At 44.4% G+C, this 230,686-nt stretch carries 185 protein-coding genes, 2 pseudogenes and 1 riboswitch (2 of these 188 only partly in view); of the genes and pseudogenes, 155 read left to right on the plus strand and 32 right to left on the minus strand.

What is annotated here, in order from left to right:
* Positions 1-1,420, minus strand: the 5' portion of a protein-coding gene (locus QFZ77_RS16540) for a HEAT repeat domain-containing protein (RefSeq protein WP_307441110.1). It extends 158 nt beyond the left edge of the window; only the first 1,420 of its 1,578 coding nucleotides appear in the window; the start codon lies at positions 1,418-1,420; its stop codon lies beyond the left edge, outside the window.
* Positions 1,421-1,563: 143 nt separating this feature from the next.
* On the opposite strand from QFZ77_RS16540, the gene QFZ77_RS16545 reads away from it, so the two are divergent.
* The gene (locus QFZ77_RS16545; RefSeq protein ID WP_307441111.1) at positions 1,564-2,436 is read left to right on the plus strand and encodes an AraC family transcriptional regulator; all 873 of its coding nucleotides are present in this window, start codon (positions 1,564-1,566) and stop codon (positions 2,434-2,436) included.
* Positions 2,437-2,558: 122 nt separating this feature from the next.
* Here the strand turns inward: QFZ77_RS16545 and QFZ77_RS16550 are convergent, their stop codons facing one another.
* Together QFZ77_RS16550 and QFZ77_RS16555 are read right to left on the minus strand one after the other, a co-directional pair.
* The gene (locus tag QFZ77_RS16550; RefSeq protein WP_307441113.1) at positions 2,559-4,364 is read right to left on the minus strand and encodes a sensor histidine kinase; all 1,806 of its coding nucleotides are present in this window, start codon (positions 4,362-4,364) and stop codon (positions 2,559-2,561) included.
* Positions 4,348-5,949 carry a response regulator gene (locus QFZ77_RS16555; RefSeq protein WP_307441115.1) on the minus strand — a complete coding sequence of 534 codons (1,602 nt, stop codon included), beginning with the start codon at positions 5,947-5,949 and terminating at the stop codon, positions 4,348-4,350. Before QFZ77_RS16555 ends, QFZ77_RS16550 begins: the two co-directional genes overlap by 17 nt.
* Positions 5,950-6,177: 228 nt before the next feature.
* Here QFZ77_RS16555 and QFZ77_RS16560 point away from each other — a divergent pair, with 228 nt between their 5' ends.
* From QFZ77_RS16560 to solA, 15 genes and pseudogenes are all read left to right on the plus strand, one after another.
* Complete coding sequence (locus QFZ77_RS16560; RefSeq protein WP_307441117.1) at positions 6,178-7,149, plus strand: ABC transporter permease; 972 nt, start codon at positions 6,178-6,180, stop codon at positions 7,147-7,149.
* A gap of 36 nt (positions 7,150-7,185) precedes the next feature.
* Positions 7,186-8,082, plus strand: coding sequence for a carbohydrate ABC transporter permease (locus tag QFZ77_RS16565; RefSeq protein WP_307441121.1), 897 nt, complete (start codon positions 7,186-7,188; stop codon positions 8,080-8,082).
* A 90-nt stretch (positions 8,083-8,172) separates the two neighbouring features.
* Positions 8,173-9,774: an ABC transporter substrate-binding protein gene (locus tag QFZ77_RS16570; RefSeq protein WP_307441123.1), complete on the plus strand. Its 1,602-nt coding sequence runs from the start codon at positions 8,173-8,175 to the stop codon at positions 9,772-9,774.
* Positions 9,775-9,975: 201 nt separating this feature from the next.
* Positions 9,976-14,673, plus strand: coding sequence for an OmpL47-type beta-barrel domain-containing protein (locus QFZ77_RS16575; RefSeq protein ID WP_307441125.1), 4,698 nt, complete (start codon positions 9,976-9,978; stop codon positions 14,671-14,673).
* 255 nt (positions 14,674-14,928) lie between these two features.
* On the plus strand, positions 14,929-18,093 hold the full coding sequence (locus tag QFZ77_RS16580) for a right-handed parallel beta-helix repeat-containing protein (protein WP_307441127.1): 3,165 nt from the start codon (positions 14,929-14,931) through the stop codon (positions 18,091-18,093).
* Positions 18,094-18,709: 616 nt separating this feature from the next.
* Positions 18,710-20,041 carry an MFS transporter gene (locus tag QFZ77_RS16585; protein ID WP_307441128.1) on the plus strand — a complete coding sequence of 444 codons (1,332 nt, stop codon included), beginning with the start codon at positions 18,710-18,712 and terminating at the stop codon, positions 20,039-20,041.
* Positions 20,042-20,139: 98 nt separating this feature from the next.
* A complete protein-coding gene (hutH, locus tag QFZ77_RS16590) occupies positions 20,140-21,699 on the plus strand; it encodes a histidine ammonia-lyase (protein WP_307441129.1) in 1,560 nt (519 codons plus the stop codon).
* A gap of 78 nt (positions 21,700-21,777) precedes the next feature.
* Positions 21,778-22,971, plus strand: a complete 1,194-nt coding sequence (locus tag QFZ77_RS16595) for a helix-turn-helix domain-containing protein (protein WP_307441130.1) — start codon at positions 21,778-21,780, stop codon at positions 22,969-22,971.
* A gap of 205 nt (positions 22,972-23,176) precedes the next feature.
* A complete protein-coding gene (locus tag QFZ77_RS16600; RefSeq protein WP_307441131.1) occupies positions 23,177-24,145 on the plus strand; it encodes an agmatinase family protein in 969 nt (322 codons plus the stop codon).
* A gap of 30 nt (positions 24,146-24,175) precedes the next feature.
* Positions 24,176-25,840, plus strand: a complete 1,665-nt coding sequence (hutU, locus tag QFZ77_RS16605; RefSeq protein WP_307441132.1) for a urocanate hydratase — start codon at positions 24,176-24,178, stop codon at positions 25,838-25,840.
* Positions 25,841-25,921: 81 nt separating this feature from the next.
* Positions 25,922-27,205, plus strand: a complete 1,284-nt coding sequence (gene hutI / locus QFZ77_RS16610; RefSeq protein WP_307441134.1) for an imidazolonepropionase — start codon at positions 25,922-25,924, stop codon at positions 27,203-27,205.
* Positions 27,206-27,243: 38 nt separating this feature from the next.
* On the plus strand, positions 27,244-28,524 hold the full coding sequence (locus QFZ77_RS16615; RefSeq protein ID WP_307441135.1) for a Glu/Leu/Phe/Val family dehydrogenase: 1,281 nt from the start codon (positions 27,244-27,246) through the stop codon (positions 28,522-28,524).
* 39 nt (positions 28,525-28,563) lie between these two features.
* A pseudogene (locus tag QFZ77_RS16620) lies at positions 28,564-29,847 on the plus strand (NAD(P)-dependent malic enzyme).
* Positions 29,848-29,934: 87 nt separating this feature from the next.
* Positions 29,935-30,558 (plus strand): HutD/Ves family protein, encoded by a 624-nt coding sequence (locus QFZ77_RS16625; protein WP_307441138.1) that lies wholly within the window; start codon positions 29,935-29,937, stop codon positions 30,556-30,558.
* A gap of 23 nt (positions 30,559-30,581) precedes the next feature.
* A complete protein-coding gene (solA, locus tag QFZ77_RS16630) occupies positions 30,582-31,715 on the plus strand; it encodes an N-methyl-L-tryptophan oxidase (RefSeq protein WP_307441139.1) in 1,134 nt (377 codons plus the stop codon).
* 50 nt (positions 31,716-31,765) lie between these two features.
* Here the strand turns inward: solA and QFZ77_RS16635 are convergent, their stop codons facing one another.
* From QFZ77_RS16635 to QFZ77_RS16650, 4 genes are read right to left on the minus strand one after another with little or no spacing between them, the layout of a single operon-like run.
* Positions 31,766-32,881, minus strand: coding sequence for a GerAB/ArcD/ProY family transporter (locus tag QFZ77_RS16635; RefSeq protein WP_307441140.1), 1,116 nt, complete (start codon positions 32,879-32,881; stop codon positions 31,766-31,768).
* A complete protein-coding gene (locus tag QFZ77_RS16640; protein ID WP_307441141.1) occupies positions 32,881-33,126 on the minus strand; it encodes a hypothetical protein in 246 nt (81 codons plus the stop codon). Before QFZ77_RS16640 ends, QFZ77_RS16635 begins: the two co-directional genes overlap by 1 nt.
* Positions 33,127-34,284, minus strand: a complete 1,158-nt coding sequence (locus QFZ77_RS16645; RefSeq protein WP_307441142.1) for a Ger(x)C family spore germination protein — start codon at positions 34,282-34,284, stop codon at positions 33,127-33,129.
* Positions 34,271-35,785: a spore germination protein gene (locus QFZ77_RS16650; protein ID WP_307441143.1), complete on the minus strand. Its 1,515-nt coding sequence runs from the start codon at positions 35,783-35,785 to the stop codon at positions 34,271-34,273. The genes QFZ77_RS16645 and QFZ77_RS16650 overlap by 14 nt, the downstream gene beginning before the upstream one ends.
* A 217-nt stretch (positions 35,786-36,002) precedes the next feature.
* Between QFZ77_RS16650 and QFZ77_RS16655 the strand changes: the two genes are divergently transcribed.
* From QFZ77_RS16655 to QFZ77_RS16775, 25 genes are all read left to right on the plus strand, one after another.
* Entirely contained in the window at positions 36,003-37,808 is a 1,806-nt protein-coding gene (locus tag QFZ77_RS16655; protein ID WP_307441144.1) for a sensor histidine kinase, read from the plus strand.
* On the plus strand, positions 37,801-39,411 hold the full coding sequence (locus QFZ77_RS16660; RefSeq protein ID WP_307441145.1) for a response regulator: 1,611 nt from the start codon (positions 37,801-37,803) through the stop codon (positions 39,409-39,411). Before QFZ77_RS16655 ends, QFZ77_RS16660 begins: the two co-directional genes overlap by 8 nt.
* 88 nt (positions 39,412-39,499) lie before the next feature.
* A complete protein-coding gene (locus tag QFZ77_RS16665) occupies positions 39,500-40,417 on the plus strand; it encodes a carbohydrate ABC transporter permease (protein WP_307441147.1) in 918 nt (305 codons plus the stop codon).
* Positions 40,404-41,261, plus strand: coding sequence for a carbohydrate ABC transporter permease (locus QFZ77_RS16670; protein ID WP_307441149.1), 858 nt, complete (start codon positions 40,404-40,406; stop codon positions 41,259-41,261). Before QFZ77_RS16665 ends, QFZ77_RS16670 begins: the two co-directional genes overlap by 14 nt.
* A 112-nt stretch (positions 41,262-41,373) precedes the next feature.
* Positions 41,374-42,711, plus strand: a complete 1,338-nt coding sequence (locus QFZ77_RS16675) for an ABC transporter substrate-binding protein (RefSeq protein WP_307441150.1) — start codon at positions 41,374-41,376, stop codon at positions 42,709-42,711.
* Positions 42,712-42,812: 101 nt separating this feature from the next.
* Positions 42,813-44,468 (plus strand): MGH1-like glycoside hydrolase domain-containing protein, encoded by a 1,656-nt coding sequence (locus QFZ77_RS16680; protein ID WP_307441151.1) that lies wholly within the window; start codon positions 42,813-42,815, stop codon positions 44,466-44,468.
* 6 nt (positions 44,469-44,474) lie between these two features.
* Complete coding sequence (locus QFZ77_RS16685; protein WP_307441153.1) at positions 44,475-44,837, plus strand: family 43 glycosylhydrolase; 363 nt, start codon at positions 44,475-44,477, stop codon at positions 44,835-44,837.
* On the plus strand, positions 44,794-45,180 hold the full coding sequence (locus QFZ77_RS16690; protein ID WP_307441154.1) for a family 43 glycosylhydrolase: 387 nt from the start codon (positions 44,794-44,796) through the stop codon (positions 45,178-45,180). The genes QFZ77_RS16685 and QFZ77_RS16690 overlap by 44 nt, the downstream gene beginning before the upstream one ends.
* A 77-nt stretch (positions 45,181-45,257) precedes the next feature.
* Positions 45,258-45,404: a hypothetical protein gene (locus tag QFZ77_RS16695; protein WP_307441156.1), complete on the plus strand. Its 147-nt coding sequence runs from the start codon at positions 45,258-45,260 to the stop codon at positions 45,402-45,404.
* Between the two features lie 290 nt (positions 45,405-45,694).
* Entirely contained in the window at positions 45,695-46,552 is an 858-nt protein-coding gene (locus QFZ77_RS16700; RefSeq protein WP_307441158.1) for a MurR/RpiR family transcriptional regulator, read from the plus strand.
* The gene (locus QFZ77_RS16705) at positions 46,545-47,567 is read left to right on the plus strand and encodes a serine hydrolase domain-containing protein (protein WP_307441159.1); all 1,023 of its coding nucleotides are present in this window, start codon (positions 46,545-46,547) and stop codon (positions 47,565-47,567) included. Before QFZ77_RS16700 ends, QFZ77_RS16705 begins: the two co-directional genes overlap by 8 nt.
* A 40-nt stretch (positions 47,568-47,607) precedes the next feature.
* Positions 47,608-48,597, plus strand: coding sequence for an ABC transporter substrate-binding protein (locus QFZ77_RS16710; protein ID WP_307441161.1), 990 nt, complete (start codon positions 47,608-47,610; stop codon positions 48,595-48,597).
* Between the two features lie 19 nt (positions 48,598-48,616).
* Complete coding sequence (locus QFZ77_RS16715; RefSeq protein ID WP_307441162.1) at positions 48,617-48,910, plus strand: hypothetical protein; 294 nt, start codon at positions 48,617-48,619, stop codon at positions 48,908-48,910.
* Positions 48,911-48,938: 28 nt separating this feature from the next.
* Positions 48,939-49,865 (plus strand): carbohydrate ABC transporter permease, encoded by a 927-nt coding sequence (locus QFZ77_RS16720; RefSeq protein ID WP_307441163.1) that lies wholly within the window; start codon positions 48,939-48,941, stop codon positions 49,863-49,865.
* Between the two features lie 123 nt (positions 49,866-49,988).
* Entirely contained in the window at positions 49,989-50,813 is an 825-nt protein-coding gene (locus QFZ77_RS16725) for a carbohydrate ABC transporter permease (RefSeq protein WP_307441164.1), read from the plus strand.
* Between the two features lies 1 nt (position 50,814).
* Entirely contained in the window at positions 50,815-51,834 is a 1,020-nt protein-coding gene (locus tag QFZ77_RS16730) for an N-acetylglucosamine kinase (protein WP_307441166.1), read from the plus strand.
* 39 nt (positions 51,835-51,873) lie between these two features.
* The gene (gene murQ, locus QFZ77_RS16735) at positions 51,874-52,785 is read left to right on the plus strand and encodes an N-acetylmuramic acid 6-phosphate etherase (RefSeq protein ID WP_307441168.1); all 912 of its coding nucleotides are present in this window, start codon (positions 51,874-51,876) and stop codon (positions 52,783-52,785) included.
* A 685-nt stretch (positions 52,786-53,470) separates the two neighbouring features.
* On the plus strand, positions 53,471-55,294 hold the full coding sequence (locus tag QFZ77_RS16740; RefSeq protein ID WP_307441169.1) for a sensor histidine kinase: 1,824 nt from the start codon (positions 53,471-53,473) through the stop codon (positions 55,292-55,294).
* Positions 55,284-56,807 (plus strand): response regulator transcription factor, encoded by a 1,524-nt coding sequence (locus tag QFZ77_RS16745; protein ID WP_307441170.1) that lies wholly within the window; start codon positions 55,284-55,286, stop codon positions 56,805-56,807. The genes QFZ77_RS16740 and QFZ77_RS16745 overlap by 11 nt, the downstream gene beginning before the upstream one ends.
* Before the next feature lie 174 nt (positions 56,808-56,981).
* Positions 56,982-58,451 carry an ABC transporter substrate-binding protein gene (locus tag QFZ77_RS16750; protein WP_307441171.1) on the plus strand — a complete coding sequence of 490 codons (1,470 nt, stop codon included), beginning with the start codon at positions 56,982-56,984 and terminating at the stop codon, positions 58,449-58,451.
* 75 nt (positions 58,452-58,526) lie between these two features.
* Positions 58,527-59,465 (plus strand): ABC transporter permease, encoded by a 939-nt coding sequence (locus QFZ77_RS16755; RefSeq protein ID WP_029199042.1) that lies wholly within the window; start codon positions 58,527-58,529, stop codon positions 59,463-59,465.
* Positions 59,466-59,494: 29 nt separating this feature from the next.
* Positions 59,495-60,412, plus strand: a complete 918-nt coding sequence (locus QFZ77_RS16760; RefSeq protein WP_307441172.1) for a carbohydrate ABC transporter permease — start codon at positions 59,495-59,497, stop codon at positions 60,410-60,412.
* Between the two features lie 46 nt (positions 60,413-60,458).
* Positions 60,459-61,778, plus strand: coding sequence for a glycoside hydrolase family 125 protein (locus tag QFZ77_RS16765; protein WP_307441174.1), 1,320 nt, complete (start codon positions 60,459-60,461; stop codon positions 61,776-61,778).
* Complete coding sequence (locus QFZ77_RS16770; RefSeq protein WP_307441175.1) at positions 61,775-64,906, plus strand: beta-galactosidase; 3,132 nt, start codon at positions 61,775-61,777, stop codon at positions 64,904-64,906. The genes QFZ77_RS16765 and QFZ77_RS16770 overlap by 4 nt, the downstream gene beginning before the upstream one ends.
* A gap of 3 nt (positions 64,907-64,909) precedes the next feature.
* Positions 64,910-67,639: an alpha-mannosidase gene (locus tag QFZ77_RS16775; protein ID WP_307441176.1), complete on the plus strand. Its 2,730-nt coding sequence runs from the start codon at positions 64,910-64,912 to the stop codon at positions 67,637-67,639.
* A 378-nt stretch (positions 67,640-68,017) separates the two neighbouring features.
* Here the strand turns inward: QFZ77_RS16775 and QFZ77_RS16780 are convergent, their stop codons facing one another.
* Positions 68,018-68,626, minus strand: a complete 609-nt coding sequence (locus QFZ77_RS16780) for a DUF2238 domain-containing protein (RefSeq protein ID WP_307441178.1) — start codon at positions 68,624-68,626, stop codon at positions 68,018-68,020.
* A gap of 288 nt (positions 68,627-68,914) precedes the next feature.
* On the opposite strand from QFZ77_RS16780, the gene QFZ77_RS16785 reads away from it, so the two are divergent.
* The 6 genes and pseudogenes from QFZ77_RS16785 (at position 68,915) to QFZ77_RS16810 (ending at position 74,762) form a co-directional block, all read left to right on the plus strand.
* Positions 68,915-69,160, plus strand: a complete 246-nt coding sequence (locus tag QFZ77_RS16785; RefSeq protein ID WP_307441180.1) for a hypothetical protein — start codon at positions 68,915-68,917, stop codon at positions 69,158-69,160.
* 206 nt (positions 69,161-69,366) lie between these two features.
* A complete protein-coding gene (gene gap, locus QFZ77_RS16790; RefSeq protein ID WP_307441182.1) occupies positions 69,367-70,422 on the plus strand; it encodes a type I glyceraldehyde-3-phosphate dehydrogenase in 1,056 nt (351 codons plus the stop codon).
* Positions 70,401-70,577 carry a GapA-binding peptide SR1P gene (locus QFZ77_RS16795; protein WP_171689955.1) on the plus strand — a complete coding sequence of 59 codons (177 nt, stop codon included), beginning with the start codon at positions 70,401-70,403 and terminating at the stop codon, positions 70,575-70,577. The genes gap and QFZ77_RS16795 overlap by 22 nt, the downstream gene beginning before the upstream one ends.
* A complete protein-coding gene (gene ppdK, locus QFZ77_RS16800; protein ID WP_307441184.1) occupies positions 70,577-73,258 on the plus strand; it encodes a pyruvate, phosphate dikinase in 2,682 nt (893 codons plus the stop codon). The genes QFZ77_RS16795 and ppdK overlap by 1 nt, the downstream gene beginning before the upstream one ends.
* 80 nt (positions 73,259-73,338) lie before the next feature.
* Positions 73,339-73,948, plus strand: a pseudogene (locus tag QFZ77_RS16805) (helix-turn-helix transcriptional regulator).
* 13 nt (positions 73,949-73,961) lie between these two features.
* A complete protein-coding gene (locus QFZ77_RS16810) occupies positions 73,962-74,762 on the plus strand; it encodes a pyruvate, water dikinase regulatory protein (RefSeq protein WP_307441186.1) in 801 nt (266 codons plus the stop codon).
* A gap of 56 nt (positions 74,763-74,818) precedes the next feature.
* Here the strand turns inward: QFZ77_RS16810 and QFZ77_RS16815 are convergent, their stop codons facing one another.
* Positions 74,819-75,010, minus strand: a complete 192-nt coding sequence (locus QFZ77_RS16815; protein ID WP_307441188.1) for a hypothetical protein — start codon at positions 75,008-75,010, stop codon at positions 74,819-74,821.
* Positions 75,011-75,242: 232 nt separating this feature from the next.
* Between QFZ77_RS16815 and QFZ77_RS16820 the strand changes: the two genes are divergently transcribed.
* From QFZ77_RS16820 to QFZ77_RS16840, 5 genes are all read left to right on the plus strand, one after another.
* Entirely contained in the window at positions 75,243-77,066 is a 1,824-nt protein-coding gene (locus QFZ77_RS16820; protein WP_307441189.1) for an assimilatory sulfite reductase (NADPH) flavoprotein subunit, read from the plus strand.
* Positions 77,067-77,104: 38 nt separating this feature from the next.
* A complete protein-coding gene (cysI, locus tag QFZ77_RS16825) occupies positions 77,105-78,826 on the plus strand; it encodes an assimilatory sulfite reductase (NADPH) hemoprotein subunit (protein ID WP_307441191.1) in 1,722 nt (573 codons plus the stop codon).
* A 252-nt stretch (positions 78,827-79,078) separates the two neighbouring features.
* A complete protein-coding gene (locus QFZ77_RS16830) occupies positions 79,079-79,408 on the plus strand; it encodes an ArsR/SmtB family transcription factor (RefSeq protein WP_307441193.1) in 330 nt (109 codons plus the stop codon).
* Positions 79,409-79,426: 18 nt separating this feature from the next.
* Positions 79,427-79,936 (plus strand): SRPBCC domain-containing protein, encoded by a 510-nt coding sequence (locus QFZ77_RS16835; protein ID WP_307441194.1) that lies wholly within the window; start codon positions 79,427-79,429, stop codon positions 79,934-79,936.
* 359 nt (positions 79,937-80,295) lie between these two features.
* On the plus strand, positions 80,296-80,445 hold the full coding sequence (locus QFZ77_RS16840) for an aspartyl-phosphate phosphatase Spo0E family protein (RefSeq protein ID WP_307441196.1): 150 nt from the start codon (positions 80,296-80,298) through the stop codon (positions 80,443-80,445).
* Positions 80,446-80,512: 67 nt separating this feature from the next.
* Here the strand turns inward: QFZ77_RS16840 and cydS are convergent, their stop codons facing one another.
* The 7 genes from cydS to QFZ77_RS16870 all read right to left on the minus strand — a co-directional run bounded on the left by cydS (position 80,513) and on the right by QFZ77_RS16870 (position 88,463).
* Positions 80,513-80,611: a cytochrome bd oxidase small subunit CydS family protein gene (cydS, locus tag QFZ77_RS37840; protein ID WP_373463701.1), complete on the minus strand. Its 99-nt coding sequence runs from the start codon at positions 80,609-80,611 to the stop codon at positions 80,513-80,515.
* Positions 80,612-80,616: 5 nt separating this feature from the next.
* A complete protein-coding gene (locus QFZ77_RS16845; RefSeq protein WP_307441197.1) occupies positions 80,617-81,648 on the minus strand; it encodes a cytochrome d ubiquinol oxidase subunit II in 1,032 nt (343 codons plus the stop codon).
* On the minus strand, positions 81,645-82,988 hold the full coding sequence (locus QFZ77_RS16850) for a cytochrome ubiquinol oxidase subunit I (protein ID WP_307441199.1): 1,344 nt from the start codon (positions 82,986-82,988) through the stop codon (positions 81,645-81,647). The genes QFZ77_RS16845 and QFZ77_RS16850 overlap by 4 nt, the downstream gene beginning before the upstream one ends.
* A 384-nt stretch (positions 82,989-83,372) precedes the next feature.
* Positions 83,373-84,749: an MFS transporter gene (locus QFZ77_RS16855; protein WP_307441201.1), complete on the minus strand. Its 1,377-nt coding sequence runs from the start codon at positions 84,747-84,749 to the stop codon at positions 83,373-83,375.
* A gap of 59 nt (positions 84,750-84,808) precedes the next feature.
* Positions 84,809-85,378 (minus strand): TetR/AcrR family transcriptional regulator, encoded by a 570-nt coding sequence (locus QFZ77_RS16860; protein WP_307441203.1) that lies wholly within the window; start codon positions 85,376-85,378, stop codon positions 84,809-84,811.
* Positions 85,379-85,561: 183 nt separating this feature from the next.
* Positions 85,562-87,004, minus strand: coding sequence for a MocR-like pyridoxine biosynthesis transcription factor PdxR (pdxR, locus tag QFZ77_RS16865; protein WP_307441204.1), 1,443 nt, complete (start codon positions 87,002-87,004; stop codon positions 85,562-85,564).
* A 226-nt stretch (positions 87,005-87,230) separates the two neighbouring features.
* Positions 87,231-88,463 carry a cysteine desulfurase gene (locus QFZ77_RS16870; RefSeq protein ID WP_307441205.1) on the minus strand — a complete coding sequence of 411 codons (1,233 nt, stop codon included), beginning with the start codon at positions 88,461-88,463 and terminating at the stop codon, positions 87,231-87,233.
* A 115-nt stretch (positions 88,464-88,578) separates the two neighbouring features.
* Between QFZ77_RS16870 and QFZ77_RS16875 the strand changes: the two genes are divergently transcribed.
* The 9 genes from QFZ77_RS16875 to QFZ77_RS16915 all read left to right on the plus strand — a co-directional run bounded on the left by QFZ77_RS16875 (position 88,579) and on the right by QFZ77_RS16915 (position 97,094).
* Positions 88,579-89,406 (plus strand): LysR family transcriptional regulator, encoded by an 828-nt coding sequence (locus tag QFZ77_RS16875; protein WP_307441207.1) that lies wholly within the window; start codon positions 88,579-88,581, stop codon positions 89,404-89,406.
* Positions 89,407-89,545: 139 nt separating this feature from the next.
* Positions 89,546-90,121: a benzoate/H(+) symporter BenE family transporter gene (locus QFZ77_RS16880; RefSeq protein WP_307441208.1), complete on the plus strand. Its 576-nt coding sequence runs from the start codon at positions 89,546-89,548 to the stop codon at positions 90,119-90,121.
* A 57-nt stretch (positions 90,122-90,178) separates the two neighbouring features.
* Positions 90,179-91,036, plus strand: a complete 858-nt coding sequence (locus QFZ77_RS16885; protein WP_307441209.1) for an amino acid ABC transporter substrate-binding protein — start codon at positions 90,179-90,181, stop codon at positions 91,034-91,036.
* 11 nt (positions 91,037-91,047) lie between these two features.
* Positions 91,048-91,716: an amino acid ABC transporter permease gene (locus QFZ77_RS16890; protein ID WP_307441210.1), complete on the plus strand. Its 669-nt coding sequence runs from the start codon at positions 91,048-91,050 to the stop codon at positions 91,714-91,716.
* A gap of 10 nt (positions 91,717-91,726) precedes the next feature.
* Positions 91,727-92,479 (plus strand): amino acid ABC transporter ATP-binding protein, encoded by a 753-nt coding sequence (locus QFZ77_RS16895; protein WP_307441211.1) that lies wholly within the window; start codon positions 91,727-91,729, stop codon positions 92,477-92,479.
* 195 nt (positions 92,480-92,674) lie between these two features.
* On the plus strand, positions 92,675-93,748 hold the full coding sequence (locus QFZ77_RS16900; RefSeq protein WP_307441212.1) for a Gfo/Idh/MocA family protein: 1,074 nt from the start codon (positions 92,675-92,677) through the stop codon (positions 93,746-93,748).
* 147 nt (positions 93,749-93,895) lie between these two features.
* Positions 93,896-94,093 carry a hypothetical protein gene (locus QFZ77_RS16905; RefSeq protein ID WP_307441213.1) on the plus strand — a complete coding sequence of 66 codons (198 nt, stop codon included), beginning with the start codon at positions 93,896-93,898 and terminating at the stop codon, positions 94,091-94,093.
* A 91-nt stretch (positions 94,094-94,184) separates the two neighbouring features.
* Positions 94,185-95,891: a PAS domain S-box protein gene (locus tag QFZ77_RS16910; protein ID WP_307441214.1), complete on the plus strand. Its 1,707-nt coding sequence runs from the start codon at positions 94,185-94,187 to the stop codon at positions 95,889-95,891.
* Entirely contained in the window at positions 95,892-97,094 is a 1,203-nt protein-coding gene (locus tag QFZ77_RS16915) for a metallophosphoesterase family protein (protein ID WP_307441217.1), read from the plus strand.
* Positions 97,095-97,335: 241 nt separating this feature from the next.
* Here QFZ77_RS16915 and QFZ77_RS16920 read toward each other — a convergent pair whose 3' ends face one another.
* Positions 97,336-97,800 carry an Lrp/AsnC family transcriptional regulator gene (locus QFZ77_RS16920; protein ID WP_307441218.1) on the minus strand — a complete coding sequence of 155 codons (465 nt, stop codon included), beginning with the start codon at positions 97,798-97,800 and terminating at the stop codon, positions 97,336-97,338.
* A 171-nt stretch (positions 97,801-97,971) separates the two neighbouring features.
* On the opposite strand from QFZ77_RS16920, the gene QFZ77_RS16925 reads away from it, so the two are divergent.
* From QFZ77_RS16925 to QFZ77_RS16940, 4 genes are all read left to right on the plus strand, one after another.
* The gene (locus QFZ77_RS16925) at positions 97,972-99,150 is read left to right on the plus strand and encodes a serine hydrolase domain-containing protein (RefSeq protein WP_307441219.1); all 1,179 of its coding nucleotides are present in this window, start codon (positions 97,972-97,974) and stop codon (positions 99,148-99,150) included.
* Positions 99,147-100,340, plus strand: a complete 1,194-nt coding sequence (locus QFZ77_RS16930) for an MFS transporter (RefSeq protein WP_307441220.1) — start codon at positions 99,147-99,149, stop codon at positions 100,338-100,340. The genes QFZ77_RS16925 and QFZ77_RS16930 overlap by 4 nt, the downstream gene beginning before the upstream one ends.
* A 226-nt stretch (positions 100,341-100,566) precedes the next feature.
* Entirely contained in the window at positions 100,567-101,472 is a 906-nt protein-coding gene (locus QFZ77_RS16935; protein ID WP_307441221.1) for an AraC family transcriptional regulator, read from the plus strand.
* Between the two features lie 87 nt (positions 101,473-101,559).
* On the plus strand, positions 101,560-103,209 hold the full coding sequence (locus QFZ77_RS16940; RefSeq protein ID WP_307441222.1) for an alpha-amylase family glycosyl hydrolase: 1,650 nt from the start codon (positions 101,560-101,562) through the stop codon (positions 103,207-103,209).
* A 60-nt stretch (positions 103,210-103,269) separates the two neighbouring features.
* Here QFZ77_RS16940 and QFZ77_RS16945 read toward each other — a convergent pair whose 3' ends face one another.
* Both QFZ77_RS16945 and QFZ77_RS16950 read right to left on the minus strand, forming a co-directional pair.
* A complete protein-coding gene (locus QFZ77_RS16945; RefSeq protein ID WP_307441223.1) occupies positions 103,270-104,274 on the minus strand; it encodes a DUF3231 family protein in 1,005 nt (334 codons plus the stop codon).
* A gap of 97 nt (positions 104,275-104,371) precedes the next feature.
* Positions 104,372-105,703: an MFS transporter gene (locus QFZ77_RS16950; RefSeq protein WP_307441224.1), complete on the minus strand. Its 1,332-nt coding sequence runs from the start codon at positions 105,701-105,703 to the stop codon at positions 104,372-104,374.
* Between the two features lie 195 nt (positions 105,704-105,898).
* Here QFZ77_RS16950 and QFZ77_RS16955 point away from each other — a divergent pair, with 195 nt between their 5' ends.
* The 4 genes from QFZ77_RS16955 (at position 105,899) to QFZ77_RS16970 (ending at position 109,054) form a co-directional block, all read left to right on the plus strand.
* Positions 105,899-106,474 (plus strand): CBO0543 family protein, encoded by a 576-nt coding sequence (locus tag QFZ77_RS16955; protein ID WP_307441226.1) that lies wholly within the window; start codon positions 105,899-105,901, stop codon positions 106,472-106,474.
* Between the two features lie 79 nt (positions 106,475-106,553).
* A complete protein-coding gene (locus QFZ77_RS16960) occupies positions 106,554-106,922 on the plus strand; it encodes a hypothetical protein (protein WP_307441228.1) in 369 nt (122 codons plus the stop codon).
* A gap of 189 nt (positions 106,923-107,111) precedes the next feature.
* A complete protein-coding gene (locus QFZ77_RS16965) occupies positions 107,112-107,663 on the plus strand; it encodes a hypothetical protein (RefSeq protein ID WP_307441230.1) in 552 nt (183 codons plus the stop codon).
* Positions 107,664-107,780: 117 nt separating this feature from the next.
* Positions 107,781-107,927, plus strand: a riboswitch (FMN riboswitch).
* A 197-nt stretch (positions 107,928-108,124) separates the two neighbouring features.
* Positions 108,125-109,054: a DMT family transporter gene (locus tag QFZ77_RS16970; RefSeq protein WP_307449583.1), complete on the plus strand. Its 930-nt coding sequence runs from the start codon at positions 108,125-108,127 to the stop codon at positions 109,052-109,054.
* 78 nt (positions 109,055-109,132) lie between these two features.
* Here the strand turns inward: QFZ77_RS16970 and QFZ77_RS16975 are convergent, their stop codons facing one another.
* Positions 109,133-109,768 (minus strand): FMN-dependent NADH-azoreductase, encoded by a 636-nt coding sequence (locus tag QFZ77_RS16975; RefSeq protein ID WP_307441232.1) that lies wholly within the window; start codon positions 109,766-109,768, stop codon positions 109,133-109,135.
* A 228-nt stretch (positions 109,769-109,996) separates the two neighbouring features.
* On the opposite strand from QFZ77_RS16975, the gene QFZ77_RS16980 reads away from it, so the two are divergent.
* From QFZ77_RS16980 to QFZ77_RS17030, 11 genes are all read left to right on the plus strand, one after another.
* Positions 109,997-110,659: a DUF4183 domain-containing protein gene (locus tag QFZ77_RS16980; RefSeq protein ID WP_307441233.1), complete on the plus strand. Its 663-nt coding sequence runs from the start codon at positions 109,997-109,999 to the stop codon at positions 110,657-110,659.
* An 83-nt stretch (positions 110,660-110,742) separates the two neighbouring features.
* Positions 110,743-111,027 carry a DUF4183 domain-containing protein gene (locus QFZ77_RS16985; RefSeq protein WP_307441235.1) on the plus strand — a complete coding sequence of 95 codons (285 nt, stop codon included), beginning with the start codon at positions 110,743-110,745 and terminating at the stop codon, positions 111,025-111,027.
* A 348-nt stretch (positions 111,028-111,375) separates the two neighbouring features.
* The gene (locus tag QFZ77_RS16990) at positions 111,376-112,383 is read left to right on the plus strand and encodes a LacI family DNA-binding transcriptional regulator (protein ID WP_307441237.1); all 1,008 of its coding nucleotides are present in this window, start codon (positions 111,376-111,378) and stop codon (positions 112,381-112,383) included.
* Between the two features lie 29 nt (positions 112,384-112,412).
* Positions 112,413-113,237: an ABC transporter permease gene (locus tag QFZ77_RS16995; RefSeq protein ID WP_029199106.1), complete on the plus strand. Its 825-nt coding sequence runs from the start codon at positions 112,413-112,415 to the stop codon at positions 113,235-113,237.
* A 97-nt stretch (positions 113,238-113,334) separates the two neighbouring features.
* Positions 113,335-114,366, plus strand: coding sequence for an ABC transporter ATP-binding protein (locus QFZ77_RS17000; RefSeq protein ID WP_307441240.1), 1,032 nt, complete (start codon positions 113,335-113,337; stop codon positions 114,364-114,366).
* A gap of 25 nt (positions 114,367-114,391) precedes the next feature.
* A complete protein-coding gene (locus QFZ77_RS17005) occupies positions 114,392-115,570 on the plus strand; it encodes an extracellular solute-binding protein (protein ID WP_307441242.1) in 1,179 nt (392 codons plus the stop codon).
* Positions 115,567-116,412, plus strand: a complete 846-nt coding sequence (locus QFZ77_RS17010) for an ABC transporter permease (RefSeq protein WP_307441243.1) — start codon at positions 115,567-115,569, stop codon at positions 116,410-116,412. The genes QFZ77_RS17005 and QFZ77_RS17010 overlap by 4 nt, the downstream gene beginning before the upstream one ends.
* Entirely contained in the window at positions 116,409-116,873 is a 465-nt protein-coding gene (locus tag QFZ77_RS17015) for a hypothetical protein (protein WP_307441244.1), read from the plus strand. Before QFZ77_RS17010 ends, QFZ77_RS17015 begins: the two co-directional genes overlap by 4 nt.
* Before the next feature lie 4 nt (positions 116,874-116,877).
* Positions 116,878-117,870, plus strand: a complete 993-nt coding sequence (locus QFZ77_RS17020; protein WP_307441246.1) for a CehA/McbA family metallohydrolase — start codon at positions 116,878-116,880, stop codon at positions 117,868-117,870.
* 17 nt (positions 117,871-117,887) lie between these two features.
* A complete protein-coding gene (locus tag QFZ77_RS17025; protein ID WP_307441248.1) occupies positions 117,888-118,652 on the plus strand; it encodes a glycerophosphodiester phosphodiesterase in 765 nt (254 codons plus the stop codon).
* A 109-nt stretch (positions 118,653-118,761) separates the two neighbouring features.
* Complete coding sequence (locus QFZ77_RS17030) at positions 118,762-119,862, plus strand: NAD(P)H-dependent flavin oxidoreductase (protein WP_307441250.1); 1,101 nt, start codon at positions 118,762-118,764, stop codon at positions 119,860-119,862.
* A 64-nt stretch (positions 119,863-119,926) separates the two neighbouring features.
* Here QFZ77_RS17030 and QFZ77_RS17035 read toward each other — a convergent pair whose 3' ends face one another.
* Complete coding sequence (locus QFZ77_RS17035; protein WP_373462614.1) at positions 119,927-122,287, minus strand: immune inhibitor A domain-containing protein; 2,361 nt, start codon at positions 122,285-122,287, stop codon at positions 119,927-119,929.
* A 332-nt stretch (positions 122,288-122,619) separates the two neighbouring features.
* Here QFZ77_RS17035 and QFZ77_RS17040 point away from each other — a divergent pair, with 332 nt between their 5' ends.
* A complete protein-coding gene (locus QFZ77_RS17040) occupies positions 122,620-124,341 on the plus strand; it encodes a hypothetical protein (RefSeq protein ID WP_307441253.1) in 1,722 nt (573 codons plus the stop codon).
* Here QFZ77_RS17040 and QFZ77_RS17045 read toward each other — a convergent pair.
* Positions 124,319-124,483, minus strand: a complete 165-nt coding sequence (locus QFZ77_RS17045; RefSeq protein WP_307441255.1) for a hypothetical protein — start codon at positions 124,481-124,483, stop codon at positions 124,319-124,321. The genes QFZ77_RS17040 and QFZ77_RS17045 overlap by 23 nt on opposite strands.
* Positions 124,484-125,169: 686 nt before the next feature.
* Between QFZ77_RS17045 and QFZ77_RS17050 the strand changes: the two genes are divergently transcribed.
* The 9 genes from QFZ77_RS17050 (at position 125,170) to QFZ77_RS17090 (ending at position 139,467) form a co-directional block, all read left to right on the plus strand.
* Positions 125,170-126,522, plus strand: coding sequence for an ABC transporter substrate-binding protein (locus QFZ77_RS17050; RefSeq protein WP_307441256.1), 1,353 nt, complete (start codon positions 125,170-125,172; stop codon positions 126,520-126,522).
* Positions 126,523-126,630: 108 nt separating this feature from the next.
* Positions 126,631-127,584, plus strand: coding sequence for a carbohydrate ABC transporter permease (locus tag QFZ77_RS17055; RefSeq protein ID WP_307441257.1), 954 nt, complete (start codon positions 126,631-126,633; stop codon positions 127,582-127,584).
* Positions 127,581-128,462 (plus strand): carbohydrate ABC transporter permease, encoded by an 882-nt coding sequence (locus QFZ77_RS17060; RefSeq protein ID WP_307441258.1) that lies wholly within the window; start codon positions 127,581-127,583, stop codon positions 128,460-128,462. The genes QFZ77_RS17055 and QFZ77_RS17060 overlap by 4 nt, the downstream gene beginning before the upstream one ends.
* A gap of 13 nt (positions 128,463-128,475) precedes the next feature.
* Entirely contained in the window at positions 128,476-131,196 is a 2,721-nt protein-coding gene (locus QFZ77_RS17065; RefSeq protein ID WP_307441260.1) for an alpha-mannosidase, read from the plus strand.
* A gap of 21 nt (positions 131,197-131,217) precedes the next feature.
* Positions 131,218-132,135, plus strand: a complete 918-nt coding sequence (locus QFZ77_RS17070; RefSeq protein ID WP_307441261.1) for a class II fructose-bisphosphate aldolase — start codon at positions 131,218-131,220, stop codon at positions 132,133-132,135.
* A 540-nt stretch (positions 132,136-132,675) separates the two neighbouring features.
* Positions 132,676-133,401 (plus strand): MBL fold metallo-hydrolase, encoded by a 726-nt coding sequence (locus QFZ77_RS17075; RefSeq protein WP_307441263.1) that lies wholly within the window; start codon positions 132,676-132,678, stop codon positions 133,399-133,401.
* 35 nt (positions 133,402-133,436) lie between these two features.
* A complete protein-coding gene (locus tag QFZ77_RS17080) occupies positions 133,437-135,872 on the plus strand; it encodes an alpha-mannosidase (RefSeq protein WP_307441265.1) in 2,436 nt (811 codons plus the stop codon).
* Between the two features lie 13 nt (positions 135,873-135,885).
* Positions 135,886-138,480, plus strand: a complete 2,595-nt coding sequence (locus QFZ77_RS17085) for a glycoside hydrolase family 2 protein (protein WP_307441267.1) — start codon at positions 135,886-135,888, stop codon at positions 138,478-138,480.
* A 180-nt stretch (positions 138,481-138,660) separates the two neighbouring features.
* Positions 138,661-139,467, plus strand: coding sequence for a DeoR/GlpR family DNA-binding transcription regulator (locus tag QFZ77_RS17090; protein ID WP_307441269.1), 807 nt, complete (start codon positions 138,661-138,663; stop codon positions 139,465-139,467).
* A gap of 204 nt (positions 139,468-139,671) precedes the next feature.
* Here the strand turns inward: QFZ77_RS17090 and QFZ77_RS17095 are convergent, their stop codons facing one another.
* The gene (locus QFZ77_RS17095) at positions 139,672-140,103 is read right to left on the minus strand and encodes an Lrp/AsnC family transcriptional regulator (RefSeq protein WP_307441270.1); all 432 of its coding nucleotides are present in this window, start codon (positions 140,101-140,103) and stop codon (positions 139,672-139,674) included.
* Positions 140,104-140,228: 125 nt separating this feature from the next.
* On the opposite strand from QFZ77_RS17095, the gene QFZ77_RS17100 reads away from it, so the two are divergent.
* Complete coding sequence (locus QFZ77_RS17100) at positions 140,229-140,975, plus strand: MBL fold metallo-hydrolase (RefSeq protein WP_307441272.1); 747 nt, start codon at positions 140,229-140,231, stop codon at positions 140,973-140,975.
* A 618-nt stretch (positions 140,976-141,593) separates the two neighbouring features.
* Here QFZ77_RS17100 and QFZ77_RS17105 read toward each other — a convergent pair.
* Positions 141,594-142,289, minus strand: a complete 696-nt coding sequence (locus tag QFZ77_RS17105; protein ID WP_307441273.1) for a metal-dependent hydrolase — start codon at positions 142,287-142,289, stop codon at positions 141,594-141,596.
* Positions 142,290-142,416: 127 nt separating this feature from the next.
* Between QFZ77_RS17105 and QFZ77_RS17110 the strand changes: the two genes are divergently transcribed.
* The 17 genes from QFZ77_RS17110 to QFZ77_RS17190 all read left to right on the plus strand — a co-directional run bounded on the left by QFZ77_RS17110 (position 142,417) and on the right by QFZ77_RS17190 (position 163,805).
* A complete protein-coding gene (locus tag QFZ77_RS17110; RefSeq protein ID WP_307441274.1) occupies positions 142,417-143,208 on the plus strand; it encodes a PaaX family transcriptional regulator C-terminal domain-containing protein in 792 nt (263 codons plus the stop codon).
* A gap of 529 nt (positions 143,209-143,737) precedes the next feature.
* On the plus strand, positions 143,738-144,736 hold the full coding sequence (locus tag QFZ77_RS17115) for a LacI family DNA-binding transcriptional regulator (protein ID WP_307441275.1): 999 nt from the start codon (positions 143,738-143,740) through the stop codon (positions 144,734-144,736).
* Between the two features lie 16 nt (positions 144,737-144,752).
* Positions 144,753-145,625, plus strand: coding sequence for a carbohydrate ABC transporter permease (locus QFZ77_RS17120; protein WP_307441276.1), 873 nt, complete (start codon positions 144,753-144,755; stop codon positions 145,623-145,625).
* Between the two features lie 13 nt (positions 145,626-145,638).
* Entirely contained in the window at positions 145,639-146,481 is an 843-nt protein-coding gene (locus QFZ77_RS17125) for a carbohydrate ABC transporter permease (protein ID WP_307441278.1), read from the plus strand.
* A 103-nt stretch (positions 146,482-146,584) separates the two neighbouring features.
* Entirely contained in the window at positions 146,585-147,889 is a 1,305-nt protein-coding gene (locus tag QFZ77_RS17130; protein WP_307441280.1) for an ABC transporter substrate-binding protein, read from the plus strand.
* A gap of 67 nt (positions 147,890-147,956) precedes the next feature.
* Positions 147,957-149,222, plus strand: coding sequence for an amidohydrolase family protein (locus tag QFZ77_RS17135; RefSeq protein WP_307441281.1), 1,266 nt, complete (start codon positions 147,957-147,959; stop codon positions 149,220-149,222).
* Positions 149,223-149,224: 2 nt separating this feature from the next.
* Positions 149,225-151,264 (plus strand): AGE family epimerase/isomerase, encoded by a 2,040-nt coding sequence (locus tag QFZ77_RS17140; RefSeq protein WP_307441282.1) that lies wholly within the window; start codon positions 149,225-149,227, stop codon positions 151,262-151,264.
* 106 nt (positions 151,265-151,370) lie between these two features.
* Positions 151,371-152,033, plus strand: a complete 663-nt coding sequence (locus QFZ77_RS17145; protein WP_307441284.1) for an aspartate/glutamate racemase family protein — start codon at positions 151,371-151,373, stop codon at positions 152,031-152,033.
* 45 nt (positions 152,034-152,078) lie between these two features.
* Positions 152,079-152,999: a class II fructose-bisphosphate aldolase gene (locus tag QFZ77_RS17150; RefSeq protein ID WP_307441285.1), complete on the plus strand. Its 921-nt coding sequence runs from the start codon at positions 152,079-152,081 to the stop codon at positions 152,997-152,999.
* A 17-nt stretch (positions 153,000-153,016) separates the two neighbouring features.
* Positions 153,017-155,449: an alpha-mannosidase gene (locus QFZ77_RS17155; protein WP_307441287.1), complete on the plus strand. Its 2,433-nt coding sequence runs from the start codon at positions 153,017-153,019 to the stop codon at positions 155,447-155,449.
* Positions 155,450-156,112 (plus strand): class II aldolase/adducin family protein, encoded by a 663-nt coding sequence (locus QFZ77_RS17160; protein ID WP_307441290.1) that lies wholly within the window; start codon positions 155,450-155,452, stop codon positions 156,110-156,112.
* Positions 156,109-157,401 carry a four-carbon acid sugar kinase family protein gene (locus tag QFZ77_RS17165; protein ID WP_307441292.1) on the plus strand — a complete coding sequence of 431 codons (1,293 nt, stop codon included), beginning with the start codon at positions 156,109-156,111 and terminating at the stop codon, positions 157,399-157,401. Before QFZ77_RS17160 ends, QFZ77_RS17165 begins: the two co-directional genes overlap by 4 nt.
* A 24-nt stretch (positions 157,402-157,425) precedes the next feature.
* Entirely contained in the window at positions 157,426-158,058 is a 633-nt protein-coding gene (locus QFZ77_RS17170) for a D-sedoheptulose-7-phosphate isomerase (protein ID WP_307441294.1), read from the plus strand.
* Positions 158,055-159,035 carry an ROK family protein gene (locus tag QFZ77_RS17175; protein ID WP_307441296.1) on the plus strand — a complete coding sequence of 327 codons (981 nt, stop codon included), beginning with the start codon at positions 158,055-158,057 and terminating at the stop codon, positions 159,033-159,035. The genes QFZ77_RS17170 and QFZ77_RS17175 overlap by 4 nt, the downstream gene beginning before the upstream one ends.
* Before the next feature lie 11 nt (positions 159,036-159,046).
* The gene (locus QFZ77_RS17180) at positions 159,047-161,194 is read left to right on the plus strand and encodes a Sip1-related alpha-galactosidase (protein ID WP_307441298.1); all 2,148 of its coding nucleotides are present in this window, start codon (positions 159,047-159,049) and stop codon (positions 161,192-161,194) included.
* A gap of 123 nt (positions 161,195-161,317) precedes the next feature.
* Positions 161,318-162,127: a hypothetical protein gene (locus QFZ77_RS17185; protein ID WP_307441300.1), complete on the plus strand. Its 810-nt coding sequence runs from the start codon at positions 161,318-161,320 to the stop codon at positions 162,125-162,127.
* A gap of 166 nt (positions 162,128-162,293) precedes the next feature.
* Positions 162,294-163,805 carry an FGGY-family carbohydrate kinase gene (locus QFZ77_RS17190; RefSeq protein ID WP_307441302.1) on the plus strand — a complete coding sequence of 504 codons (1,512 nt, stop codon included), beginning with the start codon at positions 162,294-162,296 and terminating at the stop codon, positions 163,803-163,805.
* A gap of 57 nt (positions 163,806-163,862) precedes the next feature.
* On the opposite strand, the gene QFZ77_RS17195 is transcribed toward QFZ77_RS17190, so the two are convergent.
* The 3 genes from QFZ77_RS17195 to QFZ77_RS17205 are packed head-to-tail and all read right to left on the minus strand — an operon-like array spanning position 163,863 to position 167,626.
* Positions 163,863-164,990 carry a GerAB/ArcD/ProY family transporter gene (locus tag QFZ77_RS17195; protein WP_307441304.1) on the minus strand — a complete coding sequence of 376 codons (1,128 nt, stop codon included), beginning with the start codon at positions 164,988-164,990 and terminating at the stop codon, positions 163,863-163,865.
* Between the two features lie 32 nt (positions 164,991-165,022).
* Positions 165,023-166,132, minus strand: coding sequence for a Ger(x)C family spore germination protein (locus QFZ77_RS17200; protein ID WP_307441305.1), 1,110 nt, complete (start codon positions 166,130-166,132; stop codon positions 165,023-165,025).
* Between the two features lie 6 nt (positions 166,133-166,138).
* Complete coding sequence (locus QFZ77_RS17205) at positions 166,139-167,626, minus strand: spore germination protein (RefSeq protein WP_307441306.1); 1,488 nt, start codon at positions 167,624-167,626, stop codon at positions 166,139-166,141.
* 386 nt (positions 167,627-168,012) lie between these two features.
* On the opposite strand from QFZ77_RS17205, the gene QFZ77_RS17210 reads away from it, so the two are divergent.
* The 13 genes from QFZ77_RS17210 (at position 168,013) to QFZ77_RS17270 (ending at position 186,597) form a co-directional block, all read left to right on the plus strand.
* Positions 168,013-169,599: a type 2 periplasmic-binding domain-containing protein gene (locus tag QFZ77_RS17210; RefSeq protein WP_307441308.1), complete on the plus strand. Its 1,587-nt coding sequence runs from the start codon at positions 168,013-168,015 to the stop codon at positions 169,597-169,599.
* Positions 169,600-169,685: 86 nt separating this feature from the next.
* Positions 169,686-170,645, plus strand: coding sequence for an ABC transporter permease (locus tag QFZ77_RS17215; RefSeq protein ID WP_307441309.1), 960 nt, complete (start codon positions 169,686-169,688; stop codon positions 170,643-170,645).
* A gap of 30 nt (positions 170,646-170,675) precedes the next feature.
* Positions 170,676-171,563, plus strand: coding sequence for a carbohydrate ABC transporter permease (locus QFZ77_RS17220; protein WP_307441311.1), 888 nt, complete (start codon positions 170,676-170,678; stop codon positions 171,561-171,563).
* A gap of 135 nt (positions 171,564-171,698) precedes the next feature.
* The gene (locus QFZ77_RS17225; RefSeq protein WP_307441314.1) at positions 171,699-173,426 is read left to right on the plus strand and encodes a cache domain-containing sensor histidine kinase; all 1,728 of its coding nucleotides are present in this window, start codon (positions 171,699-171,701) and stop codon (positions 173,424-173,426) included.
* A 23-nt stretch (positions 173,427-173,449) separates the two neighbouring features.
* Positions 173,450-175,063: a response regulator transcription factor gene (locus QFZ77_RS17230; RefSeq protein ID WP_307441316.1), complete on the plus strand. Its 1,614-nt coding sequence runs from the start codon at positions 173,450-173,452 to the stop codon at positions 175,061-175,063.
* Positions 175,064-176,208: 1,145 nt separating this feature from the next.
* Entirely contained in the window at positions 176,209-179,064 is a 2,856-nt protein-coding gene (locus tag QFZ77_RS17235) for a glycoside hydrolase family 2 TIM barrel-domain containing protein (RefSeq protein WP_307441319.1), read from the plus strand.
* 401 nt (positions 179,065-179,465) lie between these two features.
* On the plus strand, positions 179,466-180,698 hold the full coding sequence (locus QFZ77_RS17240) for a GTP cyclohydrolase IIa (RefSeq protein ID WP_307441321.1): 1,233 nt from the start codon (positions 179,466-179,468) through the stop codon (positions 180,696-180,698).
* A 122-nt stretch (positions 180,699-180,820) separates the two neighbouring features.
* Positions 180,821-181,837 (plus strand): NAD-dependent epimerase/dehydratase family protein, encoded by a 1,017-nt coding sequence (locus tag QFZ77_RS17245; protein WP_307441323.1) that lies wholly within the window; start codon positions 180,821-180,823, stop codon positions 181,835-181,837.
* Positions 181,838-181,839: 2 nt separating this feature from the next.
* Positions 181,840-182,910, plus strand: a complete 1,071-nt coding sequence (locus tag QFZ77_RS17250; RefSeq protein WP_307441326.1) for a dihydrodipicolinate synthase family protein — start codon at positions 181,840-181,842, stop codon at positions 182,908-182,910.
* 22 nt (positions 182,911-182,932) lie between these two features.
* Complete coding sequence (locus QFZ77_RS17255) at positions 182,933-183,844, plus strand: Gfo/Idh/MocA family protein (protein ID WP_307441328.1); 912 nt, start codon at positions 182,933-182,935, stop codon at positions 183,842-183,844.
* 23 nt (positions 183,845-183,867) lie between these two features.
* The gene (locus tag QFZ77_RS17260) at positions 183,868-184,869 is read left to right on the plus strand and encodes a Gfo/Idh/MocA family protein (protein ID WP_307441330.1); all 1,002 of its coding nucleotides are present in this window, start codon (positions 183,868-183,870) and stop codon (positions 184,867-184,869) included.
* A 460-nt stretch (positions 184,870-185,329) separates the two neighbouring features.
* Entirely contained in the window at positions 185,330-185,974 is a 645-nt protein-coding gene (locus QFZ77_RS17265; protein ID WP_307449587.1) for a carbohydrate binding domain-containing protein, read from the plus strand.
* 176 nt (positions 185,975-186,150) lie between these two features.
* Complete coding sequence (locus QFZ77_RS17270; protein WP_307441333.1) at positions 186,151-186,597, plus strand: GNAT family N-acetyltransferase; 447 nt, start codon at positions 186,151-186,153, stop codon at positions 186,595-186,597.
* A 57-nt stretch (positions 186,598-186,654) separates the two neighbouring features.
* On the opposite strand, the gene QFZ77_RS17275 is transcribed toward QFZ77_RS17270, so the two are convergent.
* Entirely contained in the window at positions 186,655-187,434 is a 780-nt protein-coding gene (locus QFZ77_RS17275) for a helix-turn-helix domain-containing protein (protein ID WP_307441334.1), read from the minus strand.
* Positions 187,435-187,585: 151 nt separating this feature from the next.
* Between QFZ77_RS17275 and QFZ77_RS17280 the strand changes: the two genes are divergently transcribed.
* The 29 genes from QFZ77_RS17280 to QFZ77_RS17420 all read left to right on the plus strand — a co-directional run bounded on the left by QFZ77_RS17280 (position 187,586) and on the right by QFZ77_RS17420 (position 222,218).
* On the plus strand, positions 187,586-188,359 hold the full coding sequence (locus QFZ77_RS17280) for a phytanoyl-CoA dioxygenase family protein (RefSeq protein ID WP_307441335.1): 774 nt from the start codon (positions 187,586-187,588) through the stop codon (positions 188,357-188,359).
* A 1,256-nt stretch (positions 188,360-189,615) separates the two neighbouring features.
* Positions 189,616-190,152, plus strand: a complete 537-nt coding sequence (locus tag QFZ77_RS17285) for a PDDEXK family nuclease (protein ID WP_307441336.1) — start codon at positions 189,616-189,618, stop codon at positions 190,150-190,152.
* Between the two features lie 175 nt (positions 190,153-190,327).
* Positions 190,328-191,110, plus strand: a complete 783-nt coding sequence (locus QFZ77_RS17290; RefSeq protein WP_307441337.1) for an amino acid ABC transporter substrate-binding protein — start codon at positions 190,328-190,330, stop codon at positions 191,108-191,110.
* A gap of 12 nt (positions 191,111-191,122) precedes the next feature.
* Positions 191,123-191,803, plus strand: a complete 681-nt coding sequence (locus tag QFZ77_RS17295) for an amino acid ABC transporter permease (RefSeq protein WP_307441339.1) — start codon at positions 191,123-191,125, stop codon at positions 191,801-191,803.
* Positions 191,804-191,814: 11 nt separating this feature from the next.
* The gene (locus QFZ77_RS17300; protein ID WP_307441341.1) at positions 191,815-192,567 is read left to right on the plus strand and encodes an amino acid ABC transporter ATP-binding protein; all 753 of its coding nucleotides are present in this window, start codon (positions 191,815-191,817) and stop codon (positions 192,565-192,567) included.
* Positions 192,568-192,724: 157 nt separating this feature from the next.
* Positions 192,725-194,365 (plus strand): putative bifunctional diguanylate cyclase/phosphodiesterase, encoded by a 1,641-nt coding sequence (locus QFZ77_RS17305; protein ID WP_307441343.1) that lies wholly within the window; start codon positions 192,725-192,727, stop codon positions 194,363-194,365.
* 552 nt (positions 194,366-194,917) lie between these two features.
* On the plus strand, positions 194,918-195,982 hold the full coding sequence (locus QFZ77_RS17310) for a Gfo/Idh/MocA family protein (protein ID WP_373462615.1): 1,065 nt from the start codon (positions 194,918-194,920) through the stop codon (positions 195,980-195,982).
* A 29-nt stretch (positions 195,983-196,011) separates the two neighbouring features.
* Positions 196,012-196,872: a sugar phosphate isomerase/epimerase family protein gene (locus QFZ77_RS17315; protein ID WP_307441345.1), complete on the plus strand. Its 861-nt coding sequence runs from the start codon at positions 196,012-196,014 to the stop codon at positions 196,870-196,872.
* Between the two features lie 40 nt (positions 196,873-196,912).
* Positions 196,913-197,782, plus strand: coding sequence for a sugar phosphate isomerase/epimerase family protein (locus tag QFZ77_RS17320; protein ID WP_307441347.1), 870 nt, complete (start codon positions 196,913-196,915; stop codon positions 197,780-197,782).
* A 590-nt stretch (positions 197,783-198,372) separates the two neighbouring features.
* Positions 198,373-200,034 (plus strand): sensor histidine kinase, encoded by a 1,662-nt coding sequence (locus tag QFZ77_RS17325; RefSeq protein ID WP_307441350.1) that lies wholly within the window; start codon positions 198,373-198,375, stop codon positions 200,032-200,034.
* A gap of 8 nt (positions 200,035-200,042) precedes the next feature.
* A complete protein-coding gene (locus QFZ77_RS17330; RefSeq protein ID WP_307441352.1) occupies positions 200,043-200,702 on the plus strand; it encodes a response regulator in 660 nt (219 codons plus the stop codon).
* Between the two features lie 392 nt (positions 200,703-201,094).
* Positions 201,095-201,838: a YveK family protein gene (locus tag QFZ77_RS17335; RefSeq protein WP_307441353.1), complete on the plus strand. Its 744-nt coding sequence runs from the start codon at positions 201,095-201,097 to the stop codon at positions 201,836-201,838.
* Entirely contained in the window at positions 201,822-202,457 is a 636-nt protein-coding gene (locus QFZ77_RS17340) for a CpsD/CapB family tyrosine-protein kinase (RefSeq protein WP_307441354.1), read from the plus strand. The genes QFZ77_RS17335 and QFZ77_RS17340 overlap by 17 nt, the downstream gene beginning before the upstream one ends.
* 50 nt (positions 202,458-202,507) lie before the next feature.
* Positions 202,508-203,446, plus strand: coding sequence for a UTP--glucose-1-phosphate uridylyltransferase GalU (gene galU / locus QFZ77_RS17345; RefSeq protein WP_307441355.1), 939 nt, complete (start codon positions 202,508-202,510; stop codon positions 203,444-203,446).
* Positions 203,415-204,131, plus strand: a complete 717-nt coding sequence (locus QFZ77_RS17350; protein WP_307441356.1) for a sugar transferase — start codon at positions 203,415-203,417, stop codon at positions 204,129-204,131. Before galU ends, QFZ77_RS17350 begins: the two co-directional genes overlap by 32 nt.
* A gap of 29 nt (positions 204,132-204,160) precedes the next feature.
* Positions 204,161-205,093 carry a glycosyltransferase gene (locus tag QFZ77_RS17355; protein ID WP_307441357.1) on the plus strand — a complete coding sequence of 311 codons (933 nt, stop codon included), beginning with the start codon at positions 204,161-204,163 and terminating at the stop codon, positions 205,091-205,093.
* An 8-nt stretch (positions 205,094-205,101) separates the two neighbouring features.
* The gene (locus tag QFZ77_RS17360) at positions 205,102-206,442 is read left to right on the plus strand and encodes an O-antigen ligase family protein (protein WP_307441359.1); all 1,341 of its coding nucleotides are present in this window, start codon (positions 205,102-205,104) and stop codon (positions 206,440-206,442) included.
* Positions 206,442-207,227 carry a WecB/TagA/CpsF family glycosyltransferase gene (locus tag QFZ77_RS17365; protein WP_307441360.1) on the plus strand — a complete coding sequence of 262 codons (786 nt, stop codon included), beginning with the start codon at positions 206,442-206,444 and terminating at the stop codon, positions 207,225-207,227. Before QFZ77_RS17360 ends, QFZ77_RS17365 begins: the two co-directional genes overlap by 1 nt.
* Positions 207,220-208,731, plus strand: coding sequence for an O-antigen ligase family protein (locus tag QFZ77_RS17370; protein ID WP_307441362.1), 1,512 nt, complete (start codon positions 207,220-207,222; stop codon positions 208,729-208,731). The genes QFZ77_RS17365 and QFZ77_RS17370 overlap by 8 nt, the downstream gene beginning before the upstream one ends.
* Complete coding sequence (locus QFZ77_RS17375) at positions 208,673-210,040, plus strand: lipopolysaccharide biosynthesis protein (protein ID WP_307441364.1); 1,368 nt, start codon at positions 208,673-208,675, stop codon at positions 210,038-210,040. Before QFZ77_RS17370 ends, QFZ77_RS17375 begins: the two co-directional genes overlap by 59 nt.
* A gap of 31 nt (positions 210,041-210,071) precedes the next feature.
* On the plus strand, positions 210,072-210,908 hold the full coding sequence (locus tag QFZ77_RS17380) for a glycosyltransferase family 2 protein (protein WP_307441365.1): 837 nt from the start codon (positions 210,072-210,074) through the stop codon (positions 210,906-210,908).
* A complete protein-coding gene (locus tag QFZ77_RS17385; RefSeq protein ID WP_307441367.1) occupies positions 210,892-212,154 on the plus strand; it encodes a glycosyltransferase family 4 protein in 1,263 nt (420 codons plus the stop codon). The genes QFZ77_RS17380 and QFZ77_RS17385 overlap by 17 nt, the downstream gene beginning before the upstream one ends.
* Positions 212,123-213,265 (plus strand): glycosyltransferase family 4 protein, encoded by a 1,143-nt coding sequence (locus QFZ77_RS17390; RefSeq protein ID WP_307441370.1) that lies wholly within the window; start codon positions 212,123-212,125, stop codon positions 213,263-213,265. Before QFZ77_RS17385 ends, QFZ77_RS17390 begins: the two co-directional genes overlap by 32 nt.
* A 30-nt stretch (positions 213,266-213,295) precedes the next feature.
* The gene (locus QFZ77_RS17395) at positions 213,296-214,396 is read left to right on the plus strand and encodes a glycosyltransferase (RefSeq protein WP_307441371.1); all 1,101 of its coding nucleotides are present in this window, start codon (positions 213,296-213,298) and stop codon (positions 214,394-214,396) included.
* A gap of 4 nt (positions 214,397-214,400) precedes the next feature.
* Positions 214,401-215,732: a UDP-glucose dehydrogenase family protein gene (locus QFZ77_RS17400; protein WP_307441372.1), complete on the plus strand. Its 1,332-nt coding sequence runs from the start codon at positions 214,401-214,403 to the stop codon at positions 215,730-215,732.
* A 32-nt stretch (positions 215,733-215,764) separates the two neighbouring features.
* A complete protein-coding gene (locus QFZ77_RS17405) occupies positions 215,765-217,135 on the plus strand; it encodes a sugar phosphate nucleotidyltransferase (RefSeq protein WP_307441373.1) in 1,371 nt (456 codons plus the stop codon).
* Between the two features lie 222 nt (positions 217,136-217,357).
* The gene (locus QFZ77_RS17410) at positions 217,358-218,866 is read left to right on the plus strand and encodes a glycosyl hydrolase (protein WP_307441374.1); all 1,509 of its coding nucleotides are present in this window, start codon (positions 217,358-217,360) and stop codon (positions 218,864-218,866) included.
* 19 nt (positions 218,867-218,885) lie between these two features.
* Positions 218,886-221,507 (plus strand): discoidin domain-containing protein, encoded by a 2,622-nt coding sequence (locus QFZ77_RS17415; RefSeq protein ID WP_307441375.1) that lies wholly within the window; start codon positions 218,886-218,888, stop codon positions 221,505-221,507.
* 210 nt (positions 221,508-221,717) lie between these two features.
* On the plus strand, positions 221,718-222,218 hold the full coding sequence (locus tag QFZ77_RS17420) for a hypothetical protein (protein ID WP_307441376.1): 501 nt from the start codon (positions 221,718-221,720) through the stop codon (positions 222,216-222,218).
* 187 nt (positions 222,219-222,405) lie between these two features.
* On the opposite strand, the gene QFZ77_RS17425 is transcribed toward QFZ77_RS17420, so the two are convergent.
* Positions 222,406-222,807, minus strand: a complete 402-nt coding sequence (locus QFZ77_RS17425; protein WP_307441379.1) for an NUDIX hydrolase — start codon at positions 222,805-222,807, stop codon at positions 222,406-222,408.
* Between the two features lie 268 nt (positions 222,808-223,075).
* A complete protein-coding gene (locus tag QFZ77_RS17430) occupies positions 223,076-223,948 on the minus strand; it encodes a pentapeptide repeat-containing protein (protein WP_307441381.1) in 873 nt (290 codons plus the stop codon).
* 368 nt (positions 223,949-224,316) lie between these two features.
* Between QFZ77_RS17430 and QFZ77_RS17435 the strand changes: the two genes are divergently transcribed.
* Positions 224,317-224,874, plus strand: coding sequence for a class I SAM-dependent methyltransferase (locus QFZ77_RS17435; protein WP_307441383.1), 558 nt, complete (start codon positions 224,317-224,319; stop codon positions 224,872-224,874).
* Between the two features lie 100 nt (positions 224,875-224,974).
* Entirely contained in the window at positions 224,975-226,384 is a 1,410-nt protein-coding gene (locus tag QFZ77_RS17440) for a PAS domain-containing sensor histidine kinase (protein ID WP_307441385.1), read from the plus strand.
* A gap of 88 nt (positions 226,385-226,472) precedes the next feature.
* On the opposite strand, the gene QFZ77_RS17445 is transcribed toward QFZ77_RS17440, so the two are convergent.
* The gene (locus QFZ77_RS17445) at positions 226,473-227,072 is read right to left on the minus strand and encodes a 50S ribosomal protein L25 (protein WP_307441387.1); all 600 of its coding nucleotides are present in this window, start codon (positions 227,070-227,072) and stop codon (positions 226,473-226,475) included.
* Positions 227,073-227,235: 163 nt separating this feature from the next.
* Between QFZ77_RS17445 and QFZ77_RS17450 the strand changes: the two genes are divergently transcribed.
* From QFZ77_RS17450 to QFZ77_RS17460, 3 genes are all read left to right on the plus strand, one after another.
* Positions 227,236-227,529, plus strand: a complete 294-nt coding sequence (locus QFZ77_RS17450) for a hypothetical protein (protein WP_307441388.1) — start codon at positions 227,236-227,238, stop codon at positions 227,527-227,529.
* A gap of 229 nt (positions 227,530-227,758) precedes the next feature.
* Positions 227,759-229,108: a nitrate- and nitrite sensing domain-containing protein gene (locus QFZ77_RS17455; RefSeq protein WP_307441390.1), complete on the plus strand. Its 1,350-nt coding sequence runs from the start codon at positions 227,759-227,761 to the stop codon at positions 229,106-229,108.
* A gap of 32 nt (positions 229,109-229,140) precedes the next feature.
* Positions 229,141-230,199 (plus strand): sensor histidine kinase, encoded by a 1,059-nt coding sequence (locus QFZ77_RS17460; RefSeq protein WP_307441392.1) that lies wholly within the window; start codon positions 229,141-229,143, stop codon positions 230,197-230,199.
* Positions 230,200-230,516: 317 nt separating this feature from the next.
* Here QFZ77_RS17460 and QFZ77_RS17465 read toward each other — a convergent pair whose 3' ends face one another.
* A protein-coding gene (locus QFZ77_RS17465) for a PAS domain-containing hybrid sensor histidine kinase/response regulator (protein WP_307441394.1) crosses the window boundary here: on the minus strand, positions 230,517-230,686 show its final stretch. The gene runs 1,768 nt beyond the window's last position; 170 of the gene's 1,938 nt are visible here — the last part of the coding sequence; the start codon falls outside the window, past its right edge; its stop codon occupies positions 230,517-230,519.

Below are 230,686 nucleotides of genomic sequence, written 5' to 3' on the forward strand. Positions count from 1 at the left end.
AGTGGACAGCATCTTTCACGTCACCAGTCTTACCTGTGCGCAGCAGTGAAAGTGCCGCAGTATATCCGACCTTATTGGTAATGTATGGCTGATTGCTTACATACGACTTTTTCGAATCCGTATAATTAGATTCTGTAGCATCTTCAGTTTCACAAAGTAGAGAATCCTTTAATACTTTTGCTAATGCCGAAACAACCTGTTCACCAGCATTCTTGAGCATACCTAATGATTCAACCGCATTTCGGCGAACCCATTCGCTCTGATCCTGCAAGCTTGTGATAAGTGAGGGCACAACTTCACCTTCGGAAGATCCTATCATCCCGAGTACGAAAACCGCCAACGCTCTGCGCTTCTCATCCTCATGCTTCATAACACGGAGAAGCTCGGGAATCGCCTCAATGCCAGCACCTTGCAATCCGTATGCGGCCCGTTCCGCTGTCAGGTTCGACCCCTCCGTTATTTGCTTGATCAGCATTTCGATCCCTTGAGTTCCAAGTTGTCCAAGCGCATAGGCTGCATTCAAAGCGGTCGTTTCCACCGGATCGTTTAATAGAAGCGCTAGCGAGGGAGCGCAAGAAGCCGCTTCTGCTCCGATGCATCCCAATTCGTCAGCCGCCCGCCCGCGATCGACCGCACTCTCAGGCTCAAGCTCTTGCCGTAATGCCAACAATCGCTCCTTGGTCGTTGTCGTGCCAACCTGCTTTGCCTTAGGTTCTCCGCGGAGCCAATCCCATACGTCTTGCCATAAATTCATATGGATAGCGGGCGTTCCTGCCGGTACAATCATCTCCCTACTTTGATGATTCCAGCTCGGAAACTCCGGTGCGCTCAATCTGAGAAATTGAAACTTAAGCATATAACGATCTAGTTCTGATACATTTAGCGAAGCTCTATGCCACAAGTCGAAATGCACGAGTACCATAGTACCCGCCCTGCCTGTGGGCAGCAGCGTCTCACATTGGTCGCCGAGAAATTTTTCGTAGTATTGAGTGCCTGGCATGATCGCAGTAGGTCCTAAATCTTCAGTTATATCATGGGTGTAATAGAAAATCATCGCCCACCACGGTCGATGACTGCGCATGGAAGACCAATAGCCGTCTTTGTGCCATTTTCCGCCACCCGGCGTCTGATTTCCCGGTTGGTTGTAATGACAGTGGCGATGTGGATGCATGTAATAGTCTGAACCAAGTACACTGCTTAAGGCTCCCTTGACGATCGACGTATCGAACAGCTGCTGAATGTCCGGAACACGGGGCAGAATGTTGTTGCCGGGGTTGCCTTCATTATGCATAACATGATTGATCTGATTCATGATGCTCAAATGAAGTTGATGAGGCATGTCGTTCTGAAGTACAAGATATCCTTTGGTAATAAATTGCATCATTTGCTCATCTGTCAACAAATACTTGGTATCTAACATGTTAAATCCTCCTTAGAAATCTTCGTCCTTACTTAGAAATACTACAGTATTCGGTTTATTTTGTATTTGCAAAATCGTCAATTATTTGTACAATCGTCATATCAATTACATATTATTTTTTACGAATAAGGTGGTGATCGTGGATGGATTTCGCCGACTTACATCCTTATGTGTACTATGCAACCCGGTACCCATTCTCCAAAGGACAGGCTAGCAACAATCGGATCTGTTATGCCTCCTCCCTTTATTTGATCAGCGAGGGAAGAGGTGTCATTCACACCAATGGCCGCACGTATGAAACGGTAGCCGGCTCTCTTGTGTACATAACAGCGGGGCAGCCCCATCATTGGGTTGCCGACAGCCAAGACCCGATGGTCCACATCTGCTGTTATTTCGATTGGTCGTACATAGATCGTCGGGCCGAGTTCACCCACCCGAGCATGATCTGCTATGATGCAGCCACTCTGGTTCCTACCCTGATCGGACCTGCATTTCCTTATTCATTACCCGAGCATGTGAAAGTGGAGAAGCTGCGGCTATGGATGGATTTCTTCGAGAAGTTTTATACCGAAAATCACTATACTAACCAGCGGACGTACGTTCGCAGCCTAAAGGTCCAGAGCAGCTTCCAGCAGTTTATCGAGTTTTTTCTAACTTTTGCCCTGAAAGAAGAGCATATCCCCAATCTCCGCATGTCTAAGCTGCTCGAACGATTGGATCAGGATCTGGTACAAGGCAACTTGCAGCCTTTGGAAATTTATTACAAAGAGTTACGCATAAGTCGGGGTTACTTCTTTGATTTGTTCAAAGATGCAACCGGATTGCCACCAACTCAGTATGTCATCCAATTCAGGATCAATCGGGCGAAGGACGACCTCCTCTTTACGAATCTGAACATCACCGAGATCGCGGACAAGCACGGATTTTCGTCTTTGCATTATTTTTCGAAGCTATTCCGCAAGATAAACGGTCTATCACCTCGGGAGTTCCGAGAAGAGAACAGAGACGGTCTATGAAGAAAGAAGACGAAAAAAAGCACGAGAAGAGCAGCAGCTGTGGCGTAAAATGGAGTGAATAATGTGACAACAGCCGATAATGAGTCATGCGACTCTTTATCGGCTGTTGCCATTTCTGCGACTTACACAATTTCGTGTAGGTCTTTTTTTTCAGGAATAACAATGAACACCGCCGTGCCCCTGTGCAGATTTCTTGTAATGAATACCCCGAATTCATCGCCAAATATTAATTTGATACGTTGGTTTAAGTTTTTTAACCCAATATGCTTTTCCTCTAAATTAACCCCGCTAGCCATGCTTTGTTGAAGCTTCTTAAGCTGAGCGTCAGGCATCCCTATGCCATTATCGGAAACGGTGATCACAATGCCATCCGATGTGCGCAGCCCCGTAATGATAATCTGTCCTGGGTTTCTAGTGGGAATAATTCCGTGCTGGAAAGCATTTTCCAATAAGGGCTGAATGGAAATCTTTAAGATGTGGCAAGTAAGAAGACTTTCTTGGATTTGCCATACAACATCGAATTTGTTCGGATACCTGGCCTGCATGATCTCCACATATTGTTTGGCATGCTGCACTTCATCCCGAATATCGGTTAAAGGATTGTCTGTATCTAGACTGCGGCGTAATAGATCAGAGAGCGCTGTAACCATATGAGACACGGGATTGTGTCCTTTCGTTAACTCGATCGCCAGATATTTAATGGTTTCCAAGGTGTTGTATAAGAAATGTGGTGTAGTCTGATTCTGTAAGGCGATTGTTTGCGCTTTTCGTAAGGAGTGCATACGCAGCTGCAGCTCTTGTTCTAAACCTTTCTTCGCATCAAGGGTTCGGAAGATCGAATTGGTGATCGTTCTTACCTCATTCCATTTGCTCTTCTCGCTGGAGATCATCAAAGGCTCTAGTTTTTCCTGGTCTTCAATCATGGACATAATCTGATTAACCGGTGAGAACGTCTTAATGGAGATCAATAGGGATACAATTAAGACAATGATCGTACCAATGCCAAAAAACACATACAAAAATGCACGGAGATCTTTCATTTTTTGCTCGTAATTGATTAACGGTAATAGCGAAATATAAGTTAGCCCTTTATCCCCTGAGGGGAGCACAGAATGAATGTATTTTTGTCCATGAATGGTTTTAATAGAAGAATGAGGCTCCTTGTTATCTGCAAGAACATCTGCACCATTCAGAAGGTCAATGTCTTGTATATTGGACATGAACTCATTGCGATTAAGGCTGTACAAAACTACGTCGCCGTTGACGATGTACGTATTTTCGAATTGTTCACTTGTTTGATTTAAAAATTTACTAAGCTCTTCGAGATCAATATTTGCTGTAACTGCACCAATTTTATCCTCGTAGAGATAGGCTGGGCGCGTAATGGAGATATAGAACGGATAAGTATCGTTCCGTTTACGAAGATCAAGGTAGGATAAATTACTATCCATTTTTTGATAAACAGAGCTGTACCAGCTCTTGTCATCGAACTCTTCTAAAGAAGAGTTTGATCGATTAGAAAGCATGTAATTATTTTTATCGGAAAAGACATATAGGGAATCTATATACTTAAAGGAACGTGTATACATCGAGATTTTATCGCGAATAGTTTGCATTTTAGCAGGGTTGGAATTGATGAAATCAGATAACATGAATGATCCGACATCATCTTGATAAATCATCTCTAGCGAAACACGGTCCATTTGTTTGAAAATATTATCGATACTATCCTTCACGCGGTAAAGGGAGTTCATATTAATGCTGCTAACCTCAGTTTCAATGGCTTTGTTCATCTGAAGATACATAACGACACTTAACCCTGTGAAAGGAACGATAACCAGCAGGAAAATCAGGATTAAGCTCTTGATAAAGAGACTCTGAAACTTGTACAACCGGACGGCTTGAATTAAATTACGGTTTGTTTTCATGTTCAGCACCTTTGGGAAGCAGGCTTTGTTGACGAATATAATCCTTAGGACTGACGCCTGTCGTTTGTTTAAACAATCGGGTAAAGTACTTGCTATTGAGATAACCTACTTTTTCTGTAATCTCATGAATTTTATATTGGCGAGATTCCAATAATTCAATCGCTTTCTGAATGCGCAATTGGGTTAAATAATCAATATAATTGATTCCCAAGGCTTGTTTGAAAATTCGACTAAAGTAAATGTGATTTAAGAAAACATGATTAGCAACCTCTTCCAGCGATAAATCCCGATGATAGTTAGATAGGATATACTTCTGCGCAGCTTCGACGATCAGCTTTGCATTGGTCTCTTTGGAAGTCATATTGAGAACCATAAGATCGCTAATGTACTGCTTGGCCCACTTACGTATATCCTCCAACTCATTAATCTCAATGACAGCATGGTAATTGTGTGCGGTTTCATGAGGTGCTTTTCCAACCAAGCCCCGATCAGAGTAATTGCGAAATACCATGGCAAATAGGTCCATAATCAACCGATGAACAAAAGAAACAGGCAAATCACGAAACTCGTCAAGGAATCGATCAAGTAAACTCATCGTTTCTTCCGTTTGACCGTCTGTTACATTCGCTATAAATATCTTGTACTTCTCGAGAAGCTTCTCATATTCCATTGGCTCCAGTCGATCTTTACCACGGGTCTCTTCATAAACCAGCTTCAGGGGTACGCTAAACCGGGCTAATACAATAAGGCTATCGAATGTCGCTGTCAAGTGATACCGAATCGCGATATCAAAGTTATTTCGAATTTGGGAAATAATTTCATTTAACTCCACATTTAACTGCTCGCGAAGCGCGTCTTGGTTTAATGAATGGTTGGGAAAGGCAATTAGTTTCAGACCATGATAATCATTAAACACAGCTTTATATAGGAAATTGGCGTTCTCAGCATGGAAAATACTTTTTAAAGAATAGATTAGTTTTTCTCGTTTAATGGAAAGCTTCACTGGCTCATACAGCTCCAATTCAAACAAAGCGCAGGGGCAATAGGTTGGATCTAAAGAAAGGGATAACAAGTTTATTCGTTTATGAAGCTCTTCCGAATTCCTCAATGCCCCCATAACCAGGTCTGTATAAAATTGCTCTTTCAATAAAGGAAGAATTTCATGAAAGCGAACAGATTGCTGGTGTTGAATCATATGATTACTTTTCTGTTTGTCCAGCTTTTGTTTCAAGCCTTGGAAGACTTCCGTTATTTCATCATATTTGGTCGGCTTTAACAAGTAATTCTCCACATTATAAGTAATGGCTTGTTGGGCATATTCGAAATCTTTATATCCACTAATGATAATGACACGAATGTGGGGGAATTGCTCGTAAATGTGCTTGGCCAACATGAGACCATTGATTTCGGCCATTCGAATATCGGTTAGCACGATGTCAACCTCATGGGTTTGTAAGTAGGCAATGGCTTCTTTCCCATCCTCGAAATCAGCGACGATTTGAAATCCAAGTGATTCCCAATCAAGGAAGTACTTCAGTCCCCTTCGCACAATCTCTTCGTCGTCAACCAGAACTAGCTTGTACATGGAACTCCATCCTCTCGATGTTCTCACCCAATTATAGCTCAAAGCTATAGGATTATTGGAGCCTTTCTTAAGTGGGATAGCATTATTGGTTGAAAAAAGTTACTTTAATTGCTTTTAGTGTCCTCAATTTGTCGAATTACACAACTTTGTATCCGTATCTTTAATTTGGCTACCTATTCAATTATTCCCTTGTTTCGTAAAATTAAATTAAGCAAAGGGGGAAGCAGTATGAGAGAAGTAGTTATTAAAAATCCAGAAAAAACAAAATTGTTCTCTAAGTCTTTTGGAAAAAATTCAATTAAAAGAGCATTTAAAGAGAATATAGCATTATTAGCCCTAACCTTACCGGCTATCCTATATTTCATCATCTTTCACTATACGCCGATGTTTGGTGTCATTCTTGCATTTAAAGACTATAAGTATAGCGAAGGCATACTGGGAAGCCAATGGATCGGGTTTAAAAATTTCGAATACTTCTTTACATCTTTGGATGCTTGGAGAATTACAAGAAATACAGTAAGTTATGGTGCTGTCTTTATCGTATTGGGTAATATAGCAGCCGTCACAATTGCACTCTTACTGTTTGAAGTTCGTGGGAAATTGGCATTGAAATTCTATCAAACCTCGATGATAATGCCGCGCTTTCTATCATGGGTTCTTGTTGGGTATATGACTTATGCGATATTTAGTCCCACATTAGGTTATTTTAATCAATTGCTCGGATTCTTCGGCTTTGAGTCTATAAACGTGTACTCCAATTCTAAGTACTGGCCTTACATTATCGTCTGTGTCGAAATTTGGAAGCATATTGGATTAAGCTCCATCATCTATTACGCAGCCCTAATGAGCGTTGATCCGGAATTGTTTGAAGCTGCTAAAATTGATGGTGCAGGAAAATTGAGACAAATATTCGCTATTTCACTTCCATCGCTTACACCTGTACTTACTATCATTATTATTCTGGCTATTGGTAATATTTTCAGAGGAGATTTTGGCTTATTTTATCAAATACCAAGAGATATCGGCGTGTTGTATCCAACAACGGATGTTATCGACACTTACGTATATCGTGGATTACGTGCAGGAGACTTTGGCATTTCAGCTGCTGTTGGATTATTTCAATCAGTGGTCGGACTTATACTGATCCTCATCAGTAATTGGATAGTAACCAAAGTTAGACCGGAAAATGCTTTATTCTAATTTTGCAAAAAAGAGTAAGAAGGAGGCGGTTGAAGAATGCGTAAGTTCTTCACTACTAATATAGGCAATAAGTTAATTCATTTGTTTTTGATACTATTCAGTTTAGCGTTTATCATTCCCTTTCTTCTAGTCATAGCAGTGTCATTTTCCAATGAGGAAGCGGTGTTGCAGTACGGCTTTAAGTTAATTCCTATAAAGTGGGATCTTACGGCTTATGGTCTAATATTCGGAAAACCTGAGCAAATCCTGTATGCCTACCTAATCACATCTGTTCAGGCAGTAGGAGGCATGGTTTGTGGATTGATTGTCATGTCCACTTGCGCTTATGCGCTGTCACGTAGGAATTTTAAGCTTCGCAGGCCGATTGTCATGTTTATTTTCTTCACTTTGTTATTCGGTGGCGGACTTATTCCAAGCTATATTCTCATAACACAGTATCTTCATATAAATAATACGATTTTAGTGTATATTCTCCCGACTCTTGCCAATGCTTTCTATATCATTATTTTACGTACATTTTTACAAGGCTTACCAGATGCGCTAATTGAATCGGCCAAAATGGATGGTGCCAGTGAATTCCGAGTCTATTGGAAAATTATTCTTCCGCTGTCTAAACCAGCACTTGCAACCATCGGTTTGTTCGTTCTGCTCGACAGATGGAATGATTGGTTTACTTCCTTAATTTATATTCGCGATGCTAGGCTGTACACGCTGCAGTTTCTGTTGCAAAGAATCTTACTGGAAATAGATTTTCTTAAAAATGCTTATACGTACAACTTGCCTGCTGATATGGATGTAAATCTATATAAGCTGCCTTCTGAAACTCTTCGGTTTGCTATGGCGATCGTCGCGGCAGGACCTCTTCTTATTGTTTTTCCGTTCTTCCAAAAATATTTTTCAAAAGGACTTACGGTTGGTGCAGTAAAAGGATAATTACCTGTTTATACCAGTTTCGGAACTATTGCCTAGTTCCGAAACTGTATAATATAATATTCAAGCAGATTGAAAGGGGAAAAAAGAAAAATGAAAACGCTTAAAAGTGTGTTCAGCAAAACGATTATTCTAAGTATGGCTACAGCGTTAATCTTATCCGCTTGTGGTAAAACAGAATCACCCAAACCAAGCACAAGCACTGATGTAAAAGCTACAGCAACAACGGAAACAGCAAAGCCAGTTACACTGAAGTTTGTAACGATGGGTCCAGGAAAGCAAGCAGATTCTCAAGAAGTTTGGGATGAGTTTAATAAGAAATTGGCAACGTTATTACCTAATACAAAGGTAGAATTCGAAGCAGTACTGAGTACTGAATTTGCTAACAAGTGGAAATTAATGGCAGCAACTTCAGAGCCGATTGACATTGCATGGACAGGCTACTTATTGGATTATCCAGGTGAAGTCAACAAAGGATCTTATGTAGAGTTGGATGCATTAGTTGATAAATACGCGCCTGAAATCAAGAAAGAAGTTCCAGCTTGGGTATTGGATCGCGCTCGCGTTAACGGAAAATTGTATGCGATTCCAGGCTATCAACAAGCTGTAGATAGCCGTCCAACCATGCGTGTACCAAAAGAGTTTATTGATAAAGGATACATTGATCCGAAAGTAGCGCAAGATACCTTCTACAAGTATGGCCCAGTATCCAAGGAGTCATTTGCTGTTATCGAAGGCTACCTGGAGAAATTGAAGGCGAACAACCAATTACGCAAAGGGTTTAGTCCGAATGTACTTTGGTCTATGTATAACCACAATTTTATTACTACATTGCCTAACTATATTTTAACTGGTGATTATAAAGACCCGAAAAGCTTAAAGGTTGTCAATCAGTTCGAAACTGACAAAGAGCAATTGTTTATCAAAACAATGACGGATTGGTATGCCAAAGGTTACATCCGCAAAGATATTTTGAGCTTGCAAAATCAACGTCAAGATGAAGGCAAGCCGGACGGAAACATTGCTTGGTTCCACTCCATGATTGGTAGCATTGAAGATCAATCGAAGGCGGAAAGCACAAGATGGGGATTCCCAGTTCAGGTAATTCCAATGGAAGAGAAGTATGTCATTTCCGCGTTATCTGATGCTACTAACCTTGCCATTAGCAGAACATCCAAAAATCCAGAACGCGCTATGCAGCTTCTTAATTTATTAAATACTGCGAAGGGCAAAGATTTGTATAACCTGCTTGTTTGGGGGATCGAAGGCAAGCATTATAAGAAAATTTCCGACAATAAAATTGAAACAATCGGTTACCAAGGTTCAGGTACTGCGGACGCTAAATATGGCGCATTTAAATATGCTCTAGGGAATACGGCAAATAGTTTCGAAACTCAGGCCGATCCAACCAATTTCACGCAAATTTGGAAGGATACAAATGCTGGCGCAGTCGTTTCTCCATTACTTGGTTTTAAACCTAATCTTGATCCAATTAAAACAGATCTTGCACAGGTTCAGGCAGTTGTTAAAGAGTACGCAGGTGCTCCTTCAGCGCTTATCCTAGAATCAGGAGCAGTTCCTGACTCAGATGCCAAGTATAAGGAATTTATGGACAAAATGAAAAAAGCAGGTTCAGACAAAGTAACAGCTGAACTTCAAAAACAAGTTGATGAATTCTTGAAAACTAAAAAATAATTCGAAGTAAAGTCTTTTAAAGAAAGAAGCCATTGCTTGCTATCAAAACAAGCAATGACTTCTTTTTATATATGTCTATTAAATAAATTATTCCCCCAAATATACTGATTAAATGATGGATATAGGGAATTAAGCACGGCAGGATCGTGATTTTTTTAAGAATATGATAACGCTTACAAAGTGCTAACAGGAGGTAAAACTATGCTTAAGGCAAGTGAAACTAAGACTTACAAGTGGATTGCACTGGTATTAGCGTTGCTAATGATTTGCACACCAGTTTTATCGATACCGTCAAAAACTTTTGCATCGACGGCTACAAACATCTATGTTGATGGTACACACGGAAACGACTCTAACGATGGGAAGTCCGCATTGACAGCTTTTAAGACGATCCAAAAAGCTGCCGATATTGCGGTTTCTGGCGACATAGTCAAAATTATGGCCGGTGTTTACCATGAAACAGTCATACCTAAAAGTGATGGGGTGACGTTTCAGAACTACAATGGTAACAAAGTTACCTTGTCCGGAGGTGATTTGGTCACTGGATGGACGCCCACAGCAACAAATGCTGCCATCTATTCGGCACCTATGGGTTGGGATTACAATAACGGTTATGGCAATATTGTCTATTATACGGATGCCAGTGGGAATACCACATCGTTGAGTCCGGCAAGATGGCCTAACATCCCGGACAGTAAGATGTTTGACAAGACAAAGTACGCAAAATATACATCAAATCCTAGCAGTCCTGTTGCAACAAACGGAGGAGCTAATTTACAATTTAACAGCGTTGCGGTTAGTAGCTCGTACACCGTGCCAACTACAATAGCAAATGATTTGCAAGGGGCTTTGCTTGTTTCCTCGGTAAATAATGGATTCGCGGTATACACCGGAAAGATTACGGGTAACACCGGAAATACCTTGCAGGTTGAGTGGCCTTACACTGCTTCCGGTTACTATCCACAAAGCGGCAATCCAGGTTTTGGTTTTTATATCACTAACTCTTATAATGCATTGATTCATGATGTGGCAAATCCGGTAAGTGACGTACCTACAGCAGTATGGTACAAGGATGTTGAAAACCAAACTTTGTATGTATCTGTACCAGGTGGAGCGGATCCAAATACTGGGACTATTGAGGCGAAGAGCAGAGAGTATGTTTTTAACTTATCCGGTCGTACAGGTATTACCATCAGTGGAATTAATGTACGTGCTGCCGGTATCAACTTTGCGAATTCCAGCTCCAACACATTCAAGGGCGCTACCATTGAAATGGTCGATTCCACTAATCAACCTTTTGCTGCTAATACAACTTTGGGTGGTTTTGTTTCTGGCTTTACATTGGATGGCGACCACAACACTGTTCGCGATTGTGAAATTAAAAATATGTATGGATTTGGGATCATTGTCAAAGGCCATGATAACAATGTGATTAATAATGACATTCACGATTTTAATCGTTATGGACTTTATGCCGACGGTATAAACGTTAATGGCTACAATCATCTGATTAGTCATAACAGTGTGTACAACGGAGGACGTGCTGCCATTGGCGGTTTTTTCAGAAGTTCAATATTCGAGTACAATGACATACATGATTGTATGAAGATTTCCTATGACGGCGGTGTGTTTTACGTCTCAAACAGCGATTTTGGCAGCTCGGAGATCCACCACAATACCGTGCATGATACTGCAGGTGAAGGCATTTATTTCGATAATGTGTCCTTCAATGCCGCGGTTTATAACAACATCGTTTATAACGTTAGCGTGGGTTTCCTAATCAACACCCCCAATGAACGTATGATATTGTTAAATAATACGGTATACAATTGCCCTACTAGTCTTAGCAGCTGGGGTGCTGCCTACGATGGAACAGGCTCTTTCGGAACCACGGTCGTCGGCAATATTTTTGCGGCAAATACTTACAACTCTCAGACCTCAGGTGGCTCCTTTGAACAATTTAATACCATAGGTACTAGTGCAGCTCTTGCTCCTATATTTGTAAATGCTGCTGGCAACAATTTTGCTTTGCAGAACCCGAACAACTACCGTAGTGTTGCGTTACCCGGTGTTACTGACGGATTCACTTCCACTTACCCTGTCATGGGCGCTATTCAGCCCGGAGTGACATGGAAAGCTGGAAGCGACTTAGCCAATGCTGCCAATATCAATCCAACTTTCCAGCTTCATAATATTCCTTACAAGCAATTGCTTGTAAATGGCGGTTTCCCTACTGGTGATATGAGTGGTTGGACTACCACCGGCTCTCCTCAAATCGTAACACAAAACGGATGGGATTTTAGAACCAGCGGTTTAATAAGAGATGGTTCTTATGGTGTTGTCCTGAACGATGGCGATAAGATTTCCCAGACGGTTACAGGGCTGAAACCAAACACCACTTATAACGTTAGTGTTTGGGGTAAGGTAATGGGACAACAGGTTGTGGCAAGCACCATGGATACCGCCGCAAGCACACCTGTTACGAATACGAAATACCGTTCAATGAATAGTTACATCATTCCGGGAACGACGACTACCCTAAAATTCAATCAAATTAATTTTGGGTCTCCTGCGCTGTACAACTCAGTGTACTTTGGTACAGTCGCTAATTCCAGTACCGGTACAATTAAAATGTATATTGATAGCCCTACTACGGGTACTCTAGTTGCCACGGACGCAATGAACTTAGACACAGCGCAAAATGGTCAATGGTTCTATAGAAAAAGTATACCGCTTTCTTCGGTAGCAGGGACGCATGACGTTTATTTGGTATTTTCTAACACCAATCCAGCGACGGCTATCACTTGTTATTTCGGTGACTTTACATTATTTAATTCTAACCCTAATCCTGCTACGGACAGCCTTGTATTGGGAGCTAGCGGATTTGATGACAGTGGTACTCCAAAGACATTAAGTAAAAGTACCATAAATGCTGGCAATAACGTTGTCGGTGCAGGAAGTCGTCCTGACAATTTTTCCTTTACAACAGGGCAAAACAGTACCAGTGCTACCATATATGCAACTAAAACAGGTGGCGGCGGATTGAGAGGTTATGTGGATGAGTTTGGTTTGGCAGAGAATACGACCCCTGCTCCTGTTTATCAATCCTTAAACGCATTTGAGGGCTTTGAAAACGGATTGGATAACTGGGTAGCATCAGCAGGTTCTAAATCGACCTCTACAGCAGTTAAGCATTCTGACAGCAACAGCTATATCGTCAATGAAGATGTTGATAACATGACTCAAATTTTCAATACTAGCTATAATAAAGTGGTTACGATGTGGTTTTATGACAATCTCAACAAGACGAACATGCAAACGGCAGCGTTTGTAGATGATGGTGTAACGAATCGGGCGATCATGGTCAATACCCCAACTTCGACAACGAAATATTCATTGCGACTTGGTGGTGCAATTACGGCCACAACCGTAAATAGAAGTCTAGGCTGGCATGAGTTCAAGTGGGACTATACCTCAGGTACGAAACTTGATATGTATATCGATGGCATATTAATAACACCGCAGGCAGGCGTAACTGGTCTGACTAGTTTCAACAAGATAAGGATTGGAGATTTTTGGTCTGGAAATCCGAACACCGTGTATTTTGATGATATCAGTATCAAAGATGCCAATATTAAGCCTGTAGGCGTAAACTCGGAATTGACGACTCCGCAAAATAGTGCTATTAGCGGCACTTTATCTGCAAGCGATGCAAATGGAGATCCGTTGACTTACAGCATCGTAAGCAATGGCACACTAGGAACGGCAGTGATTACGAATCCGTCAACTGGAGCGTTTACGTATACGCCAAACGCTGGTGTGATCGGCACTGATACATTTAGTTTTATCGCAAACGATGGTTTTGTTAATTCAGATGTCGCCACAGTGACAGTTCGCATTTTGGATATTATTCCTCCTGTGACGACGGATGACGGGCAGAGCGGTTGGCATCATGATGCACAAACGATCCTGTTATCGGCAGCGGATGAAGGTAGTGGGGTTGCGAAAACCTTGTACAGCCTAAACGGTAGTCCGTTTGCAGAAGGAAATACAGTTCAAATTGATGAAGAAGGCGTGAATGAGCTCAAATACTATAGCATCGATGCTGCAGGCAATCCGGAACCTGAGAAAACAACAATAATTAAAATCGATAGGAGTGGACCTGTCATTACAGCAGCAGTGACAGCGGCACAACCTGACGGTGAAAACGGGTGGTATGTACACGAGGTGACAGTAAGCATCGCAGCGGAAGATCATTTGTCAGGCGTAGCCAAAACGGAATACAGCGTTGACGGAGGGGCTAACTGGCAAACTTACCAGTCACCGGTAACCATAAATCAAGACGGCAGCTTTAACTTTATGTATCGATCAGTTGACAGCGTGGGGAACATGGAAACAGCACTGAACATCGCGATCAACTTAGATACACATTCGCCGAATATTACCATTTCTTCACCTGCTAATGGCAACAGCTACAGCGATTCTGGTGATCTAACGCTGCAATATAACGTTACCGATGAATTGTCTGGCGTGGATAACAGTAAGACAATCTTTACGCTGGATGGCCAGACTGTGCAAGCGACAACGATTCCACTCTATTCGTTAGCGCTTGGCACACATACGATTACACTAACGTCGGATGACCTGGCTGGGAATACGCAAAGTGTGATGTTGACATTCGAGAACGTCACCAATGTAGATTCCTTAAAAGCATTGGTAACTCGCTTCAGCGGTAACAACTGGATCGATAATGGAGGAATTACCAATAGCTTACTGAAAAAATTGGAAAAAGGTAACTTGAACAGCTTCATAAATGAAGTAGAGGCGCAAAAAGGCATTCATATTTCAAATGAAGCGGCAGCCTATTTGCTTAGAGATGCAAATTTTCTGCTAAAATAGTAACTCAATAGCTTTCAGTAGCAGGAGCCTATGGCTTTTGCTTTTTCTAGTTTTTGTTGGTGTCATATTTATTGTCGAGAAAATCAATTTAATGTCCATATCTTTATTTTGTCTCCCTATTCATATAGACCACTGTTTCATAAAATTAAAGATATATATGAAGGATAGGAGGGAACTTAAGCACGGCTGTATTTGAAACTAAGCAAAAAAGGAATTGCTATTATTTAGTTTGTTAGTAACTAAGGAGGATTGACAATGACATCCACGTTAGTACAAAACTTTCGGCTCAAAAAGAAAGCGGTTACAAGAATGGTGGGATTGGTTAGTTTAATTTGTTTGATCATCTGTTCCTTATTCGTCGGTTTAGCTCCGATTCAAACAGCACACGCTGCTGTGCAAGATACGTTCTATGTTTCAACAATAGGCAACGACATAACAGGTGACGGATCATCTGGGAACCCTTGGGCAACTATTGAGAAAGCCCGAGATTATATCCGCACAAACAGTCTGAATACGAACATGACGGGCGATATTGTCGTGAACGTAGCTGCAGGGGACTATTATGTCTCCAGTACGATTCAATTCACAGATGCAGATTCCGGTTCAAACGGGTTCAACATCATCTACAAAAATAAAGATGCGGTAGGCAGCGCCCAGTTCATCGGAGGTCAACCTATAACAGGCTGGTCGCAGCATTCAGGCAACATCTATAAAGCCTATGTGGGAACAGGCTGGAGGTTCGACACCCTATACGAGAATGGCACAAGAGCAATAAAAGCACGTTACCCCAATTACACCCCCGATGCTAACTATATCACTGCGAAAGCACCATATCTTTATAGTGAAAATAGCAATTCCTTTACGGTTCTACAGTATAAAGCAGGAGACCTTGATCCAACAGGCTGGGATTTGACAGATGCACAGTTGTTCGTCTGGTCACTTGGTCCTGCTGCATGGTTCACAGACGCGGTTCCAATCAGTTCCATCAACACCTCGACTAGACAAATTTCATTATCTCAATCCACTCGCTATTTGAATAGAGCCAACTCGAGATATGTGATCCAGGGAGCTCTGGCTCTTCTTGATCAGCCCGGTGAGTTCCATCTGGATACGACGTCCGGTTATTTATACTATTGGTCAAAAGACGGATCCATCACGCAGCAAACCATCATCGCACCTAAAGTAAAGAGCATCATTTCCCTTCAAGGCGCTTCGGAAAGCAGTCGTGTTCATCACGTTCAATTGGATGGCCTAAGCTTCCAGGACACCGATTTTACGGACTGGTACAGACATGCTTGGCCACATGACGGCGATTCTGGAGAAGGCCACACGTTTCCGCAGTATGACAGGCAGATGACGATGCCGCAACACCGTACAGGGATGCTGCTATTGCAAAATACCGACCATATCGCGATTACCAACTCGCACTTCTCTAATTCCGGTTATTCGGCTGTATACATGCTGTTTTACAACCAGAATAACACCGTCAGTGGAAACTTAATCGAGCATGCCGGTCATTCGGGCGTTATTCTTGAAGGTAAGTACCCGGGTGAAGGCGATGTAAGCAAAAATAACCTTATAACGAACAATGTCATTCATGATGTAGGTGAATTGGTCGGTAATGGTAGTGGCGTATATTTGATGAACAGCGGAAGTAACGAGGTTTCTTACAGTGAAATCTACAATTCTCCCCGTTATGCAGTTGCCTTTGACACTTATTTGGGCATCGCCACAACAAATATTTATTTAAAAAACAATGTGATGAAATATTTAAAGATTTCTAACACAAATCAAGACAGTGGAGATACGGCTTCCATCTATTCCTGGGGTCGTAGTGCAGCTGCTAACACAGTGAATCAAGTGACCATTGATCATGTGTATGCTCATCCATCCATGCAAGATATTGCCCCGAACGGCATCTTTATGGACAATGAAACTTCAGGTCAAGTATTCAGTAATATTAAAATAAGCAATACCCAGGGAGCGCCTTACCGTTTGAACTCCTCAAGCGGTCATACGCTTACCAATGTAAGCTGGCAAGCAGGATTTAATGATTCTCTAATGGATTATGCGAATATTGGCATTAAAGCAGACTTCCCTTATCCAGTCACACCTGTCGGTTTGACGACTTCATTCTCAGGATCCCAAGTTAACTTGTCCTGGCAAAATGTGATTAATGCCGCGAATTACGATGTATGGCGTTCAACTGTGCAAGGCGGTCCATACACAACGGCTGTGTGTAGCGCAGTAACATCGACCACCTGCAGTGACACAACAGGTACTCCGGGAACCACTTATTATTACGTGGTGAAGTCCAGAACTTCGGCTAGTTTGATCAGTGGGAATTCGAATGAAGCTGCTCAGTTGTACAACGACTTAATCTTTGACGGATTTGAAAGTGGATTAACGAATTGGAATACGAATAAAGGAACAGCGTCTATTAGTACCGCACAAGCTCATGCCGGCAGCTACAGCTATGTTATCAATGAAGACACAGATGTGATTTCGCATTCGTTCAGCACTACCAATAACAAAATCGTATCGCTGTGGGCTTATGATGATGCCAGTGACACGTCCATGCAAACGATGGCCAAGGTGGATAACACTATTTGGAGCGACGGTACGGGGTGGAGAGGTTTAGGCGTGAATACACCAACTTCCACAACCAAATATGTAACACGAGTGGGCGGTACGTATACCGCAACGTCTGTTACTAGATCTACTGGGTGGCATGAACTCAAGTGGGATTACACGTCGGGAACGAAAGTGGATATGTATGTCGATGGCGTACTTGTTTCATCACCTACTGGAGTGACTAACTTCAATCAAATCTCCATGGGTGACTGGTGGTCTAGCAACACAGGTACGGTTTATTTTGACGATATTAGCATCACCAATCCATTTGTTGAAGGGTTTGAAAGTGGTTTTGGAAACTGGTCGAGTGCCAAAGGAACGGGCTCGGCAAGCACAACCCAGGCTCATTCCGGAAGTAATAGCTATGTAATTAATCAAGACGAGGATGTCATATCGCATACCTTTAGTACAAGTGATAATAAAGTCATATCCCTTTGGTTCAATGATGCTGCTGCTGATATGTCCATGCAAACAATGGCCAAAGTGGATAATACGATTTGGAGTGATGGCACGCAGTGGAGGGGTCTAGGAGTCAATACCCCAACATCGACCACCAAATACGTGACGCGTGTTGGCAGCACTTATACGGCGACTTCCGTAACTCGAACAACAAGATGGCATGAATTGAAATGGGACTACACTTCGGGAACGAAAGTAGATATGTTCGTCGATGGCGTACTTGTTTCATCACCTACTGGAGTGACTAATTTCAATCAAATCTCCATGGGTGATTGGTGGACAGGTAATACAGGAACAGTTTATTTTGATGATGTGAACGTGCAGTAATTCATGCTTTCATCCCGATGAATAAGAGAATGATCTGAATTTGACAATAAAAATAACCATTCAGCTACTGCTGAATGGTTATTTTTATTGTGAAATTGGGTATGCTGAATGAATTATGGCTGCACTTCTTTCCAGCAATATTGTGCTAGTGATCCGAATTATTATCTAGAGCGTAATCCATAATGAGCGATTATAATTTGTTTACAGCAGCGTATCTCAAAGGAATATTTGAAATTTGAAAACGCTTTAAAGTGCTTTGAAACTAAGAAAAGGAATGGAATGTATCACTTTATTAGTAACATTCAAAAATGATCGGATCAATCTGATTCTAAATTGGAAAGCAAAATCGTGCTAGTGTTTGGCAATATTGTTTAGTTTCATCAATCTGTTTTGAAGGTATTCTTATGTTAATAAACTTAACATAGATATTCAATTTGATGATTCGATTCATTTATTGTTAAGTTAATTGACATTGTGGAGGGGGCGCATGGACTCTTAACCTGATAAAATAGCAGGAAAAGATGCAGCATTTATTCATGTTTATAAGAGGTTACTTACCTCCTTGGGACTTAGTCAAGAAATTTAAAATCGATTTTCATAAACGGGGGTTACTGCTATGTCCGTACAACTATCCATGAAACCTTATAAGATTGATGACGCTCCACTCAATAAGTTTCATCTAAAAATTACAGCACTTACGTTTGGATCTAATTTTTCTGATGGGTATGCACTTGGTATTATAGGTATGGCTCTGACTTTGATTGGTCCTCAAATGAACCTTAGCCCGATTTGGAGTGGATTAATAGGGAGTTCAGCGTTGATCGGACTCTTTTTCGGCAGTCTACTTCTCGGGGGATTATCCGACCGTATAGGTAGACAGAAAATCTTCCTTGCCAACTTCGTAGTCATTGCAATAGCATCGTTCTTGCAATTTTTTGTACAAGATCCCACAATTCTTTTCATCTTGCGTATATTGATTGGGTTTGCTCTAGGTGGGGATTATGCAATTGGATCGACTTTTCTTGCTGAGTTCGCACCTAGAAAACATCGAGGTTTTTTACTTTCTTTCTTAAATGTCATGTGGACCGTCGGATATGTCGTATCCAACCTTGTCGGTTATTATCTGCTAAAGACCGGCCCAGATTCCTGGCGGTGGATGCTTGCAAGTGCAGCCATTCCAGCGGTTATCGTCCTCCTGCTTCGGATTGGAACACCTGAATCACCTAGATGGCTCATCAGCAAGGGGCGTGTAGAGGAAGCTAGGGAAATCGTTAAGAAGCACATCGGTCCCCAAGCGGAAATTGAAGAACCAATTTTGGATCCTACAAAAAAAATATACAGCTTTCAAGATCTTTTCAAAAAACAGCTTTGGAAGCGTACGGCATTTGGCGGTCTCTTTTATGTATGTCAAGTGATTCCCTACTTCGCAATTTATACGTTCCTACCGGATATTTTAGCTAAAATGGGATTTGAAGAGACGTTCTTTATGGACACCATCCTGAATCTATTCCTGCTTGTCGGTTCGATCGCCGGTCTGTGGTTGACAGAGAAATATTCACGTAGAAGCTATACGATTAGCACGTTTATAGTTCTTACAGTCTCCTTGCTTGCGCTTACTCTTTTACCAGCAGGTTCACATATCGTGGCAATTTCGATATTTTGCTTATTTACCTTTGTCATGTCAGCCGCTTCAAATCTTACCTTAGTATATCCAGCCGAGCTCTTTCCCACCGAAATCCGGGGTTCTGGTGTTGGTGTTGTTACCGCAATAAGCCGAATCGGTTCGGCAATCGGAACTTTTCTTTTACCGGTAAGTGTTAGTTCTATGGGATTGACCCCATCTATGATTGGTATGAGCGCAGTTCTGCTAATCGGAACAATCGTTTCTATCGCTTGGGCGCCGGAGACGAAATCACTTGCTTTAGATGATTCCAACCATTATCATTAATCAAACTTTACAAGAGATGTCTTTCAGACATCTCTTGTATGCATATTTAACCGACAACTATTGCATAGTAGGTATTGGTTTTAAAGGAGATGTTTTTCATGAAAATTTCTGATGCTCCCATTCATCCCAAAGACATAAATAAAGTGATTCTTGGCGAACATCCGATCTCTATTTCCGAATTTGTAGCAGTGGCCCGTTATGGGGCAAAAGTGTCATTTTCTCAAAGCTATTGCGATCGCGTCAAACAATCCAGACATCTTATCGAGAAGTTTTTAAACGAAAACCGTATCATTTATGGCGTAACGACTGGCTTCGGAAGCAATGTGACAGAGATCATATCAACCGAAGATGCCGAAACCCTGCAGCGCAACATTGTTAGATCGCACGCCGTTTCCGTAGGGGAACCTCTGGAGAAAGAAGTTGTAAGAGCCATTCAACTGATGATTCTCATTCATTTGGGTCATGGTTATTCCGGGGTTCGCTTGGAGCTGCTAGAGCTTGTAGCATCGCTTTTGAATCAAGGAATCACCCCCTTTGCTCCAGGCGATGGATCCGTTGGTTATCTTTCTCCGGAAGCTCATATGGCTTTGGTGCTTATTGGGGAGGGCAAAGCATGGTACAACGAAGAACTCATCTCTGGCAGTGAGGCGCTTGAAAGAGCAGGATTAAAACCGACCACTTTTAGCTGTAAAGAAGGATTGGCCCTGACCAGCGGGACGTCCTCTGTTACTGCAATGGCCATTCTAACCCTATATAATGCTATTCAAGCGGCAAAAACAGCGGATATTGCTGGCGCAATGTCACTTGAAGCTTTGAAAGGAACGATTCACGCCTTCGATCCAAGACTCCATTCCTTAAAAAAACATGAGGAACAGGCTAAGACGGCCCAAAATATAATCCGAATCCTAAAAGGCAGTGAAATTGCCGAAACCTATAAAAACTATCGTTTGCAGGATGCGTTAAGCTTACGATGCATTCCTCAAGTACATGGAGCTTCCAAGAAAAATCTGAAAGATGCTGCCTTTACAATCAATAATGAGCTTAATTCTGTAAGCGATAATCCGGTTATTTATCCCGATGACAATGACGGAATTGCCCTAATGGGTGGCAATTTTGACGGTACCTATGTCGGTATCCAGGCAGATATCATGTGTATAGCTATGGCTAATCTGGCAAAAATAGCTGAGAGAAGAATTGACCGATTAGTGAATTATCACCTAAGTGAACTGCCTAGTTTTTTAGTGAAGAATCCAGGATTAAACAGTGGATATATGATCCCGCAATATACGGCTGTAGGACTGCTAGGAGAGATAAGGATTCTTTCTCATCCAGCCTCCGTAGATAATGTTCCCACTTGTGCCAATCAAGAGGATGTTGTCAGTTTCGCATATGTGGCCTCAAGGAAAGCCTATCAAATTTCGAAGAAACTAACGTATATTTTGGCGATTGAATTGATGACGGCCGTACAAGCTCTTGATTTTCATCGTCCGTTGAATCCTTCTCCGGTTATTGCGGAAGTATATAATCTGATCCGATCGAAAGTGCCGACGGTGGAGGAAGACCGATTTCTCTATCCGGACATCGTAACGATCTATCTTCAAATTCATGAAGGCGACATCGTAAAGGTTGTTGAAGACATGATAGGTGAGATAGAATAAAATAACATGGAAGCAGTTTTCTCTGAAGTTTAGGAGCGAAACGGCTTCCTTTTTTAAAATAGGGGGAGGTGATTAGCAATGAAATTGGATACGGCCCAAGCTGCCTTTTCGCAACTTCTCATTTCCGGGACGTTAATCCATGAAGCGGATTTTGAAGAAATGCGTGAGCGGCTTGGCATCAAACCGCGGCCCCAAGTCGTTATCGTTTTGTCCATAGACCGTTATACCGATTTGGCTTTGGACAAGTCATTGCAATGGAGTATTGAGATCGGGCAGGTGCTGGTGGAAGCCATTTTTGAGAGTATCACCTTGCCATTCCTATGGGTATGGGTAGGAGAAGGCGTACTAGCCGTATTATTGGAACTCCAATCTGTTCAACCCATCGAGCCGTCCTATAAGCAAGTTACGTATGGGATGGTCCGGAAAATTCAAAACTTCGTAGATGCGAAGGACTTTTCCGTTTCAGCCGGGATAGGCACCTATTACGAAGATCCTTACAAGCTTCATCTTTCCTACAGCGAAGCCAAAGAATCATTGATCGACCGTTTCTTTCAAGGAAACCGGATGATTTTTCAATATGAAGGACAAAGAAGCATTCAGGAAGAACGGGCAAAGCCGGTGACCCACGAAGAGAAAATCGAATTGCTGTCACGTGTCCGGATCGGGGATGAAGAAGGCTCGATTGTTTATTTAGTCGAGTTATTAGAAAGTCTTTCCCGATCGTATAAGCATAATATTGATCTATTTAAGTCAGAAGCCTATGATCTAGTACTCTCTTTGTCAAGAATGGTTGTCGATTTGGGCGGTAATGCTTCTGAAATTTTATCTGAAAATGCGAGAATGCTTCAAGACTTGTACAGTACCATTCGATATGACAAATTTGTTAAAAAGCTGTGCGCATACTGGAGGAAGCTAGCCAAGCAAGTATCGGACGATCATGCCTTAGAGGTATCTCCCATTGTTCGATCCGCCATTGTATATATAAGAGAGCATCATCAAGACAAAATGTTATTAAAAGAAATTGCCCAGCATTGTTACTTGAGTACCCATTATTTTGCCCATGTATTTAAAAAAGAAGCGGGTGTAAGCTTTGTCGACTTTCTAAATAAAGTTCGTATTGAGAAGGCTGTTTATTTGTTAGAGAAAACGGAATTAACCATGCAGGAGATTGCCGCGCGAGTCGGTTTTCAGGATGCGAACTATTTTGCAAGGAAATTTAAAATGATTATGGGGTGTAGCCCGACGGACTATCGGTCATCAGCCCAGTGCTAGTGTTATAGCAATAAATTCTTTAAGCCAATCCGCTCAGGGGTTGGCTTTTAAGCGTTTTCATCGGAGTGTTCAGTTCCTGGTTAAACCGTAATATCGTGCTACCTTTCCGCAAATTCGGCTAGATTCAGATGCCGTTTTTTTCAGTATGATGTAGTCATAGAAACAAACAAACTTTGTTTCATCAACCTACAGGAGGGAAGCAGATTTGAGACAAATTGAACTGCTGAATCCGCCAGAATTCGTACGAAACTCCAATTGGCGGGATCGATTCGAGACCAAGGTATCTCAGTGGTTGACCCCTTGGGAAGGCGAGGAAGAAGTCCAAGTCGGTTTCATCGGCGTTCCGCTTTCTAAGACGTCAATCAGTATTTCAGGCGCTTCGATGACACCGAATGCCTTGCGGGAATTATTTGCAAATGTCACGACGTACAGTATCGACCACGGTGTCGATTTGCAGGATTTGCAGGCGCATGATCTTGGTGATATTCAGATGCATGTGACGGATCTGCTGCGCTGTCATGCCAATATCGAACAAGGGCTGAAGAACATTTATGCAGCCATGCCTCATCTGTTCCCGATTATTGCAGGCGGCGATCATTCCATTACGTGCCCCTCTGTGAAAGCCTTTAAGCATCATGTCGGTGGAAAGGTGGGGATCGTTCAGCTTGACTCCCACATGGATGTCCGGAATCTGGAGGATGGAGGTCCTTCCAACGGAACGCCAATCCGCGGGTTGATCGAATCGGGCACGGTTGAAGGCCGCCATATTGCGCAGATCGGACTTCACAGCTTCGCCAATTCAAGAGCGTATCATGAATACGCCTTGACGCAAGGAATTACCCAGTATACGGCGCGTCAGGTAGCCAAAGAAGGAATCGAAGCTTTGGTGGAAAAGGCGCTGGAGGTTGCCGGTGACGGGACGGATGCTATTTATGTAACCGTTGACATGGATGTACTGGATCAAGCATATGCGCCAGGTGTGCCAGCGCTCGTTCCAGCAGGAATGACCTCGTGGCAGTTGTTGGAAGCGGTATTCTTATTAGGACAGCATCCTAAGGTACGAGGCTTTGATATTGTTTGTGTGGATCCCATGCAAGATCCCCGCAGAGCGACGGTCAGGACCGCCTTGCATGTCATCTTGACTTTCTTGACGGGATATATGAAAAGAAACTAATTCGAACACAACATAGAGGAGTGACTATTCATGGAACAAACAGTCAAACGTACGATTCGAGCAGCACACGGAACGAAGCTAACGGCAAAAGGTTGGCAGCAGGAAGCTGTCCTGCGTATGTTGATGAACAATCTGGACCCTGACGTAGCCGAACGTCCGGAAGATCTCGTCGTCTATGGCGGAATCGGCAAGGCTGCGCGGAACTGGGAGTCTTATGACAAGATCGTAGAATGTCTAACGAACCTGGAAGCGGATGAAACGCTGCTTGTACAATCCGGGAAACCGGTTGGCGTATTCAGAACGCATGCGCATGCGCCGCGGGTTCTCATCTCCAACTCGGTCATTGTTCCGGCCTATGCCAACTGGGAGACGTTCCATGAACTCGATAAACAGGGTCTTATGATGTACGGCCAAATGACGGCTGGCAGCTGGATTTATATCGGTACGCAAGGCATTTTGCAAGGAACCTATGAGACTTTCGCTGAGGCAGCTAGGCAGCATTCGGGAGGTACTTTAAGAGGTACCCTGACATTAACGGCAGGACTTGGCGGTATGGGCGGCGCTCAACCTCTGGCTGTAACAATGAACGATGGCGTGGTCATCGGTGTAGACGTAGATCCGACCCGTATTCAACGCAGAATCGACACTCGTTATTGTGATGTCATGGTTTACAATCTGGATGACGCGCTGAAGCTTGCGAACGATGCGAAAGCTGAGGGGAAAGCGCTCGCTATTGGGCTAGTAGGAAACGCTGCAGAGGTTTTCGCAGAATTTGTGAAACGGGGAATTGTACCTGATTTCGTAACCGATCAAACCTCGGCCCACGATCCGCTTAACGGCTATGTGCCGGTCGGTTATTCATTGGAAGCCGCGGCTGACTTGCGTAAAAACGATCCGAAGCAGTATGTGAAGCTATCCAAGAAATCGATGGCTGCCCATGTTCAGGCGATGCTTGATCTTCAAAAATTGGGGTCAACCGTATTTGATTACGGCAACAACATCCGCCAAGTGGCTCTTGATGAAGGAGTTAAGGATGCCTTTAACTTCCCTGGATTTGTTCCGGCTTACATTCGTCCGCTCTTCTGCGAAGGGAAAGGACCGTTCCGTTGGGCGGCATTGTCCGGTAATCCGGAGGATATCTATAAAACCGATGAACTTGCCTTGAAACTGTTCCCAGAAAATGCGCATCTGCGTAAATGGATCGAATTGGCAAGAGAAAAAGTCGCGTTCCAAGGTTTGCCTGCTCGTATTTGCTGGTTGGGGTACGGGGAACGGGCTAAGATGGGGCTGGCTATTAACGAAATGGTGCGCAATGGAGAATTATCCGCGCCGATCGTTATCGGACGTGATCACCTGGATTGCGGTTCCGTGGCTTCGCCTAACCGTGAGACCGAGTCCATGAAGGACGGCAGCGATGTTGTTGGCGACTGGGCCATCTTGAACGCCCTTGTGAATACGGCATCCGGCGCGAGCTGGGTTTCCGTCCATCATGGCGGCGGCGTAGGCATGGGCTACTCCCTGCACGCAGGTATGGTTGTAGTTGCGGACGGTTCCAAAGAAGCGGACGAAAGATTAGCCCGCGTCTTGAACACGGACCCTGGCATGGGCGTCATCCGTCACGCTGATGCCGGGTATGACATTGCCATTGAAACGGCGAAGGAACGCGGCGTTCGCGTACCGATGATGGGCATCTAATTGTTTCTGAATATATAAAAGAATGACTGATAACTCGCAGCAAGCCCGAACGGGCTTGCTGTATTTCGAGGGGGAGAAACGATGGACAACAATCGAATTGACCTGCTGATCCATAACATTGGTACGCTAATTACGATGCAAGGAACTCTGGAAGCGCGCAGAGGCGGTGAAATGTCTGAGGTCGCGGCAGCTCGAATGGGAGCTGTGGCAATCAGAGACGGTATCATTGTTGCAGCGGGGTCGGAAGAAGAAGTTTTGGCTCAAATCGGTGAAATGCCGGTAACACATAAGCACGATGCGGAGGGTAGGCTTGTTACCCCTGGACTTATTGATCCTCATACCCATTTGGTACATGGCGGCTCTCGCGAGAATGAACTAGCCTTAAAGCTGCAAGGCGCTTCCTATTTAGAAATTTTAGCTCAAGGCGGCGGTATTCTCAGCACAGTTCGTTCAACCCGTCAGGCTTCGGAAGAAGAGTTGTACGTAAAGGCTAAAAAAAGCTTGGATACGATGCTTTCTTATGGGGTTACCACAGCAGAAGCTAAGAGCGGATATGGTCTAACTCTGGAGGATGAGCTTAAGCAGCTCAGGGTTACTCGCAAACTCAATCAGGAACATCCAGTTGATTTGGTGTCTACATTCATGGGTGCTCATATGGTGCCAGAAGAATATAAGGGGCGCTCTCAAGAATTCGTTCAGCTTATCATTGAAGAAATGCTCCCCGAAGTGAAACGTCAGGGACTTGCTGAATTTTGCGATGTGTTTTGCGAGCATGGCGTATTTTCCGTGGAAGAATCGGAGCAAATCCTGCTGGCCGCAAAAGCGATGGGCTTCGGCTTGAAGATCCATGCGGACGAAATTGAGCCGATGGGCGGCGCGCAGCTTGCCGGCAAACTGGGCTGCATCTCTGCCGAACATTTGATTGCAGCATCAGATGAAGGATTGGAAGCGATGCAGCTGGCTGGCGTCATTGCCGTCTGTTTGCCGGCTACTTCTTTTAATTTAAGGCTGAAGCATCACGCCCGTGCGCGTAGGATGATTGAAATAGGACTCCCCGTAGCTTTATCCACGGATTATAATCCGGGAAGTTCGCCAACGGAATCTATGCAGCTCGTTATGACGCTGGCCTGCCTGAATTTAGGGATGACACCGGAGGAAGTTCTTACGGCTGTGACCATCAATGCGGCACACGCGATCGGAAAAGCGGATATAATAGGCAGTTTGGAAGCGGGCAAACAGGCAGATCTGGTTATTTTCAACGCTGATAACTTAGCCTATCTGCCTTATCACTTTGGGATCAACCATGTTCATTCCGTATTCAAGCAAGGAAAAATGGTAGTCTCAGACGGAAAACGGATTCATTAAATGGTTACAGTCTGTACGAAGACTCGAGGGGGATCATCATGGAAGCTCCGACGGAAGTAAAAGAGAAGCCTATGCAAGCGGAAAGCTTGAATGTTTTGAGCAGAACGCAGTTTGTTATCCAAGCTGCTCTCGATAAAATGGGATGCGCGGAATCCTTATACGAATTGCTAAAGGAACCGCTTCGATTGCTAACCGTACGCATTCCTGTGAAAATGGACGACGGGTCCGTGAAGGTATTCACAGGGTACCGTGCGCAGCATAATGATGCGGTCGGACCGACCAAGGGCGGGATTCGCTTCCATCCCGGGGTCACCGAAGATGAAGTAAAGGCTCTTTCCATGTGGATGACCATTAAATGCGGCATTGCCGATCTGCCTTATGGCGGAGGCAAAGGCGGGATCCAGTGCGACCCGCGTACGCTGTCCTTCGGCGAGCTGGAACGGTTAAGCCGTGGTTACGTACGGGCAATCAGCCAGCTTGTCGGGCCGACCAAGGATATTCCAGCGCCGGACGTGTTCACGAATTCACAAATCATGGCGTGGATGATGGATGAATACAGCCGGATCCGGGAATTCGATTCGCCAGGTTTTATTACCGGCAAGCCGCTCGTCTTGGGCGGATCGATTGGAAGAGAATCGTCTACCGCCATGGGCGTGGTGCTTTTGCTTAGAGAAGCAGCTCATGTCGCAGGGATTCCGATTGAGGGCGCGCGAGTCATTATCCAAGGCTTTGGCAATGCAGGCAGCTTTCTTGCTCAGTTCCTTCACGAGGCTGGAGCCAAAGTGGTAGGCATTTCGGATGCTCAAGGGGCTCTTTACGATCCTGAAGGCTTGGACGTGCAGTATTTATTAGATCGACGTGATTCTTTCGGAACGGTGACGAATTTGTTCCCGAATGCCATCTCGAACCAAGAGCTGTTAATCCAAGACTGTGATATCTTAGTACCGGCAGCGATTGAAAACCAGATCACAGAAGAGAATGCGCCCGACATTAAGGCAAAGATTTTGGTGGAAGCGGCCAACGGACCGACGACCTTGAAGGCGACTGAAATTTTGACGGATAAAGGCGTTTTGATCGTTCCAGACGTGCTTGCCAGCTCGGGCGGGGTGATCGTTTCTTACTTTGAATGGGTCCAAAACAATCAAGGATATTATTGGAATGAAGAAGAAGTGAATGAAAAGCTTCAACAAATATTGAAAAAATCGTTTTATAACGTCTATCAGTTATCCTTGCAAAAGCAAGTAGACATGAGATTGGCGGCCTATATCGTTGGTTTAAAGCGAATGGTCGAAGCGATAAAATGGCGTGGGTGGATCTAATCTATGCTCGGATCAAAATGCCTTGGAAGGTGATGAATCATGAACAATTTACGTGAAGATGCTCTTCACATGCATAAAAAGTATACCGGAAAGCTGGAGGTTCTTGCCAAGGTTCCGGTAGGCACTGTCCGTGATTTGAGCCTTGCCTACTCCCCGGGAGTTGCAGAGCCTTGTAAAGAGATTTTTATTGAAAAAGATAAAGTATACGATTATACGATGAAAGGAAACCTGGTTGCCGTCGTTACCAATGGAACGGCTGTGCTCGGTTTAGGAAATATCGGTCCGCATGCGGCTATGCCTGTGATGGAGGGAAAGGCTTTGCTTTTCAAGGTATTTGCCGGTGTCGATGCGATTCCGATCTGTTTAGATACCATGGATAAAGAGAAAGTGATTGAGACGGTCAAGCAGCTTTCACCTTCGTTCGGCGGAATTAATTTTGAAGACATCGCAGCCCCGGATTGTTTTGAAATTGAAGAGAGGTTGAAAAAGGAATGTGCCATTCCTGTTTTCCATGATGATCAGCATGGTACGGCTATTGTCATTGCGGCAGGATTAATCAATGCTCTCCAGTTAGTCGACAAAACGATGGACCAAATTCGTGTGGTTATTAATGGGGCAGGCGCAGCCGGTATAGCGGCCATGAAGCTTTTGGTACATATGGGTGCTAAGGATATCATCGTATGCGATACGAAGGGCATTATTCATGAAGAAAGATAAGAAGGCATGAATCCATTCAAGCAGGAAATCGCACGGATGACGAATAAAGATAAGCTAACAGGTAAGCTCGCCGATGCAGTGAGAGGAGCCGATGTTTTCATTGGTGTTTCTGCAGCAGGGGCTCTTATGAAAGAAATGGTCAGCTCCATGAACCGTGATTCCATCATATTTGCAATGGCTAATCCGGTACCGGAAATTATGCCGGAGGAAGCGAAAGCCGCCGGAGCTGCGATCGTTGGGACGGGTCGCTCTGATTTTCCCAACCAAATCAACAATGTGTTGGCGTTTCCGGGCATTTTTCGCGGCGTACTGGATGTGCGTGCTAGAGAGATTAATGAGGCAATGAAACTAGCCGCTGTATACGCCATTGCCGGTCTGGTTCCAGCGCATAAGTTGAACCGGGATTATGTGATTCCGCATCCGTTTGAACCGATGATTGCTTCCAATGTGGCTGCTGCCGTTGCTCAAGCAGCCATGGATACGGGGTGCGCACGCTTATACATCAATGCGGAAGAGGTTAAGGATAGAACAAAGAAACTGATCCGCAAAAACGATGCGGTAGGTTCGTATTTTTCTTGGTACGCAGACATGACAAAGGAAGAGTAGGCATTGTTTGGACTAGTTATGTGGGACTTGGTATTTCCAGGTCCTTTTTTCCATTCGTTTATGGCATACATTCAAGGAGATGCTTACATGTCTTATTCGATCAAACTCATTAAAAAGCATATGCAAATAACGGCCGCTTGGTCTGGCGGAACGACAACGCAGCTAGCTATATATCCTGAACACGCGGAGTATAATAAGCGGAATTTTTTATGGAGAATCAGCACGGCCAGCATTCAAGATGAGCAGTCTTTGTTTACCTGCCTTCCTGATTTTTGGAGAAAGCTTATGATCATAGAGGGAGAGGTGATTCTAGAATATGAAGGATCACAACAGGTGGGGTTAAAGCCCTACGAGCAGGAGAGCTTCAGCGGAGGATGGGTAACCCGGAGTATGGGGAAGGTAACAGACTTCAATCTCATCACAGCGGCGGGATGCCGGGGAGAATTAGAAGCTTTATTTATCAAAGATGGAACTTCTTTTGAAATCAAATGTCACACGGATGATGTGGAATTTTCACTAGTAACGGAAGCTTTTTATTGTACCGAGGGCCGAGTGAGATTTAATATAAATGAAGATCAGTCTCTTTGGTTAGAGAAAGGCGACTTCTGCGTATTATCATGGAGAGCTTTATTGGATAAGGTGAATGTTAGGATAAGCCATTTTGGCAATGAATCTGCAGCATTTGTCATTCGTGCCCGTATTGTAAGTTGAATTTTTTCGGAGGAAGTGATGGAATGATGAACTATGACGTAATTATTGTTGGCGCAGGTTCGATGGGGATGGCTGCAGGTTACTACTTGACTCTTGCAGGGAAAAACGTTTTGCTGCTGGATTCATTTAACCCTCCGCACGATCGCGGGGCACATCATGGCGATACCCGTATCATCAGGCATGCCTATGGGGAAGGGACGAGCTATGTCCCGTTAGCCCTCAGAGCCCAAAAGCTTTGGTTCGATCTAGAGCGAGAGTCGGGAAGAAAACTGTTCCACCAAACCGGGGTACTAAATGTAGGCACTCGTGATTCAACCTTTATACAACAAGTTGTTTCTAGCTCCGAAGCCTATTCTCTTCCGCTACAAACAGTTGATTCCAGTAACATTCATACCGTATGGCCTGGGATTTCGCTTCCAGAGGGCTACGTGGGCTGCTTCGAATCGGAATCAGGTGTGCTTAAAAGCGAGGAATGTATTCGTGCTTATCGGGAACTGTTGGAACTTCATCACGTTACCATCGTAACGAATACATCTGTACAGGAATTATCTATCGATTCAGCCGGGGTGACGATTCAAACAGCCGATGAAAGTTATAAAGGACACGCCCTAATCGTTACAGCAGGGGCTTGGTCTTCTAAGCTGCTTCCTCTTATGAATATCCATCCACCGCTTGTTACCAAAAGAAAGACGTTTGCTTGGTTTGAAGCGGATGACTTTTTATTCGGTGAGGGACGCTTTCCGGCGTTTACGTTTGAAACCTCCTTGGGACATTATTATGGTTTTCCCAGTATGGGGGGAGCTGGTCTTAAGGTAGGACGTCATGATGGGGGACTTCGGATCAATCCGGATGAAGCCATTTCTGAGTTTGGGGCACTGCAGGAGGATGAAGAAGACTTACGAATGTTTTTAAGCCGGTTTATGCCTCTTGCCAATATGGAATTGCGCAAGGGAAAAACCTGCACGTACACCCTCACTCCCGATGAAAATTTCATTATTGACACGCATCCAGAGTATCCACATATCGCCTTTGCTGCTGGATTTTCTGGACACGGGTTTAAGTTCAGCAGTGTTGTCGGTGAAATTTTATGCCAGTTAATTACGACAGGCAGAAGTGAGCATGACATTTCGTTATTTTCAATGAACCGGTTTAATTAAAAGGATGAGTCTTCGCTAGTTTTGCGCTAGTGAAGGCTCATTTTTAAGCACTATATTCGACTAACCTGATCTTGCATGGTACGCTGCCGCTTTCTTGCCCAAGTTATAATGGCTAACAGGATAGGGATGATTGCGGTTGGGAGGAGTGACGAGAAGGGAAGTATTTTAAAGTTGTATTGGGCTAAATCGCTCATCCTTGTATAACTAATCTGGGCTAAAGCATAGAACAATAATCCAGTTGGTAAAATAAAAGGTTTCGTCTCTTTGATCTTGAAAATTTGTTTGATCACGAGTATAAAAACATAATGAAGCACAATAAGTTCAAATAAAGTGAATATGGTCCAGATCGCGATGATAAGAATTTCTATCCTTTCCATATATTCTCCGAACTTAACTAATTGAATGGTTGTGAAAAAGGGGAACGCAGACAATTTGGTTAAATGTATGCCAAGCGCACCGAACGTCAAATAACTTGCCATTAATAAATAAATGCCTGATAAAACTACTGCTGCTGCTAAATTTACGAATGTTTTTTTTGTGTTTTTCACCCTTGATAGAAGAAAACCGAAAACAACAGCTTTTCCAAATGGAAAACCGAAAGAGAGCACCCCTCCATAAATGATTACGGAAAGTTTGCTTTGTAACATGGGTAGGAAAGGATTAATCTCCACTTCACGCAGAATAAACAAACTAACGATGCAGATACACACAATGAAAAATGGAAGAATTAATTGAACCGTGCGGACTAAAGTACCTAAACCTAAATAAATGGAATAGGAACTAACCAACACGATGAGTATAATTAAGACGTTAGGCGCAGTGTTTGGAAGGATAGCCGTCGTATAGAACCAAGAAATAGCACGATAAGCCAACACACCATTTTCAAGGAAATAGATAAGATAGATGACAAGTGCGAGTTTGGCAAACCATTTCCCCAACAATTTTTCGCACGCCTCCGCCATACTTAATTGAGGATGCTGCGTTTGAACAAAAGTTAAAAGCCATAAGACCCCTATTGAAATTACAATAGCCAGAAGATTTGACATCCACACATCCTGCTTGACCAGCTTCGCTTCGATTAAAAACAAAGTTGAGAATCCGGACAAGAAACTAAAACAGAGAAATCCTAACTGACCATGATTGATTTTTTCCGGATCGGTCATCATTAATCCTCCATTCGAATTTTTAAAATGTTTATCATGTAATCGGAGATTGGACCATAAATAAACTTGCCTAAGGACTCTATGGTTAGTTTGGAAGAACTCATGAAGGGATTTAAATAAACGATAATAACGAGATAAAACAACAGAAGGACAATGGCATCCGTTTTAGCTTGTTGTTTCCATACCCGTATAAATCCCTTGAACCCTAAACAAATAGCAAGTAAGAGGAGCGCGTTATTAAGAAGCATTTACTGGTCACCTATGATTTGGGTCATGCCCAGTTTTTCAATTTTGACATCGACATGAACAGGAATGGACATTGTCGGATATACATGAACCCATTCATTTTTCAACTTTTTCCATTCTTTTGGGTGATGCTGGATGAAATGGTCGGAAATCCCGAGAAGGTCTACTTTCAGATCTTGTTGAAAATGTGTTAAGCAATCATGAATGATTTTCTCCAAATGCTTGGAGGTAACTTGTTCCAGTTGAGCAAATATAACCGGATCGCTGAGTGCAAGATGTTGATTTATTTCACCCAAGGTTGCTTTGAAATTCAACTGAACATCTAATTTAGGCTTGCCCTTGATGAAATCGCTTTGAATTTCTCTTTTTGAGATTCGAAGAAAACAGGTCACTTTCGTGGATTTGTAATCCAAGGTTTCTGTAAATTCATAGTTTTTCCATTTACTTTTCTCAGATAACCAATGGACAACCCGCACTTCATTTCCATCCAGCCAGTCAACGAATTTCCCTTTGTTAATAACAGCTCCGCCATTTAAAAGCAGAGATGATGGAGAAGTATTAGATTTTTGTGACGCAAATATTCTGCCTAAAACAAAGCCCCTGTATGGATTAGTGTAGCGGTCGGCCACTTTATGTATCATCAGACTGTAGCTCTTGCCCCACTCTTTTTCATTTCGGACGATCCCCAGCAGCACATTCGAAGTCAGTTCGCTAATATTGGTTTTTCTTTTCAGTAAATCCTCCGCTTTTCCCTCACTAACAAGTAGGTGACCTGTTATGCGAATTTGACGGTTTCTTGTTAGGAAATCTACGACATCATAAAGGGAATGACGTGCTGCAGCTTCACCTACAATAAAGAATTTATTATGCTGCCATACCAAGGATTTACCTACACGGTTACGCAAATTTCTTGCCGCATCCACTATCGAATCTCCAACTGCACTATCCACCAACTCCGTTGGTTTACCTGTTTTCTCCGTACTTGTCGTTGCGGGTAAAATACAATAGATCGTAAATACATATTTATTACTTTCCTTGTCATAATCAATACCAGTTGCCATAACTAAATCAATATCGCTGATTTCCTTAATATCAGGTGAACAGCCAACTAATAATGAAAGGATTGAACACATAGCCAGGAACCTTTTAACGTTCTTCATACCCCTCGCCTTCAATTCCAAAAATAAATTTCCCCTTCACCTTTGCCGTACGATCTGATTTCTTCTTATACGATGAGTCACTTCGATATCGGGCCGGCAGGAGGATAAATTTCTTAAATGTATTTTTTAAGCTTTCAGAATCGACCGGTTCTAAGAATGGTACTCCACAGAACCGTAAGGAACATAGATGCAAAAGGATTGCGAACAATCCCAGAGAGAGCCCAAAGACACCGGTAGAAGCTGCAAGAAGCATAAGAGGAAACCGTAACATTCGCAAAGCAATGGCTGTACTAAATGATGGAATTGTAAAGGATGCAATTCCAGTCATGGCAACTACGATCACAACTGGACGGGAAACGATTCCCGATTGTACCGCTGCTTCTCCAATGATGAGAGCACCTACGATACTGACAGATTGACCGACAGCGCGAGGCAGCCGCAAGCTGGCTTCACGCAGCACCTCGAACGCCACCTCCATGATGAAAGCCTCGATAAAACTCGGAAAAGGGATCCCCGCTTTGGCAGAAAGGAAGGCCATCATTAGCGGAGTAGGGACCATTTCCAGATGGAACGTAGTCAAGGCGATATATAAGGAAGGCCCAAACAAGGAAGTAAACAGAGTGATCAACCGTATTAAGCGCAAAAAATTAGCAAAATAGAATCTTTCGTAAAGATCTTCACTGGGATGCATCATCTCGAAAAATGAGCTGGGGGCAATTAAAGCGATCGGAGTCCCATCCGTTATGATCACGATTTTCCCTCTGTTCAGGGCGGTAACAATTCGATCGGGGCGTTCCGTATTTAGAATCTGAGGGAAAGGCGAAAACGTACTGTCCTGAATCCATTCCTCTATTTGTGCACTATCTACTAGAATATTCAAGTCTATCGCTTCGAGTTTTCTCTTCAATTTTTCTAATATGGTATGATCAACCTGATTATCGAGATACAAGACGGATACTTTTGTTTGACTTCGTCGTCCAATGATATAGGATTTCGATTTCAAATCCGATGTCTTCAGTCTTCTATAAACCATCCCCAAATTAATTTGCAAATCTTCGGTGAACCCCTCACGTGGCCCACGTACGTTGACTTCAAGCTTTGGTTCGTCTATCGCGCGTGTCTCATATCCGGGCAGCATCATTCCGTATGACTCAGAGCGACCTTCAATAAAAATAACGAAGCCAGCATCCGTAACCATGCTCACGACCGCATCTAAATTCGGCAATAGTCTAACTGCGCCTAGCGAGTATAACGATCCTGTAATCGCCTCATCCACTTGTCCCTTCCAGTAAAGAAGATCTTCCGACATTTTACGGATGATTTGTTGATTCAATATGTTTTCATCAACAAGGATATTTAAGTAAATGATAGACGCTAACGATTGACCGTCATTTTTGGTGATGTTTCTGACAACTAGATATTCATTTTGACTAAAATATTGCAATAATTTCTCAAGATTTTGGGAAACGGAAGTACTGATGGGTTCCTGTTTTAGTTCCATTTTCCAATCCCCTCAAAGTGAAATGATCTTAGGTCAAATCGGAAACATTTCATAATAAAGAAATTATTCACTTTACTTCCTAGAATTATGCAAAAACAATTTGAACAATAACTCCGACACCTCATTGGATGTGTTTTTTTGTTGACAAACCCCAGCTGCTAGGCGTTATATGGATGTAATTAACTAGCGATGGTTGAGCAGACTGAGGGGGTTTACGATGTTCTATTCGCTCAAAAACCGATTGATCGTTTTTTTCGTGGTTTTGTTGTTCGTTTCGTTCGGGACGATGTCCTATCTTTTTTTCACGGAGTCCCGCTCCATTATTCGCTCCTATATCGAGTCGTCAGCCTATGAAAAGATGGACGAATATGGGTCGTTCGTCAATATGGCGCTTGTGCAAATCTACGATGTTTCCTCGATTGTGTTTAATAGCAGCACAACGAATAGTTGGGATACTGCGCTCTCTGATCCGGCTTTGCCCGCAGGCGAGAAGATGCTCGCGAACATTAATTTAAGCAAGTTTTTGACACAGACGACGAACAATTATTCGATTGTATCGTCGGTCACCGTGTATCAGCAAGAGGGGATGTGGATCTCCTCGGATAATCAGATCACCAATGATACATCGTTCAAGAGTGAGCAGTGGTATGATCATTTTAAAACAAGAAGAATCCAATGGGTATCCGCTCATCAAGACCCGGTTGAGGTAAGACGCTCGAAACCATTTGACGTGCTGAGTTTATTGCTTCCTATCGGCACTTTTGAGCCCTCTCAATCCAAAAATATGATGAAAATCAATGTAAAATCCGAATTCTTTCTCGAACCGCTAAGTCGGATTCATCTTGGAGAGAAAGGCACGATATTCCTGTTGGATGGGCAGGGAGATTCTGTTTTAGGCCAACAGGAATATGCTTCCTCCCATCCGGAGGCAGCGAAACAAATGGAGGCAATCCGCGCGAACCATCTCCAGAATGGGGTTGTCTACTTAAAGAATGAGCATGGCACTAAAGACATTCTCGTCTATAAAAAGCTGAAGCTTAATAATTGGCTGCTGGTCGGCATTGTGCCTGAAGCTGATCTATACGGCAAGCTTTACAAGCTTCGAACGAGCATCCTGATCTTCGCATCATTATTGCTTGTTGCAGCCATTGCTACTGCGATATGGCTTTCGCATGGGATTTCCAAACCGCTCTCTCGGCTCGCCTCCGCGATGCGTTATGTGCAGATGGGCGATTTCCACGCCGCAGAGAATCGGATTCCGGCCGAGGCAAGAGTTCGGAATGAAGTCGGCTATGTGACGACAACGTTCAGGAACATGGTGAGTCAGTTAAGACACCATATTACGACGGAATTTGAGCTAAAGCTGCTTAGGCAGCAAGCAGAGTATAAAGCGTTATTGATGCAAATTAATCCTCACTTTCTATTTAACACGTTAGAACTGCTAAGCAGTCTGGCGATGCAGCATCGCACACAAGATACTGTGAGAGTGATTGAATCTCTTGGGAAAATGATGCGCTTCTCTCTAAGAATCAGCGATGATCTGATACCGCTGGAAGAAGAACTGAAATATGTACGTCATTATGTGTCTATCTTGCAAATCCGATTTGCCGAACGACTTCAAATTATTATTGAGGAAGACGAAAATATGCGTCAATGCGTCATACCTAAATTCATTTTGCAGCCTTTAATTGAAAATGCCGTGAAGTACAGCTTTAGGGAACAAGCAGAGGCTAACGTGATTATAAGAGTACGACATGAACATAACCGACTCATCCTTTCCGTTACGGATAACGGTCCCGGGATTCCAGAGGAACTGGCACAGCAACTGAGAACGGAATCGTTAACCTCGCAGTTTGAGCAAATATTGAACAGCCGATCACAGCAGATCGGATTACGCAATGTCTTAGCTAGATGCCAACTTTATTATGGGCCGTTGTTTGCTTTTGAGATCGTTTCCACAAAGGAGCATGGGACCTATATAGCACTTACTTTGCCGCTGCAAGGAGGAACGATAGATGTATAGTGTACTCATCGTTGATGATGAACCCGAAATTCGGCAAGGACTGAGGCTCAAAGTTGACTGGGAAAGCCTCGGGTTGTCTATCGTAGGAGAGGCGGGAAACGGGGCCGAGGCTGTAGCATGGTTGACGAATCATCCAGTTGACATTGTGATTACAGATATGAACATGCCTATGATGGATGGGGTATCCTTTTTGGAAGCATGCCATGAGCACTATCCTTCTTTACGGCTGATCGTCATTACAGGCTATGAAGATTTTCATTATGCCAAGGCAGCTATTCGTCATCAGGCGAGGGATTATTTGCTGAAGCCGGTCACGCAAGATGAACTCAGAGAGGCTATGCTAAAGGTTATCTATGAGCTCGATGCGCAGCGAAACGAGCGCGATCAGCAAGTTATGATGGCGTGGCGGCTTTCGCAATATTATAAAGAAATGAAAGAGCATTTTATCGTTCACCTAGTTAAAGAGGAATTGGCACGGGAAGCAACGATTAAGGAGAAGGCCAAGTTGTTTCAATTGGATACCTGGGAGGAATGCCGTGTTTGTTTCCTTACAGCAGGTTTCATGGAACGCACGGGTGGCGAGGGGCGATTAGAACGTTCGCCGGACAAGCTGCGGCTGCCGTTTGAAATGGTTTGCAGGGAAGTTGCAGAGATCATCCCAGGTCAAATTCAAGTCTTCCGCGATGCGAACTATGCAGGATTAATGCATTTTATAGCTGTGGCGTCCCATACAAACCTAGATCACTTGGTCGATACGCTTCGCATTGCCGTGACCGATCATTTGGGATACCAGCCAGTGATTAGCATTGGCAAGACGGTTATTGGGCTTAATCAGTGGAAGGATGGTTATCTGTCTTCACTATTGGAGTGGAACTTGAAGGGCAATAAAGATTCACAAACCCTGCACAATCTATCAACGCCGGAGGCCGTACTCTCAGAGGAAACGAATAAGGTCATGCAGCGTTATTTGGCTCGTGGCGAGCTTGCTGCTTTCGAACAGGCGATTCACAAAGAATTGAATGAAGCTTTCGCAGCTTCACAAGCCAGATTCGTTAAACTCATTTTTCAGCTGTATCTAATGCTGGACACGCTCGCCTATACGGCCCGCATTGCCTTGGATAACGGCGAACAACTGTGGATTCGTCCCGAGCAAGTATGGGGATTCGATACGGCAGCTAAAGCACAGCAATTTCTATATAACCTGGCACATAAAATTGTCAGCTCGGGCAATGATCCTGTCGGAGATGATTTTTCCATGATACAAGCCGCTGAGCAATTCATTCATGATAACTATATGTACGATATTAATTTGACTATGCTGGCCGAACGTTTTAATTATAATTCTTCGTATTTCTCCGAAATGTTCAAAGCCAAAGCCGGAAAAACGTTCATTCAATACATCACTGATGTGCGTATGGCAAAAGCTGTACAGCTGCTTGAAGAAACGATGCTGAGCTTATGGGATATCGCTGAACTGACAGGCTTTTCGAATGCCAGTTACTTCAGTTCTAAATTTAAACGCATGTATGGGATGCCGCCATCTGATTATCGTCTTCGTCTCACAGTACCTGAAAAAATTGATAATCAAGAGCCGAAGAAATAGCATTCAAAGGAGCACCTATAATCCTTATGATGATCTTACAAGTGATGAGTATTCATCGCTATCGATCACGAAGGAGGAGGGCGCTCTCATGTCATCATTAAGTAAAACCGCCCTTTCGCGGCAAAATCGCACAGCTTATTTATTTTTATTACCTTGGTTAGTTGGTTTTTTCTGCTTAACATTGGGCCCTATGCTGGGGTCGCTGTATCTTTCCTTTACGAAGTTTAATTTATTGAATGCCCCCAGATGGCTAGGACTAGATAATTATGTGCAAATCTTTAACGAAGATGACTCCTTTTATCACTCAATGGGGATAACCTTTCAATATGCCCTATTATCAGTGCCCCTAAGACTTATTTTTGCTTTAATAGTGGCCCTGGCGCTAAATAAAGGGATTCGTGCACTTGGGGTTTATCGGACGGTTTATTACATCCCATCCCTACTTGGGGGTAGCGTTGCGATCGCTATCGTTTGGAGGAAAATATTCGATGGGGATGGATTATTCAATCAATTCCTAAGTTGGTTTGGTATTCAGGGCCCAGCTTGGGTGGCGCACCCTGATTACATCATGTCCACGATCATCACCTTGTCTGTATGGCAGTTTGGATCGGCCATGGTCATCTTTCTGGCAGGACTTAAGCAGGTACCAGCTGATCTTTATGAAGCGTCACAAGTAGATGGAGCAGGGAAAGTACGACAGTTTTTTCAAATTACACTTCCACTGTTATCACCGGTTATTTTTTTCAACCTTGTGATGAGCATTATTAATTCGTTTCAAGTATTTACACCCGGTTATGTCATCGGAGATGGACGTGGAGGACCGGTAAACTCGACTTTATTTTATACCTTGTATTTATATTTGAAAGGGTTTTCCTTTTTCGATATGGGATACGCATCAGCGCTTGCTTGGATTATGCTTGTTGTAATCGGTGTGCTAACGGCGATTGTATTTGTGACATCGAAGTATTGGGTATTCTATGGGGACGGCAAGGATGAAGGGAGATGACCAGATGATTTTGAACACGAATTACACCAAACTGCTGAAGCATCTGTTGATTATCGCCTTTGGCTTGTTGATGCTCTATCCAGTCTTATGGCTGCTTAGCAGTTCCTTTAAGCCGAATCAATTGATTTTCTCAGATACAAGTCTTTGGCCTAAGAAAGTGACGTTTGACAATTATATGAATGGTTGGAAAGGGCTGCAGGGCACAACGTTTGGTCGTTTCTTCCTTAATTCAGCTCACATCTCGGTGCTCTCCGTCCTAGGCAACATTATCACATGCTCCTTTGCCGCCTATGCGTTTGCACGGCTAGAATTTAGATTCAAAAAGTTTTGGTTTAGCCTTATGCTGGTCACCATTATGCTTCCGTACCATGTCACTTTGGTTCCTCAATACATTATTTATAACAAGATTGAATGGATCAACACGTATTTACCGCTAATTGTACCGAAATGGTTAGCACATGATTCGTTCTTCATCTTACTCATGGTTCAGTTCATTCGAGGAATTCCGAAGGAATTGGACGAAAGCGCAACCATTGATGGCTGCGGGCAAGGCCAAATTTATTTTCGCATCATTTTGCCGCTTCTTGTACCAGCTTTAATCACAACCGCTATTTTCACGTTCATCTGGACATGGGACGACTTTTTCTCGCAAATGATTTACCTCAACAATATCAAGCTGTTTACCGTTCAGCTCGGTATTCGCTCGTTATTTGATCCATCGGGAGAATCCGATTGGGGAGCGCTGCTCGCAATGTCCGTTCTTTCGCTAGTTCCGATCATGACGATATTCCTCACTTTCCAGAAGTACTTTCTAGAAGGCATTGCGACTACCGGACTGAAATAACCCGAAAAAATGACGTATCAACACCCGAAGAAATGACATTCTATTGGTTTTCAAAATGGATTACGATCAGGTTGTAAACGGTTCCTAATATTTGTTCAGGGGGAGATTTCATATGAAAAAACGATTTGCGATAATGACACTTGCCATGTTGATGGCCGTTACAACGGCTTGTTCTACAGGGACAGGCACGGGAAACAGCAGCGCTCCAAACGCAACAGCTGCAGGTACAGCTAAAGAAGTAGCAAAGGCAGAACCGGTAGAGCTAAGAATTATGTGGTGGGGTGACCAAAAGCGGGCAGATCGTACCAATGAGGCGCTTCGCAAGTTCGAGGAGAAAAACCCAAATATCAAAATTGTCGGTGAATTTGCCCCGAGTTCAGGTTATTTCGATAAGCTAAACACGCAGTTGGCTTCGGGTACTGCGCCAGATGCGTTTTTCCTCGGAGGGAACGTAGTTGATTATGCGAATAAAAACGTGCTGCTTGAACTGGATCCATTCGTGGGGAAAGAGCTTGATTTAAACGATATGGACAAATCGATGATCCAATATGGTACATTCAAAGGAAAGCTGCTACACGTCTCCGCCGGGGCTAATGCGCGTGGTATTGTCGTTAATACGGAGTTGTTCAAAAAAGCAGGCATTCCTGTTCCGCAAGATGGTTGGTCATGGGATGATTATGGACGAATCAGCAAAGAAATTACGGATAAGCTCGGTAAAGATGTGTTCGGGACATACAATTTTACGGTCGATGGCATGGATATTTATTTGAAACAAAGAGGCAAGCAGCTCTACGATATGGATAACGCTAAGCTAGGCTTTGAACAGAAGGATGCGGAAGAGTGGTTCAATTTATGGAATACGATGACAAAAACAGGCGGCGTTGTAACACCAGCTTTGCAAGTATCCAATCCGCCGTCAGATACGAGTAAATCACTCGTTGTAACCGGAAAAGTAGCGATGAGCTTACTCGCATCCAATCAGTTGGGCGCTCATCAAAACCTGATTCCAGACAAGCTGGCACTTGTTCAACTGCCTCGCGGACCGAAAGGGACCGGTGTTGTTTTCGAATCGAGCCAAGGATTATCCGGTTATGCGAAAACGAAGCATCCAAAGGAAGTTGCGATGCTCATGAACTATTGGATCAATGATCCCGACGCGGCGAAAATTCTTGGTAATGATCGTGGTGTTCCAGTGACTTCCAAAATGCGGGATCTTCTGAAAAAGGATGCCAACCCGGTTGAGCAGATCATCTATGATTACACAAGCCGCGTCTCGGCAGCGACGAATAAAGAGCCGTTTGCGATCAGTTATAACCCTCCAGGCAATACGGAATATACGAAACTGATTGAAACAACTGTGCAAGAAATTGGCTTTGGTAAAAAAGATGTGAAAAAGGGCGTTGAGGATTTCTATAATGGAACCGTAAAAATTTTCAACAATAACAAATAACAAAGCCGCTTGTCGGGAGAAATAGGCTGCCATTGGCAGTCTATTTCTTTTCATTTGGATGACAAAAGACGTATTCCTAACTAGAGAGAAGAGGCGGATATATGAGAGAAGCATTGTTGAGCAAGTTGCGTGGGATTCGTACGGAGGAGCGGATGGGCCCTTTGAAAAAGGAATCAGATGGCCCAGTTCTTGCAGAATGGAACCAATCGGGAGTGAAGTTTGCGGCATCTTCCGATAAATTGGAGGGTGTGTACTACGAAGCTCTGCGTAAACTATTGGACTGTGTCGTACCGACGGGTGGAGAGAAGCCTATATTGCATGAAGGTGGTATTTATCTAGGGTGCTGGCTGGAAAGCACGGGGACGATTAATGCTGAATTGTTATCGCGTTTCATTCCTTCTGTTTCGCAATCCACTTATGAATTGTTTGCTGATTATCAGCGTGAAGATGGTCTAATGCCTTATAAACTCACGGAGTCGGGTCCTTCTTACAGACAAATTCAATTGGTGACGCCGCTTGCTAGAAGTGTATGGAATCATTATCAGTTGAATGGGCAGGATAAGACGTTTTTACGAAAAATGTATACAGCTATGCAGAGGTATGATGATTGGCTGCATACCTATCGCAATACGCGCGGAACGAATGGAGTGGAAGCCTTTTGCACATTTGATACGGGACATGATTTATCCCCCCGCTTTTGGCATGTTCCGGATACGCCCCATGGTAATGACGCAAGAATTTGTAATCCGGACTCCCCAATCTTGCCATTCGTTGCGCCTGATTTAACGGCCAATGTATACTGTCAGCGACTCTACCTAGCGAGAATTGCGGAAGAACTCGAGGAGAGTGGCGAGCCTTGGCGGGAAAAGGCGGAAATGAGCTTAAACAGCTTGTTCCAGTTTTGTTTTGATGAGACAGATCAGTTCTTTTATGATCTGGATAAAAATGATGAGCATGTTCGTGTACAGTCCGATGTCCTTCTGCGTGTGCTCGCATGTGAAGTGGGTGATCGAGCCTTCTTTGATCAAGCTTTGCGCAAATACTTGTTGAATACGCGAAAGTTTTTTGCCAAATACCCATTTACATCGATTGCTATGGACGATCCGAGATTTGACCCTTTTTCCAGTTATAACAGCTGGGCAGGGCCATCCAATTTTCTTAGCTTGATCCGTGCACCGCATGCTTTTGAGTATCATGGAAGGTTTGTAGAACTCACCTATGTGTTATATCCGTTAATGGCTGCATTTCATAAAATGACACGATTCGCTCAAGCGCTAAGTCCATGGACAGGCGAGGAGGGTTTTACGGAGACTTATTCACCGGCGATTTTGTGTATGTTGGACTATGTTGAACGTTTGAGCGGTATCATGCCTAGACCAGAAGATGAACTTTGGTTTACAGGATTGCTTCCTTATGCAATTGATCACGGGGAAGTGATTGCGAATGGGACTGCTTACAGTCGGGTTATAAATGGTGTTACATTTGAGCTGGTTAATACAATGGCTGAATCCGTGGTTTATCGAGACGGTGTGGTCATTCTACAATTTCCAAATGGCTTAAGAGCCGTAACCGACCGTCAAGGAAAATTGAAGTCGTTTATCGGTATGACTGTTCGAACGGTAGAAGGAGTTATCTCGTATGAAGGGCGCGAATGGCATGTTGCTGTGAAAGGAAATGAACGGATCGATTTGGTAAACGGTTTTGAGTTGAAAAAGCGACCAGCTGATTTAGGCGTTATTGCACCAACTTATGGATAGTCAGCAATGAAAGAAAGTGAGGAAATGGCGATGGTTGCAAAAAAAGATTTACAGATTCGCGATCCGTTCGTTCTCCCAGTGGCGGAAGAAGGAAAGTATTATTTATTTGGCAGTACAGATAAGAATATTTGGGGGAAAGGAACTGGCTTTGACGTGTATGTTGGCGACGATTTAGAGCATTGGGAAGGACCCTATCCGGCGTTCAGGCCAGATGCGGATTTCTATGCGGAAAAGAATTTCTGGGCTCCTGAATTTTACGCATACAAAGATCGCTATTATATGTTTGCGACGTTTAGACGCAAACAATCAATTGCTGGGCACCGCGGTGCTGGTAGCGGACCATTTGTTAGGTCCTTTTGTCCCTCATAGCGATGGGCCCGTAACGCCGAAAGATTGGAGCTCACTTGACGGCACGTTGTTTATTGATAAAGAAGACGCGCCGTGGATGGTCTTTTGCCACGAATGGCAGCAAGTCGCCGATGGGGAGATGTGCGCAGTCAGGTTAGCGGAAGATTTGAGTAGCACTGTAGGTGCTCCTGTCTTACTGTTCCGAGCTTCGGAGGCACCGTGGACGACCTCTTTTATCGCGGAAAAGTATCAAAATCAGGAAAACTATGTGACGGATGGTCCCTATTTGTTTCATGCTTCCAACGGGGAGCTGCTGATGCTTTGGGCTAGCTTTATCGATAATAATATGCGCTTGGTATTGTGAAATCACGAAATGGCAGCGTTTTGGGCCCTTGGAGTCACGAATCCCAAGCCCTTTATCGGAATGATGGTGGACATGCCATGGTTTTTCGAGCGTTGGATGAACGATTGATGCTTGCCATTCATACACCCAATCAAACGCCACATGAGAGACCCATTTTTCTGGAGATCACGGAAAAGTTTGCTGTGCTCGAGCTTGCGTTGAATCGGATGAATGAGCTGGGTTAGCTCTCGAGCTTTCACAAAACGATAAGGTCACCTTGGCATGCCCTATAATTCGAAAAAAATCTATTCGTCATGTATTCGGAATGATTAACTGATAAAGATAAGATCAAGCCCTCAATCAAATGAGAGGATTTGATCTTTTTTTATTAAAAATAAGTTTGATTGATCTCTATCTAAACCTGATGTAAAGTTTGAAATAATATTTCAGAAATATATAGACAAAGTGAAATAAAACTCTATAATAAGGGTATGCAAGTTCAAAGTTACACATGAAACCGTAGAGGGTGACTCCCATGTTAAAAGGTGGATTAGTAAGTATAGAAGCGGCTATGGGGAGCTTAAAGCCCATGGAGCGTAGGGCTGCACAATATATTATGGAACACCCGGAACAGGTAGTCAGCCTTTCCGTGCAGAAGCTGGCAGAGTTTGCTGACGTAAGTGAAGCAACGATTGTAAGACTTTCACGCTCCCTTCACTGTAAAGGATTTCAAGAGTTGAAGCTGAGGATCGCTGGTGATTTATCACAATCGTCGCTGCCTACAGAATCGTACCAAGAAATCCGTACCGACGGATCTATCGTAGATCTCATCAAATCAGTATCCAATAACAATATTGTTTCTATCCAAGATACTTTAACGGTACTATCTCCGGAAAGTGTGGAAAAAGCCATAAATTCACTGAGCAGCGCAAGAAAAGTCGGCGTGTTCGGTGTAGGCGCATCGGCGGTTATCGCGAAGGATTTCATGCAAAAGCTAACGCGTATTAATCGCTGGTGTGAAATTGGTACCGGGTTTGATGCTCAGGCAACCATTGCGGCCAATCTAATTCCCGGTGACGTAGTCTTCGGTATTTCCTATTCAGGCCAAACCGAAGACATGATTCGTGCGTTGGCCGTAGCCAAAAATAACGGTGCCTCAGTCATAACGCTGACCCGGTTCGGAGCCAATCCAGTAGCGGAGCTTGCGGATATACAGTTGTTTATAAGCACCTTAGAGAAGAGTATCCGCAGCGGGGCAATGGCCTCAAGGATTTCCCAACTGAACGTTATCGATATTTTGTACGCGGGAATCGCTGGCCGTCATTATGAGGAAAGCATCAAATCTCTGGAAAAGACGCGACAAGCCGTCATGGCGGGGAAACGCAATGGATAAAGTCGATCGCTTGGTAGAAGGATGGGTGCGCGATGGGCACTTGCCCGGCGCTGTGCTCGACATTACTGTATCGAACCGCTTTCGATTTCAAAAATCATATGGATCATACTCCGACGGGACAAGGGAACATCCGATTCATCTGAACACTATGTTCGACATCGCATCCCTTACGAAGGTAACCGTTACGCTTCCAGCTATTCTCGTTCTGGTGGCCAAAGGGAAGCTATCGCTGGATAGCTCCGTGCAGGCTTACTTGCCTGCATTCCGCCATCCGCAAGTAACACTTCGTCATCTATTGATACATGCGTCCGGGCTGCCGCCGGATTTACCTTATCTTCCGCGCAAAGCAGCCAGGCCTAGCCTAATCGACGAAATTCTGGCGCAAGAGCTTTTATTTCAGCCAGGTAAGGATAAGCTGTATAGTGATCTTGGTATGATCCTCCTTGGGATCATTGTAGAACGTGTGTCTGGGGAGCCGCTGGATCGCTTTGTTAAGCAGCATGTATTCGATCCACTTGTGATGCGGCATACGGTTTTTAACCCTGGCTCCGAACTTCGAGATCGTATTGCCGCAACCGAACAGGTAGATGGAGCATATGTCATCGGCGAAGTTCATGATGAGAAGAGCTTCCACCTCGGCGGTGTTACAGGCAGCGCGGGATTATTCGCAACAGCGGACGACCTAGCACGCTATGCGGCATGGTGGTTGCAGCCGGAACATTGGGATATTGTTCCCCCATCGCTAATGCGAGAAACCACGGCGGCTCCTATACGTGGCCGCGGACTTGGCTGGGAGGTCAAGCATGATCCTACAAACGTCCCGAGCTGCGGAGAAAGCTGGCCTACGGGTAGTTTCGGTCATACAGGTTTTACCGGAACGAGCTTATGGATTGAGCCCGAACAGGGCATCAGCGTCGTATTTCTTACCAATGCGGTTCATTTGGGGCGAAATAACAAGATCCGTGAGCTGCGTCCAATTTTACATGAAACGGTTTTGTCCTCGTATCTATCATGAGGTTAAACATATAAGTAAACATTAAAGGGAGGCTTTCTAAATGAAACGTTTATTCAGTGGGGCATTATTAACTATGGTCGCTGCTTCTTCTATGCTTGTCGCTTGCAGCAGCAATACCGCAACTCCTAGCACGACACCTGGTGGAGCAAGTACGGCACCATCGGCAGCACCTCAGGAAAAAGTGAAGTTGACAATGGGCAGCTGGCGTACTGAAGATGTGGAAGCTTACGCTAAAATCATTGCTGAATTCAAGAAAAGCAACCCGAACATTGATATTGATTTCAAGCCGATTAAAAATACGGAATACAACACAGCCCTTAACACAGGTCTGCAAAGTGGAAATGGCCCTGATATTATTCATCTTCGTCCTTATGCTGCAGGTGCTGTGTTGGCAGATGCCGGTTACTTAGAGCCGTTGACAAGCATCAAAGGAATGGACGTATTCTCGAAGGACACCTTGCTGGCCGCTACAGGAACAGATGGTAAAGTATACGGCGTACCAACAGTATTCAGTTCCACGCAAGTTTTTTATAACAAGAAAATCTTCCAAAAATATAATCTTACAGAGCCTAAAACGTGGGATGAGCTGTTGAAAACGGCTGATACTTTGAAGAAAAATAAAGTAACTCCGTTTGCTTTCGGCTCTAAGGAAGGTTGGATTCTTTCCCTGACTCAAGGAACACTTGCACCTTCCGTTTACGGTACAGATTTCATTAAGAAGATACTTGCTGGCGAAGCGAATTTCAAAAACCCGGAATATGTAAGTTCGATTAAAATGCTCAAAGATATGACCCCGTACTTCCCAGATAACTATGTAGGGATCGGTATGGACGATATGAGAAACATGTTTGTTTCCGAGCAAGCAGCCATGATGGTAATGGGCGATTGGGAATATGCCGTCATGAAGAAAACGAATCCAGATCTACAAATGGATGTGTTCCCAGTTCCTCCGATGAAAGCGGATGGCAAAGCAACGGTTACGACTTGGGTAGACGGCTCCTTTTTCAGTGAATGCAAAATCAGCTCATAAGGCGGAAGCTCTGAAATTTATGGAGTTCTTGACAACGAAAGAGTTCGGAGCGCTTGCTGTAAATGAACTTCAAAAACCAAGCACAATCCCAGGTGTGGCGGCAAAAGATCCGCTTGTAGCCAAAATTGCTAAGAATGCAGATACGATATCTACACCTTACGCATCAGTTGTCTATTTCAATGCAGGCAACCCTACGACCAAATCTACTTTAGAAAACGCAATTCAAGGGATGTATTTAAACAAATTGACTCCGGAGCAAGTGACGGAAGAAGTTCAAAAGAGCGCTGATACATGGTTCAAGCCTAAGAAATAAATTAGTTTAAAAAGAGGGGTGGGGGCACATGAATAACTTTGCAAAATCGTCTTGGTGGAAAAAGGGAGCAGTTCATCTGTTCCCGGTTCCTGCCCTCGCTGTTTACATTCTCTTCGTGATCTATCCGATCCTTTCGGCTTTCGGTTACAGTTTTTATGACTGGAAAGGTCACACCCGCGGGGAGTTTGTGGGGCTAGGCAACTTTGTGAGCCTGTTTACGAAAGAACCGTTCAACCATTTATTTTGGAATGCGTTCGGTCATAATCTTTATTATTTTGCTGTTGAAATGGCTGTTCAGAACGTGATTGCGTTCGTACTTGCCTATCTTGTTTACAGCAAACTTAAGGGTTCGAACTTTCTGAAAATGGCTTACTTTTTACCGAGGCTGCTTTCTGTCATCGTTGTAGGCTTTTTGTGGAAACTCATGTTGAACCCGAACAACGGTATTGTCAATGTGCTGCTCAAAAAGATCGGTCTTGTTTCGTGGGCTAAGCCTTGGCTCGGGGATCCGGCTTATGCGTTAACATCAATTACAATAGTCAACAGTTGGTTTGGCGTAGGTTTCTCCATGTTGATATTTCTCGCAGGTTTGCACGCAATTTCGACAGAAGTCATTGAAGCGGCGAGACTGGACGGAGTAAAAGGTTTTCGTCTGATCCGTTCCATTATCCTGCCGATGATGAGTCAGTCATTAATCATTATTACTGTGTTTACCTTTATTCATGCTTTCGAAGCGTTCGAACTCATCTATGCCATGGAAGGTTCACAAGGAGAACCTTACAACTCCACCGATACGCTTGCTGTGTTCTTTTATCGGATTGCGTTTGGCGGCTCATCTGGCGGCGATTCGGTCGCATTAGGCCTAGGCTCGGCACTGGCAGTGGTACTATTTTTCATTATCGCGACCATATCCGCTTTGTTCCTGTACTTTACTAGGAACCAATCGGCGCAGTGATAATGAGAGACTTTGAACTACGTCCAAAGATCCCAGAGCGGAGAGACTTTGAACTACGTCCAAAGATCCCAGAGCGGAGAGACTTTGAACTACGTCCAAAGATCCCTATATTAGGAGGCACACATGAAAACCAACAAATCCGTTCGGGGGCTCCAATACGCTGCGGCGTACTTGGGTGCACTGGTCAGTTTGTATCCGATCTTTCTGATGCTGACCTCCTCTTTCAAGACGAATATCCAAATTTTGAAAAACCCGATGTCGCTTCCGACTTCTATATCGTTTACGGCATATAGTAAGCTAATCCATCAAATTCCGTTCGGAACTTATTTTTGGAACAGTGTCGTGGTTAGTGTCGTTTCCGTAGCTTTGATCTTGCTGTTTGGCGTTTTGGCGTCATTTTATATCGCAAGATATCCGTTCCGTTGGAATGGTGCGCTGTTCTTCTTTTTCCTCTTAGGCATGATGATTCCAATTAAGCTTGGGATCGTACCCTTGTTCCTATTAATGAAGAAGCTATCCCTTTTGAATAGCGTTTGGTCTCTAGTCAGCGTGTATACGGCGATTGGATTGCCGCTTGCTGTCTTGATCTTAACTGGTTTTTTTAGAACGCTGCCGAAGGAGCTAGAGGAAGCAGCGCGCATCGATGGTTCTTCGGATTTCGGTGTCATGTGGCATGTCTTGCTGCCGCTTATTCGCCCTGCACTGGGAACGGTCATGATTATGAATTTTATTATGGCGTGGAACGATTTCTTTTTCCCGCTGATTTTTATCCAAGACGATATGAAAAAGACGATACCGGTTGGCATGCTGTCACTTTTCGGACAGTACTCTACGGATTTAAGTATGCTATTTGCCGGGCTCACGTTGGCTTCCGTGCCAATGATTGTCATGTTTTTCCTAGCGTCGAAACAGTTTATGGAAGGCATGACGGCAGGAGCGGTGAAATAATATGGCTGAAACTAGATATATTGGGATTGACGGCGGAGGGACCAAAACGGTATGTATTCTCGGCGATGCGGAAGGCAACATTTTGGCTGAAAGCCGTGGGGAATCCAGCAGCGTGAAGTCTCGTCCATGGGAGGATGTTCAGCGAGTTCTGCTCACACTTATCCGGGACGTTTTAGACCAATCGGATACGGACATGTCCCGGTTAGGTGGGATCTTCCTCGGCTTAGCAGGGAGTGACCGCCCCGAAGACCGGAAACGGATCGGCGACTGGCTGCAAACCGAATTGCCGGAAGGTGTTCCGATTACTGTGCACAATGATGCAGTGACCGCTTTGGCCGCCGGTACTTGGGGACAGAAGGGCATAGCTCTCATTTCAGGCACAGGTTCGATCGCATATGGATTCGATCCTGAGACGGGCGGATTTGTAAGAGTCGGAGGCTGGGGTTATTTACTCGGCGATGAAGGAAGCGGGTTTGATCTTGGGCGGAAAGCGCTGGTGGCCGTTATGCGAGCGTATGACGGTCGAGGAGAGCCTACAGCTTTAACAGGGTTAGTTCTTGAACGTTGGTCCTTGCAGCACCCTGGGCAATTGATCAATACCATTTATGGCCATGACAATGTACGGACCGCGATTGCGGATGGATCCAAGCTTGTCATGCGGGCTGCAGCAGATGGGGATCCGATTGCTGTTAAGCTCGTGGAAGAAGCGATTCAGGAGCTAGAAGAACTCGTAAAGACTGTTATAACTTCCATGGAGAAACAACAGCCAATAGAGGTAAGTGACAACTATAACTTGGCGAAGAATACAATCCCTCTTGTGATAACAGGCGGCTTATTTTCAGATCAAATGTTCGAGCATCGCTTTTTGCAAACACCGTTGATGCGGTCCGGCAAGTTCGATGTTCGGTTGCTCGAACGCCCACCTGTGATTGGAGCATATCTACTTGCCTTAAAGGAACGGGGCTTCGAATTAACGGAAGCAATGAAACAACGGATAGCATCATTTGTCTTTCGTAAATAGAGGCAATGTAACGCATCCATAAAAAGGAGGCAAGGTAACGTGGTACAACAAGTGAATCAAACGGTTACCGAGCAGAGAAACGCAAAGTCAAGTCACCTTGACCGACTAACTGTTCGGGAGATCGTGACTCTTATGAATGAAGAAGACCAAACGGTAGCTCTCTCCGTAAACGGAGCTTTACCGCAAATCACTGATGCAGCTGAAGCGGTGGTCGAAGCCATGACTCGCGGAGGCCGACTTTTCTATATTGGAGCTGGAACCAGTGGCCGTCTCGGCGTTCTAGATGCATCCGAATGCCCGCCTACGTTCGGTGTTGAGCCGGAGCTTGTGAACGGCATTATTGCTGGAGGAGAAATAGCCATTCGTGCAGCAGTAGAGAACGCTGAAGATGATGAAGAAGCTGGTGTACGTGCGATAGCGGATGTTGTTCGAGCTGGTGATGTAGTCGTCGGCATTACAGCAAGCGGAACCGCTCCCTATGTTATTGGCGCTATACGAGAGGCTAACCGGTTGGGTCTATCGACGATCGGCATAAGCTGTAACCGGGATACACAGCTAAGTGCAGTTGTGAAATATCCGATCGAGGTGCCTGTCGGGCCTGAGATTATTACGGGGTCGACAAGGTTAAAGGCGGGAACGGCGCAAAAAATGGTTCTCAACATGATCTCCACGACCGTGATGATTCAGATGGGTAAAGTTTATGGAAATCTGATGGTAAATGTTCAGGCGACGAATAAAAAGCTTAGGGATCGTACCGTGCGGATTATTCAAGAGGCGACTGGCACAGATGATGAAACGGCCCGCCGCGTCGTAGTGGAAGCTAAGGGAGATGCCAGAGTTGCGATTCTGATGCTGATGTTCAACGTAAGCCGGGAGAAAGCTTTGGATGCGCTTGTTCAAGAAAATGATCATTTCGGTAATGCTGTAAAGCAGCTCGAACAAACTCAATAAGAAATCATTCTATTTAAACCTTATATGCCTAGCTGATAGTATCAGTTTAGGCATTTTTATTTTGTGTGGGAAATTAAGGAAATTATAAAAGTTGCCGATCTGTGGATATGTGTGGGTTTTACGTCCTGAGAAGGCAGAAAGGCCGTCTCGGAGGCTCGAATGCAGCGAAAGAGGTGCGAGACGTCAGATAAGGACCTCTCAGCTGCTGAAAGCAGGCGAGTTAGCGGGTTTTGCGTCCTGAGAAAGCAGAAAAAGCTTTCTCGGAGGCTCGTATGGAGCGAAGTTGGTGCGAGACGTTAGAAAAGAACTTCTCAGCTGCTGAAAGCAGGCGAGTTAGCGGGTTTTGCATCCTGAGAAGGCAGAAAAGGCCGTCTCGGAGGCTCGAGTGCAGCGAAAGAGGCGCGAGACGTCAGAAAAGGACCTCTCAGCTGCTGAAAGCAGGCGAGTTAGCTGGTTTTACGTCCTGAGAAGGCAGAAAAAGCTGTCTCAGAGGCTCGTATGGAGCGAAGTTGGTGCGAGACGTTAGAAAAGAACTTCTCAGCTGCTGAAAGCAGGCGAGTTAGCGGGTTTATGCTACAAGAGGTTATGTTGTTTTGGAGAAGTTAACGCATAAAAGGATGCGAATTCATGTGCGATCTCTGATATGCTATAATGTACCCGATTAACAGCAGGAGTTGATGGCAGGATGGGGTTCCGTAAGATGTACCGAAATTACTTAAAAAATAACTTATTTATGAAGCTGCTTCTCCTGTTCTCATTGATAACCGTCATTACGATTATTTCGTTTTCTTATTTCATGTATCATTCGATGTCGCAAGCGGCGATTAATCGTGAGCTGGATATACAGAAGAAGGCAATGACGAATGTGAACAATTATTTGGGGGGGAAATACGATTCAGCGCAGTCTATCGTGTTCGGCTTATATCGGGATAGTTCGCTTGCCGCGGGCATCTCTTTCATGCTGCAGCACCCTTTCCAAGAATATGTGCAGCATGGCCTGGAGCAATACAATTTAGGCGGCAACAGCACGTGGAATGCCGGCCTGCAATATTTTAAAAATCGGGTGGAAGATGACGAAGATATTCGCAGTCTGATGCTGTACAGCGTGGATCAACAGACCTTATACGTGCTGGATCATAACCGGCAATTGAAGATCGTTCCTACGAATGCAGCCCACTCCTACATTCCTGAAGTCATGGCGCTTGATAATAAAAGCGTTACCTTGCCGAATGTATGGGTACGTGAAGCCGCTAGTCAATGGGATAACCATCTGTACTCGATTAGGACGCCAATCAACGACAAGCAAACTTTGAAAAATATAGGGCAACAGATCGTGTACTTCAGTGCGGATGGCATTTGGAAGATTCTGCCCAATGATAAGGAAGAGTTAAAGGGGACGATTCTCGTTCTATCACCAGATGGAGGCATCCTGTTTGATTCTTCGGATCAGTATTATGGCAAGCCCTATCCTTTCATGAATCAGGTCAGTTCGTTATACGAGAATAGTGGTTCGAATCAAAGTGGTTATGTGACGAAGCTGACGCAGAGTAAAGGGGATTTTATTGTCGTCGGGATCATTCCGAAGAATGAACTTGAAGCATCCTCAAGGCGAATCGGGAGCACGATCTTTATGATTAGCGCGATATGTATCTTTTTCGCCATTCTGATTCCATCTCTGGTTGTGATGAATGTCTCTAAACGCACCAACCAGATCATTCGCTTTACGCGGAAGGTCAAACAAGGCGATCTGAATGCGCGGATTCCGGATGTGCGAGAGGACGAGCTGGGACAAATATCTCGCAGCTTCAATGAGATGATCGAGGAGTTGAATCAATATATCGATAGGGTGTATAAGGCGGATATTAAGCAGAAGCATACAGAATTAACGGCTCTGCAGGCTCGCGTCAATCCACACTTTTTATATAATACTCTCGAAGTCATTCGGATGCGGGCTATCTCTCACGGGGCTCATGACGTTGGCGAAATGATTTACAGCTTATCGGCGTTATTCCGAAGCCTGGTACAGCAGAAAAAGATTTACACACTGAAGGATGAGCTGGAAGCCTGCCGCTTATACCTCGAGCTGTTCCAGATTCGCTATAAGGACAAGTTCACGTACTCGATCGAGTGGGATCGGAAGCTGGCACCTACACGTGTAATGAAAATGTCGCTGCAGCCCGTAATTGAGAATTACATCGTACATGGCTTGCGAAGCGAATGCACCGATAATGAGCTTCATATTCGTGTGAAACAAACGGAAGAGTTCCTTCATGTGCAAGTGGAAGACAACGGAAACGGTATTACGCCAGAGCGTTTGAGCGAGCTGGAGTCATTCTTACAAGCAGAGGAAACCGAAGGCGAATCCTTCGGCTTGCGGAGCATCAATCAACGCCTCAAGCTGCTCTACGGCAGCAAGTTTGGCGTGAAATTATGTAGTGAACCAGGTAAAGGCACGGTAGTAGACATATGGCTGCCTATGGACGACGGAAAAGAGGGTTATGATGTTTAGGGTTTTTCTTGTGGACGACGAGCCTTTCATAATAGAAGGGTTATATGACATTATTGATTGGGCCGAAGCGGGTTTGGAAATTGTCGGACATGCCAGCAATGGTCAGAAGGCTTTGGATGCCCTGCAGGAAACGTCGGTGGATATTTTGTTGACGGATATTTCCATGCCGGTGATGACCGGTTTGGATCTGATTCGCCATGCCCGAACGGTTCATCCCGATTTGAAAGTCATCGTACTCAGTGGCTTCGATGAGTTTACCTATTTAAAAGAAGGCATGCAGCTCGGCATCGAAAATTACCTGCTGAAGCCCATCAATATCCAAGAGCTAAAGGCAACGCTTCACAACACCGTCGAGAAGCTGAATACGTTCGAAGAGACTCGGCAGGTTCAGGCCTACAGCAAACAAATATTAAAAGATAACACGCTTCATCGTTGGTTAACCCATCAGATTGCGCCTTTGGAATTTTACGAACGCGCGGACCTTCTGGGCATGAACCTTGATCGTGCTTATATGATAGCTTCTGTACTCCGAGCGACATCTGATGCTGCCGAGGTTTTCGAGTTTATCTCCGATCGGGTGCAGTCCTATGATTGGATCACCTCATTCTTCGATATGGATGGCGATGTCGTCCTGCTTGCAGCTATGGATGATGCTGACTGCGGCAGAACGGATATGACCGCTTTGCTTCAGCAGCTTCAGGCTGATCTTAAGGATCGTCCTCTCCGCATATCTATCGGCAGTGTAGAGCTTCTGCCTGAACAGGCCGGACAAAGCTATGCAGCCGCGAAGAAAGCGCAGGAGTATTTCTGGGTATATACGGAACTGAATATGATTGATTATACAGAGCTTGCGATGAATCAAGACAATCGAAAGGTCGACTTCTCCATTATTGATTGGCCGGTCTATGCGAAACTAATTATTGCCAAAGATCAAGAAAATTTGCGTGAGCAAATTCAAAACGATTTCAAACGGATTCAAGCACTTCCGGGAATTACGCCGCACGATTTTCAGAATATCGCCTTTGAGATGATCATTCATTTCAAGCTGGAGATCAAAGCGATTCGCCATACCGAGGAACTCGATGCCTATAATCACGCTTTTCACCAAATCAGGAGCGCGGTTACGCTGGAAGAGCTGGAAACGGCCATCCTCGAAATTGCCCATACGACAATCGGTTTCTTAATTTCAGACGTTCGAAGTCCGATTGTGCAGCAGGTTTTAAAATATATCCATCAATCCTATGCGGAAGAGCTATCGCTCAAAATGCTGGGGGCGCACTATCATATTCACCCCGTTTATTTGGGACAATTGTTCCATAAGGAAATCAATGAGACGTTTACGGAGTATATCAATCGGTACCGAATCGAGAAAGCAAAGGAACAGTTAAAGACAACGAATTTGAAGGTTCATGTTATTGCCAAAGATGTGGGCTATTCGGAATTAGGCTACTTTTATAAACAATTTAAAAAGTATGTGGGAATCTCCCCAACGGATTACAGAGGATTGCTCTAGGGAAAACTGAGGAGCAGTCCTTTTTTTTGCCGGAAAGGATAAATAGCCGCTTTTTTCTTAACTTTAGACAGGGTTCATTTAGTTTATCGTCTATTTGTAACTGCTTTCATGCGGTACTGTAAAGGTAGCCCAACGGGGCGTAAATAATAGAGCACTTAACAGGGAGGATACAAAATGAAAAAACGTTTGGTCACCACACTAGGATTGACGCTAGCAGTTTCACTGGCTCTTAGCGCGTGCGGCAGCAAAGAAGCCGGCGGTGCGAAAGGGAATGAAACGACAAATAAACCGGTAGAGTTAATCTGGTACACAATCGGAACACCGCAGAAAGACGTGGACCGCGTCATGGCTGAAGTTAGCAAATATACCGCGGAAAAAATCGGCGTTACCGTGAAAATGAATATGGCGGACTGGGGCGACTACGCACAAAAAATGCAAGTCATGACAGCATCCGGTACACCAATGGACATTATGTTTACGTCTTCATGGGCTTTTGATTACGTGCAAAACGTGCGTAAAGGCGCATTTAAGCCGATTGACGAGCTTCTTCAAAAAAATGGACAAGGTATCGTGAAAGCATTAGATCCTGCATTTCTTAACGGCTCCAAAGTGGACGGGCACAATTACGGCGTACCTGCCAATAAAGAACTGCCAGCTCAAGACGTATGGCGTTTCAACAAAAACCTGGCTGACAAATACAACCTTAGCCTAGATAATGTGAACACGCTTGAAAGCTTGGAGCCACTGCTCAAAACGATCAAAGAAAAAGAACCGAACGTTTACGGATTAGCCGTTGATAAAAATTACATGCCGTATGTGCCTTATGATTACATTATTGAGAAAATGCCGATGGCCGTGAAAGTAGAGAATTCGGATTTCAAAGTGGTTAACATTTTTGACACGCCAGAAATGAAGCAAGCACTTAAAACCATGAACAAATACTACAAAGCGGGATATGTTCCTACGGAAGCATCGACGCTTTCCTCGCTTAACGATGTACAAGTAACTGGGAAATGGTTCGCGGATAAAGCGACGAATCAACCTTTTGCGGACAACCTTTGGTCAGCTAGTTATGGCTATCCGGTTGTTTCCAAGGCAGCAAGTCCTGCTTTGATCTACAACTGGTCCGTTATGGGCTCCATGCAGGCGATCTCAGCTAATTCCAAATATCCGGAAAAAGCTATGGAATTCCTAAACTTGCTGAATACCGATCCTGTGCTGCGTAATATGGTCGATTCCGGTATTGAAGGCGTTCACTACAAAAAAGTCGATAACGACAAAATGGAAAACTTACCAGAATCCAAAAACTACGACATGCCGACTTTCTCCCTCGGAAACGTTCTGCTGACGTATAAAGATGTCAAAGATCCTGCGAACAAATGGGAAGAGTTCAAGAAATTTAACGATACAGGTGTACCTGCACCTCTACTTGGTTTCAACTTCGATCCATCGAAAGTGATCAATGAAATCGCAGCAGTTCAAAACGTAAAAGAAGAATTCTGGGCAACGCTCATGACTGGTACGGTAGATCCAGATAAATACATTCCGCTAGCCAACGAAAAATTCAAAAAGGCTGGTTTGGATAAAATCATGGCTGAAGCGCAAAGTCAGATTGATGCTTGGAAAGCAGCGAACAAAAAATAATTCAGCATAGTTGATTAGGCGAATGTTCAACATTCGCCTGATCTTTTTACTACAATGATCTTGAGGGGTGATTTTATGAAAGGAATAGGAGCATTTTTTAAAGATGTTAAACAAAGTAGAGTTCTGCTGCTGATGGCATTGCCGGCGACGCTTTGGTTCCTGTTCTTCTCTTATTTGCCGATGGCCGGTATGGTAATTGCTTTTAAGCAGTACCGCTATAGCCGCGATGGTTTTTGGGCAAGTATTATGGAAAGCAAATGGGTAGGGCTGCAAAATTTCAAATTTTTATTCAGCACCAATGATGCCTATATCATTACGCGGAACACACTGCTCTACAATATTGTGTTTATTATTGCAGGGCTTGTGCTATCCGTTGGGTTAGCCATTGTGTTATCGGAAATCGTGAATAAAAAACTGGCGAAGTTGTATCAAACAGGGATGTTCCTGCCTTACTTCCTATCGTGGGTAATCGTCGGATACTTCGTGTTCAGTTTTCTTAGTGTAGATAAAGGCATGCTGAATCACATTCTCTCCGGGTTCGGAATTGATCCGATCCGTTGGTATAACGACAAGACGTATTGGCCTCTTATTATCATTTTTGTTTACCTGTGGAAATCGGTCGGTTACAGCAGTGTTGTGTATTTGGCCGCGATCATGGGGATCGATAAATCGCTGTATGAAGCCGCGATGATTGACGGAGCAAGCAAATGGCAGCAAATCAAACACATTACCTTCCCTATGCTGAAGCCGCTCATGACGATTCTGACATTGCTGGCAATCGGACGCATTTTCTATGCAGACTTCGGATTGTTCCTGCAAGTGCCAAGAGATTCAGGAACGCTGTATTCAGTGACGAATGTTATTGATACGTATGTATATCGTGGTCTCAAATCTACGGGAGAAATCGGTATGAGTACCGCAGCCGGTCTATACCAATCGGTTATCGGCTTCATTCTGGTTATGACTTCGAACTATATCGTTAGAAAATTCGATAAGGACAATGCGTTGTTCTAAACTATTTTCATGGAAAGGAGGACATCTAAATGATTGCTAAACCAATTAAAAGCCGTGACTTTCATAAATTGCCGCCTGCTTTGAATATACTTTTTAATCTTGTCGCGGGACTCTTTGCGCTCGCTTGTATCTTCCCTTTTCTGTTTGTAACGATCATTTCATTTACGGATGAGAAGACGTTAAGTGCGAATGGATACCGCATTATTCCGGAAAAATGGAGCCTCGATGCCTATCGTTATCTCTTCAAAGCGGGTGATCAGCTGCTGCTTTCCTATGGAGTTACCATTCTTGTAACTGTGGTAGGGACGCTTGTAAGCTTACTTATAACAGCTACGTTTGCCTATGCGATTTCACGTAAAAGCTTTAAATTCTGCAATTTCTTCGGTTTTTTTGCTTTCTTCACGATGCTGTTTAACGGTGGACTCGTACCGACATATATCGTTGTTACACAATTGATGGGACTTAAAGATTCGGTCTGGGCTTTGATTTTACCGCTGGCCGGAAATGCATTTTATATTATGATTATGCGTACTTTCTTCATCACATCTGTTCCTGACGCCATTATTGAATCTGGGAAAATCGACGGGGCCGGCGAATTTGGGATTTTCGTCAAACTGGTGCTGCCGCTCTCGCTTCCGGGACTGGCCACTATAGGTTTGTTCAGTACTCTGGGATACTGGAACGATTGGTTTAATGCGCTGCTCTATATCAACACACCGAATTTGGTGCCTTTGCAATCGATGCTGATGCGGATCGAGAACAGCATGCAGTTCCTGCTCCAGAATACAAGCAACCCTTCTGTTGGCGTAAGCTTACTGCAATCGCTGCCGCAGGATACATCCCGTATGGCGATGGTTGTTCTGGCAACCGGGCCGATTATTTTTGCATATCCGTTCTTCCAACGGTACTTTATCCAAGGCTTGACGATTGGTGCCGTGAAAGAGTAACGTAAAAGTGCATTCTTCGAAACTAGAAAAATTTGGAGGACTTACCGTGGAACAATTCAGACTGCCGAAAATTCCGATGCCGAAACTGGAGCTGCCAAAGGCTATCCAAGAAGTATTGCTGGAAGCCGAAGAGAAGCTGGCGCATCGTCCGAAGCTGCTGCAGCTATTTAAAAATTGTTTTCCTAATACATTAGAGACGACGACCAAATTGATGGAGGATGGCACGACCTTCGTCATCACCGGAGATATCCCTGCGTCGTGGCTGCGCGATTCTGTGGAACAAGTCATGCACTATGTGCCATTTGCCAAACAGGATTCCGATCTGCAGCGCATCATTAGCGGCTTAATCAAGCGTCATATCCAATATATTCATATCGATCCGTATGCCAATGCGTTTAACGAATCAGCGAACGATTGGCACTGGAACAAGGCGGATCAAACGGAAATGTCGCCATGGGTATGGGAACGTAAATTTGAACTGGATTCGTTATGCTTCTCGATGCGGCTTGCTTATGCGTATTGGAAGGAAACGGAGTTAACGGATATTTTCGATGCGGGATTTAAAGCTGCGATGTTTAAAATCTACGAATTGTTTAAGACGGAGCAATATCACTTTGAAAAGTCGCCTTATCGTTTCATGCGCAATAACGGAATTCCGACGGATTCACTGCGCAATAACGGGATGGGGATGCCGGTGAATTACACGGGCATGGTATGGTCAGGCTTTCGTTCAAGTGACGATGCCTGCGACTTTCATTATAATATTCCAGCGAATATGTTCGCGGTTGTGGCCCTTCGCCATATGCAAGAATTTGCAGAATGGGTGTTCAGGGATATGGACTTCCTCCATGACCTGAAAGCCCTTGAAGCGGATATTGACCATGGAATCCAGCTGTATGGTATCTATCGTCATCCCGCGTTTGGGCCGATTTATGCCTATGAGACAGACGGCTTCGGCAACTACTGCTTAATGGATGATGCGGGCACGCCAGGGCTGATGTCAATTCCGTATCTGGGTTATGTATCGGCGGATGATCCGATCTATCAGAACACAAGACGATTCGCGTTAAGCAAAGAGAATCCGTTTTATTTCGAAGGCAAAGTTGCCAGAGGCATCGGCAGTCCGCATACGCCGGACGATTACATTTGGCATATGGCCTTGTCCATGCAAGGCTTGACGGCTTCCACAGATGAAGAGAAGCTGGCGATGATCGCGATGCTTGAAGCAACGGATGCAGACACCGGGTTTATGCACGAGGGCTTTCATGTCGATGATCCAACGATTTTTACGCGGAAATGGTTCGCCTGGTCGAACAGCTTATTCTCCCAGTTGGTGTATAAAGCGATGAAGGATGGTTTACTATGAGTCGACCGGTCATTATTTTCTATGATGCCACATTTCCGATCAGTAATTCTAGTGAAGTGAATACCGATCTACTCACGGCGCTAGGTGCTGTTGTTGTAGGCGCCGATGCACTTGGAGAAGCTCTCAGGTCGGCGGTTGGTGGATGCTTTGTTAATCTGCATGCCCCGTATTTCCCTAAGTCCGCATGGCCGGAGATCCTTGCATTCTTGCAACGCGGCGGCGGGCTGCTTAGTATTGGCGGCGCAGCCTTCAAGCGTCCGGTGCGCCGGGAAGTGGATGGCTGGCATATAGAGTCGGAGCAGACCGCCTATCATCAGCAGTTGTACATTCATGAAATACTTCGTGTTGAAGCCGTTCCAATGCGCTCCTATACAGCGTTAGAAACCTTGCCGCTGCTTCAAGGGCAGGAATCGATGTTCGCGCTTGCAGATACGTGGAATCTGGTTCCACATACGACACGCAACAGCGATCTGCCCGATCAAATGGGCGCTGCGGGTACCATGAGCACACAGATTTATCCGCTTTTGAAAAGCATCAGTAAAGAAGGCCGTGAAATAGCTGCGCCTGTTGTTCTTTGGGAAAACTCGCGCGGCGCGTTTATCGGTTCGCGTTGGATGTTTGTCAACGTACCGCTTAGTCCTTCGTTTTGGAGCGAAGGCGGTGCCCAAGCCTTGATGGGGTGGGCCGCATTTTGCGCCAATGGTGTTACGGAGCTGTGGATCAAGCCGAATTATGCCAGCTTCGAGCCGGGAGAGCATGCCATGCTGGCGCTCCAAACTCAGCTTATCGGAGGGATCGAAGCTGGAGCTGTCTCTAAGCAATGGACACTTGATCTTCGTGTAGCGCATGAGAGTGGCGAACAGAACGTGTGGACCCATCGTTTGACAGCCGAAGTGAATAAAGAATTCAACGTGGTGCGCATTCCGGTACCACTTGATATACAACGTGGTTTATATCATGTGACATGCATGGCAACGTCTGAGGATGGAGAGCTTCGCGTGCTTCGCCAAGGCTTCTGGGGGCACGACCCTTTGCTGCTCGCGGAGGGACAACCGATTACCTGTGATCGCGATTATTTCATCAAGGACGGACGTCCACTGCCGATCGTCGGCATGACGTATATGACCTCTGATGTCGCTCGCAAATTCTTGTTCCTGCCCAATAGCGATGTCTGGGATCGAGATATGGCCCAAATGGCCAAAGCGGGCATTAATTGGATCCGAACAGGGATTTGGACGGCTTACCGCAATATCATGCAGGTGGATGGACATGCTTCCGAAGAAGTTCTGCGAGCTATTGATGCTTTCTTCTTAACGGCTAAGAAGCACAATCTCCAGGTAACGTTCACCTTCTTCTCCTTTACGCCAGAAACTTGGGAAGGGGTTAACCCTTATCTCGATCCGCAAAGCGTAGAGGCGCAGAAGCGGTTTATCCGCTCCATTGTTTCGCGTCACCGTGCAACGACGCATGTGGATTGGGATTTGATTAACGAGCCTTCTATGTTTGATCCTGCTCTAATTTTTTCCGAGGGACCGCGTTCCACCCGGGATATCTACGAACGGCAGGCTTTTGTAGAGTGGCTTAAGCTGCGTCATGGCCGTATCGAATTGCTTCAGGAACGGTGGAATATGTCGCCTGAACAGCTTCCGACTTTTGAAGCGGCAGCTATTCCCGAGGCTGGAGAAATCAATTTCGATGTGCAGGATATGCATAAGGGCAAGAAAGGAACGCGTTGGCTGGATTACTGCTTGTTCTCAATGGAGATGCATAACCGCTGGGCCAAAGAGCTCTACAATACGATTAAAGAGATTAGTCCGAATCATCTCGTGGTGGTTGGTCAAGATGAAGCGCTTGGCGTGCAGCGGCCTTCTCCTTTGTTTTATGAGGAGGCGGTGGACTATACAACCGTGCACTCTTGGTGGCTGAACGATAACCTCGTTTGGGACGGCATTTTTGCCAAAACAGCGAATAAGCCGAATGTCATTCAAGAAACAGGCATCATGTATGTGGAGACACCGGATGGACGCGCTAAACGTTCCGAGAACGAACTGCGCTGCCTGTTGGAGCGCAAATATGCTTATGCATTTGCCACCGGAGGCGCCGGTGCTATTCATTGGATTTGGAATACTAATTTTTATATGGATAATGCGAACGAGTCGCATATCGGTGCGCTTCGGGCTGACGGCACAGAGAAGCCGGAGGCTGATGTGTCTTACGATTTCGGGCGGTTTATGGATGAAATCAGAGATTTGTTCCAGGATCGGGCGTTGGAGGATATCGTCGCGATTTTCCCTTATTCGAACGATTTTTCCAACCGGAAATTGGCGTTTGATGCGACGACTAGAATGACGCGCGTTCTGTCGTATCAAATGAAGATGCCGTTCCGTTCGGCATCGGAATATCATTTGGCTGCGCTGGAGGAACAACCGGCGAAGCTGATCCTTCTGCCGAGCGCGCATAATGTTGATGACCAAGCTTGGACGAAGCTTGTAGATATCATACAGCGTACGGGTGCGACGCTGCTTGCGACAGGTCCGATCAGCATTGATGCGTATTGGAAACAAACGCCGCGTCTAATCGATGAGCTAGGTGCTGCCGAGCTTCACAATGTACGCCGCGAAGAAATGCTTCAACTGCAAGGTGCAGCGCTCCCGGTATCCTTTGACAAGCGTCGTATAGCTGAAGTCGTAAAAGAAGTGCGGACTGGACATTCAGGCGCGGGAACAGAGTCTGCTAGCGCAAGCGATGCGGTTGTCGATATTCCGCTGGGCAAAGGCAGACTCATTTGGAGTCCGCTGCCCGTTGAATTAAACGAACGACTGGACACGGTCGCCCGCCTGTATCGTTATGCCATCGATGCCGCGGGCTGTGAAAGCGGATTGCATTGGCTGCAAGGCGGCGACATTGCAGGTGTCTACGGGAGGAAGTTAAGCTTTAAGAAAGGCTTCCTGTATGTATTCGTATCTGAATTTGCATGGAACGTGGATGTCGAAGTGAAGGATACGGATAGCGAGGTAACTTATGCATTTACGCTAGAGAAAGAGCGTTCCGTTCTCTTTGCTGCAGATGCGCACGGCAATCTCATCTCTGTATATCGTCCGGAGGAAGTCCATATTGAAAGGAGTTAAACGATGAGCACCAAGAGAACCGCTCATATCATTTCCCATACCCATTGGGATCGGGAATGGTATTTACCATATGAGAAACATCATGTTCGTCTCGTAAAGCTAGTAGATACACTGATGGATAAAATGGATCAGGATCCGAATTATCGCAGCTTCTTTTTGGACGGACAAACGATCATTCTGGAGGACTATCTCCAAGTCCGACCGGATCAAAAGGATCGATTGACCAAATTTATTCAGGACGGCCGTATTTTAATAGGTCCGTGGTATATTTTGCAGGATGCGTTTCTGACCAGCGGCGAAGCCAATGTACGAAATATGCAGATCGGGCATCAAGATGCGAAGAAATATGGCGATGTATCGAAGATCGGTTATTTTCCCGATACGTTCGGACTGGTAGGCCAAACGCCGCAATTGATGCAGCAGTCCGGGATCACGAATGCATTATTTGGCCGCGGCGTGAAGCCGACTGGCTTTAATAATACTGTTTCTGACGGTGATTATGAATCGTCATTCTCGGAACTGCTTTGGGAAGGACCTGATGGTTCCCAAGTGCTCGGTATTCTGTTTGCCAACTGGTATTCGAACGGCAATGAAATCCCTGTAGACCGGGAAGAAGCGAAAGCATTCTGGGAGCGGAAGCTAGCAGACGCGGAGAAATACGCATCGACTGGCGAGCTGCTCTTTATGAATGGCTGTGACCATCAGCCGGTTCAGTTGGATTTGCCTGAAGCGATTCAAGCTGCGCGTGAGCTGTATCCGGATACGACCTTTGTTCACTCGAATTTTATCGATTACTTACAGGCTGTTCAGCGTTCCTTGAAGCATGAGCTTTCTACGGTAAAAGGTGAGCTGCGCAGTCAACGGACAGACGGTTGGTCTACGCTCGTGAACACCGCTTCAGCTCGTGTTTACTTGAAGCAAATGAATCAGCTGGGGCAAGCGATGCTGGAAAAAGTGGCTGAACCGCTGGCCGCTTTCACACATGTCCTCGAAGTTGGGGAGAAATACCCGCATCATCTGTTCACGTATGCTTGGAAAACATTAATGCAGAATCATCCGCACGATAGCATTTGCGGCTGCTCCGTGGACGAAGTACACCGGGAAATGGTGACACGATTCGAGAAAAGCCGGCATGTGGCGGAAGCGATCGTTGATGACAGCAAACGAGCGATTGCTGAAGCGATCGATACGTCGAGCTTTGCGCAAGCGGGCGAAAGCGCCCTGCCGGTCGTTGTTTTTAATACCTCCGGTTGGGAGCGTACCGGCGTCGTGAGTATCGAGGTAGATGCCTTGCGTTTGTATTTCCGTGATGGATACACGCTTGAAGAAGCAAGCAGTTTTGCGAAGGCGGCGGATCTTTCGGGCCGTACGCTCGTGGACGAGCTGGGGAATGTCGCAGCATGCACGTTTGAAGATCTCGGGCTGCAATTCGGTTACGATTTGCCGGACGACAAGTTCCGTCAGCCATATATGTGCCGTAAAGTGAAGCTGACTTTTGAAGCGGAGAAGGTTCCTGCTTTAGGGCTGAAGACGTACGCATGGGTTAAAAGGGAAGATGTAATTTCGGCTTCTTCGCTGTTAGTGGGAGACCGGGTACTGGAGAATGAATCGCTTAAGATCGAAATTGCGGATAACGGTTCATTCACGTTGACAGATAAGAAGAATGGCCGATCTTACCGGGATTTAGGCGTGTATGAGAATACTGGGGATATTGGCAACGAATATATGTACAAACAACCGGATGGCGAGACGCCGCTTACAACATATGGTTTAGCTGCACAAATCCGTGTGTTAAAAGATACGCCCTATCAGGCATCTATTGAAATTGTACACGACTGGGAAATCCCTGCGTCAGCGGACGAATTACTGGAAGAAGAGCAGCGCGATTTGATTTACTATCCGCACAGAAAAGCGCAGCGATCAGCTCGCATGGTACCTATGCAGATCCGTACTATTGTCAGTCTGAGCCGCGGCGGCAAAGGGGTAGAGATCGAGGCATCCTTCAACAATCAGGCCAAAGATCACCGTTTACGGATGTTGTTCCCATCGGATCTGAATACACAGGTTCACCGCGTCGACTCTATGTTTGAAATCCCGCAGCGCGACAACACGCCGACTGCTGAATGGGAAAATCCAAGCAATACGCAGCATCAACAGGCATTCATTGATGTAAGTGAGGCGGAGGCTGGTCTTGTTGTTGCTAACCTCGGATTGAACGAATACGAAGTTCTGCGCGACGGACGCAATACGATTGCCGTGACGCTGCTTCGCGCAGTTGGCGAGCTGGGCGACTGGGGCTTGTTCCCGACGCCGGAAGCGCAGTGTCTGGGCGAGCACACCGTCCGAATGACCATCATTCCGTATAGCGGCGAAGGCGAACAATACGGCGCTTACGAGCAAGCCTACCAGTTCCAAATTCCGTGGACGTTATGTCAAACTGGCATTCACTCTGGGCGCATCGCACCTACGTATGCACCATTCCGTTGGGAAGGCGATAAGATGGCCTTTTCCTCCATGAAAATGAATGAAGGAACTGGCGATCTGCTGCTCCGTTGGTACAACATGAGTTCCCAAAACACTGAGCTCAAGCTAAGTTCCAACATACCTCTATACTCCTTCTATAAGAGTACGATTATGGAAGTACATGGCACAAGTATTGAAGCTGACGCGGGAAGCCAAATGTCTTTGCCGACAGGTCCTTGTGAAATTGTGACCATCGGGATTCAACGATAAGATTAGCTGGAACATTTGAATTCAGCATGAAATTAATACCTCCATTGGAAATTTCCAATGGAATCGGGTGTCAGACTTCAAAAATCGCAATTTTATTGGAATAGTTCCAATGAAATTGGTTTCTAGGCTGTCTAATCCCTACTTCCGTTGGAGTTAATCCAATGGAAGTAGCATTCAGGCTTCGAACTCACAAAGCGGGAGCAGAATTCAAGAACTTTGGCGAGTAGGGACTCCAAAGAAGTAGCACAAGCTGGCTTATTTGCAGGTACGTCTAACGAATTGAGCACGAGCTTTGAGGAATAACGCCAAATAGACCAATCTAAGTCAATCAGACTTTAGATTGGTCTATTTTTGTTAGCACATATACCCCGTTCACGGTCAGGATTGCACGTCAATCAGTGGCATTTTTCTCCGCTTCGCCTTGAAAGCTAGATAAATACTGGTCAATACGGCGCCTATGGTTCCGCAAATGATATCCGTCATCGTGTCGACCAAGCTTCCGTTTTGCGAATGGAGGCCGAATAGACCGTCTGTCGTGAACTCGTATATTTCCCAAACGCCGGCCATGGCGATGGAAAAGAAAAGGCAAAACCACACGGCAACTTGCGCACTCGGCACGGCCTTTTTCTCGCCGTTACTTGCTTTCATATAAATCAATAAACCAACGAAGCAAAGGATCAAGCCCGAAAAGAGATGCTCGATTTTATCCAGGTAAGGGATTACTTTGTAAAATCCAAACTCGTTTGCCATAAACATTGTGACAAAAATGAACAATAAGACGGAAAAGCGCAACGCGGCAAACATTGTGGTTTTTGTGACTTTGACCACGATTCGGATGATCAGCAGCACAGCAACAATCAAAACGGCCTGAAGCATCTTTGCTTGGTTGCCTTTCACCAAAAAATAAACAATGCAGACTGCGGCAGTCACATACATGGCCAGTTCGAACAGGTCGTTCCATTTGTCTTTACGTTTTCCCATTTGCATCGCTTTCACTCGCCTCGAATTCCGAAATTAGTCTTTTAAGTAAATATTAAACAATATATTTTACTCTTAAACAAGACAGCACAATCATTGAGTGCTAAAAATGTATGTTGTCTCTTACAAAAATTGCCCGGGAAATAGCTAAACCAAGTCCCGTCTCTCCATTGTTACCCTTTATCCATATCCCATATTCCGGATGATACTGTTTGATCAAGTCTTTTTGGAGAGAGGCATATCTTGACGTATCTTCAATCATTTTAGATATATTAAGTCTATAATCAAGGTAAGATTATGAAATTATCAAAAACAACCAATTATGCTTTGCATACGGTGCTAATGGTTGTTGCCGCCTCCCATGACCAAGCCGGTAGGCGTTCAGCAATTAGCAGAGGCGGCTCAGGACCGTCCGTTAAGCGTCGAAAAAGTGCTTACAGCCTGTCGCGCTGCGCGAAGCCGGCCGTTAAGCGCCGAAAAGGCGCTTACAATGTAAGACGATTTCAAGAATTGGTTGGAACCCCATCCCAGCTCTCTTCATGAGCCAAAAGTATAAGTTACACAAAAGGACCTGAGGCGGAGCCTTAGGTCCTTTTGTGTATCAAATATGACATTATATATGACGTCATATATAAAATTTATCCCTTTAATAGTGATAAATAATGATATTTTTGTGAACTTAAAAATATATATTGTACATTATATAACCTTATGATACATTTATGACATACTAAATAACGAATTGGAGGATGGAGATGCGAGTTGGAATTAGTGGTACAGGTAGAATCGGAAGGCTTTGTTTAAGAAAAGCATTGGCCGAGAAACAGCAGGAGTTTGAAGTCAACGTGATTAACTCAACAAGCCCCATTCATGTATTGGCCCATTTGTTGAAATATGATTCGGTTCATGGCACATGGGACGCGAAAATTGATGTGTTAAATGACAACTTAATGAGGATTAACGGAAAGCTGATTTCCGTCATTTGTGAAAGAGAACCGGATTTATTGCCGTGGGAGGATTATGGTGTTGAATTGGTTGTGGATGCAACCGGAAAATTCAATCATCGGCATGGTGTTGAACGACATTTATTTGCTGGAGCCAAGAAAGTTTTGATTACTGCACCTGGAACGAACATGGACCTCACAGTTGTCATGGGTGTGAATGAAGAGAAGTATGATCCTAAGCAGCATCGCTTGGTATCTGCAGCTTCCTGTACAACCAACTGTATCGCACCAGTTCTACATATCCTAGACGAAGCTTTTTCTGTTAAACAGGGTTGGATGACAACGGTTCATGCTTTTACGAATGATCAAAATCATATGGATAACCCGCATAAAGATCTTCGACGCGCGAGGGCATGCACCAATTCTATTATTCCGACTTCAACTGGCGTGGGGAAAGCACTAATCGATGTGATTCCTCATCTCGCATCCCAAATTCAAGGCGTGTCCGTTCGCGTGCCAACACAAGATGTTTCTCTGTTAGATCTTCAAGTGGTGGTTGGCCGTAAAGTTAGCGTTGATGATGTGAAGTTCGCCATTAAAAAGGCGATTGCTGGGCAAATAGGAACCTTTGTTGACTATAATGAATTGCCGCTTGTTTCTGCGGATTATATAGGTAATGAGAAATCTGCCATCATCGACGGTCTTAGCATTATGACGCACGAAAACCAAATTAAGCTCCTGGCCTGGTATGACAACGAATGGGGTTACACAAACCGAGTCATTGATTTAGTAGCTCATATGTCACGTGCTGAAAGCACACAACTAAAGGGGGAAACGAAATGTCTAACACAAACCATGTAACATTGGCGGCCATTCATCGGTATGATCTGGGTGTTATCATTTGTAAATCATGTAATGAAGTGATTGCAACGTTACCTACGGACGGATATAAAAAATTCTATGGTTTGTGCAATTCAACCCTATGTATCGATAAAAATAAGGAGGCTAACAAATAATGATTCAGAAACAAGTGGTACCCTTTCAGGAGGGAAATGCTTCAATGAAAGCTTTACTGGGAGGAAAGGGGGCTAATCTCGCTGAGATGACACGTGCCGGCCTTCCCGTACCACCGGGTTTCACCATTACGACCGAGGCCTGCTTAGCTTTTTTTAAGGTTGGTAATCGGATCTCAGAGGAACTGCTTGAACAAATTGCAGCAGCTCTCAAGCAGTTAGAGAAACAGAAGGGACAAACGTTCGGGGATGCGAACAACCCACTTCTTGTTTCCGTACGATCCGGTTCTGTCTCTTCGATGCCGGGTATGATGGATACTATTTTGAATCTCGGTCTCAACGACGTAACGGTTCAAGGGTTGGCTGCTCTTACGAACAATGAAAAGTTCGCTTATGATTGCTACCGTCGCTTGATGCAGATGTTTGGAAACGTGGTGCTTGGCATTGAAGCCTATCATTTCGAGCAGCTGCTGCACCGTTTGAAAGAGAAAGAGGGCGCCCAGCAAGATCAGGATGTTACAGCTGACGGTTGGAAGGGTCTTATCGAAGATTACAAAAAGTGTATTATGGCTAAAACAGGCCTAGCTTTTCCACAGCATGTCTACGAGCAGCTGCGAATGGCCGTCGAGGCTGTATTCAAGTCATGGAACAATCAAAGAGCTCAGATTTACCGCAAAATAAATCGGATTCCAGATGAACAGGGGACAGCCGTTAACATTCAGAGCATGGTATTTGGCAATATGGGCAGCAGCTGCGGCACAGGCGTTGTCTTTACGAGAAACCCATCCACGGGTGAGAATACATTTTTCGGTGAATACCTGATTAATGCACAAGGGGAAGATGTGGTTGCAGGCATCAGAACACCGCTTGCGATTGCCGCGCTGAAAAGCGAAATGCCCCTGATTTATGAGCAGCTGTTTGGGGCATCCAAGCAGTTAGAGAAGCATTACAAAGATATGCAGGATATTGAGTTTACGGTTGAAAATAATAAGCTTTACCTGCTGCAAACACGAAACGGGAAACGAAACGCCCAAGCTGCGCTCAAAATTGCCGTCGATTTAGTCCATGAAGGTTTATTGACTAAGCAGGAAGCCGTTGAACGCATCGAAGTGTCACATCTTGATCAACTGCTGCACAGAGGTATTGATGAAGAGGCTGTAAAGGATGTGTTGGCCAAAGGACTTCCTGCTTCGCCAGGAGCAGCGGTTGGGCAGCTTGTCTTTGACGCAGACACGGCTGCAGAATGGAGCCGTGCCGGCAAGACGGTCATTCTTGCAAGAAACGAAACAACACCCGAAGATATTCATGGCGTGATCGCATCGGAAGGCGTGCTCACGAGCCGCGGAGGGATGACGAGCCATGCCGCTGTTGTGGCAAGGGGAATGGGTAAACCTTGCGTATGCGGCTGCGAAGAAGTCCGAATTGTGCTTGATGAGAAGCGGATGTTTGCGGGAAGCAGGATCGTAGAAGAAGGAGATTGGATTACACTAGATGGTGCAAGCGGGCGCGTCATTATCGGTGCCATGCCTTTACATGAAGCGAGAATGACGGATGAACTTCTTGTTATGCTGAAGTGGGCGGATGATATTCGTTCACTGAAAGTATTCGCCAATGCGGATAATCCGCACGATGCGAGAATCGCGAGACAATTAGGAGCCGAAGGGATCGGTTTATGCCGTACTGAGCATATGTTTTTCTCGCCAACTCGTCTGCCTGTTGTTCAACGAATGATCCTCGCGGATGACAAAGAGGATCGCTTGCAGGCTCTTGTACAGCTGCTCCCTATGCAGCAGTCGGATTTTGATGGTATGTTCGAGGAAATGGATGGCCTTCCGGTAACGATCCGGTTGCTGGATCCGCCTTTGCATGAGTTTTTACCGAACCTCGAAGATCTGCAAAAAAGACATACCCAATTAACTTATGATAAAGGTGCGTCAGACTTAGAAAGAGAAGAGATCGCACACCTTCTCCGCAAAGTGCAATCGCTCCATGAGTCTAACCCTATGCTCGGTCAGCGGGGCTGCAGATTGGGAATTGTATATCCGGAGATTTATGATATGCAGATAGAAGCCATCTTCCGTGCAGCTTCAAGCTGTATCGACAGAGGCATCCGAGTTCTTCCGGAAATCATGATTCCACTCGTGGGCCATGCCAATGAACTGAAAATTTTGAGGGAGCTTGTTGACTTTGTTGCGGAACAGGTGCTGGGCAAAGACAAACTTCGTGATTGTCCTTACAAGGTCGGGACCATGATAGAGGTACCACGAGCGGCTCTTACTGCACGCCAAATTGTGGCTTATGCCGATTTCTTCTCTTTTGGCACCAATGACTTGACTCAAATGACGTATGGTTATAGCCGTGACGATGCGGAGGGTAAATTTCTAACCCACTATGTCGATCAGAAGCTTCTTCCGCATAATCCGTTTCAAGTGCTTGACACAGAAGGAGTCGGACAATTGATTGACTTAGCTGTGAATGCGGGTAGGCTCGTTAAGCCGTCGCTCAAAACTGGCATATGCGGGGAGCATGGCGGAGATAAAGAGTCGATTTTCTTTTGCCACTTGACCGGATTGGATTATGTCAGCTGTTCCCCTTACCGAATTCCTTTGGCTCGAATAGCTGCAGCACAAGCGTTCATCTTGCATGGTATTATCGGTGAACAAAAGGTAGCTCAAGCCATTTGATATAGCGAGAAAATCGGTTAAAATGGGGATGAACATGAAAGTTCGGGGAGGGAAATACGATAGAACTTACATCCCGTCAAATGGAAATCATTGAACGCGTAAAAAAACATGCTCCGATTACCGGAGAAAACCTAGCGGAAATGCTCGGAATCGCTCGTCCTACCATTCGTTCCGACCTTGCCCTGCTTGTTATGCTAGGTTATTTGGATGCGAAGCCAAAGGTTGGTTATTTTCTCGGAAAAACGCTGGAACGTGAAGAATCATCGTACAAAAAGCTGGATGGCATTTATGTTAAAGATGTTATGGGTTTTACCTGTCGTTCTTCAAGAAACAGCTACGGTGAATGATGCCGTCGTCTCTCTGTTTCTTGAGAATGTGGGTACTCTGATGATTGTGAGCAGTAATCGTGCATTAGTTGGTATTGTCTCTAGAAAAGATTTGTTAAAGGTAACGTTAGGCAATGCGGGTGCTCCTACCATGCCGATTAGTCTTGTGATGACGAGACACCCGAACATCGTTACGGTAAGTCCGGAGGACCATGTCATTGATGCTGCGCGAAAAATGATTCATCATCAAGTTGACAGTCTGCCAGTCGTGAGTTTGGACTCAGAACAAGACAAAGATGGCGTTATCGGACGAATAACGAAAACAACCATGACCAAATTAATGTTGGAACTAGCTGCGAATTAGGAGGTATTCACGGGTGGAGGAGAAAGTCCATACGATATTCGTTTGTTCGGACTCGGTTGGGGAAACGGCAAACACGGTTGTTCAAGCTACAATTCGTCAATTTAACGCCAGTCAAGTTCATGTAAGGCGTTTTGGAACTATGCGTACGGAGGAAGAAATCCGAAGTATGATGGAGGAAGCTTCCCGACTTGGCAGTTTTGTTGTTTATACGCTCGTTCTTCCGGAATTAAGAGAGATGATGCGTCAAGAAGCGATTCGCTTAAACGTGACTAGCATTGACGTCCTAGGTCCTGTCATGCAAGCTTTTATTGATACTTTTAATGATTCTCCCAAAAGGAAAGCAGGGTTACTGCACCAAATGGATGAAGATTATTATAAGCGGGTCGAAGCGATCGAATTTGCTGTTAAAAGCGATGACGGAAAAGACACAAGCGCTCTAAAACAAGCCCATATTGTTCTATTGGGCGTTTCAAGGACGTCGAAAACACCGCTAAGTATTTATTTGGCGCATAAAGGTTATAAAGTAGCTAACTATCCATTAGTGCCGGAAGTAAAGCCGCCACAAGGGTTGTTTACGCTTAACAAAAGCAAATTGATCGGATTGACGATGAGTGCTGAACAGCTTGTGAAGATCCGTACGGAACGGCTGAAAGCAGTTGGGCTGCCATTTGGCGCTAAATATTCAGCATTAGAAAGAGTGGCGGAAGAGCTGGAGTATGCATTCGGATTGTATAAGCAGCTTGGATGTACCGTGATCGATGTCACCGAAAAAGCAATTGAGGAAACGGCTGGCATCATACTGGAAGCCATGTAGTACGTCAAAATTTTCAACGAGCGCTCTGCAGCCGCGGGTCGCTTTTTTTTGCTATTTTATTTCTGGCCGTTTGGCCGTCGCTTCAAGCCGCTTAAACTAATCGGTTTTTCAATTTCCGCATAGTTATCATCGATATCACTACGAATCGAGTTCAGCAGATGAAGAGCGTGGCTTCTTTCATCATATTCAGGAATCAGTTGGATCAATTCTTCCAATCGTTTTAATCTCGTTTCTGTAACAAATCTCATTGGTGAAGCTCCTCTGCTTAAATCCTGTATCCTATAGTATTCGTATAAGAGTGGTAATATCGGTCTATACTTTTCCAGGGTTTTATCCCTTTATCAATATTACTGATAGATCACATAAGATCATTCTAATTGACCTATTTCGACATACATGATAGTTTCAAGAGAGTGAAAATAATGAGAAAAATGTATAATAGGAAATAATATCATTGCAGGCTATGAGAGGTGGATATTCTTGGTACTTCAAGTAACAAACAGTCCTTTTAATCAGGAACAAGTAGAATTGCTTAATCGATTACTTCCTACACTAACGGAATCACAACGAATCTGGCTAAACGGTTATCTTGCGGCACTTCAGGGATCGGCTGTCGTGACGGCTTCTGGTGCAGCTCCTGTAGCTCCCCTAGCGACGAATGCACCTGTAATCTCCAAAGAAGTAACTGTACTTTTCGGATCACAGACGGGTAAGTCTCAAGGGTTAGCGAAGAAAATGTCCAAAAAGCTAGAAGAGCTAGGCTTTCAGGTAACGCTCTCCTCGATGGCAGACTTTAAGTCGAATAACTTGAAAAAGATTCAAAACTTGCTTGTTCTAGTGAGTACCCACGGAGAAGGAGATCCACCGGATAACGCTATTTCTTTCCATGAGTTCCTTCATAGCAAGAGAGCTCCTAAATTGGAGGATCTGCGTTTTTCCGTGCTTTCACTTGGAGATACATCTTACGAGCTTTTCTGCCAAACAGGTAAGGATTTCGACAAACGTCTGGAAGAGCTTGGCGGCAAACGCCTTGCGCCGCGTGTCGACTGCGACGTGGATTTCGATGAGCCAGCTGCAGAGTGGATGAGTTCCGTTTTAAGCTCTTTAAGTGAAGCATCATCGGGCTCGACTGCTGTAAGTGGTGCCCAAGCGGCTGTTGAAAGTGGAACTGAATCTGAATATTCGAGAACAAATCCATTTCAAGCCGAGGTTCTTGAGAATTTGAATCTGAATGGTCGTGGATCGGACCGCGAAACCCGCCACATTGAGATATCCCTTGAGGGATCTAATCTTCAGTATGAACCGGGTGATTGCTTAGGCATCTATCCGGAGAACCACCCTCGCCTTGTGGACGAATTGATCGAAGCCATGGGTTGGAAAGCCGAGGAACTCGTTACTATTAATAAAAATGGCGACAAGCGTTCATTACGCGAGGCGTTACTTCATAATTATGAAATTACTGTATTGACGAAGCCGTTGCTGGAACAAGTTGCAAAGCTTACCTCAAGCAATGGGCTGCAGGAGCTGTTGGCTGCAGGACGCGAGCAAGATCTTAAAACGTATATCAATGGGCGGGATTTATTAGATTTGGTGCAGGATTACTCTCTTAAGGGAGTATCCGCGGGCGAGTTCGTAGCGATCCTTCGTAAGATGCCTGCTCGACTTTACTCGATCGCAAGCAGTTCCAAAGCTTTCCCAGATGAGGTACACGTTACCGTCCGTACGGTGCGTTACGAGACTCAAGGCAGAGAACGTTACGGCGTGTGCTCCGTGCAGCTCGCTGAACGAATCAAGTCTGGCGAAACGCTGCCGGTTTACATTCAAAACAATCCGAATTTCAAGCTTCCCGAGAACTCGGAAACACCTATCATTATGATCGGACCAGGCACGGGCGTCGCTCCATTCAGAGCCTTTCTAGGAGAAAGAGAAGAGACTGGGGCCGAAGGCAAATCATGGCTCTTCTACGGAGATCAGCACTTCTCCACCGATTTCCTTTATCAGATTGAATGGCAGAAGTGGCTTAAGGATGGCGTGTTGACGCGCATGGATGTTGCATTCTCCCGCGATACCGACCAGAAAGTATATGTGCAGCATCGGATGCTTGAGAAGAGCGCCGAGCTCTATAAATGGCTTCAAGAAGGGGCAATCGTGTACGTATGTGGTGACGAGAAGAAAATGGCACACGACGTCCATGCGACCCTGGCAACAATTATTGAACAAGAGGGCGGCTTCAGCTCGGAGGAAGCAGCGGAGTATTTGACCCGTATGCAACAGCAAAAACGTTATCAGAGGGATGTTTATTAAGTTCAGATCCCAAAGATCGCGAGAGGAGAAAGGCCAATATGTCAGAAAACAATTTACTTTCAAAGAACAGTGCGCCGCACAGTGAAGTAGAACACATAAAAATGAGAACCAATTACTTGCGGGGGAGTCTCGAAGAGACGCTGAAAGGCACAATTACGGGGTCCATCCCAGAGGATGATAACCGTTTGATGAAGTTTCATGGAAGCTATATGCAGGATGACAGGGATCTGCGCAACGAACGGCAGAAGCAGAAGCTGGAGCCGGCCTATCAGTTCATGCTGCGTGTGCGTGCTGCTGGCGGTGTCGTTACGCCAGAGCAATGGTTGATGATGGACGGGGTTGCACAGAAGTATGCTAACGGTACGATCCGTCTGACGACTCGTCAATCTTTCCAGCTTCACGGCGTGCTGAAGTGGAATTTGAAGAAGACAATCCGTGAAGTGAATGATTCGTTGTTAAGTACGCTAGCCGCGTGCGGTGACGTTAACCGGAACGTCATGTGTAATCCGAATCCTTACCAGTCGGATGTTCATGCTGAAGTATACGAATGGGCCTGCCGCGTGAGCAACCATCTTGATCCACAAACCAAAGCCTATCACGAGATCTGGCTTGATGGCGAAAAGGTAGTGGACAGCCAAGATGGCATAGTGCAAGAGCCGATCTATGGACAAGTGTATTTGCCGCGTAAGTTTAAAATCGGTATTGCAGTGCCGCCTTCCAATGATGTGGATGTATTCTCGCAGGATCTGGGTTTCATTGCTATCGTTGAAGATGGGCGTCTAAAAGGCTTTAACGTATCCGTAGGCGGCGGTATGGGGATGAGCCATGGTGATACGTTGACTTACCCGCAAGTAGCCCAAGTAATCGGATTCATCACGCCTGATCAACTAATTGATTTGGCGGAGAAGACGGTTACGATTCAACGGGATTATGGCGATCGCTCTGTGCGGAAGCATGCACGTTTTAAATATACCATTGATGACCGCGGCATTGATTGGTTCGTTGGTGAACTAACCGCTCGTTTAGGTTGGAAGCTCGAAGCGGCGCGTCCATACCATTTTGATCATAACGGGGATCGCTATGGCTGGGTTAAGGGAAGTAACGGGAAATGGCATTTCAACCTGTTTATTCAAAACGGCCGTGTAAAAGACGAGGATAATTACCTGCTGATGACCGGACTTCGTGAAATTGCCAAAGTGCACAACGGGGACTTCAGACTTACGGCGAACCAGAATCTGGTGATCGGTAATGTGAGCACTCAGAAGAAGAAAAAGATCGAAGAGCTGATCAAAGAATACGGTCTTACGGATGGACTTCAGTACTCCGCATTGCGCAGAAGCTCTATGGCTTGCGTGTCTCTGCCGACTTGTGGTATGGCGATGGCTGAAGCTGAGCGCTATCTGCCCGACTTAATCGATAAAATCGAGCCGATGTTGGAAGAAGCAGGTTTGGGTGACAAAGAGATCGTCATTCGCATGACCGGTTGTCCGAATGGATGCGCTCGCCCAATGCTGGCAGAAATCGCGTTCATTGGCAAGGCACCAGGCAAATACAACATGTATTTGGGCGGTGGGCATTCCGGAAACCGACTAAACAAGCTGTATAAGGAAAACATCGGCGAAGTGGAGATTCTGGAGTCGCTGCGACCGCTTGTTAATCAATATGCGAAGGAACGGCAAGAAAACGAGCATTTCGGCGATTTTGTTATTCGCGCTGGCTATGTCAAAGAAGTTCGTTCCGGACAAGACTTTCATTCGTAAAATATGGTTAACTAATTTCAATAGCTTCCCGGAAATAATCGGAAATAGAAAGAAGTGCGTTCACTTAGACGCACTTCTTTTTTTTTGACTCTGTTTTGATTTTATTGTTGATTTTACGCCAAACACTCACAAATTAATTTTATAATATTCCTTGACAGGAATATTCCGATAGAGGTATATTGTAAATAGAAATAAGGTAACTTGCTAACGAAACGAGGTGGCCTGACTTGACTAGAACTGGAAAACATCATCATGGATAACACAACATTTAACGCACTGGCCGAACCCAACCGTTTACGCATTGTTGAACACCTGTTAGAAGGTCCCTTGACAGTAGGGGATATCGCCGATGGCCTTGGGCTTCGCCAGCCTCAAGCCTCGAAGCATCTGCGTGTCCTGCTTGAGGCCGGACTAGTCGAGGTAGAGGCTGTCGCCAATCGCCGGAACTACAAGCTCCGATTGGAGCCGTTCCAAGAACTGGACGCTTGGCTTGAAACCTACCGCAGTGTCTGGGATGAACGATTTGACGCTCTGGAGAATTACCTGCAGAAGCTGAAAAACAAACAAAACAAACAAAACTAAATTTTAGGAGGATTTTCAATGTCAAACAAAATGATTTCCAAGGTAGAGGGTCAGGAACTAATTTTGGAGCGTGTTTTTAACGCGCCACGCGAGCTTGTCTTCAAAGCATTCTCAGAGGCTGAGCATCTAAAGCATTGGTGGGGACCTCGTGGCTGGACGCTTACAGTTTGCAACGTTGACTTTCGTCCGGGCGGTATCTGGCATTACTGCATGAAGTGTATCGATCAGAACCAAGGGGATTTTTACGGTTACGAATCTTGGGGCAAAGCAGTCTATGATGAAATCGTTGAGGCTGAGAAAGTCGTTTACGTCGATTACTTCTCGGATGCCGAAGGGAATGAAACGGAGGGTATGCCGTCGTCTCACATAACGATGACTTTTGTAGAATATGAAGGCAAGACGAAGCTTGTCAGCCGCTCAAAATACGCTTCACCTGAAGCGCTCGAAACCGTCATGGAAATGGGAATGGAACAAGGAATTACTGAAACTTGGGATCGTCTCGACGAGCATCTGCAATCCATTCAATAATTTCTTAACACAAGGCCGTCCTCTACAAAAATTTAGCCTTATTATAAGGTTATAGAGCTATTTTAGGCTGGAATTGTTGTATTTTTTACAATATTCTCGTGGATAAACACGGATTAGCTTGCATATTGTTGTATAAAATACAACTTTGTCGTTCCATCCAACTAAGTTCGATCATGTTAGTTACCCATCACCAGCAAATGACATGGAGGTGCAAAAAAACAGAAATATTATTTAATATTGAAATAATATTTCACAAATTTGTCATAAAGTTTATCCACCCAATCATTACCTTTTACAGCGTCCTGTTTTATAATAGGTGTACAAACCATTATTGAACAGAATTGGTGTGAATAAGCGATATGGAACTACTATTATTAGAAAAAATTGAAGCATTACGCATTGAAATGATAGAAGAGGCGTATATACGCGGAAGTTTAACGCATGAGAAGGTAGTTGATCTTAGTCAACAGTTAGATGAATATATTGTTAATTTTCAAGAGTTAAAATGATATTACTTTCATAGAGTGGCTCAGGGGATATGCAGCTGTATATCCTCTTTTTGTTAGTTAAGATCGATTAAAACTTATCCTGCCCTCTTGAGAACATCATGAATAAGATCCCGAGTGAAAACGCCACAAGTAAAAAAGGCGCAATCATAAGCAGAAAAAAATCCATATACATCACCCTTTCTTGGAGGGATTCCCTCGTACATATTCAGCGTCGAATAGGAACAGTCGCATCAGTAGAACAAGTGATGGAATAAGCAGACATAATCCAGCAAGGAAAACGACAATTAGAGAGATAGCCATAGCTTCGTTCGTGAAATTTTGGTGAATCGTAATGAACGGGTAAAGGATATACGGCAAGTGGGAAGCTCCATATCCGAAGAAGGCAAAGGCAAATTGCAGCATAACAAGGATAAATGCCGAGCCATAGCTTTTTCGTTTAAAAATCAGATAGACTGCCGCAATGAAGCACAGTAACGAAGCAACGAACATCCAAGACAGATCCAGCATAGCCTGAAAATGCTCCGGATTGTGCCAGCGAATAGCGAAGAAAACAAATATACTGCACACGATTGTTGGTGGACTCCAGCCTAGTGCGTAACTCCGGACGATCTCAAGTGCTTCATAATCCTGCGCTTTGTTGGCATAGTAGGAAAGAAACATCGCAGAAATGTACAGAACGCTAACAAGTGCAAGCAGCACGACCGCCCAGGAATAGGAGCTTGTAAAGAGTTTGCCAAAGTGTAAAATAACCTTGCCATTCTCCTCTGTCATGTAACCTCCCTCTGATATCGTCAGGACGGTTGATAAGGAAGCGGGAATGAGGAGTCCGGTTGCTCCATACAAAAATGTATACAAGTGGCTTTGTTTTTGCATTTGTCCATAAATACTAAAAGCATAGTAAGAACCGCGTATCGCAAGTAGAACAATCGCAATGCTGCCAGGCACCAAAAGGGCTGTTCCAAAGTAATACGAGCTATCCGGAAAGAAGCCGACTATGCCGACAAAGAAGAAAACTAGGAAAACATTCGTTACTTCCCATACGGGTGATAGGTAACGTTTGATGATGTTTTCAACGAGATGTTTTTTCCCAGTAGCGTAGGAGTAATAACTAAAGAAGCCTGCCCCGAAATCAATGGAAGCAACAATCAGATAGCCGTACAGAAATATCCATAGGACCGTAATGCCGATTAACTCGTACCTCATTTTGTAGGTTCCCCCTCAATACCTCTGCTCTTGAGTTCTTCTTGTACATCGCTGTTCGTGAACATTTTCCTAAGCACTTTGACCAAAGTTAAACCAATCGCTACATATAAGATGCAGAACAAAAGGAGCATCAGATCCACATGTGTGGAGGTTGTCGCTCCATGAGAGGTCTTCATATAACCTCGAAGTATCCAAGGCTGTCGGCCTACCTCAGCGTAAATCCAACCTAATTCAATCCCCAAAATGGCAAGGGGGCCTGAAAGGACGATCAACCTCAACAGCCAACTCGGATATTGGACACTCTTTAATTTGTAAACCATCCAAACAGATACCATAGAAAGTACCGTAAGGAAGATGCCTATCGTGACCATCGAATCAAAGTAATAATGAACAATAAGGGGAGGACGCTCAGCAACCGGTGTTTCATTTAAGCCCTGAACTTCGGAATTCGGGTTATCGTGAGCTAGAATGCTTAGGGCGAATGGGATTTTTAACCCATATTTAATCTGATGATCTTCTGTTAATATCCCCCCTAGAACAAGCGGGACCTGTCTGGCCGTCTCAAAATGCCATTCAGCGGCAGCGAGTTTCTCGGGTTGGTATTTAGCCAAAAATTTCCCGGAAAGATCTCCAATAAGTGCAGTTGTTATTGAAAAAATAAGAGCAGCGATCATCGTTAGCTTGAGTGCTTTACGGTGATAGAGCGAATCGCGCTTCTTAAGCAAAGCAGCGCCGGCAATCGCCGCAAGGACGAAGGCGCTAGTCATATAGGCAGAAGAAAGCACATGTGCGACCTTCGTTGGTGTAGCGGGATTGAACATGGCTATAAGCGGCTTAATGTCTGTAATGGAGCCGTTGTTCAGCTGAAAGCCCTGCGGGGTATTCATAAACGCATTAACGGTTGTGATAAAAAAAGCAGACGCTGAAGATCCTAGCATGACCGGAATACTGAGCAAGAAATGAGTGATGGGTTTGCGGAATCGATCCCAAGTGTATAGATAGATTCCTAAGAATATAGCTTCAAAGAAAAATGCGAAGGTCTCCATAAACAAGGGTAAGGCAATAGCTTGACCGGCAACGCGCATAAAACTCGGCCACAGCAGGCTGAGCTGGAGACCTATCGCTGTTCCAGTGACAACGCCAACAGCAACAGTTATAACGAAACCGCGGGCCCAGCGCCGCGCAAGAAGCAGGTAGTAAGGATCGTTTCGCTTAATGCCAGACCACTCTGCGAAGGCGATCATGACCGGTATACCGACACCTATGGTAGCGAAGATAATATGGAAAGCGAATGTGAGCTCAGTGAGCATTCGGCTGTAAAGCACGGGATCATAAGTCATATGTGATGAACTCCTTTTCAGCTTGAAAAAATGCTTGGGAAAGCATGTATTACGAATTTACGAACATCTGTCGGAGCCAGGAAAAAAGCATGAGAGAAGCGACAATCATACAGAGCCATATTAACCATTTTTCTTGCTTTTTGTACTTATCTATATTTGATCACCTACAGTACGGGTCAGAATGAATGGTTACATCATCCTATTAGAATGCCAATATTATGATATTTTACTCCACGTACTTGATTGCCAATCCGATTTTTTAGAGTATAGTAAATTCTATTGATATTCATACATACAGGAAAACCCTCAGGCATCATGCCTGAGGGTTCTCCATCGAATACCAAACGAAAATATCTGGAGGCTGATATCAAATCACTGATTTGTTCAATGTTCTATTGCAACGCTTGGTTTCTTGGTACGGAATTGCAAGTGGTAGAAGAACAAGATCCCTACATGTAATGCAGCAAGAACGAGATAAAAATTGCTGAATAGGTAACTGTTCGGATCGACATTTAACGGATTCCAATGAACGGAGGAACCCTGTGCAACCACAATACCGTAAACGCCCGCAGCTATTCCTTGGGCTATAAAACTGACCATCGAGAAAAGACCCATGCCCACTCCAACCTGATCTTTGGGTAATGATCTTGAAATGGAATTGGACATTGCAATCTGCAAGAAAGATTGGCCTACGTTACCGAACATCAAAAAGAATGAAATCCATAGCGGCGAGATTCCTGTAAAGACGGACATCAAGACAAAACAAGTAATTAAAGAACCGGAAGCAACAGAGAACAGATAGGAATTGCCTTTCAGATCCGCCAGTTTCCCGCCTTTTCTCCCCAGAAGGGCGGAGGCTGCCGCCGCAGGGACCATAGCGAAACCAATCCAATTGGAACCAAGATGATAAACTTGCGAAAACAGAATCGGAGTTAAGAAATACAAGGAAGTGCCAATGCCACTGATGAGAAACGCCAGCGTTATTGCGATGGTATACTTCCTGTTACGAAACAACCTAGGTTGGATAAAAGGTTCTTCGGCGGTACGAATTCGAACGATGAAGAGGATTAAGGTTGCTAATCCGATTACCAAATACCACCAGGTACGATTCGTGACCCCAAGCAGAAGCAGCGCAATGGATGCGGAGAGTAAGCTTCCGCCAAGCCAATCAAATTTACGCGGAGCTTGTTTCACTTCATGCTCGAGATATTTTCGATACAGCGGCAACAATAATAAAATCAATAGGGAAGGAAGAAACAGCCATCTCCAATTCGCAAAGCTGACGATAGTAGCGGAAATAACAGGCGCAAGAGCACTTCCGAGAGCGATCCCGACGGCTGTCATACTTAATGCGGAGCCTCTTTTTTCAGGCGAAAAATACCGTACAGGGATAATCAATGCAATTGCCGGAATAGCCGCGGCACCCGCAGATTGCAGGCACCTTCCGAGAAGCGCGAACCAGAATGTTTGGGAAACGAGCCCCATTAGAGAACCCGCCGCAAACAACGTCAGACCGAACGTCAATAGGCTCTTCAGTTGGAATCTGTCTGCCAGTTTCCCATAAGTCACGGTTCCGAACGCGTAGATTAGCGTATAGGCGGATGACAGCCAACTCACCTGAGCAAGGGTAAGATGAAACTCCACGCTGATTTGCGGAAGCACAACGTTAAACATAAGGGCGCTCATTGATGACATCATAACGGTAAACATCAATAATCGCATTAAGATAGGGCCTTTTTGCAGCATTGTTTCAGAATTCATGGTTCATCGCTCCTTTGTATGAATGCAAGCACATACTTGCATTATGGTTTATAAAAAAGCTAGGGAGTTAATGCCCTAGCGAATAACCGCACGCCTTCCTCGATAAATTCATCCAAATCAATGGGGGATAAGTTGCTATTGAATGCACCATGATTCATCAACATGAAAGCATATGCCTGTATGTCAGGTTTTGAAGTGATCACTTTACCTTGCTCAGACATGGAAACCAAATAATTCGTTAAAAGCTTCCTAAGTTCCTGAGGATGACGGTGGGCCTCCTGATATACTTCTGGAGGGAGACTGCTGCTTCCTTTTTGAATGATCTGAAACAGTTTTCTATTCCTATTCATGAGATAATGATATTTTTGGCTAATTAAAAGAAGGTCTTCATGCAGCTCGCCCGTCAGAGATTCGTTAAAAAGCTTAGTCATCTCTAAGGCATAGTGATAACGGCTGAAGGCAGCCGCTAGCAGCTTCTCTTTCGTTCCGAAATGACGAAATAACGTGACTTCGTTCACTCCGGCAACAGCAGCGATTTCCTTAGTAGTCGTACCATCATACCCTTTTTCTGCCATGAGATCGATTGTTGCTAACAGAAGTTTATCACTCGTACTTGGATTGTTGCTCATTGATCTACCCTTCTTTAATGCAAGTACTTACTTACATTTATTATTGTATTAGGGTTAAGCTGCAATGTCAAGGGCTGGAAGAACAAGTTTTTAAGCCGTTATTTGCTTTTGTGTTGTACCCCGCAGATCAATAATAAGCTGCCCTTCCTATGTAAATAGCGAAGGGCAGCTTTCACAATCCTATTAACATTTCTGTGTTAGTGCATGAAAAGCCTGAGCTAGTTTGGATATGCCAGGAGCGATCTCATCCATAGAGGGACGAGCAAAGCTTAATCTCAGATGTCCGGGCTCAGAGCCAAATACGGTTCCGGGCATAAACACAACCCCTCGTTTTATCGCTTCCTCCAATAGCTTCTGATCGTCAAGCTTATCCTTGATGGTACACCATATATTTAGACCTCCTCGAGCGGGAGTAAAGCTGATTTGATCGGGTAACTCTTGCTGAAGGGATCGAATCATAAGATGCTGCTTCAGAGAAAGGGAGTCTCTTAGGAAGTTCGTATGTTTATCAAACAATTCCGATCCCAGAAATTTATTAGCAAGCCACTGTGGGACAATGCTTAGGCCAAAGTCCATTTGCTGGCGAGCATCAGCTAATCGTTGTACGACTGCCTGGGGAGCAACCAACCAACCGATCCGTAATCCTGAAGCTGCAACTTTGGATAAGGAACCGACGTAGAGTATGGAACCGTGAGTATCGATGGATTTCAACGTATCAGGAGGACGATGGTCAAAGGAAGTAAGGCTGAAAGGATCATCTTCTACGATGGGTATACCGAGATCAGCAGCGATCTTCAGCAAGGCTTCTCTTTTAGATGCATGAAGGATCGTCCCTGTTGGGTTCTGATAGTTCGGATTCAAAAAAATCATGCGAATGCGATGTTGGCGGTACAACGCCATAATGTCTTCGGGTTCGATGCCATCTTCTTTTACGGGTAAGCGAAAAATGCGGAGTCCGGCAGATTCGAACATGGACAAAGAATAGTAATAAGACGGATCTTCAATAGCAACCGCATCCCCAGGAGCTAACAAACATTGCATAATCAAATACAGAGATTGCTGTGAGCCCGAGGTGATAAGGATGGAAGCTTCTGTCGCTCGAATACGTAATCTTTCCTCCAGAAAACCTACAAGTGTCTCTCTAAGCGGCAAATACCCACTCGGATCGTCATATCCTAAGTAGGCATCGAAAGGAATGTCCCTCATTAATTGCTTTATCGCATCATTGGGGAATAAGTCGGCAGATAACTCGCCACTAGCAAAGTCAATGATCGATTCTCGCTCACGTAGAACCTCACGGACCCGGCGGATATACGGAAGATTGGGAGCAAATGTACCTCCTTCTACATATTGGCGCCAATTGGGTGTTAAATTGGGCCTAATACCCCAAATATGGTTGCTGACCATGGTACCGCTTCCGCTGATACTTTCGACAATTCCCCTTGCACGTAATTCCTCATAGGCTTGTACGACGGTGCTTCGGTTTACTTCCAGTCGTTCGGCAAGCTTACGTTCAGAAGGCAAGAAACTTCCGGGCGGATATTCGCCATGTATGATACTCCTCTCCATCTCATCTGAGATCTGTTGATAGAGAGGTTTTTTACTCGTTCGGTCAGGTTTGCGCATGTATACCACCATCTTTTAGAAATATCAATTTATTCCATAGTATAATACAGTTCACGAATTCGTTGTTTAACTCTCGAGTAGAATATTTGACAAACTCGCTAATCTTTTGATAATGGCTGGGATAAAATGTGAAAGAATGGAGAAAGGGTCTGATTATTATTCGCGTAATAATTGGAAAACATTCCATGGAATTGGCTGTGCAATAACCCTTTATTCCATCACAGTGTCATTGAGATACATATTTGAAATAAGAAATTGCCCGCTTTAAGCCCTTCACGAGAGCATCAATATCTTCTTCCGTATTGTAAATATAAAAGCTTGCACGCGCTGTGGATGACACGTTTAGCCATCTCATCAAAGGCTGACAGCAGTGATGGCCCGCTCGAATGGCAATTCCTTCCGAATCCAGAACGGTTGCGAGATCATGGGGATGAACGTCGGCCACATTAAAGGTGACTAAGCCACTTCTTAGTTCAGGCTGCCTAGGGCCATAGATCGAAATTTCTTCAATCAATGAAAGCTGTTCCAATGCATAGCTGACTAGTTGATTCTCATGCTGACGAATGTTAGTTAACCCGATTTGTTGCAGGAAATCGATTGCGGCACCTAGTCCGATAGCGCCTGCAATATTCGGCGTTCCTCCTTCAAACTTCCAAGGAAGCTCCTTCCAAGTGGATTCGTATAAGTCCACATGATCAATCATTTCTCCGCCATATTCGTAAGGCGTCATTTTTTCCAAGAGGGCTTTCTTGCCATACAGAACACCTATGCCGGTAGGGCCCGCCATCTTATGACCGGAAATGGCCATAAAGTCACAATCCAAATCTTGAACATCCAATTGAAGATGTGGTGCGCTTTGAGCCGCATCAACGCAAATCACGGCCCCATGCCGGTGGGCAATTGCTGCAATTTGTTTTAACGGATGAATAGTTCCCATGACGTTGGAAACATGGGTTATGGATACGAATTTGGTTTTCGAAGTGATAGCTTCCTCCACATCCTCTAAGCGAATAGTGCCATCAGGTTGGATGGGAATATAGCGAAGTGTTGCGCCCGTTTTTTTAGCCACCTGCTGCCAAGGGATGAGATTGCTGTGGTGCTCCATTAAGGTAATCAAGATTTCATCGCCTTCTTTAAGAAACTCTCTCACATAACATTGGGCTACTAGATTTAATGAAGCGGTAGTTCCGCGAGTAAATACGATCTCTGCCGACTCCTTGGCATGGATAAACGATTTGACTTTATCTCTGGCATTCTCAAATGCATCCGTAGCTAATGAACCTAGCGTATGTGCACCGCGATGAACGTTGGAATTGTAATTCGTATAATAATCCCGTAGCGCTTCAATGACAGAATAGGGCTTCTGGGATGTGGCCGAACTATCTAAATAGACCAGAGGATGTCCATTAACTTGCTGTTTTAAAATCGGAAATTGGTCTCTTATTTCTTGGATATTCATGGCGAAAACACTTCCCTTCAAAGAATGACTATAGAATGACATGATTTGATCTATAATACAAATACCATTAAAATTATATAATCATAACATTTTAGTTATATATTTGGGGGCGCTCATGAATACTAAACACTTGTCCTTGTTCATTCAGGTTATTAAAAAGGGGAGTATTACTCAAGTTGCAAAGGAAACCTATGTGAGCCAACCTGCGATTTCCATGCAGCTAAAGCGTTTGGAGCAGGAAGTAGGAGTTCCCCTGTTTACGGTTGTTGGCCGGGATATCGCTGTGACGGATGCAGGACTTACTCTGATGGAGTATGCAGAGTCCATGCTGTCCTTGGAAGGACAGATTTATCGGGCAATGGAGGAATATCGGCGAGGGAATCGAGGCAAGATCATTGTAGCTGCTTCCCATGTAGTCGCGGCATATTTGTTACCGAAAATCATGTATTCGTTTACTCAAACTTATTCCGATATCATCATAGAACTGCAAACAAGAACGGATGAGGAAATTGCGAGATTAGTCAGAATGGGCAGCATTGATATCGGAATGACGCTGCAGCCACCAGACGACCATTTTTCATTTCGAGTCACACCATTCGCTCAGGAGCGATTGATAGGTATTCAACCTTCGTTGTCATTCCATAGCCGAAAGATGATCGTTCCTCGTGATGTTGTATCCTTACCCATAAACGATACATGGGATATGGAGATCATGCATCTTGATTCCACCGAGACTGTTAAACAATTTGTTATGCAGGGAATGGGGTACGGAGTGATCTTGGAGTCAGCAGCTAGTTTAGAGCTATCTTATGGGAAGTTGCTGCCTTGGACAACGTTCACACCAATACCTGTGGTAGCGAGTGTTATTACACGGCCTGCCGAGCGTCTGTCCAAGAGTGTTTGGTATTTCTTGAATCATCTAAGGAATGGAGAGGACGGATGAGATGAGAAAAAATGGCGGGATTGGTTGGGAAAGAAATCTCGAAATTGGGTGGTTACTTACCCATGAGGCTAAGCTACTATTATGTAAATGAGTAGTCACCTTTTCATAGAAAAAAACAATAGGATAGATTGGGGAGTATATGTCAGCTCTGAATACACAAAACCTATCGACCGGCGTTATGTCTGCGTTGACGGTTATCGATCAATTTACTCTGAATGAATTGGCAGGCGGCTTCATTATTCCGGCGTTTATGGAATCACCTCTTATTGGCGGGATGGCCATTTTAGGTTTTTTTATCGCACCCAAAATTTCGAAATCAATTCCTCCGTTACTAGGGGTGATACTCTTTGGCGTCTTGGGACTTTTCATCGGGTATGATTTTCCGGCAGTACCAGAGGCTGCAGAGTTTGCCATACCTCAAATCATTATTCCTTCATTCACCGTTCACAGTTTCTTCTCGATTGCGATTCCGATTGCCGTTCTGATTTTGACAAATGATATTGCAGTGGCTTTAGCTGCTTTGAAGAAAAATGACTATCAGCCCCCAGTTAACCAGACGCTTGTGCTTTCAGGGATTGGCACGCTTATTGCCGGTTTTTTTGGAGGTCATGCCGTGAACATTGGGGGGATGATGAATACCCTATACTCTGAAACTTCAGAGACATTAGTACAGCGAATTAATCCAACTGAAATAGTAGGAATATTTCTTGACTGAATAAAGTTAGTAGTGATAAGATGACAAAAGTTCAAATAACAACATGGAGGTCTTCAAATGAAAAAACAATATCTATCGGCGGGCATGATACTTCTAGCGAGCTCTCTTATATTTACTGCATGCGGAACAAAAGAAACGGCTAATAAACCATCTCCAACTGCGGCAGCAACCAAAGAAGCTGCGGCGAAAGAAACACCCGGACAAGCAACTCAAACCTTGTTGGATACGGTCAAAGCAAATGGGAAAATTCGCGTAGGAACGGAAGGGACTTATGCACCTTTCACGTACCATGACAAGGATGGGAAATTAACAGGGTTCGATGTAGAAATTGCTCAAGAAATCGCTAAGAAAATTGGTGTTCAAGCCGAATTCATCGAAACCAAATGGGATGGCATGTTTGCTGGGCTGGATTCCAAACGATTTGATATTGTCGTGAACGAAGTTACCATTAAAGAAGATCGTAAAGTGAAATACGATTTCTCAGATCCTTATATCGTGTCTAAAGCCGTTTTGATTGTACACAAAGACAATAAAGATATTAAAAAAATAACGGATTTGAAAGGTAAAAAAGCAGGGCAATCATTAACAAGCAACTTAACCGAAATTGCTAAATCCAACGGTGCAGAGATTGTACAAACCGACGGATTTAATCAAGCCATCGATCTGCTGCTGTCCAAACGTATTGATGCCACCATTAATGATGGGCTGTCTTACCTGGATTTGAAAAAACAAAAACCGGATGTAGCTATTCAAGTCGTCGATGAGACCAAGGAAGCATCGCAAAGTGCCGTTTTGTTAAACAAGGGCAATCAAGAGCTCGTTGATGCGATCAATATAGCATTGGCTGATTTGAAGAAAGATGGAACTTATCTCAAAATTTCTGAAAAATACTTTGGCCAAGACGTATCGAAGTAGGGTTATCTAACATGGACGATAGAAAATGGCAAATCTTCATAGACTCATTTCTTCCCCTGCTTAAGGCAGGGGTTGCTTTTACTGTACCTTTGACTTTAATCTCATTTACAATGGGGCTTTGTCTTGCCTTGGTAACCGCATTAATCCGTATTTCCGATATTAAACCTCTTGTTCAGGCAGCACGTTTTTACGTGTGGATTATTCGGGGCACGCCTTTGCTGGTGCAGTTGTTTATTATTTTTTATGGACTGCCAAGTATCGGGATTACACTGGATGCTTTCCCATCAGCTGTTATAGGATTTACCTTAAGTGTTGGCGCCTATGGATCTGAGATTATTCGTGGAGCTCTGCTCTCGACACCAAAAGGACAATGGGAAGCATCCTATTCGCTCGGAATGACTAAGCTTCAAGCGCTGCGGGTCATCATATTGCCCCAAGCAATTCGTATTTCGATTCCATCACTTTTTAACTCGTTCATAAGTTTGGTGAAAGACACCTCACTCGCAGCTACTGTCACGGTGACGGAAATGTTTCAAAAAGCTCAGCAAATTACGGCTACCGTTTATGAACCCTTATTGCTTTATTGTGAAGCTGCACTCATTTATCTGGTGCTTAGTACAATTCTTTCAAATATTCAAGGTCGTTTGGAGAAAAAGTTTGACCTTCATACGGCTAGATAGTGGTGGATGTATGATTACAATCAACAATCTATTCAAAACCTTCGGTTCACAGCAGGTGTTAAAAGGTATCAATATTGCCTTAGAGAGAGGCAAAGTGATGGTTGTCATCGGTCCCTCGGGCTCCGGGAAATCTACCTTGCTTCGTTCTATTAACGCTCTAGAAATTCCTGATAAAGGCACGATTGAGGTAGGGGACTCTCAGCTTACATTTACTGAAATAGATAAGCCAAAACAGAGTGAGATCCTCGCTTTAAGGAAAAAGACAGGGATGGTTTTTCAGTCCTATCATTTATTTCCTCATTTAACGGTATTACAAAATGTCACGGCAGCTCAGGTCGTTGTGAAGAAAAGAAGCAGACAAGAGGCTAAAAGCAAAGCGGTTGAACTGCTCAGGAAAGTCGGTTTAGAGGACAAGGCTAGCTTTTATCCGCATCAGCTATCCGGAGGACAACAGCAGCGGGTAGGTATAGCCCGAGCATTGGCCATAGATCCTGAAGTGCTCTTATTTGATGAGCCAACTTCCGCCTTAGACCCTGAGCTTGTGGGGGAAGTGCTTAAAGTCATGAAGGACTTGGCCGTGGAAGGTATGACTATGATGATTGTTACGCATGAAATGCAATTCGCTAAGGAAGTAGCGGATACTGTTGTCTTTATGAACGATGGCAGTATTATTGAGCAGGGTGCTCCCGATTCTTTGTTTAATCATCCTACACAAGATAGAACAAGATTGTTTTTAGCTAGACTTAGCGGGGCAAACAGCTAATAATAGCTGTTTGCCATAAGGCTAGTATGAACGATACTAGGACTGCCGAATCTTTCGGCAGTCTATTCTTTATTTTTCAAGATACTGCAGAAAGGCGTGTAAATAACAAGGCAGCATAAACAATTACATGCCACTACTTGTATTTATGTCATACAATAGTTGTGGAATGTTTCATTTAAATGGGGAGGAATCAGTGTGGCTATCATATTCGGTATAGTCGGCGGCGGTTGGCGTGCAGAGTTTTTTATGCGCATCGTACGAGCGCTTCCGGATCAGTTTACAGTTAGCGGTGTTGTCGTACGCAATGAAGAGAAAGGGCGTGCGTTTGAGGAACAATGGGGAGTGCCGACGTTCCGCTCAACCGAGGATTTATTGAAGCAAACAACACCTTCGTTTGTTGTCCTTTCGGTTCCTGTCTCACAGACTCCGGAATTGATCAAACAACTCGTACGTGAAGGAGTTCCCGTTCTTTCCGAAACACCTCCTGCGGCTGATCTGGAGCAATTGAATCTGCTTTATCAAGACATTGGACCGGACGCCAAGGTACAGGTGGCGGAGCAATATGCCTTCCAGCCGCTGCATGCAGCACGAATTGCCATCGTACAGTCCGGCTTGCTGGGTACTGTAAGCCAAGCGCAAGTCTCAGCTGCCCATGGCTACCATGGGATCAGCATCATGCGCAGTCTCTTGGGTATTCGATTTGAAAATGCGCAAATTCGAGGCTTCGGGTTCTCATCTCCGATTATTAGCGGACCTAACCGCGAGGGTAATCCAGCCCAGGAGCAGACCGCGATCTCTAATCAAGTGATCGCACACCTCGAGTTCGGGGACAAGTTAGGTGTATTTGATTTTACCGGTGATCAGTACTTCTCATGGATTCGTTCTGAGAGAGTGCTTGTACGAGGAAATAAGGGAGAAATTAATAATACGAGAATTGCTTATTTGCAGGACTTCCGCACGCCTATTCAACTTGAGCTAAGACGGTTGAATGCCGGGGAGAACGGCAACCTCGAAGGGTATTATCACAAGGGTATTTTGGCTGGCGATAAATGGGCTTATCGAAATCCCTTCCAGCCAGGCCGTCTGTCGGACGATGAAATCGCAATTGCTACTTGTTTGCAAAAGATGGGTGAATACGTACAAGGTGGACCCAGTTTTTATAGCCTCGCGGAAGCGGCTCAAGATCACTACCTGGGCATGATGATCACCCAAGCGGTTAAATCGGGTGAAACCGTCCAAACGATCAAGCAATCTTGGGCAACGTTTTAACTAGCAAATCAGACTAGTCTTGGCCGTATAAAAAAGGACTTTCCTTTGTCTTTTCAGACAATTGAGAAGGTCCTTTTTGATAGGACCTGCAATCGGATCCTTATTTATGCAATAATGTAATAACATATATCTTAAAAGGAGAAAAACATGCCAAAACAACGCAAACTGATAGAACCTTCAGACTTTGAAAGAATGCGGGTATTTCGACAGCCGATCTCGATCTTTTTACACGGTGAACAAATAGGTGAAAATGTCATCATTCAATCCCATGATAACGATATTGTTGTAAGTACTACTGGAGAACAATACGTGAAGGCAAATTGTGAATTTCTAAGTAAAAGATAATGACAATCTCAGTTCATTATAAAAGTCATGTTATATTTAAATAGCATTTATAGTAGAAATAGGGGGTACATTGACGACTGGAGGTTTTCAAATGCCTAAGGTAGATTTCGATCGCGACTCTGTTTATCAACAAGTATATACCTTTGCTCCAAATGCTATAGCGTTGGTGTCCCTAGATGGAACTATTAGGAGGGTCAATCCATCCTTCTATCCAACCCTGGGTTATACGGAGCAAGAAGCAATTGGACTTACACTTAAGGAAATAACCCATCCTGATGATTTGAATAAAATTAATGCACTAATCGAAGAGGTATTGAATGGAAATTCACTACTCTATGAGTTAGAAAAGCGTTGTATTCAGAAAAACGGTAACCTTATTCGGGCGTCTGTAAGGCTCTCTTTGGTTCGTGACGAAAAACAAGGAACACCACTATACTTTATTGTTCATATCATCGATATTTCAGATAAAATAGCTACTGAACAAAAGCTTTTAAAGATTGAAGAATTGTATGAACTTATCTTAGAAAATGCTCAAGATATTATTACTTTAGTGAATCCAGATGGTAAGATCGAGTATTTATCACCGTCCGTGCATGATTTATTGGGTTATGAGCCAGAAGAATTGATCGGAAAAGATAGTTCTGAATTAAATCATCCTGAAGACTTAGAAAAAATAAGATCTGAACCTTTTTCAGATAATGAGGTAATTACCTATCGTTCACGCCATAAGAATGGTACGTATATTTGGTTTGAGACTGCGATTAAACTCATCAGAGATGATCAAGGAAATCTACTGAAGGTATTAGGGATAGGGCGGGATATTACAGAGCGAAAGAAATACCAAGATAATCTTGCAGAGGCCCAGCATATTGCGATGCTTGGCAGTTGGGAATTGGATATTCTTCATAATAAGATCACATTCTCAGAAGAATTTTACCAAATTTATAACTTGTTCAAAAATAATTTGCCATCCGATCCGACGGATCTAGCATTCTTAATTCATCCAGATGATCGACAACGATTTCATGAATTCATTGATCAAGCCATACAAGGTACAACGATTAGCTCGGAATTTCGCAATCTGCAGCTCAATGGAACTATTAAGTATATGCAAGTTCGTGTTTCAGTAACATTTGACGAGAATGGAAAGCCAGTCAAAATGAATGGAACTACACAGGACATTACGGAACGCAAAAAAGTAGAGTTGAAGCAATTGGATAGTTTCATGACGCGACAATCCGAAGGAACAGGATTAGGCTTAGCCATTAGCAAAAAAATTGTTGGGTTGATGGGTGGAGATATTTGGTTTGAAGAAATGGACGAACCTGGTGCGACTTTTGTATTTACTGTTTGGATTAAAGAAGAGGTATCGTATCTAGAAGACTCTTCTATCCAAGAGATTGCATTTGTTCAAAAACCTTTGAAAGTTTTAATAGCTGAAGATAATCAAATTAATCAGATCGTATTAAAAAAAATGATTGAAAAGATGGGGCATTTCACTAGCATTGCCGAAAATGGCAATCAGGTTATTCGAGCGCTTGCTTACGAAACATACGATATCATTTTTATGGATGTCCAGATGCCTGTCCTGAATGGTCTGGAAACCACCAAACAGATCAAAGAAACAATACCGCAAGAGAAAGTCCCTTACATAATTGCTGTGACAGCTAACGCTTTAAAAGGCGATCGTGAAAAATGTCTTGAAGCAGGAATGGATGATTACATCAGCAAACCCATCAAAAGTGAGGTCATATTCGATAGGATCGAAAAGCACCAAAAACTCAAAGGCGGGAAATAAATGGCGGAGTATTTAAATGAGGGTCAAGACGAAAAGCCGAGAGTCAAATTCATCGTCATTACAGATACACATGTTGAAGATGATATAGAAGGTGTACATTCGCAAAATTTGATTCAGGCCTTACAGGATATCAGGGCAACTTCGCCCGATAGTCTAGGAATTATGCATATTGGTGATGTGACTAACAATGGCAAGCAAAAAGAGTTTGAGACGATGACTCAAATTTTTAATGATCATATTGAGGGGCTGCCCCCCATCTATTTTACTTATGGCAACCATGATGTCCGTTGGGCGGACTTTGATAGTCAAATGTCTTATTTTACAACAAGTACGGGGATTGATAAAAAGTATTACGATTTTTGGATGAACGACTATCTTTTTATTTTCCTAGGGACAGAGAAAGGGTTAAAAGACTCTTCATATTTATCAGAGACGCAGCTTAAGTGGTTAGATCTAAAGCTATCGGAGCACGATGAGGCTCATAAACCGTCCTTTATTTTCGTTCATCAACCTTTGAAAAATACAGTTTCAGGGTCACAAAACAAGTTCGGTTGGCATGGTATTCGACAGGACAAGGAGCTTAAGACAATACTAGCTAAACATCCGCAAACGATTGTATTTACGGGTCATACCCATTGGGAACTGGGCTCGGCAGATACCATGTACAACTCAAAGTATGCAACGATGTTTAATGCAGCCTCCACAGCCTACTTATGGACGGATGAGGATGTGGAGAAGGCGGGCTCCCAGGGATATTTCGTAGAGGTTTATGATCATAAAGTAGTCGTAAAAGGAAGGGACTTTCTCGCTAAAACGTGGATTGAAGATGCCACTTTCTCAATAACACTTCCTTCGTTAATTCCGAAAGTGGACCCTGAAGTCGATCCTGATCTGACGCTTGGTAACCCGACAATGCAGATAGACAAGACCGTTTATCGGACTCGCGATTTGATTGAAGTTACTTACACGGGGTCATTGAGAGAAGATGCGTTCGGTATTTTCCCGAAAGGTGCTTTACCGAGTGAGACGCAGCCTATTACTCCCATAGCGCATATTAAAAGCAATTTGGCTAGTCAGCCGGATGGGGAAATCATATTCACTGATCTGAATCTTCCAGAGGGATCTTACGATATCATCTATTTGGGGGAAACGATGAATACTGAGCTGAGTCGAATATCTTTTGAGGTTATTTCTGAAGATTAGATGATGATTAAGTTGCATGCTGAACAATTTAAATGCTAGGAGCTGTCCCGAAAGTAAATAATTTCACTTAAGGGCACAGAAAAAAATGAGGTGGCAGGGTTATTCTTGCCTCCTCATTTTTTTTGTTTTCTGTCGACTGCAAGGGAAAGTCACCCGACCTCTAGTAAGCGGAACGTCGATCCGTTATTTCAGGAAATCTGCTTATGAAATTGAATAAGGGGAACGTGAGTACTCTATTTGATCAAAAAGAACGATCCGGAGGCACGAATGCTTCTTCAAGCGATGGGATAAGAAATTTATGCTCGATTGGTGATGACATCACGATTAGAATCGTATACGTCCCATATTTATCACATTGGTTGCCGAACTCTTCGAGAGACCGTGTGGAGTCGGTCATTACTTTCAATAAGTAGTTGTGTTCTCCGCTTATGCGGTTGCATTCGACGACATCGGAGGATGAGCGGCAAAAATCAAGGAATGCATGACAATCCCTAGTACGAAATAGGATGTAGGCGGAAGCTTGTTTCCCGATTTTCTCCGGGGAAATCATGGTGCGATACTCCTTGATGATCCCTTTTTCCTCCATACGTCTTACTCTCTCCGTTACTGCGGGTTGTGATAACCCGACACACTTGCCAAGTTCCGTCATTGATATTCTTGCTTGGTTTTGAAGATAGTAAAGGATTTGTTTATCAACATGGTCCATCGAAATCGGCTCCTTTAAATTTAAGGTTTTCTTTAAAAACTAACTCGTTTTTATTTGTTAAAGGGGAGACATAACTTGAATACCTTATGTAAAGCAAGTCGCTTAATTAATATAATAAACTAACAATAGTGAAGTGATCAAATCTTTACTATTCAGAGAGGATGAATATCAATGAATAAGTTGAATGCAAACAAAATGAATCCTGATCGATTACAAGCACGCATGGATGAAGTAATCGATCGTACCCTTGCCGATAAACGGTTGGTTGGCGCTGTCATTAAAGTGGCGATAGACGGGGTACTAGTTTATAACCGCGCTGCCGGTTTTGCAGACCGTGAAAAGAACCAGACGATACATGAAAATGCCTTATTTAGGCTTGCTTCTGTGTCCAAACCTATCGTTTCAACAGCTGCGATGGTACTAGTTTCACAAGGCAGCTTACGACTTGACGACCCCGTTGATCGTTGGCTTCCAGAGTTTCGCCCACGTTTGGAGAGCGGTGAATTCGCGACATTGACGATTCGGCATTTGATGACGCATACGGCGGGGCTAACTTACCGCTTTTTCCAGGAAGAGAATGGTCCCTATCATCGCGCTTGGGTATCGGATGGCATGGATCAGGCAGGTATCACGTTAGAAGAGAACCTGCGCCGTATTGCCTCTGTTCCGCTCCTCTACACGCCAGGCACCCAGTGGAAATATTCAATCGCGACTGATGTTCTAGGCGCCGTGATTGCGAAGGTTACAGATTCACCTCTTGGCGAAGCCATTCGTATGCTAGTGACAGCGCCGCTTGGCATGGACGACACAGGATTTACAGCAGTCGATCCAGATCGACTTGCGACGGCCTATGCCAATGCTGTGCCTGAGCCACGGCCTATGCGTGATCACGATAGCATTGATTTTATAGAAGGCACGGCTGGCTTCCGGCTTGCCCCTGGTCGGGCACTTGACGATACGGCCTATCACTCCGGAGGAGCCGGCATGGTCGGGAGCGCCGGCGACTTATTCCTGCTGCTGGAAGCTTTACGCAAGGGCGGAGCACCCCTGCTGCCGGAGAATCTGGTTCGTGAGATGACTACCAACCAGATTGGTGATCTGCCAATGGCCTTTTGGCCAGGGCGAGGCTTTGGCCTAGGATTTACGCTGCTCAAGGATCCTATTGCCGCAGACACTCCAGAATCACCGGGCACCTGGCGCATGGGTGGTACCTATGGGCATTCCTGGTTCGTTGATCCTGAGAAGCAGCTAAGTGTCATAGCGTTTACTAATACAGCACTGGAAGGCATGTCAGGCCAGTTTACCGTTGATCTTTGTGAAGCCGTTTATGACGGGATCAGGAAGGAATGAATGAACTGAAGATAAACCCAATATTCTTTATCGCTATGGGCTTATTCGGCGTGTATACCATTGAGTTTGGTGTTGTCGGAATATTACCAGCTATTACGGAGCGTTACAATGTCAGTACGTCTCAGGCCGGCATGCTAGTTGGGGTGTTTGCGCTTGTTATAGCACTATGTGGTCCCTTTATGGTGCTGCTTCTTTCTAAATATAATCATAAAAAAGTAATGATAGTGTCTTTACTCATTTTTGCTGGAAGTAGTTTATTATCAGCTTATGCTCCTAATTTTTATGTTTTGCTGGCGCTTCGGATTATCCCGGCATTGTTCCATCCCGTATATTTTTCCTTGGCCTTTGCAGCTGCAGTTTCGCTCTATCCAAAGGAAAAATCCACTCAGGCTTCTGCGAAAGCATTTGTTGGTACTAGTATGGGTATGGTACTTGGAATTCCGATAACAACCTATCTCGTAGATCAATTCTCATTCGAGGCCGCTTTTATATTTTGTGCCGTTGTAAACACCGCTGCTAGTGTGGGGATCGCCATCATGCTTCCGAAATCGTCCAAATTCGAGAAAGTTTCTTACGGGGAACAGCTCGGTATATTGCGTAAAGTCCCCCTTTGGATCAATATTGGAGCTGCAACGTTCATATTTGCCGCTATGTTTTCGGTCTATAGCTATGCTGCCGAATACTTGGAACAAGTGATGGGGTTGAGTGGGGAAATCATTAGCGTCATGCTTGTCATTTTCGGTGTTGGGGGAGTGGCCGGCAACTTGCTGGCAGGGAGACTGATTGGTAAAAACAAGGTCAGAACGACTGTTTTCCATCCGATCGTATTAGCCATCTCTTTCTTATTGCTTTATATGGGGGAAAAATCCATTGTGCCTATCATTGTCGTTATGGTTTTGTGGGGAGCAGCTCATACCAGTGGACTCATCGTAACCCAGATATGGTTAACTTCGGAAGCTCCGGAAGCTCCTGAATTTGCCACTGGGCTGTATATTTCCTTCATCAATCTGGGTGTGTCCATCGGTTCGTTAGCAGGTGGGTGGTTTATTACCACTACAGGCATGAAAGGGACTATATGGAGCGGCTTATTATTTATTATGTTGGCACTTGTGTGTATTGGATTTAAAATCTTTTACTTTAACCGAAAAGGATTACAGGTAAATCGGGTTTCAAAACGGGGCGCTGTATAAACAGTTTTCATCTCTAGTAGATTCTAGCGGAAATAAGAAATACAAATCCAATAAAAAGACTTAGTTTGTGGCTGCCGCGCGCAGCCTTATTTTGCTATCAGATAGTGGAATAATAATAAATATTTTTTAACACCTACACCCCCGTCTATTAATTTGATACAATTCTATTCTATTAGAAACGAAGCAGAAAGCCTTTTTAACATACATTCTGTTCTGGAGAAACGATATGAACTTATTTAAAGAGCCGATTCATTATAATGACCCTCTCCTTCGTATTCAAGTGCGCAGCTTTAATAGCATGGAAATATGCCAGCATGGATGGCATGTCCATCCTCAAGTAGAGATTATTGCTGTTCGATCCGGTAGAATGGAAATCCATATGCCGGCAGAGGTATGCCATTTGCGAGCGGGAGATGTACTGATTTTGGGTTCTTGTCAGCCCCATCTCGATCTGAGAAGACAGAACGAGGTGGTTGATTATGTCGTGCTACAATTTGAGCCTGAAGCATTCTTTGATTCCAATATGCTGCCATACCTATATTTGTTTCAGGAGGCGATGCTGCCTTCAGTCAAACTAAACACATTGTTTAAGGAGAATTCGGAATTGCGGCAGCAATTCTACAGCACGGTAATTGAATTGCAGCAAGAACATCAGCAGAGGCAGAGGGGCTATGAGCTCGCAATGAACTATTTGGTAAAGAAATGTATTTTTTTATTATTACGTCATGACAACATGGGATTGTTAGGACCAAGCCGATCGATAAACGACTCCAACTTAAAGTCAGTGTTCGATTATGTGGAAGCCCATTTATCCGATAAAATAACCGCCCAGCAAGCATGTCACCTCGTTAATTTCAGCTATACCTATTTCCTTAAATATTTCAAACAGATCATGGGCATTTCCTTCACAGACTATGTGATTCATCGCAGAATCAAATATGCCGAACGTCTCCTTTTGACCGAAGATCTTAGCATTGCTCAGATTGCTGAACAGGTCGGCTTACCGAACATTTCCCACTTCTACAAACTATTTAAACGACTCCATCAATGTTCCCCTAAAAGCTTTAAAGACACCATGATAGCCCGAACTCATGAAACTACTGCCTTGGGCCCAATGATCACAACAGAATAGCATCATAATTGAGTGGAATCGGATATGGGCAGCCTGTTTCGTTACAGCTACTATAGGAGTAGAGAATAATAGGAAGGAGCTCATACAATGTTACCTGACTTTCCGACAAAAGGATCACATGGCGTACGATTTGTTTATTACACAGATATTGAAGTTGATAGTGTCGCCTTGGCAGGGACCTTTAATAACTGGAACGGCGATAGAAACTACATGAACAAAATGGAGAAAGGTAAAGGTTGGGAGATTGAATTAGCGATACCTAAGGGAAGACATCTTTATAAATATGTAGTGAATGGGGAAGTGTGGATACTAGACCCATTGAATCCGAGTGTGTCGGAAGATGGGCAAAATAACTCGGCTATTACGGTTACTGAGCAAGGAGAAGTATTGATCAGAACCCATGAGATTTCAAAAGAACAACCTGGATATATGCATGAAAATTTTATGGCTATCCAAAGTCCCGAATGGATTAAAAAATCGGTGATTTATGAACTTCATATCAGGGCGTTTACCGAAAATGGTTTTAATGGACTCACAGATAAAATCGACTATTTCAAAAAAATGGGAATAAATACGCTGTGGTTGATGCCATTCAACGAAGTTGGATTTGAAGGAAGATTAGGTAAATATGGCGACCCCTATGCGGTAAAAGATTTTTATTCCATTAATCCCAGCTTCGGAACCAAAGAAGATCTACTCTCATTTATTCGTAAAGCTCATGAGAATGGGATCAAAGTCATTATGGATTGGGTGTTGAACCGCGCAAGTGTGGATCACATTATGACAAGAAGCCATCCGGAATATTTTACACGAAATGAACAAGATGAGATCTATTATGATGTGCCTAATCGGGCGTATTTCGCCGGGCTAGAATTTAGTAACCGTGAGATGAGGAAATATGTCATTGAGGCTATGAAATACTGGATAGTCGAGTTTGATTTTGACGGTATTCGTTTGGACGATTCGGACCTTACTCCCTTTGATTTTCTCTCTGAAATCAAGCATGCGCTGCAAGAAGTAAAAGCGGATCTCATCCTGATCTCACAGTCCTACGATGAGTATCATCATATTGAATCTTGTGACTTGACCTACGACGGCAGTCCCCGCATTCTGATACGTGATATGGTTGATGGGACAATCACACAGAGCGATTTTATAACCATTTACAACTCTTATAAATACAGCTTTCCTAGAAATGCGCTAAGAATGAGTTGGCTGGAGGAAAAAGAAACATCGAGAGCATGTGACTATTTTGGCGAAAAGCTTGCAAAAGCGGCAGCTTCTATCTTGCTGACGCTTGAAGGTGTTCCATTCATTATGATGGGGCAGGAATTTAATGAGAGTACGTTAGAAACGTGGACATCTTTATTTAATGAATACAAGCTAAACTGGGATCAATTTGATAGGGATATGTTCGAGCACTATGAATTTCTGATTCATCTTCGGACGAATAATCCAGCTTTTTGGATGGGAGAATTAATGTTCATTCGCAACTCTGAAGAGCAGGTTTTATCTTACATGAGGCAATACGAGGATAGTGAATATTTGATCATAGTTAACTTGTCAAAGGATGCTTTGTTTGTTCAATTTGATAATGACGCGTTAGCAGGCGATGTTATTAAGGACAGTAAAAATGTGATCTATCGAACCGGAAGAGACGACCGTCGCTCTGGGAAAGATTCATCCAGTCTATGGATCGATAGCTATGAAACAATGATATATATAAAATATAAATAAAAAATAAACACCGTAAAGCCCTCTTGGAACACCAACAAAGAGGGCTTTATTAAGTGGATATTATTGGTCTTTAGCAATTTCTTTTCTGTTTGGTGCAATGGGAGGTTGTTCTAACCATTTATGTTTTATCATGAGATCAAACCAATTTTTTGCTACAGTTAGATCTTTAAGAATGATTCGTTCATAATCAAGAATTAGATCAGACCTCATGGAACCCGCTAGTCCTAATCCGTGATAGGATTGAGAAGTCAGAAACAAAAAACCAGTGTGAAACATGATAAGTTTATCTGAAAACGGTGAATCTGTAGATTCGGTTATTTCAGTTTCCCATGACATCGGAACAGGTAAATTATCATCTTTTAGTTTTTTACTTAGCAATTGAATGTGGTCATTTGACGTTTGAACGGCATCTGTTAGAAATTTCCTTATTTCTTTGGATCCGGCAATTTGACTAAATGCAATTCCAAGTGTTTTTGCCATAATACTTTTCTTTAAGTTAAGGGAAATATTACCTATTTCTATGGCTGAAAGAGGACGTTTATCTCCCCAAAAGCCATCGAGATATTTTTTGCTATCAATAAACTCTGGGTTTGCACGGGGGAAGAAATACGGGTCTCTTTGAAAATGTCCCTTTTCAAGTAATAAATCAACGGTACGTTGGTACATATTTTTTCCATCCGTTAAACAGGAATCAAAAAAATCCCTTAAATCTTTTCTAACTGATGTAGTAAGCGAATATATGTGACCGTTTAAACCATGTATGGTCATGAGATACAAATAATCCAAACAGAAAATATCGGAAAATAACCTTCCAATATTGGGATTGAGATCTGCTTCTGTAAACCCTATGGGTAATGGAAATCCATCATTAAGAATAAAAGTCGAAACCTGCTGCATTTGATTCTCAGATATTTTTATTGCATCGTCAAAAACCTCTCTAATGGACGTATCTTCTATAATTGAAAGCATATATTTATTTACTTGATGTACCATAGATTCATTTACATATTGCCCCCACAAAGCTCCGATTTCCGTTGAAGTTAGTTTTAATTGAGTTATGTTCATATCTCTATCACCTCTAAAAATTAGATTGTCCAATTAGAAAAGGATTTATCAAGTCTGATTTTCTTATGGTATAGGTAGATTATGGAATTATAAACTATCATTTATCTCCGTTTGAAACTACAACAGGTGCAGTAAGCTTGTACCACAGCAACATGCCCAGTGAACTCAGACCTACCAAAAATAAAAGGCCATAAACGTGTTTGAAGGAATAAGGAAGTGGCGTATTCTTTTGAATTTCGAGTAATATTCCACAAACCGCTACCGAAATTGAACCGCCAAAAAATTGGATAAGCTGCATAAGTCCCATACCAGAGCCTATTAATGATTTTGGAAGAATACGTGAGGTCTCGTTGTTCAAAGATGCAATCGTTGCTGAAAAAGCAGGCGAAAAACAAAGATATCCCAAAAGTATAACAAGTGGCGAAGCGCCAAGAGTGGCATAAAAGGCAATCATCACTAAAGCTAAAATACAATGCCCTATAAACATAAAGCGTAGATTGCCGTATCGATCTATCCATCTACCGACGAATCGTGTCAAGAAGGCCGACAGAATGGCCCCTGGCGCAATGGTTAAGCCAATCATCATAGCCGATTGATCGAACACCTTGGCTAACACCAACGGCATTAGAAATAAATTACCAAGGTTCAACACTAAGATGCAAAACCCGATCGTAACCAATTTACGATAAGTTGGATTTCTCAATAGTTCAGGGTTAATGAACGTATTGTTCATTCGTTTCAAGTGCCAAGCATGTACAAGCAACGAAAGACAACTGGCGACAAGCCAGGCGGCTGAAACTTGCGTCACAGCTAACAGCAGCGTAGTTGCATTCACGATGGTTAAGAGAGCACCCAATATGTCGAATCGAAAGGATGTCGCATTTTCTTTGGGAAGTAAACGTACAAGTATCGGAAGAATGACCAAAACCAGACAAGTGATTGCGAACAACCCGTTCCAACCAAAGTATTCGCTAATCAAACCGCCAACGATCGGACCGAGCCCGAAAGCCATAGCACTCCCCGCGGAAATCATGGCGATAGCTGACCCGCGTCTTTCAATTGGAATATATCGACTTGCCAGAACCAAACCAAGGCCAGCCATCACCCCTGCACCTGCAGACTGAAGTATACGAGCCATGAGTAAAGCATGAAATTCCCTGGCAAATAATCCGAAAATCGATGAAAGTCCTAACACCAATAGCCCCACGATCAGCAGTTTACGAATCGGTAAGACATCTGAGAGCCTACTGTAAATAACGGTCGATAAGGCATATCCGATGGAGTAACTTGAAATCACCCATGATCCGAGATCTGCCGTGATGCCAAGATCTTGAATAATACTAGGGATTGAAACATTGAACATCGTCGTATTCATAACAACGATGAACAAGCCAATCGTCCATACCGGCATTACAATTTTATCGTTCATCCATTACCATCCTGTCTAACTAGAGGTGTATTTTATCTATCCCCTATTATACAAATGTCACTCAAACATAAAAAGAGCTGCCCGCGGCAGCTCTTTATTTTCTTTGGTTCGCTGACTATTCCTTTCATGAATAATAGGCTGTTATTTTATCCACACTACAGGTAAAGGAAGAAGCAATTAAAGGGGGGAAATTGTATGGAAAAGATATTATTGCGGATTTTATTTGCCTCATCATTAGCAGCAGCCCCATTCGTTTTGAAACGTAATAACCTGCTCATGTATCTGACTGTATTCTTCACGAAGTGCGTTTTATCAAGTTCGATAGATTCTTTCTTTATTAAAAAAGGAAAGATATCGTACCCCGTTCGTCCTTTCGCCAAAGTATTTGATACCAATATTTTGTACGATCTGTTATTTTATCCGCTTTTAACTGTAGTTTGGGTAAGATCGTCTTATCAAAGCAAACCGCTTGAACTCATCACGAGAAGTCTATTTTTTAGTGTACCAATGACTTTGCTTCAATGGTTTTTAGAGAGGAAAACCGATTTGTTTAGATGGAAATCTTGGTCTGTTTTTCATACATTTGCATCAATTAACTTTACTTTGTTTACGATCAGAGGGTTTGTAGGTTTATTAAAAAGGATTACGCCTGAAGTAAGAGGAGGAAATTTTGTAGAGGAACGATCCCATAGCAAGGTGCCTTCACCTGAGTTCATTGCAAGTACGGCAAATCACCGACTGCTAAATAACAACTATGCACAAATCCACTAAAATTGAGAAATTATTATGGAGCATCGCACTCCCTGGGTTTGGTCAGTTTTTAAACGGGAAATATATAAAAGGAATTACGTTGATTATATTGGAATTTATCGTGAATTATATGTCAGATCTCAATCAAATTATTATCGACAGTTTCAAAGGAAACATTCAAGAGGCCATCCAGCAAGCCGATTATCATTGGCTAATGTTTTACCCTTGTCTCTACATGTTTGGTATTTGGGATGCTTATAAAGACGCAGGAGATACTGCAGAGTATGCGTATATTCCTTTTGTATTAGGGGCTTTTCTGGGGACGGTAGGTATCATTTACTCGGATGTCTTTCAACCTTTCGGTATCTTATGGGGTCCAGTTTGGCTGCCTATGCTGTTTTCGTTCGTTGGAATTGTAATAGGCGTTGTTATATTTCTTTTTTTAAAACGACGTCATTCGACACTTTAAAGGGTATCCCTGTCAGATATATAAGACAGCTGGAGACCCTTTTTCTTTTTGTATCTACTACTTGTGTGTTTGTATATATGGTTTGTTTGACTATTAGGTTTATATATCATGCGTGTCGGTATATACCCAATCGTCATTTCTCTCATAAGCATAAGATATAGTATGGGGGAAATGGGGGGGGGGAAAGTAATGCCGAAAAAAGTAGCAGTGAACAAAGAGCCAGTGAAGAAAGAAGTAGTGAAGAAAGAAGTAGTGAAGAAAGAAGCAGTGAAGAAAGAAGCAGTGAAGAAAGCACCAGTGAAGAAAGAACCAACTAAGAAAGAACAAGTGAAGAAAGAAACAGCGAAGAAAGAGCCAGTGAAGAAAGAAATAGTGAAGAAAGAAGCAGTGAAAAAAGAAATAGCAAAGAAAGAAAAAGCGAGTAAAGATACAATGGAAAAAGAAATAGTGAGGAAAGAAGATCCTAGGAATTTATTTGAAATTCAGGAAACAGAAGTAGTGAATAATAGATATATGAGAAGCCCGAGCGCAAGGGAGGGAAGAAATGGTATGACGAGAGTCTCAAGAGAAGAAATTAGTGACAAAATTAACGAAGCGATAGATGTACTGGGAGCCTCTAAGCGTAGTGTCTCGGTAGACAAACTGAGACGAGCAGAGGATGAAATTGATAAGGCCTTACGTATTCTTTTAAGAGCGCAGCGTGAAATAAATTCGAGAAGAACTTGGTATATATCTGAGTGAAAAATATATGATTGGAGCGAAGCAGAGATGAAAATCCTTGCTTTTTTTATTTTTCGGTGTTAACATCACTTTCAACGTTAAGCGTTATTTGGACCAAATAAACAAACAAAATAAGATTTGAACCTTCGGGGCAGGGTGAAATTCCCTACCGGCGGTGAGGATATGTACGTGTATCTAAGCCCGCGACTCCCAGTCTGTATAGACGGGGACTGACTTGGTGAAATTCCAAGGCCGACGGTATAGTCCGGATGAGAGAAGGTGAAGGACAACTTGTTAAAAATTCATTTTTTAATAGGTCTGTTTGTCAATGCCCCTGTTGCTTGTAAACAGGGGCATTGTCTCTTTCAGAAGGTTCAATTCAAAACATCATCTAGGGATCTTTGAGCTAATCTCAAAGTCTCTCCTACTGGGAGGTTTTTGAATTGGAGAATGTATTCAAGCTAGGAAGTAAGCGCGCAAGTTTGTATTCATCAAGTACCAGAGAAATTAATGGGATCTGGTACGTGGCACTCGGAGCTACACTTTGGGGGTTAGACCCTCTCTTTCGAATCTTATTGTTGAAGAGTTTTACCTCTGCACAAATTGTGTTCATTGAGCATCTGCTGCTGGCCTGCTATGCGCTTCCGGTGCTGATAAAGTACCGCAAGTCCTTAGCCGGCAAACTAACACTATCCGTTATTGGCGCACTGCTATTTATTTCTTGGGGTGGATCGGCCATAGCCACCATACTCTTCACCTCAGCCTTCGCTCATGGCAGTGCAAACTCCGTCCTGCTTTTGCAAAAGTTGCAGCCCTTGTTCGCCATCGTATTGGCTCGTTTACTGCTTAAAGAGACACTGCCTTCGAAATTTTCTGCCTATATCGTAATGGCGCTGCTAGGCACGTACTTGCTGACGTTTGGTTTTGATTCCCCGAAGATGGGCTTGAAGGATTTAGGTACGTTAAGCTGTTTATTTTCAATTCTGGCGGCTGTCTTATGGGGTGGATCAACCGTCATGGGTAAGTTCCTGCTTCAAAAAAACTTGGATTTCCCTGTTGTCACATCACTGCGCTTCCTAATGGCGATTCCGCTGCTAACGGTAGTTCTTTTGGTAAGTGGCGATGCTTGGCATGTAGGCGGTTCTAGTGGTGATCTAACACTTATCGCAGTCAACCTGTTGTTCCAGGCCTTTTTCCCAGGGTTGATCAGCATGCTCCTCTATTATAAGGGGCTGTCATCGACAAAGGCATTCTTTGCAACGCTTGCCGAGCTAGCTTTCCCAGCTGTAGGTGTATGCATAAACTGGGTTGTATTTGGACAAAAGCTGACCGTAGGACAACTAGTAGGCTTTGTATTTATTTGGTTAACCCTATGGTTAATGAGCCGCAGTAAAGGGAATGTTTCTATTTGAAAAATGGACTGATTACATCAATTTCAATCATTGAATGCAAAAAGAACCCGCTAGATTTAGCGGGTTCTTACTATTTTCTTAGAAACTAGCTGCAACTTCTTTTGCTTGAGCAATAGCTTTTTCTTTAATGGATTGAGCTTTATCCGGCGTTACAGCCATGCCTTCAACAAAAATGCCTTCGAAGGACGGGATACCGTAGAATTGTGCAATTTTTTTCAGGTAGCTGAAGCCACTTTCAAATGCTGCAGCAGGGCCTTCGGAATAAATGCCGCCACTCGCTTGAATATGCAGGCCTTTTTTGTTTGTTAACAAACCAACTGGACCACTTTCCGTATATTTGAAAGTTTTACCTGCAACGGAAATTGCATCAATGTAAGCTTTCAATACTGGAGGGAATGAGAAGTTCCACATTGGAGAAACAAAAACATACTTGTCTGCAGCCACGAATTGGTCAACGATTGCGCCTAAACGTGCTACTTTTGCTTTTTCTGCATCAGACAGCTGGTCAAAAGCTGTTCCTGATTGAAGTTTTCCCCAACCGCTGAATACATCAGCATCAATTTGAGGAATATCTTGTTTGAACAGATCCACAGAAATAACCTCATCTGATGGATTCGCTTCACGGTAAGCCTCGATGAATTCTTTACCTACCGCTAGGCTGAATGATGTTTGGTGGTCATGCGGGTGTGCAGTGATATAAAGTACTGTTGCCATAATTAAAACTTCCCTTCTATACTTAAAATAATTACAGTTGTATTATAACTTATTTTCAGTAAATATCAAACAATAAATTAGTTACTTATAATAAGAGCTGAAAAGCGAGAAGTCCAACACCTTTTTTATAGAAATAGATTATTGTCTATTCGTTATTAGTTCAATGTCCATACCTCCAATAGAGCAATATCATAATATATACAATTGGTTTAAATGGAGGTGTCTAGTTTGTGGTGTAACAATACCCATAAAAAAAATCGAATGACTCCTGCTACAAGAAAACATATACGTAAAAAGAAATGTATCATCAAAAAAAAGAACATATGTGTAACATCTGAAAAAAAAATGAGGGAATCTAATACCGGTCGAAAAAAAGACTGTAAAAAGAAAAAAATGATAGTTAGCCCTCTTAGAAGGAAAAAACGGAAACGTGCAGCTTGTCCAAAACCAGAAATTAATATAACTGTTCCGCAAGGACCACAAGGCACACAAGGCACACAAGGCATACAAGGACCACAAGGGCCACAAGGGCCACAAGGGCCTAGAGGCATACAGGGAGCTCCAGGTCCCACGGGACCAATCATTATCCCTAATTTCAGCACTTTGCTAACTGCTAACAGATATTTATTTATTGCGAACACAGATGTTACTCTGCCAGCAGTTATTCCTGCAAATCAATTCACAAACGATGACTTTGAATCAATAGCCGAATTTTCAAATCTCGATCAAAATAGTTATGCTAATCTCTACATTAACGGAATCATGCAAGTTGGTGCCTCTTATAGTGTGAGTATAAATGCCTTGGCCATTATAAATGGCAATGACACCATTTTTGCAGGGACCCCAATCATACTTGAGATCGTTCGATTATCGATTCAAATCATTTCTTGAAATGTTCCCTTGTACGCATTTGATCAGCCCTTCCCTTTTACTATCACTAGCATAATCTAGTTGAGAGAAGTGAGGTGATATAAATGCCAATTACAAAACCCTTTATGGCTTCCCGAAGATTTAGTGCTACAATTGCGGACGGAACAGGTGTAGGCGCTGCATATAATATTCTTGCTACAGCTACCACCAATGACGCCGGAGCTGCTGCTACAGCTTTTCCAACCGCACCTGCGTATTATAATCTTTATATTAATGCTCAGATTCAAACAGCTGACACTTCAACAGCTACCACTACGGCGATTACCATTCCAGGCGGAGATGTACTCGATCCTGCGACTCCAATTGTGATCGAATTTATTGTAAACTAATTTTCTTTATTGACGATATGCCGACAATTCTTATTGTTTTTAAGATTGCCGGCATTTTCCAAATACACGTCAATTGGGATATATTGTTTTCGTACATATCTACTAAATATAAATGCATCGGTAATTATCAAAAAAACAAGTTAGTTTCAAATGAGGATCGCCCAGGGAGCATGTTTAGCTCGCTTATGGGCGGTCTTTTTTTATGAAAAGAAGCATAAGAAAGTAATCAAGGTATTTGATTGGTTTGAAGATTTACAATTTATTATCTTGTGGTTGACACAGGAAAAACAAAAATACGTTATTTTTGATATGTGGGAACGGTCTCACACGAAGAAATGGGGTTGCAGGATGGAGCTTACGATTAAGGAAATTGCCCTGCGTGCCGGTGTATCCAAATCTACTGTGTCGCGGGTGATTTCTGGCAAGGGCTATACCAGCTTGGAGGTGCGCGATAAGGTGCTCCAGCTGATTGAAGAATTACAATACAAGCCCAATGCAGTGGCAAGGGCTATGGTTTCACAGAGAACGCACAACATTGGCGTACTCATTTATCGCCAGCATCATCCCATTGCGTCTCATCCTTTTTACGGCAAAATTCTTGATGCTATTTTGATGACAGCCGCAAGCTTGAATTATTCCGTTTTCGTTACGACAGATCATGATATGTCGCTGCGTTCTGCTGATTTTATGATGGAGAAAAGGGTGGACGGATTGATCCTGATCAGCCGTTTGCAACAAAACGTCATTGATTACATCGCTAACTTCGGAGTTCCGTACGTGATGGTCAATGGCTCCACGGATGTCGACGGGGTCATGCATATTGTCAATCAAGACGAGGAAGGCGGACGGAAGGTCGCTGAGTATCTAACGGATTTAGGGCATCGTCAGATTTTCGTGATTGCTGGACCGCAGACGCATCGCAGCCATAATTTGAGGCTGACAGGTTTTAAGAAGTACATGGCAGGAATTGGTGTTCCGATCCCAGCATCATCGATCTTACAGGCATCGACCTCCACCTTCGGGGAAGGGTATGAGTTAATGCGCAGCCATTGGGAGCAGTTTCGTGCAGGCGGGTTTACTTCGCTTTTTGCCACCAACGATATGATAGCGCTGGGTGCCATGAAGTTTATGTTGGAGCAATCGATACGCATTCCTGAACAGGTAGCGGTTGTAGGCTTTGATGATATCGATTTTGCCGCAATGTTCTCACCCTCTTTAACAACCGTCAGGGTCAATACAGAGGAGATGGGGATTCAGGCATTTAGCTTGTTAGACAAGCTCATCCGTCAGGAAGTGAACATTGAGAATCCCAAGCAGCTTGTACCCAAATTAATTGTCCGGCAATCGACCAAATAGTTTTCATAGGAGAGGAGTGGTTAGTCCGCATGCGCTGGTATCTAAAAGCGATAGGTCCACGTAAAATCGTGGAATTTATCATACTTGTTGTGTTCGTCATCTTTTTCTTGGGCCCGCTGCTCAACCTAGCCATACTTGCTTTTACTGGCAAATGGACCTACCCAGATATCTTGCCGCATGAGTGGTCACTGAAATGGTGGACATTTGTGTTACAGCAGGAGGATATCGCGAAGTCGATCGGTTTGTCGTTTATGATCGCATCCATCGTGACCGCTCTATCCATTGTGCTTTGTATCCCGGCAGCCTATGCGTTTGCTCGCATACGTTTTCCGCTTAGCCGATTTTTCTTGTTCTCGTTTCTGCTGACACATGCTTTTCCGAAAATGGGACTTTATGTTTCGATCGCTGTGCTCTTTTACAAACTAGGACTGATGAACACTTTAATAGGCGTTGTCTTGATCCATATGATCAATGTACTCATGTTCATGACTTGGATTCCCACGGCTGCTTTCCGCAATGTGCATACAGCTCAGGAGGAGTCAGCCAGGGATGTGGGGGCGAGCCCGTTCCGCGTATTCCGCAGTATTACGCTGCCGATGGCGATGCCGGGTATTATCGTGGCTTCGATCTTTACGTTCCTTAACTCGCTTGATGAGGCTCAGGGCACTTTCCTGGTGGGCATCCCCAATTATAAAACGATGCCGATCGTCATGTACTCTATCATCAGTGATTATCCTGCTTACGCTGGCGCTGTGTTTTCTATAATTCTGACAGCGCCGACGATCATCCTACTGCTGGCAGCACAGCGCTTTGTGAGTGCAGATATTATGTCCAGCGGTTTTCAACTCAAATGACGATAGACCAATTTGCAAAGCGTATGCTTCCGATGCGAGTTTTGTTTCGAAGTAATCGCTTAGAAGCAATGCTCAACAAAACTTTTAGGGGGCACATATGGACATTCAGCTTTCCGTACAACAATTGACGAAACGCTATAAAACAGGAGAAGGCGTAACAGGAATCTCCCTCGATGTTCGCAAAGGCGAGTTAATCACACTGCTGGGCCCTTCAGGCTGCGGTAAAACAACAGTGCTTCGCAGCATCGGCGGGTTTCTCGACCCAGATTCAGGCGACATTCTCATTGAGGGTAAAAGCGTGCTAAAAGCACCTCCGGAAAAACGTCCGACTTCCATGGTGTTTCAAGGTTATAATCTATGGCCGCATATGACGGTGTTTGACAATCTGGCATTCGGTCTCAAAATACGCAAGATGAAAAAGGCAGACATCGATAAGGCTGTGAACGAAGTGCTTCAGCTGGTCCGCTTACCTGGAGCAGAGCTCAAATATCCGGGTGAACTCTCCGGCGGTCAGCAGCAGCGCATAGCAGTTGCGAGATCCTTGCTCCTTAAGCCTGCTGTTCTTTTGCTGGATGAACCCTTTTCCGCACTTGATGCGAAGCTTCGGCACGAGATGAGAGAAGAGCTGCGAGAAATTCAATCCAAGACAGGCCTAACGATGGTATTTGTCACTCATGATCAAGAAGAAGCGTTATCGATTTCAGATCGCATTGTCGTTATGAACCAAGGCAATATTGAGCAAATCGCTACTCCGCAAGAAATTTACGATGAACCGAATACGCTGTTTGTTTCCCAATTTATCGGCAAAATGAACTTTTTGAAAGGGGTGATCACAGCCAGCGGTTTGGCCGTAGGGCATCTAAGTTTTCCAAACACAAAAAATCTGTCTGGGCAAGTAAATCTGGCCGTTCGACCTGAAGACGTGATGATAGAAGGTGAAGAGGGGCAAGGCCTTCCCGGCGTGATCAAACAGGTTATGGTACTTGGGCATTATGCCGAAGTGTCCATCGATTTGCCAGAGTATGGCACTATCCGGGCGTTTCAACCACGGGATTTCGTCAAGGATCTTCATACAGGGCAACAAGTGAAAGCAAGCTTTGCTAAAGTTTTAGCCTATCCGGAAAATTAGACCCATACCCAAGGAGGAATTATCTATGTTTCGCAAGAAATCCGCTGTTATGTTAGTGACGTTAATGACGGCTACCGCCGCTTTTGTATCCGGGTGCGGCAGCTCTGCAACAAATGCAGGTTCCGCAACTCAAAGCAACAGTCCGGCCAAAGAAACAGCTAGCAGTAAACAGCCTGTCGAGTTTAACTTCTATTTTACCGGTTCACAAAATGTTAAGGAGCTGTGGGATACGCTGATTCCTATGTTCGAGAAACAAAATACGGATGTTAAAGTGAAACCGGTCTACATTCCATCGGGAACAGGTGCACAACCAACCTATGACCGCATTACGGCTGCAAAGCAAGCTAACAAAGGCTCAGGCGATATCGATTTATATGAGGATGGCTTGTCTTACGTAACTCGGGGGCAAAAAGATGGCCTGTGGGACACTCTACCAGGTGACAAAATTAAAAACTTGGCAAATGTCGATGAGAAAACGTTAAAAGATATCTCCAATCTCGCTATTCCTTATCGTTCATCTGCGGTCGTATTGGCATATAACAGTGATAAAGTAAAGACGCCTCCAACTAATTTGGATGAGCTGTATGATTGGATCAAGAAAAATCCAGCCAAATTTGCTTACAATGATCCATCTACAGGGGGTTCCGGTAATTCTTTTGTAGCGACAACTCTGTATAAATTCCTGCCAGAAGAAGCCATCCATAATTCCGATCCAAGTGTTGAAAAAGGGTGGGATCAAGGCTTTGCGCTGCTTAAGGAACTAGGCAAATCCGTTTACGGCAAAGGTATTTATCCAAAGAAAAACCAAGGGACTTTAGATTTACTGACGAGCGGTGAAGTTGATATGATACCTGCATGGTCAGATATGGTTCTTGAGCAATTGGCAAAAGGACAGCTTCCAAAAACAACGAAAATGGCGCAAATCAAGCCAGGATTTAACGGCGGACCAACCTACTTAATGGTACCTAAGCTATCGGAAAAGAAGGATGCGGTCTACAAATTCCTGAACTTCGTTCTTTCTTCTGAGGCACAAGCCGTGGTTGTAGACAAAATGCATGGTTTCCCAGGGATCAAGCTTTCAAATATGTCCAAAGAAATTCAAGACTCATTCAAAGGTGCATCCGAAGGATTCCGCTCCTTCAATATCGGCGAACTGGACAAAGATATGACCAAACGCTGGCAAAGTGAAGTTGCTGCACAATGAGTAAACAAATGAAAATGGGGATACTAGGATTGCTTCTGGTCATCCCCTCTTTTTTATTGCTCTTTGTCACTGTCGTCATTCCGATCATCATTTCCTTTAAAGAAAGCTTGACCAATAAATCTGGCGGTTATGATCTGTCCAATTATACGTATTTATTTACCGATAAGTTGATGCGCTCCAACATCATTTTTACACTGGAAGTGACGATTATTTCGGTCATTCTTGTGCTAATTATCAGCTACGCCCTGGCCGCTTATATGAGGTTCAATAACGGGACGATGGTGAAATGGATTCGCAACATGTACATGATTCCAATCTTCATTCCATCTGTCATCGCTACGTACGGTTTAATTCAATTGCTTGGCAACCACGGATGGGTCTCCCGCATGTTACTTCTGGTCAACGGAGGGGAAATGCCGCGTATTATTTTCGACATGAAGGGGATTATTATCGCTAATTTGTGGTTTAACATTCCGTTCACGACGATGCTGCTTGGGTCAGCCTTATCCGCAGTCCCCAATTCAGTCATTGAAAGCGCGAAGGATGTAGGGGCACGCAGATTGCAAATCTTCGTCCGTTTCATTTTGCCGCTTACCTATAAGACTTTGCTCGTTGCTGTTACTTTTGTATTCATGGGCGTGATCGGTTCGTTTACGGCTCCATTTCTGATTGGACCCAACGCTCCACAAATGCTAGGGGTATCCATGGAACAAGTTTTCGGCGTTTTCCAAGAAAAACAACTAGCTGCGGCTATCGCTTTCTTTACGTTCCTGCTATGTTCAGTAATGGGATACTTTTATATCCGCAGTATGATCACAGAAGAGAGCGCGAGGTCACGATGAATCAACTTATTCTGGATGTACAAGGAATTGTACATCCCAATTCCTCCAAAACGCATATTTCGTATCGGTTTCACTTAGGAAAGCAGGGTGGCAAGTTAAAGATCCATTTTGCTTATGAACCCAAAAATCTAGAAGATCAGGAACAATCGAAAACGATGATTTTCGAGAGTATAAACAAGTACACGGAACCTAATCAGCGTACGCGGATTCAAACGAAATGGGAATCCTTCTTGCCGCTGAAAAACTTGATAACCGTGTCCGTTGACGACCCTGAACGGCACCGCGGTGCGGGGCATCGGCATGATCCTGAGCAGCTGTTAGTTATCAGTGAGCTGGAAGCCTCCCCAGGCTTTGTCAGTGGTAAAATGCTAGAAGGCATGTGGCACGTTACGTTAAGTTTGCATGCGATTGTTACAGAAAGCTGCCGTTACACATTGCAAATTCATCAAGAGGAGGAATAGCGGCATGCCTTGGATTGCTTGCGAATTACACAGTCATACCTTTCACAGCGACGGAAGACAAACGCTAATTGAGCTGGCTAATGGTGCAAAAGCACTTGGTTTCGATTGTGTTGCGTTGACCGACCACAATACCATGACGGGTTTACATGATAAAGATGCCGTGGAGCAATTAACCGGAATTTCGATCATTTCGGGGATGGAATGGACGACCTTTTATGGACATATGGTTACGATAGGGCTGACCGATTTTGTTGACTGGCGTCCGGCGGGCCCAGATGATATCCATAAAGGGATTGCCAATGTTCATAGGAGCGGAGGGATTGTCGGAATGGCACATCCTTATCGCATAGGAAGTCCAATTTGTACGGGCTGCTTCTGGGAATTCAACATCGAGGATTGGAATGATATTGATTATATCGAGGTTTGGTCAGGTACGTTCCCTTCGATTAAAACGGACAATGACCGCGCCTACCGATTGTGGAGCGACAAGCTGAACGAAGGCTGCCGGATTGCGGCCACGTCAGGGCGAGATTGGCACGCTCAAGACCAAACGGATGAACCGGTATCTGTGACGTATCTCGACATCGATGACGGGGAAGAGACGGTGACGAACCGAGCTGTGCGTGCACTCGCTGCTGGTAGAGTATCGGTAACTATAGGACCTTTGTTAATGCTAGAAATACGGACCGATACTGCGTGCTACGGTGTCGGGGACGTCGTTCCTCGGCAGGATCGCAGCCACAGTTATAAGGTCGATGTAAGCATAGATTTTCATGTGCGGAAAGAGATTTGGGATTTTCAGGAACCCCATTATACGCTAAACTTGATAGGGAATACCGGTGTTTTAAGCGAGCAATTCGTTACTATGGATCAGCCGAATTACGAGATCGAAATTCTTGGCGATGAACTTCTATGGATTCGGGCTGAGCTAAAAGGTATCGTTCGTGGAGTTCGTACATTAATCGCCTTTACGAATGCTATATATGTGGATCGATGAAAGGGAGTGTTTGTAGCATGGGTTATCGATTTCCGCTCATAACTGCTCACTGCGGCAGCATGAACACGATTGATCATACGCTCGATTCCGTTCAAACGGGGCTAAGACTCGGTGCAGACGTGGTCGAGGAAGACGTTAGAGTGACGAAGGACGGTATCCCGATTTTGGCTCATGATGATGAGTGGGTTACCGTGGATGGCTTGAAATTGTCCATTTCGCAAATGACCTTTGAAGGATTAAGAGAGCTTCAGTACGAGGTCACTCATAGGGAACAACGTGAAACGATTCAAATCTGCAGATTGGAAGACATGCTGCCGCTTATCCAAGCTTCGGGTAAAGTCGTGAATTTGGATTTGAAAGTGCATGAGAGTATCGAACCTGTCGCTGCTTTAGTGAAGAAATATGGTATGTTGGAGCAAGCTTTTCTTTCAGGATGTGAGATGGATCGTGCGATGCTAGCAGAGCAATTGAATCCAGAAATGCGCAAACTGCTGAATACCGACCACAACCTGTTTAGAACACTTCCGTATAGAGATGCAATGGTAAAAACCTGCGAGGATGCACTTGGAGCCTCCTGTTTTGGCATCAACATCCATTACAGCATCGTGAGCCAAGAGTTAATGGAATATACAACATCCTTAGGGCTGCCGGTCTATGTATGGACTGTGAATGAAGAAGAGTTAATGCGACAGTATGCAGATTTAGGCGTTGCATCTATAACCACACGAAATGTTACAGATTTGGTGCAATTGAAGCAAAAGATGCGGGGTGAGTGTTCGTAATTGAAATGCTATTATATATAGAGAGGGGCTGCTGTTCAATTTCCATCCGAAAATAGAATGGCCGCAACCTTTCAACGCCTCTAAGTTCAGATCTCGATGGGAGAATACGATGAGAATTCAACTTGAAACAGACCTTTGTCAACTTTTTAATATTCGTTATCCGATCTTCCTCGCGGGAATGGCGGGAGGCCCTGGAACTGTTGAGTTGGTGGCAGCTGTCTCTAACGCAGGCGGACTTGGGACGCTGGGGGCTGCCTATATGACGCCTAGTGCAATCCGCAAGGCAATTCGAGAGATCCGTCAGCTAACGGATGCGCCATTTGGGGTAAATTTATTTTCAATTCAAATGACTGACAAGAATGAAAGAACGAAGGAAGTTCAGCGAGAGCTAAACCAGGTAAGAGACGTTCTTGGCATAACGCAATCAACGGAGGAGCTCGTGGTAACTCCTGACCATTTTGAGGAACAGTTTGCAGTAGTGTTAGAAGAAAAAGTGCCTGTCATTAGTACGGCTTTTGGTGTTCTTCCTGAACCCCTAATGCGACAAGCTAAATCGGCTGGCATGCGCATAGTCACTATGGTGACTACGGTTAATGAAGCTATCTTGGCTGAGCAGTCCGGTTGTGATGCCATAGTTGCACAAGGAAGCGAAGCGGGCGGGCATCGGGGAACATTCGACATTTCTAATCATCCTATGGGTGCAAACATTGGCACGTTTGCGCTGGTACCGCAAATTGTTGATTGTGTTCAGATACCAGTCGTTGCCGCTGGTGGCATAATGGATGGTCGTGGGCTTGTCGCCGCCCTCGTTCTTGGAGCGCAAGGTGTACAGATGGGGACGCGCTTTTTGACTGCGATTGAGTCCGGCGCTCACGTCTCCTACCAGGATGCACTATTGAATAGCACCGAAGAGAGTACAGTCATTACCAAGGTGTTCTCAGGTCGACCGGCTAGAGGGGTACTCAATGAGTTCATCAAACAATGGGATGAGAGCGGTGTAGAGCCACTTCCTTTTCCTACGCAAAATACCGCTACACGGGACATTAGGAATGCTGCCGCTAGTCAAAGCAATGCCGACTATATGTCCTTGTGGGCAGGACAAGGTACAAGAATGCTTTCTTCAGGACAAAAAGCGGAGCAAATCGTTGCTGAAACGATCCAACAGGCCGTGTCCCTATTATCGAACGAAAGTGAAGGGAATACCAAATAGTAGGTTGAAATTGTATAGAAAAACGGAGCCACGCATAATTGCGGGCTCCGTTTATTAATTATCCTTATTTATGAATCCAAACTAATCCAGCAGAATTATCTTTCGCTTCACCGACAACTCGGAACTTTAATCCATAATTTGGCACAAGGCGCCCAGCGTCTGGAATTAATGTGTTCATATAGCTCTTGGAATCTGAGAATTCTTCTACACCTTGCAAGGATTTATAATTGTACTCGCCTCTTGTTGGGTTGTTAATGTACCATGAAGGCGTCTTGTCCAAGGAGAAGGCAGCATCCGCAACTTGATAACGTGTTGTTTGCGCGACGGAATCCTGTCCATCTTTTTTGAATACTAAAGCGTCAGAGTGAGAATCAACTACGCCAAGGAATCCTTGACCTGGATGGATACCGACCCAGTTGTCTAGATAACTGTCATCTGCATACCAAACGACAAGTCCAGTATTATATTTGACACCACGGCTGTAGGCAAGAGCTTTATCGGCTCCAGCGTAGTTTCTCCATTCCAGATAGTAATAGTGCTTCTTAAGTTCCATACCATTCGATACAACAAAGCCATCCAAGTTAAATTTAGAAGCGCCTTCGGCATCGTCTGAGAATACGACTTGACCATTTACGGTTAATTTCGCATTATCCATTGCAAAACCATCCAATGCTAGTCCACCATCCGTGACGTAGTCAAAGTGGAGGGTAACTTTTTTGCCGGCGAATTGGCTTAAATCGTAGGACTTGTCTACCCAAGCTCCGTTTGTAGATTCTGCCCGTGCGTCGCCATTCGTATCATTGTCACCAATGATATCAAGGGTAACTTGTTCATTATAAGTTGATGCTGTAACCGTTAAGTAGTCATACTCAAACTCGACATCATATAAGGTTTTAAAATCAAAGGTAGCGGTTTGTGCTTGGGTTAAATCAAACTCAGGAGTTGAAAGTGTGGTATGAAGGTTATCGCCTTTTGTACTGTAATAATAACGTGCACCGAATGCGGGTTGAATACCAGGAACTGCTTTATCCGGCAAATTGACTTTAACAATACCTGGGTTTTTCGATTTCGTTACACTTTGATCAATGATGGCAGCTGTACCTAATTTCGTAATGTCTGTGGCATCAATTTCACTCACATTTGCCCAATTTCCGCCCATTGTTTTCTGGAAAAACTCTTTATTTTGAGGTGAAAAAGAGCTAGGTGATGTACCCGCAATTTTACCGTTCCAACTACCGCCGCTCATGATCGACCAAGAAGCAACAGGTTCACCTTGTCCTGTATACTGGGTATCGTACTCATCTGGAAGTCCTAAGTCATGACCGAATTCGTGAGCAAAAACACCTACTGCACCATCTTCAGGCTGAATGGTATAGTCATAAGCAGCCATGCGGCCACCCCAATAGTCGACTGGAGAAGTTGTGCCAGCAATAGGATACACACCATTTAGAGTCCAACGGTGAGACCAAATAGCATTATCGCCTAATTGTCCACCGCCAGCTTCTTGGCCCGTTCCTGCATGAATAATCATCAAGTGGTCAACTAAACCATCGGGTTCGTTTTGGTTGCCATCCCCATCCAAATCGTATAAGTCAAACTTGTCATAATCCGCTAAATTAAGACCGGTTGCTACTGCCGCATTTAGAGCATCTTTCACTAGATCACGAGGCCCTTTAGGGCTTAAGTTATCATGACCGCCAGCAGGGTTATCATCTCCGTACTGGGCAGCTTGACCAGGAACGGTTAACCAATTGGATACATATCCATTTACGGTATAACTGCCGCCGGACTGCTCTTCATAGTACTGTTTAAAGGTTTGGATTTTAGAACCATCAAATAAGGTGAAATCTGTATTTCCAAACATGAGCTTCTGATAATGATCACGGTTGAAATCATTTGCGTACATGTAACCAGGCTCTTGTGTTACGTTGTTATGTTTAAAGTCAGAAAATTCAGTTAAAAGTACGAGTACTTTATCTTCACGAACGGGACCGTTGTATGTATCCTGTTTAGCTTCTGGAACGGGTAAGCCATTTGGATTACCTTTTTTGAAGTTCTCTTGGCCTTTGTTCAGTTGGGATAACAGCTTGGTTTTCTGATTCGCAATAAAATCTTTTGACTTTTTGTCTATTTCATCATGATTTGAGTCTTCTTTTGATTTAACACTTTTATTGTTTTTAGCTGATACGTATGATTTGACGGCTTTGGCAATCTGCTCAGGCGTAGCACTTTTACTTAACAGCCCTCTGTCCATTAACCCTTTTGCCAAACGCTCATCGTCTAAAATATTAAAATCTACCGGCGGTGCTTCAAGTGCCTCTGAGTAGTCGGATTCTGCTGCAAATGCAGATGATGTTGTGAAAAGTCCTGCTGTTAAACTCGTTGCTAGTAATAATCTAGTGATTTTCAAGGTGCTTTTTTTCAAAATGAAACCTCCCATAATAGAGTATGAAACCAACCTATTAATTTAACCATTGGTATATTAAAATTTATAATAGTTTGACTATTCTAGTAAGTGCTTTTAGTCCTGCGTAGTTCGACCCATATATTTCCTATTTCGACTATTTACTTGATTTTTCGAGGATTATTCGCATGACATTAGAGCGCAATCCGACATGATAATAATGTGTGTGTGACAGTTTCTATTTTCACCTTCCATAGATTCCATAATATGCTAGACTTTCCTCCTACATCTGAGATACTATCTTCATATCATGTTTGTCATTTATGGATGAAAGTTTGAAAGGGGAAGAAACGTTGGAACACGTGAAAATAGGTTCGGTAAGTCGTAGACCTTTAAGAGGAATCCTGCACCGTATCTGGAAGTACAAACTGCATTATATAATTGTCATTCCTGCTCTTCTTTTGATTGCCTTATTTAAGATTTTTCCATTAATCACAGGCATAGTGATGTCGTTTAAGAATTATGTTGTTTTTCGAGGATTATGGGGGAGTCCATGGGTCGGCTTTGATAATTTTTTTCAATTGTTCAGGAATGCTGAGTTTCAAAACGCATTTACGAATACCCTGATTATCAAATTGGCGGTTATGACGATTTGTGGAATGATTGCTTTCGTGGTTGCCTTAGCTGTGAGCGGTGTAAGGTCTAGCAAATTGAGGAATCTTACTACAACATTAATTCTAATGCCATACTTTATCCCTTCGGTTGTTGTGGCCTATGTGATATCTCATATGTTGGCACCTGTCCAACTAGAGAAGCTTAATCTTCACTTATTTATACTAGGAGATCCCAAGTTTTTTCTACCGATGCTAGTCATTGTTGAGGCGCTGAAAACTTGCGGCATACCGATTTTGTTGGCATTGGCTGCTATTGAATCTAAGCGTGCTGTGCTGCTTACTCAAAACATAGCTAGTGAAAGCTATATAAGCACGTATGTTATCCCAGCAATCCGGGCGATTCTTGCGTTTACGGTGTTTCAACTATCAACCATTCTTTCCACGGACTTCGAGCTTGTTTCGAATTTATATAATCCGTTAGTTTACGATGTTGCAGATACCATAGATACATTTTCGTTTCGATCGGGACTAATTAGCGGTAAATATAACGTAGCAAGTACGATAGGGATGATTCAATTCGTCGTCCAGTTGCTAGGAACGTTTGCTGCTTATTTGTTAGTAAGAAGACTGTTTTTTCATGATCTTTTCAATAAATCAAAAGGTATTGAGACTATTCAATTGAATAGTAAACGGAGACACACAATCGGTATCGTTGTTTCAACTTTGTATGCTATTGGGATCATAGTGCTGATTTATTATATATGTATTCAGCCATTCACTGTCCGAAGTGCTTCCGGTTTAAATCTATGGCAAGCATTACCTGTTAGTCGATATGTAGATTATTTTGTGATTAACTTTGCTGCGGTAATTGTGAATCTATTCATCACTGCAACGTTAGCTTATCCGTTAACAGTCAAAGATTTGCCAGGAAGAAACATATACAAACTAGTATTACTTTTTGTCTTAGCAGCCGGATCAGGAACGATCTCTGAATACGTGACTATCAAAAGCTTAGGTATGATCAATACGATATACCCACAGATGATATTTGGGTTTTTTGCGATTTTGAATGTATTTGTAGTAAAAAGTATGTTTAACAGTAAATATGCAAGTCTTAAAGAACAAAACGCTGCACAGGGTCGAGGGGAGCTATATACCTTTTTCACCTTATTTATTCCAAAGGTTTGGAAGATCCTGATCGCACTTGGTGTTCTGCAGTTTGTATCTTTGTGCAATTCGTACTTCGTTTCGTCCTTGTATATGTCGAATTCGAATACTTTTTCACCGATTATGGTCTTTAGAACAATGACAACCGGTTTAAATAAAATGGGAGTCGAGCCTGGAGACCCGATTGTTATGCAGATAGCGGCTATAATAACTTTACCTTCACTTGTGCTGCTGCTTGTGTTTCGTAAATGGTTAACTTCTGAAGTTCTGATTAGTCAAGCAAGGAAGATGTAGCAGCTTCTATAGATGGGAAGAGCAAAGATGCTCGCAACACAAATGCATAGTCTTGTTGGATGACTAATTCCAAGTTGTATGGACGATGATCGGTGGCTGGATTTACAGCCAGACGGGCTAGCAAGTCTATAAAGCGAAACATGAAATCTCCCCGATGCGGGAGATTTTTCTTAGGTATTTGATTTGTAGGGTTTGGGGGTAAGCGATGCTTACCCCTTTTTAGTTTAGTTTGCTTAGTTTAATTAGTTGATTCAGTTGATTGAGATTGAGATGAGTAGTGAGTAACTTTGTATCCGGTTTTTGGTCTCTGGTTTCGGTTTCTGACTTTCGGTTACTGGTTTTTTGAGGAAGAAGAGGGAAATAAAGAGAGAATTTGTTCGTCCTTACTCGGCATTATCTGAGCTGAGTTGTAAAAGCCGTATTCTCATTCTATGGAGCTGTTTTATGAGAAATTGTTGTATTTATTGCAACAATCGCGGGGGAAAAGCGAATTTACTTGCGAAATGTTGTACAAATTACAACAATGCTATCCTTGGATCAAACATTGCTTTGAGCGAGTGAATGTTGGTTGATATAAGTAACAAAAGCCCAAAAAATAGCGATTATATCAGTTAGTGGGAATGGATGTGGTTTCTCGTGGGTTTTAACAAAAAAATTACACAAATTCACTTGAAAGCGCTTATAAAATTGTTGACAATGCAGCTTTTGTTGGTATTATAAATACATAGGCTTCAAAAAGCCACATTGCAAGCGCTTTATATTGTGGGATTTTCGATATACAATGTGGCATTGGTTGTCTAACCATTTAACTAGGGGGAATGAAACCGTATGAAGAGAGCAAATAAATCCATGTTGGTTCTACTCAGCACAGCGCTCAGCACCGGATTAGTGTTGACTGCATGCAGCACGGATAAAACGGCAAGTCCAAGTGCAAGTGCTGGTACTGGTGCAAATCCAGCTGCAAGTGCCGCGGTAGAGAAGCCGAAGGGGAAAGTTACACTGGATTTTTGGACTCATTGGGGTTCTACAACACGTCGTCCTATTATTGAGAAAATTATTAGTGATTTTAATGCTTCTCAGGACCGCATTACCGTTAAACATACGTTCTTGCCTTATGGAGATGGTTGGACGAAGGAACTGGCAGCCATTGCTGCAGGTAATCCGCCCGATGTCATCATTCACGATATTAGCCAGGTTGCCCAACGTGCCAGCAAGAAGCAAGTAACGAATCTTACGCCTTATTTGGCGAAGGATAACATTAAAGATCGATTCTTCCCGCACTTATACAATGCGATGCAGTATAAAAACGAAGTGTATGCGCTGCCATTTGTAACAGATACTCGCGTTTTATTCTACAACAAAGCTGTTTTTAAAGAAGCAGGACTTGATCCAGAGAAACCGCCAAAAACATGGGCTGAGTTGGAAGAGTATTCCAAGAAAATCGATAAAATCAACAACGGTAAAATTGAGCGCTTAGGCTACCATCCTCGTTTGGCAGGAGGGCAAGATGTTTTCCTGAACAATGCCGATGGCGGAAGACCATGGCTTGATGACAAAGGTATTTATATCAATTCACCAGCCCGGATTGCTGCACTCGAATGGTATAACAGCTGGGATGCCCGTTTAGGCAAAAAGGAAGTTGATGCATTCAAGGCTAGCTTTGGCAGTAAGACGAACGATCCGCTTATCGCTGGGAAATTAGCTATGAAAATTGATGCGGGCACATTCTGGACGCAAATCCGTGACTTTGCCGCTAAGAAAGAAGACTTTGGTATTGCTGCAGTGCCTGAATACAAAGCAGGCAGCGGAAACTGGAGCGTTGGTGGAGGCTTTACCATTGAAATTCCGTTTGGCGCTAAACATCCGGATGAAAGCTGGGAGTTCTTGAAATATATGACGGATGTTGATGCACAGAAATATTGGGCACAGTTCAATTTCGATAATGTATCCAATATTAAAGCATCTAATGATCCAGAGCTGAACAAGGATCCAATCTACAAATTTACAGTAGATAACTTGAAAAATACGGTGCTTGCGCCAGTGCCTGTAGCAGCACCTGATTTTGCTAACCTGCTTAATCCACAAATTGATGAGGCGATTCTAGGGAAGCAAAGCCCGAAAGAAGCCTTGGATAAAGCTCAGAAATCGATTGAAGATTTGGTTAAGCAAAATACAAAGTAAGCTTTAGATCATAAGGGTGGAGTCGTAGTGTATTACTGCTCCACCCTTTTTTCATAAGCAGAAGCTTTCAATGTCAGTCTTCTAAAGAAATGTTAAGGAGGGACACATGTGAATCCCCAAGTGAATAAGGTTATCCATCCGAAAAAGAGAAGAAAGTGGTCTTTGGACAAGAAAGAAGCGCTAGAAGGCTATGGTTTCGTTGCTCCGTGGTTTATTGGTTTTCTGATATTTACAGCCGGTCCTCTTTTGTTCTCTTTATACGCTAGCTTTACGAACTATGACATCACTTCACGTATGGACTTTATTGGTTTCGACAACTATAAACGCATGTTTACGGAAGATCCTTTATTCTGGAAATCACTCCGAAATACCCTTTACTATGTTGCACTTGCCGTTCCGTTAACCACGATGGGCTCTGTGATTCTTGCCGTTTTACTGAATGTGAAAATTCCCGGCATGCGATGGTTTCGGACGATTTACTATCTGCCAACTGTCTTGTCCGGTGTAGCTGTTTATATGCTTTGGATGATGCTTCTTAACCCAGATTCAGGTCTCATTAATACGGTGCTCGGCTGGATTGGAATTGAAGGACCTGCTTGGCTAACGGATCCGGCTTGGACGAAAAATGCGATTGTCATGATGAAAATGTGGGCAGTCGGCGGAGGGATGCTGCTGTTTCTAGCGGCGTTGCAAGGAGTATCCGATCATTTGTATGAAGCAGCCGAGATTGATGGCGCATCCAGTATTCGTAAGCTTTGGCATATCACTGTGCCGATGATTACGCCAGTTATCTTCTTTGATGTTGTCACAAGTTTAATCGGCGGCTTCCAAATTTTCCAGGAGGGTTATGTCATGGCCGATGACCCTGGAGCTCCGGGATCTCCGGCGAACTCCCTCTTATTTTTCAATCTTCATATGTTCTTGAAAGCTTTCAAAATATTCGATATGGGATACGCCATGGCAATGGCTTGGTTCCTATTCATTATCGCAATTATCGTTACTATCATTAATATGGTGATGTCGAAATATTGGGTTCACTACGAAGGAGGAGATTCGCGATGACTGTCGCTGCAGCCGCATCTAAGAAATCGTACCATCAAAGCCGCAAGACCAAGCAAAGGATCTCCAAATGGGTCGTAACCCTTATTCTCATTGTCGGCAGTTTATCGTTTCTCATGCCGTTCTGGTGGATGATTCAAACATCTTTGAAATCATTGACAGAAGTGGTGACCTATCCACCGACCTGGTTTCCTAAAAAATTCGTTTGGGCTAACTATAAAGAGGCTTGGGAAGCAGGGAATTTCGCGAGATATTCGGCCAATTCGCTGCTAATCGCTTTAACCGCGGTTTTCGCGCATGTAATCTCAAACTCATTCATCGCTTATGGATTTGCGAAGATTCGTTTTCCTGGAAAAGGGCTGTTGTTTTCCATTATTCTTGGAACGATGATTATTCCGGGATTCGTGACACTCATTCCACAGTACATTTTATTTTCAAAATTGCATTGGGTGGGTACTTACTTGCCCTTAGTCATTCCAGGTTTTTTCGGAAGTGCATTTCATATCTTCCTTATACGTCAATTCTATTTGGGAATTCCCAATGATTTAGTTGAAGCAGCAAAAATTGACGGCGCAAGCCACTTGTATATTTGGCGTTCGATTATGCTTCCGCTGGCTAAACCAGCACTCGCTACGGTGGCAATCGGTACTTTTACTGGAGCCTGGAATGATTTCCTTGGACCGCTGCTTTATGTAAATGATGAATCAAAATATACGCTGCAGCTTGGTTTACAGGCTTTCAAGGTCAGTTCGGGCGTTAGCCAATGGCACTTGCTGATGGCAGGTTCGGTGATGGTGATGATTCCGGTCATCGCAATATTCTTCATTTTCCAAAGATACTTTATCGAGGGAATGAACATCAGTGCTGGTACGAAAGGGTAAGGAGGACAAAAACTTGGATCGCAAATATCGTGTGTTTATTTACCATCATACCCATTGGGATCGGGAGTGGTGGGCGACGATGCAGGATTTCCGTATCCGCTTGGTAGAGCTTATCGATGAACTGTTGGATACGATGGATAACGATCCGGAGTTCCGCTGCTTTTTGCTCGATGGTCAAACGATCGTCTTGAAGGATTATCTGGAGATTCGGCCTGAAAATCAAGAACGTCTTCTGCGATATATCCATGAAAACAGGATTCAATGCGGTCCATGGTACATCTTGCCGGACGAGTTTCTAGTCAGCGGTGAGGCACATGTGCGCAATTTGATGCTAGGTGCACGTATGGCTGAGAAGCTCGGCTATACAAACTTAGATGTCGGTTATATCCCGGATACATTTGGTCATATCTCGCAGATGCCGCAGATTCTCCAAGGCTTCGGGATAGACAACGCGATGGTTTGGCGAGGGCTAGGCGGTGCTTCACCCGATTTTAAACAAGAGTTTCTGTGGGAAGCTCCAGATGGTACGCAAGTGTTCACGTACTGGTTCCCAGATGGCTATTATATGGTGGATTTTCTCCATTTTGACAATCTGAACAAGACGTATGACGAAACGTACGGCAGAGTTCGTAAATCCTTGGAACGCTGGGCACCACGGGCAACGACGCATTGCCTGCTAATGCCCTACGGCGGTGATCACAGGCTGATTGATGCGCGTTTACCGCGATTGCTGAAGCAGGTAGGCGAAGATTTGAAAGAAATCGCGGAGCTGCATTGGGGGACAACGAAGGATTTCATCGAAGCCGTTCGCAGTCAGAATCCTTCATTGGAAGTTATTCATGGCGAGCTTCGTCACTTTGGCGCAGATTTGCCTCATGTATTACCCGGTGTATTGTCCGCACGCCTATATTTAAAACGACATAATTTCATCGGACAGTTGGCTTTGGAACGCTTTGCAGAACCTTTCTCAGCACTTGCCTGGCTAAGTGGCCGTAAGTACGAATCCACAATGCTATGGACGGCATGGGAGCTTCTTGTTCAGAATCATCCACATGACAGTATTTGTGGTTGCAGTATTGACGAAGTACATCGGGAGATGCTGCCAAGGTTCGCGCAATCCAAACAAATAGCTGACATTTTGACTGAGAAGAGCATTCAACACATCAACAATCAAATTGATACAAGCGATTTGGAAGATGGTGCGTTGGCGATTGTTATCCATAACTCACTCAGCTGGACGCGTGACGACACGGCTTTCGTCTGGACGGATCGAAAGTTAATGGTTCATCCAAGAACCTATATGCTGGAGGATTCGGAAGGAAATGAGGTTCCTTTTCAGGTGAAGGAAGTCAGCGGCATGAAGCCTATGACGGATAAGCATTTTTATACGGAAATAAGTTTTTCGGCTACAGACCTTCCCGGTTTTGGCTATAAGACCTATTCTTTGCGTAAAAGGGAAGCGGTTTGCGACCCCAAACAGGTGTTTTTCAACGCACTGCTGCCATCTGCCAAGATGAAGGGCAGCGAAGCCGTAACTGATTTGCAAATCGGATCCAATATCTTGGAAAATACTTTACTGCGAGTTGAAATTAATCAGCATAACGGCACGCTGCGCATTACCGACAAACAAAGCGGCCTTATTTATGAAGGTTTAGGCGCTTTTGAAAGCGGAGGGGATGCTGGGGATACCTATAATTATGCAGCCCCATTAGTTGATCGAGTGCTCCGCACGACGGAAACTCCCGTCAGAGTACACGTTTCCGCAGCTGAGGTTGGTTATGCGAGAGGAACGCTTCAAGTGGATATCGATTGGTCCTTGCCGAAGAAGCTTAGCGGTGACCGATTAAGCAGAGAAGCCGTCTACACAGATTATCGGATTACGAATTATGTGACGCTTGCAGCAGGATCCGCAAGAGTGGATGTGCGCACAGCGTGGAACAATCAAGCGGAAGACCATCGACTACGGGTATTGTTTCCACTTGATGAGAAGTTCAAGGTCTCGCATGCCGAAGGGCATTTCGATGTTGTGGAAAGAGAAGCATCTGTTAATGATCACGGTGATGGATGGCCAGAAACGTATGTGCAGCAGAAGCCTCAGCAAGGTTTTGTCAGTGTGAATGGCTGTGATAAAGGAATGACAGTAGCCAATAAAGGGCTGACCGAGTATGACATGCTGGATGATAAGCAGAGTACGCTGGCTATCACTTTATTAAGGGCTGTAGGCTGGTTGTCTCGGGAGGATACGCTGATTAGGGTCGGCGGCGCAGGTCCTGAAACACCTGTACCCGATGCGCAGAGTCTTGGGTTCAATGAAGCGGAGTATGCGATATTTGTTCATCAAGGAGATTGGCTGGATTCTAATATTTCTCCAAGGGTTCATGAGTATTTAACAGCTAGCTATGGATCGATAACGGGGAAACATGAGGGTGTTTTGGCAAAAAAAGATGGTTGGCTGGATATAGAGGGAAATCATACCCTCATGCTCAGCGCCTGCAAAAAAGCGGAGAAGTCCGATGCCCTTATATTGCGCTTCTGGAATACAGCTAAAAAAGCTACCTCAGCAAAAGTAAGAATGAAGATAAAGCCTGATCAGGTACGCTACGTGAAATTGAATGAGCAGTCAATGGATACGAAAGATCTCAACATGGATGCCGACGGAGCATTCACGGTTCATGCGAAAGGTGCTGAAATCATTACGCTCGAAATCAGTTTTCCATCTGTAAAAACCAAATAGATAAAACGAGGAGAGATTACCATGAATACTGAATTAAGACCCAAAAACGTCATTACGCTCAAACAAGCCTTAGAGGTAGCTGAAAAATATGGGTTCGCTATTGGCTCGTTTTCCCCTCGATATACACCGATGATTACGCCCGTTTTGAGGGCTGCCGAGAAGATGAAATCTCCAGCCATTGTTCAGATTTCTCACAAAGAACTAATTCGATATGGGATTACACCAAAGGAATTTGCCGATGAATTTTATGAAAAAGTGGTGTCGGAAGGAATAACCGTGCCCTTAGTCCTGCATCTTGATCATACCAAGGAATTGGAAACCATCGCTCTTGCGATTGACGCCGGCTTCACCTCGGTCATGATTGATGCCTCTGAGAAAAATTTAGAGGACAATATTAGCACATCCAAAGAGGTCGCTGATTATGCCCATGCGAAGGGTGTTTCCGTTGAAGCGGAGCTCGGCATGATCGGAACGACGGATTTCGTGGAAACGGATAAAGATGAGGAGCTGTATACCGATCCTCAGGAAGCGAAAAGATTCGTTAATGAAACGAATATTGATGCATTGGCGGTTTCCTGCGGGACAGCCCATGGCGTTTATATGGTTAGACAGCCTAAAATCGATGTCGCTCGATTGCAAGAAATTCGTTCACTTACCCCCGTACATCTTGTTCTGCATGGCGGTTCCGGTGTACCTGCCGAAATGATGGAAGGAGCTATTCGCCTTCCGAGCGGCGGTGTGAGTAAAGTGAATATCGCAACGGACTTGGAGCTATCTTTCTTGGGGGCATTGGGACGGGAAGAGAGACTGACAAATGAAGAATGCAAAGCATTGGAACCTTCTCTTTTGGGAAAGGGGAGAGCCGCTGTTGAAAGCACGGTCATTGATAAAATGATTCATTTCTTAGGAAGCAAAGCGCAGGCAGATCATTTTATTTAAAGGGATAAAGGGATAAATGGCTAGGGAATGGGAGCTTATATGGAAAAAAAGGTGAACCCCCTCTGTGAGGACTGGTGGGCGTGATAGCATAACTCCAATATTCGATTTTGAGTGAGTCGTTCAGCAGACTCGTGAGGGAAGATTGGGCTATCGTGGTTACCAGTGTTGTATCTTTTACAACAATTCACACGCCAAAAGGCTGTTTTGCATGTTGAAGTTGCAGTTTGTACAACATTTCGAGCCCATTTCTTGCGATATGGCCTGATTTGGTTTCATTCATCCGGCAACCTCAAGTGAGCCTATATGACAATGGATTCCGATTTAAGCCACCTCCTTTGCCAGATTTATATGGGTTGGGTTCCGTTTCGCTTGCCTAATAGCGACTCTCTAGGTAAATAACGCATCGACGTTCCCCTTCATGTGGGTTCTGGACGTTATGTTCCCATTCATGAGGGTATGGTTAGTACCGCGCATGAAGTAGAACAGCACGATACCTGAGACCTAGTCTCTGGTTATTTTTAATAATAGGAGGAATCTCCAATGTCTAAAGCTGTTAAACTCGCAGAAGACTTCTACGTTGTGTCTGGCGACAAGCTGACTCATCCGTGGGATGCGAGTGCTTATTTGATTACTGGCAAAGAGCCTGTGCTAATAGATTGTGGAGGTGTAGATGGCTATCCGGCGTTAAAGCGCAACTTAGGAGAGCTTGGAGTGCGTCCGCAAGATATTACGAAAGTAATAGCCACTCATGGTCATTGGGACCATGTATCCGGCTTCGCGCAGTTGGCGCAAGAAAGCAGCGCTGAGTTGTGGATTCACGAAGAAGATCGGGAGCAAGTGGAGCAAGGCGATTACGATCGAACGGGTGCTTTTCTCTATGGCAAGCCTTTTCCTGCTTTGCAAGTACATCGGACGCTAAATGACGGGGAGACGCTGCACGTAGGCAGGTTCTCGCTGGAAATTATTCATACGCCAGGTCATACTCCTGGGAGTGTATCGCTGCGGCTAACGGATGGCATTCACAAAATTCTGATCGCCGGTGATACCCTATGGGGAGGTTACCATACTAAAGTCGGATCTGATATTGATGCTTGGGGCCATTCATTGGATAAGCTGTTGACCTATGATTTTGACTTGATGACCTTCGGTCATTTGCCTCCGACGTTGGTCTATGACGCCAAAACGAAAGTAGCCGAGGCACGGAAACAGCTGGGTGCATATTTTAACCCATGGTTCAAGCCCATGTATGAGACTTTTCAGTATTAAATTCGCTCCAATATCCAATAAAGGTAGGGGAAATTATGAAACAGAAGAAACTTTACATGATCGGGAATGCCCATTTGGATCCAGTTTGGCTTTGGCAGTGGCAGGAAGGCTTTCAAGAAACGAAAGCAACCTTCCGGTCAGCTCTCGATCGCATGAAAGAATATGATGATTTTATTTTCACCTCGAGCTCCGCTGCAAACTATGAATGGGTTGAAAATAACGACAAAAAAATGTTTGAAGAAATTAAGGAGCGTGTACGTGAAGGCCGCTGGCAAATCGTTGGCGGATGGTGGATACAACCGGATTGCAACATTCCCGGAGGGGAATCGTTTGTCCGTCAAGGCTTATATGGCCAGCGTTATTTCAAGGAGAAATTAGGTGTAACCGCGAAGGTGGGTTATAACGTCGACAGCTTTGGACATCACGGCATGCTGCCGCAAATTTTGCTCAAAAGCGGTATGCCTTATTATATTTTTATGCGTCCTATGCCGAATGAGAAAGGCTTGCCGGGGCGTCTATTTCACTGGGAATCGGATGATGGCAGCCGTGTGCTGACCTACCGGATTCCATTTGAGTACTGCACATGGGGCAAGGACCTCGAGAAGCATGTTCGTCGTTGTATGGAGGAGTTGAAGGATCCTTTTGGCAACTTGATGGTCTTCTATGGGGTTGGCAACCATGGGGGAGGTCCAACGAAAGAAAATATCGACAGCATCAAGCGGATGAATGGGCTGCCTGAATTTCCGACGATGGAGATGGCTGCACCGAATGAATTTTTCGCCGATATGGAAGCTATGCAGCTGCCGATTCCAGTCGTCCACGATGATCTTCAGCACCATGCCAGTGGTTGTTATGCCGTTCATTCGGGCATTAAGCATTGGAATCGTCAAGCTGAGAATAAGCTCATTGCAGCTGAAAAATGGTCCTCATGGGCTGAATTAAGAACAGGGCAAGCCTATCCAACAGATTTTCATCGTGCATGGAAAAATGTGTTGTTTAACCAATTCCATGATATCCTTGCCGGAACTAGTCTTGAATCGGCATATGAGGATGCACGCAATATGCACGGTGAAGCGATGACGATTGCCGAACGTGGCTTGAACTATGCGATACAATCAATTTCCTGGCATATCGGCATCGAACAGGAAGATGGCATGAAGCCAATCGTTGTATTTAATCCTCATTCTTGGGAAAGCACCGTTAATATCGAGTTGGAAATTGGCGGCATCAAGGATACGACGACGTTAGTCGATGAGAACGGCAAGCAAGTTCCCTTCCAATTGGTACAATCTCAGGCAACGGCTGGCGGCAGATACCGTCTTAGCTTTATTGCCCAGCTGCCGTCTATGGGGTATCAGGTGTATAAGGTGCTCACAGCTACGCAGGAACCTAAATTGGCATCACATTCTATTAAAGCAAACGACTACGCGTTGGAAAATGATAGATTCCGCTTGGAATTTGATCCGAAGACAGGCTTCATCTCCAGCTTATTTGATAAAAAAGTAAATTATGAAGTATTCCGCGGGCCCGCAGCGAGACCTGTCGTTATCGAAGACAAGTCAGATACTTGGAGTCATAATGTTTTTCATTTCAACAATAAGATTGGCGAATTCATAGCGACAAGCGTTCAGCGCGTCGAGCATGGTCCGGTTAAATCAGTCATCCGAGTCACAAGTGAATATGGCAGCTCTAAGATCGTGCAGGATTTCACCTTATATAAACAATTGGACTATATCGATGTCAAAGTGACAGTGGACTGGCGTGAGCAGTTTAAAATGTTGAAATTGGTATTCCCAATCAACTTGGTATTTACGAAACAGACGTATGAAATCCCTTATGGATTCAAAGAGCGGGAGCATAATGGGGAAGAAGAGCCGGGGCAAAGCTGGGTAGATTATGGCGGTATTTTGCGTGACATTGGTGAGCACGGAGGGACTTCCTATGGTGTTTCCCTCATGAACGATGCAAAATACAGCTACAGCATTATGAATAAAGAGCTGGCGATGACGGTGATTCGCAGCCCGATTTATGCCCATCATGATCCTGTAGTTCCCGAGCCTCAGGGGCATTATTCCTTCATTGATCAAGGCATTCAGACGTTTAATTACAGACTGCTGCCGCATCAAGGCAGTTGGGAGCAGGCCGGCACGATCAAGCAAGCACTGGAGCTAAATCAGCGTCCGATCACGATCATCGAAACCTATCATGAGGGAGAGCTTCCTCAAAAGGATTCCTATTTAAACGTAAATAAGGATAATATCATTGTCAGTGTAGTGAAAAAAGCCGAAGAAGGCAGTGATCTGATTATTCGTGCTTATGAAACAACGCGAGAAACGACTGAGGCGACCATTCGTTTACCTCACTTGGAACGGGAAATTACAGCACAATTCGGTCCTTGCGAAATTAAAACTTTCCGTGTTCCTGCCGATCCGAGCCTCTCGGTTACAGAGACGGATCTAATCGAGTGGTAAGGCGGTGAGAGAGATGGCAGTAAAGCAAATAAGTTTGAACGGAAACGATTGGCTTTTCAAAGACTTCTTGGGTGAAGACTGGATATGGCGAAATGCCGAAAAAGCCGACTCCAAAGATAGTCGTTGGTGGAGGAAAGGGGCGGTTCCTGGAACGGTCCTCTATGACCTTTGGCAAAATGGTGAGGTTTCGGACCCCTACTTTGAGCGTAATAGTCTTTTGGCGGAATGGGTGCCTGAACGAACGTGGATTTATAAAAAAACGTTCGACATCGATGCTTCATTGTTTGGTCAGCGCGTTCAGCTTCATTTTAAGGGTGTTGATTTTGAGGCGCAGTTTTTCCTGAATGGAACCCAAATTGGTCATCACAAAGGCATGTTTACGGCAGCCGTATTTGATGTCACGGATACCCTTCACTATGGCGGGTCCAACCTATTGTCTGTTGTGATAGAAAAAGCACCGGACGAACAGCCGCAAGTTAGCAAAACAAGTTACGTTCGCGAACATAAAAGCCGGATGACTTATTGGTGGGATTTCTGTCCGCGGATGATTCATCAAGGGATATGGGACGATGTGTATTTGGATGTCACAGGTCCGATTCGTATCGAGGATATTTATGTGAGATCAACGCTTTCCAATGATTTTGAACTAGCAAATCTTACAATAGATTCGACGCTTTCCTCTGCGAAACAGGCGGAAGTACGTGTGGAGACCTGCATTTTTTCAGGTGAAGAGCAAGTTAGTTCTGTCGTATCCGATCACTTCATAAGTGAGGGAGAAACCAAGCTTAGCTCCACTTTGCAGCTTAACTATCCACGTCTATGGCAGCCGAATGGTTCGGGAGAAGCCCATTTGTATCGAGTTCGAATTAACGTGTTTGAAAAGATAAATGAGCCTGGGGGACGTGCTGACAGCCTACTTAGTTCTGTTAAAGAAACAACGTTCGGCATTCGAACAGTGGCATGGCATCGGAATGAAACACCTGATCAAACGGCAAGGCCTTATGTGCTAGTGGTGAATGGGCATAAAACGTACATCAAAGGCTGGAACTGGGTACCTATGGATGTCATGTATGGTAGAGAGCAGCCGGTTAAGCTAGAAAGACTGTTAACATTAGCCAAGCAGGCGGGAGTTAATATGCTGCGCGTATGGGGTGGAGGGCTGATTGAGAAGGATGCCTTCTATGAGCTGTGTAATCGTTACGGCATCATGGTTTGGCAGGAATTCATTCAATCCAGCTCTGGGATTGCGAACAAACCAAGTGAAGATGAGGCTTTTATCACGATGATGGTGCAGGAAGCTGAACAAATCATTCCGAGAAAGAGAAATCATCCTTCCCTCGTATTGTGGTGTGGGGGTAACGAGCTGCAGGATAGCGATGATCGGCCGCTTGACGATACGGAGCCCGTATTGGGAGCCCTTAAACAAGTGGTTGAAACACTACATCCTGATGCACTTTGGCTGCCGACATCGCCTACCGGTCGATGCTTTTCGAATACGCTGGACAACATCGAGCAGGATCCTACTGGGCAGCATGACGTGCATGGGCCTTGGGAGTTCCAGGGATTGTCACAACAATATGAGCTCTATAACAAAGGAACCTCGCTGCTTCACAGTGAGTTCGGCGTAGAGGGAATGACGCATTTAAAGACGCTGAACCTTACGATATCTGAGTCCAACCAGTGGCCAGCGACCCGGGATAATCCTATTTATTTTCACCGAGGTTCCTGGTGGATTAATGAACCAATGATTCAGTCCTCCTTCGGAAATGAGCTTCATAATCCGGAAGAGCTGATAAGAGCTAGTCAGTTTCTACAAGCAGAAGGACTTCGGTATGCTGTTGAATCTAATCTTCGCCGGATGTGGCAAAATAGCGGAACACTTCCATGGCAGTTCAATGAGCCATTTCCAAATGCCTATTGCACTTCCGCGCTTGATTACTTTACGAACCCTAAGCCGGTTTACTACGCAATGGCTAGAGCTTATCAAACTATACAAGTTTCAGCCAGCTTTGCTATGATTGCATGGGAAGGCCAGGGAACTTTTAAAGCGGTTGTATGGGGTGTTCAGTCAGATAGAATCGAACTGGGGGAGTTAACCTCACAATGGTGTTTAGTTGGAGCAAGCGGACACCTATATTCGGAAGCCGAGTGGCAAGGAAAAGTGGTGTCCAATGCGGCCATCAGACTTGGGACATTTGAACTGCCTCTCCAGCAGCTGCAAGAGGATGTGTTTTTCTTCCGCATCAATCTGGTAAACGCCGCGAAGGAAGTCATTAGCAGTAATTGCTACCCTTTTAGCGTGACAGCTAATTTGGTGCCGATGTTAGTACTACCTCAAACCAGCATACAGGTGGAGAAAACGATTTCAGAGGAAGGGGCAATCTGGCAGCTTCAACTTACGAATGTTGGCACACAGGCTGCTTTTCTTGTTCATCTGGAGGATGCCCGTCCGGTTACGGCAGAAGGCTATGTTTATTATACGGATAATGATTTCTCATTACTCCCAGGCGAAAGTAAGTCAATTAACGTCCGATGGAGCTCCATTCCTGAAGCTGACCAGGAACTGAACATATCTGCTTGGAACAGCTCGGTTCAGTATATTTTATGATAGATAGAGCTTAATAGCCTCTTCAACTAGGGGTTTTAACGGGGATCGCTCTTGACAACCCTACTCAGAAAAGCGATATTAGAATTTACATATCTTCATTGAGAAATCCCCAATCAGAAATCCCTTTCTGATTCGGAAACTAATAGTGTAAAGGATTCGAGGATTAGAGGGGGATTGACTATGATTGCCATACATCGCAGAACCAAAATAAAAGAAATTCTCTTCCAAGAACGCAGTGTTAAAGTAGCGGATTTGGTAAAGGAATTCAATGTCTCCGAAGAAACCATTCGTCGCGATCTGAACCAATTGGAGCAGGAAGGCATCATTCAAAAAAATTACGGCGGCGCTATTTTGATAGAAGAATTGCAAAATAATTCACAAAATATCCCGCCAGTCGAGCAGCGGAGATTCCAATTTCACGAGGAGAAAGATGCGATCGGGAAAATGGCCGCTTTGCTGGTGGAAGGCAATCAAATCGTTATATTAGACGCTGGCTCAACAACATGGTGCGTGGCTCGTCACCTACGAAATGTACCAAAGTTGATGGTGGTTACGAACGGAACAGATGTAGCGGAGGAAAGCAGTCAAAATGAAGATGCTTCAGTATTCGTCATTGGCGGAAAGCTCATTAAGAAATCGATGAGTCTTGTTGGACCCCAGGCAGAACTAGAACTGCAAAAATATAATGCGGACTTCTCCTTTTTAGGTGCATCGGGGATATCCATGCGTAAAGGATTTACAAGCTCTGATCTCTATGAAGCTGAAGTTAAACGTGCCATGATATCAGCAGGACAAAAGATTGTCATTGTTGCCGATCATAGCAAATTCGAGCGGCAGGGATTGGTCTCCTTTTCCAGCTTTCAAGATGTTGATATTTTGGTTACTAGCGACCTAGTAGAACCGAGTATTCTTGATGATATCCGCCAGTGTGGTGTGCAGGTGATTGTTTGTCCTGTAAAGGAATTGATCCTAAACGAAGACGAATGAGAGTTGAAGTAACGGGTTGAGATAGTGGGTGGTCCGATAGAAGCCTTAAGGCTTCTAGGACCCCCGCTTTTTTTTACCACATAAGAAAGTATAAGTTTTTTCTAAAAGAAAACCTGACTTTCTTATTGGCGCGGTCGCTCATCTTCGAAAGGCCTCGATAGAGGTTTTCTCATTGAATTGCTACCTTGTGGGTGGGGAATTCAGCTATTTGATTTGGCCAATCGATAGGCTTACCTTGTAGTTGCCATACTTCAAGAGTTCGTCAAGGAAAACATTCAGTTCTATTGGCGTGCCGACGCGTACCCGCATCCAGTAGCATCCTTCGCCACTTACGCGATGCGTTTCAGCGACCTTATCATTTTGTTGAACAAACGTTTGAAACAAATGATGGGCGGTGTTCGATTTCATGAAAACGGTAACAAAGGCGTTCACGACTTGCCCTATTTTGTCCGGATTCCAGCGTAAAGTATAACCTTCAATGACACCCAGATCCTGCAGCTTTCGCACGCGAGCTCCAACCGCTTGCCCGGTCAAGTGAATAAGCTGACCAATTGCCTTGTGGGATTGGGTAGCGTCCTTTAGCAAATAATTCAATATACGAAGATCGACTTCATCGATCGTATGGTTGCTCAACATTAGGAAATTCCTTTCAATGTGAAAATGAAAGCCGATTTTTCGTTTCACCATGTCGTATTCGCTTATTCCGGCTTATCCTATAATTGTAACAGAACCATAAACTAAAAGATAAGAGGTATACGACAATGAAACTTCAATTGATCCGCCACGCAACGCTATGGCTGGAATATGCAGGAGTGCAATTCTTAATTGATCCGATGTTCTCCGACGAAAGGGTGAACCCACCGATCCCTAATTCAACGGACGATAGACGGAATCCTCTTGTTCCGTTGCCTTTTGCAATTCATGATGGATTTCGCCCAGATGCCGTACTCGTGACGCATTTGCACCGGGATCACTGGGATGATGCGGCTGCAGCGGCACTCTCCAAATCGACACCGATATTATGCCAACCGGACGATGATGCAGCGATCGCTTCCTTTGGTTTCACTTCGGTGACTGCGATCAATGAGACCTTAACTTTCAAAGGCATGACGATCATTCGAACAAGCGGGCAGCACGGTACAGGTGATATCGGGAAGAAAATGGGGCAAGTATCAGGCTTTGTCCTCAAAGCGGACGGCCAGCCGGCGCTGTACATCGCGGGGGACACAATTTGGTGTGACGATGTGAAGCAGGCACTAGATGCTCATCGGCCTAATATGACTGTCGTTAATGCTGGCGGCGCGAGATTCGCGGTGGGTGACTCGATCACGATGGATGCGGACGATGTGGTAGGCTTATGCCAGTACGCTCCGTATACAAAGGTTGTTGCAGTGCATATGGATACGATAAACCATTGTCTCGTCACGAGAGCGGATTTGCACACTCGTTTGACGGCTGAAGGGCTGCTTGATCAAGTCGCGATCCCGGGGGACGGCGATTGGGTATAACATAGACAAGAAGTACTTGTGATGTACATGTTTCGTGCGACCGCGGCTTGCTGGATGAGACGTATGTTTATCAATATTTGCACGAGAACATGTAGAGCGAAGTCGCTGGAGTTTCAAGCATTTAAGCGGTAACTTCAGTCTAATGTAGTGTAGTGCTTACGAAAACAAAATAAGCCCATACCCGTATTTTGGAAGCAAATTGATTTTCCAATTCATAAGGATATGGGCTTCTTTGATCTTAAATAAGGCAGTGTAGGGTCTCGTCACTTATAAAACATCATCGTCTGCTAATAAAGTTTGCCGAAGTTCATCCAAAGTTGCCTTGGCCATTTCTTGTGCAGTAGGATACTTCAGTGCCAGTTATTCCAACATAAAGGGGTAAAAAGCTCTGGAGTTATCTTGGCCTTCGTTAGTGCTCGTATCCGTAAGCAAAAAATTATTCAACTTATGATCACCTATTCGCATCAATTGCACCAGATTAACCAAGTTTTCTTAAGAGCTCCGCAATGGGCCCAATGTAGCATGTCAGGTTTTAGAACCGGTGCATTACCCAAAATAAACTGAGAGGTCGAGAATCCGCCTCAATAACTTTAAAGGGCTTCGGCGTTGACACCCACTTTATTTTACAAGTTTAAGCTGTTCTCCTGGCTGGAGAGCGAAGCCTTCGATTCCTTGCTCCTTCAGCTGTGCGGTGAAGGCTGCAGTATCTTGCACGATGCCTGGGAATGTGCTGTGATGAATCGGGATCACGTTCTTTGCTTGCAGCCACTTTGCTGCAATCAGAGCATCTTTAGGTCCCATTGTGTAAAAATCCCCGATCGGCAGTACCGCGTAATCAATATCGTGAAGCTCGCCGATCATTTTCATATCTCCGAACAAGGAGGTGTCGCCGGCATGATAAAGCGTAACTCCGTTCCAATCCATGACAAATCCGCCCGGCATGCCTGCATAGACGATGCTTTGGGAATCGTCCGCTATAATAGAAGAGCTGTGGAATGCGTGAACAAGCTTTGCTCTGGCAAATCCCAAGTCCACAGTTCCTCCGATGTTCATTCCGATCGTCTTCAGGCCCTTCCAAGAGTAATAGGTAGCGAGCTCAAAGGTGGCGACAATGGTCGCATCGTTAGCTCTGGCGATAGCTTCCGCATCAGCGGTGTGATCCGTGTGTCCGTGTGTAAGCAAGATGTATTGAACTTGAATGTCCTCGGCTTTCGCTTTGGCGACGGGATTGCCGCTCAGGAACGGATCGATGATGATCGAGCGCTCTCCGTCCGAGATCTGAATGCAAGAGTGTCCGTGAAAAATAAGGTTCATTTTTTTCTCCTCCGTATACTATTTATTATTCGTTTGACGACAATGCGAGTATATTCTTTATTTCTTTTTTTGTCAAATTACTGTAATATGATGATAGCAAGTATTCTGGAAGGGGATCAAAAACCGAATGCTGTCAATCGAGAAGCAGATACTTTTCCTGCTGACAAAAAAGCGTTGCATGCATGCTAAAGAATTAGTACAAATTTATACGAAACGCGGCTATAAGGAGCAGTCGATCAGGAACGTTCTATCACGAATGAAGAAAGAAAAGTATATTCATGCGGAAGAGCGTTCCCTGTATTCCATAATGGACAAAGGGGAGCAGTTTTTATCCTTCGTGAACAGGAAACCGTGGCAATACGATGTGGACTGGAACCGCAAATGGTATTTCGTGCACTTCGAGGTACCGGAGTCAGAGAGGCAAAGAAGGGATCAATTCCGTTTGCAGCTGCTGCAGCTTGGCTTCGGTCAACTGTATAAAGGCGTTTATGTCTCTCCTTGGGATTACAGTAAGCAGCTTTTGTCCTGGATTCATGCGGCCTCCATGGATGAATACGTCACTATCTCGGAAGCGTCGATTTTGTTTCGGGATATTACCCCCGAGCGGGCAGCCGACATTTGGCCTCTAGCCGGCATCCATCGCCTGCATCAGGAGAAATGGCAATGGTATCAAGACGAATTTGTGCCGGCGTTGAATAAGGAAATCAGAGGCAGGATGGATCCCTTAGAGCTGTTTGTCCTTTATTTGCATGTCGGAGAGGTTATCAGCGAGATTAGCCTTAGGGATCCCATGCTTCCGGTGTCTCTGCTTCCATACGATTGGATGGGGCACCGCGTAATCGCCGAGTTGTATCGTTCGTTTCAGTCGTTCGCCACCCTCATCCCCAGCTCTTCAAATTATTATCAATTTCTCGTGTAAACACATGAGTATCCGGACAATGCTGCCCGTAATGTGAGCAAAGGCTGTCGTTCATGCCGGCAGCCTTTCAAGGTGGCAACAACGAAATGGAGGTCAGCTTATTGTAAATCAGCATATTGAAAATATAGATGAAGTGGTTGAAACGTAGCCTGTGTGGAATGTTTATATATCACTTTTGAAGTTGTTTTTATACCACAAAGTGCAGTTTGAAACAAATGAATACGAACAACAACTAGGTTTGTTTATTTGTTAAATTAAGTATTGACAATCTTATGTGTAAGCGATAACATGTAACTATAGAAATCGGTAAATAAACGAATCGCCATTATCCAAATTGGGAACGATCCCAAACAAGCGTGGGGAAACTTAATAAGCAAGCCCCTTTTTTTGAAAACAAAATGGGAACGTTCTCAAAAAGTGAGATCACCTATCGAAGTAAACAAAAAAACGATCTTTTATCCTTAAAATGGGAACGTTCCCGAAAATAAAAATTTAATCGCTTTTGTTCGAGTATAGAGGAGGGCAGCCAATGAATCCAACGATTCATGACGTCGCAAGAGTGGCGAATACATCCAAAAGTACAGTATCACGTTATTTAAATGGTCAGAAGGTAAAGAAAGCAACAGAAGAGGCCTTAGAGAGGGCGATTATAACTCTTAATTACCATCGGAATGAAAATGCTCGTAGGTTAGTCATGAGTCGGACGAATACGATTGGTATCGTGGTCGACAACATTTCGAACATCTTCTATTCGGGCATAATTAAAGGGATTGAAGCCGTAGCTAATAAGAAAGGCTATAACTGTATATTCTATAGCGGAACTTCAAATGCCAAACAAGAGGCGTCCTTTCTCCATCTACTTTTCGAAGGACAGGTTGACGGCATTATTCTTCTTAGCTTCCAGAAGCGGGATCCACTTGAACTGGAGCGAATGATGGATGTTCCTTATCCGCTTGCATTAATTGGCGATCATGGGGAAATGGACGGTTTATTCTCAGTTGATATCGACAACGCTTCAGGAGTTGCTGATCTGGTTACCTATCTGCATGAATTAGGGCATCGTCGAGTGGCCTATATTTCAGGTCCTGCTCACATGGGACCTATCAAGTACAGATTGAAAGGCTTGCAGCAGAAGATGCACGAATTGCAAATGGAATTCCGGCCTGAGTGGGTCGTCGCGTCGGATTGGACGAATCAAGGCGGATACGAGGCCATGAAAGAACTGCTTAAAGAAGAAGGCTATACGGCAGTCATTGCCTCCAGTGATGAAACAGCGATCGGTGCACTTCGCGCGTTACAGGAGCAAGGGATTCAAGTGCCTAACCAAATGTCAATCGTCGGATTTGATGATATCACCTTGTCAAGTTGGGTTTCCCCGCCATTGACTACGGTTCGCCAGCCGCTACAGCAGGTAGGGATGAAGGCAGCGGAAGGCTTGTTTGCTCAAATAGAAGGAGAAGATGTAGAGAGAACGTCTCATTTATTTAAACCGACACTGATTACTCGTCAATCTTGTACCAAACTTTAGAAAAGAGTTGAGACCGATGATTTCAAAAATCAATAAGTCGAATTACGGATATCTATTTGTAGCTCCATTTTTTATAGGATTTAGCATCTTTGGTTTGATTCCGATTTTATATACGTTTTATTTAAGCTTTACAAAATGGGATGGATTTACGGATCCCGTTTATGTCGGCTTGGCCAACTATTCACGCCTTTTGCATGATACGTTCTTCTATCAAACGATAGGGAACACCTTGATTATTTGGGTCATGTCGATTGTTCCACAACTGGTCATTGCCCTTGTTCTTGCGATTATTTTGAATGAGAAATTCATTCGCGGCAAGCATTTTTTTCGGGCTGTGTACTATTTTCCTCATATCATTACACCGATTACGCTTGGCGTCATGTTCAGCTTAATGTTCGACTGGCAAACGGGTTCGGTCAATAAAGTGCTGATGGATTTAGGAATCGTTAGCGAGCCAGTGAACTGGTTCAGCAGTCCTTGGTGGTCGCGCACGATTGTAGCGGGAGTCATTTGCTGGCAATATTTTGGATTTAATCTGATCGTGTTTGTCGCGGGACTGCAATCCATTTCAGAAGAAGTGTACGAAGCTGCGAAGATGGATGGCGCGAATAAATGGAAAAGCACCCTATATATTACGCTCCCCATGCTGCGACCTGTCTTTCTGTTCACCTTCATTACCTCAGTAATTGGGGGTCTACAATTATTTGATGCGCCACTGATGCTCGGAGATGGTCCTAATAATACGACCCGAACAATGGTTATGTACCTCTATCAAACCGCATTCAAAAATTTCGATTACAGCTACGGAGCAACAGTCGCGTATGGTATTTTCGTTGTTGTCATGATCTTGACGGCGATTACAGCGAAAGCTTCAAAGCTCAATGAGTAGGAGGTGACGACCCTTGATTAAGAAAGCGTTTCAATTCGATTGGTTTATTTTGAAAATCATCATCTATGTGGTGTTAATTGCTATAGCTTTAACTTGCTTACTGCCTTTTTACAGCATGATCATTACTTCAACGCACAACAACTCAGACATTGCTCGGAAGCTGCTCATCGTGCCTGGCGACCAGTTCTTAGTGAACTATCATAGGCTGATTGAAACCGTTAACATCTGGCGTGGTTTAGGTAATACGTTATTCATCACCATAACGGCGACGCTCATTAATGTTTATTTTGCTGCGTTAGCTGGTTATGGATTCTCGAAATACAACTTTCGTTACAAAGGCGTATTATTCATGATTACCCTAGGGACAATGATGATTCCTGGACAATTGGGGATTATCGGGTTTTATAAATTAATGGATGTATTCCATATGTTGAACACTTATTATCCGCTCTTGCTCACCTCCGTCTACAACGCGTTTGGTATTTTTCTAGTCAAACAGTTCGCGGACACATCGGTACCAACCGAAATTATCGAATCTGGAAGAATAGACGGTTATGGTGAAATGCAGCTTTTCCATCGCATCATTTTACCGTTAATGAGCCCTGCACTTGCCACGTTAGCGATCTTTGCTTTCATTGGGAAATGGAATGACTTTTTAGTTCCGATGATTATTTTGTTCGATGCTGACATGCAAACCTTGCCCGTCATGATTGCGAGTGTCAAATCACAGTTTTCATCCGACTTTGGGGCTCAATACGTAGGAATTGTGATATCGGTCGTCCCGATCCTGGTGTTCTTTTCTTTTATGTCCAAGCGGATTATTAACGGGGTTGCAGCTGGGGCTGTAAAGGGCTGATGCGTAGACATCGAGAGGAGTGATGCGCGCCAATATATATCGTCATCTTAGCCAGCAAAACATCACTTATACATTTAAATTTACTCCGAAGGGGAGCTATGTCTTGAAAGCACAAAAATGGGCTTCTATTTTAATGACAACAGTACTTGCGACAGGTGTTCTAACGGCTTGCGGCTCTAAATCAAATAACAATAGTTCAGCGACGAATAGTCCGGCAGCATCGGCCGCTCCGGTTGATCCAGCTAAGCTTTCCGGTACTCTTTCCTTATGGACTTTCTTTGATGGAACAAAAGGCATTGCGTCAGCATTTGAGAAGAAATATCCGAATGTCAAAGTTGACGTTAAGGTGTTCCCTGGCGATCAATATCAAATCAAACTTTTGTCAGCACTGCAATCTGGCAAAGATGTGCCTGACGTACTTGACCTAGAAAGAAGTTATGTTGGCAAATTCATTGAATCTCCATTTTTGATGGATCTAGCACCGATTGGCGCTGCTGATTTAGTGAAAAACTACATTCCATATGTCTCTGAGCTTGGTAAATCGTCGGACGGCAAAATCAAAGCGATTTCCGACCAATCCTCTCCAGGCGGCTTCTGGTATTTGAAGGAAAATGCGAAAAAGTTCCTCGGTACGGATGATTCGAACCAAATCAGCGAAATGGTGAACAGCTACGATAAGATCATTGAGCTCGGTAAAAAAGTTGCGAAGCAAAGCGATGGCAAGGTTCATTTAATTGCGAATACAGGGGACTTGAATGACATTGCCAGCTACAATACACAGCCTTTCTATGTGAATGGCAAATTAAATGTCGATCCGAAATGGGAAAAAGTATATAACAGTCAAAAAGAAATTCGTGCGAATAACGTAGATGCGAAATTACCATTCATGTCAGCGGGCTGGGGTAATGCACTTAATGACGGAAGTGTTGTATTGGTAGCGATGCCTGCTTGGGCAACATTCATGATCGGTAACAAAGATAACAAAGCCGTTGGTAAGTTTGGCGTTGCCAAAACACCAGAAGGTTTCTACAACGGTGGAACATTCCGTGCTATTTATAATAAAACGGCCAATAAAGACATCGCTGCTGAGTTTATCAAATTCTCTGCAAGCGCTGAATGGCAGAACGCAGATCTGATTGCAAGAGGGAACATGCCAGCACTTCAAAGTGTTTATGATGCAAATGTAGATAAGTATACAGCCCCGTTAACTGGCGATCAAAAAGTACTGCAGCCTTACTACGCAATGATGAAGTCAATGCCAGTGATTAAGTCTGATAAATACAGTGATTCGATTCTAGGTCTCTGGAGAAAAGTAGCAAGTCAAGGACTTACAGACAATAAAAGCTATGCGGATGTTGTAGCAGCCTTCCAAAAAGAAGTGAAAGCAGCGTTCCCAGAGCTTCAGTAATTGTAAAAAAGAAAAGCGGCTGCTTCGTAAGAAGCAGCCGCATATTTAGAAGGAGAGAGACCAGCTAATGAGCATCCTTCATGATTATGTTAACCGAATCCGCATCATTGACGGTCATGAACACCTGGCAACACCGCAAATTCGAAAAAGAGAAGATCATGATTTGTTTTCCCTGCTGCATTACTTGGACTCTGACTTTTATAGCGCAGGCATGAAAATGGGTGCGTTAGGAAGACAAAGTTCATTAGATGTAGAACAAAAGGCTACCTTGTTTATGGACTTTTGGCATAAAACGAAAAATACAACGTATGCCCGGATGTTTCGTACAGCAATGGAAGATTTATATGAGCTCAACGAGTGGAACGTGAATGGCCTACTAGAGGCGAATGTAAAAGTGTCCCAAGCAACGCACAATCCTAACTGGTATGAGCATGTGATGGCCCAAAAGTCCGGAATTGATCTTGCCTTTACACTGATCCAGACGACGAAACTTGCGTACGTGCGTTTTCGTCCCATCATGTTTATGGATTTTACTTTCAAACTACGAACATTGAAGGATATCACTACTGTCGAGAGAATGTCTGGCGTTACGGTCTATCATCTGCGCCAATATTTGGAGGCAGTGGATACCTTATTGCATAAATATGTCCAGGAGGGCATGGTCGCAACAAAGTTTGGGCATGCCTACTGGCGCTCCCTATCCTGCGGTAAACCGACATTACATGAAGCGGAGTTAGCTTTCAATCGTCTGCTGGGTTGTACCTTGGAGGAATCGCTCTCCCAAGCTGAAACGCAAGCGCTGCAGGATTATTTGATCCATTTTATCATCCAACGTTCGATTGCTTATGATCTACCGATTCAAATTCATACAGGTCATCATGAAGTAAGTGTTTCTTCCAACGGCAACTCATTAACGAATTCGAATGTGGAGTTGCTGATTCCACTGCTGCTGGAATACACGGAAGCAAGGTTTGTTCTGCTCCACAGCGGATACCCCTATTACTTGCCTTATTTAAGTATTGTAAAAAATTTCCCGAATGTCTACGCAGATTTTACTTGGGTATATATTATTTCACCTACAGCAGCTAAACAAATATTGCATCAGGTTATTGAAATGGTGCCGATGACGAAAATTCAAGGCTTTGGCGGCGATTATAACTATATCGAAGGGACATATGCCCACCAGAAGCTGGCCCGCAAAGTGGTGGCAGATGTCTTGACGGAAAAGGTGGCAGATGGCGCACTTGACGAATCAGATGCCATGACCTTTGCTGATCGGATTTTCCGAACGAATTTAATCGAATTATATAAGCTGAAAGGTTTGGAGGAATAGCGATGCAGTGGAAGATATCGGATAACGGCTTAGAGCATGCAGTGAAGGCATTTGAGATTACTACGGCTGACTCCAAGCAGCAAGCAAGTCTTCGGTTTTCCAAATTGTTATCGGCAAGTGGCATGAACGGGGAGCAGGAAATCGTACCCGTCGATGAAATAACGTCAACATCTGAGGGGCTGAAGGCTTCGGGGGAATCGGAAAGCTTTAAAGTACGATCAAGCTGGAAGCAGATGAGCGATATTTGCGACTATTTCGAAGTACACATGGAAGTTCAATACGAGGGCAAGCAAGCCTCTGCTTACAATTTGCAGTTTGGCTGCAGCCTTGAAGGAACGGGCAAACCGGACTGGATGATTCCCGGCGCTTTTTATAAAGAAAACCGTTTCGAAAAAAATCTGCGCCCCTACCCTCGCTATGACTTTAAAGGGGGCGAAGCTCAACAAATGGTATCTGATTATTGGTCATTTCGTGCAGATCGTGCAGCTCTTCCCGCTGTATTCGCATGGAATGACGGGATGTGCGGGGCTCTTTGTACGGATGAAATGTCCCCGCTTGGACTTAGTGGTCTAGGCTTTCGAGGCAATGCAGCAGGGACGGAAATTTGGCTTAACTTTCCCTACAAGGAGGAGCCTGTTACGTTCATTGGGAATGCCGTGCCAGCACCAGCGGATTTGCATATGCATACGTTCCAACCGGGAGAGAAAGTAGAACTTCACTTCTATGTTTACGCAGGCACTTCTGACGCGCACAGCTACAATCCTTTCGTTCGTCAAATGTATGCCATACATCGTCAAGTAAATGGGCTTAATCCATGGATGGGCTTGGAGCAAGCAGCAGAACTAACGGCGCACGGCTTGTACGAATGGCACTATGATAAAGAGAACGACATTCTTAGAGAAACGGCTGCTTTCGACCGCGAGTTTAACAACAATGTCAAAGGAATGGGCGATCGACCGCACATGCATGTCAGTTGGGTAAGCGGTGTGCCTTATGCCTACGCCTTGTTGACTTATGGCAGGAAAAAAGAGACTTCATCTTATATCGAAGCAGGCATCAGAGTCATAGATAAAATCGCGACAGGGCTTGCACCGAGCGGAACGTTCTGGGCTTCATGGGAGCTCGGAAGAGGCTGGACGGCGGGCTGGAATCCGAAAAAGACGTGGCTGCAGGCTAGAACCATATCTGAAGCAACGTTGTTCCTTGTTCGGGCGCTTGCTTTTGAGAGAGAAGCAGGTGTCATGCATCCTGAATGGGAGCATGCTGTCCTCTCCAATCTTCGCTTCGCGGTGGAACATCAGCGCTCCGATGGGAACTTCGGCTCCTACTATGATTGTGAGACTGGCGAAGTACAGGAGTGGGATGGCGCAGGCGGTATGCTGTGGATTGCCGCTCTTCTGGAGGGAGCCGCTTACTTTGAAGACGAAGGCTTCGCAGCCGCTGCGGTTCGGGGAGGAAGCTATTATGAACGTTTCATTCGTGACGAATATATGTATGGCGCTCCCGAGGACGTCCACTTAACACCGACTTCGGAGGATGCATACAACGCGGTCGTGTCCTACGTTCTGTTGTATGAATTCAATCGACAGCCGCTCTGGCTGGAGCTTGCTTCTAGTGCTGCGGATTGGATGATGACTTTCCGTTGGACTTACAATTTACAATTTCCTAAGCATTCTCTTCTCGCACAGTACGATTACTGTTCGCGCGGGGCGGATCAGGCATCAACATCCAATCAACATTTACACAATTATGGACTTTTTGCTGTACCAGAGATGCTTCGGCTATGGACTTATACAGGAGACCGATATTATCTAGATCGTACACGAGATCATATTTCTTGCTTCCTGCAGTTTATCGCGCGCGAAGATGGCGACTTCAATGCTTACAAAGGTATGGTAACGGAACGTTTCTACAATACGAATTGCTTCCAGCCGAAGGGAATGATGCTGACGCTTTCCCATTCTTGGTGCATTGGACTCATTTTATATGCGGCTCAGGTATCTCTACCTTATGAAAATGACTTAGATTTATTCGATCGTTAATTGAAGTGGAGCGAGTAAAGTAGGCTGCGTTGCAGCCTATGTAACTTTTGGGAACGTACCCAAAATGCCAGATAACGTGTTGCAAACACGCAAAGGAGCGATTTCGATGACAAAAAAACTAGCCATTATCCATACAACGCCTGTAACGGTGGAAAGTTTAAAAGCATTAGCCTCAGAGCTTCTGCCTGGGGTTGAAGTGATGAACTGGGTGGATGATTCCATTTTGCCGCAGCTCGCAGCGAATGGCGGGCAAATCAATGAGATAGAAGAGCGGTTCCTTCAGTACGCTCAAATTGCCGAGAAAGCAGGTGCTTCTTGCATTTTGAGCGCTTGTTCGTCTATTGGTGAACTGGTTGCCCGCGTACAACCTAAGCTCCGTATTCCCATCATTCGTATCGACGACCCGATGGCAGAGTTGGCGGTGAATTCAGCACTCAAGATTGGTGTTGCGGCAACGCTCGAAACGACATTGCAGCCGACGAAACGAATGCTCATCAGCAAAGCGGAGCAAGCTGGCAAAGCGGTACAAATTGATACAGTCGTCGCAAAATCTGCTTATCAGAAGCTCCTCGCTGGAGATAAGAAGGGACATGATGAAGAACTCGCATCTGTACTCCGCAACCTTGCAGCCAATACGGATGTCGTTTTGCTTGCGCAGGCTTCTATGGCCCGCGTGATTTCGCAATTTGCTCCAGAGGAACAAGCTCGTTTTCTCAGCAGCCCGCGTTTAGGTATGCTGCGGGTTAAACAAGTCATGGATCAACTATAGCGTTACCTCATTACTAGAAGCTTTATTAAAAGGAGAATTACAACGATGACAAACACAACACCAACTTCACCGGTAATCACATTAAAACAAGCACTTGAGATTTCTGAAGCGAACCATTTTGCGATTGGCTCTTTCTCGCCGCGTTATACCCCCATGATTGCAGCCGTTCTGAAAGCGGGCCAAATCGCGAACTCACCTTTGATTGTTCAAATTTCACATAAAGAATTGATTCGTTATGGGATCACGGCAGCCGAATTTGGAGAAGAATTTTACCGCCAGGTAAAGGAGCAGCAAATCACAGTTCCTGTCGTACTGCATTTGGATCACACGAAGGAATTAGAAACCATTAAAGAAGCAATCGCAGCGGGCTTTACGTCGGTCATGATTGATGCATCGGAGAAACCTTTTGCCGAAAATGCGGAGATTAGCAAGGAAGTTGTGGCATATGCCCATACGAAAGGTGTTTCCGTAGAAGCCGATCTGGGAATGATTGGCACAACAGACTTCGTAGAAACGGATAAAGATGAAGAATTATATACGAATCCACAGGAAGCGGCTGAGTTTGTCGCGATTACCGGTGTTGATGCGCTTGCTGTGTCTTGCGGTACCGCACATGGCGTGTATGTCGTGAAGCAGCCCAAAATCGATTATGACCGCCTGATGGAAATTCGCAGATTGACCCCTGTTCATCTTGTCCTGCATGGCGGTTCGGGCGTACCACCTGAAATGATGCGCAGAGCCTACCAATTGCCAGGCGGCGGTGTTAGCAAAGTGAATATCGCAACAGATTTGGAGCTTTCGCTGCTTAAAGCACTTGGACGCGAAGAACGGATGACCAATCAAGAATGTAAAAAATTAGCGCCAGATATGCTGCAAGTCGGACGTGATGCCGTTACTCAAACGGTGATGGAAAAAATGAAGCACTTTTTGAACAGCGCTGGTAAAGCGGATGTTTTTAACAAATAGATCGGGGGATTCTCTCAATGAAAGATAACAAACTCTATATGATTGGTAACGCACATCTGGATCCGGTTTGGTTATGGCAATGGCAGGAAGGATTCCAAGAAGCGAAGGCTACATTCCGTTCTGCTCTAGACCGGATGACAGAGTCCGAAGATTTTATTTTCACTTCCAGCTCTGCTGCGATGTACGAGTGGATTGAAAATAACGAGCCTAAGATGTTCGCGGAGATCAAAAAGCGCGTGCAGGAAGGACGCTGGAATATTGTCGGCGGTTGGTGGATTCAACCTGACTGCAACATTCCGAATGGGGAATCCTTCGTCCGTCAAGGGCTGTACGGTCAACATTACTTCAAAGAGAAGTTCGGGGTAACAGCTAAAGTTGGCTATAACGTAGACAGCTTTGGGCATAACGGTATGCTGCCGCAAATTCTGAAGAAGAGCGGGATGGATTATTACGTGATGATGCGTCCGATGCCGAATGAAAAAGGGCTGCCAAGCCGTCTGTTCATGTGGGAATCGGATGATGGCTCACAAGTCATGACATTCCGCATCATGTATGAATATTTGTCTTGGGGCAAGGATTTGGAAAACCATGTTCGCCGCTGCCTGGGCGAATTCAAAGAGCCGCTTAACGAGTTGATGCTGTTCTATGGCGTTGGCAATCATGGGGGCGGCCCAACGAAGGAAAATATCGAGAGTATTCGCCGCATGAACGAGGATCCATCGCTGCCTAAGCTGGAGTTTGCAACGCCGGATGCGTATTTCAAAGAGATGGAGAGCAAGAACTTAAAGCTGCCGGTCGTTCATGATGATTTGCAGCACCATGCTAGCGGCTGCTACGCTGCGCATTCTGGTATTAAGCATTGGAATCGTAAAGCAGAGAATCGCTTAATGGCCGCAGAGAAGTACTCGGCGCTCGCTTCATGGATCACTGGTCAACCTTATCCCGCAGAATTCAAGCAAGCTTGGAAAAATGTGCTCTTTAATCAGTTCCATGACATATTGGCAGGAACCAGCTTGGAGTCTGCTTATGAAGACGCGATGTATTTGTACGGGGAAGCCATGGCTATCGCGGATCGTTCCCTTAATTATGCGGTTCAATCTTTGTCATGGAACATAAACATTGAGCAAGATGTAACCATGAAGCCGATTGTTGTTTTTAACCCTCATACGTGGGAAAGCCGTGTAAACGTTGAGCTTGAAGTAGGAGGCATCAAACCCACTACTGTATTGCTTGATGACAAAGGGAACCCGGTGCCATTCCAGACGGTACAATCGCAAGCGTCTGCAAACGGCCGTTTCCGTCTTAGCTTTATGGCTGATCTGCCTTCCATGGGATATCGGGTATATAAATTGGTGGCTGAGTCAGCCTCGCACAAATCGGTTGGTGAACCGATCCAAGCTAGTGATTTGGTCATGGAAAATAAACGTTTCCGCTTGGAGTTCGATAAAGAAACAGGCTACATCAAGAGCCTGCATGATAAAGTGGTCGATCATGAAGTGTTTAAAGGAGATGGAGCCAAGCCCATCGTCTTGGATGATAAATCGGATACTTGGAGCCATGATGTCCTGCATTTTAACCAGAAGGCAGGTACGTTCAAAGCGAAAAAGGTGTTCCGTGTCGAGCACGGCCCCGTTAAATCGGTCATCCGTGTTGTGAGTGAGTATGGCAGCTCAAAGCTAGTTCAAGATTTCGCCATGTATGCGGATCGCGATCAAATTGATGTGCAGGTGATGGTGGATTGGCGCGAGTCCTTCAAAATGTTGAAGCTGGTTTTCCCAGTGAATGTCATCTTTAGTAAGCAAACCTATGAAATACCTTACGGTACGATTGAACGTGAACATAACGGCGAAGAAGAACCAGGATTAACGTGGATTGATTACTCGGGTGTGACTCGAAAAGGCAACATCATGTACGGCCTCAGCCTAATGAATGATGCGAAATACAGCTATAGCATTCATAACCAAGACATGGCGTTGACTGTACTGAGAAGTCCTATTTACGCACACCATGTGCCTTATGAACCAGATCCGAACGGTGAGTATTCCTTTATCGATCAGGGTATTCAGCGTTTCTCTTACTCCTTGCTGCCTCATGAAGGTACGTGGGAGCATGCAGGTACGGTGAAGCGTGCAGCAGAACTTAACTGCAAGCCAATTGCGGTTATTGAATCGTTCCATGAAGGGGAGCTTGCGCAAACCGATTCCTATGTAAAAGTAAACCGCGACAATATCGTTGTTAGTGCGATCAAGAAAGCCGAAGATAACGAGGACCTCATTGTTCGTGTCTATGAAACGAATAAATCCGCTACGTCAGCCGAGATCGAGCTGCCTAGATGGAAGCGTGTCATTAAGGCAGATTTTAAACCATGCGAGATCAAAACCTTCCGCGTGCCGAAGAATCCGGAATTGCCGATCAAAGAAACCAATATGCTGGAATGGGATGTGGAGTAGATGAAGGCATCGGTTTGGCAGCAGCTGCAGGAAGCCGGGCGTTACATGCTGAATAACGGCTTGGCTTGGGGAAACGCAGGCAATATCAGTGCGCGGACCAAAGCTGACCACTATTTGATTACAGCAAGCGGTACAGACCTAGGGGAACTCAGCGAAGACGACTTCGTTGAGTGCTCTTTATCTGAGGGAGGCTCATCGTCCTCAGCAGCAGGGAAGAAGCCATCCAAAGAAGTGCCCATGCACCAAGCCATTTATGAATCTCGTCCTGATGTAGGTGCCGTGCTTCATGCTTCACCCTTTTACAGCACGATGCTAGCCTGTTCGGCAGAACATTTGCCATCCGAATGGTTTGTTGAAACGATGTATTATTTGGAACGCATAGAACGCGTTCCTTATTTTCATCCAGGTTCACGTGAGCTTGGTGATGCAGTGCGTGAGAAGGCTTGCAAAGCAAATGTGCTTTTCCTCGAAAATCACGGTGTGCTTGTTTATGACAAGAATGTGAAGGAAGCACGCATGGCCATGCACACACTTGAAATGGCTTGCAAGATGTATGTGATGGCGAAGAGTTCGGGGATTTCCCTGCGCAAGCTGCCAGAAGACGTGGTTCAAAGCTTCTTGAACGAGTCGGGCTATAGGCCAAGAAGGAGGTTCTCCGATTGATTGGTATTATCGCAGACGATATTACAGGGGCTAATGACATCGGCATCATGTACGCTAAGGCAAGCATCACCACGCATGTTTACCCGATGGAGGCGTGGACTGGGAGAGAACAGAGCAGTGGCGCCGATCCGGAAGTGCTTGTTCTCGACACGCACTCCCGATTAGATACGCCGGATGATGCTTACACGAAGGTGTACCAGATGACGAAGCGGCTGCAGGAAGCTGGGTGCGCACGTTTTATCAATAAAACGTGCTCTGTTTTCCGAGGCAATATCGGGACAGAATTTGATGCCATGCTTGATGCACTTGAGGCATCTTTTGGCATAGTAGTGCTTGGTTTTCCGAAAAATGGACGTACTACCTTGAATGGCATTCATTATGTGCATGGTAAAAAACTGGAAGAATCCGAATTTCGAAACGATCCTGTGCATCCGATGCTCAGTTCTAATTTAGTCGATATTTTACAATCACAAACAGACCGCAGAGTAGGACTTATTCCCATTCATATTGTAGAACAGGGTGCTTCTATCTTAGAGGAGCAAATTGCAGTGATGAAGCAATCAGGCTTCACCTATGTCATCCTCGATGTCCGTGATCAGCAGTCACTGAAAATTATTGCGCAAGCGCTTCAGGATGAGCCGATTATTTGCGGAAGCTCAGCTTTGGCCGAGGAGCTGGCGTTGTTAGAAAAGCCGAATGCCGTACAAATGGGTGTTACGAATAAACTGCCAGCGCTTGGACGCCCAGCTGTATTATGCGCCGCAGGCAGCTTAATGCCGCAAACGGCTGCACAAATTACCTATGCAAAAAAGCATGGCCTGACAGCGTTAGAGCTTGAATCACTGCTCTTATTTAACCCTGTTGAAAAGCAGGCACATTGCAAGCAATTGGTCGAACAAGCGTCGAGATTTCTGAAGGACGGTCAGGACGTACTCATTCACGCCTCGAATAGTCCGCACAAGGTGGCGGCGACGAAAGTAAAGGGTGTTGAACTCGGTTACGGCAATACGGAAGTGTCCGTTATCGTTTCGAAGGCGCTATCCGACGTCATACAATCGGTCGTCGATGAGACAGGGCAGGAACGTCTGCTCATCGCTGGAGGGGAAACGTCCGCTGCCGTATGCGATAAGCTGGGCATTGGCGGACTTAGCATCTGGCAAGAAATTGAGCCAGGATTGCCATCCTGTTTAACGATCCAAACGCCGCAGCGCTTTTTGGTGTTGAAATCAGGCAGCTTTGGCAGCGAACCCTTTTTCATAGAAGCTATTGAACACTTGAAACAAACATAACCTGTATTAGGAGGAGATTGACGTATGAGTCAAACGTTGAAGCAACTTTTCGTGAAATATCCAGACTTGGAACCGTGTCGTTCATCGATCCAAGAGGCATTTGAAGCTATGAGGATGTCGTTTGAAAAGGGAGGCAAAATGCTGCTTGCCGGTAACGGAGGAAGTGCAGCTGATTGTGAACACGTTGTGGGCGAGTTGATGAAAGGATTTATGTCACCGCGCAAGCTGCCCAAGGAGCAAAGTGACAAAATGATGCTTCATGGCGAAGATCAGGGAACGTATTTGGCTGATCATTTGCAAGGTGCGCTGCCGGCCATTTCGCTTGTCAGCCATACAGCGTTTGCAACAGCTTTCAATAATGATGTGGCGGCTGACATGGTATTCGCGCAGCAGGTATACGGCTACGGTAAGCCAGAGGATACACTCGTTGTATTCAGTACATCGGGTAACTCGGCTAATATTGTACACGCGGTGCAAGTTGCCAAAGCACTTGGTGTCTATACCATTGGTTTGACGGGTGAAGGCGGTGGTCGCTTAAAAGAACTTTGCGATGTAACGATCCGCGTGCCTTATCGTTCAACACCAGACATTCAGGAACGCCATCTTCCCATCTACCATGTGCTATGCATGATGCTGGAGGAGGCATTTTTCGTATGAATCTTCTGCTGGGTGGCATTGATATCGGAGGTACGAAGTGTGCAGCGGTACTTGGCATAACGGCTGGAGAGACCGTTAACATCTTAGATAAAATAAGCTTTCCCACTCCGGCAACGCCGGAAGAAGCACTTATGCAGCTTGGTGACGCGCTAGAGCAGCTGCAGAAACGCAACCCTGAAGGTAATCTGCAAGCCATCGGCATTAGCTGTGGCGGTCCATTAAGCAGTAAGGATGGCCTCGTGTTATCGCCGCCCAATTTACCTGGCTGGGACCATATTGATGTGCTAACCCCTTTTCGAGAACGTTTCCATGTAGCTGTCGGATTGCAAAATGACGCTAACGCCTGTGCGTTAGCTGAATGGAAATGGGGAGCCGGACGAGGTTCCCAGAATATGATCTTCTTGACCTTTGGTACCGGAATGGGTGCGGGTCTTATCCTAAATGGCCGCTTATATGCGGGTGCGAACGATATGGCCGGCGAGGTTGGGCATATCCGTTTAGCTGAGGAGGGTCCTCAAGGCTATGGGAAACCAGGTTCTTTCGAAGGCTTTTGCAGCGGTGGCGGTATTGCCCGGCTGGCTCAAAAGATGGCGGAAGACTGGTTCACAGCAGGAAACTCGTCGATTCTTCCAAATGCAAAGGATCAGCTCCAAGAGCTCACCGCGAAAGATGTATTTGAAGCCGCGCACGCTGGCGATGAGCTGGCGATGTTGGTCATCCGAAAGGTAAGTGGGCAGCTAGGCAGAGGTCTTGCGATCCTAATTGATATCCTCAATCCGGATACCATCGTCATCGGCAGTATTTATGAACGGCAGGAGTCCATGCTTGCCCCTTTTGTTATGGAGGAGCTAAAACGCGAGGCGCTGTCGATTTCACTAGGTGTTTGCGGAATTGTTCCTTCGGGTTTAAAGGATAATGTCGGAGATGCCGCCAGCTTATCCGTAGCACTTCACGAATTTGAACAACAACGGTTATAAGGAGGCCCCCTATGTTTCAACTAAATGAATTCGAACTTCAACATCTAAGTTCAAGCGGCTTGCAGGATGTTCTGGGCCGTATTGGTATTACCGTGACGCCAGATTCGGGTCCGGCATGGCCACTTCTGCGCGGAGCAAGCGAAAAGACTGCGGGAACGGATCATCTCGGTGATTACTCAGAAACGAAAGTAACCTATTCGAATGAAGCGGACACTGCTGTTGTTCATTTACAGTTCCGCTGTTATGAATCCTTTGTACTGACATCGGTGCAGGGAGAAATGAAAAACGCCAACGATTTTGGCAAACAGCTCTGTTTTGCCGCTCAGAATGGCATCATCATTCATACGCAAGGAATGACGAATATAGATGGTTTAATGGCCAATTATCAGCATAAAGACTGGTGGACACGACCTCATTTTGACCCAAACTGGTCGACGCTACCTGAACGGACACAATCGCTGCTTTGGCGTAAGGAATCGGCATTCTATCATTTGTTACCTGTATGCGGTCCTGTGTTTCGAACGGATGTGTGCGGTACAGAGGAAGGCTTGCAAATTCGTGTTTCATCGCATCAAGGCGGGAGAACGAAGTGTGAGTCATTATCGTTTGTATTAGGTGCGGGTGCTGATCCTTACCAGCTTGTAGAGCGACATGTGGAAGCTGCGCTGCATACCCTTGATTACCCGACGCTGCCTCGTTCACGAAAACCCTATCCCGAAATTCTGGACTCTCTTGGCTGGTGCAGCTGGGATGCGTTCTACCATCAGGTCAATGAAGAAGGTCTGTTGGTAAAAGCCGAAGAGATGCAGGCTGCTAGCTTGCCGGTACAATGGGTAATGATTGACGATGGATGGTCACAGACGTTAGACAAAAAGTTGTCCTCCTTTGAGGCAGATGTAGAGAAATTTCCTCAAGGACTCGCGGAAACCGTTCGTCAGCTCAAAGAAACGTATGGCATTCGTTGGGTCGGAGTCTGGCATACGATTGCCGGCTATTGGGGCGGCATTCATCCGGATAGCCCACTCGCGAAACAATTCAGCGATTATCTATACAGCAATGCCAAAGGGAGCCTAATTCCTTATCCGGATGCGGGCCGTGGCTTTGGTTTCTGGCATGCTTGGCATTCCTTCTTGGAGCGTCAAGGTATTGATTTTGTGAAGGTAGACAGCCAAAGCGCCGTCTTGAACTTTACGAAGCATGAGTGGTCGATCGGTGAGGCTGCAGCAGCTGCGCATGAAGCGCTGGAAGCATCTGCGGCACTACATTTTAACAATACAATTATTAACTGCATGGGGATGGCAGCGGAAAATATGTGGCACCGTCCTAAGTCCTCTGTGTCTCGCAACAGTGATGATTTCGTTCCCCAAGATCAATTTGGCTTCGCTGAACATGCCTTGCAAAATGCTTATAATTCCTACTATCACGGTGCTTTTTATTATGGTGACTGGGATATGTATTGGACTAAGAATCATGATGATATTCAAAATGCTGTACTCCGCTCAGTCAGTGGTGGTCCGATCTATTTCAGTGATGCCCCCGGTAACACCGATGCTTCAAAAATATGGCCATTAATTTATAACGACGGAAAAATCATTCGCTGTGAGCAAACGCCGAACCCTACGGCTGATTGCTTGTTCCTTGATCCTACGAAGGAAACCGTACCGCTAAAGCTATGGAATATCGCCAAATCATCCGGTGTCGTTGCCGCGTTCCATATTGGTAAATATACGGATTCAGTCAAAGGCACGGTAGGTCCATCCGACGTTCCAGGATTGAAAGGCGACGAGTTTGTTCTCTATGAACACTTCTCGGGTGAGATGAAAATCATGCGTCAGGTCGAGCAGCATGCTTTCGAACTCCAGCCTGGTCAATGTGCGATTTACCTGATTATTCCTTCAGAGGGTGCTGTGACACCGATTGGTTTGACGAACAAATATATCGCAATGGATGCGGTTAGCTATGTGCAATCGGTAGATTATACACTAGCGCTTCAACTCAAAGAAGGCGGTGCTTTCCGGTTCGTGTCGGAACACAGCCGTGTTTCCGCTCAGATGAACGGCAAGGCGCTTCCAGTCTTACTTATCAGCGAGCATTTGTATGAAGTAGACGTTCCGATGTTGGAAGAAAAGCTGAACATTGTTCTTTCCGTATCGGAATAACACCTGCATGTGGAGGAGAGATGACATGGACAAGACGACCCAATGGGAAGCGGGTATTCCCGTATTAGCTAACAAAGACGTTGTTATCATAACGCTGGTGATATCCGCGATACCAGTGATATTTTGTTAGTTGGCAGTGAGAAAACATACACGTTTATCCGCCATTTAATTGAGGCGGCGGCGGCTCCGTTTCGCAGTAAAAACATTCATATTGGGATGGATGAAGCCCATCAGCTTGGACTTGGACGCTATCTGGAGCAGAACGGCTACCGCAAACGTTTTGATATCATGAATGAACACTTGAAGCATGTTGTCGATATCTGTGGTGAGTTCGGACTTTCACCGATGATTTGGAGTGACATGTATTTCCGCCTAGGCTCAATAACAGGCAATTATTACGATTTAAACGGCCATATTTCACCGGATGTTATAGCAGATATGCCAAAGAATGTGCAGTACGTCTATTGGGATTATTACCATGATAACGAAGCCTTTTACCGTACGTTTATTGAGAAACACAGAGCTTTCGGCTCAGATCCTATTTTTGCCGGTGGCATTTGGACTTGGGGCAGTGTTGCTCCCAATTACGGCAAGATGATGGCTACTACTTTAGCCGCATTGAACGCTTGCAAATCGGAAGGAGTTCGAGATGTCTTTGCTACCATGTGGGGTGATAATGGCGCAGAGACAAGTGTGTTTACCGGTTTAGCCGGCATGCAGCTTTTTGCGGAGCATGGCTATTCGGAGAAGGTGGATGAGGCGAAGCTGGCTGAACGCTTTGCATTCTGTACCGGAGGAAATTGGGACGATTTTATAGCCCTCAACGCCTTTGATGAAACGCCTGGTATATGGTTAGCCGAGAACACACCATTCGGTTGGGAAGTTATTGACATCAGATACGGAGGCGTATTATCCCGACTGGAGACGGCCTAACAGCGAATTCAAGACTTTCTATCTGGAAGCGTTAACCATTTGGCGGAATTGGATGAGCAGCGGCTCTTTTTCGATGCTCCGTGGGTCATGAGGGAAGGTACGCTGGGACGCGGCTCCTACCATCGGATTGTGACTGCGGGAACTTTCTCAGGATGAGGTGGCTACTTTGTTTTTAGCTCTGGATATAGGAACAACGAACATTAAAGCAGGAGTAGCTGACGAAAATGGAAATCTGCTGGCTACGGCAATTAGGGCTAACCGGAAGCACGAGCATGTAGAGGGTTATGTTTATTATAATCCGCAGTATCTGTGGAACACAGTGGTTGATCTTATCAACGAAGTGGTAATTGGAGCGGGCATTCCCTCTATTCGTTCAGTGGGCATAACCAGTATGGCTGAAAGCGGGCTGCTTGTGGATCGCCAAACGGGCGCAGCCAAGACGATGATTATTCCTTGGTTTGAGACGTGTGCCGTACCGTATGAGGCGCGGATAAAAAGTGAAATTGATACTTACGAGCAGTTTTGCCAAAGCGGACTTCATCCGTCTTTTAAGCAAGGGCTGTCGAAGCTGCTTTGGATACAGGAAACGCAACCCGAGGCGCTTGAAGGCAGCGTTTGGTTATCCGTTTCCTCCTTTGTCGCATACTTACTTACAGGAAAATTTGCGGAAGAGGAAACACTCGCTGCCCGAACATTCGTGTATCGCATGGATAAGTGGGTATGGAATTTGCCGCTAATCCAGCATTTTGGACTTGAGGAAAGTCATTTTCCACCTGTTGTTGCAACGGGAACTTCTATAGGAACCGTACTGCCTGAAGTAAGCCTGGGGCTTGGTTTAAGACCTGAAACATCCGTTTGTCTTGCCGGGCACGATCATGTATGTGCATCCTTGACCATTGGTCAGCCAGAGGTTGGTCGTGTCTATAATTCCATGGGCACTGCGGAAACGTTGGTGGGGCATTTCGGCATAAGGGCGCTTGGGAAAGCCGATTACTGTTCCGGACTTGCCTTTGGACGCCATCCTTTGCCGGATCACATGTTTTGGATGGGCGGTCACTCGGCTTCCGGTGGCTCCATCGAATGGCTGCGGGATCTATTGGATAAAGGAGATTTATCTTATTCGGAGATTCTGGGCATGTTGGATCAGGTTGCTCCTTCTCCGACCGGTATCCTGTACTATCCTTATTTGTCAGGCTGCGGTGCGCCTTCTCCGAATGCCTTGGCAAAGGCGGGCTGGATTGGACTTACTACGCGTCATAGTCGAGGCGAGATGTTCAAGGCCATATTGGAAGGAAACGCTTACCAGATGGAATGGCTGCGGCAGGAAGCCGAAAAAGTAGGGAGAGAGCCCATCAACAAATTGATTGTTGTAGGTGGGGGCGCCAAGAATAGACACTGGCTGCAAATAAAAGCAGACGTCTCCGGCATCGAGCTGCAGCATTCGAATTTACCGGAAGCAACACTGCTTGGCGCAGCCTTAATGGCGGGTGTAAGTTCTGGAGTGTACGCTTCTTTCGAGGAAGCTATAGATGCTTTACCAGCCCAAGAGTCACAAGTTTACGTGCCTGATCCTTTAAGAAACGCGCAATATCGGTCCTTGTTCGAGAATGGGTTCTCGCGCTTTCGTCCGATGCTTCTAGAATACGACATGTGGCTAAGTCAGCAGTCAAAAAGCTAACCTTAACAGGCTAGCTTTTTTTGCATTTGATTGTATTCAGCCTAGTTAATAAGTTCATCATCGGCTAGAAGTAGGCTGCCCTTGCTTTGTCACTTTGCGTTTTTTCCTAACCAAAGTCATGATAAACACAATCGGAACATAGATGTAGATGAAATAAAACCCTACATTCGCATACATTGTAGTTACCACTCTAATACTGTTTCGATCTTTGACGAACAACTGTATGATCACGAATAACACCAGAAAAATAATCAAACTGGTACGAGGCTTCGTCCGCAAAGAAAGTTTCAAACTGTGACAAGCAGCCCACAAACTTATTGAAATATTGCCAAGCATTTTGATAAACCAAATAGAGATAACGAGATATTCCAATCTTTGCATAAGCGGAAATTGAAGTATTGAGACCATATTAAGTGTTGGCCATATCGTTTTATAGATCTGACCTTGGCTGAAATACATGAATGCAACCACCAAGATCAAAAGATACAACATGGTCGAGGTTAGCACAGCTAACTGCGCCCACTTTTGCGACTTAGCCTGTAACTGTATAAAAGGGTACACGACTAGTAAAACCTCGACTCCTAAATATTGATGTACCATCGTTTTTGAAGATTCAAGGATTTGCGCGGCTGAATGGTTAAATAATGGTAATAAGTTTTGAGGATGCATATATGGTGCGATCAGGAGAGCTAACGGTGCAATAAATAAAAATATACTGATGCCCCCCCAGAAGCAGATCCCTGTAACGGTTCGGAAGCCTCCAGACACCGTATAATAAATGATAACAAGAATAAGCAGACTGAGGGGTAACATTTGCATCGTGGGAAATATCCAAACATTAATGACTTCAATGTACGTTCTATACGTAACGAATGCACCGAGGATGAAATAGAGAATGATCACAAGATTCAACCCGTTTCCGATCATTTTGCCGAAACAGGCACAGTTCATGGAGAGAATACTTGCATTCGTTTGATTTTGGTTGGAAAAAATCTTGTACATCATCCAGACAATGATATGAATGCTAATTCCCGTAATAAGGACAGAGATCCAAGCATCGTATCCTGCATCATTCACTAATTCGCGTTGAAAACTCATCATGCCGACATCTACTATACTCACGTAGAGCAGAAAGTAGAGCAGAAAAGGAGAAACGGTAAATTTGTCATTTACTGCACTACTCATGGACTAGTCCTCCCTGTATATGCAAACTTTGCTTATAACTGACCGACACCGCTTTGAACAATGGCAAGGTCAACCTTTATCTTCGTTTTTAACAAAGGATAAGAGGATTGAAAGTCCTTTTCGTTCCAAGACTTGGACCTGCTTCTGATAAAGTCACCAAAGCCGATCGGATCCACCTTCTTCGACTTACAAAGCGAAATGAAGTCGTCAACTTCCTCCTTTATGTATTCCCCCAGCTGCTGTTCAAAAAGTGAAAATTCTTCTTTCGATGACAAGTGCAACCAATCTGGGATATCTTTGACAGCTACCTTTAACTTAAGCTGTATGAATATGGAGGGGACTGGTTCCATAGAAATGAATTTATAGTTAACTTTCGAAGTTACGCTTTTCATTAGCACATAATCATGAGGCCTTGATTTTGACCCTTTCAGTGGCATCAGTAAGCTTCCGTTTCGAGAGTTTTCGGTTAGCAGTTTCAGAATAAAAGCTTCCCGATTCCCCACCTTGGTTACAAATTTATCATCTTTAAACAAGGCTAACCCATCAATCTTAATGTCGTCACGCTCGAATATGAAGTAAGGCAAGAAAAAGTCCCGTCCTTCACCATAAAAATTAAACAGATGTGTCTTAAAGTTCATTTGTGGCAAGTTGCCTGATTTCATATTCTGTTCGATCATATTCATTAAATACAAAGTTTCCTGTGACTTGTTTGCGACAGCGAGCATTTCCGAAGCATCCATCTCGGATACTCCCAGCTGGACTCGGCCTGAAATCCTGGCGTCTCGATAGAAACTTTCTAAGACGGGGCCGAGACCTTGCTCCGCAAAGTTTTTCCCATATAACACCATCCCCATCTGACCGTATTGAATAGCTTTATTCGTCTTCGTGTTTAATCTTGGTATCATATCAAAGTCAGAATCGGACTCCGTTTCTATGAGTTGTAAATTCGTTTTACCTTTCTCTTTGTAATTTGCGAAAATTATCGAACATTTTACACGCTCGCCCGCCATATCATAACCAGCGGTTTGCACCATCTTAATCTTATTTATGACTTGCTGGCTGCCGCAGGAAGTTACAATAAAACAGGAGGTCAGAGCTATAACGGCTTTATAGAAACTATAACCAGAAGATCCTCCTCTCATGCAAACTCACTCCTCATCAAAATCACTTTTCTTTTTGGCAGTTTTAGGCTTGTATCTTAAAATGTTTTCCGGTTTCAGATATTTCGGCCTTTTATTGGTAATTTCGTAAGAGGATCTTATGAAACTGTCATTCAGGTCTGTTACCTGCAAAGGATATAAAGGTACTGTATAAGGATTTCCTAGGGACTTAAGCCGAGTGATATGAACGAGTATAAAACAGATTCCGATAAACAAGCCTAAGCCTCCCCATAAAGCGGCCAGGATAATCACGGGAAACCGAAGAAATCGTATGGTGTTAGACATCTTGTAGATAGGGGTTGCGAAGGAGGCTAAAGCAGATAAAGAGACTATAATAATGAGAATATTACTGGTTAAAGCCGCTTCTACGGCAGCTTGTCCAACGATAATGCCACCAACAATGCCAAGCGTTTGACCGATCTTGCTCGGCAATCGAGCCCCAGCTTCTCGAAGAAACTCTATCGTTATCTCCAAGAAAAGAACCTCCATAATGGGAGGAAACGGTACAAATTGTCTTGAGAAAATAAGAGGAGCAAGCAGATCCCTCGGAACCACCTCGTAATGAAAAGTGGTAATGGCCACATATAGCGCTGATGCAAAGAGCGAGAATACGACGCCAAGGATTCGGATCACCCTGAAAAAAGAACCAAGCATCCATGGTAAATAATAATCTTCTGGAGAGATGAAGAAATCATACAACGTCGAAGGTCCGGTAATAAAATAGGGAGATCCATCGCTTATCACCGCTACCTGGCCTGAAATCAAGGAATAGATTACCCGGTCTCTGCGTTCCGTGGAGATAAATAAGGGGAAAGGGGATAGTGAATTGTCGGAAATGATCTGATCCAATTGCGCCGTATCGAACACCACTTCAAAGTCGATACCCCCTAACCTCTGCTCTATCGTAGCAATATTTTCTTTATTCGTAATGCCATCTATATAGATAATGGCTACTTTGGATTTGGACAAGCTCCCGATCGTCATTATCTTCACAATCAGATTTGGTATATTAAGCTGGGTTCTGATCAGATGAAGGTTCGTGTCCAGATCCTCGACAAAACCTACTTTCGGTCCGACAACACTGAATTCATTCTCTGTATCATTGTTCTTGCGCATACCTTCTTTACTTGTTAACGGAACTAACGCACATATCGGGTCATTCTCATTCAGTTGGATAATGGCATGCCCTTTAAGCAGCTTAGATTGGATTTCATCGATTTGTTCTGTAATTTGGATGCCGTCAATGGGGAGGTACGTTTTGATTTCTTCTAGATGTTTAAGTTCAAAACTACTAGCTTTCTGAGATTCCAACGCATGGAACACATGCTGTTGGAGTATTTTCTCATCGATTAATGTCTGATAATAACAAATCTTCAGCGGAGGATGGGTGAACGTAATCGTACTTATCATGAAGTCACTGGACCGTTTAGAGAGCGAGATTAATTCCTCAATGTCCTTGGCATCCGTAATCAGCATTGCGTGTTTCACCCATTCCTTTTTTATTGGTATTTTCTGTTATATGCCATTTTTTATGCAGTAGGCTAGCAAATTTATGTCGAAAAAACAGAAAAAACACCTTTTAGAAACGAATAACTCGGAATCATGGAATTGCATGATGGCAATAAATGACAAAGCGTATTACAATTTATCAGGAACGTTAAATCAGACTGCGGTCCATAGGGCTGCATTTTTATTGTGTAAATTAAAGAGTCATTTCTGTATTATGACCACTATTTCTTGAAATAGTCTGCTAGTTTCGCTAGTTGGGCGGACCTATAATGAAGTCAAGTAAACGTCATCATTTAGCTTTTACAGGGGGTAAATGTTTACGGCCAGTATATAAACAGGAGGGTGTATATCAAATGAAAAAATTGGTAGTGCTAGGACTAGCTACAATGTTTGCGCTTACAGCATGCTCGGACAACAAAGCAACTACAGAAACTCCAAAGGCAACAGGAAACGCTAAACCAGCCAAGCTGTCGCTTAACTGGTCCGTCATGAATGGAAATTTGGGGAATGTGACACTGCCTTCCGCAGACAAAGATTTCGTCAAAAAAGCGATTGAAGAGAAATTTAACGTGGATTTGAAAATCGATTATATGGTGACAGGTAAAGAATATCATGACAAGTTGAATGCTACTTTGGCGGGCGGAAGCGCTCCTGATCTATTCATCGCCGGTGGTGCCGAGTCCCAAAAGTACATTAACGACGGTATAACCGCTAACCTGAGCACATTCATTACGAAAGAAACGATGCCTAATTATTTCAAGTGGGTAACGAAAGAAGAAGTAGATGCTTATCAACTCAAACAGGGTGAGTTCACTCGCGGTATGGTGCCTTTTTCACGTAACACCTATGCTTCCTGGTATATTCGCCAAGACTGGCTCGATAAGCTGGGGTTGAAGTCTCCCAAAAATTACGAGGAACTGACCAACGTATTAACCCAGTTCACAAAAGCTGATCCGGATGGCAATGGCAAGCAGGATACTTATGGCTTTACAGCAGCAGGCAGCGGACAAAATCTTCCTTTCGACTTCCCGCAATGGTTGAACAACGGTTTTGTGGCTGACTTCATGATCGTCGACAACAGCTATGTAGACAATCGTACGGATCTTAAAGTACAAGGTGTTATCGATCAAGTGGTGGAATGGAACAAAGCTGGAATCGTAGATCCCGACTGGTTCCTGAACAAGCCGCCAGCTCATATGGATAAAGCTTCTCAAGGCAGAGTCGGAATGTTCTTCACGCCAGGCGACAAAACAGTGGCGCTGGACAGTGTTGCAACAAGTGTACAAAACCGTGCGAAAGCTCTTGATCCAAAAGCCAATTGGCAGCCTATTTACCCGCTAGACAAACCGATCATGTGGAAATACAACGTTCCTACAGACACGTTATTGATAAGTAAAGCTACAGCAGATAAGAGTCCGGACAAAGTGAAGCGTTCCTTGGAAATCGTCAACTGGCTTGCTGGTGAAGAAGGCTTCTTATTGAGCCACTTCGGGCAAGAAGGTAAGCACTACACGAAATCTGGCAACAAGATAACTTTAAATGTTGCAGCTTTCGAAGCGGATATCGCTAAAGCAGGTAACTGGCTGAATGTGTATGCTGCATTTACACCGGAAGATCCTAATGTACTTGGATTTGAACTGATTGATTCCCGTGTTTCCGAGCATGACCGTGCGATTCTGAAAACAGTTGAAGGATTCCCGAAACATAACGCATTGCCTCCAGTAAGCTTAGTTCCTCCTGCAGGCATCAATATTGGGGATTTCCGCAAAGAAATGAGCAAATTCCATGCCAAAGCAGTTCTTGAAGACAAGAGCGGTAAAAATTGGCCGCAATACCGTGAAGAACTGATGACCAAGTTCAAAGGAAGAGAAATTTTCACAGAGTATACCAAACAGTTGAACTCTGTTCTGAAAGATAAGAAACTGAACGATTTTAAATAAACATGTCAAGGCATCGAGGGGAACCCTGGGTTGTTCATGGGTTTCCTTCTGCCTTCCAACAGAGATACGGCTAGGAGGATATGGCGATGGCGGAAACCACAACTGCATTTAAAGAGAAACCTACAGCTAAACGCCCTGTGAGGCAAGGTAAACTACGAAGCATTTACCACAGCAGATGGTTCTACCTCATGATGATACCTGGACTGGTCTATTATATTCTGTTCCATTATGCTCCTATGGTGGGAACCTTGATTGCATTTCAGAACTACAACTTGATGAAGGGCATCTGGGGAAGTCCCTGGGTCGGCTTCGATAATTTTCGAGTTATTTTCGATAATCCTGAATTTTTGCAAATTATGAGAAACACGCTGTTAATCAGTGTTTACAAAATTGTGGGCAACATGGTGCCTGATGTTATTCTGGCACTTATGCTGAATGAAGTGAGGGTGCTTTGGTTCAAACGAGCGGTACAAACCATTACTTACGGGCCTTATTTTCTATCCTGGGTTATTGTGTATGGATTAGCTTTTTCTTTCCTTGCTCCAGGCTCCGGATTGATCAGTACGTTTGTACGCGATATGGGTTGGGGACAAATTGATTTATTGACGAACAAGGATTTCTTTAGACCGATGTTGGTACTTTCAGAAATTTGGAAAAATACCGGATTCGGAGCCATCATCTATTTGGCGGCTTTGGCATCCATCAACCAGGAACTTTATGAAGCTGCCGTCGTGGATGGTGCAGGACGTTGGCGTCAGCTCTGGCATATTACGCTGCCTGGTATCCGTGATGTATTCGTGCTCCTGCTGATTATTAGAATCGGCGGCATACTGGATGCAGGCTTCGATCAGGTTTTCATATTCTTGAATGCCCGGGTGTATGATGTCGGGGATATTGTGGATACATGGGTTTACCGATATGGCTTCGAGCGTCTGGAGTTTGGCGTTGCGGCAGCTATGGGTGTTTTCAAATCCTTGGTAGGACTCATTTTGGTTATAGGTGCAAACAAACTGGCTAAGAAAGTCGGGGGTTCCGGCATATGGTAGATTGCATTTTGGAAAGGGAGGGGTATTACGATGTCATTCGTACTTCAAAAGTCAAAAGGGGATAAGGTTGCTGATGCGGCTATTAATACCGTTCTGACCCTGTTTGCCCTCGTCACGTTGTTTCCGCTGTACTATGTCGTTGTTGTTTCGTTGACTCCTTATATTGAAGTTATGAAGAATGGCGGTTTCGTTATTTGGCCCGAACATTTAACTTTTCAGGCTTATAAAGAAATATTCGGAAGCGCACGTATTCCACAGGCGTTGAAAATTACCGTATTCATCACGGTTGTAGGCACGATTTTGAATCTTGTGGTCACCACACTGCTGGCATACCCGCTATCCAAGAAGTCTGTTCCAGGCCGTAATTTTATCCTGATGGCGCTCGTATTCACAATGATTTTTAGCGGCGGTATTATTCCACTTTACATTATGGTTCGCAGTCTTGGATTGTACGATTCGGTCTGGGCACTCGTTATTCCAGGAATGGTCTCCACTTTTAACTTATTGATTGTCAAAACGTACTTTGAAAACCTCCCGGCGGAAGTAGAGGAGGCAGCCAAAGTAGACGGTTGCAGTGATATACAGACACTATTTCGCATTGTCCTTCCCTTATCGGCACCCATCATGGCTACGATTGGTTTGTTCTATGGAGTTACACATTGGAACGAATATTTCAAAGGTATCTTTTATATTTCCGACAAAACGCTTATGCCTATGCAGGTAGTGCTAAGAAGCATGATTCAAGCGCCGAATGTCAGCTCTGAGCTGTCGATTAATTCATTAGCCCTCGACGCGCTGCCTCCTGAAACGATCAAGATGGCTGTAGTTGTTGTAGCGACATTACCACTTCTGATCATTTATCCGTTCCTGCAAAAATATTTTGTCAAAGGTGCATTGCTAGGTTCCGTCAAGGGGTAATGGTAAGCGCATATGATTGAATATGAAAGATTATGGTACAAAGAAGTATTGGCCATGCTATACTATTTGAAAGTCACAAGCCCTCGATCATCGGGGGCTTTGCTGTATCCTCATAGGATAGGGGAGTGATCTTGCATGATTCGTCGGATAACAGGAAAAAGCTTCACTTCCAGTGTCAGCACCAAGCTGTTTATCCTTACTTTTTTATCCGTAATCGTACTTTTTCTGGTGATCGGCATTTTCGGATACCAGCGGCTTTTCGAGCCCATCAGGCAAAATAACGAAGAAGTGCTGCAAGGCTCCGTCGTGCAGGTTGAAAATTATATCAAAACATTAATGAATTCCATACAAAGTCAACTGATCTTTCTCTCTAATCCGGTTCTATACAATAAAATGGACGAAGCCGACTATATGGAGCTGATCGATAATATCATGACTTACCATCAAGAACAGATTCATAGTATTTATCTGATCGAATATGACAAAGTGAAGATTAGCTCTCCCTATGGATATCGATTTTATATCACTCCCGAGCGAATCGAGGAAATTAAAACGCAGACAAGCAAAACTGGCTTCTGGTGGAGTCCCCCACATTCAATCAACGAGCGTTCAGTTATTACGGTTTCTAAGCAAATCGACAGTAACCTCGTCGTTGCGCTGGATTTGAATTTGAATGCGCTAACCGGTCCGCAGATTATTCAAGGCGAGCAGCGGCGAATTTATCTGTTTACGGGCCAAGGCGATTATCTCTCGACGAACACGTATCTCGCATATCCGAAGACGTTTCAGGATCATTTGGAAATGAAGGATGCCTTGCAAGCCTTAACCTTGACGAGCGGGACGGCTTACAACACCGTTCACACTTCTTTTGGAAACTATACAGTGCTTAGCAGTAATCAAAATCGCTGGGACTGGTTTGTTTTCTCCGTCATCGAGGAATCGCAGGCGTTTCCTTTGCTGGACTCGCTCAAGAAACAGCTGGTGTTAGTGCTGCTAATCGCCATTATTCTGGCAGTTATCGTATCCGTGTGGATTACGAACTACATCCGCAAGCCCGTGACAGCCATAACCCGACAATTCAAGGCAGCTGCGCGCGGCGAATTGGAAGCTCGGATCAAACTGAAGCGCAATGATGAGTTCACGCATATTGCCGACGGTTTCAACAGCATGATGGGCAATATCAAGTCCTTGTTTGATGACTTGCGGGTAGCGGAGGAGAAGAAGCGGCATCATGAGCTGAAGGTGCTCCAATCGCAGATTCACCCCCATTTTCTTAATAATACACTTAATGCGATATACTGCTTGGGGGAAACCGGACAAACGGATGAAATGTGTGAAATGATTCGCTCGCTAATGGGGCTTCTTCAATATTCAACGGACAAGGTCGGAGATATTGTGACGGTTGAGGATGAACTTCGGCAATTGGAAAACTATGTTCAGATTATGAACCTCAGGTACGGGGATGTATTCGAGATGGACATTGCCGTCCCGGAGATCTACTTTAACACGGCTATCCCGAAGCTAACGCTGATTACATTGGTGGAGAACAGTATTTTCTATGGGCTCACGAAAAAAGAGGTTAATCATATCATTGTCTCGGGGAAAAATACGGAGACCGATAGTGTAGTGCTTGAGGTTTCGGATACAGGACCAGGGATTGCTCCGGAGAAGCTTGCCTTGCTGACGGAAGATACGGGGACGCCGAATCCTTATAAAGGATTGAACAATCTGGGGCTGCGCAATGTGCAAGAACGGCTTAGCATGACATTCGGTTATCCGTATGGTCTGCATTTTCATAATGAGCCGGATGAGGGGCTAACGGTGACGATTCGTCTTCCGATAGGAGAACTTCGAGAGAAATAAATGTAGCGGAAGGGGAAAGTGCCATGCTGAAGCTGCTGATGGTGGATGATGAACAATGGGTACGTGAACGCTTTTCCGAACGGATTCCTTGGTCGGATGCGGGGTTTACGTTTATTGGAGCCGCTTCGGGAGCCGAAGAAGCGATCCGAATGATAGAACGGGATATACCGCATTTGCTGCTGACGGATATTACGATGCCGAATATGAGTGGATTAGAACTAGCTGCCTATGTGCGTAAGAGGTGGCCGCGAATCCGGATTGTGATCCTGACTGCTTATGGCGAGTTTGAGTACGCGCGACAAGCGATTGAGCTAGGTGTGGATAACTATTTGATCAAGCTGGCGCAGACTCCCGAGCAAATTCTCGATGCTTGCCGCAAGGTGGCTGAAGAGATTGAGCAGGAGATGGATGTGGACCAAAAGCTGGAGATGCGCCGTAAGTTGGAATGGGAAAAAGAATGGACAAGGAAGCACCAGTGGACGCAGCGGTTGGTGGACGATGATGGAAGTACCCATGCCCGAACGATTCCTGAAGAGTGGTTCGAAGGGGTGGCCCAAGCCAGTTATTTGGCAGGATTGACTATAGGCTGGAGCATCCCTGCGGGATCTGAGCAAGTTAACCTAACGGAGGAGGAGCTTGTTCAACTCCAAAGACAAGTAGGCGAAGCATTGGAGCAGAGACTGGACCCGCGCATGCTCGGTGAAGGCAATCAGATGGTGATGCTGCCTATACGCCAAAGCCGGTTGTGCTTGCTGATCGGATCCAGACAGCTTCTGGAAAGCTTCAAGATGAACCAACTGGCTTTGGCAGCACTGGAGGCTTTAAGAGATTTCGACTCGGTTAAGAGCTTTATTCATGTCGGCCCGGTACGGGAATTAGGCAAGCAACCTTTAACGATAAAGCAGATTGCCGACGGGTTACGCGAAGGACTGGATGGACTAGCTGCTTACTTCTATAAGCCGGGTTCGGCTGTTGTAGGCAAACAAGCGTCGACATTCCGGAGATTCGATGAGGAGCAGATCCGTGAGTGGATTGCTGCTGTGGTAAAAGCGATGCTGCGGGAGGATGCTGAAGCGTTCCAAGAAAGCGTGTCTGTCATAACCAAGCTTTATAATCCCCCGATTCATCCAGAGGATCTGCTGCGCATGACACGACAAATGTTTCACCCCGGGTTTGTAAAACTTCCAGCCTCTGTTGTCGAGCGTTTAAGTGGAATCGATCGATTAGAAACGTGGACGGATTACTGCGGATGGTGGGAAAAAATGATTCAAGCCGTAAACGAATGGTTGAACACTCAGATTCTTCCGTCAGCATCGGTGCGCAAGGAAGTTCAACTGATGATTCGCTATATTCGCGAGCATTACAAGGAGGATGTGCAGGTGGCAGAGCTTGCTAAGCTTGTTCAACTGCACCCCTCTTACGCAGGTCAGATGTTCAAACAGGAGGTCGGCGAGAACTTCTCAGATTATTTGAGCCGCGTACGTATGGAAAAGGCGAGCGAATTGTTGGAACGGACGACGATGAAAATTTACGAGGTATCCGGAGCAGTAGGCATTTCCGACTACCGTTATTTCTGCAAATTGTTTAAGAGCCACACTGGATTTACGCCTACGCAATATAAAAATAAACAAGTGTAAATGTTACGAGCCGTCATGTTCTCATGACGGTTTACTGCAATCAATGATGAAAGTCCTGCTTCCAATTTCCTTTAGAGCGGGAATTTTTCTTCATATGAATTTATATGTTATTGGGTTTGGGGTAAGCAAAGCTTTCCCCTTTTTTTATTGCGCCTATTTACTCGGTGGCGTCGGAATAAGCGCGTTTTCCGCGCTTATTCCGCACAGACGCGCAAAACCATCTACTGAGAAGTCGATTTCCGCCTTCTCAGGTTCTTCCAACTAGCTTCGGCTCGGCAATCTCTCGCTGAAAGCGCGGTTTTCGCGCCTATTTACTCGGTGGCGTCGGAATAAGCGCTTATTCCGCGCTTATTCCGCACAGACGCGCAAAACCATCTACTGAGAAGTCGATTTCCGCCTTCTCAAGCTCTACCAACTAGCTTTGGCTCACGGAGCTCTCGCTGAAAGCGCGGTTTTCGCGCCTATTTACTCGGTGGCGTCGGAATAAGCGCGTTTTCCGCGCTTATTCCGCACAGACGCGCAAAACCATCTACTGAGAAGTCGATTTCCGCCTTCTCAGGTTCTACCAACTAGCTTCGGCTCACGGAGCTCTCGCTGAAAGCGCGGTTTTCGCGCCTATTTACTCGGTGGCGTCGGAATAAGCGCGTTTTCCGCGCTTATTCCGCACAGACGTGCAAAACCATCTATTGAGAAGTCGCTTTCCGCTTCTCAGGTTCTACCAACTAGCTTCGGCTCACGGAGCTCTCGCTGAAAGCGCGGTTTTCGCGCCTATTTACTCGGTTGCGTCGGAATAAGCGCGTTTCCGCGCTTGTTCCGCACAGACGCGCAAAACCATCTATTGAGAAGTCGATTTCCGCCTTCTCAGGTTCTACCAACTAGCTTCGGCTCACGGAGCTCTCGCTGTAAGCGCGGTTTTCGCGCCTATTTACTCGGTTGCGTCGGAATAAGCGCGTTTTCCGCGCTTGTTCCGCACAGACGCGCAAAACCATCTATTGAGAAGTCGATTTCCGCCTTCTCAGGCTCTACCAACTAGCTTCGGCTCACGGAGCATCCTCAACTCATATAAGGACTTTTTAAAGACTTGTCTTTAATACGACTACTCTTTAAAATTAACTTATAGACATATGAGTTGAGAGGAGTATGGCATGAATACACTAGATGAATTGGGTATCTTCCAAGAACTTGAAAAAGATCTTCATCGCAATAAATTAAGTTTTAATCAGGATTGGCGTTTTTTTCGGGGGGATATACAAGGTTCAGAAGCGGATGATTTTGATGACTCCGCTTGGGAGATTGTTCACCTTCCTCACACAGTGAGGGTAGAACCTGCACACTGCAGTGGAGGCTTGAACTATCTGGGAATCGCCTGGTATCGGAGACATTTTTATGTGGATAAGGCCTATAAGGATCAAAAAATATTTGTAGAATTCGAAGGTGCGAAGCATACGGCAGATGTATGGATTGACGGGAAACATCTTTCGACACATTACGGCGGTTACCTGCCTTTTACTTTAGATATTACGGACTACGTTACAGCTGATGGAGAAACGGATCATGTTATTGTGGTAAAGCTAGACAACTCCGATATGCCGGATGTACCACCAGGTAAACCTCAAGGCGAATTGGATTTTTGCTATTATGGAGGACTCTATCGGTATGTATGGCTGCATACGACGGATAAACTGCATATCACAGATGCCGTTTATGCGAATCAACAAGCTGGCGGCGGCCTATTCATCACGTACTCGAATGTTAGTTCACTTAAAGCTCAAGTAAATATACAAACGCATATTCGTAATGAATATGATATCCCTAAAGCTTGCTCAGTGACCCATTATATTGTAAATGACAATAGGGAAGTTGTTAGTAGGGTATCACCCAGTTTACACAACATAGATCAACAGAAGGATCATACGTTTACTCAGAGTATTATGGTATTAGAACCCAAGCTTTGGCACCTGGATCATCCCTACCTATATACTGTATACACGGTTGTTTATGATAGCGATGTAGTTGTAGATTCCTATGAAACAAAAATAGGTATTCGGCACATCCGATTTGATGGTGAAGGCTTTCATATCAACGGGACATTAATGAAATTAATTGGTGCCAACCGACATCAGGAATATGTATATATAGGAGATGGGCTATCTGATTCCCTTCATAGAAGAGATGCAATCAAGCTTAGAGAAGGTGGATTTACGATCATTCGTACAGGACACTATCCGCAATCTCCGGCTTTCATGGACGCCTGTGACGAATTAGGCCTGATGTGTATTGTGCCGACACCTGGATGGCAGTGGTTCAGGGATAACGATACTTTTAAAGAAAGATCCTATCAAGATATACGTGAGATGATTCGTTATCATCGGAATCGCCCTAGTATCGTATTGTGGGAGCCTATCTTGAACGAAACCGATTATAGTGAACAATATACACGAACAGCCTTAGAGGTCACACATGCCGAATATCCGGGTGATCAATGCTATGCAGCCTGTGACAATTACAGAATTGCAGCCATTGACTATGATGTCGTTTATGGAGCAGCACTTCGTGATCATCAGGGATCGTTCATCAGGGAATGGGGAGACCATTATCTGGAGCAGGCGGGTCCGAGGCATACTCATCTCAGATGTTCAAGAGGGACAAGAGATTTCTATCCAGGCGGCGAGTCTGGCATGCTGCAGTCTTCGAAAGAGCGCACCGACATTTTAAATAATATTCTAGCTACAAAAGGACTTAGCGGCGGAGCGCTATGGACCGGGATTGATACGAACAGGGGATATTATGATAATATAGCTGCCTGTGGCGCACTGGATTTATATCGTTTACCCAAATATAGCTATTATCTATTCCAAAGCCAAAGTGAACCTGATTTACAAATATCGGGTATTCGTTCAACGCCAATGGTATTCATTGCTAATGATTGGACACAGGCTTCAATAAGGGACATTACGATTTATTGCAACTGTGAACGAATCAGACTTTATCTGAACGGAAGGCTTCTCGGTGTTAAGAAACCAGATGCAAGCTATGGAAGTATGCCGCATGCACCTTTCATTTTCGAAGGGGTTGAATGGGAGCCGGGAAAATTAATGGCTGAAGCTATTGTTGATGATGTTATCGTAGCAACGCATACCGTCATGACGCCGGGGACTCCGGATTATTTAACATTATCTGTAGATGATTGCGGTGTTGATCTGAAAGCGGATGGTTCTGATTTAATCATGGTTCATGTTTATGTGAGAGATGCTAATGGAACCGTAGTTCCGGATGCATACAATAAGATAGCATTCCAATTGACTGGACCGGCAGAAATTGTCGGTGATGGAGACAGTAGAGTGGGGTCAAACCCCGTAGAAGCGGAAGCGGGAGCCATCGGGGTTCTCATTCGTGCGACGAAGGAACCAGGCCTAATCACACTGCTTGCGGAGTCAGATGGATTGAAATCGGCGACTGTAGAAATCATATCGCAGCCCATTTCTAAGCCATTTGTACCAGGGAAATCACAAGTACCACCTGATCGAAAACCGGAATATGAGGTAGATCAGATTGCTTTCTTTTCGCCACCATCATCTAGATATTGGGAACACTGGACAGATGTTGCGGTCAATAAACCGGCGACAGCCAGCTCTGAGCTTCCTGGATGCAGCGCGAGTCAAGCAACTAGCAATATCATTGCTGATCGGTGGAGCGAGCGTTGGAGTGCTGGAAATAATGACCTGCCGGGGTGGTGGAAGGTAGATCTTGAAGGGTTTTTCGAGTTGGATGGCTGTAAGATCTATTGGGAAAGTGATAATACGGAGTATGAATATCAAGTCGAAGTATCATCCGATGATATCCATTGGAAAGCGGTGGCTTCTCAAAGACAAACGGGACAAGAAATGGGCATGGATGAATTTCATGAATCAGGGATCAGGTATTTACGCATTGTTGTGACCGATGTATCCAAAGGGCTGCCCAGCTTCTATGTTGTGAAAGTCTTCGGAAAAGAGATGTAATCTGCCTAACTCATACGGAAGCGTTACCTTGCTTGAAGGCAGAGGCCTATCTGCGTTATATTTAAGTTGAGTTTGCGCAGTATTCTGATAATTACTGTGATGTGGATCCGCTCTTGCTTTGGCAATCCGATTCAGATCATCCTTCGGCCTTGCGCACAGAGCTTTCGCGCAAGGTTGTTTTGGGTTAAAGTCGGGTGTTTGAATTCAAGCTATGTTGAAATAAATGAAAATAAAGCGAGGGATCTCCCATTGATACTTTAGGAAAAATATTAGTTCGCAGCAGCGCGAGCGCTGGGGTTAAGATTGGCATTGTCGGACCCAAGGATATGGTGTCTAGGATTGTCAAAGTAATCAAAAATTTCCCCACGTTTGAACCCGTTGTCAGGTATTCTAAAAATGAATTGGAAACTCCAAATTTATCAGATGAAATAAAGAATGAAGTGGAAGTCTTATTATTATGCGGTCCTGTCCCTTACCGGAAAGTTCTAGAGAAAGTGAAATCGGTAGTACCTGTTCATTATGTCCGATATAACGAAACTGGATTATATAAGGCTTTTTACAACATCCAAAAAAAGCTTGCAAACGTAAATGCTAATTTGAGTATGGTTGGTCATGCAATAAGTGTAGATACGGTAACTCCAGTCATGGTAAAACGATTCTTGGAAGAAATCGATGAACAAGATTTGAAAATCATTTGCTATGATGAGGCAAGCAACCCGACGAGAGAACAACTGTTGGAATTCCATAAAGATTGTTTTAACAAGGGTCTGGTGTCAGGAGCACTCACCGGCATCAATTCAATTTCGGCTGAATTAAATGATTTAGGTATCCCGAATGAATGGATGGTCCCAACCACACAGGATATCGTTGTTGCTCTGGAGAGAGCGCTTCTATCGACGGATGCGAGGAAAAGTAAGGAATCTCAGATCGTAGTAGGCCTGATCAATGTGGATGGTTTTGGCAAAATCGTCGATCGCCATAACTCGGAGCATGAAATTCAAAAGCTGAAGCTCAATATTCACCGAATTTTACTGGATTATGTGGATTCTTTACGAGGTCATCTTACGCACCTGGGAGGAGATGAATACTTATTTTTTACAACCAGGGGGATATTTGAACAAGAAACGGCTGGATACAAAAGAGTTCCTCTGGCATCAGAAATCTATAGATCCTATCAGTTAACGTTAAGTATCGGTGTTGGATTCGGCAGAACGGCCAATGAAGCGGGTTCGAATGCGAGATCGGCCTTGCGGAAATCAAAGGAGGCTAACGGCAACTCATGCTTTATTGTTAGAGAGGACAGAGGCATACTTGGACCTTTGGAGATGGTGGATGCCCAGGTGAAAGATTTGGAATTGGTGAATCCTGACTTTATTAAAAAAGCAGAGAACGCCAATATGACCTCTTCCTACTTAAGCAGGTTACTTGTAACCTATGCCCGTACCGGAAAGAAAGAGTATAACGTTCAAGAATTAGCTTTGCTGTTCAACATTACGGTTAGAAGCACTCATCGATTGCTGTTGGAATGGTCGGATACAGGTTTAGTCCGGACTAGCGGTATGGAGAAAATGCCGAAAGGCCGTCCACGGCAAATTTTCGAGTTTGCGTTCCTGGATGAAAGTATGAGGAGCTAAGGTGAGATGGAAGGGATTCGTCCTATCCTTCTGTTTATATATAGACATTTTAAAGACTTGTCTTTTAATGTGTCGGCTCATTAAAATAGGGATGTAGACTTGAAAATCGAGAGGAGAACGACATGAAAACAATCCATGAATTAGAAACAAAGCTAGCTCAGCCTTCGGCCGCTTTAATCAATGATATTGCTGCACTCGATGGGGATATTCTGTTACTTGGTATTGGCGGTAAGATGGGACCTAGTTTGGCTAGGTTAGCCATGAACGCTATCAAAGAAGCCGGTGTAAATAAAAAGGTGATTGGCGCTTCGCGGTTCTCTTCCGAAGGATTAAAACAGGAGCTGGAAGCAGACGGTGTTGAAACGATCTCCGTTGATTTATTGAACGATCAACAGCTTCAGCAGCTTCCTGATGTGAAGAATGTTATTTATATGGCGGGAAATAAATTTGGCACGATGGGAAATGAACATTTTACATGGGCAATGAATGCCTACCTCCCAGGACGTGTTGCGGAAAAATATAAAAACTCTCGTATTGTCGCTTTTTCTACAGGGAATGTGTACCCATTCACACCAGTGGCTCATGGAGGAGCTACAGAAGATACGGCGACAGGACCGATCGGAGAATATGGCCAATCTTGTTTGGGACGCGAGCGGATTTTTGAACATTTTTCCCGTAAATATAATACGCCATTGACCATTTTCAGACTGAATTATGCGGTGGATTTACGCTATGGCGTGCTTTTGGAAATAGCTAAATCGGTTAAAGCAGGAAAACCTATCAACATCACCATGGGAAATGTGAACTGTATCTGGCAAGGGGATGCTAATGAAATGGCTATTCGTTCCTTGAATATATCCAGTTCCCCACCTACATTCTTGAATGTATCCGGTCCTGAAACTTTATCGATGCGTTGGGCGGCAACTATGTTTGGCCAAAGATTTGGTGTGGAACCTATCTTTGTTGGAGAAGAATCGCCAACTGCTTTATTGAGCAATTCTGCAAAAGCTCATCAATTGTTCGGTTATCCTCAAGTTTCCCTGCAGCAAATGATTGAATGGACCGCGGAGTGGTGTTTGGCCGATGGTCATACGTGGAATAAACCAACCCATTTCCAAGAGAGGGAGGGGAAATATTAAAGATGAGCAGTTTTAAACCGCTTAGTTTAGAAAAAAACAAGGTTCTGCACGAGGGATTGGTTATTCCCGCACATCCGCTGGCTTTAAACGCTGCCAGGGAGATGGATGAACGCAGACAAAGAGCGCTGACACGTTATTACATGTCTTCTGGTGCGGGCGGCATCGCAGTTGCTGTGCATACGACACAGTTTGAGATCAGGGACAAGGAGCATAATCTGTTCGAAAAGGTGCTAAGATTAGCATCCGAAGAAGTTAAGAATGCCAAGCTATCCAAGCCCTTCCTTCAGATAGCCGGTATCTGCGGCCCAACAGAGCAAGCCGTTTACGAAGCGGAAACAGCGGCGGGTCTCGGATATGATCTCGGTTTAGTCAGCATGGGAGGACTTCAGAGTTGGACAGAGAAGGACTTACTGAAGCGAATTGCCAAAATCGCGGAGATCATTCCGGTATTCGGCTTTTATCTACAGCCTTCTGTCGGTGGAAGAGTATTAAGCTACGATTTCTGGAAAGAATTTGCGAACATCTCTGGCGTGGCTGGTATCAAAATGGCACCGTTTAACCGTTATCAAACGATAGATGTCGTGCGTGCCGTATGTAATTCCGAGCGGAGAGATGAAATCGCTTTGTATACAGGCAATGACGATAATATTGTGAATGATCTGCTGACCACTTACCATTTTGTCGTTAATGGAAACAAGGTTGAGAAAAAAATAGTTGGCGGTTTGTTGGGTCATTGGTCTGTTTGGACACAAAAGGCTGTTGAACTCTTGGAGGCCATTAAGCTTGTACGAAACGATGAAAGTCTAAATTCCCACTGGTTGACTCGCAATATAGAAGTTACGGATTCCAATGCGGCATTTTTTGATACAGCGAATGGGTTTGCAGGCTGTATAGCCGGGATTCATGAGGTGCTTAGGAGACAAGGTCTTCTGGAGGGGCGTTGGTGTTTGAATCCAGAGGAAGAGCTGTCTAACGGACAAATGGAGGAAATTGACCGTGTCTATCGGGATTATCCGAAATTGAACGACGATGAATTTGTTAAGAAGCATTTGTCCGAATGGTTAGCAGATTGATTGTTGAATGGAGGATTTACAGATGATGTCTGGTAAACCGATTCGAATTGGTATTATAGGACTCGATTCATCGCATGCTCCCGCATTTACGCAATTGCTAAACGATAAGAACCATGCTTATTATGTGCCTGGCGGGGAAGTGACGGTTGCATTTCCAAGTGGTTCAGACGACTTTGAGATGAGTTATTCGCGCGTGGTGGGGTTTACGGAGCAAGTTCGCGACAAGTATGGTGTGAAAATCGTTGATTCGCCGGAGGAAGTGGCTGATGCTTGCGATGCCATTCTAATGGTGTCGGTCGACGCTCGAGTTCATCTCGAACAGTTTCGTCGCATCGCTGCTTATCGCAAACCGATTTTCATCGATAAGCCAATGGCTCTTTCTTCTTCCGATGCGAAGGCAATTGTGGAACTAGCACAGCTGAACGGCATAACGATGATGAGCTGTTCATCGCTTCGTTATGCCGAAGAATTGACGGAGACGCTCCTGAAATCTGAAAGCGGCAGCATTATCGGCATGGATTGTTATGGTCCGCTGACTATGCAACCCACACAGCCGGGGCTATACTGGTATGGCGTACATACGGCTGAGATGCTTTTTAAAACGCTGGGTAAAGGTTGTGTGAAGGTTTCGGCCGTTACAAATGAAGAGTATGATCTCATTACCGGCGTCTGGGAAAATGGTATCATCGGTACGATTCGCGGTAATCGCAAAGGCAACTCAGAATTTGGCGCCCTGCTGCATAGGGAAACCAAAACGCAGTTTATCGATGTATATCGACATCCGAAACCGTATTATGCCAGCTTAATAGAGAAAATTATGAGCATGTTTGTAACAGGAACACCTGATATCGACATGGAAGAGACACTGCAGATCATGCGATTCTTGGAAGCCGCAAATGAAAGTCGTGAAACCGGTTTAGAGGTATATTTGTAGAATCGGGAAAGGATGAAACGGCCATGCAAAAAGCTGAATTAAGGGTAGCGGTGCTTGGTGCGGGTATTATAGCCAAAGAACATTTTGATGCTATCCGAGCAACGACAGGATTTGCAGCTTGCGCGGTTGTAGATATCAATCTCGATAAAGCGAATGAAATCGCCCAGCTCTATGAAATAAAGGCCTATGACGATTATCGGGAAATGATCAAACAGGAAAGACCGGATGTGGTGGTCATCGCATTGCCTCACTATTTGCATAAAGAGACAGCCGTGTTTGCAGCGGAACATGATTGTCATTTGATGCTGGAGAAACCTATGGCTTTGTCCGTAGCGGAATGCGATGAGATTATTCAAGCTGGACGTAAAGCGGATATTCGCATCTTGGTAGGACATACTCAGCACTATATTGCTGAAAATATTCTGGCCAAAAGGATTATCCAAAGCGAAGAATTGGGTAAGCTCGTCATGATTCATGATGTCAGACATACGAATTATTTTCAAGACTCGCGTCCGCAGTGGTTTCTCGAAAAAGAGAAATCAGGCGGAGGCATTCTGGCCAATTTGGGTACGCACTCTATCGATAAAATTCAGTGGCTGACAGATGGTACAGTCCGTAAATTAAGATCTTCTGTGAGTTATCATGGAAGCAGGGGCAATGTAGAAGGCAGCGGTATGATTTATCTGGAACTTACGTCAGGGATTCCTGCGACGATTGTTCAATCGGGTTACTTAGGGGCATCACGCAATGAAACGGAGATTATATTCACGGGTGGTATGCTGAAACTAGTAACCGGTGAAAGTTTATGGATGAGCCGGGGCGCTGAGTATGAGAAGCTGGAAACATTAAACATGGCTACTCCATTCGAATTGCAGTATTCCGACTTGCTCACGGCCATACGAGACCATTCGGAAACAAGCTGCTCTCCAGCGTATGCGCGAGGCGTCATAGCTGCTCTGGAAGCTGTATACCGTTCTGCAGAAACAGGTTTGGAACAGCTTGTTGAACGGGAGATCGGATCATGATTGTGATGACTTTCCAGATGAAATTCGCATGATGGCGTATTTATTTTTAGATCAGTGGCTGAAGAAGGACTAAGAGCATGTTAAATTGCAAATACGCGTATGCGAAATGATGACGAGATGAAGGTCACGCTCATGAATGAATGTTAAGGGGACTGCTGTGGCAGCCCTTTTTTTGATTTAATCAGAAAGTATAGAATGACTTTTAGATCCATATTGAATTTGTAGACAATTTGTTGAAACGAATGCATATCTTTGTCCCTCCACAGACTTTATAATGAACGAAGTCATAAAATGAAAGCGCTTTATAATATAACGATTATTCCAATTTTAGTTAGAAAGGAATGGTAATTAATGTATCGATTTAGAGGTTCGCAGTTTCTATCTGTTTTCCTGTCTTTTTTAATGGTGCTTTCGGTATTTTCGGGTATTTCCCGGAAAAGCAAAAGCGGACCCGCTGCCGATTCTTCCTAACAGTGGATTCGAGCAGGTTTCTGGTGGAAAGCCTGTTGGCTGGTCCGTTATGAGCGGGACGGTGACATCTTCAACGTACACCGTGCACAGCGCAGTTTACAGCGTACAGTTAACGGATAATAGCAGTACGGCATCCGTTGGTCTGCGCAGTCAGAAGATCTCGGTTACGCCTGGCAAAGATTATGAGGCTTCCGTGTATTCTTACAATGCACAGGCCAGCTCGTCCCTTTATCTGGAGTTTTGGGACGCGAGTAACACACTCATCCTTTTCCCAACAGCCACTAATAATACCTTAAATCAATGGAAGCAGCTCGGAATCAGTCAAACTGCTCCGACAGGAGCTGTTTACGCAAGCCTGAGAGTCTATTCAGGGCAAGGGAACATCGGAACATCCTATTTTGACGATGCGGATTTCCGGGAGTTGGTGAAGGATCCGAATACGCCACTAAGGAACGGAGGAATGGAGAGTACGATTGATGGAATGCCTCGCTACTGGGATTCTATCTTCGGCGGAAATATTACATCCTCCCTAGAGAGGAAGCGTTCGGGAGATCGCAACGTTAAAATGGTGGATACGAGCGCAACCGCTGGCATAGGAGTCCGAAGTCAGAAAATGATAGTATTCCAAATGTGAAAAGGACGTGCTACTAACAGGTTCATCCTATATGGAATCAAAGTTTTGGTGGAGAAGCGCGCTATCGTGGCGGCTTCTCTTTTTTATTTTGAATAACGGCAATACAAAATTTATCATTGAATATTAATTCATATATTTGTATAATTATGCAATATCGAAAATGGAGGGAATTATTAATGCCACTTATCGTGAGAGACGCAGAACCTGATGATGAAAACAGCTTGACCGAATTAATGTATGAATACATCGTAGGATTTTATCAGAAACCTAGGCCAGTCGATGGAAAAATACATAAGTTGATTCAAACCCTTTTAGAGAAACAATTAGGTATACAGTTTGTCGCAGAACAAGATGGAAAGCTAGTCGGCTTTGCTACCTTATACTTCGCATTTAGTACGATGAAAGCGGACAAAATTGCCATCATGAACGACCTTTATGTCATTGAGCCATTTAGAGGAACAGAAGTGGAATCAGAACTGTTTTTAGAATGTCAAGGTTACTCAAAGGATCAAGGATATGCGTATATGTCTTGGATAACGGCTCCTGATAATAAACGAGCTCAACATTTTTTTGAGAAAATGGGTGGGGTTCAAGGGGATTGGGTTAACTATTCCATTATCTAAGGCATAGTGATTAATTTGGCCGCTGATCCGCTCGAACTAACGATCAGCGGCCCTGTTTCATACACGGAATGTCCTTCGATAGGCGGAAGGGCTTATTTGCATTTGCTGCGAGAAGACACGGCTGAAGTAGAAAGCATTCTGAAAGCCGCACTGCTCAGCAATGGCATCGAGTGTGTCTGGCGTTTCGGCCAGCAGCAAGCGTGCTCGGGATAGTCGAACCTTTGTTGCATACCGAATAGGTGACATACCATACGCAGCTTGAAATCGCCGTGTAAGCTGAGATGCGCCAATACCAAGTGTGACAGCTAGCCCCTGCAAGGACAGTTCATGTTCGAAAGCCTGCATTTCTATATAAGCAGCCGCTTGATTCATCAAGGGATCAGACGTTCCGGATCGCTTACGCTGCGCTGTGAGCTGCTCCCGATTTGCCATGAAAAGAAGGTCTTCAATGAGATGATGAACGACCTCCCAATGAAGATCACCATGATCCGCTTCTTCCTGCCATTCTTGCAAATATTGAAAGGTGGAGCTGAGCCTACCTACATCCTTGATGCGGATTTTACCTGGCAGCGTCCAACTACTATCTAACGTGAATTCAGCGAAATGAAAAGAGATTGGTTCAAGAGCAAGGCGCCTGAGCGTTTGGCCTGGCTGGCAAAAAACAAGTTCCCCGAATTCGGCAATCCGTTCCCCTTGTTCAGCGCCCTCTAAAGTGTAGGAGAATCGACCGGATTGGGCAGCGAGCATCCCCCAGCCATCATAAGTGTCTTCGGATAGAGAAAATTGCTCTCTTTGTTTACCAAAATAGTACCGATTAATTTGGAGCTTTCCAAACATGTACTCACCCTCCAATTTCATGCAAAAAAGTATATGAATTAGTATAACCTAGTGCATGGATTAAGGGAATGCATGGCTGTAATATAAGGTTATAAGAAAGTCGATCACACAATGTGAGAGGCAAAAAAACAAATGAGAGGTGGAGATTTCAATGAGAAAGAAATCTTTGAGTATTTTAACAGAAGAGCAGCTTCAAACGTATAACGAGCAGGGGTACTTGGTACTGCGGGGCGTATTTACAGAACATGAAGCGAAAGTCATCCAAACGGAATGCGATCAATTGCTTACATTAGGCGATTATACCGATAAGTTTAACATTCGTGCAGGTCACAAGGTCTATGCGGATGGCCGAGTTGCGATCGAACGTCTGGACCCCGTTCATGACATTTCCGCGGTATTTGCTGATTTAGTGAAGGATGAGCGCATTTTATCACCACTGCGTGATATTTATTTGGACGAACCGCTTCTTTTCAAGGATAAACTCATCTTTAAGCTCCCAGGCGGGAATGGCTACTCGATGCATCAGGATGCTTCTTGGTGGCAAGGCTTCCCGATTGAAGGTCTGATCTCGGTGATGGTGGCAATTGATGGGGCGACAACGGCAAATGGCGGGTTGGAATTGTTCCCAGGCTATCACGAAAGATTGCGTTCCACGCCAAGTGAGCTGCGCAACATGAATGCGGAAGAAATTGCTGAGATTGATCCTACAAAAGGTGTTATCGTAGAAACAAATCCAGGTGATGTGATCATCTTCCATTCGTTTACACCTCATCAAAGTGGGGCCAATTTGTCCGACGTAAGCCGCAAACAGTTGTATTTGACATACACGCCTAGTAAGAATGGGAATCTATATAAAGCGCATTACCAACACTACCAACGCTATAATTTAAAAGGTAAGGACGCATCCAGCTATCATTTTATGTAGGTAAATAAAAGAGAACTGCCTTTGGCGGTAGGTCTCTTTCATCCTTCTAGCATAAATACCGCCGGAAATCGACTTCTCAGCAATCAGTCCCACGCGTCAGTGCAGAATAAGCTCGGAAAACGCGCTTAATCGATGCGGATCCGAACAAATAGGCGCGGAAGCCGCGCTTAATCGTGCGCCCCCAAACAAATAGGCGCAGAAACCGCGCCTACAGCGAGAGTTCCGCGAGCCGAAGCTCGCCGGTAGAGCCTGAGAAGTCGAAAATCGACTTCTCAGCAGTCCATCCCGCGCCGTCCGTGCAGAATAAGCGCGGAAAACGCGCTTATTCAGGCGCCCCAGAACAATTAGGCGCGGATACCGCGCTTACAGCGAGAGCTCCGCGAGCCGAAGCTCACCGCCAGAGTCTGAGAAGTCGAAAATCGACTACTCAGCAGCCCGTCCCGCGCCGTCCGTGCAGAATAAGCGCGGAAAACGCGCTTAATCAGGCGCCCCAGAACAATTAGGCGCGGATACCGCGCTTACAGCGAGAGCTCCGCGAGCCGAAGCTCACCGCCAGAGTCTGAGAAGTCGAAAATCGACTACTCAGCAGACCAACCCGCGTCGTTCGTTCAGAATAAGCGCGGAAAACGCGCTTAATCAGGAGCCCCAGAATAAATAGGAGCGGATACCGCGCTTACAGCGAGAGCTCCGCGAGCCGAAGCTCACCGGTAGAACCTGAGAAGTCGAAAATCGACTTCTCAGCAGTCCATCCCGCGCCGTCCGTTCAGAATAAGCGCGGAAAATGCGCTTATTCAGGCGCCCCAGAACAAATAGGCGCGGATACCGCGCTTACAGCGAGAGCTCCGCGAGCCGAAGCTCACCGCCAGAGTCTGAGAAGTCGAAAATCGACTTCTCAGCAGTCCATCCCGCGCGTTCGTGCTGAATAAGCGCGGAAAACGCGCTTTTAGCTGAACGTGAAATAGCCCCTATAGTTTAATTGTTAAATTTTGTATGATATGCTATCATTGAATAAAAATAATATCAAACGGTTGTGAAGCACACGCCGCTTTTCTAGATCAGCATCAGCTGTTCGGAGGAGCGGTTTATTTATTTTCTGGAGGTGGGCTATACATTTATGAATGAATTTGAAAGAGCACATGAAGCCTTTTTAGCTAAACAATTCGATGAGGGACGGGGAGCGTTTAAAGCGACTTAAAGAGGGTCATGGACATGCGGAGAAGTAGATTTGGTGGAACGCATTTGGACATTTTCAAGACTTGCATCCGGAATATGAGATCAAAGATTTTCGCGACGGTACGCGCTTTTTGGATTTCGCCTTTCTTCGCCACTCACTCAGACTAGCTATTGAAATTGATGGCTTTGGTCCTCATTTCACTGATATCAGTCGTTCCCAATTCTCAGACCAATTAATCCGACAAAACCACCTTATTTTAGATGGTTGGAAAATTTTTCGTTTCTCTTATGATGATGTAAAAAACCGACCTCGCATGTGTGAGCAATTAATCCAGCAATGCATTGGCAGACACTTTGGAGATGTATTTAACCACGTAATAGAGCTTAATTATATTGAAAAAGAAATCATTCGTTTTGCCCATGCATTAGGAAGAGCAATCAAACCTGCTGATGTTCAAAAACAATTTCAGTTCCGACAAAGAAAAGCACAAGAAACTCTTAAAGGAATGTATCAGAAATCACTCCTTGAACCTGCTGGAGAAGGTCATGCTCGTGTGCGATGCTATAGAGTAGCACAGCACGTGCTTTCAAGTTGGGAAGGTTTGGCGGGTTGGGACTGAGAAGCCGATTTCCGGCCTTCAGACTCTACTGATTCGTTCGTCTCTTTCGTCACCTTCGTCTTGCACTTATCTCTGGCGCATATTTTCTCACACTACATTTTTTTTCTTAAAATTCCTTCACATGGGGAATAATACCTTTAACTCAAAAAGGGTTATTTCACAGGGGGTTATTAAAATGAAAAAATTTCTTGCAACAACTGCAGTTACTGTAGTAATCCTGACTTCGATAGGCTGTAGTTCGACTAAACCAAACGCAACACCGTCAGCATCCTCGCCGAGTAAGGCCGAAATTACGATTGGCACAGAAGGTACGTATGCACCTTTCACTTTTCATGATAAGGCTGGCAAGCTGACCGGGTTTGATGTCGAGACGGCAGAAGAGGTATGTAAACGGATTGGCATGACGCCGCGGTTTGTTGAAACCAAGTGGGATGGCATGATTGCGGGACTCGATGCGAAGCGGTATGACATGGTGGCCAACGAAGTGGCTGTTCGCCCGGATCGTTTGGAAAAGTACGACATGTCGACGCCTTATATTGTTTCCCGCGCTGTTCTTGTGGTGCATGCCAATAATACGAATATCAAGACGTTGGATGACCTTAAAGGCAAGAAGGTTGGACAATCCCTCGATAGTAATTACCGGAAAATTGCAGAAGAGCACGGAGCCGCAATTACCGCTGTGGAGGGTTTTAATCAAGCGATTGATCTACTGACTTCGGGCAGGATCGATGCGACGCTTAACGATAGTTTGTCCTTTTTGGATTTGAAAAAGCAGCGTCCTGAACTCCCGATCAAAACGGTTTATGAGGAGCCGTCAGCGACGAGCAACGCCTTTTTGTTCCGCAAGGGAAGTACGGATTTAGTTAGCAAAGTAAATAAAGCGATAGCAGACATGAAATCGGACGGTACATTGGTTCAAATTTCGCAAAAATGGTTCAATGCCGACGTAACGAAGTAAGGACCTAGCCTAATGACAAATGAACGTCTTGATCGAATCATAGGGATCCTGTCCGATTCCTTCTTTCCTATTATAAAGGCGGGGCTTACATACACAGTTCCGCTTACTTTAATCACATTTGCACTAGGACTTAGCTTGGCATTCATCACGGCGCTTGCTCGCTTATCGGACTTTGCCATGCTCCGGGCGATAGCGAGATTTTATGTTTGGGTTTTCCGCGGCACGCCATTACTTGTCCAGTTGTTTATTCTATTTTATGGTTTTCCGAGTTTGGGAATAACGCTGGATCCTTTTCCGACAGCCATTATCGGGTTTACGTTAAATAAAGGAGCGTACAGCTCCGAAATCATTCGCGCCGCGATATTGTCGATTCCAAAAGGCCAAAGTGAGGCAGCTTATTCGATCAATATGACGAAATGGCAGGCGATGAGGCGCATTATTTTACCCCAGGCCGTGCGAGTCGCTATTCCTCCATTAGGAAATTCCTTCATAAGTTTAATCAAAGACACTTCATTGGCGGCCACGATTACGGTCACGGAAATGTTTCAGAAAGGGCAGCAGATTGCAGCTGTTACTTATGAGCCATTATGGCTTTATATCGAGGTGGCCTTCGTTTATTTAGTTTTCAGTACCGTTCTTTCCTATTTCCAATCCAAGCTTGAGATCCATTATGAACGAAACATTGCCAAGTAAGGGGGCCCAGCATGATTCGAATGGAAGGGATACATAAACATTTTCATGACCTCCACGTCTTGAACGATATTGATTTGGATGTTGAAAAAGGGAGCACGACCGTCGTTATCGGACCTTCCGGTTCCGGCAAAACGACCCTATTAAGATGTCTGAAATTATTGGACTTTCCAGATCAGGGGACCCTCTCGATAGCCAAAGCGACAATGACATTTTCAGGTGAAGTCAAATTGAATAAGACTGACATCCGGTCCATCCGTAAACAAACCGGTATGGTGTTCCAGAACTATAACTTATTTCCCCATTTAACCGTTTTGCAAAATATTATGGAAGGCCCTGTTATTGTCCTTAAACAATCCTCGAAAACCGCGAAGGATAAGGCTTTATCCATCTTAGATAAGGTCGGACTTAGTGATCGTGCCGATCATTATCCACATCAACTGTCTGGTGGACAACAACAACGGGTAGGAATTGCCCGAGCAATGGCGATGAACCCAGAGGTACTATTATTCGATGAACCAACGTCTGCGCTTGACCCGGAATTGGTAGGCGAAGTGCTAAAGGTGATGAAGGATCTAGCTTTTGAAGGAATGACGATGGTCATTGTGACTCATGAAATGGGCTTCGCCAAAGAAGTGGCGGACCAAGTTGTCTTTATGGATCGAGGCGCGATTGTGGAGAGAGGAACGCCAACCGATATTTTTGACGCTTCAACGAATGAGCGGACCTTGCAATTTTTGAGAAAAGTGAATCGGAAAACAGTTTAAGAAGCCTTTTGGACTGATATCCCCAAATAGAGAAAGGCATGCTTTAAAAGAAAGGATGGAAGGAAAAAGAAGGAAAATGAAGTTTTCTGTCGAATGCTATATCCAGTCAACTTAGAGACAGTTATAGGGTTGTTGTGAGTATAGAGGAGTCGTTTATATGATAAATCCTGCGAATAAATTACTTGATGTTAAGACACTCCTAAGCATGATGGATAATATGGAAGACTCGATTTACATCATGAGTGTTGATGGATCGGATATCAAATACTTTTATGTAAATCATGCCGCTACAAAATTCAGTGGAATTACAATGGATGCTGTCGGTCTATCGTTTTTTGATATAAACACAAGCCAGATGGCGAACTATTTACATAAGAAATATACGAGAGTGGTTACCGAACGACGAACCATTAAGTATGAGGATGGCGTTGTTCTACCCAATGGTATGTTAAGCGGAGAAAGTATACTTACGCCTATTTTCAATGAAAGCGGTGACATGGAGTTCATCGTCACCGTTACTCGAGATATTACCGAGCGTAAAAAACACGAAAATTTGCTTTATCATTATGCCTATCATGACGATCTTAGTAAGCTTTATAATCGAAGATTCTTGCTTGAGCATGTGCACAATCCATCGATCATTTATTTACTTGATCTGGACTATTTCAAAAACATTAATGATATTTTCGGACATGATGTAGGTGATACCGTACTCGTAGAGGTCGCAAATCGTCTTGTTGAGAAATTTGGTGCGGATTATATACTTGTACGATTAGGTGGAGATGAATTTGTCGTCGTAGCAATGGGTGCACTTGGACAAGCTGAGGAAACTGCCGACCAAATTAGTCAACTTTTTGTGGCTCCCTTTACGGTAAATGATCATCCAATGAAGTTAAGCGTAAGTATTGGTGTGGCTCAAAGTGTGAATAGTGAAACCATTCAAACGCTTTTAAAACAAGCGGATATTGCCTTGTATAAAGCCAAAGGGGCGGGAAGAAAAAGATTTCATATCTTCGAAGCTTCATCTAAATACGACCATGTTGAGAATTTCATTCATGAGCTTGCACTCTCAGTAGCGGTTGAGAAAGAAGAATTGCATTTGCATTATCAGCTTATTTATAATCCGGTTCGGGAGGAAGTCATTGGAGCCGAGGCTCTACTTAGATGGAACTCTGCCAACATGGGAATGATCCAACCCAATGACTTTATTCCGGTTGCCGAGGAAACGGGATTGATAATTCCGATTGGATACTGGGTCATCCGGCAAGCTTGTAAGGATTGGCATCTTTTAAAAGCAGAATATGGTCCACTATTTAAAATTTCCGTCAACATTTCGAGGATTCAATTAAATGAACAACTTTTCGTTGATCAAATGCTTCAAATATTGGAAGATGAGCATGTGGACCCACGTGTAATGGAATTAGAAATAACGGAAAGCACGACGATTCACTCGATGGAAGATGTCCAACAAACGTTGCGTAGATTGCGTGCTGAAGGATTTACCATTGCTTTAGATGATTTCGGAACCGGCTATTCCTCGTTAAGCATGTTAACCTTACTTCCTATAGATAAGTTGAAGATTGACAGGTCTTTCATTTGCGAAATGAATGTGTCTCTAATTTCAGCCATTTTAGCCATGGCCAATGCACTGAAACTGCAAGTAATCGCAGAGGGCATCGAGACGTATGAACAATATAGGATGTTAAAGGAAATGAATTGTTGGGGAGTACAAGGTTACTATATCAACAAGCCAGCCGAGTATGCCTTATTACCCAAACAGGTGGTTGTTAGAAAGTAGATGCGAGGTCAACGTCCAGTGTGCATGCTGATGACGTTGATCTTTTTTTGTTTTACATGAGGAGCGTTCACACGAACTAGTTGATTAAACAGCCATAATATACCCAAGCCTACATAAAGAAAGTCCATATACAAACCTTGTTGTATCTTGTATCTTGTTAAAATTGACACATCGCATCGTACAAGGAATTTGGGATTTGTGGTGGGGCCAATATTTGGCGTTTTTAATGGGTTTTCATTTTCAATATGTCAGTATAACAGCTTTGGTTTTAATAGTTTTGCTTTATCCATCGGCGCTATGATTGGCAATGTGGGCGGGGGTTATTTGTATGACTTGGGGAGCATGCTCGGTTGGTGCGCTCTACCTTGGTTTAGCTTCTTCATCGTTGGGCTAGTTAATATTTGCTTTATGCTCAAAGAGCAAAGGACTCCTTCAAAATGAAAGCCTTTTTTTGACCATATAATCCATGGATATGCTCATCCTATGCATTCTACCTCAGCAAAAATCATGCTATCCTGATTGCATATGACACGAAGGAGGCAAGTATTTGAAATGAGCATAAACAAATTGAAAATTGGTGTAATCGGAGCAGGCTCGATATCTGATATGCACTTTGAGTCCTATGTTAAGCAAGCAGACGCAGAATTGGTTGCCGTATGTGATTTGAATCGTCAAAGAGCGGAGGATAAAGCCGCCAAGTATAATGTTGAGCATATTTACACAGATTATCGGGAGCTTCTGGCCAATCCAGAGGTGGAAGCTGTAAGTATTTGTACATGGAATAATACACATGCTGAGATTAGCATTGCAGCTTTGCGTGCTGGCAAGCATGTTCTTGTAGAGAAACCACTTTGCAAAACCGTGGAAGAGGCTGAGCGCATTCAAGACGCCGTTCGTGAAACAGGGAAAATTCTGCAGGTCGGTTTTGTACGCAGATATGATACCAATGCACAGCTCGTTAAGCGCTTTATCGATAATGGCGATTTGGGAGAATTGTACTATGCCAAAGCTTCGTGTCTTCGTCGATTAGGTAATCCAGGGGGCTGGTTTGCTGACTCGGAACGATCTGGCGGAGGACCTTTAATTGATATTGGTGTACATGTGATTGACTTATGCTGGTATTTAATGGGGAGACCTAAACCTGTTTCGGTCAGTGGTCATACGTATAACAAGCTCGGGAATCGGGCAAATGTACGCAATCTTTCCTTTTACAAAGCAGCCGATTATAATGTGGATTTGAATACCGTTGAAGATATGGCCAATGCCTTAATTCGGTTTGAAAATGGGGCTTCCCTCATGGTTGATGTTAGCTTTACCCTTCATGCCAAAAAGGATGAAATCGCGGTCAAGCTGTACGGAGATAAGGGCGGAGTGGAATTGGAGCCGGAGCTTGTTCTCGTCACGGAAATGCTGGATACCATTTTAAATGTAACGCCGCAGACAGATAGCAAATCTATTAACATAACAGAAGCTTTTAATCAGGAGATCAGTCATTTTCTAAGCTGTTGTCGAACTGGGAATTCACCGATTAGTCCTGTTGAAGATGGACTTACTATGATGAAAATCCTTTGTGGTATTTATGAATCAGCTGCCAAAGGCCAGGAAATCAGATTATAGCAACTAGGGATAGATAGGGAGGAACGGATATGAAAGTTGGCGTTAGTACGTATAGTTTATTTCAAGCTCTGAAGTCTGGAGAAATGGACATTATTGGTGTTATTGACTGGATTGTCGATCAGGGTGGCGAACATGTTGAGATTGTGCCCCTTGGCTATGAATTAACTGGTAATTTGGAGCTTGCAGATGAGATTCGAGTTAAGGCGCAGTCACGCGGCATCGAAATATCTAATTATGCGATTGGAGCAAACTTTCTAACTGATTCTCAAGAGGCCTATGAACAGGAAATTAAACGGGTCAAAGGGGAAGTCGATATTGCTGCAAGGCTTGGTGTACAAAGAATGCGCCATGATGTCGCACAAAGTGAGGATCGTTCTATTGCGAACTTTAACAAAGAACTTGAACGTATGGCGGAGGCCTGTCGGCAAATTGCTGACTATGCTTCGCAATATGGCATCATAACGAGCGTTGAGAATCACGGATACTTTGTGCAGCATAGTGACCGCGTTCAAACGTTAATTCAAGCCGTAGACCGTGCCAATTTCCGCACAACGTTAGATGTAGGCAATTTCATGTGTGTAGATGAAGATCCTGTTGCTGCGGTGAAAAATAATCTGCCTTTCGCTTCGATGGTCCATGTGAAAGATTTTTACCTTCGTCCTTCATATCAAAATCCAGGCAAGGGTTGGTTTCAGACCCTGCAAGGCAATCATTTGCGCGGCGCTATTGTGGGTAATGGTGATATTGATATGAAAGAAGTATTGCGCGTTATTAAAAGCTCCGGCTATGACGGATTCATTTCCTTGGAATTCGAAGGTATGGAGGAATGCAAAATGGGTACGATGATTGGATTGCAAAATATTAGAAGGTTATGGGAAGATGTGGAATAGGCAATATAATTCAGCGATACGAAAGGTGTGTTGATGACATATGGGGAATCCGATTGGCATTATGGTTGACAGTCTGCGTCTAGGCTTGCGCGATGGTTTGAAGAAAGCCAAAGAGCTCGGTGCAGACGGAGTACAAATATATGCAGTTTCAGGTGAGATGGACCCAGCGAACTTATCACCTCAAGCGCGTAAGGAATTAAAAGCTTACATCGAGTCATTGGGGCTTAGCATCTCTGCTTTGTGTGGGGATTTAGGCGGTCATGGCTTCCAAGATCAGTCGGTGAATGCAGACAAAATTGAAAAATCAAAGCGTATTCTCGACCTTGCGGTTGAGCTGGGAACAAAGGTCGTAACCACTCACATCGGTGTCGTGCCTGAGCAGGCCAATGGCCCTATCTATGAAACGATGCTGCATGCGTGTGAGGAATTAGGCGTGTATGCAAGCAGCTTAGGTGCTTATTTTGCCGTGGAAACTGGTCCGGAAATAGCCGCTCATTTGAAAAGCTTTCTAGATGCGTTGTCCACCAAAGGCGTTTCGGTTAACTTTGATCCGGCGAATATGGTGATGGTGACTGGCGATGATCCTGTTCAAGGGGTTATCACGTTGAAGGATTATATTGTCCACACGCATGTGAAGGACGGTATCCGGCTGCGCCAGGCAGACCCTCGTGAAGTCTACGGTTCACTCGGTTATCAACCGATGAGTCACGAGCTTATCGCCGAGGCAGCGACATCAGGACCTTACTATCGAGAGCTTGCTCTAGGTGAAGGTCATGTCGATTTCGAGCGATACTTTCAGGCGCTTCGTGACATTGGTTATACGGGCTATTTGACCATTGAGCGTGAAGTTGGGGAGAAGCCTGAGGTAGACATTGCGAACGCGATTGCGTTTATTCGGAAATATCAGTAAATGATGGAGAATCTTCAGAGGATTATCAGAACATCATCAGAACATCATCAGAAATGACAAGAACTCGCAATTTTGCGGGTTCTTTTTTTATATGGTCAGGTTGAGTGGTCGAAAATAGACCGCTCAAGGTCGAAGCGGGGGAGAAAGTGCTCTGAGAGGTCAGCAGCAAGTGACGCGAACAAAAGCCAGCTCGCGACCTGAATGGTCGAAAATAGACCGCTCAGTGTCGAAGCGGGGGGGGGAAGTGCTCTGAGAGGTCCGAAAAGGACCCAAAACGACCTAAAAAGCGTTAATAAATGAAAATTCCGCAGGAAATTCATGGTACAAAAGGATGAATTTTTTTATAGCAATGAAATCCTTTTCAGTTTTTTATTCGTCAAATGGTTAGGTCTATGTAATCAAAACATCTAGACCTTTACTCCTGAAAATTGCTATTTTCCATTTAATGAGACACAAAACTACAATTAATACGAAGTATATAGTCATATACAGGCCTTTTGACTGTAAAAATTTAACTGTTATGATAAAGGTAAACTTGGGTATTGTTTAAGGAACCAAATACAAATATCGGTTAAAGGATGATTACACAAATGAGAAAGCTGTTCTCTGGTGAAAGTAAAGTCTTTTACTTGTACCGGTATATTTCGCTCGCAGGGACTTCGTTAGTGTATGCCATCGAGGATCGTGGCCCCCCATTAGTTATCAAAATTGGCATCATACTGGTGCTATTCATCTTTGCCAAGTGGATTACGGATATGTATACCCAAAGTGGCCAAGCCTCTCGCACAATTAAAATAACCGTAGGCTTGGAAATGACCGGGATGATGATCCTGCATCTTCTAAGCGGCGGTATGGACAGTCCGTTTCTGTGGTGCGTATTCAATCCCGCCTGGATGGCTGCCAGCTATCTTTCCTCGGTTTATTGCTGGTTTATGATGCTGAGTTACTTCTTATTCGTCACCGCATTTTCCTACTTTTTTGCCAATGACCAAACGCAAACGCTAGCCACTATTTTGCTTAATGAAAATCGATTTTACCTGATGTTATTGTTCATGACGCTCTCCATTCAACTATTAGCTGGTGTCAAAAGTAGGCTTGAGATTGCGAACGCTCGAACCACGGAGACGATGGAGCATATGAAGTCGCTGTATCAAATCGTGGAAGCAGCCACGCATAGCGAATCAGAGAATTTGAAAATCATTTTTGCTGAGTTTGCTCTAAAACTGACCAAACTCAAGATGTCCTTCTTCTGGGATGTCAATGGGAATGGCGGACACGATCCCCTTATTACCCAGGGTATCACGCCAGTTGGTGTAGAAGCTTCCCTGTCTGCAGCTATTGAAATGCATGCGGCCGAACTCAGACAGCTAGATAGTTGTATGGTGATGAGTCTTCCTGAGCATGGTGATTTTCTCGTGATTCCTATCAAGTCATCGACTCGATTCTGGGGAGTGATGGGGGTGAAGATTGAGCGCTCCAGCTATGAGGAAGGTAGACATTGGTTCGTCAAACAGTTGTATTTTCTTTCTGAGCTTTGCGCCGTCATTTTGGAGAGGCACCAGCTCGAGCGTATCGAGAACCAGCTGATGATTATCGAGGAGCAGAATCGGATTGCCGATGAGATGCACGACAGCGTTTCGCAGTACATTTTCGGAATTGTGTATGCCGTCCATTCACTCAGTCGCAAATGGAAAGACATTTCAACAGATCAGATCAAGGAGCAGCTCCAAATCATCCAAGAGTCATCTGTCGCAGCTTCTCAAGAGCTTCGTTCAACCATTTATAGTCTTAGCTCTAGGAAAAATGGCGGTGCTTTTTGGATCACTACCGTCAAATCTCATCTAGACAGTTTGTCCAAGCTGCACGCTGTGAAAGTAACCTTAAATGTGACTGGAGATGATCATGGTCTACAGGTCAATTATCAAAAGGCTTTGTTCAGAATCATATCGGAAGCAACTGGAAACGCCATTCGTCATGGCCGAAGCAGTCACATTAAGGTAGATCTCAGTATGAAGTCAGATGAGGTGAAGCTGTCGGTCTTAGATAACGGAAGTGGATTCAGTGTAACAGAACGTCTGTCTGATCCTAAGGTATCCGGGCTTGGCGTAAACAACATGGAGCTGCTTGTTCATTCTTTTGGCGGAACGATTAACATTCAGAGCACGAAAGGAAAAGGTACACATATTCAAGTGACCCTCCCATCCGGGCATCAGGATAAAAAGGAACTAAATGAACTTCAAATGATGGGCTAAACAAGGTCATGAAGGCTATTCCCATTCTAACGAAAGCAGGTGGTACTGTGAAAGTTGTTATCGTAGATGATCATCCGTTGGTGCGAAAAGGGTTGTCAGCTGTGCTAAAGCTTGAAGCTAACATCGAAATTTCTGGCGAATCGGAAACGGTGGAGCACGCGTTGGAGTTAATCAAGGAAACGAAACCGGATCTGGCTATCGTGGATCTTAAGCTGGGGAATCGTTCTGGACTCGAAGTGGTTGAGATGATTAAAGATTCGCCATGCCGAAGTATCATTCTGACGTCATCGACCTCGGAGCAGGATGTAAGAAGGGCAGAGGCTGTGGGTGCGGATGGTTATGTACTCAAAGAAGCACTGCCAGAAGAATTGCTGCTTGCAATTAAATTGATTTTCAAAGGTAAAAAGTATTACGATCCAGGTTTAATGGAAATGTTGTTCAAGAAAGAGGAAGAAGACAGCTTCAGTAAGCTTACGCCGAAGGAGCGGGAAGTGTTAATTGGTCTTGGAGAGGGTTTGTCCAATCAAGGAATGGCCAAGAAACTGATGGTCACCGAGTTCACAGTCAAGAAGCACGTTAGCCAAATTCTAAACAAACTATGTGTCAACGATCGTACGCAAGCGGCTTTGTTAGCGCAATCCAAGGGACTAGTCAGCAGTTTTCAGTAAGCCATTTAAGCATTCATGGTCCGAAAGTATACCATTGCTTTATTACATATAGCCATTGGTGGATACACGAAATAGACCCGAAAAATTATAATATCGGGTAATATCATAATTCTGGGAATTCATATAGTATTTGTGTATAACCAACTAACTGACAAAAAGCGGCATTCTTCATTCCTTTTGATCGTAGAGTGCTTCACCTAGGCTACTAGCTAGCTAACTCTGTCGAAAAGAGATTGTTGAATGCTCTGGCTAAAGGAGTGATTGAATGTCGGTTCGATAGTGGGGGTACAGGCTAATAAAACGCTTTCATTGCAAATATCATAGCTCAATTTATTGGGAAAAGCAAGACTGTTTTCATCGATTTTTTAACTATTTTTTTTCGGGAGGGTACCATGGAGAAATCGATCTTGGATTACTTTGTACTCATTCGCAAAAAGCTGTGGATGATTGCGCTGTTCGTTCTTCTCTCGTGTCTGACAACGTTCTATGTCAGCAAGACATTCGTCGAGCCTGTTTACAAGGCGAACACACAAGTGCTGGTTAGCAGCACGTTCAAGAGTGAAGAGGCGATAGATCTTAACGATGTGTCGATGAACTTGAATTTAATTGAGAGCTACAAGGAAATCATGAAGTCAGATCATATCATTCAATTGATGTTGCAGAGTCACCCCGAATTCGGAATGACCCAGAAGCAGCTGGTGAAGAATCTGAAAGTGAGCTCCACGGATAAAACACAAATTATCAAAATTGAGCTTGAGGATCATAGCTATGAAAAAGCGGTTGTGATTACCAAGACACTTGCTGATACGTTCATTAGTGAAGTACCAAGCTTGATGAATATGAATAATGTCAAGATTCTTTCTAGTTCTGATGCTGCTGTGAAGCCATTACCAGTCAATTCCAGCGTAGTCATCAATCTTGCTTTGAGCTTCATTTTATCAGCGATGGCAGCCATTGGTGTTTTCTTCTTCTTTGAAAATATGAATGATACCATTCGTTCTGAAAAAGAAGCCGAGCATATCGTTGGACTGCCGGTACTTTCTTCCATCGGAACGATTAAAAAGGGTAAAGCATCTAAACCTTCGCGTGCACGAAGCAGAGAGGTAGGGGAAAAGGCATATGTCGCAGCTAAGTAATGTTCTTGTGGCTGAACTGGATCCGATTTCGTCGGTCTCCGAAGCTTATCGTTCCTTGCGGACAGCGGTACGCTATAAAAAGGTTGTACCAGCAGGTCAAGGAATGGTGCTCATGGTTGCATCTCCCAAGGCGCAAGAAGGCAAGACGACGACCCTTGCTAATCTGGCTATTACCTATGCTCAGGAAGGCAAGTCTGTCGTGATCCTTGATTGTAATTTACGGCAACCAGCCCTGCATGAGATGTTTGGTGCCAAGAATTCGAAAGGCCTGATCCACTTTTTAAATAAGGGGATAACCGCCCAAGAAGTCATTACACCGACAGGAATTATCGGGCTTGATCTGATCGCTAGCGGTGGTCAACCGCTGAATCCATCCGAGCTGTTAGGCTCCGCCCAAATGAATGCCTTGATGAACGGGCTCAGGCAGCGATATGAAGTCATTCTCATCGATTCGCCATCAACACTTGACTATACAGATGCTTGTTTACTTTCTGAGTATTGTGATGGCGTGATGCTAGTTGCCAAAAATGGCAAGACAAAGCGAGATTGGGCTAAGCAAGCAAGAACACAGTTAGAGCAGTCTGGAGCCAGAATGCTTGGCATTGTTTTCAACCAATAATTGAATAATTGAAGGCTAGACTTTCCATAATCGATAGGAGGATGAGAGAGATGAAAAAGGTGAAAAAAGCAATTATTCCGGCTGCGGGATTAGGAACGAGATTCCTGCCTGCTACGAAAGCGATGCCCAAAGAGATGCTCCCAATCATCAACAAACCGACTATTCAATACATCGTGGAAGAAGCCATCGAATCCGGAATCGAAGATATTATTATTGTTACCGGTAAAGGGAAGAGGGCAATCGAAGATCACTTCGATAATGCTTTCGAGCTAGAAAGCAAGCTGCTGGAAACAGGGAAGCTGGAGCTTCTCAAGGAAGTTCAGCGTTCATCCAAGGTAGAGATTCATTACATTCGTCAAAAAGAACCCAAAGGTCTTGGGCATGCGGTCTGGTGTGCAAGAAGGTTCATTGGGAATGAACCATTCGCTGTGCTGCTGGGCGATGATATTGTCACAGGGAAGGTGCCCTGCCTAAAACAACTCATTCAGCAATATGAATTATCAGAAAATTCAGTTATTGGCGTACAAACCGTACCGCCAGAGCTTACCAATCGTTATGGCGTCATTGATCCAGGTGAGCAAAATAACCGCCTGTATCAAGTGAAAGACTTGGTTGAGAAACCAAAATTAGGCACAGCCCCTTCCAATCTTGCCATTATGGGTAGATATGTGTTCTCCCCTAAAATCTTTGAATTTTTGGAGCTTCAGGAGAAAGGCGCTGGCGGAGAAATTCAGCTAACAGACGCGATTCAGAAGCTTAATCAAATAGAACGAGTGCTAGCGTATCATTTTGACGGTATCCGTTATGATGTGGGTGAACGTCTCGGTTACATTCTCACGACAATGGCGTTCGCCTTGGAGAGTAAAGATCTTCGGCCCGATGTACTTGAAGCGATGGCTGCCATCCTTATCAAGGAGCAATATGAACCAATTCTAGAGCATCTGGGAGGTGGAGACCATGAGCTTGCGCGAACTGCAGGAGGATTATGAGTACCTGGGACCTCAGAAAATTTCCCAGAAGAGCTACTACACGGCTGCTACTCCTAGACCGCAAGAAGGGAAAAGCGCTGCTTCCTATTTGTTTGTAAAACGGATGCTCGATATTATGCTATCCCTCATGGGCATTCTCTTCCTGACACCGTTATTTATCGTCATTGCTATCTGGATTAAGGTGGAAGATCCTAAAGGCTCCGTTTTCTTCAAACAAAATCGAGTAGGTAAAGACGAAAACCTGTTTCCGATGTATAAGTTTCGCTCGATGGTGTCCAATGCGGAAGAGCTGAAGCAGCAGTTAATGAGTCAGAATGAAGTTGAAGGCGCAATGTTTAAAATGAAGAATGATCCTCGCGTTACACGCGTCGGACGATTACTTCGCAAAACAAGTATAGATGAGTTGCCACAATTGTGGAACGTACTCGTCGGTGATATGAGCTTGGTCGGACCAAGACCGGCTTTGCCGAATGAAGTTAGCGAGTATACACCATACGAGAAGAAGCGTTTGGCCGTTACACCTGGTTGCACGGGTTTATGGCAAGTAAGCGGACGAAGTAATTTAAGCTTCGGGCAAATGGTTGAACTCGATTTGACTTACATCAGAGAACGAAGCATTTTTTATGATTTGAAAATCATCTTGAAAACAGTTTCGGTCCTTCTTGGCTCCAAAGATGCCTTTTAGAGAACAGAAGGGAAAGGAGTAACACCATCGTGCTTATTCAGCCAAAACCAAGGGTATCCATTGTCATCTGTACCTATAATCGTGCGGATTTGCTTCAAATCACTTTGAACTCGTTACCTGCTTTAAAGGCTATAGACAAAGCTGAGATTCTCATTGTGGATAACAATTCCACTGATCATACGCGCGAGATCTCACAATCGTTTATTCAGCGTCAAGCAGGGGGGACGGACATTCATTATCTATTTGAACAAACCCAAGGGCTTTCGGCTGCGCGAAATAGAGGTATTCAAGAAGCTAAGGGTGATATTGTTGCCTTTCTCGATGATGATGCAGTTCCTTGCATGGAATGGATTCGCACCATCATAGACACCTTGGATAGTCGGCAGGATGTCTATGCGATGGGAGGTGTGATTCGACCTCGTTTCGAAAGTGAACGGCCGAAATGGTTGATCGAAGCACTAGAGCTGCCTTATACGATTGTTGATATGGGAGCAACTGTGCACGAGTATCCGATGAACAGGCATCCATTTGGCGCGAATATGGCGATTCGCAAATCCTTTCATGACAAATATTTGTTCCCAACCGACCTAGGTAGGAAGGGAACACTGCTATTGTCTGGTGAGGAATCCTGGATATTTGAACAGATGAAGAAAGAAGGGAAGGCTATTCTTTATCAGCCTTCCATGGTGGTTGATCACTTCATCCCGGATAGCCGCTTGTCGAAAGATTGGATCAAACAGCGTTATTATTATCAAGGTGTTACGAATGGCTCGATGCATAAGAGTTATATCAGCAAGCTTGTTCTTCTAGGTAAGGTTGCCAGCAAGGTGCTCTACATTGCCGTAGATGCCTTGTTCGCGCGTACCGAAGGAAGAAAACTGCTGATTACATGCCGATTGCAAAGCATAAGAGGCACGCTAGACACGCTCAGTAGACGTGGAAAAATGCGCTTAACAGGGTGAGGATACTGATGACGACGGATCTTCCAATTCAGCTCAAAAAACCGATGTATTATGGTGCGGTCTATGTACTTCTTGCAGTATTGCTGGGCGTAGCGGCTGCTTATCAGCCTCTGTTCAGTATCTTGGGGCTGGGCGTGCTTTTCTCATTCGTGTATGCCATCTACCAGCCGGAGAAAATGAGTTATCTAGTCCTTTTATCGACCGCCATATCGATTAACTACATCGTCGAAGCGAATGTACCTGGATTAGAGATTATTTCTCTTTATAAACTTGGGATTTTAATACTGTTAGTTCCCTGTATGCTGCAAAACGGACTTCGATTGAAGTTCATCTATCCCATAGCAGCTATCGCCAGCATGTTATTCCTTACCATCTTCTTCTCGGATTGGCATCCAAGGCTGACGTTATCACTCACCTTGAAAGCATTTATCGGACTGACGCTTCCCTTCTTTTTTCTCATGATCAAATGGAATAAAGGGACTGCGCAAAGGCACATCCGGATTATTTGTCTGCTGCCATTGGTAAGTATTGGAACTGGGGCGCTGCTTCAATTGGCTCATCTGTATTCGTTTCTCAATGTGGAGTTCACGGGAGCGGTTCGGGTACAAGGGGCGAATATCGCACCCCACTTGGCGATGCTAGCTTTTCTAGGCATTACCGTTGCCTTAATAGAGACCAAACGCAATCCACTGCAAGCCAGGTTTTATTATTGTACACTGGCTGCTAACTTTGCGATTCTGATCGCTACGGGAACTAGAGGGCCTATCCTCGCCATGCTGGCCATGGCTGCTTACTATTTCTTCGATATGGTTAAGCAGTATATCAAAGGGAAGCTAATCTTAATTATCCCGCTGCTTTGTTCCTTGGCCTTGATCGGTGGAGCCGTCTATGTGCAGTGGGACAATATGACAAAGCGTTCGTTCGAACGCCAGACAGGTACAGGTATTGACTTGTCAGGTAGAACCGAAGCATGGAGCTACTTCTTGAAAGGGGTAAAAGATTCGCCTCTGACAGGTAGAGGGCTAGGTGCGGTTACCGTTGCGAATGACGGAAGTTTATATGAAGGTTTTGTGGTTCCCCATAACGAGTACATCCGTTTTTATTACGATGCTGGTTATATCGGATGCAGCCTGTTGTTTCTATCGTTACTAATCTTATTTGGAATGATCTATCGAGTAATCCCGCAGAGAATTAAGATTTATTACGTGGCGTTCATCCTGGCGTTCTTTCTATATTCCTTGTCGGATAACACCTTATCGACTGTTCAATTCATCATTCCTTTTTGCTGGTATTTGAATAGCTTGTATATCCTGTCAACGACAAATTCGAAAAAAGAAGAAGTGATCTGATGAGTAGAGTGACTATGTTCGATGTTAATTTTGATAATTATGATTTTCTGGACTTGCTTGCCTATATGGATGAGGTCATACGTCAGAAAAGTCATTCTTACATTTTGACCTGTAATGTCGATCATTTAATCAAGCTCAGAAAGGATGCTGAGTTTCAGAAGGTGTATTCGGGTGCAGGTGCCATTGTTGCGGACGGTATGCCGATCATATGGGCATCGAGGATGCTCCGTAAACCGCTCAAGCAGAAGGTATCCGGATCCGACTTGTTCACAAAGTTAGGTGAAGCTTTCGCAAGCAGGCAATACAAGCTTTTTTTCTTAGGATCAGCTGTCGGTATTCCGGAGCAAGCGGTAAAGAATCTGAAACTCGTATTTCCAAATCTGAATATCGTTGGCTGTTATTCACCCTCCTATGGTTTCGAGAAGAAAAAAGAGGAGAATGAGCAAATTGTTCAGATGCTGATTGATACACAGCCTGACATTGTGTTTGTTGGCGTTGGCGCTCCGAAACAGGAGAAGTGGATTTACCAGAACTATCTTCAATATAAAGTCCCGATCTCTATTGGCGTTGGCGCAACGTTTGATTTCATTTCGGGCACAGTGAAGAGAGCTCCGAACATTATGCAGAAAACAGGTTTCGAATGGTTCTGGCGTCTTGCCCAAGAACCGCGAAGGTTATGGAAGCGTTACTTGGTTCACGATGCTATGTTTGCTGTCTTGCTATGGCGGGAAGTTGTTAAGCAATTCAAGATGAAACGGGAGGGGACGGGAATCAACAGTGGATGAAATAAGCAAAATGATTAAGCCCCCTTTTATCATGATGCAGGCTAGTCGGATGACAATCTTGTTGGTTGGAATGGCTTTGCTCGTCTCTTTATTCATCGGTTATTCTAGTGCAACGCTAAGTCCTGAACTTAGTATCCAAATCACGATCCTGTCGATGCTGCTGTTTCCCGCTTTTGTGATGGCCTTGCTAGACTCGCGTCGATTGATTCCTTATATTCTTCTCGTTTGGGTCATTTGCCCGGAGATCCGAAGAATTCAAGATTGGATGGAAGGTACGTACCATTCTGTCTCCTTATTAAGCATTGCCCCACTGTTAACGAGTGCGGTGCTTATCATTCCAATCCTTGCCAAGTTTCACCAAATGGAATCTCGGATATACAAGCTGCTCATTTATGTAGGTATTGTGCTGCTGTATGGAAGTCTGATTGGTGTAACTAAGAATGGGAGCGGAGCCTTCTATGACTTAGCTAACTATTTGATTCCATTACTGTTAATCCCTTATGCTGCCTTATCTCATTTCGATAATAAAGCGCTGGATCGCTTAATTGTCGCATTTTCTAACACCGCCATCTTGGTTGCTGTTTATGGCATTATCCAATATGTGATGGTACCGCCCTGGGATGCTTTCTGGATGAACCATGTGGAAATGACCTCAATTGGTCACCCGCTACCCTTGGAGATCCGGGTGTTCTCTACGTTGAATTCCCCAGGACCAGCAGGGATGTATATGGGAACTGCGCTTGCACCGATGATTCTGGAAAAAAGGTGGCGGGGACCGCTGGGCTGGATCGGTATTATTCTGGTAACGGTGGGACTGCTCATCACATTAGTCCGTTCGGCTTGGGTTATGCTTTTCATTGACATCGCTATTTATACGGCTGTATCAGCGGGTAGACAAAAATGGAAATTGATTGCTCAATTAACAGCCGTTATTGCAGCCATGTATCTCATTATTCCAAAGCTGCCGGGTGCACAGGGGCTGATCGCCCGATTGGATACAATGACAGCTATTCAGGATGATCATTCCTACAATGAAAGACTAGATTTCTTTCATACCGTTTTCCCTATGTTGTTTGCTAAACCGCAAGGGTTAGGTCTTGGCAGTATTGGTGTCGGCACCAAGCTAAGTAACGGAGGGGCACTTGGTGAATATGGCATTTTCGATAATGGGTTCGTTGCCATTTTCCTTACCTTTGGCATTCTCGGAGGCTTGCTGTTTCTATGGGCCTTATGGCTCGTCACCCGTTATCTGTTATCCCAAAAAAAACAACCAGGCGGTATAACAGCTTACGGAAAACTGGGGCTCTCGGCTTTGCAAGGAAGTATCGTTTGTCTCGTGTTTGAAAATGGTTATACGGGTTTGAAAGGCTTTCTACTATGGATGGTCGTAGGAATTGGGATCATGGCGCATCAAACGATCGTTCAAGAGAGGAGGCAAATTCAGGATGCAGCAACCAGTCAACTTGAAAATAGTCCGCATAAAGCCTCTATTCGGCTTCATTAAAGCTTTCTTTTCAAGCAAGAGTCATATCTCGGCTTCCATTAGAACGATGTTTTTCAGTGTACTAATCTTAGTGATTAATATGCTTACAGGTATTTTGACAGCACGTTTTCTAGGACCATCCGGCCGAGGCGAGCAAGCGGCTATGGTCTTATGGTCACAGTTTCTAGCCTTTAGTTTCACTTTCGGTTTGCCTTCCGCCATTATTTACAACGTGAAAAAGAACATGAAGGATTCCGCCAAGCTTTATTCGACCGCTGTTCTCATGGGTTTGACAGCAGGCATGCTTGCAATGAGCTTGGGGATATTGGTTTTACCCTATTGGCTCCGTACGTATTCAGACAGCGTGGTCCTTTTTTCCCAATGGTCCATGGTACTCGTGCCTCTCATCGTATTGTCCCAGATTAATAATGCGATGATGCAGGTGAGAGGCGAATATAAGCTGTTCAACCGTCTGCGCTTTCTTGTTCCGCTTAGTACGCTCATCGGTTTAGGGCTGCTAATCCTAACAAGAACAATGAATCCTTACACGTCAGCCGTGGCCTATCTCGCTCCGGCGGTTCCCTTTTACATATGGACAACAGTGCGCTTACTTAATCAGTACAAATTCGTGATAAAGGATGCATTTCAATCCTTCAAGACATTAATCCGGTATGGTATTGGATCTTACGGTAACGATTTAATGGGCAATGTCTCCTATTATATCGATCAAATTGTAATTATCGGTCTCCTTAATCCAACGGAGCTTGGACTGTATGCGGTGGCGGTAAGCCTTTCTCGTGTAGTCAATATTTTCTCTACGTCCATTATTGTGGTGTTGTTCCCGAAAGCATCGGGTTTACCTAAGGATAAAGTCGTTGAGATGACATTCCGTGTATACAGGATCAGCACTTGTGTCGCTTTATTTTGCTCCATGATGATTATGCTGGTTGCACCTTTCGTAATGCCTCTACTGTATGGCCCTGATTTTAAGGAAGCGATCAGTGTTTTTCGAATGCTGCTGCTCGAAGTTTCCATATCCGGTGGAACCATGGTTTTGGCTCAAGCGTTCATGGCTTTAGGCAAGCCCAAGATTGTTACGATTCTGCAAGGGATAGGGCTGCTAATCGTCATCCCGTTACTAACGGTACTGATTCCGAAGTTCGGATTGTTCGGTGCGGGAATGGCCATATTATCATCGGGTTTACTGCGATTCGTCTTTATTCTACTAAATGTCAAATTCACCTTGAAGACGAAACTTCCTAAATTATTGATTAATAAAGATGATGTACGTTGGTTACTTTCAGCAATATCAGCATATAGAGCCAAATAATTTGTTTGAAACTGGGGGAGGGGCGAACGAAATGAGTCACTATAGTGACGCTGTGGGAGAGAATCGGATTTCTGTTGTCATCATTGCGCAAGACGATGAAACGAGAATAGCGGGTGCGATTGCCTCCTGCATGCCTTTTGCAGACGAAATTGTTGTCATTGATGGCGGGAGCAAGGACGGAACAGTCCGTGTATCTGAGCAGTTGGGCTGCAAGGTATATGTGAACGCTTGGCCTGGTTATGCAAAGCAGCGTATTTATGGCAGTGATCAAGCTACCTATGATTGGATTTTCGTTATTGATACCGATGAGGTTGTTAGTGAACCTCTAGCAGCATCGATTCAGAAGTTAAAAAATGACTTGTCTGATCCGAGCAAAGCTTATGCTGTCTTGCGTATAGGTGACTTTCTAGGACGCTGGATGGGCAAGGGCGAGAAGCTTGTCCGTCTCTATAACCGTACCGAAATTCAGTACCGGGAAAGTCTGGTGCATGAAACACCGGATGTCTCAAGTGAGAATATCGCGTATGTGCCAGGTGTTCTGTGGCATTATGGTTTCCGCAGCATTCATGATCACATTCAGCGGTTTAATAAGTATACCGATCTGGAAGCGGAAGGCGCTGTAGTTGCAGGGAAACAATTTAGTCTGCTGCGAATGTTCGTCCGTCCTCCCTTGCGATTTGTACAGAAATATATCGTTCATGGCTTGTATAAGAAGGGTATTCCAGGACTTGCAGTATCCCTCTTTTGGGGAATATACGAATTCCTAGTATGTATGAAACAGTATGAGCTTGGGCTTGCTCGGAAAAGAGTGAAACAGGCTCAGGAAGAGCCAATTAAGGAGGGGAAAGCTTATGCTACACTGCAATAGTTTGCGGATCCTGTGTACCGGAATGGGTTGGCCATCTGCACAGCCTGGAGGTTTAAACACTTATTTCAAACATATTTGCGCAAGCTTAGCTACCCGTCATGAGCTGGAGGCGCTGGTATGCAGTGCGAATAAGCCGGTCGTTCAAGATGACCTCCGCGTCACGAACGTAGCCGTCACCGATTTGAAGTTAAGTAAAAGACGTGATGCCTTTCGGAAGCACGCTGCTGATCTGATGAACGGGCAGGACATCGATATCGTTTATTCCCATTTTGCTCCCTATAGTATAGGAGTTGCCATGGAGGCTAAGGCGCGAAATATTCCGGTGGTGATGACGTTTCATGGTCCTTGGAGTGAGGAAATTAGGCTCGAAGGCAAGGGATTGAAGCATCGAATCAAAACAATGATCGCGAAGAGCTGGGAGATGAAGGCTTATCGGCTGGCGGATGCTTTCATTGTATTAAGTGAAACCTTCCGTGATATTCTTCATCACAAGTACGGTGTCCCGCTTTCTAAGATTCACATCATACCAGGCGGAGCTGATGTTACCCGGTTCAAGCCGGCTGCGAATCGCACAGCGATAAGAAGGAAGTTGCAGCTGGAGGAAGGGACGACAGCGGTGTTGACCTTAAGAAGATTAGTCAACCGAATGGGTCTTCTTCAATTACTGGAAGCTTGGAAAGAGGTTGCGAGAACGATTCCGGATGCCGTGCTGTTCATAGGTGGCAAAGGGCCGCTGCGAGATGAGCTGGAAAGCCGAATTGCTGAATATGGTCTCCAAGCTCGCGTTCGAATGCTGGGCTACATCCCCGACGACGACCTTGCTGATTATTATCAGGCTGCTGATCTGTTCGTTGTACCTTCGCAAGCGTTAGAAGGCTTCGGATTAATTACCGTTGAAGCAATGGCCGCCGGGGTTCCAGTTATGGCAACACCGATTGGAGGCAATCGTGAGATTCTTCAGAAATACCGACCAGATATGCTGTTTGCAGGTAAAAGCAGCCAAGATATGGCTTCTGGTTTAATTCGCTTATTGCGGCACCGTGAAATGTGGCCCACCGCAGAGCAATGCAGAAGCCATGTGTTGGAGAATTACACCTGGGATCGTGTATCCAAACAGGTAGATAGTGTATTTAATCACGTAATCGATCAACATATGATTGCTTATGGCGGCAATCGTCGGGTAACCGCTGGGAAGAAAGGAGGACGTGAACAGGATGAGGGTAGCTTATTTGGATCATACCGCTAGATGGAGCGGGGGAGAAGTCGCACTTTATAACATTATTACCCATCTCGGAAACGAAGTAGACCCACTAGTCATTGTGGCCGAAGAGGGTGTGCTCGTAGAGCGGTTAAGAGATAAAGGTATCGACGTTCGCGTCTTGCCTTTAAGTGATAAGGTACGCAATCGCAACCGGAATGCGGTGAATTTGCAAGCTGTATCTGCCGCTTTTGAGCTTCTCACCTATGGGAAGAGACTCTCCAAATTATTGAAAGCAGAACAAGTCGTCTGTGTACATACCAATTCGTTGAAATCTGCTTTTTATGGAGCTGTAGCTGCTAAATTGGCAGGTATTCCTCTCATCTGGCATATTCGGGACCATATTGGAGTTCCGTACTTGAAACCGATCGTCGCTCAGGCGATACGATGGATGTCCCGCTTGCTGCCGAACGGCGTCATAGCGAATTCTAATTCGACCTTGAATGCTCTGCATTTGCCGAAATCGAAAAAAACGTTAGTTGTCTACTCGGCTTTCGCAAAAACGAAGAATTCAAGGATTGCTGTAGAGAAAAAATGGATGAAGCCCTACGTTGTTTTGCTAGTTGGCAGGCTAGCGGAGTGGAAAGGCCAACATATTTTACTCGAAGCGGCCAAGTCGTTTCTACCCGATCAACAGGTTCAGTTCTGGTTAGCCGGGGATGCCTTGTTCGGGGAAGACGCGTATAAGCAGCAGCTGCTTCAGCAAATGGCAGATGACAAGCTGTACAATGTCACCTTATTGGGTCATGTGGATGACATTCAAACATTAATGCAGCAAGCGGACCTTCTGGTACATACTTCCATAACTCCTGAGCCATTTGGTCAGGTCATCGTAGAAGGTATGGCGGCTGGATTACCCGTTATTGCATCTAACGAAGGCGGTCCGACTGAAACGGTTGTAAATGGCGAAACGGGACTTCTCATTACTCCCGGAGACCCCGCTTTGCTTGCCGATTCCATACGCTACCTGCTGGAGAATCCAGAAGTGCGGCGCAGAATGAGTGAGAATGGCATAAAACGCGTGGAACAACACTTTGTCATCGAACGAACCGTTACCCAAATCACTCATTACTATGCAGGTTTAATTGCTAACTCGTAATTATCTGCTAGTAAATAAAGGATGGATCAAATGAAAATAGCAATCGCGCATGATTATTTGGTTCAAATGGGCGGGGCCGAAAGAGTGGTTGAGGTCTTTCACCAAATGTACCCGAGTGCTCCCATCTATACGACCATGTTTAGCAATAATCGACTGCTAGATGAGCTAAGAGATGCGGATATACGGGCCTCCTGGTTGCAAAAAATGCCCGGTGGGAAAAGTCATTTTAAAGAAATGCTTCCCCTATATCCGTTTGCGATTAAGGATTTTGATTTCCGAGAATTCGATATTGTGCTTAGCTCCAGCAGCGCTTTCATGAAAAGTATTCAGGTTCCGAAGGAAACGTTTCACCTCTGTTACTGCCATACACCGATGCGATTCGCTTGGGATTATGACACGTATATGGAGCGACAAAGCAATTCAAGTGTGATGAAGCGGCTTTTGAAAATCTATATCGATAGGCTTAAGCAATGGGATCAAAAAACGTCGGCCAATGTGAATCAGTTTATCGCTAATTCCTCCGTCGTAAAAAATCGCATTCGTAATTATTACCAACGCGATTCCGATGTGATTTTTCCGCCGATTAATACGTCGCGATTCCATAGCTCATCTTCCATTGATGATTATTATTTGATTGTATCGAGACTTGTTTCGTACAAGCGAATTGATCTGGCGGTAGAAGCATTTAATCGAAATGGACTGCCGTTATACATCGTTGGAGAAGGACCCGACATGGTGAGGCTTAAGGCAATGGCCAAAGGGAATATCCGCTTCCTGGGAAGGCTGGATGACGGTTCGGTCACTCAAATGATGGCGCAGTGCCGAGCGTTAATCTTTCCTGGTGAGGAGGATTTCGGCATTACACCGCTGGAAGCGAATGCTGCCGGAAGACCCGTAGTTGCTTATCAGGCAGGAGGTGCGCTAGATACAATTGTGCCTCATGTGAATGGTGTGTTCTTCAAACGGCAAGAGGTAGAGGATCTGCTGCTTGCTATTCAGGAACTTGAAAATCACGCTTGGGATGTAAGGCAAATTGTTCAGCACGCGCAGAAATTTGATGAGAAAACATTCATGGATAAACTAAAAGACTACATGGGTAAGGCCTACCAACAATTCAGAGAGGGGCATTAATCGTATGGATATTGCAGTAATCGGGACGGGGTATGTGGGGTTAGTTTCCGGGGTATGCTTCGCTGAAGTGGGCAATAACGTAATCTGTGTGGATCACGATGAACAGAAAATTGAAAAGCTGCAAAACCTGATTTCTCCGATCTATGAACCTGGTATTGAACAACTGATGGAGAAGAATCTGAATGCCGGTCGGTTGGCCTTTACCGCTGATTTGGCACAAGCCATCAGTCAATCCGAGCTCATTATCATTGCGGTGGGCACACCATCCTTACCAAATGGAGAGGCTAATCTGGCGTATATCGAGCAGGCAGCCATGGAAATTGGGAAGGCGATGAATAGCTATAAAATCATAGCTACAAAAAGCACAGTTCCTGTTGGCACGAACGAGCATATTCAAATGATTATTGCCATGAATACGTTGCAGTCTTTCGACGTCGTATCGATTCCAGAGTTTCTGCGGGAAGGCTCGGCGATCGACGATACCCTTCATCCGGATCGGATTGTCCTCGGGATTGAAAATCCAAGCTTAGCCGCACCCCTCACTGAGCTGCACCGTTCATTTACCGATCAAATCTTCGTTACAAGTATTCGGAGTGCGGAGATGATCAAGTACGCTTCGAATGCCTTTCTGGCGACCAAAATTTCCTTTATTAATGAAATATCGAACATTTGCGAGAAAGTTGGCGCAGATGTCACTGAAGTTGCCAAAGGAATGGGGCAAGATAAGCGAATTGGCTCTTCCTTTCTGAGTGCGGGTATCGGCTACGGAGGATCTTGCTTTCCCAAGGATACCGACGCGTTGATTCAAATTGCCGGCAATGTCGACTATGAGTTTCAATTGTTAAAATCGGTTGTCGAGGTGAATAAATCGCAGCGTTATAAGGTGATTTCCAAGCTGGAGGCATCACTCGGTCCGCTTAGCGGCAAATCCGTTGGCATCTGGGGATTGTCTTTTAAACCGAACACGGATGACATTCGTTATGCACCTTCCATCGAAATCGTTGAAACACTGATTCGTGCGGGAGCGCGGCTGAAGCTGTATGATCCCATTGCGATGGAGAAATTCAAGGAACGTATCGACCATCCGGCGATTCAGTGGTGTGAGAATGCCCTGGAGGCAGCCACGGGGTCCGACGCCATTTGTTTACTTACGGATTGGGAAGAATTCAAAGCGGTCCCGTTGTCACAGCTCATATTCGTCATGGAGCAGCCGATTCTTATTGATGGTCGCAATGTGTTTAGCAAAGAGCAGGTTCAGGGAACTGGACTCAAATATTATTCCGTAGGGAGACCTGACTTGATCGGGGCATCCCGTCCAAAAGCGCTGGCAAGATAATAGTCAAATAAACCGAGTGGAGCGTGGTATTCATGAAATTGGTTCTTCTTTCCGGCGGGTCGGGTAAACGACTATGGCCATTGTCCAATGATTCCAGATCTAAGCAATTCTTAAGGGTACTTGAAGATGCTGAAGGCAGAAGTGAATCCATGGTTCAACGTGTATGGAGACAACTGCAGAATACGGGCCTCGGCGATGATGCTTACTTGGCGACGAACCGCTCCCAGGTAGAAATGATCATAAGTCAATTGGGTGGCGACGCCCCTCTTATTGTTGAGCCTGAGAGAAGAGATACCTTCCCTGCAATCGCGCTTGCTGCTGCCTATATGTATGATGTCGAAAGTTTGCCCCTGAACACAGTGATTACGGTGTTACCCGTAGATCCGTATGTCGATGAGGCTTTCTTTCAGAAAATCAAACAGCTAGAGTATGTTCTGCACGAAACGGATGCGAATTTGGCACTAATGGGCGTTGTTCCAACGGTTCCGTCTGAGAAATACGGGTATATCGTTCCCTCTGACAAACGCAGAGAAGGGTCAGAAGCACTTCACGTTAACCATTTTGCTGAAAAGCCGAATCGTGAACAAGCAGCTGCCTTGATTGAACAGAAGGCGCTTTGGAACTGCGGTGTCTTCGCTTTCCGGCTAGGGTATCTCATTGAAGTCATGGTAGATAAGGGCATCCCGATTCAGTATGAAGAAATGCTTAAAAACTATCATAGATTAACGAAAATTAGCTTTGACTACGAAGTTGTAGAGAAGGAAGCCAGCTGTGTTGTCGTACCTTACGACGGCTATTGGAAAGACCTTGGCACCTGGAATACACTGACAGAGGAAATGAGTCGATCCCAGATCGGAACGGGCATCGTAACTGAGGATTCCGATAATACCCATTTGATTAATGAGCTGGACATTCCTGTTACGGTGATTGGGATTAAGGATGCCGTTATCGCCGTCAGCCCTGATGGGATTCTAGTAACGAGCAAGTCGGAAAGTCCCCGGATTAAGGAAGTCATGAATAAAATTGAACACCGACCGATGTATGAGGAGCGCAGGTGGGGACGTTATCGAGTAATTGACTATGTCAAATATGCGGAAGATAATGAGGTGCTGACCAAACGGATTCTCGTCCATGCAGGTAAAAATATAAGCTATCAGCTGCATTATAAACGCAGTGAAGTGTGGACGATCGTAAGCGGCGTTGCGGATATTGTCATTAATGACAAGCTCTATCAAGTGAAGCCTGGTGATGTCGTTCGAATACCAGATGGAACCCGGCACAGCATTCGAGCCATAACGGATGTTGAATTTATCGAGGTCCAAAGCGGATCCGAATTAGTTGAAGAAGACACGGTTCGTATTTGTATGGCATGGAAGGATATCCCCCTTCACCAATTTATTTAAGATTTGTTTTGAAACAACGAACCGCCTTCTATTCGACTTTGGCGAATGGAAGGCGATTCCTTGTTTGAAAGCATAACTGAAATTGGAAAAACTTTCAAAACATTTATATAATGCTTATATAAATCTAATATATGACCTGTATGGTAGATTAAGCAGGATGAACACGCTTGTAAGGAGCGTAATTCAGGGTTCATTGTGTCAATCTACGATACTGGAGGAAAGATGATGATCGATTTTTTTGGAAAGGTGGGTGTGCGTAAGAAGGTGGTTTCCTTATTGTTTCTACTCTCTTTGCTAGCACCGAATTTCTTGCTTCAACCTAACGTAACGAATGCGTCAGTTGTTCCTATCAACTCACAAGCAACGTACGAGGCTAAGGCAGTACTGCAGCAATTGTATGCCATTTCGGGTGTAAGCATGATTAGCGGGCAGCATGATTATTTAGAAAGCCCGGATGAATGGACGAATCAAGTCAAAAGCTGGACGGGTAAATATCCGGGTCTTCATGGTTATGAATTCGGTGCTATTAAGGATCAATCAGAAAGTCAATTGGCAGATCAAAGACAAAAGGTGGTAAATAGTGCGATTGCGTGGAATCAGTCTGGCGGTCTGGTGACGATATCATTTCATGAAAGTATTCCCGGAACATGCCTTTGCTGGTCGAATGTACAGAAGGAAATGAGCCAAGCCGATTTTGATAAGTACGTTACGCCAGGTACTCCCCAGTACACGCAATTGCTTGCAGATCTCGACAAAGCAGCCGCGTACTTAGGGAAACTTAGGGATGCAGGTGTTCCTGTCTTATGGCGCCCGTATCATGAAATGAACGGTAATTGGTTCTGGTGGGGTAAGAAGAGCAACTTCCCTGCATTATGGAATATCATGTACGACCGCTTCGTTAATGTGCATAAGTTGAACAATTTGCTGTGGGTTTGGAGTCCGAATGCACCGAATGCGAGGTCTGACTCGTATACAGCCACATATCCTGGAGAAAATAAGGTGGATGTTCTCGCCGTTGATATCTATGACAATGATTACCATCCAGATTATTACACGAAAATTGTTGAATTGGCGAATGGTAAGCCTGTTGCCGTGGGAGAAAATGGTGAGCTGCCTAGTGGCACTGTTTTGAATGAGCAGCCCAAATGGGCCTATCTGATGACATGGGGCAAAATGCTGGCCGAAAATAATAACCTTCAAGAAATTGAAACCTTCTATAAGAATTCCAAATTACTGACAAGAGAGTCTCTTCAACCTATTAAAGTACCTGTCTCACAACCTGTCTTACAACCTGTCTTACAGGATGAGAGATATGGGTTAAGAGCGGAATATTACGATAATAAGGATTTGACCGCGTTGAAGGAAATGAAGGAAGATGCCAAGATTGATTTCAATTGGTCCACAGCAGCTCCTTTTCCTTCTATGCAAGCAGATACGTTTTCCGTGAGATGGACGGGTAAACTCAAGCCCAAATATACGGAAACCTATAAGATTTCTACGCTAAGTGACGATGGCATCCGAGTTTGGGTGAATGGCGTGTTGGTTATTGATAGTTGGTTTAATCAAAGCTGGGTGGAACGATCTGGAACCATTGCACTAACCGCTGGCGTGCCTGTTGATTTGAAAGTTGAATATTATGATAATACGAATGGTGCTGTTGCCAAAGTCATGTGGACGAGTCCGTCCCAAGTGAAAGAAATTATTCCCGCGAGTGTCCTATTACTTCCTTGATGGTTGAGAGGTATCTAACATGATGAGATATGTGATTGTACCAACTGCCTTGTTGATCTTACTGATCCTGACCTCGGCTTCGAATAACTATGGTGCATCGGCAAAAACAGATTTTGCAAAAGTGATGACAGTTTCCAATCAGATTGGTAATCAAATATGGATGTTGGGCAATCAGAACGATTCCTATTTGGAATTTGGAAAAGAGAGCACAGGACAGAGCAGCTTCACCGTAACGCCTGACTTGAAGCAAACGGATGCTTGGGACACGGTGCCTCAAGGTCTTAATAAATCCTTGAATCCTACCTTTACGATCAACTTCTCGTTAGCTGAAATACCCGAATATGGTGTTCATTTCCGAGTTAGAATTCTGGATGCTCATAAAGCCATTCCTCAGATGGCGGTTTTCTCCAACAAGATGCTTTCTGGCATCATCCAGATTGCTGGAGTCGGAGGGACAACAAGCACCTACCCGTACAAGAAATTATATGAGCTTTATATTCCTAAGGAGCAGCTGCAGCTGGGAAATAACGAATTGAAGCTGTCAACCGTAGGCTGTTTGTATTGTACGGAAGATGAGAATAAATTTCTCTGGTGGAAATGGGATTACCTAGCCCTTGATGCGCTGTCTTCACCTGCCGGAGAACCGATTCATGGGAGATATGTGGAATCCGGTACGAAGGTAAGCAATCTGTCATTCTACTATGATCAGGGAGCAGTTAGGCACCTTCCTTATGTATTGAAATGGCTAGGAATCGCCTACAGCGGCAATGTGATGAGGGTAGATTGTGCGACAGATGTGAAACAGGGGTGTTCGTCGATCAAGTCTTATTACGAAACTCTGCGTGATTACAATACTGGGGCAGTAGCCCTTCATCTGCATACAGGAAATATTAAGCTGAAAGAGGATGGCACACTGCCAGCAGATGCAGAGAATAAATTATTGGACTATGTGAAGCAGTATGGGTCCATGTTTCAATACTATGAGATTGATAATGAACCAGGCTTGTTCAATCGCTCCAAAGGGGTGAATCTAGCTATTGCGAAGTGGTTAAAAACCCATCTTCCTGAGCTTGCACCTCATGTGAAAACAGTGGCTCCGGGCTGGGCATATGCACCTAAGTACAACATTAGATCATGTAGAAATCAAATCTCGTACGGCATGTTTAAATGTGGGGATCCTGACGGGTGGGAAGATGATTCGGAGCAGCGAATGGAGCTAGAAGAGTTGACGGATTTAACGAATGGACATGCTTACGGAACTTCGTATTCCGATAATAAGGACGGAAGCTTCTTAGAAAATCTGCAAACATTCGGAGGGTCAGAGGATGGCCTTAAGAAGCTAATGTTGAATACGGAGTATGGAACTTCGGATAGCCATATGGATCCTAAAGAGTTTGGTGCTACGCAGCCTCATTCGGCGGTCTTTGATCGTATTATGAGGGCTCATATCGGTTATGCCGATATGTTTATGCAGCATGCAGCGTTTTATCCGCAATATGCCTTGTTTGAGTCGGGGATTGATTTGAATACACAAAACCCAGCACAAATGAAGATTCATAAGAACTTAACGGATAAAGATACACGAGTTGGGATTATGCGCAGGTTGAATCTAGCCTATGCCACGCATGGGAAACCGCTAGTTTACGAACTTACCAACAAGTCTGAGTTGGCTGATAAGCTTGTTTATTTTCGCGGCGTGGATACATCGACATTGCCTGCACTGCCAGGATCAGGAGCGAAGTCGGATAAAATTCTGCTTAACTTCGTAAATTTTGGGACGAGTACGCAAACGATACATGCCAAAGTAACCATGCCTGAAGCTGCTTTGTACGAGGGAGAACGATTCGGAGCGGGTGATACCTATGAATCAGCTCGAACGTATTTGACAGGATTGCAAGCAGCCCCTGAGCTTGAATTCAAGGAAACGCTGCTTCCAGGCGAAGCTGTACAGTATATCCTGTCGCGGACAGATGGGGTAAAACCGATTGCACCTACGTGGATTCAGGCAAAGCCTATAGAGAATCATGCGATTGAGCTTAGTTGGAAAGAATCTGAAGGAGCACATAGTTACGATGTTTTACGAAAAACAGGTACGGCTGAGGGCAGCTACGAGGTGATCGCTGAACAAGTGCCAGATACTAGTTTTGTCGATGCGGATACGTTGGTAGGAAACAAATACATGTATCAGATCAGAGTATCAGGGACAAAAGAGATTTCACAATCGGCAACGGTGACGACTACCGATGTAGTTGCCCTGAACCGGGCAGAATGGGGAGTAACCAGCAGTTCTGGCAAACCTCAAGGTGCGATTGATGGCAGTCCTTATACGCGCTGGGATACAGGGACAGCTCAAGCACCTGGGCAATTTTATCAAATTGATTTGAAGAACTCGTTCACAATCAACAAGATTGTGCTGAGGAGTGAGAACTCACCGAATGATTATCCAAGAAAGTACGAGGTATACGTATCTACGGACGGCTTCAATTGGGGATCTTCAGTCGTATCGGGTGTTGGCACAAGCGTACTAGAAATCAACTTCAATCCACAAATTACGCGATACGTAAAGATTGTCCAGACAGTGAAAGCAGGGAATTATTGGTCCATTCATGATTTGCAAATTTACGGTCACAAAACGGATTGACAGAAAGCTTATCACGAATAGAGGTGAAAGAAGGGCAGCTACTCCTAAGGAGAGCTGTTTTTTTGCATTGTTAATGATGACTACGAGGATGATACACTCATCCAGAAGTGTCTGAAGCGACATTTATGAGCGGGAGTTCACACCGCAGCACTAACAGAATACACTTAGAATAGACTACATTAAACAACGGTGTGACGAGGAGGGGTACAGTTGAGATATACAGTGCAATATCTACCTCTAAGTAAGATTAAGCCGGAAAGTATCAATGCTAAGACCTCACTAAGAAATAAGGAGTTTAAAAAAGTTGCACAAGATCTAATGCATCTGTTGATTGTGCGTAAAAGCAGAAAAGAAGGTGGCTACGTCATCCTGGGCGGACATCATCATTTCGATTTCCTCAAAAAGCATACAAAAAAAAGTTCTGCTATTTGTCTTGTAGATGAAAGTAAGATCTCTGCAAGTGTAGGGACATGGATTAATCGCTTCAGGAAACGACCACTACCTTATGATATTCCTGAAATCTCACCAGATCGGATTGCAGTCAACAGCTGGTCTATCATTCGTACTTTTCTGAGAAGGGAGCCTCGATTTCGAAGACTTTCTCGAAGACAGCAATTGAAGGTACTCCGGCTTGGTATTCAATATAGGAAAACAACGATACGATCCATGCAAGCTAAAGTAGAAGATTTATTAAAAAAGATTGTGCACTGATTAGACAATGCTAGCAGGGAATTTAGATGAATAAAAGTAAGGAGCTGCCGCGGGCAGCTCCTTACTTTTTCACGAACATGTGGCCAATATTTAGAAAGACCAGTGACACTGCCATCAACAACAAAATCAACAACCAACACCCTTCCTTATTACATGTTACCGAGTCAAATCAACTCAGATTAAGTGATTATGAAAGTAACTTCATCTCATTTAATTTGTCAAAAATGATTTGGCAAACAGGGGATACACGGTCCCGGTCGTGATAGGTTAGCCAGACCAATTCATCTATTTCAGAAGCTGGACTCAGCTCTCCTTCAAAATCCGCCGTATAACAAGTCATTTTCACTTGCATACCTTCCGCTTTACCATGGGCTTGAGCTTCAAACGTTCCAAAATGCAAGACGGTTTCTGGCTTTATTCGAACGGATAATTCCTCTTCTATTTCTCGTAAAAGAGTATCGATATCGGTTTCATCGGGTTCCCTTTTTCCTCCAGGTAAATAATAGGTATCTTTTCCTTTGGAACGAGCGCCTAATATTTGATCATCAGCAACGTATATCCATGCAATTTTATCTATTAAAGTAGTCATCTAGTACTCCCTTATCTTATTTTTCTGAAATTATAGCATAACGGAATACAAGAGTGTACTCATTGATCAGGCTGCTGCGGCGGGCTGTTGATTATAATTGAAGTAATGGGAGATTAGTTTTGAAAAAGGTATTTCAACAAATTAAACCGAAATAGAATATAGTGTAGGGCGGGCATGGAAATGGACTAGCGAGTGCCACACTGGATGGCTAAATAAAAAGAGATCAACCCATAAAACTGGCTGACCTCATTATATAATGCTCTATGCTCTAGAAAGTGGACCAGTGCGTTGGTCGGGTGAGCGACGGTGGCAACTTGGTATCGCCATCGCCCTTCGCCGCGTTGAGTTGGGCTTGGGTGAGAAAGATACTGTCGGTGAGGTTGGCACCGCTAAGATCAGCGTCCCGGAAATCAGCCCCGATGAGGTCAGCCACTCTCAGATCGGCACCTCTGAGGTTAGCTGCAATAAGGTAAGCCCCTCTCAAATTAGCGCCTCTGAGGTCGGCGCCTTTGAGATTGGCCCCGATGAGGTCGGCTCCTCGACCGTAGGTCTTCTGACGTCCAGCGGGTTTTTTCTGCTTGCGCAGGGCTTCGGCTCGCACGAGCTCGCTCGTCCGTAAAAGCAGTACATTGACATCGGCTCGGTGTGCTGCCACGTCCAGTTCCATGAGAGACTCGCTACTAAGGTGAGTGAGGCGTTCCGTTTTGTCGAGCGCTAAGGTGAGTTCACCGTGGATAGAAAGGGATGCCTGCAGCGTCAGCGCTTCAGTCAGATACCAGAGCAGCTCATGGAGTTGACGCATGATCGGGAATACCTCGAACATTTGCTTTGCGGAACCTGGAACTTGACGCCAGTCGTTTCCGCCGAAGGTGACATGGGAAACCTTTTGCCCCGCGCCGAAGCAGTCATAAACCGTACAACCTCTAAAGCCCAGCTGCCTGAGGTTAGTGTGCACGCCGCAGCGGAAGTCCGATTGCAGGTTAGGGCAGGGCTGGCCGGCGTCTTTGTCGTTCGCGAAGTCTGACGAAGCTGCGTAGGGCAGTGCGACACAGCACAAGCCGAAGCAATTCTCGCAGTCGGATTGGAGACTGAGGGGATTCCTGCCGTTTAAAGTTTCTGCATATTCGTGATTCTCAGACAATGTTGTCCTCCTTCCGCTACACCATATTCTCATACTTGTCTATTTTAATCAGCAAGGCTATGGGATGGTCTTAGAATGTTTTTGTGTATGAAAAATGAATATTTCTTCAATCCTATTATAGTATTACTGATTATTTTTTCTGTCAATCTTTGTCTGTGACTAGGAGCTAGTTGGAGATAGTGGAGTTCTTCTGGGATATGGGGTCCAACAAGAATATCAAAATGAGAGATAAGCATTGAAACCGAGCTTAGCTGAGCACTCCCGCGGAGATAAGCGCGAAAGACTATCGCTTCAATAGGTGTAATATGGGCTGGAAGGAGTAGATATCTATCAGTAGTAATTGGTTTGTTAATAATTATGATAGATTAATGAAACCCTTGGAGACTAGAAGATTTATAGATATTCGCTCTGAGTTAATAAACAAAGCAAAGGGTCAAGTGTTGGAAATCGGATGCGGAACAGGAATTAATTTCAGCTTCTATAAGGACGTAACTGTAACAGCAATTGAACCGAATCCAGTTCTAAGGAAGACCTCGTTTGAGCGAGCTTCCTCAGCCAAAACTCCTATCCATGTAATTGAAGGAAATGCTGAGCAATTGTCATTTGCGGATCATTCGTTTGATACTGTAGTTGGGACACTTGTTTTATGTACGATACCAAACCCAGTAGAAGCGATTAGAGAAATTAGTAGAGTTTGTAAGCCTGATGGAACCATTTTATTATTCGAGCATGTTCGTCATGAAAATAGCCTATTGGGAAAGTTACAAGATCTCCTGTCACCGATATGGAAGAGAGCTTGTGATGGGTGTCATTTGAATAGAGATACAATTCAATTACTGAAACAAGAAGATTTAGAAATAATTGAAATAAATAAACATTTAGGAAACATTTTTGTAACCGTTGAAGCTAGAAAAAGTAATTCATAATATTAATAATTTTTTGAAAATCCCAACTTTAATAGAGGGTTTTTTCCATTAGAGACGAATAAGCTACAATCACTTGTTTGAAATAAGGGGATGTTTACGCTTGAATTTGAAAGAACATCTAATCGATTCCTTTATGAATTTAACCTCAGACGGAATTGTCATCGTTGATGTTAATGGTAAAGTGTTAGAAGTGAATAAGAAGTTCGAAGAATTACATGGCTGGACAAGAGAAGAAGTGATCGGGCAAGTATTGCCGATGACTCCAGATAAATATAAGGAAGATGCTCTTCGGTTATATCAGTCTTTAATAGATGGGGGGCAATGTTCGGATTTCGAAGCGTTAAAACTAAGAAAAGATGGCTCTACATTTTATGCGAATGTTACGGTTTCACCCATGAAAGATACGGAAGGAATTGTTATTGGGTTCATTGGTGTGGAAAGGGACATCAGTGAAAAGAAAAGAGCGGATGAGGAGCTTTTAGAAAGAGAAAAACAATTTAGAAGGTTGATTAAACTCAATCCAGAACCAATTGTTCTTCATAAGGAAGGTGTCGTCCAGTTCGTGAATGATGCCTGTTGTAAACTTTTTTGTGGTACTTCTTCAGATGACTTTAAGGGAAAACAAATATATGATTTTCTCTGTTTGAGTGATAAAGATTTTATTTTGGAGCGGCTTCAGTTGGTGATGGAGTCCGATTCTTACACGGAGTTTATGGAGATTAAGCTGCGAAAGTTAGATGGAACTTTTTTTGATGCCGAAATATCATCCATTTATGTGGACAAAAACATGGGGTTTCCTGTCGTACAGACCGTGATACGTGATCTCACTGAGCGCAAAAAGTCTGAAGAAGCCATTATTAGATCAGAAAAACTGTCACTCATCGGTCAATTGGCAGCTGGAATCGCACATGATATACGTAATCCTTTAACCTCCTTGAAAGGTTTTGTAAAATTACTAAAGGCTAAAAATGCCGATTACGTTGATGTCATGTTGGAAGAATTAGAACATATTAACTATGTTGTCAATGAATTTATGACTCTGGCGAAACCGCATCTGAATTGTTATATGGAGAGTACGTCACTTGGACTTGTCAAAAGTGTGGTTGGTTTTCTGCAACCTCATGCTCATCTCTATAACGTTCAAATACATATTGACATGGATCCAGACATACCAGCCATTTATTGCAACCCAGATCAAATCAAACAGGTTTTAATTAATATTTTAAAGAATGCAATCGAGTCTATGCCTAATGGGGGATTAATTCAAATTGCTATCCGAAATCCAAACAATCAAGGTGTGGTGATCCGCATCGAAGATCAAGGTGTAGGCATTTCTGGAGAGAGGTTGTCCCAGTTGGGGGAGCCTTTTTATACGACAAAAGTGAATGGTACTGGTTTAGGGCTTATGGTTTGCAAACGGATAATCGAAGGACATGGAGGCAAATTGTTAATTCAAAGCAAAATTAATCAGGGTACTACGGTGGAAATCGAATTGCCTTTTAAAAAATAGGGCTAAAAGGGAAACTAAAAACCGACTCTTCCGCATAAGCTGCGTATAGAGCCGGTTTTATTATTCCTGTGTCAGTGTGGCAAACACGTTAAGCCTTAGACAGGGCAGCTTCATCCGCCTGTTCTGCAGTTGGTTCAACCGCATCAACAAGCTTCTGCATGCCAAGTATGGTGACCAGAATGGTCTCTGGATCACTTAACACTTCAACATGCTTGGGAACTTTAAGATCAGCAATGGTTATATGTTCGCCGATATTTAGCTTACTAATATCAATGGCGAGATGTTTCGGCAGCTTGTTCGGCATACAGCGGATCATGACCTCATGTGTTTCTATTTGGAGAATACCGCCTTCCTTGGTGCCTTTAGCTTCCCCGGTGAAATGGACGGCAATCGATGTATCAAGCTGTTCTTTCATATTAATTTGAAGAAAATCAATATGCAGCAATTGACCCGTCAGGCAATCCTTCTGGACTTGATGGACGATTACCGGCTGTTTGGTTTTGGACGGCAGGGTAACATTCAGGATGGCACGCGGATTGCGTTTCAGTGATGCGCGGATTTCTTTTTCCGGGACAGTGACATGTTCGGAATCCATACGTGAGCTATACACCACAGCAGGAATATGCCCCTCAGCCCGCAGTTTCTTTACGGGACCTGATCTTTCGGATAGTAAAATCGTTGTAGTCATGTGTTGCACCTCCGTAGCATTTGTAGAGCGGCTTTCAGCCCTATTGCTCATTTACCCGATAAATTGTGCATTGAAACAGGGTAGAGTCAGGAAAATTTTTCGTTTTGGGCTTCTTTATCTCTTCATTTGATAGTAAAATAGAGGACAAGAGGAGGATTGATAAATGATGAGTACACTGAAGAGTTTCACTGATTCAGATCAACAAATATCGTTGGAGTTAAGAGATGATCATTTAACTGTGCTTCGTTTCTACGGTGAAACATCCATTTACCCTTTCAAAAGTATTTCTCTTGCCTCTGAGCCAATTCCTGAATATCCACTCAATCGTGTGGCTTTAACGGTTATTGATTTCAACACTGGTGTAACCGATTTCAAATTTTCTTCTAGTAAAAATGATTTTGAGATATTCGTCCAAAAACTGATCGAAATTCATAGTGAATTTATTCCGAACCACTAGTTTTTTCGGCAATAGTTGAATCTACCAAGGACAGACGATCCCAATCGTTCTGTCCTTTTTGTCTATGCTTTTGCAAGCACAATATTGTTCCTTCTGCGCTCAAAAAAGAGGGGGTTTGTCGTAATTTGCAGAATATATACACCTAAACATGATACATAGACTCGACCAAAGAGAGGGCTTGCCGCATGCAATGGATTCGGAACGCTAAAATAATTATAAGCTGATCTTTATGATTGTACTTCCAATGTTGGGGTTGTTATATTTCTCCTCCAATGCCATTTATGGAAAAGTGAAAGAGCTTTCAGAATTGAACAGGCTGCAGACACTGGTTTCAACGGAAATCTACATCAATGATCTGATTCATGAGGTTCAGAAAGAGCGCAGCCTTTTATCTGGTTACTTTGAAGATAAAACGGTTACGCGTCAACTAGTTGATCAACGTAAATTTACCGAAGAGAAGACAAGTGCATTTCGGGAGCAATTAAAGTCACTGAACACATCCGTTTTGGGTGATAAGTTTAAGAAGAATGTCAATAATGCGGTAAGTAAGCTAGACCAAATTGTGATTCTTAGGACACAACTTGATCAGGGGAAAGCCAATGAGAATGAGACACTTTCCTTTTATATGGATACGATTAACAGTCTCTTTGATATGATGCAAAACGCGAACGAAATAAGCTCGAATAAACAAATTTCAAACATGCTTAATTCCTATATTCTATTTTCCAAAAGTAAGTTTGCAGTGAGTAGGGAGCGTGCATTATTATTTCATGTTTTTTCCGCCAATCGTGCGGATTTAAATGATATTGAACAGATCAGTGTATTAGAGAACGAACAATTGCTTTATTATAAGGAGTCCAAATTACTCGCATCAGAGGCGGCACAACAACTCTATCAGAAAACGGTGAAAGGACAAGCCGTTAACGAGGTCGATCGTCTCGTACGGCTAGTTATAGAAACGGAACCTGGGAAAGCTCTCGGGGTGGATTCGCAGCAATGGTACAACGTAGCGACACAAGAAGTAGATCTTCTTAAAGAGATTGAGGATGGACTTTCGGCAGAATTAATTCAAAGCATGGAAGTAATCAAGAAGAGTACCACGCAATCCTTGATTGGTGTGGCCATATTTAACATCATTATTTTAATTCTCTCGTTTTTGGTAATCGTTTTGATTTCCAGAATGCTTTTATCTCAAATCCGGCTGCTAAAAAGATCTACGGAACTCATTCTGACCGGAGTCACAGATATTCATCTGGATGTTCAATCGAAGGATGAATTTGGCGAGCTGATGGAAGCCTTCAATCATATGGTAGCTAGCTTTAAAGAAGTCATTACTCAGGCAGATCGCATCTCCTTAGGTGAATATGAGCAGACGATTGTTCCCCGATCAGATCAAGATCAGCTGAGTGTGGCATTAATTCGAATGCTGACCTCTTTAAAAGAAACAACTGCTGAAAATGAGCGGCAATTCTGGTTAAAAACGCAGTTAGCCCGTTTGACGGGGCTTGCACAAGGCGTTGCAAGTGTACAGCAGCTAGTGGGCATGCTAAAAATAGGCATCAAGCGCCAAAAATTTTAGTCGTTGATGATCGGAAAGAAAATTTATTCGCTATGCAGAAAATTTTGCAAGTGCTCCATTGTGATGTGTATGTCGTCCAATCAGGCAATGAAGCCTTATCATATACCCTGCGCCATGACTTTGCACTTATTTTACTTGATGTGAATATGCCGGAAATGGATGGTTTTGAGCTTGCGGAGCTGCTGCGAAGTAATAAGGAAACGAAGCATATTCCTATCATTTTTGTAACAGCCAGTAATAAAGAGGATCAGAGCGTATTCAAAGGATATGAGAGCGGTGCTGTGGATTACTTGTTCAAGCCTGTCAATGCTGATATTCTGCTCAGCAAAGTAAAAATATTTCTAGAACTCAACCGAAGAAATAAAGAGCTTGAAGCGATTCAATCGGAGCTTGAACGCAGCAATGAGAGCTTAAGGGAGTTCGCTCAGGTCGTTTCGCATGATCTGAAAAATCCGCTGAATGTGATTACAGGGTTGAGCGAGCTTCTTATAGCTAGACATAGTGCCGATATGACCCCAAAAGGTAAAGAATATATGAACCGAATTTCAGCGACCGCTGAGCGGATGAACCACTTGATCACCGATTTGCTCTCGTATGCCCAATTAAACGCGAAATCGGTTACTTTTGGAAATGTTGATTTGAATGAAGTCGTCACGAATGTGATTTCGGACCTAAGCAGCACGATCGAACAAAATGAAGGGCAAATCCTCATACAAGACAGGCTTCCAATTATTCAAGCGGATGCGACGCAAATGTATCAGCTATTTCAAAATATTATCGCAAACGGACTGAAGTATCGTAGGAAGGAACAATCGCCGATTATTCAGATTTCCTTATGGGAAGGAAATGAACCAGACACCTTTGTCATTCAAATCGAAGATAATGGTATTGGTATGAAAAAAGAGGATATCCCGACAATTTTCACTCCCTTCAAACGGCTGGATAATGCCAAAGCCTACGAGGGTACAGGTCTAGGGCTTGCCACGGTGCAGAAAATCATTGAGAGACACGATGGCCTCATGGAAGTGGAAAGTATTCTCGGCGAAAGATCAACTTTTCGTGTTTATCTTCCGATATCTCAAGGTTTTTAAAACGATACTGCCCATCATATGAAGCCATCGGATTAACCCTGGTTTTTTTCCAATGACTATTCTAAGGGGAGATCTTTCAAACCGCCGCGGCGGTTTTTTTACACGTTTGGAGTTGTACAACGTACAACAATTTTCCTTGATTTGCTCTGGGCAAGCTGAAGATGTTGTATGTTGTACAACAATTCAGTCATTTAATAGGCTAATGGGCTGCTTTTGCCTGGAATTCTTGTATTCTCTGCAACAATCCCATAGGAAAGGTGGATTTGCTTGCTTATTGTTGTACAACGTACAACAATATACGGATATGCAATTTCAAATCACTTGGATTCCCCACTTCGTTTAGCTGAAAGGTGTTTGTTCTTCATATAGGTCTCGATAATATCGAGAAGAGACTTATTTTTGATCGGTTTGCTCAAATAATCATCCATACCTGCAGCGAGGCAGCTTTCGCGATCTTCTTTTAAGGCGTTCGCAGTTACAGCGACGA

This window comes from Paenibacillus sp. V4I3, assembly GCF_030817215.1.
GTDB lineage: Bacteria > Bacillota > Bacilli > Paenibacillales > NBRC-103111 > Paenibacillus_E.

Excerpts from the sequence above, each read along its gene's own strand:
- QFZ77_RS17260 (WP_307441330.1), top strand. The coding sequence starts at position 183,868 with ATGCAAAAAGCTGAATTAAGGGTAGCGGTGCTTGGTGCGGGTATTATA.
- QFZ77_RS16840 (WP_307441196.1), top strand. The coding sequence starts at position 80,296 with ATGGAACTACTATTATTAGAAAAAATTGAAGCATTACGCATTGAAATG.
- QFZ77_RS16815 (WP_307441188.1), bottom strand. The coding sequence starts at position 75,010 with ATGAGATTTGTTACAGAAACGAGATTAAAACGATTGGAAGAATTGATC.
- QFZ77_RS16940 (WP_307441222.1), top strand. The coding sequence starts at position 101,560 with ATGTTACCTGACTTTCCGACAAAAGGATCACATGGCGTACGATTTGTT.
- QFZ77_RS16995 (WP_029199106.1), top strand. The coding sequence starts at position 112,413 with ATGCGCTGGTATCTAAAAGCGATAGGTCCACGTAAAATCGTGGAATTT.
- QFZ77_RS16710 (WP_307441161.1), top strand. The coding sequence starts at position 47,608 with ATGAAACGTTTATTCAGTGGGGCATTATTAACTATGGTCGCTGCTTCT.
- pdxR (WP_307441204.1), bottom strand. The coding sequence starts at position 87,004 with ATGCGCAAACCTGACCGAACGAGTAAAAAACCTCTCTATCAACAGATC.
- solA (WP_307441139.1), top strand. The coding sequence starts at position 30,582 with ATGATGAACTATGACGTAATTATTGTTGGCGCAGGTTCGATGGGGATG.
- QFZ77_RS16580 (WP_307441127.1), top strand. The coding sequence starts at position 14,929 with ATGACATCCACGTTAGTACAAAACTTTCGGCTCAAAAAGAAAGCGGTT.
- QFZ77_RS17380 (WP_307441365.1), top strand. The coding sequence starts at position 210,072 with ATGAGTCACTATAGTGACGCTGTGGGAGAGAATCGGATTTCTGTTGTC.
- hutU (WP_307441132.1), top strand. The coding sequence starts at position 24,176 with ATGGAACAAACAGTCAAACGTACGATTCGAGCAGCACACGGAACGAAG.
- QFZ77_RS16760 (WP_307441172.1), top strand. The coding sequence starts at position 59,495 with ATGATTGCTAAACCAATTAAAAGCCGTGACTTTCATAAATTGCCGCCT.
- QFZ77_RS16780 (WP_307441178.1), bottom strand. The coding sequence starts at position 68,626 with ATGCAAATGGGAAAACGTAAAGACAAATGGAACGACCTGTTCGAACTG.
- QFZ77_RS16650 (WP_307441143.1), bottom strand. The coding sequence starts at position 35,785 with ATGGAACTAAAACAGGAACCCATCAGTACTTCCGTTTCCCAAAATCTT.
- QFZ77_RS16830 (WP_307441193.1), top strand. The coding sequence starts at position 79,079 with ATGGATAACACAACATTTAACGCACTGGCCGAACCCAACCGTTTACGC.
- QFZ77_RS16660 (WP_307441145.1), top strand. The coding sequence starts at position 37,801 with ATGTATAGTGTACTCATCGTTGATGATGAACCCGAAATTCGGCAAGGA.
- QFZ77_RS17115 (WP_307441275.1), top strand. The coding sequence starts at position 143,738 with ATGAATCCAACGATTCATGACGTCGCAAGAGTGGCGAATACATCCAAA.
- QFZ77_RS17330 (WP_307441352.1), top strand. The coding sequence starts at position 200,043 with ATGAAGGCTATTCCCATTCTAACGAAAGCAGGTGGTACTGTGAAAGTT.
- QFZ77_RS16930 (WP_307441220.1), top strand. The coding sequence starts at position 99,147 with ATGAATGAACTGAAGATAAACCCAATATTCTTTATCGCTATGGGCTTA.
- QFZ77_RS16550 (WP_307441113.1), bottom strand. The coding sequence starts at position 4,364 with ATGAAAACAAACCGTAATTTAATTCAAGCCGTCCGGTTGTACAAGTTT.
- QFZ77_RS16545 (WP_307441111.1), top strand. The coding sequence starts at position 1,564 with ATGGATTTCGCCGACTTACATCCTTATGTGTACTATGCAACCCGGTAC.
- QFZ77_RS16625 (WP_307441138.1), top strand. The coding sequence starts at position 29,935 with ATGTCTTATTCGATCAAACTCATTAAAAAGCATATGCAAATAACGGCC.
- QFZ77_RS16680 (WP_307441151.1), top strand. The coding sequence starts at position 42,813 with ATGAGAGAAGCATTGTTGAGCAAGTTGCGTGGGATTCGTACGGAGGAG.
- gap (WP_307441182.1), top strand. The coding sequence starts at position 69,367 with ATGGAGATGCGAGTTGGAATTAGTGGTACAGGTAGAATCGGAAGGCTT.
- QFZ77_RS16565 (WP_307441121.1), top strand. The coding sequence starts at position 7,186 with ATGCGTAAGTTCTTCACTACTAATATAGGCAATAAGTTAATTCATTTG.
- QFZ77_RS17410 (WP_307441374.1), top strand. The coding sequence starts at position 217,358 with ATGATGATCGATTTTTTTGGAAAGGTGGGTGTGCGTAAGAAGGTGGTT.
- QFZ77_RS17445 (WP_307441387.1), bottom strand. The coding sequence starts at position 227,072 with ATGACTACAACGATTTTACTATCCGAAAGATCAGGTCCCGTAAAGAAA.
- QFZ77_RS17025 (WP_307441248.1), top strand. The coding sequence starts at position 117,888 with ATGGGTTATCGATTTCCGCTCATAACTGCTCACTGCGGCAGCATGAAC.
- QFZ77_RS17350 (WP_307441356.1), top strand. The coding sequence starts at position 203,415 with ATGAGCTTGCGCGAACTGCAGGAGGATTATGAGTACCTGGGACCTCAG.
- QFZ77_RS16675 (WP_307441150.1), top strand. The coding sequence starts at position 41,374 with ATGAAAAAACGATTTGCGATAATGACACTTGCCATGTTGATGGCCGTT.
- QFZ77_RS17405 (WP_307441373.1), top strand. The coding sequence starts at position 215,765 with ATGAAATTGGTTCTTCTTTCCGGCGGGTCGGGTAAACGACTATGGCCA.
- QFZ77_RS17425 (WP_307441379.1), bottom strand. The coding sequence starts at position 222,807 with ATGACTACTTTAATAGATAAAATTGCATGGATATACGTTGCTGATGAT.
- QFZ77_RS17155 (WP_307441287.1), top strand. The coding sequence starts at position 153,017 with ATGAAAGATAACAAACTCTATATGATTGGTAACGCACATCTGGATCCG.
- QFZ77_RS17375 (WP_307441364.1), top strand. The coding sequence starts at position 208,673 with ATGCAGCAACCAGTCAACTTGAAAATAGTCCGCATAAAGCCTCTATTC.
- QFZ77_RS17325 (WP_307441350.1), top strand. The coding sequence starts at position 198,373 with ATGAGAAAGCTGTTCTCTGGTGAAAGTAAAGTCTTTTACTTGTACCGG.
- QFZ77_RS16950 (WP_307441224.1), bottom strand. The coding sequence starts at position 105,703 with ATGAACGATAAAATTGTAATGCCGGTATGGACGATTGGCTTGTTCATC.
- QFZ77_RS17385 (WP_307441367.1), top strand. The coding sequence starts at position 210,892 with ATGCTACACTGCAATAGTTTGCGGATCCTGTGTACCGGAATGGGTTGG.
- QFZ77_RS16795 (WP_171689955.1), top strand. The coding sequence starts at position 70,401 with ATGTCTAACACAAACCATGTAACATTGGCGGCCATTCATCGGTATGAT.
- QFZ77_RS16745 (WP_307441170.1), top strand. The coding sequence starts at position 55,284 with ATGATGTTTAGGGTTTTTCTTGTGGACGACGAGCCTTTCATAATAGAA.
- QFZ77_RS17365 (WP_307441360.1), top strand. The coding sequence starts at position 206,442 with ATGAGTAGAGTGACTATGTTCGATGTTAATTTTGATAATTATGATTTT.
- QFZ77_RS16850 (WP_307441199.1), bottom strand. The coding sequence starts at position 82,988 with ATGACTTATGATCCCGTGCTTTACAGCCGAATGCTCACTGAGCTCACA.
- QFZ77_RS17225 (WP_307441314.1), top strand. The coding sequence starts at position 171,699 with ATGATTCGTCGGATAACAGGAAAAAGCTTCACTTCCAGTGTCAGCACC.
- QFZ77_RS16725 (WP_307441164.1), top strand. The coding sequence starts at position 49,989 with ATGAAAACCAACAAATCCGTTCGGGGGCTCCAATACGCTGCGGCGTAC.
- QFZ77_RS17320 (WP_307441347.1), top strand. The coding sequence starts at position 196,913 with ATGGGGAATCCGATTGGCATTATGGTTGACAGTCTGCGTCTAGGCTTG.
- QFZ77_RS16875 (WP_307441207.1), top strand. The coding sequence starts at position 88,579 with ATGAATACTAAACACTTGTCCTTGTTCATTCAGGTTATTAAAAAGGGG.
- QFZ77_RS17160 (WP_307441290.1), top strand. The coding sequence starts at position 155,450 with ATGAAGGCATCGGTTTGGCAGCAGCTGCAGGAAGCCGGGCGTTACATG.
- QFZ77_RS16910 (WP_307441214.1), top strand. The coding sequence starts at position 94,185 with ATGCCTAAGGTAGATTTCGATCGCGACTCTGTTTATCAACAAGTATAT.
- QFZ77_RS17210 (WP_307441308.1), top strand. The coding sequence starts at position 168,013 with ATGAAAAAATTGGTAGTGCTAGGACTAGCTACAATGTTTGCGCTTACA.
- QFZ77_RS16935 (WP_307441221.1), top strand. The coding sequence starts at position 100,567 with ATGAACTTATTTAAAGAGCCGATTCATTATAATGACCCTCTCCTTCGT.
- QFZ77_RS17145 (WP_307441284.1), top strand. The coding sequence starts at position 151,371 with ATGACAAAAAAACTAGCCATTATCCATACAACGCCTGTAACGGTGGAA.
- QFZ77_RS17340 (WP_307441354.1), top strand. The coding sequence starts at position 201,822 with ATGTCGCAGCTAAGTAATGTTCTTGTGGCTGAACTGGATCCGATTTCG.
- QFZ77_RS16955 (WP_307441226.1), top strand. The coding sequence starts at position 105,899 with ATGGAAAAGATATTATTGCGGATTTTATTTGCCTCATCATTAGCAGCA.
- QFZ77_RS17200 (WP_307441305.1), bottom strand. The coding sequence starts at position 166,132 with ATGAGAGGAGGATCTTCTGGTTATAGTTTCTATAAAGCCGTTATAGCT.
- QFZ77_RS17030 (WP_307441250.1), top strand. The coding sequence starts at position 118,762 with ATGAGAATTCAACTTGAAACAGACCTTTGTCAACTTTTTAATATTCGT.
- QFZ77_RS16755 (WP_029199042.1), top strand. The coding sequence starts at position 58,527 with ATGAAAGGAATAGGAGCATTTTTTAAAGATGTTAAACAAAGTAGAGTT.
- QFZ77_RS17170 (WP_307441294.1), top strand. The coding sequence starts at position 157,426 with ATGAGTCAAACGTTGAAGCAACTTTTCGTGAAATATCCAGACTTGGAA.
- QFZ77_RS17090 (WP_307441269.1), top strand. The coding sequence starts at position 138,661 with ATGATTGCCATACATCGCAGAACCAAAATAAAAGAAATTCTCTTCCAA.
- hutI (WP_307441134.1), top strand. The coding sequence starts at position 25,922 with ATGGACAACAATCGAATTGACCTGCTGATCCATAACATTGGTACGCTA.
- QFZ77_RS17070 (WP_307441261.1), top strand. The coding sequence starts at position 131,218 with ATGAATACTGAATTAAGACCCAAAAACGTCATTACGCTCAAACAAGCC.
- QFZ77_RS17270 (WP_307441333.1), top strand. The coding sequence starts at position 186,151 with ATGCCACTTATCGTGAGAGACGCAGAACCTGATGATGAAAACAGCTTG.
- QFZ77_RS17085 (WP_307441267.1), top strand. The coding sequence starts at position 135,886 with ATGGCAGTAAAGCAAATAAGTTTGAACGGAAACGATTGGCTTTTCAAA.
- QFZ77_RS17060 (WP_307441258.1), top strand. The coding sequence starts at position 127,581 with ATGACTGTCGCTGCAGCCGCATCTAAGAAATCGTACCATCAAAGCCGC.
- QFZ77_RS17110 (WP_307441274.1), top strand. The coding sequence starts at position 142,417 with ATGCTGTCAATCGAGAAGCAGATACTTTTCCTGCTGACAAAAAAGCGT.
- QFZ77_RS17175 (WP_307441296.1), top strand. The coding sequence starts at position 158,055 with ATGAATCTTCTGCTGGGTGGCATTGATATCGGAGGTACGAAGTGTGCA.
- QFZ77_RS17205 (WP_307441306.1), bottom strand. The coding sequence starts at position 167,626 with ATGCTGATTACGGATGCCAAGGACATTGAGGAATTAATCTCGCTCTCT.
- QFZ77_RS16885 (WP_307441209.1), top strand. The coding sequence starts at position 90,179 with ATGAAAAAACAATATCTATCGGCGGGCATGATACTTCTAGCGAGCTCT.
- QFZ77_RS16855 (WP_307441201.1), bottom strand. The coding sequence starts at position 84,749 with ATGAATTCTGAAACAATGCTGCAAAAAGGCCCTATCTTAATGCGATTA.
- QFZ77_RS17275 (WP_307441334.1), bottom strand. The coding sequence starts at position 187,434 with ATGTTTGGAAAGCTCCAAATTAATCGGTACTATTTTGGTAAACAAAGA.
- QFZ77_RS16835 (WP_307441194.1), top strand. The coding sequence starts at position 79,427 with ATGTCAAACAAAATGATTTCCAAGGTAGAGGGTCAGGAACTAATTTTG.
- QFZ77_RS17245 (WP_307441323.1), top strand. The coding sequence starts at position 180,821 with ATGAAAACAATCCATGAATTAGAAACAAAGCTAGCTCAGCCTTCGGCC.
- QFZ77_RS17255 (WP_307441328.1), top strand. The coding sequence starts at position 182,933 with ATGATGTCTGGTAAACCGATTCGAATTGGTATTATAGGACTCGATTCA.
- QFZ77_RS17435 (WP_307441383.1), top strand. The coding sequence starts at position 224,317 with ATGAAACCCTTGGAGACTAGAAGATTTATAGATATTCGCTCTGAGTTA.
- QFZ77_RS17045 (WP_307441255.1), bottom strand. The coding sequence starts at position 124,483 with ATGTTTCGCTTTATAGACTTGCTAGCCCGTCTGGCTGTAAATCCAGCC.
- QFZ77_RS16985 (WP_307441235.1), top strand. The coding sequence starts at position 110,743 with ATGCCAATTACAAAACCCTTTATGGCTTCCCGAAGATTTAGTGCTACA.
- QFZ77_RS17000 (WP_307441240.1), top strand. The coding sequence starts at position 113,335 with ATGGACATTCAGCTTTCCGTACAACAATTGACGAAACGCTATAAAACA.
- QFZ77_RS16615 (WP_307441135.1), top strand. The coding sequence starts at position 27,244 with ATGGAAGCTCCGACGGAAGTAAAAGAGAAGCCTATGCAAGCGGAAAGC.
- QFZ77_RS16785 (WP_307441180.1), top strand. The coding sequence starts at position 68,915 with ATGAAATTATCAAAAACAACCAATTATGCTTTGCATACGGTGCTAATG.
- QFZ77_RS16700 (WP_307441158.1), top strand. The coding sequence starts at position 45,695 with ATGTTAAAAGGTGGATTAGTAAGTATAGAAGCGGCTATGGGGAGCTTA.
- ppdK (WP_307441184.1), top strand. The coding sequence starts at position 70,577 with ATGATTCAGAAACAAGTGGTACCCTTTCAGGAGGGAAATGCTTCAATG.
- QFZ77_RS17250 (WP_307441326.1), top strand. The coding sequence starts at position 181,840 with ATGAGCAGTTTTAAACCGCTTAGTTTAGAAAAAAACAAGGTTCTGCAC.
- QFZ77_RS16895 (WP_307441211.1), top strand. The coding sequence starts at position 91,727 with ATGATTACAATCAACAATCTATTCAAAACCTTCGGTTCACAGCAGGTG.
- QFZ77_RS16905 (WP_307441213.1), top strand. The coding sequence starts at position 93,896 with ATGCCAAAACAACGCAAACTGATAGAACCTTCAGACTTTGAAAGAATG.
- QFZ77_RS17290 (WP_307441337.1), top strand. The coding sequence starts at position 190,328 with ATGAAAAAATTTCTTGCAACAACTGCAGTTACTGTAGTAATCCTGACT.
- QFZ77_RS16965 (WP_307441230.1), top strand. The coding sequence starts at position 107,112 with ATGCCGAAAAAAGTAGCAGTGAACAAAGAGCCAGTGAAGAAAGAAGTA.
- QFZ77_RS16750 (WP_307441171.1), top strand. The coding sequence starts at position 56,982 with ATGAAAAAACGTTTGGTCACCACACTAGGATTGACGCTAGCAGTTTCA.
- QFZ77_RS17390 (WP_307441370.1), top strand. The coding sequence starts at position 212,123 with ATGAGGGTAGCTTATTTGGATCATACCGCTAGATGGAGCGGGGGAGAA.
- QFZ77_RS16575 (WP_307441125.1), top strand. The coding sequence starts at position 9,976 with ATGCTTAAGGCAAGTGAAACTAAGACTTACAAGTGGATTGCACTGGTA.
- QFZ77_RS16920 (WP_307441218.1), bottom strand. The coding sequence starts at position 97,800 with ATGGACCATGTTGATAAACAAATCCTTTACTATCTTCAAAACCAAGCA.
- QFZ77_RS17010 (WP_307441243.1), top strand. The coding sequence starts at position 115,567 with ATGAGTAAACAAATGAAAATGGGGATACTAGGATTGCTTCTGGTCATC.
- QFZ77_RS16665 (WP_307441147.1), top strand. The coding sequence starts at position 39,500 with ATGTCATCATTAAGTAAAACCGCCCTTTCGCGGCAAAATCGCACAGCT.
- QFZ77_RS17150 (WP_307441285.1), top strand. The coding sequence starts at position 152,079 with ATGACAAACACAACACCAACTTCACCGGTAATCACATTAAAACAAGCA.
- QFZ77_RS17135 (WP_307441281.1), top strand. The coding sequence starts at position 147,957 with ATGAGCATCCTTCATGATTATGTTAACCGAATCCGCATCATTGACGGT.
- QFZ77_RS17140 (WP_307441282.1), top strand. The coding sequence starts at position 149,225 with ATGCAGTGGAAGATATCGGATAACGGCTTAGAGCATGCAGTGAAGGCA.
- QFZ77_RS17050 (WP_307441256.1), top strand. The coding sequence starts at position 125,170 with ATGAAGAGAGCAAATAAATCCATGTTGGTTCTACTCAGCACAGCGCTC.
- QFZ77_RS17180 (WP_307441298.1), top strand. The coding sequence starts at position 159,047 with ATGTTTCAACTAAATGAATTCGAACTTCAACATCTAAGTTCAAGCGGC.
- QFZ77_RS16975 (WP_307441232.1), bottom strand. The coding sequence starts at position 109,768 with ATGGCAACAGTACTTTATATCACTGCACACCCGCATGACCACCAAACA.
- QFZ77_RS16775 (WP_307441176.1), top strand. The coding sequence starts at position 64,910 with ATGAGCACCAAGAGAACCGCTCATATCATTTCCCATACCCATTGGGAT.
- QFZ77_RS17075 (WP_307441263.1), top strand. The coding sequence starts at position 132,676 with ATGTCTAAAGCTGTTAAACTCGCAGAAGACTTCTACGTTGTGTCTGGC.
- QFZ77_RS17220 (WP_307441311.1), top strand. The coding sequence starts at position 170,676 with ATGTCATTCGTACTTCAAAAGTCAAAAGGGGATAAGGTTGCTGATGCG.
- QFZ77_RS17400 (WP_307441372.1), top strand. The coding sequence starts at position 214,401 with ATGGATATTGCAGTAATCGGGACGGGGTATGTGGGGTTAGTTTCCGGG.
- QFZ77_RS17305 (WP_307441343.1), top strand. The coding sequence starts at position 192,725 with ATGATAAATCCTGCGAATAAATTACTTGATGTTAAGACACTCCTAAGC.
- cydS (WP_373463701.1), bottom strand. The coding sequence starts at position 80,611 with ATGGATTTTTTTCTGCTTATGATTGCGCCTTTTTTACTTGTGGCGTTT.
- QFZ77_RS16560 (WP_307441117.1), top strand. The coding sequence starts at position 6,178 with ATGAGAGAAGTAGTTATTAAAAATCCAGAAAAAACAAAATTGTTCTCT.
- QFZ77_RS17300 (WP_307441341.1), top strand. The coding sequence starts at position 191,815 with ATGATTCGAATGGAAGGGATACATAAACATTTTCATGACCTCCACGTC.
- QFZ77_RS16705 (WP_307441159.1), top strand. The coding sequence starts at position 46,545 with ATGGATAAAGTCGATCGCTTGGTAGAAGGATGGGTGCGCGATGGGCAC.
- QFZ77_RS17335 (WP_307441353.1), top strand. The coding sequence starts at position 201,095 with ATGGAGAAATCGATCTTGGATTACTTTGTACTCATTCGCAAAAAGCTG.
- QFZ77_RS16880 (WP_307441208.1), top strand. The coding sequence starts at position 89,546 with ATGTCAGCTCTGAATACACAAAACCTATCGACCGGCGTTATGTCTGCG.
- QFZ77_RS16655 (WP_307441144.1), top strand. The coding sequence starts at position 36,003 with ATGTTCTATTCGCTCAAAAACCGATTGATCGTTTTTTTCGTGGTTTTG.
- QFZ77_RS17360 (WP_307441359.1), top strand. The coding sequence starts at position 205,102 with ATGACGACGGATCTTCCAATTCAGCTCAAAAAACCGATGTATTATGGT.
- QFZ77_RS17005 (WP_307441242.1), top strand. The coding sequence starts at position 114,392 with ATGTTTCGCAAGAAATCCGCTGTTATGTTAGTGACGTTAATGACGGCT.
- QFZ77_RS16770 (WP_307441175.1), top strand. The coding sequence starts at position 61,775 with ATGAGTCGACCGGTCATTATTTTCTATGATGCCACATTTCCGATCAGT.
- QFZ77_RS17455 (WP_307441390.1), top strand. The coding sequence starts at position 227,759 with ATGATTGTACTTCCAATGTTGGGGTTGTTATATTTCTCCTCCAATGCC.
- QFZ77_RS17020 (WP_307441246.1), top strand. The coding sequence starts at position 116,878 with ATGCCTTGGATTGCTTGCGAATTACACAGTCATACCTTTCACAGCGAC.
- QFZ77_RS16945 (WP_307441223.1), bottom strand. The coding sequence starts at position 104,274 with ATGAACATAACTCAATTAAAACTAACTTCAACGGAAATCGGAGCTTTG.
- QFZ77_RS16645 (WP_307441142.1), bottom strand. The coding sequence starts at position 34,284 with ATGAAGAACGTTAAAAGGTTCCTGGCTATGTGTTCAATCCTTTCATTA.
- QFZ77_RS16555 (WP_307441115.1), bottom strand. The coding sequence starts at position 5,949 with ATGTACAAGCTAGTTCTGGTTGACGACGAAGAGATTGTGCGAAGGGGA.
- galU (WP_307441355.1), top strand. The coding sequence starts at position 202,508 with ATGAAAAAGGTGAAAAAAGCAATTATTCCGGCTGCGGGATTAGGAACG.
- QFZ77_RS17415 (WP_307441375.1), top strand. The coding sequence starts at position 218,886 with ATGATGAGATATGTGATTGTACCAACTGCCTTGTTGATCTTACTGATC.
- cysI (WP_307441191.1), top strand. The coding sequence starts at position 77,105 with ATGTCAGAAAACAATTTACTTTCAAAGAACAGTGCGCCGCACAGTGAA.
- QFZ77_RS16585 (WP_307441128.1), top strand. The coding sequence starts at position 18,710 with ATGTCCGTACAACTATCCATGAAACCTTATAAGATTGATGACGCTCCA.
- QFZ77_RS16860 (WP_307441203.1), bottom strand. The coding sequence starts at position 85,378 with ATGAGCAACAATCCAAGTACGAGTGATAAACTTCTGTTAGCAACAATC.
- QFZ77_RS17120 (WP_307441276.1), top strand. The coding sequence starts at position 144,753 with ATGATTTCAAAAATCAATAAGTCGAATTACGGATATCTATTTGTAGCT.
- QFZ77_RS16720 (WP_307441163.1), top strand. The coding sequence starts at position 48,939 with ATGAATAACTTTGCAAAATCGTCTTGGTGGAAAAAGGGAGCAGTTCAT.
- QFZ77_RS16740 (WP_307441169.1), top strand. The coding sequence starts at position 53,471 with ATGGGGTTCCGTAAGATGTACCGAAATTACTTAAAAAATAACTTATTT.
- QFZ77_RS16570 (WP_307441123.1), top strand. The coding sequence starts at position 8,173 with ATGAAAACGCTTAAAAGTGTGTTCAGCAAAACGATTATTCTAAGTATG.
- QFZ77_RS17215 (WP_307441309.1), top strand. The coding sequence starts at position 169,686 with ATGGCGGAAACCACAACTGCATTTAAAGAGAAACCTACAGCTAAACGC.
- QFZ77_RS17295 (WP_307441339.1), top strand. The coding sequence starts at position 191,123 with ATGACAAATGAACGTCTTGATCGAATCATAGGGATCCTGTCCGATTCC.
- QFZ77_RS16595 (WP_307441130.1), top strand. The coding sequence starts at position 21,778 with ATGAAATTGGATACGGCCCAAGCTGCCTTTTCGCAACTTCTCATTTCC.
- QFZ77_RS17080 (WP_307441265.1), top strand. The coding sequence starts at position 133,437 with ATGAAACAGAAGAAACTTTACATGATCGGGAATGCCCATTTGGATCCA.
- QFZ77_RS17315 (WP_307441345.1), top strand. The coding sequence starts at position 196,012 with ATGAAAGTTGGCGTTAGTACGTATAGTTTATTTCAAGCTCTGAAGTCT.
- QFZ77_RS17450 (WP_307441388.1), top strand. The coding sequence starts at position 227,236 with ATGATGAGTACACTGAAGAGTTTCACTGATTCAGATCAACAAATATCG.
- QFZ77_RS16870 (WP_307441205.1), bottom strand. The coding sequence starts at position 88,463 with ATGAATATCCAAGAAATAAGAGACCAATTTCCGATTTTAAAACAGCAA.
- QFZ77_RS17015 (WP_307441244.1), top strand. The coding sequence starts at position 116,409 with ATGAATCAACTTATTCTGGATGTACAAGGAATTGTACATCCCAATTCC.
- QFZ77_RS17235 (WP_307441319.1), top strand. The coding sequence starts at position 176,209 with ATGAATACACTAGATGAATTGGGTATCTTCCAAGAACTTGAAAAAGAT.
- QFZ77_RS17280 (WP_307441335.1), top strand. The coding sequence starts at position 187,586 with ATGAGAAAGAAATCTTTGAGTATTTTAACAGAAGAGCAGCTTCAAACG.
- QFZ77_RS16915 (WP_307441217.1), top strand. The coding sequence starts at position 95,892 with ATGGCGGAGTATTTAAATGAGGGTCAAGACGAAAAGCCGAGAGTCAAA.
- QFZ77_RS16730 (WP_307441166.1), top strand. The coding sequence starts at position 50,815 with ATGGCTGAAACTAGATATATTGGGATTGACGGCGGAGGGACCAAAACG.
- QFZ77_RS17310 (WP_373462615.1), top strand. The coding sequence starts at position 194,918 with ATGAGCATAAACAAATTGAAAATTGGTGTAATCGGAGCAGGCTCGATA.
- QFZ77_RS17105 (WP_307441273.1), bottom strand. The coding sequence starts at position 142,289 with ATGAACCTTATTTTTCACGGACACTCTTGCATTCAGATCTCGGACGGA.
- QFZ77_RS16670 (WP_307441149.1), top strand. The coding sequence starts at position 40,404 with ATGAAGGGAGATGACCAGATGATTTTGAACACGAATTACACCAAACTG.
- QFZ77_RS17195 (WP_307441304.1), bottom strand. The coding sequence starts at position 164,990 with ATGAGTAGTGCAGTAAATGACAAATTTACCGTTTCTCCTTTTCTGCTC.
- QFZ77_RS16640 (WP_307441141.1), bottom strand. The coding sequence starts at position 33,126 with ATGCTTCTTAATAACGCGCTCCTCTTACTTGCTATTTGTTTAGGGTTC.
- QFZ77_RS16635 (WP_307441140.1), bottom strand. The coding sequence starts at position 32,881 with ATGATGACCGATCCGGAAAAAATCAATCATGGTCAGTTAGGATTTCTC.
- QFZ77_RS17095 (WP_307441270.1), bottom strand. The coding sequence starts at position 140,103 with ATGTTGAGCAACCATACGATCGATGAAGTCGATCTTCGTATATTGAAT.
- QFZ77_RS16890 (WP_307441210.1), top strand. The coding sequence starts at position 91,048 with ATGGACGATAGAAAATGGCAAATCTTCATAGACTCATTTCTTCCCCTG.
- QFZ77_RS16715 (WP_307441162.1), top strand. The coding sequence starts at position 48,617 with ATGGAGTTCTTGACAACGAAAGAGTTCGGAGCGCTTGCTGTAAATGAA.
- QFZ77_RS16695 (WP_307441156.1), top strand. The coding sequence starts at position 45,258 with ATGGTTTTTCGAGCGTTGGATGAACGATTGATGCTTGCCATTCATACA.
- QFZ77_RS17100 (WP_307441272.1), top strand. The coding sequence starts at position 140,229 with ATGAAACTTCAATTGATCCGCCACGCAACGCTATGGCTGGAATATGCA.
- QFZ77_RS17395 (WP_307441371.1), top strand. The coding sequence starts at position 213,296 with ATGAAAATAGCAATCGCGCATGATTATTTGGTTCAAATGGGCGGGGCC.
- QFZ77_RS16990 (WP_307441237.1), top strand. The coding sequence starts at position 111,376 with ATGGAGCTTACGATTAAGGAAATTGCCCTGCGTGCCGGTGTATCCAAA.
- QFZ77_RS17230 (WP_307441316.1), top strand. The coding sequence starts at position 173,450 with ATGCTGAAGCTGCTGATGGTGGATGATGAACAATGGGTACGTGAACGC.
- hutH (WP_307441129.1), top strand. The coding sequence starts at position 20,140 with ATGAAAATTTCTGATGCTCCCATTCATCCCAAAGACATAAATAAAGTG.
- QFZ77_RS16845 (WP_307441197.1), bottom strand. The coding sequence starts at position 81,648 with ATGAGGTACGAGTTAATCGGCATTACGGTCCTATGGATATTTCTGTAC.
- QFZ77_RS17460 (WP_307441392.1), top strand. The coding sequence starts at position 229,141 with ATGCAGAAAATTTTGCAAGTGCTCCATTGTGATGTGTATGTCGTCCAA.
- QFZ77_RS16925 (WP_307441219.1), top strand. The coding sequence starts at position 97,972 with ATGAATAAGTTGAATGCAAACAAAATGAATCCTGATCGATTACAAGCA.
- QFZ77_RS16685 (WP_307441153.1), top strand. The coding sequence starts at position 44,475 with ATGAAAGAAAGTGAGGAAATGGCGATGGTTGCAAAAAAAGATTTACAG.